General features: G+C 55.5%; 167 protein-coding genes, 4 tRNA genes and 1 pseudogene (1 of these 172 running past the window's edge). 78 read left to right on the forward strand and 94 right to left on the reverse strand.

Annotation, left to right across the window (positions count from 1 at the left end):
* Positions 1-15: 15 nt before the first annotated feature.
* The gene (locus IEW09_RS08265; RefSeq protein ID WP_188553692.1) at positions 16-564 is read right to left on the reverse strand and encodes a TlpA family protein disulfide reductase; all 549 of its coding nucleotides are present in this window, start codon (positions 562-564) and stop codon (positions 16-18) included.
* 71 nt (positions 565-635) lie between these two features.
* Here IEW09_RS08265 and IEW09_RS08270 point away from each other — a divergent pair, with 71 nt between their 5' ends.
* Together IEW09_RS08270 and IEW09_RS08275 are read left to right on the forward strand one after the other, a co-directional pair.
* The gene (locus IEW09_RS08270; protein WP_188553693.1) at positions 636-1,958 is read left to right on the forward strand and encodes a zinc dependent phospholipase C family protein; all 1,323 of its coding nucleotides are present in this window, start codon (positions 636-638) and stop codon (positions 1,956-1,958) included.
* 162 nt (positions 1,959-2,120) lie between these two features.
* The gene (locus IEW09_RS08275) at positions 2,121-2,660 is read left to right on the forward strand and encodes an SEN1982 family lipoprotein (protein WP_188553694.1); all 540 of its coding nucleotides are present in this window, start codon (positions 2,121-2,123) and stop codon (positions 2,658-2,660) included.
* A gap of 69 nt (positions 2,661-2,729) precedes the next feature.
* On the opposite strand, the gene IEW09_RS08280 is transcribed toward IEW09_RS08275, so the two are convergent.
* Positions 2,730-3,317: a PEP-CTERM sorting domain-containing protein gene (locus tag IEW09_RS08280; protein WP_188553695.1), complete on the reverse strand. Its 588-nt coding sequence runs from the start codon at positions 3,315-3,317 to the stop codon at positions 2,730-2,732.
* Positions 3,318-3,641: 324 nt separating this feature from the next.
* Between IEW09_RS08280 and IEW09_RS08285 the strand changes: the two genes are divergently transcribed.
* The gene (locus tag IEW09_RS08285; RefSeq protein WP_188553696.1) at positions 3,642-5,600 is read left to right on the forward strand and encodes a glycoside hydrolase family 35 protein; all 1,959 of its coding nucleotides are present in this window, start codon (positions 3,642-3,644) and stop codon (positions 5,598-5,600) included.
* A gap of 15 nt (positions 5,601-5,615) precedes the next feature.
* Positions 5,616-8,387, forward strand: coding sequence for a glycosyl hydrolase (locus tag IEW09_RS08290; RefSeq protein WP_188553697.1), 2,772 nt, complete (start codon positions 5,616-5,618; stop codon positions 8,385-8,387).
* 112 nt (positions 8,388-8,499) lie between these two features.
* On the opposite strand, the gene IEW09_RS08295 is transcribed toward IEW09_RS08290, so the two are convergent.
* Positions 8,500-9,735, reverse strand: a complete 1,236-nt coding sequence (locus IEW09_RS08295; protein ID WP_188553698.1) for a glycosyltransferase WbuB — start codon at positions 9,733-9,735, stop codon at positions 8,500-8,502.
* An 82-nt stretch (positions 9,736-9,817) separates the two neighbouring features.
* Between IEW09_RS08295 and IEW09_RS08300 the strand changes: the two genes are divergently transcribed.
* The 3 genes from IEW09_RS08300 (at position 9,818) to IEW09_RS08310 (ending at position 11,702) form a co-directional block, all read left to right on the forward strand.
* Complete coding sequence (locus IEW09_RS08300; protein ID WP_188553699.1) at positions 9,818-10,687, forward strand: ABC transporter permease; 870 nt, start codon at positions 9,818-9,820, stop codon at positions 10,685-10,687.
* A gap of 74 nt (positions 10,688-10,761) precedes the next feature.
* Entirely contained in the window at positions 10,762-11,241 is a 480-nt protein-coding gene (locus IEW09_RS08305; RefSeq protein WP_188553700.1) for a hypothetical protein, read from the forward strand.
* 5 nt (positions 11,242-11,246) lie between these two features.
* Entirely contained in the window at positions 11,247-11,702 is a 456-nt protein-coding gene (locus IEW09_RS08310; RefSeq protein ID WP_188553701.1) for a metallophosphoesterase family protein, read from the forward strand.
* Positions 11,703-11,715: 13 nt separating this feature from the next.
* On the opposite strand, the gene IEW09_RS08315 is transcribed toward IEW09_RS08310, so the two are convergent.
* The 5 genes from IEW09_RS08315 to thrC all read right to left on the reverse strand — a co-directional run bounded on the left by IEW09_RS08315 (position 11,716) and on the right by thrC (position 17,044).
* Positions 11,716-12,660 carry an ABC transporter permease gene (locus tag IEW09_RS08315; protein WP_188553702.1) on the reverse strand — a complete coding sequence of 315 codons (945 nt, stop codon included), beginning with the start codon at positions 12,658-12,660 and terminating at the stop codon, positions 11,716-11,718.
* A complete protein-coding gene (locus IEW09_RS08320) occupies positions 12,657-14,048 on the reverse strand; it encodes a hemolysin family protein (protein ID WP_188553703.1) in 1,392 nt (463 codons plus the stop codon). The genes IEW09_RS08315 and IEW09_RS08320 overlap by 4 nt, the downstream gene beginning before the upstream one ends.
* 116 nt (positions 14,049-14,164) lie before the next feature.
* Positions 14,165-14,497: a thioredoxin gene (trxA, locus tag IEW09_RS08325; protein WP_188554374.1), complete on the reverse strand. Its 333-nt coding sequence runs from the start codon at positions 14,495-14,497 to the stop codon at positions 14,165-14,167.
* 253 nt (positions 14,498-14,750) lie between these two features.
* Positions 14,751-15,653, reverse strand: a complete 903-nt coding sequence (gene thrB / locus IEW09_RS08330) for a homoserine kinase (protein WP_188553704.1) — start codon at positions 15,651-15,653, stop codon at positions 14,751-14,753.
* A complete protein-coding gene (gene thrC / locus IEW09_RS08335) occupies positions 15,650-17,044 on the reverse strand; it encodes a threonine synthase (protein ID WP_188553705.1) in 1,395 nt (464 codons plus the stop codon). The genes thrB and thrC overlap by 4 nt, the downstream gene beginning before the upstream one ends.
* Positions 17,045-17,085: 41 nt before the next feature.
* On the opposite strand from thrC, the gene modA reads away from it, so the two are divergent.
* From modA to IEW09_RS08350, 3 genes are all read left to right on the forward strand, one after another.
* Positions 17,086-17,856 (forward strand): molybdate ABC transporter substrate-binding protein, encoded by a 771-nt coding sequence (modA, locus tag IEW09_RS08340; protein ID WP_229739191.1) that lies wholly within the window; start codon positions 17,086-17,088, stop codon positions 17,854-17,856.
* A 183-nt stretch (positions 17,857-18,039) separates the two neighbouring features.
* Positions 18,040-18,714 carry a molybdate ABC transporter permease subunit gene (modB, locus tag IEW09_RS08345; RefSeq protein WP_188553706.1) on the forward strand — a complete coding sequence of 225 codons (675 nt, stop codon included), beginning with the start codon at positions 18,040-18,042 and terminating at the stop codon, positions 18,712-18,714.
* Complete coding sequence (locus tag IEW09_RS08350; protein WP_188553707.1) at positions 18,707-19,453, forward strand: ATP-binding cassette domain-containing protein; 747 nt, start codon at positions 18,707-18,709, stop codon at positions 19,451-19,453. The genes modB and IEW09_RS08350 overlap by 8 nt, the downstream gene beginning before the upstream one ends.
* Before the next feature lie 20 nt (positions 19,454-19,473).
* Here the strand turns inward: IEW09_RS08350 and IEW09_RS08355 are convergent, their stop codons facing one another.
* On the reverse strand, positions 19,474-20,550 hold the full coding sequence (locus tag IEW09_RS08355) for a UDP-N-acetylmuramate dehydrogenase (RefSeq protein WP_229739192.1): 1,077 nt from the start codon (positions 20,548-20,550) through the stop codon (positions 19,474-19,476).
* Between the two features lie 97 nt (positions 20,551-20,647).
* Here IEW09_RS08355 and IEW09_RS08360 point away from each other — a divergent pair, with 97 nt between their 5' ends.
* Both IEW09_RS08360 and IEW09_RS08365 read left to right on the forward strand, forming a co-directional pair.
* Positions 20,648-21,073, forward strand: coding sequence for a BrxA/BrxB family bacilliredoxin (locus tag IEW09_RS08360; RefSeq protein ID WP_188553708.1), 426 nt, complete (start codon positions 20,648-20,650; stop codon positions 21,071-21,073).
* Positions 21,074-21,369: 296 nt separating this feature from the next.
* Positions 21,370-22,332, forward strand: a complete 963-nt coding sequence (locus tag IEW09_RS08365; protein WP_188554377.1) for a sigma-54-dependent transcriptional regulator — start codon at positions 21,370-21,372, stop codon at positions 22,330-22,332.
* A gap of 176 nt (positions 22,333-22,508) precedes the next feature.
* Here the strand turns inward: IEW09_RS08365 and IEW09_RS08370 are convergent, their stop codons facing one another.
* The 3 genes from IEW09_RS08370 to IEW09_RS08380 all read right to left on the reverse strand — a co-directional run bounded on the left by IEW09_RS08370 (position 22,509) and on the right by IEW09_RS08380 (position 26,815).
* Positions 22,509-24,029, reverse strand: coding sequence for a hypothetical protein (locus IEW09_RS08370; protein ID WP_188553709.1), 1,521 nt, complete (start codon positions 24,027-24,029; stop codon positions 22,509-22,511).
* Positions 24,026-24,343: a PadR family transcriptional regulator gene (locus IEW09_RS08375; RefSeq protein ID WP_188553710.1), complete on the reverse strand. Its 318-nt coding sequence runs from the start codon at positions 24,341-24,343 to the stop codon at positions 24,026-24,028. Before IEW09_RS08375 ends, IEW09_RS08370 begins: the two co-directional genes overlap by 4 nt.
* 186 nt (positions 24,344-24,529) lie before the next feature.
* Positions 24,530-26,815, reverse strand: coding sequence for an alpha-galactosidase (locus IEW09_RS08380; protein ID WP_188553711.1), 2,286 nt, complete (start codon positions 26,813-26,815; stop codon positions 24,530-24,532).
* A 295-nt stretch (positions 26,816-27,110) separates the two neighbouring features.
* On the opposite strand from IEW09_RS08380, the gene IEW09_RS08385 reads away from it, so the two are divergent.
* Together IEW09_RS08385 and IEW09_RS08390 are read left to right on the forward strand one after the other, a co-directional pair.
* Positions 27,111-29,207 carry a glycoside hydrolase family 127 protein gene (locus IEW09_RS08385; RefSeq protein WP_188553712.1) on the forward strand — a complete coding sequence of 699 codons (2,097 nt, stop codon included), beginning with the start codon at positions 27,111-27,113 and terminating at the stop codon, positions 29,205-29,207.
* 44 nt (positions 29,208-29,251) lie between these two features.
* Complete coding sequence (locus IEW09_RS08390; RefSeq protein ID WP_188553713.1) at positions 29,252-31,468, forward strand: glycoside hydrolase family 31 protein; 2,217 nt, start codon at positions 29,252-29,254, stop codon at positions 31,466-31,468.
* Positions 31,469-31,528: 60 nt separating this feature from the next.
* Here the strand turns inward: IEW09_RS08390 and IEW09_RS08395 are convergent, their stop codons facing one another.
* From IEW09_RS08395 to IEW09_RS08440, 10 genes are all read right to left on the reverse strand, one after another.
* Entirely contained in the window at positions 31,529-33,364 is a 1,836-nt protein-coding gene (locus IEW09_RS08395) for a beta-L-arabinofuranosidase domain-containing protein (protein ID WP_188553714.1), read from the reverse strand.
* Positions 33,365-33,552: 188 nt separating this feature from the next.
* On the reverse strand, positions 33,553-35,031 hold the full coding sequence (locus IEW09_RS08400; protein ID WP_188553715.1) for a tetratricopeptide repeat protein: 1,479 nt from the start codon (positions 35,029-35,031) through the stop codon (positions 33,553-33,555).
* A gap of 82 nt (positions 35,032-35,113) precedes the next feature.
* Positions 35,114-38,407 carry a TonB-dependent receptor gene (locus IEW09_RS08405; RefSeq protein WP_229739193.1) on the reverse strand — a complete coding sequence of 1,098 codons (3,294 nt, stop codon included), beginning with the start codon at positions 38,405-38,407 and terminating at the stop codon, positions 35,114-35,116.
* A 405-nt stretch (positions 38,408-38,812) separates the two neighbouring features.
* Positions 38,813-40,012: a tetratricopeptide repeat protein gene (locus IEW09_RS08410; RefSeq protein ID WP_188553716.1), complete on the reverse strand. Its 1,200-nt coding sequence runs from the start codon at positions 40,010-40,012 to the stop codon at positions 38,813-38,815.
* Positions 40,009-43,431: a glycosyl hydrolase gene (locus IEW09_RS08415; RefSeq protein WP_188553717.1), complete on the reverse strand. Its 3,423-nt coding sequence runs from the start codon at positions 43,429-43,431 to the stop codon at positions 40,009-40,011. The genes IEW09_RS08410 and IEW09_RS08415 overlap by 4 nt, the downstream gene beginning before the upstream one ends.
* A 132-nt stretch (positions 43,432-43,563) precedes the next feature.
* Entirely contained in the window at positions 43,564-47,088 is a 3,525-nt protein-coding gene (locus tag IEW09_RS08420) for a TonB-dependent receptor (RefSeq protein ID WP_188553718.1), read from the reverse strand.
* A 764-nt stretch (positions 47,089-47,852) separates the two neighbouring features.
* Entirely contained in the window at positions 47,853-48,218 is a 366-nt protein-coding gene (locus tag IEW09_RS08425; protein WP_188553719.1) for a helix-turn-helix domain-containing protein, read from the reverse strand.
* Between the two features lie 53 nt (positions 48,219-48,271).
* On the reverse strand, positions 48,272-49,708 hold the full coding sequence (locus tag IEW09_RS08430) for an arabinose isomerase (protein ID WP_188553720.1): 1,437 nt from the start codon (positions 49,706-49,708) through the stop codon (positions 48,272-48,274).
* Positions 49,705-50,067 (reverse strand): L-rhamnose mutarotase, encoded by a 363-nt coding sequence (locus IEW09_RS08435; protein ID WP_188553721.1) that lies wholly within the window; start codon positions 50,065-50,067, stop codon positions 49,705-49,707. The genes IEW09_RS08430 and IEW09_RS08435 overlap by 4 nt, the downstream gene beginning before the upstream one ends.
* A gap of 18 nt (positions 50,068-50,085) precedes the next feature.
* Positions 50,086-51,600, reverse strand: a complete 1,515-nt coding sequence (locus IEW09_RS08440) for a GH39 family glycosyl hydrolase (RefSeq protein ID WP_229739194.1) — start codon at positions 51,598-51,600, stop codon at positions 50,086-50,088.
* Between the two features lie 319 nt (positions 51,601-51,919).
* On the opposite strand from IEW09_RS08440, the gene IEW09_RS08445 reads away from it, so the two are divergent.
* A complete protein-coding gene (locus IEW09_RS08445; RefSeq protein ID WP_188553722.1) occupies positions 51,920-53,107 on the forward strand; it encodes a substrate-binding domain-containing protein in 1,188 nt (395 codons plus the stop codon).
* A gap of 129 nt (positions 53,108-53,236) precedes the next feature.
* Here IEW09_RS08445 and katG read toward each other — a convergent pair whose 3' ends face one another.
* Positions 53,237-55,522 (reverse strand): catalase/peroxidase HPI, encoded by a 2,286-nt coding sequence (gene katG, locus IEW09_RS08450; protein WP_188553723.1) that lies wholly within the window; start codon positions 55,520-55,522, stop codon positions 53,237-53,239.
* A 159-nt stretch (positions 55,523-55,681) separates the two neighbouring features.
* Here katG and IEW09_RS08455 point away from each other — a divergent pair, with 159 nt between their 5' ends.
* From IEW09_RS08455 to IEW09_RS08490, 8 genes are all read left to right on the forward strand, one after another.
* On the forward strand, positions 55,682-56,548 hold the full coding sequence (locus tag IEW09_RS08455) for a LysR family transcriptional regulator (RefSeq protein ID WP_188553724.1): 867 nt from the start codon (positions 55,682-55,684) through the stop codon (positions 56,546-56,548).
* Positions 56,549-56,894: 346 nt separating this feature from the next.
* A complete protein-coding gene (locus IEW09_RS08460; RefSeq protein ID WP_188553725.1) occupies positions 56,895-59,738 on the forward strand; it encodes a TonB-dependent receptor in 2,844 nt (947 codons plus the stop codon).
* Positions 59,739-59,982: 244 nt separating this feature from the next.
* Positions 59,983-60,963 (forward strand): YncE family protein, encoded by a 981-nt coding sequence (locus IEW09_RS08465; protein WP_188553726.1) that lies wholly within the window; start codon positions 59,983-59,985, stop codon positions 60,961-60,963.
* A 550-nt stretch (positions 60,964-61,513) separates the two neighbouring features.
* Complete coding sequence (locus tag IEW09_RS08470; protein ID WP_188553727.1) at positions 61,514-65,173, forward strand: TonB-dependent receptor; 3,660 nt, start codon at positions 61,514-61,516, stop codon at positions 65,171-65,173.
* Positions 65,174-65,262: 89 nt separating this feature from the next.
* Positions 65,263-66,720, forward strand: a complete 1,458-nt coding sequence (locus IEW09_RS08475; protein WP_188553728.1) for a sulfatase family protein — start codon at positions 65,263-65,265, stop codon at positions 66,718-66,720.
* Positions 66,721-66,738: 18 nt separating this feature from the next.
* A complete protein-coding gene (locus IEW09_RS08480; RefSeq protein WP_188553729.1) occupies positions 66,739-68,355 on the forward strand; it encodes a sulfatase family protein in 1,617 nt (538 codons plus the stop codon).
* Positions 68,356-68,411: 56 nt separating this feature from the next.
* The gene (locus IEW09_RS08485) at positions 68,412-69,329 is read left to right on the forward strand and encodes a sugar ABC transporter substrate-binding protein (protein ID WP_188553730.1); all 918 of its coding nucleotides are present in this window, start codon (positions 68,412-68,414) and stop codon (positions 69,327-69,329) included.
* Positions 69,326-71,473, forward strand: coding sequence for an ATP-binding protein (locus IEW09_RS08490; RefSeq protein WP_188553731.1), 2,148 nt, complete (start codon positions 69,326-69,328; stop codon positions 71,471-71,473). Before IEW09_RS08485 ends, IEW09_RS08490 begins: the two co-directional genes overlap by 4 nt.
* Here IEW09_RS08490 and IEW09_RS08495 read toward each other — a convergent pair.
* The 9 genes from IEW09_RS08495 to IEW09_RS08535 all read right to left on the reverse strand — a co-directional run bounded on the left by IEW09_RS08495 (position 71,470) and on the right by IEW09_RS08535 (position 80,692).
* Positions 71,470-72,099 (reverse strand): response regulator, encoded by a 630-nt coding sequence (locus IEW09_RS08495; protein WP_188553732.1) that lies wholly within the window; start codon positions 72,097-72,099, stop codon positions 71,470-71,472. The two genes, IEW09_RS08490 and IEW09_RS08495, sit on opposite strands and share 4 nt — an antisense overlap.
* A gap of 383 nt (positions 72,100-72,482) precedes the next feature.
* Positions 72,483-74,039: an OmpA family protein gene (locus IEW09_RS08500; RefSeq protein ID WP_188553733.1), complete on the reverse strand. Its 1,557-nt coding sequence runs from the start codon at positions 74,037-74,039 to the stop codon at positions 72,483-72,485.
* A 31-nt stretch (positions 74,040-74,070) separates the two neighbouring features.
* Complete coding sequence (locus tag IEW09_RS08505) at positions 74,071-74,661, reverse strand: hypothetical protein (protein ID WP_188553734.1); 591 nt, start codon at positions 74,659-74,661, stop codon at positions 74,071-74,073.
* Positions 74,662-74,705: 44 nt separating this feature from the next.
* Positions 74,706-75,758, reverse strand: coding sequence for a GGDEF domain-containing protein (locus IEW09_RS08510; RefSeq protein ID WP_188553735.1), 1,053 nt, complete (start codon positions 75,756-75,758; stop codon positions 74,706-74,708).
* A complete protein-coding gene (locus tag IEW09_RS08515) occupies positions 75,745-76,335 on the reverse strand; it encodes a Rab family GTPase (RefSeq protein ID WP_229739195.1) in 591 nt (196 codons plus the stop codon). The genes IEW09_RS08510 and IEW09_RS08515 overlap by 14 nt, the downstream gene beginning before the upstream one ends.
* Positions 76,336-76,840: 505 nt before the next feature.
* Entirely contained in the window at positions 76,841-77,053 is a 213-nt protein-coding gene (locus IEW09_RS08520; RefSeq protein ID WP_188553736.1) for a response regulator, read from the reverse strand.
* A 241-nt stretch (positions 77,054-77,294) separates the two neighbouring features.
* Positions 77,295-78,056, reverse strand: coding sequence for a helix-turn-helix transcriptional regulator (locus tag IEW09_RS08525; RefSeq protein ID WP_188553737.1), 762 nt, complete (start codon positions 78,054-78,056; stop codon positions 77,295-77,297).
* 508 nt (positions 78,057-78,564) lie between these two features.
* Positions 78,565-80,034, reverse strand: a complete 1,470-nt coding sequence (locus tag IEW09_RS08530) for an ATP-binding protein (RefSeq protein WP_188553738.1) — start codon at positions 80,032-80,034, stop codon at positions 78,565-78,567.
* Positions 80,015-80,692, reverse strand: coding sequence for a winged helix-turn-helix domain-containing protein (locus IEW09_RS08535; protein ID WP_188553739.1), 678 nt, complete (start codon positions 80,690-80,692; stop codon positions 80,015-80,017). The genes IEW09_RS08530 and IEW09_RS08535 overlap by 20 nt, the downstream gene beginning before the upstream one ends.
* 460 nt (positions 80,693-81,152) lie before the next feature.
* Here IEW09_RS08535 and IEW09_RS08540 point away from each other — a divergent pair, with 460 nt between their 5' ends.
* The 3 genes from IEW09_RS08540 to IEW09_RS08550 all read left to right on the forward strand — a co-directional run bounded on the left by IEW09_RS08540 (position 81,153) and on the right by IEW09_RS08550 (position 83,664).
* On the forward strand, positions 81,153-82,214 hold the full coding sequence (locus IEW09_RS08540; protein WP_188553740.1) for a type III polyketide synthase: 1,062 nt from the start codon (positions 81,153-81,155) through the stop codon (positions 82,212-82,214).
* Positions 82,204-82,917 (forward strand): methyltransferase domain-containing protein, encoded by a 714-nt coding sequence (locus IEW09_RS08545; protein WP_188553741.1) that lies wholly within the window; start codon positions 82,204-82,206, stop codon positions 82,915-82,917. The genes IEW09_RS08540 and IEW09_RS08545 overlap by 11 nt, the downstream gene beginning before the upstream one ends.
* A 105-nt stretch (positions 82,918-83,022) precedes the next feature.
* Entirely contained in the window at positions 83,023-83,664 is a 642-nt protein-coding gene (locus IEW09_RS08550) for a DUF2306 domain-containing protein (RefSeq protein WP_188553742.1), read from the forward strand.
* 41 nt (positions 83,665-83,705) lie between these two features.
* Here IEW09_RS08550 and IEW09_RS08555 read toward each other — a convergent pair whose 3' ends face one another.
* Positions 83,706-84,374, reverse strand: a complete 669-nt coding sequence (locus tag IEW09_RS08555; protein ID WP_188553743.1) for a hypothetical protein — start codon at positions 84,372-84,374, stop codon at positions 83,706-83,708.
* A gap of 336 nt (positions 84,375-84,710) precedes the next feature.
* Between IEW09_RS08555 and IEW09_RS08560 the strand changes: the two genes are divergently transcribed.
* The 3 genes from IEW09_RS08560 (at position 84,711) to IEW09_RS08570 (ending at position 87,558) form a co-directional block, all read left to right on the forward strand.
* Positions 84,711-85,844: an NAD(P)/FAD-dependent oxidoreductase gene (locus IEW09_RS08560; RefSeq protein ID WP_188553744.1), complete on the forward strand. Its 1,134-nt coding sequence runs from the start codon at positions 84,711-84,713 to the stop codon at positions 85,842-85,844.
* 31 nt (positions 85,845-85,875) lie between these two features.
* Positions 85,876-86,442 carry a YceI family protein gene (locus tag IEW09_RS08565; RefSeq protein ID WP_188553745.1) on the forward strand — a complete coding sequence of 189 codons (567 nt, stop codon included), beginning with the start codon at positions 85,876-85,878 and terminating at the stop codon, positions 86,440-86,442.
* Positions 86,443-86,955: 513 nt separating this feature from the next.
* Positions 86,956-87,558: a hypothetical protein gene (locus IEW09_RS08570; RefSeq protein WP_229739196.1), complete on the forward strand. Its 603-nt coding sequence runs from the start codon at positions 86,956-86,958 to the stop codon at positions 87,556-87,558.
* Positions 87,559-87,868: 310 nt separating this feature from the next.
* On the opposite strand, the gene IEW09_RS08575 is transcribed toward IEW09_RS08570, so the two are convergent.
* From IEW09_RS08575 to IEW09_RS08590, 4 genes are all read right to left on the reverse strand, one after another.
* Positions 87,869-88,864 (reverse strand): carbohydrate kinase family protein, encoded by a 996-nt coding sequence (locus tag IEW09_RS08575; RefSeq protein ID WP_229739197.1) that lies wholly within the window; start codon positions 88,862-88,864, stop codon positions 87,869-87,871.
* Between the two features lie 128 nt (positions 88,865-88,992).
* Positions 88,993-91,473: a PKD domain-containing protein gene (locus IEW09_RS08580; RefSeq protein WP_229739198.1), complete on the reverse strand. Its 2,481-nt coding sequence runs from the start codon at positions 91,471-91,473 to the stop codon at positions 88,993-88,995.
* 93 nt (positions 91,474-91,566) lie between these two features.
* Positions 91,567-95,004 carry a TonB-dependent receptor gene (locus IEW09_RS08585; RefSeq protein WP_229739199.1) on the reverse strand — a complete coding sequence of 1,146 codons (3,438 nt, stop codon included), beginning with the start codon at positions 95,002-95,004 and terminating at the stop codon, positions 91,567-91,569.
* Between the two features lie 436 nt (positions 95,005-95,440).
* Entirely contained in the window at positions 95,441-98,200 is a 2,760-nt protein-coding gene (locus tag IEW09_RS08590) for a glycoside hydrolase family 2 protein (RefSeq protein WP_229739200.1), read from the reverse strand.
* Positions 98,201-98,433: 233 nt separating this feature from the next.
* Between IEW09_RS08590 and IEW09_RS08595 the strand changes: the two genes are divergently transcribed.
* Together IEW09_RS08595 and IEW09_RS08600 are read left to right on the forward strand one after the other, a co-directional pair.
* Complete coding sequence (locus tag IEW09_RS08595) at positions 98,434-99,540, forward strand: SIS domain-containing protein (protein WP_188553747.1); 1,107 nt, start codon at positions 98,434-98,436, stop codon at positions 99,538-99,540.
* A 118-nt stretch (positions 99,541-99,658) separates the two neighbouring features.
* Positions 99,659-101,065, forward strand: a complete 1,407-nt coding sequence (locus IEW09_RS08600; RefSeq protein ID WP_188553748.1) for an APC family permease — start codon at positions 99,659-99,661, stop codon at positions 101,063-101,065.
* Between the two features lie 53 nt (positions 101,066-101,118).
* On the opposite strand, the gene IEW09_RS18870 is transcribed toward IEW09_RS08600, so the two are convergent.
* The 3 genes and pseudogenes from IEW09_RS18870 to IEW09_RS18930 form a co-directional block, all read right to left on the reverse strand.
* Entirely contained in the window at positions 101,119-101,640 is a 522-nt protein-coding gene (locus tag IEW09_RS18870; RefSeq protein WP_188553749.1) for a GNAT family N-acetyltransferase, read from the reverse strand.
* Between the two features lie 78 nt (positions 101,641-101,718).
* Positions 101,719-103,212 (reverse strand): sulfatase family protein, encoded by a 1,494-nt coding sequence (locus tag IEW09_RS08610; RefSeq protein WP_188553750.1) that lies wholly within the window; start codon positions 103,210-103,212, stop codon positions 101,719-101,721.
* A gap of 31 nt (positions 103,213-103,243) precedes the next feature.
* Positions 103,244-106,479 (reverse strand): annotated as a pseudogene (locus IEW09_RS18930) (TonB-dependent receptor).
* Positions 106,480-107,478: 999 nt separating this feature from the next.
* Here IEW09_RS18930 and IEW09_RS08625 point away from each other — a divergent pair.
* Positions 107,479-110,661: a hypothetical protein gene (locus IEW09_RS08625; RefSeq protein WP_188553753.1), complete on the forward strand. Its 3,183-nt coding sequence runs from the start codon at positions 107,479-107,481 to the stop codon at positions 110,659-110,661.
* Positions 110,662-110,677: 16 nt separating this feature from the next.
* Positions 110,678-111,763 (forward strand): VWA domain-containing protein, encoded by a 1,086-nt coding sequence (locus tag IEW09_RS08630; protein ID WP_188553754.1) that lies wholly within the window; start codon positions 110,678-110,680, stop codon positions 111,761-111,763.
* A gap of 158 nt (positions 111,764-111,921) precedes the next feature.
* Here the strand turns inward: IEW09_RS08630 and IEW09_RS08635 are convergent.
* The 9 genes from IEW09_RS08635 to IEW09_RS08675 form a co-directional block, all read right to left on the reverse strand.
* A tRNA-Asn gene (locus IEW09_RS08635) sits at positions 111,922-111,996 on the reverse strand.
* A 179-nt stretch (positions 111,997-112,175) separates the two neighbouring features.
* The gene (locus IEW09_RS08640) at positions 112,176-112,988 is read right to left on the reverse strand and encodes a CAP domain-containing protein (RefSeq protein WP_188553755.1); all 813 of its coding nucleotides are present in this window, start codon (positions 112,986-112,988) and stop codon (positions 112,176-112,178) included.
* A gap of 119 nt (positions 112,989-113,107) precedes the next feature.
* The gene (locus tag IEW09_RS08645) at positions 113,108-114,067 is read right to left on the reverse strand and encodes a GDP-L-fucose synthase family protein (protein WP_188553756.1); all 960 of its coding nucleotides are present in this window, start codon (positions 114,065-114,067) and stop codon (positions 113,108-113,110) included.
* A gap of 147 nt (positions 114,068-114,214) precedes the next feature.
* Positions 114,215-115,300, reverse strand: a complete 1,086-nt coding sequence (gene gmd / locus IEW09_RS08650; RefSeq protein ID WP_188553757.1) for a GDP-mannose 4,6-dehydratase — start codon at positions 115,298-115,300, stop codon at positions 114,215-114,217.
* Between the two features lie 134 nt (positions 115,301-115,434).
* Entirely contained in the window at positions 115,435-116,907 is a 1,473-nt protein-coding gene (locus tag IEW09_RS08655) for an RNB domain-containing ribonuclease (RefSeq protein ID WP_188553758.1), read from the reverse strand.
* Positions 116,908-116,943: 36 nt separating this feature from the next.
* Positions 116,944-118,428: a rhamnulokinase gene (locus tag IEW09_RS08660; protein WP_229739202.1), complete on the reverse strand. Its 1,485-nt coding sequence runs from the start codon at positions 118,426-118,428 to the stop codon at positions 116,944-116,946.
* Positions 118,425-120,632, reverse strand: coding sequence for a bifunctional rhamnulose-1-phosphate aldolase/short-chain dehydrogenase (locus IEW09_RS08665; protein WP_188553759.1), 2,208 nt, complete (start codon positions 120,630-120,632; stop codon positions 118,425-118,427). The genes IEW09_RS08660 and IEW09_RS08665 overlap by 4 nt, the downstream gene beginning before the upstream one ends.
* A 136-nt stretch (positions 120,633-120,768) precedes the next feature.
* Positions 120,769-121,395: a hypothetical protein gene (locus IEW09_RS08670; RefSeq protein WP_188553760.1), complete on the reverse strand. Its 627-nt coding sequence runs from the start codon at positions 121,393-121,395 to the stop codon at positions 120,769-120,771.
* A gap of 60 nt (positions 121,396-121,455) precedes the next feature.
* Positions 121,456-122,544, reverse strand: coding sequence for a substrate-binding domain-containing protein (locus IEW09_RS08675; RefSeq protein WP_188553761.1), 1,089 nt, complete (start codon positions 122,542-122,544; stop codon positions 121,456-121,458).
* A gap of 168 nt (positions 122,545-122,712) precedes the next feature.
* Here IEW09_RS08675 and IEW09_RS08680 point away from each other — a divergent pair, with 168 nt between their 5' ends.
* Together IEW09_RS08680 and IEW09_RS08685 are read left to right on the forward strand one after the other, a co-directional pair.
* Positions 122,713-123,042 carry a PadR family transcriptional regulator gene (locus IEW09_RS08680; protein WP_188553762.1) on the forward strand — a complete coding sequence of 110 codons (330 nt, stop codon included), beginning with the start codon at positions 122,713-122,715 and terminating at the stop codon, positions 123,040-123,042.
* Positions 123,043-123,052: 10 nt separating this feature from the next.
* A complete protein-coding gene (locus IEW09_RS08685) occupies positions 123,053-125,923 on the forward strand; it encodes an ABC transporter permease (RefSeq protein WP_188553763.1) in 2,871 nt (956 codons plus the stop codon).
* Between the two features lie 66 nt (positions 125,924-125,989).
* On the opposite strand, the gene IEW09_RS08690 is transcribed toward IEW09_RS08685, so the two are convergent.
* The 4 genes from IEW09_RS08690 to IEW09_RS08705 form a co-directional block, all read right to left on the reverse strand.
* Positions 125,990-127,195: a sugar isomerase gene (locus tag IEW09_RS08690; RefSeq protein WP_188554386.1), complete on the reverse strand. Its 1,206-nt coding sequence runs from the start codon at positions 127,193-127,195 to the stop codon at positions 125,990-125,992.
* Between the two features lie 321 nt (positions 127,196-127,516).
* Positions 127,517-128,191 carry a LutC/YkgG family protein gene (locus IEW09_RS08695; RefSeq protein ID WP_188553764.1) on the reverse strand — a complete coding sequence of 225 codons (675 nt, stop codon included), beginning with the start codon at positions 128,189-128,191 and terminating at the stop codon, positions 127,517-127,519.
* On the reverse strand, positions 128,181-129,638 hold the full coding sequence (locus IEW09_RS08700; RefSeq protein WP_188553765.1) for a LutB/LldF family L-lactate oxidation iron-sulfur protein: 1,458 nt from the start codon (positions 129,636-129,638) through the stop codon (positions 128,181-128,183). Before IEW09_RS08700 ends, IEW09_RS08695 begins: the two co-directional genes overlap by 11 nt.
* Positions 129,635-130,375 carry a (Fe-S)-binding protein gene (locus IEW09_RS08705; RefSeq protein ID WP_188554387.1) on the reverse strand — a complete coding sequence of 247 codons (741 nt, stop codon included), beginning with the start codon at positions 130,373-130,375 and terminating at the stop codon, positions 129,635-129,637. Before IEW09_RS08705 ends, IEW09_RS08700 begins: the two co-directional genes overlap by 4 nt.
* Before the next feature lie 133 nt (positions 130,376-130,508).
* Between IEW09_RS08705 and IEW09_RS08710 the strand changes: the two genes are divergently transcribed.
* The 3 genes from IEW09_RS08710 (at position 130,509) to IEW09_RS08720 (ending at position 133,870) form a co-directional block, all read left to right on the forward strand.
* A complete protein-coding gene (locus IEW09_RS08710) occupies positions 130,509-131,702 on the forward strand; it encodes an L-rhamnose/proton symporter RhaT (RefSeq protein ID WP_188553766.1) in 1,194 nt (397 codons plus the stop codon).
* A gap of 115 nt (positions 131,703-131,817) precedes the next feature.
* Complete coding sequence (gene truA / locus IEW09_RS08715) at positions 131,818-132,597, forward strand: tRNA pseudouridine(38-40) synthase TruA (protein ID WP_188553767.1); 780 nt, start codon at positions 131,818-131,820, stop codon at positions 132,595-132,597.
* A 31-nt stretch (positions 132,598-132,628) separates the two neighbouring features.
* Positions 132,629-133,870 carry a M20/M25/M40 family metallo-hydrolase gene (locus IEW09_RS08720; protein ID WP_188553768.1) on the forward strand — a complete coding sequence of 414 codons (1,242 nt, stop codon included), beginning with the start codon at positions 132,629-132,631 and terminating at the stop codon, positions 133,868-133,870.
* Here IEW09_RS08720 and IEW09_RS08725 read toward each other — a convergent pair.
* The 4 genes from IEW09_RS08725 to IEW09_RS08740 all read right to left on the reverse strand — a co-directional run bounded on the left by IEW09_RS08725 (position 133,867) and on the right by IEW09_RS08740 (position 140,132).
* Positions 133,867-135,240, reverse strand: coding sequence for a TolC family protein (locus tag IEW09_RS08725; protein ID WP_188553769.1), 1,374 nt, complete (start codon positions 135,238-135,240; stop codon positions 133,867-133,869). The two genes, IEW09_RS08720 and IEW09_RS08725, sit on opposite strands and share 4 nt — an antisense overlap.
* A gap of 1 nt (position 135,241) precedes the next feature.
* Complete coding sequence (locus IEW09_RS08730) at positions 135,242-138,430, reverse strand: efflux RND transporter permease subunit (protein WP_188553770.1); 3,189 nt, start codon at positions 138,428-138,430, stop codon at positions 135,242-135,244.
* The gene (locus IEW09_RS08735) at positions 138,430-139,665 is read right to left on the reverse strand and encodes an efflux RND transporter periplasmic adaptor subunit (protein WP_188553771.1); all 1,236 of its coding nucleotides are present in this window, start codon (positions 139,663-139,665) and stop codon (positions 138,430-138,432) included. The genes IEW09_RS08730 and IEW09_RS08735 overlap by 1 nt, the downstream gene beginning before the upstream one ends.
* 122 nt (positions 139,666-139,787) lie before the next feature.
* Positions 139,788-140,132: a hypothetical protein gene (locus IEW09_RS08740; RefSeq protein ID WP_188553772.1), complete on the reverse strand. Its 345-nt coding sequence runs from the start codon at positions 140,130-140,132 to the stop codon at positions 139,788-139,790.
* A gap of 257 nt (positions 140,133-140,389) precedes the next feature.
* Between IEW09_RS08740 and IEW09_RS08745 the strand changes: the two genes are divergently transcribed.
* The 3 genes from IEW09_RS08745 (at position 140,390) to bshA (ending at position 142,532) form a co-directional block, all read left to right on the forward strand.
* A tRNA-Val gene (locus tag IEW09_RS08745) sits at positions 140,390-140,466 on the forward strand.
* Positions 140,467-140,496: 30 nt separating this feature from the next.
* Entirely contained in the window at positions 140,497-141,393 is an 897-nt protein-coding gene (locus IEW09_RS08750) for a ChbG/HpnK family deacetylase (protein ID WP_188553773.1), read from the forward strand.
* Positions 141,390-142,532 (forward strand): N-acetyl-alpha-D-glucosaminyl L-malate synthase BshA, encoded by a 1,143-nt coding sequence (gene bshA / locus IEW09_RS08755; protein WP_188553774.1) that lies wholly within the window; start codon positions 141,390-141,392, stop codon positions 142,530-142,532. Before IEW09_RS08750 ends, bshA begins: the two co-directional genes overlap by 4 nt.
* On the opposite strand, the gene IEW09_RS08760 is transcribed toward bshA, so the two are convergent.
* Entirely contained in the window at positions 142,529-143,929 is a 1,401-nt protein-coding gene (locus IEW09_RS08760) for a sensor histidine kinase (protein ID WP_188553775.1), read from the reverse strand. The two genes, bshA and IEW09_RS08760, sit on opposite strands and share 4 nt — an antisense overlap.
* A gap of 84 nt (positions 143,930-144,013) precedes the next feature.
* Here IEW09_RS08760 and ribA point away from each other — a divergent pair, with 84 nt between their 5' ends.
* Positions 144,014-144,652 carry a GTP cyclohydrolase II gene (ribA, locus tag IEW09_RS08765; protein WP_188553776.1) on the forward strand — a complete coding sequence of 213 codons (639 nt, stop codon included), beginning with the start codon at positions 144,014-144,016 and terminating at the stop codon, positions 144,650-144,652.
* A gap of 3 nt (positions 144,653-144,655) precedes the next feature.
* Here ribA and IEW09_RS08770 read toward each other — a convergent pair whose 3' ends face one another.
* From IEW09_RS08770 to IEW09_RS08795, 6 genes are all read right to left on the reverse strand, one after another.
* On the reverse strand, positions 144,656-145,759 hold the full coding sequence (locus IEW09_RS08770) for a GTSAG motif subfamily hormone-sensitive lipase (RefSeq protein WP_188553777.1): 1,104 nt from the start codon (positions 145,757-145,759) through the stop codon (positions 144,656-144,658).
* Between the two features lie 110 nt (positions 145,760-145,869).
* On the reverse strand, positions 145,870-146,379 hold the full coding sequence (locus IEW09_RS08775) for a DinB family protein (protein WP_188553778.1): 510 nt from the start codon (positions 146,377-146,379) through the stop codon (positions 145,870-145,872).
* 2 nt (positions 146,380-146,381) lie between these two features.
* Positions 146,382-147,263 (reverse strand): glycine betaine ABC transporter substrate-binding protein, encoded by an 882-nt coding sequence (locus tag IEW09_RS08780; protein ID WP_188554388.1) that lies wholly within the window; start codon positions 147,261-147,263, stop codon positions 146,382-146,384.
* 29 nt (positions 147,264-147,292) lie between these two features.
* Complete coding sequence (locus tag IEW09_RS08785; protein WP_188553779.1) at positions 147,293-147,922, reverse strand: ABC transporter permease; 630 nt, start codon at positions 147,920-147,922, stop codon at positions 147,293-147,295.
* Positions 147,919-148,668, reverse strand: coding sequence for an ATP-binding cassette domain-containing protein (locus IEW09_RS08790; protein ID WP_188553780.1), 750 nt, complete (start codon positions 148,666-148,668; stop codon positions 147,919-147,921). Before IEW09_RS08790 ends, IEW09_RS08785 begins: the two co-directional genes overlap by 4 nt.
* A 26-nt stretch (positions 148,669-148,694) precedes the next feature.
* Positions 148,695-149,522, reverse strand: a complete 828-nt coding sequence (locus tag IEW09_RS08795) for an ATP-binding protein (RefSeq protein ID WP_188553781.1) — start codon at positions 149,520-149,522, stop codon at positions 148,695-148,697.
* Positions 149,523-149,790: 268 nt separating this feature from the next.
* Here IEW09_RS08795 and gap point away from each other — a divergent pair, with 268 nt between their 5' ends.
* From gap to tpiA, 5 genes are all read left to right on the forward strand, one after another.
* The gene (gene gap, locus IEW09_RS08800) at positions 149,791-150,795 is read left to right on the forward strand and encodes a type I glyceraldehyde-3-phosphate dehydrogenase (protein WP_188553782.1); all 1,005 of its coding nucleotides are present in this window, start codon (positions 149,791-149,793) and stop codon (positions 150,793-150,795) included.
* 198 nt (positions 150,796-150,993) lie between these two features.
* Positions 150,994-152,664: an EAL domain-containing protein gene (locus IEW09_RS08805; RefSeq protein WP_188553783.1), complete on the forward strand. Its 1,671-nt coding sequence runs from the start codon at positions 150,994-150,996 to the stop codon at positions 152,662-152,664.
* A gap of 55 nt (positions 152,665-152,719) precedes the next feature.
* Complete coding sequence (locus IEW09_RS08810) at positions 152,720-153,094, forward strand: RidA family protein (RefSeq protein ID WP_188553784.1); 375 nt, start codon at positions 152,720-152,722, stop codon at positions 153,092-153,094.
* A 254-nt stretch (positions 153,095-153,348) separates the two neighbouring features.
* The gene (locus IEW09_RS08815) at positions 153,349-154,563 is read left to right on the forward strand and encodes a phosphoglycerate kinase (RefSeq protein ID WP_188553785.1); all 1,215 of its coding nucleotides are present in this window, start codon (positions 153,349-153,351) and stop codon (positions 154,561-154,563) included.
* Positions 154,564-154,667: 104 nt separating this feature from the next.
* Complete coding sequence (gene tpiA, locus IEW09_RS08820) at positions 154,668-155,426, forward strand: triose-phosphate isomerase (protein ID WP_188553786.1); 759 nt, start codon at positions 154,668-154,670, stop codon at positions 155,424-155,426.
* Positions 155,427-155,505: 79 nt separating this feature from the next.
* Here tpiA and lepB read toward each other — a convergent pair whose 3' ends face one another.
* A complete protein-coding gene (gene lepB, locus IEW09_RS08825; protein WP_229739262.1) occupies positions 155,506-156,048 on the reverse strand; it encodes a signal peptidase I in 543 nt (180 codons plus the stop codon).
* A gap of 259 nt (positions 156,049-156,307) precedes the next feature.
* On the opposite strand from lepB, the gene murQ reads away from it, so the two are divergent.
* Positions 156,308-157,276 (forward strand): N-acetylmuramic acid 6-phosphate etherase, encoded by a 969-nt coding sequence (gene murQ / locus IEW09_RS08830; RefSeq protein WP_188553788.1) that lies wholly within the window; start codon positions 156,308-156,310, stop codon positions 157,274-157,276.
* A 108-nt stretch (positions 157,277-157,384) separates the two neighbouring features.
* Here murQ and IEW09_RS08835 read toward each other — a convergent pair whose 3' ends face one another.
* The 9 genes from IEW09_RS08835 to IEW09_RS08875 all read right to left on the reverse strand — a co-directional run bounded on the left by IEW09_RS08835 (position 157,385) and on the right by IEW09_RS08875 (position 171,876).
* Positions 157,385-158,251, reverse strand: a complete 867-nt coding sequence (locus IEW09_RS08835) for a hydroxypyruvate isomerase family protein (protein ID WP_188553789.1) — start codon at positions 158,249-158,251, stop codon at positions 157,385-157,387.
* Positions 158,252-158,293: 42 nt separating this feature from the next.
* Positions 158,294-159,253, reverse strand: a complete 960-nt coding sequence (locus IEW09_RS08840; protein ID WP_188553790.1) for a sugar phosphate isomerase/epimerase family protein — start codon at positions 159,251-159,253, stop codon at positions 158,294-158,296.
* Between the two features lie 62 nt (positions 159,254-159,315).
* Positions 159,316-160,491 carry a Gfo/Idh/MocA family protein gene (locus IEW09_RS08845; RefSeq protein ID WP_188553791.1) on the reverse strand — a complete coding sequence of 392 codons (1,176 nt, stop codon included), beginning with the start codon at positions 160,489-160,491 and terminating at the stop codon, positions 159,316-159,318.
* A gap of 86 nt (positions 160,492-160,577) precedes the next feature.
* Positions 160,578-161,459 carry a ThuA domain-containing protein gene (locus IEW09_RS08850; protein ID WP_229739203.1) on the reverse strand — a complete coding sequence of 294 codons (882 nt, stop codon included), beginning with the start codon at positions 161,457-161,459 and terminating at the stop codon, positions 160,578-160,580.
* A gap of 209 nt (positions 161,460-161,668) precedes the next feature.
* On the reverse strand, positions 161,669-162,448 hold the full coding sequence (locus tag IEW09_RS08855; RefSeq protein ID WP_188553793.1) for a tetratricopeptide repeat protein: 780 nt from the start codon (positions 162,446-162,448) through the stop codon (positions 161,669-161,671).
* On the reverse strand, positions 162,445-164,298 hold the full coding sequence (locus IEW09_RS08860) for a CRTAC1 family protein (protein ID WP_229739204.1): 1,854 nt from the start codon (positions 164,296-164,298) through the stop codon (positions 162,445-162,447). Before IEW09_RS08860 ends, IEW09_RS08855 begins: the two co-directional genes overlap by 4 nt.
* Before the next feature lie 68 nt (positions 164,299-164,366).
* On the reverse strand, positions 164,367-168,038 hold the full coding sequence (locus IEW09_RS08865) for a TonB-dependent receptor (RefSeq protein WP_188553794.1): 3,672 nt from the start codon (positions 168,036-168,038) through the stop codon (positions 164,367-164,369).
* Positions 168,039-168,669: 631 nt separating this feature from the next.
* Entirely contained in the window at positions 168,670-170,016 is a 1,347-nt protein-coding gene (locus tag IEW09_RS08870; RefSeq protein ID WP_188553795.1) for a glycosyl hydrolase family 28-related protein, read from the reverse strand.
* Between the two features lie 444 nt (positions 170,017-170,460).
* Positions 170,461-171,876: a hypothetical protein gene (locus IEW09_RS08875; RefSeq protein WP_188553796.1), complete on the reverse strand. Its 1,416-nt coding sequence runs from the start codon at positions 171,874-171,876 to the stop codon at positions 170,461-170,463.
* Positions 171,877-172,042: 166 nt separating this feature from the next.
* Between IEW09_RS08875 and IEW09_RS08880 the strand changes: the two genes are divergently transcribed.
* The 3 genes from IEW09_RS08880 to IEW09_RS08890 all read left to right on the forward strand — a co-directional run bounded on the left by IEW09_RS08880 (position 172,043) and on the right by IEW09_RS08890 (position 174,501).
* On the forward strand, positions 172,043-173,296 hold the full coding sequence (locus IEW09_RS08880) for an RNA polymerase sigma factor (RefSeq protein ID WP_188553797.1): 1,254 nt from the start codon (positions 172,043-172,045) through the stop codon (positions 173,294-173,296).
* A gap of 121 nt (positions 173,297-173,417) precedes the next feature.
* Entirely contained in the window at positions 173,418-173,816 is a 399-nt protein-coding gene (locus tag IEW09_RS08885; RefSeq protein WP_188553798.1) for a YciI family protein, read from the forward strand.
* 40 nt (positions 173,817-173,856) lie between these two features.
* Positions 173,857-174,501: a dihydrofolate reductase family protein gene (locus tag IEW09_RS08890; protein ID WP_188553799.1), complete on the forward strand. Its 645-nt coding sequence runs from the start codon at positions 173,857-173,859 to the stop codon at positions 174,499-174,501.
* Between the two features lie 378 nt (positions 174,502-174,879).
* On the opposite strand, the gene IEW09_RS08895 is transcribed toward IEW09_RS08890, so the two are convergent.
* Positions 174,880-174,966, reverse strand: a tRNA-Leu gene (locus IEW09_RS08895).
* Positions 174,967-175,050: 84 nt separating this feature from the next.
* Positions 175,051-176,499, reverse strand: coding sequence for a glycogen synthase GlgA (gene glgA, locus IEW09_RS08900; protein WP_188553800.1), 1,449 nt, complete (start codon positions 176,497-176,499; stop codon positions 175,051-175,053).
* A gap of 74 nt (positions 176,500-176,573) precedes the next feature.
* Between glgA and rsmA the strand changes: the two genes are divergently transcribed.
* On the forward strand, positions 176,574-177,383 hold the full coding sequence (gene rsmA / locus IEW09_RS08905) for a 16S rRNA (adenine(1518)-N(6)/adenine(1519)-N(6))-dimethyltransferase RsmA (protein WP_188553801.1): 810 nt from the start codon (positions 176,574-176,576) through the stop codon (positions 177,381-177,383).
* A gap of 24 nt (positions 177,384-177,407) precedes the next feature.
* Here the strand turns inward: rsmA and IEW09_RS08910 are convergent, their stop codons facing one another.
* From IEW09_RS08910 to IEW09_RS08925, 4 genes are all read right to left on the reverse strand, one after another.
* A complete protein-coding gene (locus tag IEW09_RS08910) occupies positions 177,408-178,970 on the reverse strand; it encodes a FecR family protein (RefSeq protein WP_188553802.1) in 1,563 nt (520 codons plus the stop codon).
* Between the two features lie 57 nt (positions 178,971-179,027).
* Positions 179,028-179,756 carry a hypothetical protein gene (locus tag IEW09_RS08915; protein ID WP_188553803.1) on the reverse strand — a complete coding sequence of 243 codons (729 nt, stop codon included), beginning with the start codon at positions 179,754-179,756 and terminating at the stop codon, positions 179,028-179,030.
* On the reverse strand, positions 179,753-180,262 hold the full coding sequence (ruvC, locus tag IEW09_RS08920; protein WP_188553804.1) for a crossover junction endodeoxyribonuclease RuvC: 510 nt from the start codon (positions 180,260-180,262) through the stop codon (positions 179,753-179,755). The genes IEW09_RS08915 and ruvC overlap by 4 nt, the downstream gene beginning before the upstream one ends.
* Positions 180,263-180,506: 244 nt before the next feature.
* Positions 180,507-181,277, reverse strand: a complete 771-nt coding sequence (locus tag IEW09_RS08925) for a thiazole synthase (protein ID WP_188553805.1) — start codon at positions 181,275-181,277, stop codon at positions 180,507-180,509.
* Positions 181,278-181,617: 340 nt separating this feature from the next.
* Between IEW09_RS08925 and IEW09_RS08930 the strand changes: the two genes are divergently transcribed.
* Both IEW09_RS08930 and IEW09_RS08935 read left to right on the forward strand, forming a co-directional pair.
* Positions 181,618-182,832: an MFS transporter gene (locus tag IEW09_RS08930; protein WP_229739205.1), complete on the forward strand. Its 1,215-nt coding sequence runs from the start codon at positions 181,618-181,620 to the stop codon at positions 182,830-182,832.
* 376 nt (positions 182,833-183,208) lie between these two features.
* Positions 183,209-183,430 (forward strand): DUF3185 domain-containing protein, encoded by a 222-nt coding sequence (locus tag IEW09_RS08935; protein WP_188553807.1) that lies wholly within the window; start codon positions 183,209-183,211, stop codon positions 183,428-183,430.
* Positions 183,431-183,463: 33 nt separating this feature from the next.
* On the opposite strand, the gene IEW09_RS08940 is transcribed toward IEW09_RS08935, so the two are convergent.
* Positions 183,464-183,736: a metal/formaldehyde-sensitive transcriptional repressor gene (locus IEW09_RS08940; RefSeq protein ID WP_188553808.1), complete on the reverse strand. Its 273-nt coding sequence runs from the start codon at positions 183,734-183,736 to the stop codon at positions 183,464-183,466.
* Between the two features lie 156 nt (positions 183,737-183,892).
* Here IEW09_RS08940 and IEW09_RS08945 point away from each other — a divergent pair, with 156 nt between their 5' ends.
* The 15 genes from IEW09_RS08945 to IEW09_RS09015 all read left to right on the forward strand — a co-directional run bounded on the left by IEW09_RS08945 (position 183,893) and on the right by IEW09_RS09015 (position 200,217).
* A complete protein-coding gene (locus IEW09_RS08945; RefSeq protein WP_188553809.1) occupies positions 183,893-185,338 on the forward strand; it encodes a carbohydrate porin in 1,446 nt (481 codons plus the stop codon).
* A gap of 20 nt (positions 185,339-185,358) precedes the next feature.
* Entirely contained in the window at positions 185,359-186,279 is a 921-nt protein-coding gene (locus IEW09_RS08950) for a prepilin peptidase (protein ID WP_188553810.1), read from the forward strand.
* Between the two features lie 66 nt (positions 186,280-186,345).
* The gene (locus IEW09_RS08955) at positions 186,346-186,753 is read left to right on the forward strand and encodes an NADH-quinone oxidoreductase subunit A (protein ID WP_188554390.1); all 408 of its coding nucleotides are present in this window, start codon (positions 186,346-186,348) and stop codon (positions 186,751-186,753) included.
* A complete protein-coding gene (locus IEW09_RS08960; protein ID WP_188553811.1) occupies positions 186,753-187,235 on the forward strand; it encodes an NADH-quinone oxidoreductase subunit C in 483 nt (160 codons plus the stop codon). Before IEW09_RS08955 ends, IEW09_RS08960 begins: the two co-directional genes overlap by 1 nt.
* A complete protein-coding gene (nuoD, locus tag IEW09_RS08965; RefSeq protein WP_188553812.1) occupies positions 187,235-188,491 on the forward strand; it encodes an NADH dehydrogenase (quinone) subunit D in 1,257 nt (418 codons plus the stop codon). The genes IEW09_RS08960 and nuoD overlap by 1 nt, the downstream gene beginning before the upstream one ends.
* Before the next feature lie 46 nt (positions 188,492-188,537).
* Positions 188,538-188,840, forward strand: coding sequence for a transcriptional regulator (locus IEW09_RS08970; RefSeq protein ID WP_188553813.1), 303 nt, complete (start codon positions 188,538-188,540; stop codon positions 188,838-188,840).
* A complete protein-coding gene (locus tag IEW09_RS08975) occupies positions 188,833-189,342 on the forward strand; it encodes an NADH-quinone oxidoreductase subunit NuoE family protein (protein WP_188553814.1) in 510 nt (169 codons plus the stop codon). The genes IEW09_RS08970 and IEW09_RS08975 overlap by 8 nt, the downstream gene beginning before the upstream one ends.
* On the forward strand, positions 189,342-190,661 hold the full coding sequence (gene nuoF, locus IEW09_RS08980) for an NADH-quinone oxidoreductase subunit NuoF (protein WP_188553815.1): 1,320 nt from the start codon (positions 189,342-189,344) through the stop codon (positions 190,659-190,661). The genes IEW09_RS08975 and nuoF overlap by 1 nt, the downstream gene beginning before the upstream one ends.
* 139 nt (positions 190,662-190,800) lie before the next feature.
* Positions 190,801-193,179: a molybdopterin-dependent oxidoreductase gene (locus IEW09_RS08985; protein ID WP_188553816.1), complete on the forward strand. Its 2,379-nt coding sequence runs from the start codon at positions 190,801-190,803 to the stop codon at positions 193,177-193,179.
* 17 nt (positions 193,180-193,196) lie between these two features.
* Positions 193,197-194,270 (forward strand): NADH-quinone oxidoreductase subunit NuoH, encoded by a 1,074-nt coding sequence (nuoH, locus tag IEW09_RS08990; protein WP_188553817.1) that lies wholly within the window; start codon positions 193,197-193,199, stop codon positions 194,268-194,270.
* An 89-nt stretch (positions 194,271-194,359) separates the two neighbouring features.
* Positions 194,360-194,869 (forward strand): NADH-quinone oxidoreductase subunit J family protein, encoded by a 510-nt coding sequence (locus IEW09_RS08995; protein WP_188553818.1) that lies wholly within the window; start codon positions 194,360-194,362, stop codon positions 194,867-194,869.
* 4 nt (positions 194,870-194,873) lie between these two features.
* Positions 194,874-195,185 (forward strand): NADH-quinone oxidoreductase subunit NuoK, encoded by a 312-nt coding sequence (nuoK, locus tag IEW09_RS09000; RefSeq protein WP_188553819.1) that lies wholly within the window; start codon positions 194,874-194,876, stop codon positions 195,183-195,185.
* The gene (gene nuoL, locus IEW09_RS09005) at positions 195,182-197,149 is read left to right on the forward strand and encodes an NADH-quinone oxidoreductase subunit L (protein ID WP_229739206.1); all 1,968 of its coding nucleotides are present in this window, start codon (positions 195,182-195,184) and stop codon (positions 197,147-197,149) included. Before nuoK ends, nuoL begins: the two co-directional genes overlap by 4 nt.
* Positions 197,150-197,167: 18 nt before the next feature.
* Positions 197,168-198,721 carry a complex I subunit 4 family protein gene (locus tag IEW09_RS09010; protein ID WP_188553820.1) on the forward strand — a complete coding sequence of 518 codons (1,554 nt, stop codon included), beginning with the start codon at positions 197,168-197,170 and terminating at the stop codon, positions 198,719-198,721.
* A complete protein-coding gene (locus IEW09_RS09015) occupies positions 198,721-200,217 on the forward strand; it encodes an NADH-quinone oxidoreductase subunit N (RefSeq protein ID WP_188553821.1) in 1,497 nt (498 codons plus the stop codon). The genes IEW09_RS09010 and IEW09_RS09015 overlap by 1 nt, the downstream gene beginning before the upstream one ends.
* A 41-nt stretch (positions 200,218-200,258) precedes the next feature.
* On the opposite strand, the gene IEW09_RS09020 is transcribed toward IEW09_RS09015, so the two are convergent.
* Positions 200,259-201,053, reverse strand: coding sequence for a TIGR00282 family metallophosphoesterase (locus tag IEW09_RS09020; protein WP_188553822.1), 795 nt, complete (start codon positions 201,051-201,053; stop codon positions 200,259-200,261).
* Between the two features lie 89 nt (positions 201,054-201,142).
* Here IEW09_RS09020 and IEW09_RS09025 point away from each other — a divergent pair, with 89 nt between their 5' ends.
* Positions 201,143-201,517 (forward strand): RrF2 family transcriptional regulator, encoded by a 375-nt coding sequence (locus tag IEW09_RS09025; RefSeq protein WP_188553823.1) that lies wholly within the window; start codon positions 201,143-201,145, stop codon positions 201,515-201,517.
* Between the two features lie 45 nt (positions 201,518-201,562).
* Complete coding sequence (locus tag IEW09_RS09030; protein ID WP_188553824.1) at positions 201,563-202,006, forward strand: DoxX family protein; 444 nt, start codon at positions 201,563-201,565, stop codon at positions 202,004-202,006.
* 52 nt (positions 202,007-202,058) lie between these two features.
* On the opposite strand, the gene IEW09_RS09035 is transcribed toward IEW09_RS09030, so the two are convergent.
* Together IEW09_RS09035 and IEW09_RS09040 are read right to left on the reverse strand one after the other, a co-directional pair.
* Positions 202,059-203,852, reverse strand: coding sequence for a lysine--tRNA ligase (locus tag IEW09_RS09035; RefSeq protein WP_188553825.1), 1,794 nt, complete (start codon positions 203,850-203,852; stop codon positions 202,059-202,061).
* A 161-nt stretch (positions 203,853-204,013) separates the two neighbouring features.
* On the reverse strand, positions 204,014-204,370 hold the full coding sequence (locus IEW09_RS09040; protein WP_188553826.1) for a lysozyme inhibitor LprI family protein: 357 nt from the start codon (positions 204,368-204,370) through the stop codon (positions 204,014-204,016).
* Positions 204,371-204,461: 91 nt separating this feature from the next.
* Here IEW09_RS09040 and IEW09_RS09045 point away from each other — a divergent pair, with 91 nt between their 5' ends.
* The 5 genes from IEW09_RS09045 to IEW09_RS09065 all read left to right on the forward strand — a co-directional run bounded on the left by IEW09_RS09045 (position 204,462) and on the right by IEW09_RS09065 (position 209,733).
* On the forward strand, positions 204,462-204,719 hold the full coding sequence (locus IEW09_RS09045) for an AtpZ/AtpI family protein (protein ID WP_188553827.1): 258 nt from the start codon (positions 204,462-204,464) through the stop codon (positions 204,717-204,719).
* A 17-nt stretch (positions 204,720-204,736) separates the two neighbouring features.
* Entirely contained in the window at positions 204,737-205,147 is a 411-nt protein-coding gene (locus tag IEW09_RS09050) for an ATP synthase subunit I (protein ID WP_229739207.1), read from the forward strand.
* Between the two features lie 62 nt (positions 205,148-205,209).
* A complete protein-coding gene (gene atpB, locus IEW09_RS09055) occupies positions 205,210-205,941 on the forward strand; it encodes a F0F1 ATP synthase subunit A (protein WP_188553828.1) in 732 nt (243 codons plus the stop codon).
* 128 nt (positions 205,942-206,069) lie between these two features.
* The gene (locus tag IEW09_RS09060; protein WP_188553829.1) at positions 206,070-206,381 is read left to right on the forward strand and encodes an ATP synthase F0 subunit C; all 312 of its coding nucleotides are present in this window, start codon (positions 206,070-206,072) and stop codon (positions 206,379-206,381) included.
* Between the two features lie 100 nt (positions 206,382-206,481).
* Positions 206,482-209,733, forward strand: a complete 3,252-nt coding sequence (locus tag IEW09_RS09065; RefSeq protein ID WP_188553830.1) for a sugar-binding domain-containing protein — start codon at positions 206,482-206,484, stop codon at positions 209,731-209,733.
* Positions 209,734-209,818: 85 nt separating this feature from the next.
* Here IEW09_RS09065 and IEW09_RS09070 read toward each other — a convergent pair whose 3' ends face one another.
* On the reverse strand, positions 209,819-211,255 hold the full coding sequence (locus tag IEW09_RS09070; protein ID WP_188553831.1) for a hypothetical protein: 1,437 nt from the start codon (positions 211,253-211,255) through the stop codon (positions 209,819-209,821).
* 488 nt (positions 211,256-211,743) lie between these two features.
* Between IEW09_RS09070 and smc the strand changes: the two genes are divergently transcribed.
* A complete protein-coding gene (gene smc, locus IEW09_RS09075; protein WP_188553832.1) occupies positions 211,744-215,616 on the forward strand; it encodes a chromosome segregation protein SMC in 3,873 nt (1,290 codons plus the stop codon).
* 82 nt (positions 215,617-215,698) lie between these two features.
* Here the strand turns inward: smc and IEW09_RS09080 are convergent, their stop codons facing one another.
* The 3 genes from IEW09_RS09080 to IEW09_RS09090 are packed head-to-tail and all read right to left on the reverse strand — an operon-like array spanning position 215,699 to position 218,728.
* Positions 215,699-216,067 (reverse strand): metal-sensitive transcriptional regulator, encoded by a 369-nt coding sequence (locus tag IEW09_RS09080; protein WP_188553833.1) that lies wholly within the window; start codon positions 216,065-216,067, stop codon positions 215,699-215,701.
* On the reverse strand, positions 216,064-218,502 hold the full coding sequence (locus IEW09_RS09085) for a heavy metal translocating P-type ATPase (RefSeq protein WP_188553834.1): 2,439 nt from the start codon (positions 218,500-218,502) through the stop codon (positions 216,064-216,066). The genes IEW09_RS09080 and IEW09_RS09085 overlap by 4 nt, the downstream gene beginning before the upstream one ends.
* A 13-nt stretch (positions 218,503-218,515) precedes the next feature.
* A complete protein-coding gene (locus IEW09_RS09090) occupies positions 218,516-218,728 on the reverse strand; it encodes a heavy-metal-associated domain-containing protein (protein WP_229739208.1) in 213 nt (70 codons plus the stop codon).
* Between the two features lie 426 nt (positions 218,729-219,154).
* Between IEW09_RS09090 and IEW09_RS09095 the strand changes: the two genes are divergently transcribed.
* On the forward strand, positions 219,155-221,383 hold the full coding sequence (locus IEW09_RS09095) for a beta-L-arabinofuranosidase domain-containing protein (protein ID WP_188553835.1): 2,229 nt from the start codon (positions 219,155-219,157) through the stop codon (positions 221,381-221,383).
* Positions 221,384-221,410: 27 nt separating this feature from the next.
* On the opposite strand, the gene IEW09_RS09100 is transcribed toward IEW09_RS09095, so the two are convergent.
* The 6 genes from IEW09_RS09100 to IEW09_RS09125 all read right to left on the reverse strand — a co-directional run.
* Positions 221,411-223,642 carry an endo-alpha-N-acetylgalactosaminidase family protein gene (locus IEW09_RS09100; RefSeq protein WP_188553836.1) on the reverse strand — a complete coding sequence of 744 codons (2,232 nt, stop codon included), beginning with the start codon at positions 223,640-223,642 and terminating at the stop codon, positions 221,411-221,413.
* A gap of 96 nt (positions 223,643-223,738) precedes the next feature.
* A complete protein-coding gene (locus IEW09_RS09105; protein WP_188553837.1) occupies positions 223,739-227,323 on the reverse strand; it encodes a TonB-dependent receptor in 3,585 nt (1,194 codons plus the stop codon).
* Positions 227,324-227,779: 456 nt separating this feature from the next.
* Entirely contained in the window at positions 227,780-228,106 is a 327-nt protein-coding gene (locus tag IEW09_RS09110) for a hypothetical protein (protein WP_188553838.1), read from the reverse strand.
* A 233-nt stretch (positions 228,107-228,339) separates the two neighbouring features.
* Positions 228,340-228,517: transfer RNA gene (locus IEW09_RS09115), tRNA-Ser, on the reverse strand.
* An 833-nt stretch (positions 228,518-229,350) separates the two neighbouring features.
* A complete protein-coding gene (locus IEW09_RS09120; RefSeq protein ID WP_188553839.1) occupies positions 229,351-230,514 on the reverse strand; it encodes a WD40 repeat domain-containing protein in 1,164 nt (387 codons plus the stop codon).
* Positions 230,511-230,686: the final stretch of an RHS repeat-associated core domain-containing protein gene (locus IEW09_RS09125; protein ID WP_188553840.1), read on the reverse strand. The gene runs 5,005 nt beyond the window's last position; 176 of the gene's 5,181 nt are visible here — the last part of the coding sequence; its start codon lies off the right edge, out of view; it ends in the stop codon at positions 230,511-230,513. Before IEW09_RS09125 ends, IEW09_RS09120 begins: the two co-directional genes overlap by 4 nt.

Raw genomic sequence — 230,686 nt, forward strand, 5'->3', positions numbered from 1 at the left:
TCCAACAGCAAAACGTCAGCGAGCGTCGTCTTTCTCCGCCAACAGAGTATCCACATCTGCCGCAAAGACCGCTCGCCTGACTGCACCCACATACACCTTCGCCACGCGACCACTCTTATCCAGCAACATGGTCGTAGGCACACCCTCTACCGTATCCGCCAACTGCGACATCGGCTCCGGAAATACAATCGGATAAGGCACCTGAAACTGCTCTGCAAACGACCGCACCTTCTCCCTGCCGCCCACATCCAGCGACAATCCCACCACCGCCAACCCCTTCGGCCCCTCATCCTTAAAGAGCTTCACCAGCACCGGAGTCTCTTCGCGGCAAGGCCCGCACCACGTCGCCCAAAGATTAATCAACACCACCTGACCGCGATGATCCCGAAGCCGCCAAGTTCCTCCGTCCATCTGCTCAAACTCCATATTCGGGGCCTGCTGCCTCTTCGCCACAGGCGTCAGCCTGCCGCTCCTCACCGGACCATGCCGCAGCGTCATAAAGACTCCCAGCACCGCCGCAGCTAAAAGAAACGCCGCCAGCCAGCCTCTACGGCTCTCATCCATCGCACAGACTCCTGCGCCCATCATAGATACCTGTACGATACCTGCCACGGGATACACTTGCGGTTATCCACATGCACTCGCGACCAGCAAACCCGACGCTCCGCTACAAACTCTTCCTGCTGGCGCTCGCACTCCTTCTTCTCTCTCCCTCCAGCCACGCCTACTCCGTCCAGACCCACGAGCAGCTCATCGACCTGACCTGGAAAGAATCCATCCGTCCTCTGCTGCTCAAGCGATTTCCCAACATGACCGAGGCCCAGCTCCACGAGGCCCACGCTTACGCCTACGGGGGCTGCGCCATTCAGGACCTCGGCTACTATCCCTTCGGCAAGCCCTTCTTCAGCAACCTCACCCACTACGTCCGCCCCGGCGACTTCATCCTCAACCTCATCCTCGACTCGCAGACACCGGACGAGCTGGCCTTCGCCATCGGCGCTCTCTCCCACTACATCGGCGACACTATCGGCCACTCCGAAGCCGTCAACGAAGCTGTCGCCATCGAGTTTCCCAAGCTCGCCAAAAAATACGGCCCCGTCGTCGCCTACGACCAGGGCGAGCATCCCCACGTCCGCACCGAGTTCGCCTTCGACGTCAACGAGATCAGCAAGCGCCGCTTCGCTCCCTCCGCCTACCTTCGTCACGTCGGCCTCGAGATCCCCGGCCCGCTCCTCCGTCGCGCCTTCTTCCAAACCTACGGCCTCGATCTCCCCAAAATCATCGGCCACAAGCGCCCCGTCATGCGCGGCTATCGCTTCGCCGTCCGCAACTTTCTGCCGCGCATCTCCTATGCCGAGGTCATCCTGCATCGAAGCCACTTTCCCCCCGACACTCCCGGCCCCGACCTCGACAAGCTCTCCAAAGACCTCGCCCAGTCCGACTTTGAGAACGGCTGGGACCAGTACCGCAAGAAGGCCGGCATCGGCACCTACATGCTCGCCGGAGTCATCTACATTCTGCCGCGCATCGGCCCGCTCTCCGACGCCGCCATCCGCATCCCCAGCCCTTACACGCAAGACCTCTACGTCAAAAGCCTCAACAAATCCACTGAGACTCTGCGCCGCGCCCTGGCCAACTTCGACGCCATCGCGAACTTCGTTCCCAACCGCGACCTCGACACCGGAGCCGCAGTTAAGCCCGGCGCCTATCGCCTCACCGACGAGACCTACGCGCAGCTGCTCGCAGTCATCACCCACAACCAGTCGCAGCCCGTCCCCTCTGGCCTCAAGCGCAACATCACCGCCTACTACGCCGACCCCGCCGCTCCCATCTGCACCAAAAAGAATCCGCAGAAGTGGGCTGAGGTGCAGTCAGAGCTAAAGCAACTCGCCACCATGCCCACCACCCAAGAGTCTCTACCCACCACCACAGTCGAAGACGCCTCTCTCCAAGAGTGAATACCCTCCAAAACTCACCAGCCTTACCGCATCTCGACCTCGACTGAAGCGCCACACCGCTACGTCATCTCGACCGAACCCTGAGCGAAGTCGAAGGGACAGTGGAGAGACCCCTGTATTTCACTTTTCTGCATCCAACAAAATGTAACCAGAGACGACCAAATGAGACCATCGACGATTTTAAAATCCGCCCTCGCCTGCACCCTACTGCTGCCCGTCATTGGCTGCCACTCCAAGTCCGCGCCTACAGCGGAGAACTTCATCGAAGGGCTGAACAAGCACTTCGTCGATCACCCCGACTGCCTGCTCTCCAACATCCGCTTTCCCTACGAGACCTCAGACGCCAAAGAGACCGCGCAGATGGATACGCTGGTCAAATCGCAGCTCCTCGACAAGAGCGTCGAGATGGCCATTCATGTAAGCCGCTACACCGTCACCACCGTCGGTACCCGCTACGCTCCACGCTTCTGCTACGGCCACCGAGTCATTAGCACCATCGACAACAACACCCCGCTCACGGTGGCCAACGGCTTCAAAGAGACCCAGGTCACCTACCACTACACCATGGCAGACGTTCCCGTCTGGGCCAAATCCGCCGATGTTCTCAAGGCCTTCCCGGCCATGGCCGACATCACCAGCGGCCACGCCACCGGCGTAGCGACTCTCGCCCAGACACCGGTAGGCTGGCAAGTCCCCGATTGATCCAGATTGATTGAGTCATTCAACTATTTAGTCACTCAACTATTTAGTTAGTAAACCAAACCAATCGACCTAGTTCATCAACCGCCGACGCACCATGCCGATCAGGCCCAACGCGCCCGTTCCCAGCAGAGTCATCGTCGAAGGCTCTGGAACCCCCGGAGCAACCGCAGCCGTCGCAAAGACGCCGACGCCATCGATCGGCGGCCCAGCGAAGGTCGGATCGGTGCCGATCCGCGCGGCCACGTTGGAGTTACCGCCAAAGCTGCAGCTTGCAACCGGATCGTTCAGGCAAAAGAAGTCTGTGCCTGATCCGAGTGGGAAAGCCTGAATTCCAAAAAAAGCCGGATTCGCCGAAAAATCATAAGAGAGCGCCGTCGCCGTCGCAGTCAGTGCCGTCCCGCCCAGAAACACATGCGAGTTATCGCCGCTCAAAGGCCCCAGCAGGTTCAACGTGTTGGTGCCGTCGTTCAGCGTCAGGTCGTAGTCCACAATATCCGACGCCGCGAGCACACCCGAATCCGAGTCTGTCGTGATCGTCCCGGTCACCGTTCCGCCTGACAGCAGAACGTCGAGGTTATAAACAAAGCTGCTCGCATGAGCAGATATAGGCAGTAAACACAGCACTGCCACGGTAGCCATTGTCCTGAATCGAGTCATGGTCTCCTCCAGACTTGCTTCTCAGGGCCCGGACATGCCAGCACCGTATGCAGCACTCTGCCTTCCAAACAAATCCCCGCAGAATCAACGCGCGTCCTTATCGAAGATGCAAAGTTTTACATCTTTGGGGAAACCAATCTCGCCTCCCCACCGTCCTCCCACACACCTTTGAAATTTCTATCTGCTCTGTCCTTGGGATTACCCTCGCCTGTGCCTGCACAACCCACCCGATTGACTTCTGTTGCAGCGTGCACGGATAATCCTCCCTTGAAACATTCTCTCAAATGAACCAGATTACCTCCGCCGCCTGAGATCCATATAACGATGAAACGAACCTTCCTCGCCGCGCTCCTCATCCTCTGCACGCTGTCGCTTCACGCCCAGCCAAAGCACACCTTCACCACCCAGGGCGATCACTTCGTCCTCGACGGCAAGCCCTTCAAGGTCCTCTCCGGCGAGATGCACTACGAGCGCATCCCCCGCGCCTACTGGCACGCTCGCCTTAAGATGGCGAAAGCGATGGGTCTCAACACCATCGCCACCTACGTCTTCTGGAACATGCACGAACCCACCCCCGGCCACTTCGACTTCACCGGCAACAACGACGTCGCCGCCTTCATCCGCGCCGCGCAGGAAGAGGGCCTCTACGTCATCCTCCGCACCGGCCCCTACTCCTGCGCCGAGTGGGACCTCGGCGGCATCCCCGCGTGGCTACTGAAAGACCCGGCCTCCGCCGCTGCCCTCCGCTCCAACGACCCCGCCTTCATGGTCCCCGCCGAGCGTTGGATTGATCGCCTCGCCAAAGAACTCACCCCTCTCCAGATCGGCCGCGACGGCCCCATCCTCATGACCCAGGTCGAAAACGAGTACGGCAACTTCGGCTCCGACCACGTCTACATGGAGCACCTCCACCAGATCTTCCTCCACGCCGGATTCACCGACTCGCTCCTCTACACCGCCGACAACTGGCGCAACATCCCTAAAGGCTCCATCCCCGACCTCTTCGCCGCCACCAACTTCGGCATCGGCAACCACCAGGGCGGCATGGACGCCCTCGAAAAAGTTCGTCCCGGTCAGGCCCTCTTCGTCTCCGAATACTGGCCCGGCTGGTTCGACAGCTGGGGTCATCCCCACGAGACCCGCCCCATCGGCCCCCAGATCGAAGACCTCGACTACATTCTCAAGCGCGGAGCTGGGATCAACATCTACATGTTCCACGGCGGCACCAGCTTCGGCTTCATGTCCGGTAGCAGCCTCATCAAGGGCCACTTCCTCCCCGACGTCACCAGCTACGACTACGACGCCCCGCTCGACGAAGCCGGACACACCACCCCCAAGTTCTTCGCTTACCGCAAAGTCCTAGCGCAGTACGCCGGGTGCGGCAATGAGTCCTGCCTGCCTCCCGTTCCCGCCGCACCGCCCGTCATCACCATCCCGCAGATCGACCTCACCCGCTCTACCCCGCTGTGGGTCAATCTCCCCAAGCCCATCCCGAGCGAGCTTCCTCAGCCAATGGAGCACTTCGACCAGTCCTACGGCTACATTCTCTACCGCACCCAGCTACCCGCCCACACGCATGGCGATCTCGTCATCGACCAGGTCCACGACTATGCCCAGATCTATCTCGACGGCAAACTCATTGGTACCCTCGACCGCCGTTTCGCCGACCCCAAGGGCAACCTTCCCCCAGTCTCCATCGAGACCAGCGACCCCGCACGCCTCGACATCCTCGTCGCCGACGACGGCCGCATCAACTCCACCCGCAACATGCGCGGCGAAACCAAGGGCATCACCCACGCCGTCACCCTCGCCGGCCAGCCCCTCACCAACTGGCAGGTCTACCCCCTGCCCATGACGACGCTTCCCAGCTTCTCCAGGAACGTCACCCGAAGCACGGCATCTAGGTACGCCAAGGCTTCAGCCTTGGCTCTCTCAGATAAACAAAAAAGCGGGACTTTAGCCCCTGGGGTATGCACCCTTTCCAACTGCACCCCGACCTTCTTCCAAGCCGACTTCACCCTCGCCGCCACCGGAGACACCTTCCTCGACATCCGCAACCTCGGCAAAGGAGCTCTCTGGATCAACGGCCACATCATCGGCCGCTTCTGGAACGCCGGCCCGCAGCAGACCCTCTACGTCCCCGGCCCCTGGCTCCGCAAAGGCCGCAACCAGATCATCGTCTTCGACATGGCACCACAGTCCGCCCGTCCCCACGTCGCCGGACTGGCCCAACCCATCCTCAACGGCCCCGTAGCCGACCAGACAACCAGTAAACAGCAGTAAACAGGAGTAGCCCCAATGCCGGTTCTACCAAGCAAGTCTCGTCAGATCGCCACGTCTTCGCTGCTGGCCGCGGCCTTTGCCTTCACCTCTCTAAACCCAGCAGTTGCACAGACATCGATTCAAACCCTGCACCGCAACTTTGAGAATCCTCGGACGCAGACGCGGCCCATGGTGCGCTGGTGGTGGTTTGGTCTCGCTGTGCAAAAGCCCGAGATTCTTCGTGAGCTGCAACAGATGAAGGCCGACGGTATCGGCGGGGCCGAGCTCGCCTTCGAGTACCCTCAAGTGCTCGACGATCCCTCCAAGGGTCTTAAGAACCTGCCCTTTCTCTCCCCCGAATTTCTCGACGACGTGAACTATGCCCAATCGGAAGGCCGCAAGCTCGGCCTGCGCATCGACGTGACGCTAGGCAGCGGTTGGCCCTACGGCGGCCCCGCCACCACGCTCGCCGAGGCCGCCGGACATCTCCGCATCACAGAGATTTCTCTTCCCGCCAACGCAACCTCTCTTCCCAAGCTCAAGTTAGCAGAGGGTGAGTCCATTATCTCCATCGCCGTGGCCAACGGAGAGCCGAAGCATTGGGACGCCGCCACCGCCAAGACCATCAGCACCAACCAGACTGATCACCTGCTCCCATCGGCTAATCCGCGCACGGCAATCTTCTTCATCTCCAGCCACACGAGGCAACAGGTCAAGCGCGCCGCCGTCGGAGCTGAGGGCTATGTCCTCGATCCCTTCAGCCATCAGGCCGTCGCCAATCACCTGAAATCCGTAGGCGAGCCTCTGCTCAAATCCTTCGGCGCCACGCCACCCTATGCCATCTTCTCCGACTCGCTCGAAGCCTACGGAGCCGACTGGACCCCCAACCTTCCCGCCGAGTTTAAGAAGCGCCGAGGCTACGATCTCCTGCCCCATCTGCCCGAGCTGGTCGCCGGTGGAACGCCCGAGGCCGAAAAAGTCCGCCATGACTGGGGCAAGACCCTCACCGAGTTGGTCGACGAAAACTACCTCACCCAGATCAATAACTGGGCCATCGCGCACCACACGAAGTTTCGGTCACAAACCTATGGAAATCCAGCAGTTTCCTTCTCAAGCCAACATCTCGCTGCGTTGCCCGAAGGCGAAGGCCCGCAATGGCGCGCCTTCTCCACTCTGCGCTGGGCTACCTCCGCGAATCATGTCTACGGCAACAACGTAACCTCGGGCGAGACCTTCACCTGGCTGCACTCCCCCGTCTTCCGGGCTACGCCGCTCGACATGAAGGCCGAGGCCGACATCGACTTCCTCACCGGAGAGAACCAGATCATCTGCCACGGCTGGCCCTACTCCGCTCCGCAGGTCGGCGAGCCCGGCTGGTCGCTCTATGCCGCCGCGGTCTTCAACGACCACAACCCCTGGCACCCGGTCATGCCTGACGTCACCCGCTACATCGGCGGCGTCAGCTACCTTCTCCGTCAAGGCCAGCCCGCCAATCAGGTAGCCATCCTTCTACCCACCGACGACGTCTGGGCCTCCTTCACGACGACACAGGACAGCGTCACCGCTCTGCTGACCCGCATCGTCACTCCCGAGCTCATGTCCACCATCCTCTCGGCTGGCTACAACGTCGACTTCATCGACGCCGACGCCATCAACTCCGTCGGTCTCGGCACCCACAAGATCCTCGTCCTGCCGCCCACCGACCGCATCCCGGCAAACACCCTGCGCAAGATCGAGCAGTTCGTCGCCGCGGGAGGCAAGGTCATCTCCATCGACCGCGCTCCCTCCATCTCGCCCGAAGGCAAAGCGCTGCCTGAGATCACCAGCCTCTCGCAGAAACTCTTCACCACGGCCAAAGGCAGCCTCGTCCCCGACGACTCCGCCCTCGCCGATGCCCTGCACCATGCCAACGCACCTGACTTCGCACTCACCTCGGGTAACGACGAGATCGGCTTCATCCGCCGCAAGCTGCCAACGTCGGACATCTACTTCGTAGCCAACACCGGCAACCAACCCATCGACACCACCGCAACCTTTGCCACCGCCCACAAGTTCGGCGAGCAATGGAACCCCGCCAGCGGCGAAGCCTCCAGCACCGCGTCCGCTAACCTCCAACTCCACCTCGCTCCTTACGAGTCGCGCATCTTCATCTTCAGCAACACCGATCCCAAAGCCCCGGCGCCGCGACCGGCTCCCACCACCCAGCTAGCCGACCTCAGCAACAACTGGCAGGTACGCTTCGCCACAACTGGCAAAACAAAATCCGAAGCGACCCTCACTGACTGGATCGCCAGCCCCGACACCATCCACTACTCCGGCGAAGCCGTCTACAGCCGCGACTTCAATCTCAGCTCCACACCCAATTCACCCACCTATCTCCAGATCGACGGCGGCACCGCCGTCACTCCACCAGCCGGAGTCCTCAACCGTCCCGCACCGATGCACGACGGCATCCCCGATCCTCGCGTCACTCGCACCGGCCCCGGCATGCGCGCGTGGTTCGAGCCGCCCGTCCGCGAAGCCGCCATCGTCTTCATCAACGGCAAGCAAGCAGGCTATCTCTGGCATCCGCCCTACCGCCTCGACGTCTCACCGCTGCTCAAGGCTGGCCAGAACCGCATCGAGATCCACGTCTACAACACCGCGCTCAATGCATGGTCAGCCCTGCCACCCCACGACTACAAACCACTCATCGCCAAGTACGGCGACCGCTTCCAGATGCAGGACCTCAACAAGGTCGTACCCACCTCGTCCGGCATCCTCGGCACCATCAAACTCGTAACTGCAGAATCTCAGGAGCAGAAATAGTGTCTGCGCTTTAATCCTCGCGGGAACGCAGTAGTCTGCGAAAAACAAATGCGGCTGTTGCCTGTGATCTTTCCGGCAACAGCCGCAATATTTTGCGGCGAGTCACAAGCTTTTATCTGCCAAGCACAAGGTTCTGCAGATTCCTCTCAAACTGCAACAGCACCTGCTCCTTGCCCAGATGCTCCACCGCATACTCACGCGCCGCAGCGCCGAGTTGCCGCCTCAAAGCTTCATCATCGATCAGTTGTTGAACGGCAGCGTGCAGGGCCGGAGCGTCTTCCGCCGGAACGACGAGGCCACAGCCTTCAACGACCTGCGCCACCTGCGTGCCATGGTCAGCCGTGGCGATGACAGGGCGCCCGCTCGAGAGCATTCCGGTAAGCTTCGAAGGCATCACCAAGTCTGCTGCTCCGGCGCGCTGCGGCAACAAGTGAATGTCCGCCGCATTCAGCAGATCGTTCAGGCGTGAGAACGGTTGCAGCGGCAGCAGGGTCACGTTAGGCAGGTGCGCGACCAGCGTCTCAAGCTGGGGACGAAAAGCTCCATCGCCGCAGAAGAGAAAGTGGACACGAGGATCATCTTCGAAGGTTCGCGCCAGCGGAGCCAATAGCTCCAGCCCCTGCTTCGCGCCCATGTTGCCGGAGTAGAGCAGGATGATCTTGTCCTCAAGCCCAAGCTCGCGCCGAAAGCTGTTGGCAACATCTCGCGGCTGCGGATGAATGGCATCGACATCGACCCAGTTCGGAAAAAGAATCGTACGCGCCACGGGAACGCCCTTGGCCAGCGCCCGATCGACCATCTTCTGCGAGATGCTGGAGACGCGCGTAAAAGCCTGCGTAAAGAACTCCTCAAGTCCCAGCGCAAAGTCATGCACCAGCCCTTCAGCAGGCAACAGTCCTAAATCGAAGGCAGCATCCACTTCAAAGTCTTGCACGTGCAGCCACGAGGCCGCTCCTGTGGCCTGAGCCACCAGTAACGCCAGCGGCGCACCGAAGAAAGTAGGCTCCACGGTGAAGATGATCTGCGGCTTCCAGAACATCTCGCGCAGCATCACCGGCAGGCTCCCCAGCATGAACGAGAAGAGATGCACCATGCGCTTCAGCCCGGTCGGCTTGGCCGGAACATACAGCGGTGTGCGATAGACAATCGGTTCGCCGGGAACTCTCTCCGTGCGATAGAGCTTGCCGCGATAGTCTTCGCGAATGCTCCACGCCGGATAGTACGGCGGCGCGGTCACCACATGAACATCATGGCCGCGCGCAGCCAGCCACGACGACATCTCGCCGGTATATTTGCCGATACCGGTCAGCTCAGGAGCATAGTTCAGGCCGTAGATCAGAATTCGCACTTAAGGCAGTGTAAAGCAGCAGGATGACTGAAGTGTTGAAGAGCTTGCGCTTCCATGCCCCATGGCCTCATCCTGTGACAGGATGAGTACAACCGCGATCACAACACGAGTACCCCTGATCGAGCGTTCGAAGCAGCAGCCGCTGGCTGCTCTGGGGATCGTGCTGCTGATCGTCTTCGTGGTCTGCGCCCTGTTCGCCCCCTGGCTCGCTCCCTACGATCCGGCACAGCTTGACCTCACCGGACGCCTCATGGGACCGAGCGCGGCGCACTGGTTCGGCACCGACGAGCTAGGGCGGGACATCCTCTCGCGAACCATCTACGGCGCACGCATCTCGATGATCGTCGCCGTCAGCGTCGTCGGCCTGTCGCTTGCAGTCGGCCTCGTCGCCGGTTGCCTTGCAGGCTTTTACGGCGGGGTGACGGACACCATCCTGAACATCTACGTCACCAACGCGTTTATGTCGCTGCCGGGAATCCTGCTGGCCATCGCCTTCGTCGCCTTCATGGGACCGGGTCTGTTCAACGTAATTCTTGCGCTGGCCATCTCCGGCTGGGTAGGCTATGCGCGGCTTGTACGCGGACAGGTGATGGCAGTGAAGGAGCGCGAGTTCGTCGAGGCAGCACGCGCCTTGGGAGCCTCGGACCTGCGCGTGCTCTGCCGCCACATCCTGCCCAACATCGTGCAACCGCTGATCGTGCAGGGAGCAATCGGCATGGCCGGGGCCGTGCTCGCCGAAGCCACGCTGAGCTTCCTCGGACTGGGCGTCCCACCGCCCGCAGCCAGTTGGGGATCGATGCTCAATGACGCCCGCTCCCATCTCTTCGACTCGCCCCACCTCGTCTTCTTCCCTGCCATGGCAGTGATGCTCTGCGTCCTTGCCTTCAACTTTATCGGCGACGCACTGCGCGACTACCTCGACCCGCGCACAAAGATGGAGACTGGAATTTGAGTGCGCCTTTTTATCGGCGCGACGATCCTACCGCTCGATATCGGATATGCTTGGGCTAACGCCGAGGGGCATTTATGCGTAAGAGCATCGTTTCACCATCGCCAGTCGCCGCAACTCCGATTCCCTACCTCTGGCGCGACCTTGAGCGGATCGCGCGCGTCGAAATTACGTCAGAAGACGAAGCATTTCCGATTGAACATGCGCTGGGCAAGACCGAATCCACCGGCTGGCGCGCATCGGGAACAGGCCCGCAGATCATCAGGATGCACTTCGACGAGCCGCTGACGATTCACCGCATTCAACTGCACTTCATCGAGAAGGCAACGGAGCGCTCACAGGAGTTCGCCATCTTTGCCGGCTCAGGCACCGAACTGCGCGAGGTCGTTCGCCAGCAGTTCACCTTCAGCCCCGGCGGCTCCGCCGAAGAGATCGAGGACTACACCGTCTCGCTCGATGGCATAACCGTAATGGAGCTGAAGATCGATCCCGACCGCAGCCACGATCCCACGCAGAGCCGGAGCCATGCCTCGCTGCAAAGCCTGCGGCTGGCCTGAACCCTATGCTCATCGGAGTCATCTCAGACACTCACGGCCTGCTGCGACCAGAGGTACTCACGGCCCTGGCTGGCGTCGAGCACATCCTTCACGCCGGAGACGTCGGCGACGCACGAATTTTGGACACGCTGCGCGAGATCGCTCCGGTGACTGCAATTCGCGGCAACATCGACCAATGGGGCGAGTGCGCCGAGCTTCCACCCACAGACGTCGTCGAGCTCGATGGACACCTCTTCTACCTTGTCCACTCACTCGCCGATCTCGACATCAATCCTGCCGTTGCAGGTGTAGCCGTTGTCATCAGCGGCCACTCGCACAAGCCCGCAATCGAGCAGCGCAACGGCGTGCTCTACCTGAACCCCGGCAGCGCCGGACCACGCCGCTTCAATCTCCCCGTCACCATCGCGCTCATAAGAGCGGACGAAGCCGGAATCGAAACTGAACTCGTAAATCTGCTATAGACCGATAGATCGACTACCCGCGCATCCGCGGATTTGCAATCGTATAAGCAACGTCCGTCAGCAGATTGATCGCGACATAAGTAAGACCCACCGCAAGAATGCATCCCTGCACCAGCGCATAGTCGCGGTTCGAGATCGCCGACAGTGTAAGCCTGCCGATACCCGGCCAGCTAAAGATCGTCTCGGTAACAATCGCTCCCGAGAGCAGCGACCCGAACTGCAACCCGATCACGGTGAGCACCGGAATCAGCGCATTACGCAGCGCGTGGCGATAGACCACCCTGTTCTCGCTCAATCCCTTCGCCCGCGCGGTGCGTATGTAATCCTGCCCCAACTCCTCAAGCATCGCCGTGCGCACCATGCGCGTAAGAATCGCGGCAAGTCCAAGGCCAAGCGTGATCGCTGGAAGGATCAGATGCAGCAGAAAATCGCCGACGCCTCCAGTCCCCGCAGTCGATACCGGAAGCCATCCGAAATAAATAGAAAAGACAATAATGAGGATCGGACCCAGCGCGAAGTTCGGAAACGAGAGACCGACCAGAGAGACCACGCCAAGCGCGCGGTCTTGCCAGCGGTTGCGGTGCAGCGCCGAGAGAATGCCTGCCGGGACCGACACCGCAATCCCAATCAGCAGCGCAGCCAGCGTCAGCGCCAGCGTGTACGGATAACGCTGCAACACAAGGTGCGTCACCGAGTCATGCAGCCGTAGTGACTGGCCAAGATCGCCATGCAGAATGCCGTGCCAATAGTGAAGGTACTGCTGGCTGAGTGGAGCGTCGAAACCATAAGCATGACGCAGCGCAGCAATGTCGGCGGAGTTCGCGCCCTCGCCCAGCATCTGCACGATAGGATCACCGGGCACAAGGTGAATCAACAGAAAGACGACCGACACCACCACCCAGATGACAGGCAGCGTAAGCAGAATGCGACGAACAGGGTTCCAGAGAGCTGGCTTCATGCCGTCGCTTCCCTGTCTTCAGATTCGGGCGCTTTTACAGGCGTCAGCATCTGCACCGCGACCCGGCTGATGCGGCGGCCATCCATCTCGGCAACGGAGTAGCGGCGTCCTCCATCCTCGATGCTCTCGCCCACCTCGGGGATGTGCCCAAGATGCGCGAGCAGGAAACCGGCCAGCGTCTCCACACCCACCTCGCGAGGAAAGCTCCAATGTAGCTGCGTGCCCAGGTCGCGCAGCGTCGTGCTGCCGTCGAGCGACATCGCTCCGGTGGAGCTGAGCAACGGGCTGCGCGGCGCAATATCGAACTCGTCATCCAGCTCGCCGACGATCTGCTCCAACGCATCTTCGGCAGTGACAATACCGACGGTCGAACCGAACTCGTCCACGACAATCGCCATCTGTCGGCGACGCTCCTGAAACTCCTGCAACAGCTCCACCGCCAGCTTCGTCTCAGGAACCACCATCAGCCCATGCATGACCTGTCGCAGCGTAAGGCCGGAGCCGCCCTTGGCTCCAAGCGACAGAGCCACGCCGCGAAAGTGCATCAGGCGCGAGATGTCTTTGGAGTAGACGATACCGATAATGTTCTCCGGGCCATTCACCGGATCGTACACAGGGATGCGCGAGTGCTGCTCTTCGACGATGCGCGCACTTGCCTGCTCCACCACCAGATCGGCAGGCAGCGAAAAGATCTTGCCGCGCGGCGTCATGATCTCGCGCACAGTAACGTGGTTCAGCTCGATGGCACGATGAATGATCTCCTCCTGAAAAGGAGGCAACAGCCCCATGCGCCGCGTTGCCGTCGCAATCAGCTTAATCTCTTCCGGCGAATGGACAGCCCCTTCGCCATGCAGCGGTGCGTGAAACAGCTTCAGCACCAGCGCCGCAGAGTTGTTCATCAAATTCACCGCAGGTCGCGTGATGCGGATAAAGACATCCATCGGCCCGGCCACAGCCAGCGCAATACGCTCGGCGCGTTGCAATGCAAGCGATTTGGGAACCAACTCACCCAGCAGAACTTCAAAATAAGTAATCAGCGCAAACGCAATGATCACCGCAAGCGTATGAGCATAGATCGCGGCGTGCGCGGGCAACACGTTCAGCCAGTTGTGTACCAGTTGCAGAATCATCTGCGCGACCGCAGGCTCGCCGATCCAGCCCAGCGCAAGTGCGGCCAGCGTAACTCCGAACTGCACAGCAGGAAGGAACTCGTCGATGTTGTGCTTGAGCTGAAGGACGGTGCGCGCACCCGGACGGCCAAGCGCAATCAGTTGCTGGATGCGCGTCTCACGCACGCTGACAAGCGCGAACTCAGCAGCGACGAAGAAGCTGTTGGCCAAAATGAAGAAGGCCACCATGATCGTGCGGAAGAGCATCCATTCAAGCATTTAGAAAGTGTAACGGCTCACAGCCTTCCATCAGCCTTGGGGAGAACAGGCAACGGCAACAGCAAAAGAAATGGCCCGGCTGGTTGACCGGGCCGCTTGAGATGTTGGGTAAAAACTTATGCGAGAACCTTGAGCACAGACTTGTCGATAGTGTCCTTGGGGACATACCCGACGATCTGTTCGGCTACCTGGCCGCCCTTGAAGATCAGCAGCGCGGGGATGCCGCGAATTCCGTAACGCGCAGGGGTTGCGGTGTTGGCATCAACATCCATCTTCATCACCTTGAGCTTGCCCTGATATGAGTTGGCAACCTCGTCGACAATCGGCGCCAGCGCGCGACACGGGCCGCACCATGCTGCCCAGAAATCAACCAATACGGGTTGATCCGACTGAAGAACCTCTTTTTCAAAGGATGCATCGTTGATGTTGGTTACGAACTGACCTGCCATGTACTTCCCTCCAGGATGTTCTGCCATTACTGAGCAGTCCTCACAATAATAGATGCTGAAGGGTAGGAAGAGTTTCAAGACGATCTAAATGACTGAAAAAGCAAACGCCCGGACCTCTATTGAAAGAGGTCAACGGGCGGCGTAGCAGCCCTCCCCAGAACTGCCCACACGAGCTAAGGTACGAAGGAAGTAGAGAAAGGTAAAGAAATCTTAGGTAACTTTGTGGTAACGCTGAAAAGGTTACCCCGTCCGACTACCTCTGCACCGTCGTCCCTGCGGCGATAACGGTCTCGATGATCTCGAGTTCAGGGTCGCTGGCAGCCTTACGGATCGCGGCTTTCAGCACATCTGCCCTCTCTTCCGCTCCCTCTTCGGCAATGACCAGCACGGACGGCCCGGCCCCGCTAAGCGCCACGCCCAGCACGCCCGGTGTCCCGTTCAACGGCAGCAGGCGCGGCAGCAGCGGACAGGCTTCCATGCGGTAAGGCTGATGGATACGGTCCTGCATCGCCGCTCGCAGCAGATCGCCACGATTGAGCGCAAAGGCAGAGACCAGCAACGCCGTATTCTGCACATTCGCCACGGCATCGGCACGGCTATAGGTCGCTGGCAAAAGCGCCCGGGCCTTCTCCGTAGCCAAGCTCGCCGAAGGCAGTGCAAGCAGCAACTTCCACTTCAAGTCCTGCCCGCAAGTAGCTGTAATAATGCGGCTTCCATCGTCGGCGGAAGCGGTCATACCGCCCAGGAAACAGGCAGCGACGTTATCGGGATGCCCCTCGCGGCGGCATGCCTCTTCGAGAATCTGCTGGCTGCTCCAGCCCAGTTCGCCAAAGTGATCGGCCAGCAGAACCCCGGCCAGCAGCGCGGCAGCGCTGGAGCCGCAGCCCATCCCCAACGGTATCTCGTTATTCAGTTCGAGGTGCAGCGGCACTGCCGTTCTGCCGTGTGCGGCAAGAACGCTTTTGTAGGTAGTGAAGACGAGGCTGTTGGCAACATCGCCGCAGAGATCGGCGTTGCGCCCCGTAGCCCGGATGCCGAACTCTTTGGCCTCGGTCGCATCAATGGTCAGGTACAGCGCCATCGCAAGGCCCAGGGCATCGAAGCCCGGGCCAAGGTTGGCAGAGGTTGCTGGCAGGCGCAGATGTAAGGGTGTCATACCGTCTGGGCGATCTTCATGTGCGACTCCAGCGCGTGCAGCACAACGTCGGAGTCCGGTTCAAGGACGATCGGAGGCTTGCGCAGCGCGGTATGCAGCGCCTGGTCCGAAGCCGAGATCTGCGCATTCTCCGCCTCGGTTAGCAGCTCGCCCCGGTGATAGTCGATGGTGTACTGCGAGTCCTTGAGGGTGTGCCCGGTGAGGATGAGCACAACGCGCTCGTCGCGGGTGACCTTGCCCAGAGCGACAAGCTTCTTGAGCCCAGCCAGCGTCACCGCCGAGGCCGGCTCGCAACCCACGCCCTCCGCGCCGATCTGCGCCTTGGCCAGCGCAATCTCCTGCTCCGAAACCTGCTCGCACCAGCCGCCGAGCTTGTCGATAATATTGGCGGCCTTGCGCCACGACGCCGGGTTGCCGATGCGGATCGCCGTCGCCCGCGTGTCCGCCGTCACCGGCCGCATGATGCGGTTCGAGTCGATAAACCAGCGATAGAGCGGATTCGCTCCCTCCGCCTGAATGATGCTGATCTTGGGCAGGCGGGGAATCAGGCCAAGGCGGTGCATCTCCAAAAAGCCCTTGCCCAGCGCAGAGGAGTTAGCGAGGTTGCCACCAGGAACGACGATATGGTCCGGCACCTGCCAGTCGAGCTGCTCCAGAATCTCAAAGGCAGGCGTCTTCTGCCCTTCGAGCCGATAAGGATTGACCGAATTCAACAGGTATATAGGAAAGCGCGTCACCAGTTCGGTCAGGATGCGAACGCAGCCGTCAAAGTCCGTCTTCAACTGAATCGTCAGCGCACCGTAGTCCATCGACTGCGACAGCTTACCCCAGGCGATCTTGCCTTCGGGGATGAAGACGATGCTGCGCAGACCGGCGCGAGCGGCATAAGCAGCCATCGCGGCAGAAGTATTACCCGTCGAAGCGCAGGCGACCCACTCAAAGTCGCGATCCGCAGCAACCGAAAGCGCGGCGGTCATGCCCGTGTCCTTGAAAGAACCGGTAGGATTCATGCCCTGATGCTTGGCGGCCAGCCAGTTCAGCCCAACTGCCTTGGCGCAGCGCGGGAGATCGTAAAGCGGCGTATTGCCCTCGCGCAGGGTGACGGCATTGTCAAAATTTTCCAGAATAGGAAAGAGGTCGCGGAAGCGCCAGACACCGCTCTGGTCCAGCGGAAGGGTCGAGGTGCGGCGCTCCTGCCACAGCCAGCGGAGAGCGCTCGCGTTGGGCAGGTTGCTGTTGCTCGCGTCAGAGGAACCGGTACCGGGCGACCAGGGGTAGATGACGTCATAGAGCCCATTGCAGTCCGGGCAGCGAAATATACTGTTGACGGCGCTGCCGGTGATGACGGCTCCGCACTCTGTGCATCTAAGATGATGGGTCGCGACTTTCATTGGTCTATCTAGGTTACCGTAAAGAGCGGAGCGCACCAAAGATGAGAGCTGTTCTTCTTGCCCTGGTCATGTGGAGCGGGTTGTTCGGTGCAGTCGCGGCAGAGGCACAGGCCCCGCAAAAAGAGTTGCATGTGGCCGCAGCGGCTGACTTGCAACCGGTCATGCCGGTTCTGGCCGCAGCCTACGAGCACGCAACCGGAGTGAAGCTGATCGTCAGCTACGGCTCCTCGGCTACGCTGGCGACGCAGATCCTGAACGGCGCACCGATGGACATCTTCTTAGCAGCAGACTTCGTCTTCCCCGAAAAAGTGGTGGCCGCCGGGCTCTCCGACATGAAGGAGCCGACCGCCTATGCCAAGGGCGCGCTGGTGCTGTGGGCGCGCAAAGACTCGCCGCTGCAGCCGATCAGCATGGAGAAGCTGACCGACCCGCGCGTGACCCGCATCGCCATCGCCAATGAGCTGCACGCTCCCTATGGCCGCGCCGCTGTTGCTGCATTGAAGAAGTTGAACCTCTACGACAAGGTGTCTTCACACCTGGTCGTCGCTGAAAATATCGCGCAGACGGCGCAGTTTGTGGAGTCGGGCAACGCACAGCTCGGCCTGATCTCGCTGACGACGGCAAACACCGAGCACTTCCGGCAGATCGGCACCTATGTGCTGGTGCCGACGGTTTATCCCGAAATGCGGCAGTGCGCCGTAGTGATGGCAAAGTCCGAGCACCGCGACGACGCGCATGCGTTTCTCGACTGGCTGCTGACTCCCGCAGTACAGGGAAACATGAGCAAGCTGGGGCTGGCAGCGGTGCAGTAGCTCTTCCCTCTTCATCCTGGACACATCCCGACCAAAGCGCAGCACCGTGGGAAACCCCAGTATTTTGTCGTTGCTATTCCACGATCAAAGAGTGTTCCACGTGGAACATTTGCTATATAATGCGCAACTCTTCCTCGATCAGACACAGAGCACAATACGCATGAAGCGATAGACTGGCGCTGTATGGATTTCGAGGCGCTTTGGCTAACGCTGCGGCTGGCGACGGGCACGACGGCAATTCTGCTGGCGGTGGCGCTGCCGCTGGCGTGGTGGATCGCCTCAGGCAAGGGCGCGGGACGGGCCGTGGTGCAGGCCGTGGTGGCGCTTCCGCTGGTGCTGCCGCCGACTGTGCTCGGCTTTTATCTGTTAGTAATGCTGGGGCCTCTGACCGCACCGGGACGCCTGTTGACGCGCCTCTTCGGACACTCGCTGTCCTTCAGCTTCTCCGGCCTGCTGGTCGGATCGGTGCTCTATAGTTTGCCCTTTGCCGTGCAGCCGCTGGTGGCGGGTTTCGGCATGGTGGATCGCGGGTACATCGAGGCCTCGGCTGGCCTGGGCGCCTCGCCGTGGAGGACCTTCTGGAGCGTCGTCATGCCGCTATCGCGCGGCGGTCTGCTGACTAGCGCGGTGCTGGCCTTTACCCATACCGTCGGCGAGTTCGGCGTGGTGCTGATGATCGGCGGCAATATTCCCGGAGCCACACAGACGCTCTCGATCTCGCTCTACGACCAGGTGCAGGACTTCAACTACAAGGCGGCCAACCAGACGGCGCTGGTGCTGGTGGCCGTCTCGCTGGCGGCGCTGATCGTGATCTACTCGCGGCGCGAGAGCGGAGTGGGGCGAGGCGAACTTGTCTGAGACTGCAACCTATCTGAATTTCTCCATGCGGCACCGTCAGGGCACGCTTGCGTTCGACGCTGCCTTTGCGCTGAGCAGACCATGGACGGTTCTGTTTGGGCCGTCGGGGAGCGGAAAGACGACGGTGTTGCGCGCCATCGCCGGGCTGATGCGGCCAGACGAGGGACGCGTCGTGTGGCGTGGAGCTGTGGAGACAACGTGGTTCGAGAGCGCGGACGGAACTTTTCTACCTGCCTATCGGCGTGGCGTTCGTCTTGCCGCTCAGGTGGCGGCGCTGTTTCCCAGCAGGACGGTGCGACAGAACATCGCCTACGGTGTGCCGTCGGCGTCGGCTGCAATCGTCGACGAGGCGCTCGAGCGATTTCACCTCACGGGACTGGCGGAGTCGATGCCGTGGAAGCTTTCGGGCGGGGAGCGTCAGCGCGTCGCTGTGGCTCGGGCCGCGGCTTCGGCGATCACGGTCGAAACCGGTAGCCTGCTTCTGCTCGACGAGCCCTTCGCCGGGCTGCACCTCTCGCTGCGCGACGAGCTGCTCGATGACCTGCGCGGCTGGCTCGCTGCCAGAAAGACCCCTGTGCTCTCGGTCACACACGATGTCGGTGAGGCCTTTCAGTTGGACGCCGAGGTCATCAAGTTCGCCGACGGGCGCGTCGTCGAGCAGGGGCCGGTCGAGACTGTGCTTGCCGAGGAGCGGACACGATTGATGGAGCAACTCTCGCGACTTCAACAGAAGCGGTAGATCCTTGAAGCAGTATCTGGTCAGGGCTGGACTGGTTCCTGCTCCAGCGTGACTCCGAACCGCGACTGCACCTCGCTTACGATGCGGTCTCGCAGTGCAGCGATATCGGCAGCAGTAGCGTGGCCGCGGTTGATCAGCGCCAGCGTATGCCGCGATGAGATGCCTGCGTGGCCGAGGGCGAAGCCTTTGGTGAATCCGGCCTTTTCGAGCAGCCATGCGGCGGGCAGTTTGATCTGTTCCTCGGCGGCGGGCCAGTGGGGAATCTCTCCGACAGGAAGATGGAGATTGGCGGCGATTTGGTCGAGCGTCGAGCGCGGAACGACGGGATTCTTGAAGAACGACCCGGCGCTGCGGCAGTCCGCCTCTCCTTCGACGATCAGCATTCCCTTGCGATGGCGAATGGCGCGGACGGCGTGATAGACGTCGAGCGGCGTCGGCGCTGGTCGCTTCGCATCCCAATCGGCAAAGTGGCGTTGCAGATCGGCGTAGGTAAGGTTAGGCCGAGCGTCACGGTCGAACCGGAACGTGACCGCGGTGACGATATAGCGTCCTCGGTGGGTAGTGTTGAAGATGCTGTGGCGATAGGCGAAGCCGCATTGGTCGTGCGTGAGGGTAACGAAGTCATCGGTTTCGAGATCGAAGGCGCGGACAGCGGTGATAGTGCTGGCGACCTCTTGCCCATAGGCGCCGACGTTCTGGACGGGAGTGCCGCCGACAGAGCCGGGGATGCCTGCCAGACACTCGATGCCGCTGATTCCCTGCTCGCACAGGTGCAGCACAAAGGCGTTCCATTCGATGCCGGCGGCGACGGTGCATTCGACAAAGCGGCTGCCGGGAAGAGGCTGGACGAGCGGAATGGGGTCGGTGATGACGATGTGGATGACGAGGCCGTCGAAGCCTTCATCGGCTATCAGCAGGTTGCTGCCTCCGCCGAGGATGAAGATCTTTAGGCCGCGCTCGCGAGCGAACTGAACGGCTTCGACAAGCTCGGCTTCACTGGCGACCTCGCAGAAATAGCTGGCAGGGCCGCCGATGCGGAAGGTGGTGTAGGGGGCAAGCGAGACCTGCTCCTGAACACGGATGGAAAGAGTCGGCACGGTTTAGAGACTACAACACGGCAGGAAGTGGCGTGGCGGGAGGCAAGACCGTACAATCAGAGCAGGCGGTCGTTTCGGCCGCTTCAAGGAGATGCTCATGTATCCAGAGATTATGGTGATTCCGATGCGCGAGGAGCTTACCCGCGCAGGCCTGTCCGAGGCCCGCACAGCAGCCGATGTGGACGCTGCCCTGGCGCAACCGGGAACGACGATGGTGGTAGTGAACTCGATCTGTGGATGCGCGGCAGGCAAGATGCGCCCCGGCGTTCGCCTGGCGATGCAGCACAGCGCCAAGCCCGACCACGCAGTAACGGTGTTCGCTGGCCAGGACCGCGAGGCGACGGAGAAGGCGCGCAGCTACTTCGGCGGTCATCCTCCGACCTCCCCGGCGATTGCGATTTTGCGCGACGGCCAGTTGGTATACCTGATGCAGCGCTCGGCGATCGAGACCTCGACCGCACCGGCCATCGCTCAGGAGCTGACGCGGGCGTTCGATACCTACTGCACAACGACAACTGCCTAAAGCTTTCATTGATTTAAGCCGCAAAGAGAGTTGGAGATCGCCGTATGCGATGTCCAGCTCTCTTTCTTCTTTTAAAGAAAGAAGCCTGTCTGAGTTCTTGTACCTTGCCCTCAGGTGTAAGGTCTTGGCGGCCAGGCGAAATACAGGGATCTCTCCACTCCGCTGCGCTCCGGTCGAGATGACGTGTTGGCATAATGTGCGCTCCGGTCGAGCGTATCTTTTATTACGCCCTCTGGAAATATGCTTGATGCTTTAGTCTGACTCATCTTGTAGCGGTTTTTGCCGATGAAGCAGCTATGGCAACCTTCAGCCACATCTCTTCTTCTTTGCAGGCCGTTGCGGGGATAGAACCGCAAGGCGATCCTCTTACCTTTCCCTATCTGCTCAAGCGAGCTGATGGCGAGATTGTCGGCGACAGCGCGGCGATGAAGCGGCTGCGCTTGCAGGTTCGGCGCATTGGACCGCACTTTCGCGCGGTGTTGATTCACGGCGAGCGTGGCGCTGGGAAAGAGAGGGTCGCGCGCGCGCTGCACCAAGAGAGCGTCAGGACAGATGAGCCGTTCGTCGTGGCTGCTGCGGGCAACCGGATCTCATACCTGATGAAGATGGCGCGGGGAGGCACGCTGTTTTTTAAGGGCATCGACGAGATGCCGCTGGAGACGCAGGATGAGCTGCTGGAGTCGCTGCGAAGACATGAGTGGTCGCAGGAAGGGCTGGCCGCTCCGCAGAGACTAGGCATACGGATGATCGCTTCGACGAGGCAAGATCTGCGAGGACTGGTTGCGTCGGGTCGCTTCCGTCAGGAGCTTTATCAGCGGATCGCCATGGTACAGATCGGCGTGCCTTGCCTGCGCGAGAGGATGGAGGACCTGCCTGCGCTGACGATGCACTTTCTCGCCGGGTTTGAGAGACAGTACCGGCAGACGATCACGATTACGAAGAGTGCGATGGAACTGTTGCAGTCGCATGATTGGCCGGGCAATGTTCAGGAGTTGAAGAGCGTGTTGCAGGATGCGGTAGTGAAGAATAGGGGCGGAGCGATTGAGTCGTGGGAGATCGTCTTCTCTCCGTCTACGGAGAAAAGCGGCGGGCAGACCGCTGGAGAAGACCAGACGAAGGCAGCCCGGTTGCAGGAGGTGGTGGACCGGCATGTGCTTCGTGTTCTGAATGACTGTGCGGGAAATAAGCTGCGCGCGGCGGAGTTATTGGGGATCAGCCGCTCGACGCTGTATCGAATGCTGGATGGGCGGTCTCTCTAAGAGCCTGTCTGGTAACTATCATGGATGGTGATCTCTCCGGTGAGAAAGAACAGGCAACGGCAAGAACAACGGCGAAATACAGGGGTCTCTCCACTCCGCTGCGCTCCGGTCGAGATGACGTGCTTTTGAGTTTGGATAAATGTTGCTTTAGAGCTTTGGGCTGATTCTAAATTGATTTATGAAGTGCCGGGAGCAGCAAGGTTGGCTTCCGGGAAAAGAACGTCCCAGGATGAATCGAGATAGAGCCAGCGCTGGGTGCTGAACCAGCTTGTCGGCATCTCGGGGACGTGCAGCAGACCGTGGCCGCCGACGCAGATCAGTTCGGTTCCATTCCATGCGAGGAAGGTTCTGGAGGGCTGTCCGACGCGGGCGGGGTTTGTCAGCTTGCCGAGGCAGACGGGGCAGCGTTTTCGTTGGTCGCGAAGTGCCCAACGCAAGGCGAAGAGGCAGAGCGAGAACGAGGCGACGATCTGAATGTAGTCGGAGGTCTCGGGGCTCATCGAGCGGCTGAGGTAGGCGAGATCGATCGAGCCAAAGTAGACGATGGGGAGGATCAGTACGATCTTCGTTGCGAAGAAGACCCAGCGGCGGAGTTGCCTGGCGTTCGATAGCTTGTGATGGATGGCGGCGTACTCGCCTAGCGGCAGAGACGTGGTGGCCGGGAGTGCAAGGAACGCGAGGATGACGGTGAAGAGAAAGATGTGGAAGGTTCCGCGGGCCTGGCTCGATAGTGAGTTGCAGGTGAGGTAGTCTGTGTCATCCGGCCCAGCGGAGACGGAGACGTCCCATTGATCGGCAAGATGTTTGTGTTGGGGTGAAGGTATGAGATGGCCGATTAGGAATCCTCGGGCTTCGGCGGGGATGCTCGCAACGTTCAGGTCAGGTTCGAGCAGCCAGGCGTCGACGTGTCCGGGAAGCCTCCATTGATCGGCGGGAATGACTCCGACGATTTCGACCGGGCGGTTGCCTACGGCGATGGTCTGTGCCGTCGCTTCTCTATCCTTACCAAAATACTTTTGCCATACCTCCTGGGTAACGACGAGCCTAGGCAGGTCGTTGTGGAGGATGTGATCGGGATTTAAGAGTTGAACCGGCAGGCCAAGCAGCTCGAAGAGGTTGCGGCTGGATTGTGCGACGGAGAGCTTTATCGAGTGTTGCGGCGATAGAGCCACTGGGCTGACCGTAGGGTGGTAGAAGGCGAAGTCGCTGAAGAGCTGCTGTTTTTTGACTCTCCACGCGCGAAACTGTTCTGCGCGAATCGTCGGATGAGATGTTCCCGACAGCCCTGCGCGGGTGATGAGCATGAGGTGGTGCGGGTCGCGATAGGGCGAGGGCTGTGAGGCGATGCGAGCGTTGGGCAATGCCATGAAGAGACACCACGTTGCCAAGGCGATGCTTGCCAGAAATAAGAGGCAGCGATCGGCGGAGGAGAGGTGCTGCTTTGGCGGGAGTGCGTTGCGGAGGTCTTTGCGCAGACAGAGGGCGTCTTGAAACGCACCGAAGCAGAAGTCGGCGACTTCGTGTTCGGCTTGCCAGAGAATCTGTTCTTCGGCACCGCAGGCTTGGCGGACGTGCCATAGCTCGGCTCGCCACTCCTTGAGCCACTCTGCTCGCTGATAGCGAGGGACCAGCGATGACGCAGCGATAAGAGTCGCGAGGTCGATCGCACTGAAGGCACGAATCGCCAGGCGCTTCATATGGATCCGACCTCGGTGGACGGGATCAGCTTAGTGAGGAGAGGATATCGTTTGCGCGAGGCTTCGAGGGTGATATTGCCGGCGCGTGTGAGCTTGTAATACTTTCTCGGCGGGCGCTGCTCGGAGTCGGCGATGGATTGCTGCTCCCAGTGAGAGCGAATCAGCTCGTCTCGCTCCAGGCGTCGCATCGCGGGATAGACGGTTCCGCTGGGAAGGCCGGTGACCTCCATGACGCTGAAGCCGTAGATGTAACCGGCGTTGACGGCCTGAAGGATAAGCGCGGCGGTATGAGAGAGCCGAGGTTCGCCTGTCATGCGGCCATTCTAACTATGTAGCACACTACTTGACTAGAGGGAATTTTTCTTTCGATGTGGCTTTGGTGATTCGAGCAAAACGCAGATTCCCTTCGGGAATGACAAGCAAGGCAGCGGAGGGATGCAGATTCCTCCGCTGCGCCGCGGTATGGCAAGCAATAACAATAACAAGCGAGGACAGGAAACTTAGTTCCCTGCCTTTGCAGCTCCCGCCTGCTCGAGGGTGAAGGCTGCGGCCTGGAAGTCGCCACGGAGCTCGACATCGACTCCGTGATTCATCCAGTAGGCTCCGCTGGCAGAGTCTGGAGTGTCTTTCGCCAGCTTTCCGTCGAGGGCGGAGATGCGATAGTTGGCTTTGGCATCGAGGCCACGGAGGTAGATGCGAGGGTAGGGGTATAGCTCGCGGCTGGAGTGCAGGAAGGCGAATGTGACTGCCTGCTTGCCGTCGCGCGAGACGGACTCGGTGACAGACTGCTCGCTGTTGTCTTCGGGTGTGATGAGGCGGTAGAGCGAGCCGCGCTGGACGGTCTCGCGGATTGACTTGTACTGAGCCACCATCTTCTTCGCTGTTGCGAAGTCTTCCGGCGTCCACTTGTTGAGGTTGGCGCCGATGCCGAGCGAGCCCTGCATGGAGGAGAGGAAGCGGTACTCGAGCGAGAGCGTGCGCTGGTTGACCCACGTCGGTGAGTCGGTGACCCAGGCCATCATGACTCCGGGGGTGTAGGCGTAGGTGAAGCCGTTCTGAATGAGCAGACGGTCGTAGGCGTCGGTGTTGTCGGAGGGCCAGACCTCATCGGTGTACTGGAGGATGCCCAGGTCGACGCGGCTGCCGCCGCCGGAGCAGCTTTCAATCTCGACGTTAGGATGCTTGGCACGCAGCTCGGCGAGGATGGAGTAGAGATTGCGGATGAAGTCGACGTAGACCTTCTTTTGGTCTTCGGGAGCGACGGCGGGCCAGCCGGGTTCAGACCAGTTGCGGTTGTAGTCCCACTTGAGGAACGCGATGTCGTTTTCTGTGAGAAGTTTGTCGAGGAAGCCATAGACGTAGGCGCGCACATCGGGACGGGCGAGGTTGAGTACGAGCTGGTTGCGGCCTTCGGTGCGCGGGCGACCGGAGAAGTTCAATACCCAGTCAGGATGCTTGCGGTAGAGATCGCTGTCAGGATTGACCATCTCCGGCTCGACCCAGAGGCCGAAGTCCATGCCGAGGGAGTGGACCTTGTCGATGAGCGGCTTGAGGCCGTGGGGGAACTTTTGCGGGTTGACGTACCAGTCGCCGAGGCCGGCGTGGTCGTCTTTGCGCTGGCCAAACCAGCCGTCGTCCATGACGAAGCGTTCAACGCCGAGGGTGGCGGCCTTTTCCGCGAGCGCCATCTGACCGGCTTCATCGACACGAAATTCTGTTGCCTCCCATGAGTTGTAGAGGACCGGGCGCAATTTGGGAGTTGGCGCGTGAGGCAGCAACGAGTCAATTTCGAAGCGATGCATGAGACGCGATGCGCCGCCGATGCCATGAGCGGAGTATCCGCCGTAGAAGTAGGGGGTCTGGAAGTGCTCGCCCTTTTGCAGACGGTAGCCGAAGTCGAATGCGTTGAGTCCGCCGGTGACGCGGACTTGCTGGAGTTGATCCTGCTCGACGGAGATCTGCCAAGAGCCGCTCCAGCCGAGAGCGCCGAACCATACCGGGCCGCTGTCCTGATCGTTGTTGCCGACGTGGTCGATGGCGAACCATGGGTTGTTTTGCGCGCCGGTGGTGCCTCGGCGGCTTTCGAGCACGGTTTTGCCGGGATGAATATCCTGCTTCTGTACATTCCACTCTCCGGCCCAGCGTCCGGTGAGGTAGCGCAGACGATAGTCGGTGCCGCGGGGCAGGTTCCATGTTGCGGCAGCGACCTGCTCGATGGTGAAGGGAGAGTCGGTGCGGTTTTCGATGTCGGCGGAACGGCGGAGGATGCCGGTCTCGGGGTCAGCCTGATATTGGAGAGTGACGTAGACTTCGCGCGAGATGTCTTTCATGACGATGTCGAGCTTGTTGCCGTCGATGCGGTGCGAGACGTATTTGAGGACGAGGTCGCGATTACCGTCGGGGAAGGTGATTTTGAGGTCGGGTTCGACGAACAGACCGCCACCCCAGCCGATGAACTCGTGCGGCGTGGTTGTGATGGGGAGATCGAAGGACGCAGCCTCAGGCATAGCTTTGGCGGCGGGAAAAGTATCGTCAGCGCCCAGGCGCTTGCCCCAGTAGAGGGACTGGACCTGCTGATTCTCGTTGATGCCGAGGACGTAGCTGGTGTTAGCGGCATCGATGCGGAAGATGCGAGTGGTAGCATCGTAGCGAATCGTGGCGCCCGTCTGTGCCATGGCGGCAACGGCATGGAAGCCGGTAAAGACCAGGAGTGCAAGCGCGCAGAGCCAGCTGATGCGGCGGCTTCCGGATAAAGATGCGAATGATGCTTGGTGTTTCACGTTCATGAACTAGCTCCTCACAACTACAGACTGATGCGTACCGAGCCTCCGGCAGGATGCGCCGGCGCGTGGGTGGGGGTGCTCCCCTCGGCCAAGAGGTGCAACCGAACCATGCTATGGCTTGATGAAAGAAAATTGCTGTTACCGCGTTTTGCCGGCAACGATAACAGAGAGAAGTGTATCGCCCCTTGCCTTCGGGGTGTTTTCTGTTGTTTTTGTGTTTAAAAGAAAACGTTCTCTTGACGTTTGAGGGTATAGGGGACTAGAACGGGGTGTCACGATTTTCCAGAGGAGAATTCCCATGAACCCTGGCCTGTCCCGTCGCAAATTCATTGCTTCCGCCGCCGTCTCGATGGTCCCTTCAGCAGTGGCTATGGCGCAACCCAAAGGCAAAGGGCTGATGGCGATGCTGGCAGGCGAGACGTCCGCTGCCGCGCCTAAGGAGACGTTGAAGGCTGACTGGAAGGACGCGGGCGTGATCGACCTTTCCAATTCTCCTTACGCGAAGTTGAAGACGGTGCCGATAAGAGCGGTTCGCATTAAAGATGGGTTCTGGGCACAGCGCCGCAAGACGAACATTACGTCGAGCATTCCCAGCATGCATGACGAGTTGCTGGCGCATGGACGCATGGATAACTTTTTACGGCTGCAGGGAAAGTCGACCGAGCCGCAGAAGGGGCCTGTGTACTCCGACTCCGATATTTATAAGTGGACGGAGGCGGTTGGGTTTCAGTTGCAGAACAACGATCAGTCTGAGTTGCGACGGACTACGGACACGATGATTCGTGAGGTGGTCGCTGTACAGGAGCCGAGCGGATATCTGAACACCTACTTCAACGGAGATAGAAAGCCGCTGCGTATGCAGTACGACACGCAGACCACGGGGCATGAGCTTTATTGCATCGGCCATATGTTGCAGGGCGCGATTGCGTACTATCGGGCGACTGGTGATCCGACACTGCTTGATGCGGGCATTCGTTTTGTGAACGATTTTCTGATTCCGAACTATGGGCCTGGTGCAAATCAGAAGGAGATCGTTTCGGGGCATCCGGAGATTGAGATGTCTTTGATCGAGCTGTCGCGCACGACTGGGGACCGCAGGTATGTCGATCTTGCAGGTTACATTTTGCATGGCGATCCGAGGATTCCGTTGAGACCGCAGCAGATTGTCTACATGTACTGCGGCATTCCGTTTACTTCGCGAACGAAGCTGGAGGGCCATGCGGTTCGGTGTATGTATGCGTGTTGCGGAGCGACGGACTACTACCTTGAGACCGGAGACCAGGCCTATTGGAAGACGTTGAATATGCTGTGGGACGACCTGAATGCTCATCAGCTTTACGTCACGGGCGGCGTGGGTGCGCGCGCGGCGGGCGAGGCTTTTGGAGATGCCTATGAACTGCCGAATGCACAGGCGTATGGAGAGAGCTGCGCGGCGATCGGCAACATGATGTGGAATTGGCGCATGCTTTCGGCAACGGGTGATGCGAAGTTTACCGATGTGATGGAGAGAGCGCTTTATAACGGCATCAACTCGGGGATGTCTCTGGATGGAACAACGTATTGTTATCGCAATCCGCTGGCGTTCGATCCGTCGGGAGAATCGAGAGACCGGCATCTGGTGGATGGGAAGATTCGCAATGCGTGGTATGACACGACGTGCTGCCCGCCAAATCTGGAACGGACGTTTGCTTCGTTGTCGGGCTACTTCTACAGCACAAGTCAGGATGGTGTATATGTTCATCTCTATGACAACTCGGAGATGAATTGGCATCTGAACGATGGGACGCCGGTTAAGGTCGCCCAGGAGACAAACTATCCCTGGAGCGGCGATGTGAAGATCACAGTCAGCCCGGCGAAGCCTGGCGAATTTGTCATGTACGTGCGCGTACCGGGGTGGTCGAAGAAGAACAGCGTGAAGGTGAATGGCAAAGAGTTTGCCGGAGCAAAGCCCGGAGAGTATCTGGCGATTCGGCGGCAATGGGCTGAGAACGACACCATCGATCTGAGCTTCGATATGACGACACATCTGCTGAAGGCTAACCCTGCGGTGACCGAAGACCGCGGAAGAGTTGCGTTTCAGCGCGGACCGATTGTGTTCTGCATGGAGCATCTGGACCAGGCAGACCATAACGCTGGTATGAATCTGGCTGGCTATATCGTTCGTCTCGACGGAGAGACGACGACGCACTTTGAGCCGGAGCTTTTGAACGGCGTAATGATGCTGAGCCATCCGGCGATGCTGAGTGACATTTCGAGCGATACCGGACTGTATTTTTCTGCGGCTACGCCAAAACCCAAGGAGACTGCGACGACGATACGACTGATTCCTTACTATGCGTGGGCGAATCGAGATCCGGCTTCGATGCAGGTATGGATTCCCTATAGGGATGCATAAGAACAGACGAAATTTGCAGGCGACATCCCTATAGGAGAGGTCTGATGGGAGAGCGGTTTTCTCGGCGCGCGGTGTTGGGTGGACTTGCACTGGAGACAGCCAATCTGCTGTTCTCCCGGCAGATTAATGCAGCACAGATATTTGGCGCAGCGCAGGGCGTGCCCGCAGTTGGCAACACGCATCTACTAACCGTGGTTGCCGTGAGTGCGAAGACGCTTCGCCTGCGAGTCATTCAGCAGGGCAAGCAGGGACCGGTGGAAGAGGTTGGCATTGTTCCGAGGAAGTGGCCCGAGGCGCTGGCTACCGATGAGTCGGGTGTAGCTGCGTGGGGCAACTTCAAAGTTCATCTGGAAGAGAAGCCGTGGTGCATGAGTATTGTGGATGCGCAAGGCACTGTGCGGCAGCAGGTGAAGTTGGAGCCTTCGACCGGAGCGATCCATTTCGATGTAGGTGACGGGCCGCTGTTTGGGTTGGGCGAGGGTGGGCATCCGCTAAATCGTCGCGGTACCACCGATGCGATGATCAATGGACAGCACAGCCCGGCGCTGGCGACCTATGGTGCTCGCGTTCCGATTCCTCTGGTGATGAGTGCGGGCTGGGGCATCTTCTTTGCGCACCCTTGGGGAACTTTCGATCTGAGCGGGGCGGAGGGCAGCTTTTTGCCGACGGAGGAGACACCGACGCGGGACATCTTCGTGATGCTGGCGGATACGCCGACGGAGCTGTTGCGTGAATGGGCGGAGTTGACGGGTTATCCGCATATGCCTCCGTTGTGGGCGCTGGGGTATCAGCAGTCGCATCGAACTCTGGCGAGCCGCGAGGCAGTGCTGGCGGAGACGAAGCGCTTTCGTGATTCGAAGCTGCCCTGCGATGCGATGATCTACCTCGGCACAGGCTTTTGCCCTGCCGGATGGAACACGGGGCATGGGTCGTTTACGTTCAATCCGACGATCTTTCCTGATCCGGCGAAGATGTTTGACGAGATGCATGCCGAGCACTTCAAGGTAGTTCTGCATGTGGTGAGTTGTCCGGAAGATTTGCATGGCGAGGTCGGCGATACCGGAGCTGCATTGGATGATCCGAGCAGCGCGGCGGTGTATTGGCCCAAACATCACGAGGTGTGGAAGGCTGGTGTCGATGGTTGGTGGCCGGATGAGGGCGATGAGCTGCGGCCGGCATCGCGGTTAGCGAGAAACCGCATGTACTGGGAGGGCTCGCAGCTTTTTCTGCCGAACGTCAGGCCGTTTTCGCTGCACCGTAACGGCTATGCGGGCACGCAGCGCTATGCGTGGCTGTGGTCGGGCGATATCTTGTCGACGTGGAAGACGCTGGCTGCGCAGGTGATGGTGGGCATTACGGTTGGGCTTTGCGGGATACCGTATTGGGGAACGGACACCGGCGGGTTTGTGCCGACGAAGGAGTTCACCGCGGAGCTGTTTGTGCGATGGTTTCAGTTCAGCGCATTCTGTCCGTTGTTTCGTTGCCACGGCAGAACGTGGATGCTGCGGCTGCCATGGGGATGGGACATGGGAACGTATGGTCCGGCGGAGTTCGATACGCAGTTTGCTGCGTCGACACTGCCGAAACCGGAGGACCTGCACAATATAGCAGTCGAGAAGATATGCAGGAGTTACCTTAACCTGCGATATCAGTTGCTGCCGTATCTTTACTCTGCTGTTGCGGAGACGCATGCGACGGGGCTTCCATTGATGCGGACATTGTGGATTGCGTATCCGCAGGATGCGAAGGCGGCGACGGTGGAGGATGCTTATCTTTGGGGTGACAGTATGTTGGTTGCGCCTGTGCTGGAAGCAGGTGCTACGCATAGGACGACCTATCTGCCACAGGGAGTTTGGTGGGATTACTGGAACAATGAGCGCCTGACCGGCAGTGCCGAGGTGACGCGAGAGGTAACGCTGGAGACGATGCCGCTGTATGTGAAGGCCGGAGCGATTGTACCGATGGGGCCGGTAAAGCAGCATACGGGTGAGGCTAGTAGCGAGCCGTTGCTGTTGCGTGTCTATCCGGGGGCTGATGGAACGGCGATTCTTTATGAGGATGATGGTGTGAGCTTCGATTATCAAAACGGAGCTTTTACGCGCATCGTGTGCAGTTGGAATGATGGATCACGAACGCTGAGCCTGAAGGCCGATACAAAAGGAAGATTGCCAGAGGCAAGGACATTTGCAGTGGAGATTGCCGGTAGCGCGAAGAGCAGGCGTTTCGCGATGTCAGGCGGGCATGCCTCTGTCGAGTTGTGATTTGCCGCCTGCTCGATGTAGATGTTGGCGGGCTGGAGTTTGCCTCCAGCCCGGTGGGCTTTAGGTCTGCTGATAGAGGCGGTAGGTCTCGTCTTTGATCTCAGGGAAAGGGATCATGCGGACGTTGCCGGAATCGGTCGCAACCTGCCAGGCTGAGGAGTTGCCGATGCGCTGGGCGGCGAGTAGCTGTTGTCGGGTGATCGTCTGTGCGGCGGGTTCGATGGCGAAGAGAGCGACGGGGCCATAGAGCAGTGCGACGATCTCAGGATGGCGATCGTCGATTGGAGCAAGACGGAGCGGCATGTCGAACGAGAGCTCGATGCGATCTCCATCTTTCCAGGTGCGATCGATGCTTGCCCATGTGCCCGGAGTAAGTGGGGTGTCGACTGCCTTGCCGTTGACTGTCACCTTTGTGTTTCTTCCAGCCCATGCGGGAATACGCAGAGCGACGGCGAAGCTCTGCGGATGCGAGAGCGTCAGATGCATGCTGGTGTCGCCGTTGGCGGGATACTGTGTGTGCTGGGTGAGCGAGGCGCGCGCGCTTCCCTGCTGCCAGGTGATACGTGAAGGAACGTAGAGGTTGACGTTAATTCCTTTGGTGCTGCGGAAGTAAGAGCTGATGCCGTAGTCAGCAGTAAGCTGCGGGAACGTGCCGGAGCAACATGGCCATTTCTGCTCGTAGTCTACTTTTTTTGCATCGTGATTGTAGTCAGAGTAGTAGAAGCTGACTCCGTTGGGTTGGATGGGGCGAGCGCCGAGAATGGTGTTGTAGAGAATTGTCTCCATGCTGTCGCCATAACGGCTGTCGCCGGTGACACGCATGAGGTAGCGAGTAATTTTGAAGTGTCCGTAGGCACCGCATGGGGTTTCGAAGCTGCTGTGAGTTTTGGTGAGGCTGTCGGCGAGCCCGTTGCCGGTGGGATCCTGAAAGGTCTCGTTGGGTCCCCAGCCTCCGGTGGCGAAGCTTTGTTGCTGGACGAAGGCGAAGCCGTTGCGCGCGGCGGTGAGGTGCTTCTGGCTTCCGTCGGTGAGATAAGCCTGCGTAGCCGAGCAGAGCGCGTTGACGTGACTATAGGCATGCTGGCCGGGAAGAACGTTCTTATTTTCGGAGAGCGGTCCGAAGTAGGTATCATCCTGAAGAAAGCGACGCGCAAGCTGGCGATAACGAGCGCCTGCACCGCGCTGGTAGGCGAGGTAAAAGTTTTCGGGAAGCGTATAGGTCTCGTCCCATGTGAAGGAGATGTTCTTGTGGGGACGGGCCATCATCTCAGCGCGGTCGAGAGCCTTGGGCGGAAGGAATGGAAGGACTGCGTCGGTGGCGCGATTGAGTACGGCAAGAGCATGGGGGTCGCCGGCGAATTGATGCGCGTCGATAAGGCCACAGTTGGTCTTGTCGAAGGTGTAGGCGGGAATGCAGTAGTCGCTGTAGAACTTCTGACTGATGGTTGGAGCAAAACCGGTGACGAGTCGCTGTACCTTCGCTTGAGTGGCCTTGTCGCCGGTGACGGCGTAGGCGCGCGCGAGCCCTGAAAGATACTGCCCGAAGCTGTGTCCGGGAATGTATCCGGTCATATTTTTTGGCGGATCGAAGAGGTCGGAAGGAGAGTACCAGCCGCCCATGTCTTCACCGGGAGCGGGCAGGCCGGAGAGCTGACGGAAGGGTTTGAGGAGGCTGTCGTCGTTGAGATTGAGGAAGAGCTCGTGGTTTTGACGAAACTGCACCAGCATGGGGCCATCGAGAAGCTGGACGTCACGGTATTCAAACTGACTGAGCGGAGCGGTAGCGGCAGATGAAGCTAACGAGGCTGCGAATGCGGGCGCGTTGCGAAGGACGGCGTTGCCGGCAGCAAGCGCGGCTCCACTTTTGAGAAAAGCTCGGCGGGTTGGCTTGGTCATCGTAGAGATCCTTTGGGTGAGACGAAACCCATTTTCTTCGGAAATGAGAAATCGTTTACTTAGACTCGGCGATTTACGCCTCGTTGAAACGAGATGAGAGTAGCACCATCGCCTCATGGGTGTAAACCCAGCGTATGGATGCTGAGGTGAACACCTATTTCTTAGACGTATTGCGTTGAAATTCGGGCTTATTGAGGAGGGGCGGAGGGTTTCGCTTCCTCGAGGACATACTTTGTCCTTGCCTGCTGGTTGTGCGCCTTGGCGTCCTGAAGCTGCTTCACAAGTACCTGGATCTTAGCCGAGTGATTCAACTTATGCTCTGCAAGGAGCTCCTGGTAAATGGCAGCTTCGTCGTAAGGATCGCGCTTTGTCGCCTCCTGGGCCTGGGCGATGACTTCATCGAGGTCGTTGTGGCGGAGCAGAAGCACGCAGAGCAGATCGCGCGCAGGCTGGTAGGAGGGCTCAAGGTGTACTGCGCGTTGTGCCGCAGCGATTGATTTTTTAATTTGTGTCTCATCCGCATTCGATGTTTGCGAGAGAGCCTCTGCGTAGAGATATTGCAGCAGTGGGTCATCAGGATGAAGCTGGCTCTGCTGAGCAAAGAGAGCAAGTGCGGCAGCGGGGTCGTGCTTCTGGCTCAGCAACATCCCCATGGCGTCTTCGGCGAATGACAACTGCGGATTGAGTTGATGGGCCTTTTCAAAGTCCTGAAGAGAGGCGTCCATCTGCCCACTCTGCTCTTCGAGCACACCGCGAGCCAGATAAAGCCGCGCCTCGGATGGGAGTTGCCGAATGCCGAGACTCATAAAATCGATACCGACTTTGAAAGCGCCGTGATTGAAGGAGATCTCAGAGAAGGCGAGGTATGCATCGACGTTTTTGGGATTTAGCTCGATGGCCTTGCGAAGCCACTCGACGGCCTTCGGAGTGTCATTCTTGCCTTCGGCTAGCTGAGCGGCCAACAAGTAGGCGTTGCTGTCCTGGTCTCCGGCGTCGAGTAGAGGCTGCAAGGTAGCGAGCGCAGCGGAGGAGTCTTTTGCTGCGGCCTGGGCGCGAGCAAGCGCTAGTCGATTTACGGGTTGATCCTGGAGGGCCAGCAGCTGTGACAAGACCGTAACCGCCTCAGTCGGTCTATTTAAAACCATCAGGCAACTGCCATACTGCTGAAGAGCAGGTGGACTTTGACTTATGCGCGATGAGGCCTTCGCATAGCTTTCGACGGCGCCAGCGCAGTCTCCGGCACGAGCGTCAATTGCGCCAAGCATGGCATAGGCGGTCTCATCTCCAGGGCGAAGCTCAATGACACGCGTCACGAGTCTCTTGGCCTCGGGCTTGTTGAGTGCGTATGCAGTCTCGGCTGCGCCTTCGCCGGCGGCGAGCGACTGTGGGCACTGCTTTGCCGCAGTATGAAACGCGGTGAACGCTGCCTCCGTCTTCGACTCTCCACGAAGAGCAATTCCAAGCATCACGCGAACATTACAGTCTTCAGGATGCGTGGCGAGATAGGTACGCGCCGACTGCTCTGCCTGCGGGAGTTGCTGCGCGGCGAGAAGACGATAGATCGCCTGCTTCTGAGCCTGAGTGTCCTGTGCCGACAGACGGCAGGCGGAAAGAAAGGCAATCGACAGTACGATAACAGGGCGCGACTTTGACCAGACCAACTTCATGATTTCTATGATGATCCATAAATAGCATGAAGCTACCGCGTCGGGCTAATGCCGAACGCGGTAGCTTCATCTTTTGCCATCACTAGAAGGTCAGATTGCCGCCGATCTGGAGGAAGCGTGGGACATTCTGGCCTGTTGCTTTTCCAAAGTTAGCATCAGGTTGATTGACGTCTACGTTAATTAGATTGGGGTGATTGAAGACGTTGAAGAACTCGAAACGAAGCTGGAAGGCGATGGATTCGCGAATTGGGGTATTTTTCAAGAGCGCCATATCCCATTGCTGGAATCCAGGGGCGCGGAAGGAGTTGTATTTTTCATTTCCTTCCGTTCCAAAGGCAGGATTCGAGAACTGGCCCGCGGTAAAGATGCCATTCAGATAATCCTGCCGACCATGCTTATAGCTATAACTATTGACATCGGGATAGCTCTGAAGATTATCGCCATCAGCGTTATAGTCGCCGCTCCCGGGAGCGTAACCGGTAAATTTACCGGTGTTCGGATCGACTAACGGCTTGAAAGGCGCGGTGTTGTTGACGTTGATAGGATTGCCACTCTGTAAGATGGTCGTCCCACTGAGCTGCCAACCGGTTGCAGCCTTACCAACTAACCCCCTGCCCTCGTTATAGGAAGGAAACTCATAGTTCCATGCGAGCGAAAAGCGGTTGGGGGCATCCCAGATGGAAGGCCCGTACCACTGATGCACGTTGATGTACGAAGGATAGACCTGGGTATCGTCCTGGGAAGAAGAACGAGTATAGGATGCGTTGAAAAATGCGTGGCTAAACCTTCCTCGAAGGGCAGCAATGAAGGCGTTATAACTCGACACACGATCGTTCTGCGTGTAAAAGACCGAGCCGAAGCTGGTGTTTAAGCGAGTCGGCACGGTGCTGTTGTGGATGATAAGGTCTCCCTGCTCGACGTTGATGTCCTGTCCGTAACTAACGTTATAGACTTGGCCTCCGCCGGAGAGAAGCTTTTTGCCGGTCGAGCCGGTGTACATCAACGAACCTACAAACCTGCGCCCGATCTCGCGGTCGACCGAGGTGGAGTAGGTATAAGCGACAGGCGATTGAAGATTGGCATCAATACCGCCGATGTTGAACTGCAGACCGGTGAGGCCGCCCTGCGAGTTCAGAGGACGTGCTGGAAGCGCGGGGTAGGGGAAGTTATACGGCTTGTTGTTCGAGGTGCCCAGGGCAAAGATCGGCGCTGGACTCTGTCCGCCATAAAACGTTGGGAAGATGTTGCCGGGAGGGTTGCCCCGATACTGCTCTTGCAGGTTGGCCATCGTCGGCCAGTTGTGGAAGATGCCCGCTCCTCCCTTGATAAGCCACTTTCCATCTCCGACCGGATCCCACGCGATACCTCCTCGTGGACTAAAGACATCGGTGATAGAACGATTGAGAGCGTGATGGTGCGGAATCACGGAGCCGTTCGCGATCTGCTCCTGCAGCGTAGCACCCGAGCCGTAAAAGAAGTTGCCGAATACCGTGTTTACGCTCCGCGAGTAGGGGTTGCCAAAGTCATCCCAACGCAGACCGTAGTTCACTGTGATCTTGCGGCTTAGCTTCCAGGTGTCTTCAACGAATGCACCGTGAGTTACTCCGGCAGCATTCCAATCGTACTGTGTCTTTTGCCCGGTCACCGGGTTGTAGGCAATGCCAGTCTCGGTGTAGACGTTATCGCGAGCCAGGTCGAGCAGGCTGTTGAAGGCAAATGTTGGTTGATCATAAGGGCCATTGAACACTTCGACGTCGTCTCCGAAGAGTCCTTCATAGCCCATCTTGATATCGTGCGACCGGAAGGTGTGCGTGAGTACATCGCGCCAGTGATAGTTATGTTGGATGAAATCTCCCTGGGCAAAACCAGCGCCGATGCCCTGCCCCACACCGGTAATATTCACGACGGGTACGCTGAAGGTTCCTGTAGCCGGAGCGATTCCTTCCACTCGCTGGGCAGCAAAAGAGCCTTCGTTGATGGTTGTTGGATTGAAGGTGTGAGTCTCGTTCACCTGAATCGCATACTGGTAGTAGTTGCTGGTGGTTGTAAATGCGGAACGCGCACTGGGAGAGTTTGTGTTCGCTGTCGTGCGGAAGAAGGTTCCGTAGAGTCGGTCGCGTGAAAAATTCTTATCGAGGCGAATGAAGTACTGAAGTCCATTGCGATAGCCGGTATCGGTGTAGTTTCCGCTGTCCAATACTGGCGTTGAGCAAGGCAGGTTATATGCAGATGCCGTACCACAAACCGGCGACCCGTCGGTGTTTGCCGGGTAGAGCGACTGCCCTGTCTGTACGACAGTTACGTTGGAGACCTTGCTGACAGGATAGGTGGTGAGGAGCTGTGTGCCGATCGTGTTGGGAAAGTTCTGCTTTGCAAAGGCCGTAAACGCCGGATCTTCAAATGTAATGTTTCCACCGACAGCGCTGGCCGAGCGCAATGGCTCGATCGCAAAGAAGAAGAAGCCGCTGTGATGAGGAATGATGGGGCCGCCGATAGTCGCGGAGATGTTGTTGCTGTGGAACGGGGAGTACTTGTGAGTAAACTCGGTGCCTGCGAAGAAGTTCTGATACGTGTAGTAGTCGCTGGCGTTGCCGTGGTACGAGCTTCCACCCGCCTTGGTGGTCATCGTCATCTGGATAGAACTGGCGCGGCCATAGTCGACGTTATAGGTATTGGTCTGAATGCTGGTTTCCTGAATGCCGTCGGGATTTGGCGTGAGATTCAAGACGCCGGGCCTGATGGAGCTGGTCACGTCGAGGCCATCGACGACGTACATGTTGCCTACCGCGCCCTGACCGTTCGCGCTTGCATCCACCTGCGTCTCAGTGGAGTAGTTATCGCGGCCCGATCCGGGGCTGCCATTCGATGTCACACCGGTGCCAGTCACGCCCGGGGCAAGGGTGACCAGCGAGATCATGTTGCGGCCCGACAGAGGCAGGGCCGAGAGGGTTTGAGTGGAAAGCGTCTCCTGAAGACGGGTATCTGCTGCATCGAGAAGCGGAGCCTGGGCGCTGACATCAATGGTCTGCGTGGAGCTGCCGATAGCCAAATTTACCGGGATGTTCAGTATCTGGTTGGTCTCGAGTGTCACTGCCGTCTTTGTTGAGCTGAAACCCTTCATGGTCGCGGTCAGCTCATAAGAACCCGGGGCAAGGCTGACGAACTGGTAGACGCCGGCCGCAGTCGATGTCATGGTGCGTTGCTCATTGGTTGCTTTATTACGCAGTGTCAGAGAGACACCGGGAACGAGCGCGCCGCTGGGATCGGCGACAACGCCGGAGACAGTTCCGCTGAACTGAGCGTATGCCTCCGGCGCTGCGCACAAAAGCCCGCACACGATGAACATGCATGAAAGATATTTCAATATGTTTGCCATCAGATGCCTCCCAATATTGCGATTCAATAGGACCCGAGAAATCGTTTTCTCAAATGCAGCAAATTATGCTAATTTCGATCGTCAGGGAGACTACAGAGTCTTACTTCAGAATGTCAAGGATTTTCTCAACCAAAAGTTGGAGTGCCAACTCTCGGAGATTTTTGCAGACTGTAAAAATTGACGTTTGCCTTATGTGCACCGGTAAAGAAGATCGCTGAAACAAGAAAGCGCAGGGACTGGAAACGATTCGCCCAGCGTGAGATTGGCGTCGGGAAAACGATAACCAAATATTGGAATATCGGTATTCCATCTTTGGGAGGTTGCAGGTCTATGCGAGACCAGCGCTCTCGTTAGGGGAAGCAACTCGCCATAGCCGATTAATAGGATGGCTTTTCTTCGAATCTTCTATGGAGCGGTACCCGATGATGATGCGGGTGTCTGTTTGACCTCTTGCCGACTGACATCCCGGACTGATTCGGCTCGGCTCGTTCCTTCATTGTCGTGAAGCTTCAGAAACTGCTTCATGGCCTCTTCCTGCTCAGCTTTGTGGCCGAGCGCGCGCTCGGCAAGCGACAAGCGATACCACGAGGCATCATCGTTAGGATCGTTGGCGATAGCCGTCTTCAGGTATGGGAGCGCCTTTGCCGGTTGTCCCATCGAAACAAGCACGGTGCCGAGTCCGAGGTTCGCTTCAGGAAAGTCGGGATAGATCTTTAAAGCAGCTTCGAAGTATGTCTTTGCTGCATCGTTCTCTCCTGCCAGCCGATGCAGCTCTCCTATTTCATAGGAGGCGTTTGCGTTGTCGGGGTTCAGCTTCAGCTCCTGCTGGAACTCTGCCATGGCGTTGGTTAGATCTTCGGGATGATGCGTGTGACGCTCGCGCTCGCGCAGACACCGCCCGATGCGGTAATGGATGCCACGATGTTTTGGATCGATAGCCAGTATCTTCTGATAGGCTGCGATGGCATCCTCGAACGATCCTTCGCTCTCCTTGGCCTCGGCTGTGGCTTGTTGTCTCCAGATAGAGTCTGGCGCAACTGCTACCAGCTTCTGCACGGTGAGAAAGGCAAAGTTTCCGAAGATGCGCTCGTTGTGATACAGAACCTCGGGATCGGAGGGGAAGAGGCGCTGCAACTCCAGTGCAACTTCTACCGCCTTGCTATCCTGCTGCAAGGCGGTGTAAGCGCGCTCAAGCTCGAGACCACTCATTCGCTTTACCGGTTCGTCCTGCGCTGTGCGGAAGGTCTGCTCCAGTTCCGGCAGCGCAACTTTGTAGTCTCCCAACTCGGCCTGAGACATTGCGATGAGTCCATCGAGCTTGGGTAGCTCCGGCTTAATTCGCTTTGCTTCGTCGAGTTGCTTGAGCGCCTCGGGATAGTCTCCCTGTTGAAAGTAGATGACTCCGATGGTTGCATGGATCTCAGCGACATCGGGATTGGCGTGGCTGAGTCGCTCGAATATCTTGAGCGCGCCGTCGGTGTCGCCAGCAGCCAGAGCCCTTTGAGCTGTGGCGTAGTCGCGCTGCATCTCAGTCTGCTGTGCCTGGGCCGGGGCAAAGAACAACAACGGACTGAGAGCGGCGACAACTATAAAACGAAGCTTCATTCGGCGGCTTTGGCCTCCTGTACGTGCTCTTCGCGCAGGATGCGTACTGGGCCAATCAAGCCGGAGGGGACGAGAGGCGAGTTGGTTTTATACGGATTGCGCACGGTGAAAGTGTACTGCTTCGCGTTGGGTTGCTGATCGCCAATGAGCCGGTTGACCCATAGATCGACAACGCGAACCTGCAACAGGTTGTCTCCGGGATGGAGAGCTCCAGTCGCATCGACACGGTAGGGTGCTTTCCAGGCAATGCCAAGAGATTTGCCATTCACCGTTACCTCGGCGAGATTGTCTACGGTTCCGAGATCGATCCACAGCTTGTCACCGGCTTTGAAAGACGATGCGGGAAGGTTGACGTGTTTGGTGTAGGTGCCGTGGCCGGAGAAGTAGCGGATGCCAGGGTCGCTGTTGTCGGACCATGAGGTGAGCTGCTCCAGCTTGATAGAGTCAGGTGCTCCCTTGTCCTTTTCAAAGCTGAGATCCCATGGTCCATCGATGGATTTAATTGCCGTCTCCTGAACTGCGGGGAGATGGCGCGAGGGCTTTTGCGCTGCGTGACGGAAGACTACGAAGACCGTGCCGTAGGGATCGAGGTTAAGTGGAACCGAGGTGCGGCCATCTGCAATGACATAGGAGGAGGGCTCGATCTTTCCGGTATCGGCATGCCATAGCTCCGCCGCTTTGCCTGTGATGGCAAAGCTAGCGTCGATCGACTCCGGTTGATCGGTACGGTTATCGATGTAGTAGAGATCCGACGTCGGAGTTCTGCGATGAACGAAGAGGATTTCACTTTCCGGTCGCGATTTCTTGAAGGTGAAGTCGGGTTCGATCTTTGCGCGCTGCAAGGCATCGGCGACGCTTCCCTGCTGCAGGATGCGGCCTTTGCCTACGCTACGATCTTCATCTGTGCTTCCCCATAGATCCTGCACGATGGAATGAAATGTGGCCTGATCATCGGAGAGGCTGGGATCATCGGTAGGACGCTTGCCGATGATCGTAGCACCGTCATTTACCAGTGTTTGCAGTCTGCGAAGGACGGGCAAGGACATGTGCTCACTGTATTGATCGAGTATCAGCACGCGGTAACTCATGCCGCTCTCTGTAACCAGAGAGCCTTCACGTACGTTGAGTTTATGTTCAAGAGCGTCCGCGTTAACGTAGTCGAAGTTATAACCGGATGGAACATCCGGAGCGCGGTTGCCGAAGATCGCCGTTAGGTTGCTGTCTTCTCCATAGAAATATGCGATGTCGGCGACAAATTTTCCTTGCTGCAGCAGATAGGAGCTGCGAGCGAGATAGGTGATCCACGGCGTTGCCTGCTCGGCCCAGGTTTCGTTACGCGTGAACCATTGACCGAATGGCCCGAGGGCAAGTCCCGGAGCTTTTCCGATCAACGGCTGATGCACGGAGGTGTGGATTACAAATCGGTTGAGCCCTTCGGCAAGCTCTTTGTCCGCCGTAGGTTTGAGTGTGTTTGGGCACCAACCCCACGGATTGCTGGCAGCGGTCATTGACTCGGCGGCGACGAGATTCTGTCCCCATATGTGTGCGACCGAGGCCGACTCGCGGATGTCTGCATCATAGCCAAGCTGATCGGCATTAACGCCAGGATGTTGCACCCACATCGCGGCCATGGGCACATCGTCATAACGCTTCATCTCCATGCCGTCGCCGATGGTGGCACGGCCTTCCTCGTGCGATTCGCCGTATTGCCCCATACCACGGGCGTGCAGCTCTGCGGAGAGAGTACTGTAGTGGTTCTCCGCGAGGAGTTCAGCGAGGGTTCTACGGAAGTCCCATAAGAAGCGATCGCTGTCTGCCGCGCTGCCCACGACGCGTCCGGTGAGTACGGGCAGCCAGGGGCGAGGATCGTAGCCGCGACGTTTGACGAACTCGGCGATCATATCGTTGGTCCAGTTTTCCGTGCCAGCTTCCCAGCTATCGTTGATGACATATTGCAGGCCGCGCTTGCCCATCATGCCGTCGGTGGCCGATTTGTACTGGTCAAGATAGTTGTCGAAGTAGTCCTTTACATAGCTCGCGTTCAACTTGTCTACTTCAGGCCCGGTGGCTTCGGGTGAGGCCGGATGATTGGTGATGCCGGTCAGCGAATAGCCCATGCGCAGAACGGTCCAGCGTCCGGGAGGCGGAGTCCAATTGAGGGTTCCATCTTTCTGCATCTTCGCTGTGAGATCGACGACGTCAGCTACTGGGATCGCCGATCCTGCAGTTGGCTTCGGTGTTGCCGCACTGTAGTTGTCGGGCAGTGTTGCGAAGGCCGCCTTCTCTTCAAAACGATTTACCCGCGCGCCGGTGTGTAGCGCAAGCTCTGCAATGCGGTGCATCTGCGGGCCTGTCTCGGGTTTGATACCCAACTCGGCCGGGTCGATATCGCCCAGTTGGCCTTTTGCAGGTTGAGCCTCAAGAAAGCTCAGCCGAAAGAAGCGTGCGGTGACCGCAGGAAATGACATGGTGTGCTGCACAGCTCCTGCGGTTGGTATGCGAACCACCTCTTCAAAGTTGACGCCGTCGTCACTCTTTTCGAGCACGGGGCCTTTGCCCGTCTCTCCCTGGAATTGAGCCAAGGGATTGCGAGGACCACCCATTGCAAAGGTGACAGCTTGAATCGACTGTGGTTTGTCGAACTCAAACTGAACCCAGCTCTTTTGGCCTGGAGCCGCGGCGAGAAATTCAATCGAGTGATTGAGATCGCCGTCCCACAGCAGACTTGGATCTGATACGGCTCCGTCGTTCGTGGTGACCTTGGGGTTGAGTTGAGCCATGGAGATGTCGTCGGCAGGCGTGCGGAATGCAATCACCTCGCTGTCTGCTCCAAAGTCCACCGGTGGCGGCGGTGCTTTCACACCTCCCATCGCTCCCATCAGATCAGCCTGAGCCAGATCGCCGAACGGGCCTGTCTCTTTTGGCGGCGGAGGCAACACACCATGGAAGGGCTGACCTCCTTCTATGTCGGTCTCGCTCCACACAACCTTCTTCATTGCCTGATAGGGCTTTACCCAAGGGCCGCCGCTCTCGCTCCAGCCGGGCGATCCTGCGATGGCCATTTCAAGACCAAGCGCGTCAGCTTTATGGGTTGTAAAGAGAAATGCGTCCTTCCATCCGGGCGTCATATAGACGAGACGATTTGGAACAACCTGCGGCGTTCCAAGCGCGGCATCGAAGTTTTGAAAGCCTCCAATCCCGATGCGCTTCATCCATTCAAGGTCGAGATTGATGCCATCCTTGGTGATGTTGCCGTTCATCCAGTGCCACCAGACTCGGGGACGCGCGCTTTCGGGAGGACTCTGAAAACCCTGCTGAAGGTCGGTCGATGCTTGCTGTGCGAAGACGATCGGCCCACAGACAAAGAATGCCGCTGCGGCGAAGATGCCAACTCTGCGAGAAATAAACCCTGACTTCATGGGATCTCCAGTATGTATGTCAGTCAAGTACAAAAGCTACGGCAGGCGCAGCACTAGATTTCGATTGGCGACGAAGAGGTAGAGAAGCTCAAGGCATTGGCGATGAGCTTCTCTCTGCTAGCTGGTGTATGGTCAGAAGGTCAGCTTTCCACTCAACTGAATCACCCTGCCCGGTGATGAGCTTGTGATCTTTCCTGCGAGTGAATCTGTCAGACCGTTATCGATTGCAGAGCCGCCACCCGATCCTCCCGTAGCCAAACCGCCTACAGTTATTGCGTATTGGTGATGATTGAAGGTATTGAATGTATCGACACGGAAGGCAAGTCTCATCTGATCGGTGAGAGCGAGGCTCTTTGCGAGACCCATGTCGAAGTTATTGATGCCGGGCTGACGTAGGAAGTTACGGCCAGTGTTGCCATATACTCCAGGCGCCGATTGGTAGAAGCATGCCATATTCAAACGCTGAAACTTCGCCATGACACCACCGTGAATATTACAACCTGGGACATAGCTGGCACGGGGAGCAATACTGCCGGTGTAGTTGAGTGGATCGGCTGAGTTGATTCCGAAAGGAAATCCGCTCTGAAAGGTTGTAATACCAGTGAGCTCCCATCCGCCTACCAGCAAGTCAGTGGCTCGGTTAGCTCCTCCCATCACCTTCTTGCCTCGACCAATGGGAAGGTCATAAACATAGCTCGCAACAAAACGCTGGTTAACATCAAAGTCCGATGGAGCATAGTCTAAATTTGGGTTGTGGTTATCCATGAAGCCCTGATAACCGGCACCACTTGCACCTACTCCGGCCGCGGCAGACTTGTCATCCATGCTCTTCGCCCAGGTATAGATCGCAGTTACCGCAAGTGAACTGGTGCGATGCTCGAACTTCGCATTCATCGAGTTGTAGTTGGAGTATCCGTGCCAGTCGCTGTTGATGTAGATACTGGTGAAATTCTTATAGGGCAGCCGCGAACTCGGAAGGCAAGGAGCAACCTTTGTATTCTTATATGATCCATCGGGATTCTGCGCGTCGCAAAATGCCAAGCTATCCGCAGGAATTGCATTGGGTTGAGCGATATCGTGCCGAGTCAGAAGATGGGTTCCCTTTGACCCGATATAGTTCAGCTCGAACGTTGTATTCCTTGCAAGCGACCGCTGCGTTGAAAGCGACCATTGCTGGACATAGGGATTCAACGGATTGTCAGATTCGATAACCGCAATGAACGTCAGCGTCGATACAGGAAACGGAAGGAGTGTGGCGAAAGGTGTAAATAAGTCATTTGTCAGCTTTGAAACACCGGCGTTCGTTGCCGGGGTGAGATTATTACGAATGGCGTAGGGATAGATGTCACCCGAGTCGTCGATCTCGCGTCCCTCAGATGAATCCCAGAAGATGCCGTAGCCGCCGCGAATAACGGTCTTATCTCCAGCGCGATAGGCAAAGCCGAACCGTGGAGCAAAGGGAGTCTTCGAGCCGGGATGAGGGACATTCGATCCACAATAACGCAGGATCGGCGTCACATTATCGTAACCAACTCCGGTTGCTACACCGTTTGTTCCCAGAGTCTTGTCGGCGTAGCACAATCCACCTTGGGTATTTTGGTTATCGAGCCAGAAGAAGTGATTCTGCGCTTCATAGGGTGCAGCACGAAAATCCCAGCGCATACCAATATTCAATGTAAGTCTCTGGGTTACTTTCAGATCATCTTGAGCGTATGGCGCAAAGTAGCTGAAGATGTGAGTCTGGGGATTGCCGGCCTGATCGGTTGGGCTCAGAGGACCCGGTACATAACCGGCAGCGCTGCTGTAATAGCCGAGAAGCATATCAGCGACAGCATTACCGGTACCGCAGTCAGCGTTGCTCGCCGGGCAACCTACCTTATTGTTAGTGATAGATGCTGAACTAAATCCATAGTCGCCCAGAAAATCGTCATCAAGGTTGCGTACCAACCGCCAACGCCGATAGTCGCCACCGAAGCCAAAGGTGTTTCTTCCCTTTACCCACGTATAGGAGTCAGCAAACTCCCATGCGGGCTGATCGGATCCGGTGTAAGCGTTGACAGGACCACCGACGGTTGCGTACTGGCTTAGACCAATACTGGGATAGGTAAGCTGAAGCGGTCCGAACTTCTGGAAAGTTCCCGTAAGCCCCAGCGACGTGACAAAGGAGTCAGGTGGAGTTGTGGCTCCCTGAGGTGCAGAGGCATCAAGATAACCGAAGCGGAAGTTATTCGTGCTCCGTGTGCCGAGACTGATGGTGTGCGATATCTCCCAGTTCTTTTGTGTCTCATACTGTGTCTCAAGGCCGTAGACAAGCGAAGCAGTGTTAAGGCTGCTATTTTGATAGGTCGAATAAGTGTAGCGCCCAAAGACAAGACCAAGCTTACCTAGCGTCTGATCGACGCGGTACGTCTGCTGGTTCGTGACCAGAGGTAATCCAACCGACTTTACAAAGTTAATCGTACCGGGAGTAGCGTTAGCTGCACCAGCGTTCGGAGTAGGCCAGAAGCCTGCACCAATCGCAGCATTGGCTAGACGTGCTGTAATCCGACTGGCGGGGATCTTGTTTCCAGGAAAAGGTTGACCGGTAAGTGGGTCTACAGGAAGACAATTCAGACTCGAATTTAAGTTTGTGGTGCATGCGGTACTTCCGTTGACCGGAAGATTTTCTGCGGAGAAGTCGCCAGTCAGCACCGCAGGATTTGGCACGGATGCCTTTTCGATCGTCCCGTTGATGATGCGCCATCCTTCATAGTTTGCCATCCAGAACGTTTTGTTGCGGCCGTCGTACAGTTTGGGAATGTACACCGGCCCGTCTGCAACGAAACCAAACTGATTCTGGCGCAACTTTGGAAGGGGAGTTTTCACTCCTGCCTGATAGTCGGCTGCGGTTGGGAACGGACTTGCATCATACGCATTGTTACGGTTGAACTCAAATACTGTTCCATGAATCCTGTTGGTTCCGCTCTTACTGACGAGATTGATCTGGTTGGCGCTGAAGCCGAACTCGGCGGGATAGCTGCCACTCTCAACTTTGAACTCCTGAATCGCATCCTGCGACAGAATGACCGCAGGAGTTACCAGCGCTGTATCTGTATTGATCAACCCATCGAGGGTGTAGTTATTCGACTCGGGCCGAGCTCCATTGATGCTGATGGCATTACCTGATCCCTGGCGCATTGTGCCTTGCTCGCCGCCTACTGTGACTGCTCCTGCGCCCAGCAAGAGCAGTTGCATGAAGTTGCGGCCGTTGAGCGGAAGCTCTTCTACCTGCTTCTGACTCACTAGCTGTCCGATGGCGGAGCTATCGGTATCGAGCGCTAATGCTTGCGCCATCACCTGCACGGTCTCGGTTACCGCTCCCGGCTTCAAGACCACGTTGACGCGAATCTTCTGATCAACGGCAAGTGTGAAGTCGCTTGTCACCGACTTCTGAAATCCCGACATCTCAGCCGACACAGAATAAGATCCCGGGTTCAACGATGAAGCCTGATAGTCTCCCGATGAACTGGAAGTCATGCGAACCTTCGCATCGGTTGCAGTGTTGGTCACGGTCACAACCGCATTCGCAACGATAGCGCCGGTACTATCGGTCACGGTCCCCAGAATCGTCCCTGTAGCTCCAGCCTGAGCATAAAGCCTGTCAGAGACCGCGAACAAGCTTACGAAAAGGAGCGTGGCCTGAGCTGCTCTCAAGAAGATTTTTATCTTCGCTGATTTATTTTTCTGAATCGCCTCGTGGTTCTGCATGATGGATCCTCCGGAGTTTTCGAACCGAATTCTTAAACGGGATAGCTCCGTCAACACCGCAAACGACGCAGCCTTTACCCGATGAGTCCTCTATAAAATTCCTACTCGGCGTTTCAGCAGATTTATTCGCAACACGATCAGTTACGCCAAAGTAGGCACAATGAGCCCAAGCAGCAGTTACTCGAAAAAGAGCTACACACAGAAACAAGTGAACGTTGTTGCCATATCGAAACTTGTTCGCTATTGAGGAACGGCGCAACAATAGCTCTCTAAAATAGCAATGTCAATCATTAAAAATAGTTTTTCTATTGACAACTGCGAAATCACAGACATCTTTCGTCTACGGAAGCCGCAATCCATTTGGCAACGATCAAGCTGTCAGACCACTGCTACAGTTCGTCCGTCATCAGCGTGTAAGCACTCAATGCCGTCAGTTGCACGCAATATAACAAAACGCCATCTATAGACCCCGTATTACGGTAAGTCGCATCTCAGCCCAAAGCCTTCTTGGATAGAAGCGAATGGATAGTTAGGAGATGTCGTGAAGTGCAGTTTGAAGACACTTAGCATGTCGAGGTCGGACCACATGCTTACTCTGGATTCCGGAATATTCTGCAAGAGCAAGATCAATTTTCTGACTGCTCTCTTCCCTGTTTCCGATGATGAATCGATTTCTAAGCTATCTCGACCTGATTTCGATAAAGTGAGTCAGAGGAACACGACGAAGAGTCGAATTCAGCGTTCAGCTTTCTTGCGATCGCATAGGCTCCATTATTCGCATGGCAGAGGCGCCCACTCACCACAAGAGTTCTAACAATTCGATAGACTGTCGTCTTTGCAATTCCGGTTTCTTGATGAATCTGTTCGATCCGCATCCCCCCTGGCACCTCTCCGAGAAGATCGAGCACCTGAACGGACTTCAATAAAATGGGAACTATATACTCGCGATCCAGATCAGGTTGCAAGCGTCGTGCTCTATCAGTTCGACTCTCCCTGGCACGATACTTCGTTAAAATTTTGGCCTCTGTAATTGGCGACATGCTTATCTCCTCTCAGGAAACGAACAAGATTCATAAAGCCGCGCTGAAGAACTTCACTGGATTCGGGCAAATCCAAGATTAAGAAACAATGCGATTTTTTCGAGTTGCGCTGCGAGATGTCCAACCCCGACAGCACAGTGATGCGCAGGCCCTTGGGCATTCCATTGCTCAACGAAACGTCGCGCTCCCTGCGGAAAGCGATAACGGCTATTTGTGTTGCCGATCTCAAGGATCCTGCCAGCCACGCTATCACCCTCTGCAACAAGTAATTTGAAGCCACGGGCCCTATCTTCTACGACGGAAAGCAGAGTGACTGGTCCATGCTTCACGGACATCTCTACCGACAACCCTTTGCCTACTTTGCCGTGATACACCTGCAAGGGACGCACCTTGATCTTGCCCTGAGCGATTCCAATGTGGCCTGGCCCATCGTGCCCCATCAGAACAAGGTCCGATGCAAAGTCCATTGCGTAGTATTCCGTGAAGGATCCGCCTGCGCCGAGAAGGTCCATAATCTTCATCGCAATGACATTCTTCACCTCGTATTCTCCGGCAACAGGAATGTTTCGTCCCGTAAGCATTGAGGTTCCCAGAATGATCGAACTCATCGTAGCTTCGTTTTCAGAGATGCCGCTACCCTTGTAGAAGTACGCCATCAGGTCGAGATCGTGATTGCAGACAAATCTGTCCAGCGCTACAGCGGTTCGCGCTGCATCTGCAAGCTCAACCGGCGAGCAATTCGCATCGACGTCGAAAAACTCTCTGAACTCGTGAAGCTTTTCCTGAACCGCGCTCTCCGCGGAATCAGTGCGCATCTGGCTGAGTTCATCCACCTCGAGCATCTCTAGCTGAATGCCGAAGCGGCCACTTACCTGTGTCAAGTCGGTGGCAATATCGAGCATGCCACTGTAGTAATGTCCCATGAGTCCCAGTCGGCTATGGGCGAGAGCACTTCCGACCTCTGCTGCACGAAGCCATTCCTCGACTTCATTCCAACACTCCGGATCGTCATACAACATTCCAGTTACCTGATGAAAGCTCATGTCTAAACGCGTTAGGACATTGGCGATCTCTGGCATAGGACATGAGCTGCAGTGCGCCAACCACTCTCCTGTCATTGCCGTACGGCTAGTCATTTGATTGAAGCTTTCGTACTCAATTGCCGGAGCAGGCTGCAGGTTCAGGAAAACTACCGGCACCTTTGCACGCAGGATCACTGGGAGCACTGTTGCCGAGAGTGCATAAGTGGTCACATAAATCAAAAGGATATCGATATCATTGCGCCGGCAGGAGTGCCCTGCTTCGACCGACTTTGCCGTCGTATCAACTAGACCAAGATTAACAACCTCGCGTGTCGGTCGAGTAATACGCTGTTCTACTTCGGCCAGATATCCCAGGAGCTTTGCCTCCAGGCCGTCAAATTGTTCCCAGTAGGCCTCGAGCCCCAGACCTAACAATCCCACCCGCAGATGTTTGTAATTGTTATTCATATTTCGTCTTCTCTTGCATCCGCATCTTGCGTCTTTGCTCTTCCCTTCATAAAGAAGACCTCCATCATCATCGCTTGCTTCTCTCCGGGGCGAAGGCCGGGAACAGGCTCAAAGAGTGGAGCCATCATCTTTTGCCATTGAAGATTCACCGGGCTGGTTTCAAGACACTTCGTCAATTCGTCATAATCAACTACCTGCATATAGAGAAATAATTGCTGGTCGCGCCTAAAGATGGAGTACTCAGAGACGCCAAACGATTCGAGTTCCGTCATAAGCTCCGGCCATACGTGTCGATGGGCTTCGTCGTACTCTGCGATCTTGCCTGCCTTAATTCGTAACTGAAAGGCGATTCGTTGCACGCTGTTCCTCCCGAGCGATCACTTGTACTGCACCACAGCAACTTCGAACGGTTGTAAGGAAAGAACATGGTCTGACAGAGTCTCCTGAGCTGGTGCATGATCGCCGGTCGAGGGTGCAACCAGAGATACAGTGGCTCCTTCGGCGTCTGTCGGCAATGCAAGTTGTTCTGCGCGATTACGCTTATTGATAACCAGCAGCATCTTGCCATGGCTAGAAGCAAAGGCCTGCGCGTAGATCGATCGACTGGGGTTGGTTGTCTCTACCAATTTATCTCCCGGGCCAAAATGATCTTTGAGCAGCTTGAGCACCCAGAACCGTGGATTCGGGTCGGTTGTGTTGTAGTTCATCATGCTTACGCTGGGAAACTGCGATGGATAACCTACCAACTGCGATTCTCCCAGAACGTCGATGCCCATCTTTGCAGCCTCTGAGTAGATGTAGGCATACATCGCTCCATCAAGATTCCAGTATCCCTGTGGCTCAGGCTTGGCCACGTAGCCAGGGTGGCTTATCTCCTTTTCATCCTCCGTCAGAATTACTCCCAGCTCATCAAGATCGGTCTTTGTCGATGGGGAGTAGCGCTTACGAATTTCCTCGACATAGCGCACTGTATTCAGGAAACCGTCCGCCTGATCGAAGAAGGTGTACTGCCAGTCATCGAGGTTCTGGTCTGGTGTTGGGGACGCATAGAAGTGGTAGCTGATAAAGTCCAGCGGAGCGCCTTTCCTGTGATTTGCCGGATTCAAAAAATATTCAAACATCTCAGGATGCTTGCTCGGGTTTGCGAGTGCCAATGCAACGAACTTAATATTCGGGTCGACCTTTCGCATCGCCGCTGTCACCGTGTCATAGAACCTGGTGTACTCCTGCGGAGTCCAGTGGTGCTCAAACTCAATCTCGTTGAGCACCTCCCAGTATGGGATCTTATAGTGATGGCCCGACTCCCATCGCTTGCCATACTCGTCGGTAAAGCCGCCCTTGGTATACCAGCTCAGCAGCCGCGCATAGTACTCCGAGACCTCCTTCATCGATGGATCGCGAAGCTCTGTGCCCTGCGTGTAATCCCAGAATACCTGATTTGGATCGTCGGGGAAGGTGACAGGCTTTTCGGTCTTGTACATCCAAGCCGGGATCGTGCTGAAGTTGAGGATGACCGAATGTCCTGCCGTTGCCTGCATAAAGTCGTCGAGCGTCGGGTCGATGTGAGAGAAGTCCCACGACGTCTTGCCGTTGGCAGGTGCACTCAACTCTGCTACTGCCTGCCGCGGATAGGGGAGCCATGGAACATATCGCACATAGTCCGCGCCCAGCATGTGCAACGCCGCAAACGAAGAGTCATGGAGTTTAGCTCCACGAAGAAGCTGCGGATTCACCACCACCTGCAGGGTGGGGGTTGATCTCGACAATTGAACCACCTTTGCCCAATCAACCTTCACCTCATCGGGCTTGGTCGCATCCTGCGCGCAGACAATGCAGGAACTCGTGAACATACAGACCAGTGCGAACAGGACCCACTTTGGCAATCTCGTCATTCTCTTCTCCCTTGTGAGCAGTATTGCTCTTCCCCTTTGGCACCATAAATGGCATAGGCCAAATCAGGATCGAGCGCAGACTAAAGCTTGCAAAGAAGACTAGCGATAATATTTTTGGAATTTGGCGATATTTCATAATATGAAATTTTAAGAAATGACAAGATTGCCTAAAATATCGGCGCAATATGCCAAAATTTCAAATTTGCAATAGACATGCACTTAAATCCCAAGATCAAACTGAAGTAGCACTTGTATCTTTTATTTTCACAATATGAAATTCTATTTAGAATAGTCTTGGGGGCTAAGCTGGAGTGATCGAGTGAAGAAGAAGCGCACAAAAGAGCCTGCTGCCCCACTCCCGGCGGAGCATCCCGATTACACCATTCAGTCTGTCGCTCGCGCATGCACTATTCTCAAATGTTTTGATCGCCATCGGGCAACACTTGGCCTCAATGAGATTGCTGCTCGGAGTGATCTCAGCAAACCTACTGCTTACCGCATGTTGTCGACCCTCGTCGCATGCGGCATGTTGGAGCGCCGCGAGAAGAATTGCTACCGGCTCACCATGACACAGTGGCACCCGAAGAAGTTTCGCCTGGGCTATGCCTCGCAAAGCGAAGAGTTCTCTTTCTCGCGCCTGGTCTCAGAAAGCATTTGCAGCAGTGCCTACGACGCCGGAGTCGATCTGCTGGTGCTCAACAATCGCTATAGCCCGAAGGCCGCGGTGCGCAACGCAGAGACGTTCGTACGTGAACGTGTTGATCTGGTTATTGAGTTTCAGACTAATCAACAGAGCGCCTCTATCGTTGCCTCAAAGCTCATTGAAGCCGACATTCCTATTATTGCGATCGATATTCCTCACCCAGGAGCGCACTACTATGGCGCGAACAACTACCGTGCCGGGCTGATCGGCGGTCACGCGCTTGCCCAAGCCTGTCTGAGCCGCTGGGGTGGAGCAGTCGACGAAGTTATCCTGCTTGAACTTCCTATGGCAGGCCCACTTCCCCGTTCGCGACTTACCGGCATTCTCGCTGGCATACGTGAGGTTTTACCGAAGCTTCCTGAGCAGCGGGTCCGCTTCATCAATGGAAATGGACAATACGAGATCAGCCTGGATGTGATGCGTAAACATCTTAGGAAGAGCAAGGCTAATCATGTACTGATCGGTGGAATGAACGATCCCAGCTGCCTTGGCGCATTGCGTGCCTTTGAAGAGGCAGGTCGCGAAGAGCACTGCCTTGCTGTAGGACAGAATGCAAGCATTGAGGCGCGGCGTGAGCTGAGGCAACCTCGCTCTCGTCTCGTAGGTTCCGTAAGTTATTTTCCGGAACAGTATGGAGAGGCTGTCATCTCGCTTGCTCTTGATAAGCTGCAGGGGAAAGACATCCCCCCCGCGACCTTCGTTAAGCATCAGCTCATCACAAAAGAGAACGTCGATTCCATCTATCCCAACGATGGCCTCATCTCTATGGCCGATGGCGACGCCCTGCTCTTCAGCAAACGATGACAGCTTGAGAAAGCGATTAGAAGTGTTATTGCTTTCTTGTAAATACAAACGGCTCGAAGCTCAAATGAAACCGGGGCTCCAGAGTTCAGTTAAACTTCGAGCCGTGCAGGACTAACCTGCCCAAGACGATTACGCGTGATCGAAACGATCAAGGTTCATCACCTTGTTCCAGGCTGCGACAAAGTCGTGCACAAACTTTTGCTGTGCATCCGAGCTTCCGTAGACCTCGGAGAGTGCTCGAAGCTGGGAGTTTGAACCGAAGAGGAGATCGATGCGGGTACCGGTCCACTTGAGCTCTCCTGTTTTACGATCGTGACCTTCAAATACGTCTTGAGTATCTGAGACCGACTTCCACTCTGTCCCCATATCGAGCAGGTTGACGAAGAAGTCGTTCGTCAATGTCTCTGGCCGCTTGGTAAAGACTCCATGCTTTGCCTGTTCGAAGTTGGCGCCGAGGACCCGCAGACCACCCACGAGCACTGTCAGCTCAGGTGCGGTCAGCGTTAGTAACTGGGCCTTGTCGATGAACAACGTCTCCGATGAAACGCTGTACTTCGCCTTGAGGTAGTTACGGAAGCCGTCGGCGCGAGGTTCGAGCACAGCGAAGGATTCCACATCGGTCTGATCCTGCGAGGCGTCCATGCGTCCCGGAGTAAACGGAACGGCCACAGTGAGGCCCGCGTTCTTTGCCGCCTGCTCCACAGCTGCGCAGCCAGCCAGGACAATCAGGTCGGCGAGCGAGATCTTTTTGCCACCGGTCTGTTTGCCGTTGAATTCACTTTGAATGCCTTCAAGCGTCTTCAGTACCTTTGCCAATTGCTCAGGCTGGTTGACCTTCCAGTCTTTCTGCGGAGAGAGACGGATGCGAGCGCCATTCGCGCCGCCACGCTTGTCGGAGCCACGGAAGGTGGATGCCGATGCCCAGGCAGTCGAAACCAATTGCGGAATTGTCAGTCCGGAGGCAAGAATTTTGCTCTTGAGCGTAGCGATATCTTGCTCGTCCACCAGTTTGTGATCGACTTCGGGGATAGGATCCTGCCAAATCAACACTTCGTCAGGAACCTCCGAACCGAGGTAGCGTGCACGCGGCCCCATGTCGCGGTGCGTCAGTTTAAACCATGCGCGGGCAAAGGCATCGGCAAACTGATCGGGATTTTCGTAGAAGCGCCTCGAGATTTTTTCATAGTCAGGATCGAAGCGCAGAGCGAGATCTGTAGTCAACATTGAAGGTGAGCGGCGCTTTGACAGGTCGTGCGGATCAGGCACAGTATCGATGCCCGCGTCTCCCTTCGGCTTCCACTGATTTGCACCGGCTGGGCTCTTAGTCAACTCCCATTCGTAGCGGAACAGATGCTCGAAGAAGTCGTGGCTCCACTTTGTTGGCTTGGTTGTCCAGATGACTTCAAGGCCGCTTGTGATTGCGTCGCCTCCTTTGCCGGTACCAAAGCTGTTCTTCCAGCCGAGACCCTGTTCCTCAAGGCCAGCGGCTTCGGGCTCGGGGCCCACATTGGATGCAGGACCAGCACCGTGAGTCTTGCCGAAGGTATGGCCGCCTGCAATCAGCGCGATAGTCTCCTCATCATTCATTGCCATGCGAGCAAAGGTCTCGCGAATATCGTGAGCCGCGGCAACGGGGTCGGGATTGCCATCCGGGCCTTCCGGATTAACGTAGATCAGGCCCATCTGCACTGCTGCAAGAGGATTCTCCAGGTTGCGCTCCTTCGCTCCGCTTCCGGTACGATCTTCCTCTGTGCCATGTAGTTCCTTGTCGGCAACGAGCACACCCTCGTCATCATTCTTTCCCTTACGATAGCGAAGGTCGCCACCGAGCCATGTAGTCTCAGTTCCCCAGTAGACATCCTCGTTCGGTTCCCAAACGTCTTCGCGGCCTCCTGCGAAGCCGAAGGTTTTGAAACCCATTGATTCAAGAGCAACATTGCCGGTAAGGATAATCAGATCGGCCCACGAGATCTTGTTGCCATATTTCTGCTTGATCGGCCAGATCAGCCGACGCGCCTTATCGAGGCTGACATTGTCAGGCCAGCTATTGAGCGGAGCGAAGCGCTGCTGGCCAGCTCCCGCGCCGCCGCGGCCGTCGCCGATGCGATATGTTCCAGCGCTGTGCCATGCCATGCGAATAAACAAGGGGCCATAATGACCGAAGTCTGCGGGCCACCAGTCCTGCGAGGTGGTCATCAAGGCACGAAGATCGTTCTTTACAGCTTCGAGATCAAGAGTCTTGAAGGCTTCGGCATAGTTAAAGTCTTTGCCCATCGGATCGGACAGCAAGGAGTGCTGATGCAGGATTCTCAAATTCAACTGGCTTGGCCACCAGTCACGGTTCGATGTGCCTTCTCCTGCGGCGTGATGGAATGGGCACTTCGCTTCAGTCGATGTCTTTTTTTCGTCTGCCATATTTCTCCTCAGTCTGCGTGACGTATCGCACACTCCGTCGGATTTACTCGAAATCTCAACAACTCAGATATCCGCGTTTTGTCTCGACAATAGCAATGTAGCATCATAGAGATATATTGCTCCAATACATAGTTCCCATTCAGAGCATAGGTATTCACTATGGAATTTAATCAACTTCGTTACGTTTGTGCCATCGCCGAAACCGGCAGCTTCAGCCGCGCTGCCGAGCGCTGTCATGTTGCACAGCCTTCGCTTTCACAACAGATTCTTAAGCTTGAAGAAGATTTAGGCGCGAAACTTTTTGACCGACTTGGCCGCAGCATCCGGCTTACCGAGGCTGGGCGTGCTTTTCTACCGCATGCACGCTCCATTCTGCATCAGATGGAGGCTGCGCGCACTGGCGTTGAAGACAAGCGCGGCGATATCAGTGGAAGCGTTGCAGCAGGCGTCATTCCCACCATTGCGCCTTATCTGCTACCACGCTACACGGCGTCGTTTGCAAAAAAATATCCTGAAGCGCGACTACGCATCGTCGAAGAGACCACGCCGGTGCTGGTTGAAAGCCTGCGCAACCTCTCAATCGATCTCGCTGTTCTCGCGCTGCCATTGCGTCACAAGGAGTTCGAGCTTTTCCCGCTTCGCACCGAACCACTCTTCGCTGTACTTCCCAAAGACCATCCGCGTGGCAGCCAGAGATCGCTCGCACTCAAAGATCTTCGCGGCGAGTCATTTGTCATGCTGCGCGACGGACACTGCTTCCGCGATCTCAGTGTAGTTGCCTGCACTCGCGCACGGGTCACGCCGCGTATTGTCTTTGAGAGTGGCCAATTCAGCAGCCTGCTCGGCATGGTTGCTGCAGGTGTGGGCGTCTCGCTTGTGCCCGAGATGGCGATTGAACATAATGCATCGTGCCGCTATGTCCGCCTCAGCGATGCACGCGCCACGCGCACCATCGTAGCGGCAGTCCTGCGCGGGCGCAGCTTTAACCGCGTCCAACAAGCGTTTCTCTCCGGACTTACAAAGTAGGACAGTTGAAAACGATGCGCCCATCGCCTGTCACTCTGAAGAATTTGGATCACTGATCAAAGCTCGAATTGGCCTCGAGGGATCAACGATTTATGTGATGAATTTGGCTTAAATTCAGGCTCAAAGTTAACGCTGCATGAAATATTGAAGCGCAATATTAAATGAAGGTTAACGACGCTATTCCTTCAGTTTGGGTTAAGTATCCGCAACCTACCTTCGAACATAACCGCAACAGTTTTTCGCTATCAGCGCCCTTTCAAGTGGGTGCAGAGGGCTTGTTACGGTTCGGAGGATAGGAATGACTAACAGACTTCGGTGCCTCTTGGCGACGATCATAGCGTCAGGCATGGCGATAGCTCCAACCATCGCGGCACAAACGGGCAACGGATCGATCACTGGAACTGTCCAGGATCCTTCCGGTTCCATATTGATCAGCGCCAAGGTCATCGTAGAACCCTCAGAGAGACAGGCGGCCACTGATAATCAGGGCCAGTTCCGCATCTCGAATCTGCCTGCAGGCAGATATACGCTCACGGCCTCATACGTAGGCTTTGCACCGTATACGACAACTGTCAACGTTGCACCTGGCGTAGCCACCAGTGTGATTGCGGCGCTCAAGATCGGATTAAAAAGCGATACGGTTATGGTCACTGCGGGGCGTCTGCAAGGCCAGGCCGAAGCCGTCAATGTGGAACGAATGTCACCAAACATCGTGCAAGTTGAGCCAGCCGGCGTGATTACCAGCTTACCCAACACAAATGTTGCCGACGCGGTGGGCCGTCTTCCCAGCGTCTCACTGGAGCGTGATGAGGGCGAGGGCAAGTATGTGCAGATTCGTGGAACGGAGCCTCGCCTGAATAACCTTACGATCAATGGAGTGAATGTTCCGTCCGTTGAAGTAACAGTACGCAACATCAAAATGGATGCGATTCCTGCCAACGGGATCGAACGTATTGAGGTCTATAAGACATTATCGGCCGATCAGGATGCCGATGGTATTGGCGGCACAGTAAACCTTGTAACACCAACCGCGCAAGAAAAGCCGACCTATGCTTTTAATGGAACAGCTGGCTACAATCCTTTGCAGAACGGCTACTGGCGCGGCGGTTTTGACGGCACGGTCGGGCGCCGTTGGGGAGTGACCAAGAAGTTCGGCCTCTTGATCGGAGGAAGCTGGGATCGAACGAACCGCGGCATTGACGATCTCGAGCCGAGCCAAACCTTTGGCACTTTACCAAGTGGGAAAAACGTCGCTTATATCAACAGCGAAGACATGCGCTCTTACCAGTACTACCGTACGCGCTATGGCTTCGACCTGGGAGTAGACGACAAGATCACGCCTACGATGACTGTCTATGGAAAAGGGCTCTTCGCTGACTTTCATGATTATGGCGAGGTGGCCGTCTATACACCGAATGCTGGTGCTCTGATAGGAGCAACCGGCACACAGGTGCAGTTCGATAATACCGGCAACTGGCAGTACCGCCATTACATCCGTCGCCCTGATCAGCAAGTCTTTAGCTTTCTGACGGGAGCGCGTCATGATCTGTCAAAAGATTTGATTACCTATGAATTCGCCGCATCACGCGGACATAATATCGGCGGACAGGCATTTCCAACCACCAACTTCAGCGGAACAACAAATGCCAGCGGGAAGAACGATCTGGGCAATGTGACCTTTGTAGCTGATCAGACGAATCCTTATCGTCCGAAGCTGACAGCAGTTGACGGAACCAACGGATTTGATCCTGGCAGTTACACGGTCAGTTCGTCCGTCAACTATCAATACCATGCTACGCAGGTGAATTATCAGGGATCGGCCTCAGAGGCCCATGACTACACGGTATATGGTCATCCAAGCACATTTTCGATGGGAGTAAAGATTAGGAACTCCTCGTCTTCACAATTTGAGAACACCTACAACTATGACAACGTCGGCGGATTTACGCTGGCGGATGTTCTGGGCACAGCTACCAATCCAACCTACTACGACAAGTCATTTGCCATCGGCGGACTGGCGTATGGTCCCATCTCGTCGTATAGCAAAATCCAGCAGGCAGTGCTTGCCAATTCGACTGGGACCACGCCTGATCCGATTGCCGCTGCACAGGCATTTTTCAATGCAAACGAGCGCATATCGGCAGGCTATCTGGAGGACGTGATCTTCTTCGGCAACTTCAGACTGCAAGGCGGGGTTCGATTTGACGAGGGCGGCACTCATTTCCTAGCCAATCAGATAGCGTACGATGCGAATGGAAACCCGACTATTACGCCGATCCGGCGAGATGCAAGCTACTTCAATGTGCTGCCCAGCGTCTCGCTGCAATATCAATTACAGAAGGACACCAACCTGCGAGTAGTCTATGGGCGCGGTCTCGCTCGTCCTAACATTGGCGATCTTGTGCCAGCAACGGTTATTGATCCGAACCAGACTCCGTATCCTACTATCGCTACCGGAAATCCAAACCTTGTGCCAACTAAGGCAAACAACTACGACATCCTTGTTGAACATTACTTTCAACCGCTGGGAGTTCTGCGAGGAGGATGGTTTTACAAGCAGCTCTCGGATCCGATCTATCCAACAGCTACTCTGCTTCCCAACTACAACGGAACAGGCAAGACCTATCAGGAGACATTGTCGATCAACGGACCTGGCGCACATATCCAGGGATTCGAGGCGCAATGGGAGCAACGCTTTTCCCTCCTTCCTGGACTGCTCAGCGGCATTGGTATCGATGCAAACTATAGCCATACTTCTTCACAGGTCACCTTCCCGGCAGGCTTTGATGGTGGAAGGACGGACAAGCCAGCTCTCGATCGTGATTCACCCAATGACTACAACTTCAACCTGACCTACGACAAAAGACGATTCTCCGGGCGCTTTGCGATCAGCCATAACGATGCAAGTATCGCGGCATATCAATGGACTGCTGGAACCGGCCCTGCCGACGATCCTATCCTGGGCTTGAAGGGGCCTACTGGCGATAACTACTTTTACCCTCATACGCAGTTCGACGTGCAGGGCAGCTATCGTGTGTACAAAGGGCTGCAGCTCGTATTCTCGGGCCTCAACCTGAGCAACGAGGTCTTTGGTTTCTATAACGGCAGCGGGATTTATCCTGTGCAGCGCGAATACTACAAACCGACAACATCGTTTGGAGTTCGCTGGTCCGTACGGGGAGAGGAGTAGAGTAAATGGCGGTTGCTGCACCAGCAACCGCCATTTACTTGTCTTACCTAGTACACATGCATATTCCCATCGGCACATTCAGGAAGACTTAATGGTCCGCATGCTATGTCTTGCATTGGAAGCGGAAAAGCGCTCGCTAGAGTGCGGCTGCTAACGCTAAACATTCGGTTCAGGAGAATTAAACGTGCAAAGATTACGCCTTGCCTTTTTGTCGTTCACGATACTGCTGCTCGGTGGTTCACTTATGTCCGCTGCGCAAACAAGCTGGGGTGTTGCAAAGACCTGGCACATTGGCGGCAACGGTGGATGGGACTATCTCACCGTCGATCCTAATACCCATCGCCTATTTGTTCCCCGGGGAACACACACGATGGTTATCGACGCGAACACAGGAGCGGTACTGGGCGATATCCCCGGTCAGAAGATTGCACATGGCGTTGCAATCGTTCCCTCACTCGGACGAGGTTTCATCACCGATGGCGGCGGAGAAGGTGCCATTGTGATCTTCGATCTGAAGACCTATGCCGTGCTAGGCAAGCTGGTCACTATGCCTGACTCTGATGGCATCATCTATGATCGAACACTTGGACGCATTTTGGCCGTGTCGGGAGATAAGGGCATGTTGATGTCGTTTAAGCCGGACATCAATCCGAAGAGCGGCAAGATAGATCCACCAATCGAGTTGGGTGGCGCTCCTGAGTTTCTCGCCTCTGATGGTACGGGGAAAATTTACATCAATCTCGAAGACAAGGACATGGTGGCAGAGGTTGACCTGCCAAGCAGGAAGGTCGTAGCTCGCTGGCCAGTCGCGCCTGGAGGTCATCCTGTAGGAATGGCATTGGATAAAAGCACGCATCGCTTGTTCATCGGTTGCCGTAACCCCCAAAAAATGGTGGTGATGAGCACGGAGACCGGCAAAGTTCTCTCAACGGTGCCAATTGGCGCTGGTGTCGATGCTGTTGTCTTCCACGCGGGACAAGCATTTGCGAGCTGTCGCGACGGTTCGCTTGTAGTTGCAGGTGAAAAAGGAGACAACTTCACAGTAGAGCAAGTGGTGAAGACGCCTGCCGGCGCGAGAACCATGGGGATCGACCCAAGTGCTCACACGATTTATCTACCTACGGCTGAGTTTGAAGAGGCCAAGCCTGGAGCCGCTTCAGCACGTCCGAAGGCAAGGCCCGGAAGCTTCATGATTGTGCAGATCGGGCAAACAGAATCAAAGTAAGTAATTTTGCTCAGGAGAAGAGCTAGGCGGTATCTATCGTCTAGCTCTTTTCCGTTGGCGGCAAGATTGCAGGGTAATGCTGCTCTTGACATGAATTTTCGCAGTGGCTATGGTTAGCTACATCATGATGGTTTCTGTTCAGCCAGAACATATTGCAATGCAGATATCAGAGTGGACGCCCTGTCGCTCTTGTTGTCGCTGTTACTAAAGCCCCCACTAAATATCGCTATAAGCTACTCGACAGTAGCTCGCATTCGAGAACAGGCTATCCCCGACCCAGGGTTAGTCGTCGTCTGCCTCGTTCTGTCACAAGTGTGCAATGAGTCAATTCTCTCAGCAGCGGTGCAGGTTCGCACTGGTACTTTAAGCTCATTTCAAATTGATCTTCAGGTGTCATTGCTTCTTCTCTCTTTGCGCTGCTAGCGTCGAGACGTTTCTATAACCAGCTCCGAATGAAATTTCATGAACGGGGCAATGCGCGACTGGAGATTGTATGTGGCAAGTTTTTGAGGCGAGTAGACGTTGTTTTTTTGCGGTCTGGATCAGTTTCATGATTGCAGTTGCAGCAGTGGCAGGTCCGAGCGCGTATGCGCAATCAGTAAAGGGAACGCTCTCTGGAACTATAACCGACCCCAACAACGACGTGATCGCAAATGCGTCCGTAGATGCGGTCAATGAGAGCACCGGAGAGAAGTTCCATACCGTAACCAGTTCCAGCGGCAGCTACCGCTTTCCGGAGCTCTCACTTGGCTCCTATACGGTCACAGTTACTTCGACGGGATTTTCGACGGGACAGTACAAAGGGGTGCGTGTCACTGTAAATAACGTCACCGTGCAAGATGTCACTCTTGCTGTTGGGCAAACACAAGAGACTATCTCGGTACAGGCAAATGCGCTGAGCTTACAGTCGGAGTCATCAGATATCAGCAGTACGATCTCTTCGAAGGAGATCACTGATCTTCCTCTTGCGCTCGGTGGCGTAGGCGCATTACGCTCGCCGCAAGGATTCATGTTCCTTCTACCAGGCAACACCGGCCCTGGCGCGCAGAGCTCTTACAACTCGAGCAATAACAACAACGGCGTCAGCCTGAATAGAATCGGGGGCGGTCAGAATTTTGGTGCCGAGGTGCTACTAGACGGTGCCAGCCAGAGCCGCACCAACAATGGTTCTAATTTTGATGAAGAAGCGCCCTCCATCGAGGCGCTACAAGAGTTCAAGACCACTACGGCTATGCCTTCCGCTGAATTTGGCCGCACCACCGGCGGCGTACTCAGCTTCGCTACGCGAGGTGGTGCCAATCAGTTTCATGGAACAGCCTACAACATCTTCAAGAATGACGCTCTTGATGCGAATAGCTGGTTCAATAATGGCACTCGTTCGGTGGATTGTGTCGGAATATTTGCAACACCTGCCTGCTTTGCGAAGTATGCGCGTCAGGCTGACAAGCAAAATGACTATGGAGGCACCTTTGGCGGGCCGGTCGTTATTCCGCATTTCTATAACGGCAAGGATCGTACTTTTTTCTTCTTCTCGTGGGAACAGTTCCGTCAAAGTATCGGGGCCTCGATTACCTCGACGGTACCGACGGACAAGATGCGTCACGGCGATTTTTCCGAGGTTCTCGGTGCACCGTTGACGGCCGGAAGTTCTGCCACCCCTATCATTAATCCCTGCGATGGCACACAGATTCATGCAAACCAGATATTTGATCCATCCACAACACGAACGGTTGGCGGAGTGCAATGCCGTACGGCCTTCCCCGGCAACATCATTACAGGAACGCCAAGCGCTGTAGGTCAAAATTACCTGGCGTATTACCCTGCACCACAGGGAGCTGGGCTGACGCAGAACTTCAGCTATGCATCGACCTATCCGATCAATAACACCACCTACACTCTCCGCGTTGATGAGTCAATCACAGCAAAAGACAAAATCTTTGCCTCCTATTCGGCACGTCAGAATACACGCCGTAGTGCAGCACGCGCTTTACCGGACCCGGTTGATCCCAACGAGTTCACGCAGAACTTCATCACACACTTTGGACGCTTTGGCTACGACCACATCTTTTCCGCGACATTACTGAACCATCTCAGCTTCGGTGCCAACCGCGCCCTGGGTAATAACTTTGCTCAAGCGGCGCTAGGCAACGTGAACTATTCCACCCAACTTGGCATCGGAAACATTACTTCATTCAACTTCCCCACTACGACTGTCGGTGACAATATCACGCAGCTCGGCAACGGCAACAACAATCGGCGTGCTGACAACAGCCTTCTGTTAAACGATTCCGTGGATTGGCAGAAAGGCCGACATAACCTCAAGTTTGGTGGCGATGTACGATACTACCAGCTCACCAGTGCATCGTACGGTACACCAAGCTTTGGCTTTGCACATAACCAGACCGCAGCCGAACCTACGCTGACCAGCAACACAGGCTATGGTTTTGCCAGTCTTTACCTTGGCCTGCCGCAGACCGGAGCGACGCAAGTCTTTGCTTCTGTGCCGAAGTGGATTCACTGGTACTATGCCGGTTTCGTGCAAGATGATTTCAAAGTGACAAAGAATCTTGTTCTCAATCTCGGCTTACGATATGAGATTGAAACACCTCGTTACGAAGGCAAGAATGCTACTTCTAACTTCAGTACTACGGCTAGCGACGCGCCCTATAGCGTCCCGGGTGCACTCGTCTTCGGACCTACGTGCAACTGCAACTCGAAGTGGCTTAGCACCTGGAAGAAGGATATCGGTCCGCGTGTCGGTTTTGCCTATACTCCAGACTTCCTAAAAGGCCGTACTACCTTCCGTGGAGGCAGTGGCATCCTTTACGGTCCGTTGCAGTATTTTGACTCCGGATCCAGCATGCAAACCGGATTCTCCGCAACCCCATCGTTCACCAGCTCGAATAACTTTACGCCAGCATTTGCGATCGATGGCGGCTTCCCTGCCTTCGCAGCGCCACCAAACTTAAACCCTGGATTCTTTAATGGGCAGAACGTCAGCGGAAACTTTATCGCCGCGGGCAATGCTCGCCCTGGCACGATCTTTATGTGGAGTGCGCAGGTACAACAGCAGCTTTCATCAGACACGATTCTTTCGATCGGCTATCAGGGTCAGCGCGACAACAGTCTCCCATCCAATTTGAGCGCGATTAACAATATTCCGAAGCAGTACTACGCGCTTGGGAATGGGCTGAGCCAGGCTCTGGCTACAAACACGGTTGGCGTCACTGCTCCTTTTACTGGCTTCACAACTCTTTTCCCTTCTGGAACGGTAGCGCAGGCGTTGCGTCCCTTCCCGCAGTATCAGAACATCGTTTCTGGCTGTTGCTTTGAAAACAAGGGACAGGGTAGCTACAACGCTTTGCTTATTTCACTCAACAAGCAGTTCCACAATGGCCTGCACTACCTCGTCTCCTATACATGGGAGAAGAACCTGACCGATGCAGACAGTGCTGTCCCCTCCAACAACGCAGGAGGACAGAACACGCAGGATCCAACGAACCTGAAGGGCGAGAAAGCCCTTAGCATTCAGGATGTTCCGCACACACTCGTACTTAGCTATTTGTACGATCTTCCCTTTGGCCGCGGTCGACAGTTCCTCTCGAGCGCGCCGCGCTTTGTGGACACGATCGTCAACGGCTGGCAGCTCGGCGGCATTCAACGCTATCAATCTGGTACGCCGTTCGCCTTTGCGTGCGCTTCCGCCATCCCAGGTGCGAATACCTGCACACGCTATAGCTTTACGGGAGCACCAATAGAGAGTGCAGCAGAGCGGAATCACAAGCTGAATCCATTGATTAGTCCTCACGATACGAATCCGGTGACAAATCGATCGAACCCTGCCATTAACAGCCTCTTCAATGGTGCTACGCAGGGTTCACCATCAGCCGCAAACCAGACGCAGCCTGCCTTCATCGATCAGAACAATTCAACAGCGCGGGGAACGGGAGCATATAGCCTGGGCAACGTGCCGCGTGTAACTTCTGTCATGCGATTGAATCCATTCCTCAACGAAGACTTCAGCCTCATCAAAAGTACGCCGATACGTGAGGGCATGAGCTTCATCTTCGAGGTCGAGGCACTCAATGCCTTCAACCGTCACGCATGGGCCACACCTGGCACAGATCCAAATGGTCTACTCTTTGGTGTTCCCACAAACACCATCACCGCTCCGCGACAGATGCAGATACTTGCTCGCATCTCCTTCTGAGAGCTTTTGAGGAGGTCCAGCCCATCCTGTGGGCCTCCTCATCTTTTTCCATTGCGCCTGTTTTCGAATGGTATGAATAATAAGTGCGGATGAATATTCTTCTTATCGTGTGTGATGCGTTGCGCGGCGGGCTCGGCAAACGGGCTGGAGGACCAGATGTTTGTCCTACGCTTGACCGAATGGCGGATTGCGGCGCCAGCTTCAACCATGCCTACTGCACCATACCGCTCTGCGTGTCTAGCCGCATCTCCATGCTTACGGGACGCTGGCCGGATGCGCATCGCGTACGCATGAACCTCGATGCCCGCGACGCCGTCTTTACACAGGACATCTATCAGGTGGCGAAGGCACGCGGCTATCGCACTGGTCTCTCCGGCAAAAACCATACCTATCTCACCGCTTCGGATACCGACTTCTGGCGCGAGTATGGGCATGAGGGTGCAATCGGAAGGAGAGGCTCGCTAGAGGATCAGAAGTTTGATCGCTGGATTCGCACTCTCGATATGGGTGTAGCGCAAAAGGAGACACCTTTTCCTATCGAGAGCCAGATCAGCCATCGCATCGTCTCCGACGCTATCGATTTTCTGAAACAGGAAGATGGACGGCCATTCTTTCTGCAGGTCAGCTTTCCCGAGCCTCACGGTCCCAGCCAGTTGCCGAAGCCTTATTGGAACATGTTTCTACCAGAGACGATGCATCAGCCTAATCCTGGTCCAGAGGCAGCACAGCGTATGGGCTATCGCATGCAATGGCTGCATCGGCTTGAATATGACACCGCATTTTATACAGATGAGACGTGGCGTCGTTACATCTCCAACTACTTTGGAGCTATCCGCATGGTAGACGATCAGATCGCTCGCCTCTTCGATTTTCTGCGTGGCAACAACTTGAACAAGAACACTCTCATTGTCTTCCTCGCTGACCATGGCGATTACATGATGGAGTATGGTCTTGGCCGCAAAGGCGTCGGTGTCTATGATGCGCTCACACATATCCCCATGATCTGGGCAGGCCCTGGAGTGCGCCAGATGTCGACACCAGTCTTTGTCTCCATGGCCGATGTAATGCCCACTTTCTGCGAAGCGATCGGCGCCGATATCCCAACTGGCGTGCAGGGACGCAGTCTGTGGAAGCTGCTGCGCGGTCAGTCTGTACCAGCCGAGACCTTCCGCAGTGTCTACACAAGTACCGGTTTCGGCGGTCTTTACTACGATGCTGCTGACAACGTCCCCCTGTCTATTGCCGAAGATATTAATGATCCTAATCGTTGGGACACACTCAATAAAGTTACGCAAAGCGGCAACCAGAAGATGGTGGGCATGGGAGACTGGAAGCTAACGCTCGACATGATGGGCTATGGACAACTCTTCCATATGACTACAGACCCGCATGAGCAGGTCAACCTTTTGGGCAACACTCGCTATGCGAAAGTGCAACGTGAACTGATGCAGGAGCTCGTACGCTGGATGATGCGCGTGGAGGACACTCTGACTCCCGATCTGCAATATCCGAAACACCATACTCCGCGCATGACACAGACAGATTGACACCCAAAAGGAGACATAATGGAACGGCGCGAATTTCTAAAACTCAGCGCGATGACCGCAGCAACTGCCGCGCTGCCGGAGGTACTGGAAGCGGAAGAGACAACAGTCGACAGGCCGAATGTCATCTTTATCGTGGCTGACCAACGCCACTATGGTCTGAGTAAAGCAACGGGGTATCCATTGGATACCAGTCCCACACTCGACAGCATGCAGAAAGCCGGCATAGGCTTTGAGCGGAACTACTGCACTACACCGCTCTGCGTTCCCAGCCGCGTATCTATGCTTACGGGTCGCTGGCCGGAAGCAACTCATGTCCGCATGAACCTCCAAGCGAAGGATGCTTACTTCGAGAAGGATCTTTACCAGGTAGCGAAGAGTCAAGGCTATCGCACTGCATTGACAGGGAAAAATCATACCTATCTCAAGAAGGATAGTCTTGATGTGTGGCGCGAATATACGCACGAAGGCAGCCGCGACGATGAAGACGCTCCTGGAGATGCGAAAAAATTTGACGTCTGGCTCAAGGGATTGCACTTCAATGTCGCCGAAGAGCCTTCCCCATATCCATTGAGCACTCAGATCCCTTATCGCATCGTCTCGGATGCAATTGCATTTATAGACGAAACAAGCAGCCAGCCATTTATCTTGCAGGTTGGCTTCCCTGAGCCACACGATCCTGAGCAAGTGCCTGCGCCGTACTGGAATATGTTTCCGCCGGAGTCTGTACCCGGCCGTTGCGCCGGGCCAGACGCTCTTTCGAAGATGGGGCAGCGCGCGCAGTGGGAGTACCGCCTGCAACAAGACAATTTTCCCGATACAGAGAGGTTATGGAGACGTTACAAGTCGAATTACCTCGGTGCTCTGCGCATGATCGACGACCAGATCAAGCGGCTCAAAGATCATCTTGAAGCGAAAGGTCTCATGAAGCGCACCCTTGTTGTCTTCACCTCCGATCACGGGGACTACCTGATGAATTATGGCCTGGGACGAAAAGGAGTTGGTCTCTATGAAGATCTTACGCACACGCCTCAGATATGGTGTGGATACGGAGTCAGGCCCCGAACTTCAGCACTGGAGGCATTTACTTCCATGGCTGATCTGATGCCGACGTTATGTGAGGTAATGGGCGCAGAGATTCCACACGGTGTGCAGGGACGGAGCCTGTGGCCTATTCTTCGCGGAGAAGACTTCCCAAAAGAGGAGTTCCGTAGCATTTATGCGGGTGTCGGATTAGGCGGTCTGTACTACGAAGATTCCGACAAAGTACCTACCTCGATCTCTCACGATCCTACGCGCACCGGTTCCTGGGACGAACTGAATAAGGTTACACAGAGCGGCAACCAAAAGATGGTTCGCATGGGAGACTGGAAGCTCGTCTACGACATGATGGGCTATGGTCAGCTCTACCATCTACGCACCGATCCATGTGAATTGAAGAATCTCTTCGACAAACCCGAACATGCCACGGAACAGGCAAATTTGATGGCGGAGCTTGCAATGTGGATGATACGGGTACAGGACAGCTTGCCCACAGGTCCACAGAATGTGAAATATCAAACCAAATGGTCAACGCAACACAACTGGTACGCGCCCTATCAACATGGCGGAGCGCCACCAAACCCGTACATCCCGTAACTGGTCGCCATCGCTACCGTGCCATGGCAGCGGTGGCCCTCTCATCAGTCCTGTGTATGAGCGCATGTCGCCGTGCGCCCATGCACAATCGCATCGTTGTGATCCCTCGATTCTCTTCCGATGCGCGCTGGCTCTCCGAGCACGTAGGCATAGGCGAAGCAACCGCGCGCGCAAAGCTCAATGTCTATTGGAACGGTCCTTCCGATGAGGCCAACTTACAGGAGCAGACCGAACTGGCGGAGCGTGCCATTCAGGGAAACGCGTACGGCATCATCATAGAGCCAAGCACTTCTTTCACGATGAACCGTGCCATTCGTGAGGCTCTTGCGCATAGTATTCCGGTCGTTGTGCTTGGCGAACCCATTGATATCACGCCTTCGCCACGCCTGTCGTTCGTATTGAGCGATATCTCAGAGGCCGGCAGGCTCATTGCCAGTCGTCTCGATGCAATCCTTCACGGACATGGCGAGATCGCTATCTTCGGCCTCGCCCCGCAGACTCCGGGTAATGTCGAGCGCTCCGATGCTATTGAAGCAGCGCTCCAACAAAACGCTCCAGAAATCCATGTCGTTGAAAAGATGGTTGGGTCGTTCAGCATAGGCTCTTCCGAACTTGTCGCGGAGCGCGTCATTCAGGAACATCCGGAGCTAAAAGCGATTGTTGCACTTACGCCACGTGAAGGCTATAGTGCTGCTGCCGCCGTGCATGCTCTGCATGTTGAAGATCGGGTGCGTATTATTGCCTGCGATCAGACTCTTGAGGTTCTGATGCTGCTGCGCCAAGGAGCGATCGATGCGATTCTGATTCAGAACATGCGCGGCATGGGCTCGGCCGCGGTGGACAATATCATTGCCGAACATCATCATCGGCCCGTTAGCTCTCCTGTCTACTTCAAGCCCTCGCTTATTACGCGCCAAAACATCGGTGACGAGCGCATCCAGCAGCTTCTGCTCATGCACAGGAGTCAGCCATGAGCCCACGCACACGTATTATCGCCGTTATCCTTGCGTTCAGTACATTAACCGTTGCCTTTCTGCCGTTGCGAGCTTTTCTGCAAAGGCAGCGCCTTCCGTACAGAGACGATTTCGCACACAACAGAGCGGAGCGATGGAATGCCTTTGGCGGTGTCTGGAGTTTAAAGGATGGCATGATTATTAACCGCTCCGATGAGCTTGGGGCCAAGGTGCTCACGGGCAGTCGCAGTTGGACGAACTATCAGATGACCGCCGATGTGGAGATGCTCGGACATGGCGGCGATGTCGGCATCCTGTTGCGTGCGCGCGATGCCGAGGACGGTATCAACTCTTATCGCGGCTACTACACTGCCATCCGATCGCGGGATAATGCGCTCGTCACCGGCATCGGCAATTATGACTGGTTGGAGAACCGTCCCGTCTCCATTGCAGGCGGCGTACACTCCGGGGTCTGGTACCGCATTCATGCAGTCGTCGTCGACTGCGATCTGGCTACAAAAGTTACCAATCTGCAAACCGGGCAGATGTCGTGGGCTGCCATGCATGCAACCGGCTGCTCACCTTCCGGTCAGATCGGATTGCGTTCGCTCAGTACGGGCGGAGCGTGGAAGAACATTCATGTCGAGCCTGCCTCGGTTGTTGACCTACAGGCCATTTCGCAACATGCGGATGTCATTGGGTATCCAGAGTTCCCCCTGCGTGAAGACGACTACGCCCGTATGCGATTGGCCTACGCCCACGGTGCAGACCTGGTTCCACTCGACAGCGCTGATGCCGCTTATATGGAGAGTGCCGTTCACCAAGAGGCTCCGCTGCGCAGCATCAAATCGCTCGATATTAGCCGTTCTGGCGGCTCATTTGTGCGCCTGCGTGGCGTAGTTACTCTCACCGATCCGTTATATGTGCAGGATGCAACCGGCGGTATCGCCGTTAACATGCTCAGTTCCGAGCTTCTCAACCTGGGCGACGAGGTCGAGATCTACGGTCGCGCCATCACTACCGGCGCGGCACTGATCTTTCAGACGTCGGGAGTACGGCTCCTTTGGGACCGTACACCCTTCGTGCCTGCTTCAATTACCTTCACACAAGCTGCCAGTGGTACCTTTGAGGGCTCTCTTATTGAAAGTCATGGCAGACTGCTCTCCAAGGCCATCTCGCCGGACGGCATGATCACTCTGCAGTTGGAGGACAGAGCACAACGTTTCAATGTCATCGTCGCGCAAGGCCTCTCGAGCAGCGTCTTCAGAAGCTGGAAGACGGGCAGTGAGTTGCGCGTGCGAGGTGTCTGCTCCGTGCAGTCCGCATCCAAGGCAGAAGAGGTTCCCTTCAGCATCTTTCCGCGCAGCGTTGCTGACATAGAGGTCATTGCTGGACCTCCGTGGAACAGCGGTTGGCGTCTCTTCTATCTCATCGCAATTGTCATCTTATTTGTCGTTGGCCTCGTCTATATCTACCTCAAGGCTGAACGTTGGAGGATGCGTGCCATTCTGCAGGAGCGCGAACGTCTCGCTCTAGAGATGCACGATACGCTCACACAGAGTTTTGCCGGTGTCGGTTTTCACTTACAGAGCATGCGTAAGGGACTGCGTGAGCTTGGTCTTGTGCCTGCGCCGCTTATGCACAAGCTCGACACTGCCTGTGAGATGACATCCCATACTCACCGCGAAGCCAGTGCGCGTATCTCGACCCTGCATTCCGTAGCGCAAAAAGAAAGCGATCTGCTCACACTTCTGCAACGCTCGACGTTGTCTATGCTCAATGGAAGTCAGCTTCCCATTAAGCTCCACCGCATCGGCGAGCCACGGCATATGTCTACAGCCGTCTATGATGCGCTCTTCCTTATTGGCCGGGAGGCCGCTGCCAACGTATTGCACCACAGTGGCGCCACCGAGATGACGGTTACTTTACACTACCGCAACAAGGAGGTGAGCCTCACCATTGCTGACAACGGCTCCGGCATCCATGAGAATGACACAAAGAGTGGGCTAGGACTGAAAAGCATGGTAACTCGCGGAGCTAGTATTGGTGCAGTCATCGATATCCGGAGCGTGCCGGGAGAGAGTACCGTCGTCACCATCACCGCTCCATACGGTAGGCGATTTTCTCTCTTCGATTGGGTTCGCTTCCAATGGGAGCGCATTTAGTCTTCGCGCAACCGCACCAGTCCTTGACGCAGTGCGATCGTCACTGCTTCGGTGCGGTCGCGTGAATTCAACTTTTCCAGCACATTATTTACATGATTACGCACTGTGTGCTGGCTGATACAGAGCGTATTTGCGATTTCGCGGTTCTTCATTCCATTCGCAATAAGCTGTAGGATCTCTACCTCGCGATTACTCAGCTGATCGCGCGCCACGCGATCAGCCAGTTGCTGTGCAATGTGAGGCGGAATCCATCGCTCACCCTCATAGACTCGTCGAACTACTGCAATAACTTCCTCCATCGGCGAGCTCTTCAAAAGGTACGCCTTCACGCCGGCGCGCATTGCGCGGAAGACATCCTCATCAGAGTGAAAGTTTGTGAGCACAGCACCCCGGACATCCGGGCAGGTCTGGTGTAGCTGCGCAATCAATTCGTCGCCACTCATCCCTTCCATGCGCAGGTCGGTCAACAACACGTCTATATGCAAGTCAGGAATACGCTCCAGCGCCTCCTGCGCGGATGCCGCCGTGCCGACTACTTCGATGTCTGCTTCGCAATCAAAAATACTCTCGACTCCTTTGCGCACTACGGGATGATCGTCCACCACAAAGAGTCGAATTCTTTTCATCTCGTCCTATCCTGCCTACGGCATAACCAATGTCAGTCTTCTCAAGTTTATCGTTAAGTAAAGCGACCGATATACCTCATTTATCGCATGCATTGCCGGGCGTGGTTTAGATTCATACACGCAATGAAGTCACAAGAAACGCAATTGCGCCCTATAGGTACACATAAATTTCTCTATAGCACTGATACAAGGAATATGGGTCTTGCTCGCATTGTATTCAGCACTACGAACTGTTTACTAACCGCGAATATCATAAATTTGTCATCATCGATGCTTTAAAGAGACAGATCAAAGGTGTTAGTGATGTTCCACCGAATGCAGATGACTCGATTGCGATCCTTTGGCTTAACATAAGCTTCATCTCCGATCATCATGCTCTGGCTTCATTCGCTTCCGTCCGGAATTACTACAAACGTAACTCGTCTATCCAGGTTTTGTTCATATAGATCAGCGCCATTTCTTTCTGGCATCTTATCGCCCAAGCCTACTGGCAAAAGGATCTTAGCGTCGACGCCACGAGCAGCTAATAATCTCACCATTGTTTCAGCACGCTGCTGACTGAGTTCTGCATTGTGGCTTTCCGTACCTGTAGGATCTGCATGCCCAAGTACCTTCACTCGTATTTTTTTGTTTTGTGACGAAGCACTAAGGCTCAACTCTCGAATCTGATCGCTTACAGTATCTACTAAAGGAAGTTGATCTAAAGGAATTATGGTTGAGTTTAGTTCAAAACGTATGACCATCTTGTTCAAGTCATTCTTTTCCGTATCGAGTCTTCGAACGTCGGCTAAATGTGGATCAAGCGAGAGATATTCTTCCCAGCGCTCTGACACTCTTTCCTGGGAAAGATGAAATTTTGCCAACAGCATTTGGGGATCGGAAGCCATTGGATCGCGTAAGCCGATGAGGGAAAAACTCGTCCAGTTATGACGCTCTTCAATCACAGCGATTCCCGGTTCCTGACGAAGAGCGCTGAGATAATTTTGCCATCGCACCTCTTGGCGAGCATAAACAAAGAACCCAATAAAGATTGCAGCAAAAAGAATACCTGCAGCAATTTTGAACTTTGTGTATGAAGAGCTCGCCGGGGTGGCTGTACTACTAAGCAGGCAATCATTCAGACCGGCAGCAATTTCGAAAATTGGCTGCCCACTTGCCTCGAAGGCTATAAGGTGTCCTTGAAAATTTTGATGTATGTGCTCGATTTTTTCGGCAAATCGTAATTCCAGCTCTCGTGGTAGTTGACCTCTTACGACCACCGCAAGAATTGCCAATGGTCCGTGCAGAAGCCAGACCTTGAACTCTCCAATGTGCAACACTTCGAGATCATCTTGCTTATTTGTAGCAAACGAATCTCTCACAAAATCTTGTAGGGCAGTCAGCATTCCAACAATTAGATCTGCATCTTGTAAAATATCGGAGTTCTTATTGGACTCTGCCAATAAAAGCCCTGTCTTTCGATGGATAAGATAAACGTGCTCCACACAATATGCAAGACTGCGTGCGAGTGCTATTTCTCCAAAGGTCTTACCAGAACGCAAGGCTTCAATACGCCAGCGCCAGCGCTTGAGCGAAAACCCATCAGAAAAAATAGAATTCAGCGAATCGAGCAAATGCTGGATAGAATGGGTAACCGATTTGCGAACGGCCTGCCCAATAATTGGAAATAAGGTACCGGCTAGTAGTTCTGGATCTTTTTCTACTGAAATACGCAGAGATTGTTCGACAATAGGCTGTAGTGCGTTCTGAACTCTCCGATCATGCTTAATCGAGAGTGAGAGTGCTTGAGCAAGAACCTTGCTTACCTCCTCTGAACGCAAGTTGGGATCATCGAGTCGCCTGCGAAGCTCCTCCAACTGTTTAATCAGATCGCCTAGTAGGAGCTTACGCAACTCAATGAAGTCTTTTTCAGAGCCTATTTCGACTTGTTGCTCGCTCAATGTGCTCCTTGTCTCCATGCATGCTTAGTCGCTATTCTGGAGAAGAAAGTTCATCGTTATCGAGTTGCGCTGCCATTTCACGAAATAAATCAGCCATGAGAGCACGGTCTGTTTTTTGAACACGTAGATCCGAAACACGGGTTTCCATCAAAGAGCGAATGCTATCGTGCCGCTGTTCTATTTCTTCCTGCAGCTTTCTGGACTCCGTCATCAGTTCTTTACGCAGTGCACTTTGACCCTCGCTCATTGCAGCGTCTATGTCGTTCAAACGCCTAGTAAATGCGCTTTGCATGTCCTTCATGTCTCGCTCTAGATTTGAGATCAATGACGTACGTTCTTCTCTCTCTGCTCGAAGACGTATAGCCAGTGCTTCAGACTCATTTTTGAAGAACAATTCGATGGATTCGAACCGCTTACGCATCGTGTCTTTTAGCTCGGAGGTCTCACGGACTAACGCCTCTTCCAGACGCACAAAACGAGCCTCATAATTCTTGATTTGCGAGCCAAAAATGATATCCCGAATCTTGTCAACACTTGCCGCTGTGTCGAGAGAATTTTCCTGAGATGAAATCGGTTGGGATTCGATTGATGCACCATCAGTTTCGATCTTTGTTCGCGACATTTATTTCTGTCCTTCCAGTGGAAACATATTGAGATGGAACGCAACTAATATTTACGGCCTGCTTTAACAACATGCAAGCAATGGGGATTCTTAGACGTGCTCGAAGCAACAACTACCTTATCCCGTCCGCTCCGTTTTGCCTGATAAAGAGCGCCGTCTACGATCTGTAAAATCTGCGACATTGTTTCCTCACCCTTTGGTGGTCGAGTATAGACGCCAAGACTAACCGTAGTCCTAATGTCGGCATCTGAATTTGTGTTGGAAATTTTCAAATTTCGAATCTTCTGATTAATTGATTGCGCAAGTTGGAGAGCTGCACTGCCGGCAATACCTGGGAGGACGACCGCAAATTCTTCTCCGCCAATGCGGGCGACCAAATCGCCGGGCCGACGCAAAAAGTCCTTGAGCAGCTTTCCAATCGAGCGTAAACATTCATCGCCAGCGCTGTGGCCAAATGTGTCATTGAGCAATTTGAAATGATCAACATCCATAAACAAAATCGAAATCGGCTCTCCTGAGCGATAGGTCCTTCTTAGCTCAAGATCAAAGGTATGTTCAAAATGACGACGGTTATATACTCCCGTAAGAGAATCCTGTATTGAAAGTTCATTTAATTTCACATTGGCAATTTTGAGTGCATGTGTCGTTTCTTCCATAGCACGTTGCAGACGAGCAATCGTTCTCAACTGAATAGCCGTTTCGTGAGCATACATCTGCCACGTCTGGCGCTCTTTGTAGAGATCTTCTGCTGATCGAATCAGAAGGAATCTGCGCCAGTTCAAGGACACGGCATAGGCTAGCAGGTGAATTTCTTCACCAGCAATATTCGTTTGAGTCCAAAAATCTGATTGAATCCGACCATCCTGCAGTTTTTCCCAAAAAAGAAATGCTTCCGGCAGAAATGATTCTAAAAATGGAAAGCGATCTGTGAGCACCTGATTTTCATTGGAAGTTACCAAAGGATCAAACCATACAGGTTCCGCACTCAGATGAAAAGAATTAGCACTGGTAACTTCAATCACAGCGTAATCCATTATTGAAAATAACTGAGCTAGTGAATAGACTCCTTGCTCCGTATCAGATTCAATGATCGACAATGGGGTCTCCGTCCATTTGGATCAAACGCCTTGACAGGTCGACAAACACATTTTCTACTCCCTGCCCGGTTTTTGCACTAGATAGTCGGACATCCCAACCTTTTTGATAAAGCTTGTCAGTAATATCCCTATTTACAGCCCATTCCGCGGCGAGATCCACCTTATTGAGCAAAAAAATAAACGGAACTGGCCCAAGAATCTCAATGACTCTCCGCTGTAGAGCGATTGCTATATCTAGCGTATCGGGGCGAGTTCCATCTGCAACTAGAAGAAAACCAGAAGCACCGCGGATCTGGGCTGGCTTGAGAGTTCTCAAGGGTGATTCGCCCGCAAGATCCCATATAACGAGATTTACTTGAGAATCCCCCACCAAGCATTGTTTCTTATCGATTTTAACTCCGACTGTTGTGTGATACTTCTCGGAAAAGAGGCTATACACGTACCGAGAGATCAGACTCGTCTTGCCGACGCCGAATTCGCCGACAACACAAATCTTTTTGTGATAAACCATAGGATTTATAAATTTTATCATGACGCCAATTCCGCTCTCTTCATCTAGAAATGCGTTCTCTGTCAAAAAGTCGCGTTCATTCTATGGTGTGAGCATAGAGTTGCAAGAGCGAATCGCTTCACGAGTGCTTTCCTTTCAAAAGGCCTGGCAAATCATTACAAAGTTGATAAGGCAAAACTGTTTGATAAATCTCCAAATCTGCAGTTCTCATCCATCCGAAGACAATTTAGTCGCGTTCAAAATGTGCGCGGATGAGACGATAAACCACGTTCCTTTATTGAGAGTAGAAGGAGACAGAAGGAGATCAACAGGAGGGTTTTACCCACTCCCCTCCACCGTTCCAAAAAGTGGATTTAATTTCCCACCGTCGTCGGCATATTACCGGTGTCCTTCTGCGCAAGCCCTATCCATAGATATCGCGTCTCGCTTGCGTAAATCGCATGTTATGGAGTTAATGGCGAAGAATTTGTCACCGGATAGCATCCCTTCAGAGAAATCGCTGCCTTTATAAAGGAACTAACGGGTCATCTAGTATGCGAGAGATGCCATTCCTTAGGAGTCATCGTTTCCACTATGTGTACCAAAGAGGCAGGATTAGTTCTCTTTTAAACAAAAAGAGATCCACCACAATACCAACCGGTACATCTTCGCCTAAAAAATAGCCATACATAGCAATTCTTTGAATCGCGGGAAACAGGAGACTAACCACTGTCAGCAATTCAAAACCGGACATACTTGGCATATTAAGATCTGAGAGAATGGTGTCAGGAATACCATTTCGCATCTGCGCTCGCAGAGATGCGAAATGTGGGAAGATCTAGCCCTATAACCTAATCTGGCAAGAACTTCAGAGGCCGATGTGCGGATAGAAATATCGTCTTCGACAATAAGAATGTAAGCTTTTTCGCGGGCATCGCAACCCTATTGAAAGCACCCTGGACACTCTAATTACTACCTCAACTAAGGGATAAAGAGAAACCCAAAAAGGAGATAGGAGAGTTTTAGCCACCCCAGCCTAAGTTTCCTTAAAGCAAGACGGGCTCCGATGGGCTATCTTCCCGAGATGACTCAGCCTCATAAAAATCACCATAATGTTTAAGCGCATACTGATGCGCTTCCAAGCGATTATTCACTCCGATCTTCGAGTACAGTGTCCGCAGATGCCACCGCACTGTGTCGCGGCTAATAAATAATTGATCTGCAATTGCCTGATTCTTCTGGTTCATTCCTACCAATCGCAGTATTTCTGTCTCACGCGCTGTTAACTTCTTTCGCAAAATGCTCCTGCTCAAGATTGACCTGCGGGCCAACGCAGAGAGCACACTTCTCGGATACCACAAATCTCCTTCACCTATGGTCTTCACTGCTTTCCGCAGATTCTCTGAGGGAGAGTCCAGCGCCAACGCACCAGAGCATCCAGCCAAAAGAGCTGATTTATAAGAAGCCTCATTACATTTTCGGCACAGCAGAAGAACCTGCACTGTCGACAGATATTCGGCGGCCGGAACCTGCTCACACTTCAACTGTAAGAGAGATTCTTCATCCACAATCAAAATCGATGGCCCAACCAGTGTGCAGAATCGCACGACCTGCCAAGAATCCAATTCGGACGCAAGAATATGACATTCAGGCAGCGCTTGCACGACGACCCTTCTCGACGCCGCTGTTAGGCCAGCGCCCACAATCGTAATGTCTTGATGCAATCGTGCAATTCCTGTTTTATATAGATTATGCATAAGTGAATGTTTATTTTTACCTGTGCCTTGAATATCGCCGAGACCATCCAAACTCTCTTACTCTTCGCCTACACCTTTGTCGAAACATTCTTCAATGCATTTTATTGTTATTTAACTGTGCTATTGAGGTAATAAGTAATCAACATAGTTGATTTTACGGCTCTCGATTCTATTCAGAAATGAAAACCTCTATAAGAACCTTGGAAATTAGGGGGTTAAGAAAAACACTCCTGCTCCACATCTTCGTCCCCGCCGAAGGTGAAGAGGCGGTCGGCACTCTTTCGGCAAATTACCCCGCCTTTATAGCTTTGTAGAAGGTTCCAGTTTGCAAAATCATATATCTCTAGTTGATCTTCGTTACTATATCCCGTCGACCATCCTGAGCCATCTTGAAAATCCACAACGGTATACCTTGGTCAAGGTTGATATAAGGGAATACGATCCCACTGGCTTGTAGGTATGCTCGCATCTTGCCAGTACTCTTGCCGTACCATGATCTCGTCAAAGACCTATTTTCGAGTCGGAGCAAAGAGCTGGAATAGACAAGGCTTGCATGTGCTTATCTGTTGAGATGTGTCGGAGAATGAGGAGCTTCGATCTCCTCTCCTGTCTCACGAGGCCAGGAAATCGACAGCAAGGCCCCTCCTTCTGAACGGTTCGACGCCGTCACACTTCCTCCATGAGCGCGCACTACGGCTTCAACAAATGTAAGCCCCAGGCCATGCCCTTTGGAATCTCTCCCTTTCACCCTCTGCTCAAACATGTGGAGGCCAATCTCCGAAGCAAATCCCGGACCATCATCCTCCACAATCAGCATTGCAGCGTCCTCGCTTGTGCCAAGTTTTATGGAAACGGTGCATGATGCGGGCAAGTGGTTGAGTTCGTTATCGAGGAGATTTGCGATCACTCTATGTAAAAGAGCTGCATCTGCCGCGATAAAGACAGGACCAGCGCTGTGCAGATTCATTCGAAGCCCTTTTTCCGACATACAAGGTTCGTACAGATCAATCATGGCTCGAATCGTTCGATCAAGATCGACTTCTGAGAGCGAAAGTCTAAGCGCGTCAGCTTTCGCTTCAGCAACATCAAGTGAAGCATTTAGAAATTCCGTTAGTCGATCCAGTTCATCGATGGCCGAGACAATTGGCTCACTTTGCTCCATCTTTAAATCGCCCGCTAGAACGATCTCCAGCTTTCCCCGAATTGCCGTCAACGGACTACGAAGATCATGAGCAAGGGCCTCAGTGATGGTATGCAATTGATGCATCGAGCTTTCTATTCGGTCCAGCATACGATTGAGCGTTAGCGCCAGATGCCCTACTTCGTCGTTTCGTTTGCTGATCGGAACCCTGCTGCTCAAATCAGATTGCCCAATCCGGGACGCGGCTTCCGTTATCTCGCGAACATAGCCCAGCATACGCCTGGTCACGAAGAACACAATCACAGAACCAAACAGCACGATGAGCAGCCAGAGGCAGAAAAAACGATAACGGAGGTTCCTCAACACACGCAATTCATCTCGTTCCGAAAGGCCGAGATAGATGTGGCTCCCATCATCGAGCCGTACAGATGCTATTCGAAAAGGATGATTAAATCCTTTGACATTCAAGTCATAGGGAACGTCCGAAATGAACTTGCGCGCGCGAATCGCTGCTAAGTTAGGCACCCCGTCACCGGCACCTACCCAAAGTTTCAGAGTCCCGTCATCTCCAGCCTGAAGAAAGAAGACGGAGTCGTTCTCATTGCTGTTGGAACGGAGTTTATCGGGTACCTCTCGGCTTGCAAGTTCTGCTACTTCGCCCACAACTCTGCCGTAGAGTCGATCTTTCGGCGTTCGTCCAGCAACATCAGCCAGAACCGCAACCTCTCCAGAGAGCCAAGCGTCACTCCGCCTCTGAATGTCATTCGCAACAAAGCGATGAAGCATCGCAAAAACAAACATGGTCCCAATAGCAAATGCCAAAGTTGCCCACAGAGAGATACGCCACGCAGCGCTATACATGATGGGATTAGTGGTCTTTGAGGACATAGCCAATACCTCGCAAGGTCTTGATCAATGGCTCATGACCTTCTGTATCCACCTTGCCGCGCAGGCGGTAGACGTGTACATCAACAACATTGGTGTTAGGTTGAATTCGCATTCCCCATACTTCGGAGAGAAGCATCGATCGAGTAACGACACGCCCAGCGTGTCGACACAGATACGCCAGAAGTACAAATTCTTGCGGACTTAGATTTAGCACCTCTCCACCGCGAGAAGCTCTACGGCTAATGAAATCCAGCTCTAAGTCCAGTACGCGGAGGCGGGTTGCCTCCTCACTGGTAGCAAGATTACGCCGCAAAAGATTACGCAATCTCGCTAATAATTCTGCGACTGCAAAAGGTTTTGTCAGGTAATCGTCACCACCTTGCTCAAGGCCTTTGACCCTATCGTCAACCGATCTTCTGGCTGAAAGTATCAATACAGGGCTACTAATGCCAGAGCCACGAAGCTGGAGAATTAGGTCAATGCCATCTTGATCCGGAAGTCCTAGGTCAATAATGAGACCGTGGTAGGCATATTGAGACGCCAACTGAATTGCGGCATTCCCACTTTCAGCCGTATCTACTTCGTATCCGGCCTCAACCAAAGACTGTTTAACGAAGCTCTGAATCTCAGGTTCATCCTCGACCAGCAGAAGTCTCATGAATCATGGTAAGACATTTAGATCACAATTTGCCTGCTCCGGAAGGCCGCAGGATGACGATTTGGTAATCTGCGTCTACTCAGAATGGACGGATCGGGAAAGTTAGATAAAGGACAGGGTAACCTAAACAACAACTCCTGCCATAAGAGCGAGCAGAACAATCAATTCCGGTGCGTATACTTCCAATTCATTATGAGGCCCATATTCACGTCAATACAACAAGTGCTTGGCGATCTTCATGATTCCGTCCTCCATGAACAAATCGTCATCCTATTCCCTCGCTGCAAAGTGCTATCAAAAGAGCAAGGGTCTCGTCTCAAACAAGTAGCCGTTGTGTTGAAAACATGGAACCTGTTCTCTCAAATAGCCCACCGTTGCCGGATCGTCGCCTCCCCGTGGTCCAGCTTTCCAAAGACGCACCCACATCTAATTTCTATTATCCGGCTGAGGGCCATTGTGCATGACTACGGCTTACCTGAATCGCATCGCCACTGCCGTACCAGAGCATGATGTGCATGACACCTTCGTCGTCTTCGCTGAGAAGATGCTCGCTGACCCGCGGCTACGCACGGTCTTCCGCCGCATGGTAAATCGCGCCGATATCGCGCATCGTTATTCGTTCCTCAACCCGCAAAAAGGTTCCGGGCAATTCCCATTGCATGACGCGCATGAGTTTTACCAGCTGGGCAACTTTCCCAACACTGCGCGACGTATGGAGTTGTTTGAGCAGAGCGCTCCGGTGCTGATGCGGAAGGCTGTGGACCGGCTTGCTCTGAGCGAGGAGGAACGCTCCAGTATTACGCACGTTCTGGTGACCTGCTGCACGGGGCTCTATGCACCTGGGCTGGACTTTGAGATCGTCGACTACCTCGAGCTTTCAACGGGCGTAGAGCGCACGATGGTTGGATTCATGGGATGCTATGCCGCAATCAATGCGCTGAAGCTAGCGCGACACATTGTTCGCTCAAATTCTAAGGCGAGTGTTCTTATGGTCAACCTAGAGCTGTGCACGCTACACTTCCAGGAGACACAGGAGCTGGAGCAGGTGCTTTCCTTCCTGCTCTTTGCCGATGGTGCAGCGGCGAGCCTAATCACTGCTCGAGAGCAGGGTTTCGCGCTAGAGAGCTTCAAGGTGGTGATGGTGCCAGAGACACGTGGACTTATTACCTGGAAGATTCGCGGGCTAGGTTTCGACATGTTCCTCTCCGGACAGGTACCGGGTGAGTTGTGCCGTGCGCTGCATGAGGGTGAACTGATGGCGGAGCGAGACGGTATTGATCTGTGGGCGGTGCATCCCGGCGGACGGTCGATTCTGGATGCGGTGGAGAAGGGACTGGAATTGCCGACCGATGCGCTAGCAGCGTCACGCGAAGTTCTATCGTGCTTCGGCAACATGTCATCGGCAACAGTGATGTTTGTATTGCAGCGAATAATGCAGCAAGCACGCCCCGGACAGCGTGGGTGTGCGATGTCGTTTGGGCCTGGCCTGACAGCGGAGATAATGCTCTTCCATGCGGTCTAGTGCACACATCGACTTCAGTCGGCGAACCTCTCCACGCGAGTTGCCAGAACTAATGGATGGTGACTGTAGCTATGAGGATTTCCGCGACTGCCTGCGCAGCCTGGAAACAGTTAACCGCTGGCTGCTGGGTTATCGGCCAACACTGGCCTGGTTGAAACGGTTGCCACATAAATTGAATGATCCATTACACATTGTTGATATAGGCAGTGGTGGCGGCGATTTTCTACGGCAGATTGCAGGCTGGGCACTGAGACGGGACATCGCTGTACAGTTAACGGGGATCGATTTGAATCCTTATGCTGCGCGTGCAGCAGTGGAGTCCACGCCGAAGGAGCTCGGAATCACATGGATAACAGGCGATGCTATGGTGTATCGACCGGAGAAGCCGATGCACATCGTCATTAGTTCGCTGATGGCGCATCATCTGGAAGACGAGGAGATCATCGCGCTGCTGAAGTGGATGGAAGCAACTGTGCAAGTCGGTTGGTTTATCAATGATTTGGAACGGTCGAAGTGGAGTAGTCGGATATTTGGATGGATGCGATGGCACTGGCTTGTGCGGCACGATGGACCAATATCCTTCCGTCGGGCCTTCCGGAAGGAGGATTGGATACGCCTTCTGACTGCGGCTGAGGTCCCGCAAGAGGCAGTGACAGTGCAGCAGTGGCGGCCAGGACGGTTGTGTGTGGGGCGGTGGAAGTGAGGTCGGTGATCCTGAAGCGTCCGCTAGACTTAGAGGTATGAAGTCGCTTGTTCCCGTCGCCCTCATGGTGTACCTCATTACGTCTAACCATTAAAGAAGCGAACAATGCCAACTCCCACGCTCCTAACGCCCAACTCCACCGGTTCCAGATTCAAGATTATTCTCTGGGTCTCGCTTGGCCTCACGACTCTCTTTGTCTTTATTACCTCAGAACTACTCCTCATCACAGACTATCCGATGTACCACGCCTACCGTCTGCAGGTCATTGCCGACCGCCATCTCCTCATCCCGCATACACTTGCCGGAATCTTCGCTCTCTTGATCGGCCCCATCAATTTCTCTTCGCGGATTCGCCAACGTCACCTCCAACTTCATCGCATCCTCGGCCGCATCTACGTCATCTCCGTGTTTGTTGGTTCCTTCACGGGTATCGCTCTCGCAGCCGATCGGCCGGGTCTTCCTGGAACTTCCATGCAGGCGGCGGCCTGGATAGTCTGCACCACCGCCGCCCTCATCACCGCACGCAATCGCCAAATCACACAGCACCGCCAATGGATGGCGCGCTCTTATGCAGTTACCTTTACCTTCGTCTCCAGCCGCGTGCTCAACCTCTGGCCGCGTTACTGGGGTCACCTAGGCGATGCCTTATCCGCCGTCGGCGTGATTGCGTTCACTCTTGCTTCGCTGCTGATCGTGGACCTCGGCCTCAACTGGAGCGAACTAACCACCCGTCGTGGCGACAACTGACCGTTGGCTAGGGATTATGAGATGCTAGTTTGCAAAATGCTCTATTTTTCGAAGCTGGCTCCCTCCAACTCTGAGCTGACCACAGGCCCGTAACCACCTAGCTGGCCAACAATCCTCACCACCGCGGGATCCTCGCCCTCAAGCACCCAAACCATCACATCTTTCGGCTGAAGTCCGATAAGCTGCGCAATGACACCCACTATGCCGCCCAGCTCCGGATGGATGCGAAACACTGTTGCCTTAAGGCTCTGCCCCGCCATGTGGAACGTCTGTTCACCCTCGGGCGAGATCAGGATCCGAATCAATCGCCCACCCTCTATTGGCGCCAAGATGCCCACGCGAAATGGCGCTGTATTGCGCGACACATTCAGAAGCAGCGTTCCAACAAATCCATTCGCCAAGTCATCCGGCAGGCCCATGTGTTCGCTTTCGGCGTGTATCTTGCCATTCTTATCTGTTGTGCGAGTTGTGACTATGCCGGTAGCAGCATCCACCGTAAAGTCGATGGGTTTCGCAAAGAACGGTCCTTTCTGTATGTGATGGTTGCGTATTAGCCGAAACATGCCCTGCTGCGTAAACGTCGTCGTCTCTTCATCAATCGATCCATCCACAAAGTGATAGGTCAGGCCTATCGTCACTTCATCGCCCTGCACGGTCTGCAAAAACTCAAACCGGGCGATGATTTTTCCAGTCTCGGAACGCGCCACCATAAACCCATGGTCCGGGAGTTGAATATGTTTCACTGAAATCTTTTCTGCTAGCGTCGCTGTGCCCATCGTTATCAGCAAAAAAGCGGCTACCAGTAAATCGTTTAGCCTCATTAAATACCTCATTTATCTCGTTCTAACACCTTAGACGCATTCTGATTCCCAGGTGAAGTCGGCATAATTTCACGTCGATATGTGCATCTGCCAGTCAGCGCTCTACTGACCCCAAAATGACGATTTGTACAGAATGACATGCCAAACTCTTTTCTGGACGTCTATTAGCAAAGATAGAGTCCGCTATACATTGATTGAACATCCAGTCCATTAGGAGAGAATATTTTGCAAGATGAAGTACTGGTTCTTGGTGGTGGAGTGGCAGGCTGTGCGGCTTCGATCGCTCTCGCTCGAAGGGGACGAAGCGTCACGTTGATTGAACGCGAGCCCACACCGCGCCATAAGGTCTGCGGAGAATTTCTAAGCGGTGAGGCCCTTGAGGATCTGGATGCGCTCGGCATCGACATAGCCGCGCTTGGCGCGGTGCCCATTCCCTACGTTCGCCTCGCTGCAGCCAGGCGTGCCGCGGAGGCTCCCTTGCCGTTCCCCGCAGCCTCGCTCACGCGCAAAACGCTTGATACAGCACTCATTGCCGAGGCCATCGCCGCAGGGGTCCGTATTGAGTGTGGGCGCAGTGTCCAGGTCCTCAGTCGCACCGCAACCGGCATGTGGCAAGCGATGCTCGATGATGGCTCCATCTGTGAAGCTCCAACAGCCTTTCTCGCCACAGGCAAGCATGATCTTCGGGGCCACTCGCGTCCAAAAGACCCACAACGATGGGTCGCCTTCAAAATGTATTACCGGCTTGCGCCCGCACAGGCCTCTGAATTGGCACGCGCCTCTGAACTGATGCTTTATCCCGGTGGCTATGGTGGTATCCAGCCGGTTGAAGGCGGCATTGCAAACCTCTGCTGGGTAGTGCAACAGCGGTATCTCTCATGTCTAGGCAATCGCTGGGAAAACTTCCTCGAGAAGATGCAACAGAACTGTCCGCACCTCGCCATGAGGCTTGCCGGTGCTGAGCCATTGCTCGACAAGCCAATCGCAGTCACCCATATCCCTTACGGCTACATCCGGCGTACAACTCAGGATGGGCTCTATTGCATTGGCGATCAGGCAGCCGTCATCCCCTCGTTCACCGGCGATGGCATATCGATCGCCCTGCATACAGCTCGTTGCGCTGTCGCAGCCTTTCTTGCAAATGAGCCAGCGCCGCTCTTCCAGGCTCGCCTGCGGTCGGCATTGCTGCCTCAGATGCGTCTCGCCGAGTTCGCCGCCGATGGCTTGAATAACGCACTCGCACGTGCTGTATTACCGTTTTGCCTCAGGATCTGGCCCGGAGTGATGCGCGTGACGGCACGACTCACACGCGTCGCCGCCCAGCACGCAGATGTTGCTCCCAATGCAGTCGTCAGCTAAATCAATCAACTCGCATTAGAAGAGAGATGCAATGAACTCCTTCGCAGTCCTCGCCCTCGCTATCATACTCGCCCCGGCTGCTGCGCTAGCCCAGCATCAAACCTTTGTTCTCAATCCCGATACCAGCGAGGTCAAAATGACGCTCAACACAACCCACGAGGTCGTCAAGGGCACGTTTCACATTCAATCCGGATCGATTGAGTTTGACTACAGCAGTCTTAAGATGTCGGGTTCAGTGGCTGTATTGGCAGGCAGCGGAAAGACCGGTAACAACAGCCGCGATAAGAAGATGAATAAGGACATTCTCAAGATGGATCAGTACACAACCATCTCCTTTATGCCCAAAACCTACACCGGGACAATCGCGTCCTCTGGCGACTCAACTATTCAGGTGCAAGGAGTGTTTACACTACTCGGTAATCCTCACGACCTAACGATTCCGATGCAGATTCACATGGATGGATCGAAAGCATCGGCGAGGGCGCAATTTGTCATTCCCTATGTTCAGTGGGGTCTCCAGAACCCGAGCTTCATGTTCTGGAAAGCTGATAATGACGTTATGATTGATCTTGACCTCGTTGGCCAGATTTCTAATTAACTGACTATCTTGTCTGCACGCTGTTAGCTCTGCTTGTATCTGGGGCTTGAACAATTGACCGCGAAGACAATCCCAACGTTCCGAACGAGTTGTCGATAGGCTTGCATGTACTACATTGCGCATCGCTATTCACTCCTCGATCCGCTGAAAGATTCCGGCCAATTCTCGCCGCACTACGCTAGCCCCGTCGTGTTTGACATCAATACATCTATGGCGATTTGTTTATTTAGCATCCATCAGCCCTCCATAGAAGTCTATTGAATAGTAAACAGTTCGACTGTAAGGAGTCATCGGCCACCTATGCTTAGAGCATCTTCTCTGTATTTCGCCTGTGCCCTCTTCTTAGGATGTTCCTACGCAGTCGTCGCCCAGGTACAGCAGATACCTCAGTCCACGCTACCTAATTCTCCGGATACACTCCCACAAGTACTGAGTGCTACGTATTCTCGATCGCAGGACTCGTACTCAAGCAGACCTTTCACCGCCCAACAGGGGAATACACCTTCGTCGCCAATGGATGAACAGACCCCACAGACAAAACGTATCCTCGGCATCATTCCCAACTTTCGTGCAGTCAGCACGAGCCAGATACTTCCTCCTCAATCAGCCAAGGAAAAATTCATCACGGCTACCGAAGACTCGTTCGACTATTCGGCATTCGTCCTACCCGCCGTATTGGCAGGTTATTCAATGGCTACTCGCGCGACCCCCGAGTTTCACCAAGGTGCTGCTGGCTATGGCCGTTATTTCTGGCACAGTTGGGTCGATCAGACGAGCGAAAATTACGCGGTTGAGTTTATAGTGCCAGCCATAACGCATGAAGACATACGGTATTACACCTTGGGCAAGGGAGGGTTTTTTAAACGCACTGGCTATGCCCTCAGCCGTGCTGTCGTGACAAGATCTGATTCGGGAACCTCAACTTTCAACTTCGGAGAAGTCGTTGGCGCTGGCGCGGCAGCCGGAATTTCTAACCTGTACTACCCTGCGAGCCAGCGCACCTTTGCAAACACGGCGCAAAAATGGGGCCTCAATGTCGGTATCGATGCCGGCACCTTCGTCTTCAAAGAATTCTGGCCGGATATCAACCATGCGCTCTTTCATAACAAAGACTAGTTCTACACCTGAATGCTACAGAGATTCTTGCTGTCAAATTCCAAGGTCTGCTTGAAAGGTTATCCAGATCGAATCACGAAGTTCTGCGCTATGGCGCTCACCACAGGGCATGCCTACGGCTTATTTCTCACTTCAAAGCATTACCGCCGGAGTCGCTGCAAGAGCCATCGCTAACAGCAATACCACCGCTGGCAATGCCATCATCCACATCTCCGTACCATTTACCCCATATCCACGACACCGTACGTCGAGCTCAATCCTTCTGAGTGCGCTGCAGGGTCTACTTTACTTTCTCACGATTTCAGCCAGTTCATGGCACAAGCTTGCCTTGCTGCCAATAGCGCTCAAAAAAACTCTTCCGATATGCCGAGTCGGCGAAGGCTTCGATGCCGCCGGAGCGTGTGACCGACAAGGCTCCAGCCAAGTTCCCATAAGCAACACAGGTTTCCAGAGGAGCATGGCGAACCCATTGATGGAGAAAGCCCGCATCGAAGCTGTCGCCCGCGCCCACGGAGTCCGTCACGCCAACTTCAAGTGAAGACACATCGATCCTTCGTCCCTCCGTGTATGCAGAGGCCCCGCGCGCGCCGCGTTTGACAACCAGTAGAGGAACTTTTGCCGAGACATGCTCCGCTGCCGCCTTCACCTTGGCGATCTTTGCCAGTTCTTCTTCGGTGCAAAGCAGAACATCCACCCATGGCAGAACATTTTCAAGAACGTCTCCCCACTTATTCTCTGGATCGTCGTTTGTGTCGAGTGAGGTAGTCAGCCCACGCCGCTTCATCTCCTTAAATAATCCAGGAATGTCCGGGGAAAGTTTTCGATGCAGAAAGAGCGAGGACAAGTGGAAATGTTTGGCAGTTCCCAGATATTCAATATTCAGGTCTTCAATTCCCATTTCAAACATCGCCCCGGGATAAGTAAGGATGCGGCGCGTTGATGTAAGCGGAAGAATGAAAGTAACCCCTGTATTGCCGCTCTTTGAGCGGACCACATGACTTAGCTCAACACCCGCGCGCTTCAACATCTGGCAGCACATCTTTCCCAGCACATCGGGGCCGATGCGTGAACTGAAGCTGACCCCGCTTCCGAGGAGTGCCAGGTTGTGAGCAAGAATAGCGGACGAACTACCTAACGTGAGGGTAAAGTCGCTGGCCAGAATTTCACGTTCTTCCGGCAAATCACGAGGTAGACCATAAAGAATTAGATCGGGGTTGATTTCACCCACAATTGTAATATCGGGTTTCTCTATACTGCGTTCGCTCGCGCAGCCGTCCATCGTTTTTGCTGAGTCCATGTTATCCATCGCTGAAGTTTAGGTTGAGTTTCTCTTCAAGTAATTTTCTCAAGGCTAGGGCTCGTTCTACATAAATGGCCTGTGGCACGAATGAAACTATATATTTTCAAGTCCAAGACGAAGCTGCCCTATTCGCCTTACTCTGGACGCTTCTTGTCCACCGGAACGAAGCGCGTTGGGATACTACCAGTGACCACGACCTTGAATGTCTTGGAATTTGTGATCCCATTTAAGCCCGTTACGGTAACACGCATGTCGTATTCGCCGTCATGCGTGTACGCGTGGCGCACCTCCATGCCATTCAGAGTCCCCCCATCGCCGAAGTCCCAATGGACAGTGAGTACCGGGATCTCTGCGGAAGACGAAAGCTCTTTGAAGGTCACACTCTCCCCCGCGACTGCGCTGGTTGCCGAGCGCACTTCAAATGGTGGTGGATTATCGGGTAGCGAGCTATCGATGATCTTAAACATGCGGACAGAATGAGGCGGCTGCAGCATCGAGATTGTGTTCAAAGAGGTATCGCAGCAGCTTCGATCATCGAATACCTCCGTTATCTGATAGGCCTCCGACTTCTTCAGGCCTAGACTCGCCAGCGTGATGGCACGCTTACGCGCGGTCTCAGTCCAATTGAAGATGGTAAGGATGGATTGGCGATTGCTTTCTTTCAACAAAAAGATGCTCGGCTGCCCGTCGCTGGGCGCATAGGTCATGAGATCAACAGGTGTCGATGCTCGCCCGAGACGAGCCATATCAAGCAGGTCTGTGTTCTTCACCAGCGCTAGCCGTTCTGGGGACGCGCCAAGTGTGGGAAGGTCGTCTCCGACTTCAAACATACCTCCCGACACCGCGGAAAGCGCAATAGACGCCTTTGCCTCTTCAAACGTAAGCGGATGCTGCCCCCCGTGCCAGGACTGGTCATCCACAGTCTGCGTGGAAACAGTAAATGCATCCGGGTCGGCGATGAAGAAATTGCGATTCATGTAGTAGCGCGCTGCGATTCCAGAGGCAGCGTCTCTGGTAGCCGCAAAGGTGTGCCCTGTGTCCTGGGAGATGCGGCCCGCATCCACGATCCCGACAGGATTCAGCATCGGGCTGCCGTCCTTATCAAGGACGACAGCTTCGCCAACCGCGCTTCGGATGATCTTGAGACCAATCCGTTGAGCCTCCAGAGCAGTCGTGTTCGGCTTATAGTAAGCACCCTCAACGGCGGAGTCGTCCATGAAATCCATCTTGATGAAGCGAACGCCAAAGTTGTAGAGCGTGGTGTAGGTCTGTCTCAAATAGCTCTGTGCGCCAGGGTTGGTAGTGTCCAACACATACAAGGGGTCGTTGTGGTCGGTGACATACCCAATGTGAATCAGCTGTCCAGCAGAGTTATGCAGCAGCCAGTCCTTATGATTCTGAAAGACCCATGCGCGCTCCGATACTTCAAACGGCGCAGTCCATACTCCAAAGGTGAGACCGTTATGGCGCACCTGGTCTCCTATGTACCCCAGTCCGCGAGGAAACAGAGCCACATCTGGCGTTGCATATTCACCGCGCGCGTATTGATACCCTTCATCGATCTGAAAGTAGTTGTACCCGCTCTGTTTTAGATTTTCTGCCAACCAATTCGCATTGGTAATAGCAGCTCCCTGATTGAGCCCAAAGTAGTAAGCCGTCCAACTCCACCACCCGATTGGTGTTGGGGTATCGACGCGAGCATGATGCAGCTTTTTGATCGCACTCCCATACTGCTCCAACTGAGCATGGTAGTCAGATCCAACGGCAAACATAAGCCGCTCGGACGGCAAACTATCACTCGGTTTGACCGGAAGACTGAGATTGACCTGTTCCGAGGCAGGTGAATCTCTAAGCGATTCCCCCTTCATGATTTCGGTCGTGCCCGTAGCCACAGCGTCGTAGGAAACAATCCGCGCACTTCCACCCGATGACTGCTCTTTCAAATGAAAAATCGTCAGCAACCGGTCGGAAGTAAGTGCGCCAAGAAACAGACTCTCTCCACTCGTGCGGTTATAGATAAGCTGGCTTCCTACTGCGCGGTGCGTACCTTCCGGAGCGGCGGCGATGTCTCGAATCGCAAGTTGCGGCCTATCTTCACTGTAACTATCAGACAAAACACGATCATCAGAAGCAGGCCCGTTCAAGTTAACAACTGGAGCATCCGTCGCATGAAGGCTTCTGATCGCCTGAACGGAGATCGCCCGATCTGTAGTGTTGCTTACTTTAACTTCGACATCGCCCCATGTCTGGTCCCGATAGAGCCGTAACGTACAGATAAGATCCGGCGTTCCTGAAAGCCCGGTATTCTTTACTGTGAGTTCCGATCCCGGACCGAATTCATCCTGAAACTCAGACTGTGTTGTCTTGTGTTGGGGATAGGCAGACGATCGCAGCAGATGCGAATCCACCTCCGCCTCCACGTCGGAGCGCACAACCGTACCCGAAAGTCCCTGCTGCGCGATGGAGTAAGAGCCATCTGCATTAACACTGACCGTCAGGGTTTTTCCCTGAATCGTAGTCGAACGGTTATGCTCGCTGGCCGATGCTAACCTTCCGCACGCAGACGTACAGACCAGGATGACACCGCAAACGCTCCACCGGAACCAATGGTTCACAAAGACCCCCTTTGATTTATTTCGGGTTGCTTCGTTTCAATTACATCTCGCAGCCCGGCTCGCGCTGGGAACCAGGCTGCAGGGTGGGAGTGCTTAGAAATGGAATTTCACAGCGAACTGAACAAGCCGAGGAGGAAGTGCGCCTGTCAGAAAGCCAAAGCTGGGTGTTCCCATAATGGTTGAGTTGATAGAGTTTTGAGGACCTGGAGCAGCGAATTGGAAGTTGGGATGATTGAACGCATTGAAGGTCTCGGCTCTGAGTTCCAACCGTCTGGATTCACCCAGTGGAATGGTCTTCAATAGCGCGAAGTCTATGTTCTTTTCGCCCGGCCCCTCAAGACTGTTCATGCTTACGTTACCAAACGAGCCGAGCGCGGGGTTGGCAAAAGCACATGTGTTGAAGAACGTCCCGGCGACACAAGGCTTCGATGTTGCCTTGATACCCGGAACTACATCTGGCCGTTGCTGCCCGTCGGAGTTGGCAAAATTGCCGTTTCCATCGGTTACCGTGAACCATGTGCCCGACGACAGCGTGAGAATACCGGACCAGTTCCAGTTCGAGAGAATGTGATCGATGATGGCAACATTGGTTGCAAACCGCTTGCCTGGTCCGAATGGCAGGTCGTACAGATAACTCGCCACGAAACGATTGCGCACATCAAAATCCAGTGGCCCATATTCCTGATTCGGATACAGACTGTTGCGGAATGAATCGTTGTTTTGTGCGCCGAGATCTGCGCTGCTCGCGTTACCCAGTGCCTTACTGTAGGTGTAGTTGACGATGAACTCTAAACCGCCACTCAACTGCTGACGCACCGACGTCTGCAAACCGTTGTAGTTCGACGAGCCTGCCGATTTGAGATAGCCGGTCGAAGCATCGATATAGGGGAACGGACGCCGCGGCGCGCTCGGCGCGGACGGATCGGCGGTAGGTTGAGCCTGGTTTCCATTCAGATAAATATAGGAACGATTGCTCTTGGAACCGACATACCCTATCTCGAAGATTGTCTTGCCGGTCAATTGATACTGCGTTGCCAAGTGCCACTGCATCACGTAAGGCATCCGCAGGTGCGGGTCGAGCGAGAACAGTGTGGGAGTGTTGGGATCCACCAACGCCGTCGCAGGAAAACCCTGTGAGAGCGTGCTGATGCCAGGAACAGCGCAGTTCGTCACGGTAGCATACGAAGGCAGGCTACACGGGCCGGAGAAAGTCTGGCTAATGAAGTACGGAGGATTAAACCCTGGGCTCGGATTGCTATATGGACCCGCTTCATCGCCATTAAAGAAGACCCCAAATGCACTCTGCACCGCAAGGCGCTTCGTGGCGTTATAGGCCAGTCCTACGCGGGGCGAGAAGTCCTTATAGTCCGAGCTGATGAGTGCATTTGTCGCCGAGTGATTGACAGGCAAAATTGTGGCGAGTGTCGGTGTCAGACTTACATTACTGTCTTTGGGAATGTCCAGCACACCCGTGATCGGATTGAAGTTTGCCTGGGCATTGTTCTCCGAGAACACCGGGGAATAGTACTCGTATCTCATGCCAAGATTGAGCGTCAGCTTCGGCAGGATGCGCCAATCGTTTTGCAGAAACAACGCATACGTATGGCGATAGTACTCGATGTTGTTAAGGTTGTTGATGTTGCCACCGCTCGGCTGCCCGGTTAGAAGAGAGGCCAGGCTGTTTCCACCGCTTCCGGGCGATCCGGCATTGTCTGTAAATTGATGGTTGAAGCTGAGTGTGCCCCTAGGAGATGCTGGCTCGTAGATGGAAAAGTGCTCCGGACGAACTTCTCCACCAAACTTCCATGTCTGGTTCCCATGGATGTAGGTGAACGTGTCCGAGACCATGAAGGTTTTTTGCTTCTCGATGGCTGGTAGGAAAGTCGGACTTCCCAGTGTGGATGCGTCACTGAAAGTTATCTGCGGCAGACCGCCATTATTGGTGCCAGCCACATACGGAACGCCGGGAAAGCCAATCGTTGCGGACACATTTTCGTTGTAGTTAGCCTGATACCGGCTTGTCTTCAGCCAGTTAAACCCGACTCGAAGTTCATTCACCGCATGGGCCGAGAAGACATGCGTCTCGCTGGCGACAGCGCTATAGGCGGTGATCTGTTGAATGCCGCTGAAGAAGCCTCCCCCATCGGCGAATCCAGGGAAAGGCGCACCGATTGTCTCCGGACTATTGCTCATGCTGAACCGATAGAAGGCTGTGTCATGCTTGGAGATGACTTGGTCGATGCGCGCATCTCCCTGGTTGGACGATTGTGTCGTTATCGGGTCGGAAAGATAGTTATAGCCAACACCAGTGGCATTGGGGGCAGGAAAGAGTTTGATAAGCGTGCTGCCGAGTGAGTCCATGCTGGCTGAAGGAACGACATTGCTCGGCGAGCCGTTGACATAGCCGAACGGAACGCCACAGAATCCTCCACTCCCTTGGCTGGTACTCGCCTGAGTGAGGCGCGTGTTGAAGATCTCCCCTTGATAGGTCGGTGCTCCATTGCAATCGGTGATTCCGGTGGGAGCGCTCAGGTCTAGTTGGCTCGAAAAATCTCCGTTCTGCTGTGCCAGCGTTGGGACCAGTGATGTCGCTACTTGCGCCTGATGCAGGCGCAGCCCCTGATAATCGACGAAGAAGAGGAGCTTGTCTCGAATGATCTTCCCGCCTAGTGTCGCGCCAAACTGGTTCTGGCGATACGGCTGGCGCGTGGTGTCGAAGTAGTTCATCGCATCGAAGCTTTGGTTTCGCAGAAACTCATAGGCCGATCCATGCAGCTCGTTCGTCCCACCTTTGGTGGTCGCGTTGACGATAGCGCCGGTGGCCCTACCAAACTCAGCATCGTAGTTCCCCGTCTCGATCTTGAACTCCTGTAGTGCGTCCGGCGGTGGCATCACAACGTAATTCGCCTCGTTCAACAGATCGGGAAGGTTTGAATTGTTGTCCACACCATCAAGGAGGAAGTTGTTGTCCAACGAGCGCGAGCCGCTAGCACTAAAGCCGAATCCTCCCGAATCGCGCGCCCCCGGCTCGCTGACCGTCACGCCGACGGTCAGCTGCGCCAGCTGAACCGGATTGCGGCCGTTCAATGGAAAGCCCACCATCGATCTACTATTGATGACTTGACCGGTCTCCGAGGAGTCGGTTTGAAGCAGCGGTGCAGCGTCGGTAACCACTACTTCCTGGCTGATTGTACCCAACTGGAGCGCCGTATCCACCCTTTGGCGTTGTTGCACGTCGAGCGTGATCGGGCCGACGACGGTCTTCTTGAATCCGCTTGCCTCGATAGTGATCTGGTACGTTCCAATGCGAACCGGGCTGATGCTCCAACCACCCGTGGCATCGCTCTGCGCGCGGTAGGTGTAATTTGTGGCAGTATTTACTGCCGAGACGGAAGCATTCGCAATAGTGGCTCCAGACACATCGGTAACACGGCCCTCGAGTGAGGCAGCGTCTCGCTGCGCCATAAGAGGATAGCTGGCCACGAGAAAAAAGCCGAGGCAGAGTGTGCGTAAACTTATGATCGTTTTCAAAATCGACCTCCTGGAAATTGCAGTTGACCAACGGGGAGACAGTCCATCGTGCACAATAAGGAGTTCCTGCCGTCCGATTCAGGCCGCGAGCTGAACACTGCTTTGTCCATCTGATTTCGAACAATTACGAATTCGGCCTACACAAAACGAATAGCAAGCTACCAATGTGTTTCGTTATATTACGAACACTGTCGTTTTGTGTCAACGATAATTTTTATCAAGAAATTAAATCATGCCCAAAAGGCCCGTTTCCTGGAAAGTACATCCCTCTATAGGTAGGGATTGCGTTCCTTTCCAGTAGAGTGAACGCAATAGTTCGCTCGCACCAGACAAGGGCGCGACAACGAAATAGCGAAGACGGATGGGGCGTACGACTGCGTTATCAATCAGGAACGAAACGAATCGGCAGTAAAGCATCTGCGATTCATGCTTTCCCTTATTTTGTGCGCCCAATCGACACTATCTCTTCCGGCGTGTTGTAACCCGCTAGCTTAATCCAGGTAGCCCGACCATCCATCTGCCGAAGTGTTCCGTGAATCTCGACGGCCTCGCCCGGAAATACGGTGACATAGTTGTCGTCATATTGGATGGGCAGAATCTCGTCACCACCGCGGTTGGAGGTAATCTCTGCGCGCTCAAAAAACGCCACACCGCGGCCTGTGTTCCGCAGGCGGATGGTGACGTGGCTCTCCCCTCCCGCAACGGTCTCGCTGGCGCTCAGTTCCAGAGGAACTGAGCGCATGGTGTTCAGGGCAGTCATGTCTGCCCAACTGGCCTGCTTCAAATCGAAGGCGTTGTCGTTGGAGGGAGGGCCAAGATCATCGTCTTTTGTCGATTGCCAGTAGACGTTATTCACCAATGGTTTTCCAGAGTTGTCGAATAGTTGACAGCGCACAAAATAGACGGGAGTAAGGTCTTTCAGGCGAGGCAGATTGAGAACATGGACTGCTCCGCCCGATGCGACGACAATGTCTGCTGCGCTTCGGTCATAGCGAACATTGCCGTCCAAATCATAGATGCGCACGCGAGCGCGCAATCCATTGTGCTGCACGGGCGTTTGGTTTACCACCGTGATCTTCGCCTGGCTGTGGTCTCCAATCGCATAAGAGTCGAAGACGACCGACAGAGGACGCAACCCTTTCTTGGCTCCGTAGTAAGCACCACCAGGCTTCAGATAATAGTCGAACAGATGTCCGAAGAAGGATGGCCATGGAGTATTGAGCATCCAATATAGGGTCATCTTGTGGTTGGCCCATCCATTCGCCGCGAAGTCCTCAAACTGCGCACGGGTATCTTCGTAGTGTGCCAGTTGCGCTTTCCGGGCAAACTCCTCCGCGCTGCTCGAAGGGCCGTAGCGCCGGTCGATCACCTTCTGGATATTACTCAGCGTGCTATTGCCTGGATTTGATCCCGCATGAAAATACCAGGTCTCATTAATGGGCCAGAGTTTGTCGGCGGGGATGAATCTTTTCAGGCTTTCATATGGCGGAATGTGCTCATTGTCACCCTGCTCGGCGCACGCGCCACGCGCCGCCGCATAGCGCCCGCTGAACCAATAGGTCGGTGGTCGCCAGCTATACGGCCCCTCCATATGGATACCGCTCCACTCGCGTTCACCTTTATCATTCCTGGCATACGAAGAAACGGTATCGACAATTGCATTCTGCCAGTGCAAGTCCGTCAGAATTTTGTGATAGGCCGAGCGGACCGGAGGCGGTGGCAGCCCATCGCTTCCGTTGGCCCAGATGAAGACCGAGGCATGTGGACGCAGCATCAAAATCTGTGACCTCAGGCTCGCATCTGCTACACGATAATCTTCAGCGCTCCACTGGTTCCATTTTTCCCACTGGTTGCAGCACATCCAGCCAAACATCACAGGAACACCCTGCTCATCAGCCAACTCCACCATGTGGTCGCTGGCGATCTTCGACTCCCAGCGAAGCATGTTCAAACCCATGTCCTTCACATACCGCATGATGGCCTCATCGCGGCCAGCATCGTAACGGTAAAGCAGGTCAGGGGAGTAGTCGGCCCCGCGCGCCAGAAAGTCTCTTCCGTTTACCTGAAGATAAAAGCTGCCGCCCGTGCCCACCTTCGGAAACTGCTCATCGTGGTCGCGGTGCTGTGTAATGGTACGAATCCCGAAGCGAATGTGACTCATGTCCGAGACCTGTTGGCCTTCAAGGAACTCGAGATCCAAGGTGTACAAGTTAGGCTTGCCCATCGTGTAGGGCCACCACAGATCGGGGTGCTGCACCACAAGCTGCGAATATTTCTGCGGATCGAAGCTGATCTCTCGTGCTTCATCCGATGCAAGGCTCAACTGTTGTTCTATCTGGATCGACGGCTTGCCAGAACGCGAGATCGTTCCCCGCAGCACACCACTGACCGGATGATCAGTCAGGTTGTGCAACTCTGCATAGATCGTCAACCGCGCCGACGTGAGTTGCGGCAACGGAAGCTCAGTGTTCACTGTCGTATCGCTCACAGTGACCGCGCCCGACATACGCAAATAAACCGGTTTCCATATCCCGGCATTGCGATCGGAGACAAATGACACCCCGTGCGCACCAGATTTGAGCGCCCCCTTATAACCCAGGTACTTCCAGTTGATCCAATCGAACCAGCTATCGCCTAGTTCAACCCCATTCACATCCTGTACCAGACGCTCCGGCGTCACCTTCACGGCAAGAACATTCGACGCGCCTGGTTTGATCCAGCGCGTCACATCGAACCGATGCGCGACATACATGCCGACGACCTGGTGACTATCCGCTATTAGATTGCCGTTCAGCCAAATCTCCGCTCGATAGTTAATGCCAGGAAAATCGAGTTGGTAAACCTGCTGGTCTGCCGGCACGACAAAGGTCGTCCGATACCACCAGTCCTGAAGATAGAGGTCCAGGGGAACAGTCTTGAGCAGGTTCATGCCGTTGTAGAGATTCGGGTAGACGCCATCTTCCTCCAACGTCTCCAAGACTGTGGCTGGCATGTGCGCGACCGGATGCCAGGATGCCGTATTAAAACCAGGTAGAGAAATAGTCTGGCCATCTGTGGCCACATCGCGGGCCGAGTAGAGCTTCCAATTCCCTGCCAATTCAACTTGGCGCTGCGGCTCCGAAGAGGTTTTTGCGTGAGCAGGAAGAGCAAACGTGCTCGCAAAAAATATCATTCCGCAGATCAAAAATTTCGACATGAGTTCTCCCTGGAGGAGTTTGCCCAGCGAATGCATCTGCAACAGATGCATCATGCGTGGGCTTCCGGCCTGCATGAAGTGTTTTACGGAATACTTCGTTTTGTGTCAAATGAAAGTGTTGACGACTGACTAATATGAATATATTCTTATGTAATGTTTCGCATTTGATTGATTTATCTGCGGGATGTATTCTTTGCCCCGCATCCAACTTGACCTGACAGAACGGAGTTTACATGTCACAAGATCCTGGCGTGACAACGACGGCACCCACTGACGCGCCGCTACACACCTTGCAAGAGATTTTCGGACAGCCTCTTCTGTGGCCAACCACGTTGGCGAACGTTCGTTCCTCATCGGAGCGATTGTCTCTCCCCGTCAAACTTCAGGACGCCCGCGTACTGTTGACCGGGGCTGGGACCTCGGCCTATGCGGCCAGCGCCGTTGCATTGGCATGGCCCCGGGCATTTGCCGTGCCTACAACCGACCTCCTAATCGACACGGAGCGTTATCTGGCAGGTGTAGACGTTGTGATCTCCCTAGCCCGTTCCGGAGATAGCCCGGAGAGCGCCGCTGTAGTCGAGCGTGTCCGTGCGCTTCGGCCCGACATCTTGCAATTAGCAATTGTCTGCAATGAACACGGAGCCTTGTCTCGCGCCGGAGTTGACGGCTTGATTGCGCTCGATCCTCGCACCAACGACCGCAGTCTTGTGATGACAAGCGCATTCTCAAATCTGGTGCTTGCCGGACTTCTGCTCGCACAGCCCGATGCAGCTAGTTCCACTGTGAATGAGTTCAGTTTGCACACGTCTGCGTTGCTGCCTGAGATCGACCGTGCATGCCATCACCTGACAGCGCGTATCCGTGACCGGATCGTCGTCCTATCCTCTTCGCCATTGCTTGGTTGGGCGAGCGAGGCAGGACTCAAGATACTTGAGATGACCGCTGGGCGCTTCCCTATTCTCACAGAGACGTACCTGGGTCTTCGTCATGGTCCCATGTCGTTTGTCAAACCCGACACGCTTGTCCTATGCCTGCTGTCCAGCGATCCAGTACGCCGTGCGTACGAGGTCGATCTCATCGACGAGCTGCGCCAAAAGAAACTCGGCTACCGGGTAGGAATCGCCGACCCGGTAGCTGCCAACGGTCTGTTCGACGAGATCATTCCTGCGATTGCTCCACAGGCGGACGACGCTCTGCGGACTCCCTACGAGATCGTTGCCGCACAGTTGCTCGGATATCATCTGAGCCTGAGCATCGGTTTGAATCCCGACAACCCAAGTCCCTCAGGCGTCATCAATCGGGTGGTTCAGGGAGTCAGAATTCACCCGGCACGGCTATAAAGCCCTGGCTACTAGTATTTAGTCGCTGTTACCAGACTCTTGCTCTCGCGTCAGATCCAAATTCGCTTCAGCATTGCCACCATTCCATTGAATCGATCGGCATCAAGAGGATTCGTCCATGGCGCAACAACAAGAAGTGACGGTTCCCTCAACTTCCTCAGGAAAGGCCGTCCGCCTCAACCGTACATTGAAGCTATGGAACCTCATCATCATTGGTATGGTCATCGTCCAGCCGACCGCGCCCATGGGGATCTACGGTGTCATTAGTAATAAAGCCCACGGCCACGTCGTCACAACCATCCTCATTGCCATGGTCGCTATGCTCTTCACGGCAATCTGCTACGGACGCATGGCACGAATCTACCCCAGCGCAGGCTCAGCCTACACCTACGTCGGTCAGGAGATGCACTCTGCCCTCGGCTATATCGTCGGCTGGGGTATGGTCATGGACTACCTGCTGAATCCGTTGATTTGCACAGCCTTCTGTGCAAAGACCGCGATGAACATCGTTCCGGGCATGTCCTACTACGTCTGGGTTCTTATCTTTGCCGTTTTCTTCACCTGGATGAACTTGCGCGGCATAAAAACCTCCGCGCAACTGAATGAAGCGCTTTGCGCCGGCATGGTGCTGGTCGTCCTGATCTTTCTCGCGGCGGTGGTCCATGCACTGTGGCACGTTCACCACGATCCCGGATTCTTCACCCACCCCTTCTATCAGCCGGACACTTTTCATCCCGCAAATATCTTCGCCGGCACCTCCGTGGCTGTACTCACTTATATCGGTTTCGACGCGGTATCCACCTTATCGGAAGAGGTTGAAAATCCGCGGCGTAATATTCTTCTGGCTACCGTTCTGGTCTGTCTGATTACAGGCCTGCTGTCCGGATTGGAAGTCTATGCGGCGCAGCTCATCTGGGGTGCGAAGCCATTTCCGAGCAGCCAGGTAGAGTCGGCCTTCGCGATGGTCGCGCGGCAGGCGGGCGGCACCGTTCTCTTCTGGATCATCAATTGCACCCTGCTTGTCGCAAACATGGGTTCAGCGCTGGGCTCGCAGCTTGCTGCCGGACGGCTCCTCTACGGAATGGGACGGGGAAATGCGCTACCAAAAGCATTCTTCGGTGCAATCGAACCCAAACGCCACGTTCCTCGCAACAATATCCTGATTGTTGGCGCTTTTGCACTTGCCGGAGCTGCCACCCTTGAATTTTTCTCCGCGCGATTGGGTGGAGGCGCCTACGAGATTGGTGCCGAGGCACTCAACTTTGGCGCCTTCCTCGCGTTCATGGGGGTCAACGGAGCGTCCTTCATCCACCACTGGCGACATGAGCGAAGCAAAAACCTTAGTGGTCTTATCGTGCCCGCCCTCGGCTTCCTGATTTGCGGATTCATCTGGATCCATCTCAGCCATGCCGCGCTGGTACTAGGTATTGTATGGATGGTCGCCGGAATCACATATGGAGCGATTCGCACTCGTGGCTTCCGCTCCGAACTCGTCACCTTCGAGATTCTTCCTGACGATATCTGATCAACCATGTGCTTCAGACTCTACTCTCCTAGGCCAAAATCGAACCAAGAGAATCACCAAGGAAGACATCCTAGTTCCACCACCCCACCTAGCCATGCCTCCTGGCCAAAACACTTCACCATGACAACCAGAGGCGACTGAATGCTTCCCTCAGGCTGATCAATCCAAACCGGCCTTTTGATCGGCTCCCACCCCAGTCGTTCATACCATGGCTGCACTGCATCTCGGCAAAAAAGTAGGCCGAAGTTTGCATCTCTTTGTTGTCGTACGTGCTCTTCCGCCTTCTGCATGGCTATCTGGCCAAATCCTTTCCCTCGGCAATCTGGCCGCGTCAGGACTCCGCCAAACCCAGCCACGGAAACCGGCTGGCCACCAACCCTAACCGTGCATTGCAGAAGTCCTACATGGGCTACCAGAAGCCCATCTTCGATGATGAACACATGCAGCGGTTTCGGTTGCCACACCAAGCCATAACTTGCCGTCTGGTTCGGATCGCTTACGCCACCGGCAAGGCTCAACTTGTCCGCTGCCAGGTAACTGTCCGCAATGCGAACCTCTATGCGATCGAGCTTCACCTCTTTATTATTTCACCGCTTCTGTCCTGCGTCGCCATCGATGAGATGGAATCGCAGGACAATGTTCGACTTGAATATTTAACTCGCTTCTTTCCGTTCAGGAATCTCTGCACGCAGGACACTTAACCGGTCTGAAAGGTGAGCTTGAAGAGAAGCATACTGCGGTTTGCCGTAAAGATTATTTTGTTCATTCGGGTCAGTCCGAAGATCGTAAAGCTCTCCTTCCGACGGATCGAGCACATACTGAATTAGCTTGTATTGCTCCGTTCGGATGCCACGATGCGGCGCGACTTTCTCTGGATTGGGCCACTCGTAATACTCGTAGTACCACTCTTTACGGAATTCCGGGTCCGTATCCTTCGCGAGCGGCAAAATGCTTTTGCCTTGTAGATTCGCTGGAGCAGGAACACCAGCAAGATCCAGAAGCGTCGGTGCGATGTCCGTATCCAGAACCATCTCTTCACGTACGGTTCCAGCGGGAATGCGTTTCGGGTAGCGCACCTGAAAAGGCACTCGTATCGACGGTTCGTGCATCAATCGCTTGTCGAAGAGCCGCCACTCTCCAAGAAAAAATCCGTGGTCGGAGGTTTGCAGGATGGCCGTGTCGTCAAGAATATTTTTCTTTTCCAGTGCACCGATCACGCGACCGATATTCTCATCGACTGCGACGAGACCTGCATAGTAATCTTTCGCAACGCCTTCGAGAGAGCCGCAGGCAACATGGCTTGAGGTTGTGCCCAGCTTATTTTCTGCATCGACAAAACTCTTCGGTTTGCCGGGATATCCCTTGAGATCATCATCAAAGCTCACGGGCTTCGCGATGGGTGTGCCGTTGTAGAGGTCGGCAAGTCGACGCGGACGAAAGAACGGCTCATGCGGCGCGACAAACCAGATCAGAATGCAGAAAGGCTTATCTCCACGGTCTTCATTGATCCATGAAATCGCACGGTCCGTGGAGAGATCGTCGGGATAAACCGCCTTGTACTGCTTGCTTGGCCCAACTTTTCCCTTGCGGCCTTCTTTAAAAATAGGATTCTCATAATCGTTACTGGGATTGTTGTGGCCAAAGTAGTAATCCCAATTTCGCTCCTCCACTCCATTTCGTGTATGGATTTTGCCTACGATGGCGACCTCGTATCCTTCCTTCTGCAGTATCTCAGTGAAGAGCGGAATATCGGCGGCAAGAGGAATATTGCCCTTGGTGTTGTCGAGAGCACCGGTAGAACGCGAGTACAGGCCGGTAAGTGCAGTCGCGCGGGCCGGAGCGCATAGTGCATTGGTGCAAAAAGCGTTTGTAAAACGAACGCCTTCGTGTCCGATACGATCATGGTTCGGCGTCTTGAGGATAGGATTTCCCGCGATTGAAAGTGCGTCGGCCCGCTGGCCTTCTCCAAGGAAGAAGACCAAGTTAGGACGCTTCGATTTCGTCTGGGCACCTGCCAACGCTGGTGCTACCGTCGAGACTGCTGCAGTACCTGCAATCGCAAGTGATGCCTGCAAAAAGTCGCGCCGCGTCGTTGTGCCTTGTGCAGAACTCAAAGGCTTGGAGCTTTGTTCATTTGTTTCTGACATAAAAATCCTTTCGCTCACATATCGATTTTATTTAGAAAGAGAACTTCACCTTGAAAGCGATATTACGCGGATCGAGTGCAGAAGTGATCTTTCCGAAGGTTGCAGCGCCAACGGTTGTTCCGACGCCATTGAAGGCCGGATGGTTGAAAAGATTAAAGAACTCGCCTTCGAACTTCGCTGTAACAGGAGTGTCTCCAATGAGATTGAAGGTCGCTTTCTTGGAGAGATTGAATTGGGTGCTGTTCAGCCCCGGCTGGCGAATGGTGTTGAACCCCAGATCGCCGAAGGTTCCCAACGCAGGCTGGCTGAAGTTTGCTGTTGAGAAGTAATTGTTGATGTTGCCATGTTGATAGATCACTGAGCCCGTTATGTTAGGCCGTTCCCCCGTATTACCAACACCGGCGCGGTCTGCGGAGATCGTTGCCGTTACCGGCGTACCGCTCTGGAAGGTAGAAACTCCACTGACCTCCCAACCGCCAAGCGTATAAGCCTCCAGGCTGCGACTGCCATGGAAGAACGGCAAGTCGTAAACATAGTTAATGGTGAAGCTCTGTGGTCTGTCATAGGCCGTTGGACCATTTTCATTAGCGAACTGATTTTGCCCCACCTGCGAACCGAGAGAACGAGAGTAAGTGTAAGCCGCTTCAAAGAGGAATCCGTTCTTGAAGTGGCGACGCGCATCGACCTGTACGGAGTTATAGTTCGCAGAAGCAGAGCGGACATCATAGTTGATCGCGGCATAACCTTTGTAAGGACGAACCGTATTGACGTTTACTGTTCCCGCTGCGACGGCAGCGTTAGGCTGGGCTTGGTTGATGTTAGGTGTCTGATCCAGATGGCGGGCGGTGTTGCCCACATAGCTCACTGAAAGAACGGTCGATCCCGGAAGCTGCCTCTCTATCGTAAGAGAATATTGGCTTACGGTTGGGTACAACTTGCGAGTATCGAAGGCAGCGAGTGTCGGAGGGAACAACGTCTGTGCATCAGAAGCGAAACCAGTAAGAGTGGTGTTGTAGATGGTCGCGGATTGCGAGTACGGAGGATTGCCGCTCAGACTTTCGTGGTTGTCATTGTCCCAATGATAAAAGATGCCGTAACCACCGCGGACCGATGTTGCAGAAGAACCAAGAGGTGCCCAGGCAAAGCCAACGCGCGGTCCAATATTGTTCCGCGCGCCCGTGAGGGAACGAGGAAGATCAAGTCCTTTAAGATTGGCCGGTGTGATGATTCCGTTAAGAGGATCACCAGTGCCGGCAACCAATGTTCCTGTCGAAGTAACCGTGGGCGCGTTTGTAGCCGAATACAGACTTGGGACAAAATCTGAGATGCGGTCGTATTTATCGTAACCATTGGGCGCCCCCTGGAAGATCGTGTCACGCACGCCTAGATTGAGCGTGAGGTTACGGGTAACCTTCCAATCGTCCTGCACATACCCTTCAAACATATTTGCGAAGAGATACACATTCGACACATTGTTCTGCTCGACGTAGCTGAAGGCATGGCCAGTAAGAAAATCAGCCAACGGATTGCCGGTTGCAGAACCCGTGAAACTGAACGATCCAGCCTGGCCGCCGTATGGGAAACGATCAAATTTCTGAATACGAAGAATATTGAAACCGGCCTTCAGAGACTGATTGTGCAACTGCTTCGTCAAATCGTCACGCCAGGTGTAAACGTTGTTCGTATTATTCGTAAGTCCCTGTGCGCCAATTGATGAGAATCCGCTAATCGTGATAGTGGGAATCAGGTTATAGATATTCGCGTTATACAAACTTGGAATGGTAAGACCCGCAGGCCGTTGGCCATTGCTATTCGGTGACTGAGTAATCTGATTGCGTGAATAGCCAATCGTCGCCTGGTTCAGCAGCGTTGGTGAAAAATATGGATCCATTGCAACACTCCATTCTGTCCCGGCTTAACAAAGTAACCACCGATCGTTGCGAAAGACTGATTGGAAGGCTTCAAAATTGCCTGCTGCTGACTCCACGCATCATGAGCATAGCGTGCGGTGACCGTATCGCTTTGCGTCAGCGTCGCGTCAACACGTATCAACTCTTCACGCCAACTCGTTTGATTCTTCGGACTGATCACGTAGTTCGACGAGCTCGTGCTGTTAGGTAACGGAAAGTATGCGTTTAAAAGAAGCGCCGCATTCGGATCGATATTTGTAATCTGATTGCCCGCGTAGGGCAGCCCGGTAACAGGATTCTTGATAGGTGCAGACCCGGCGAAGTTTCCAGTTCTTTGCAGAGAGGTGGGTGTCGTCGCAGTAAAGGTGCTCTGCGGTGCTGAGGTGAAACTGGTAAGTTCCGGGCCGGAGCGACGATCGAATGCCTGCGACCAGAAGAAAAATATATTTGGCGTTAACTTACCTTTGGCTCCAGGAAGCAAGCGGCCGCCCACGTCATATCCGAAGTTATTGTCATGCAGAGGCGGCTTCGATGCGTTGAAATAATTGCGAGCATTCAGCGCATCGTTCGAAAACACCTCGTACAAATCACCGTGATATTTCTCGCCGCCAGACCGCGTCACAACGTTTACCTGGCTGTAGCCAAATGACCCGATGTCTGCCGTGTAGTTACTCTTGTGGACTTGAATCTCCTGTATCGCCTCCATCGGGGGAAAGAGATTGAGTCCTCGATTTCCGCCGGTATCCATCGCCAGGATGCCGTCATAAGTAAAAGCATTTGAGTTGATGCGGCCGCCGTTCACCGATGTCAGCGGATTGCCTTCCTGCCCCACGCCCATGCGCTGTCCCGTCTGCGAACTGCTCACACCTGTACCAAGCGAGAGGAGCTGGGTGAAGTTACGGCCATTGGTCGCGAGCTCACTTAGTTGCGTTCCTGTGATGATCGTGTTCAGGGAGCCTTCAGATGTCTCAATTGCAGGAGCAGCAGTCGTCACTGTTGCCACGTCCGATGCGCCCACAGTTAGTTGAAGATTGATCGTGCGCGTTGTATCTGATTGCAGAACAACTCCCTGCTGCTCTATACGTTGAAAACCCGACGCCTGCGCACCAACAATGTACTCCCCGGCGCGGAGTGCTGGTAGAGAGTAAAAACCGGTAGAGTTTGTCTTTGTTGAACGTTCGAGCCCCGTCAAGGTCTGGCGAACTGTCACTTCAGCATCTGGAATCACAGCACCCGAACTGTCACTGATGGTTCCGTTCAACGTACCACTTCCTGAGCTTTGGGCAACTGCAGAGATCAAGGGAGAAAACAGAAGAATCAGTGCGAGCAAACTTGATCGCCTGGAAAGCACAAACATATAAAGCCTCTCTTACGACATGTGTCGCGAAGACGCAGAAATTTCTGCGCGAAATTGAACGTGTAGAAGCACAGAAGTGCCGTCAACACTAGCTATTTATTGAGGGTTTTTAGAAGGAAAGAACTAACCGCACAGGGTTCTCGCCGGACCACAGAGAGGGTCAACAGCAACAACAAAGCGTCAGTTGAGTATGAATGAATTGCATCCGAAAAAGAGACTAACACAAGAAACGCTGTAGTAACAGCTTCGTTCAAGAAGCATCACAAAATGCAACGTGATATTCAAACGCTTGGTGGCTCATTCTTACCGAGTGTAAAATCTCCGATGTATCCAGTAAGTGCTGAGGCTTGTTAGCGTCAACCGACGCTCCACTTCCGGACTATCATCATCAAGCCGCGATAGTTCACGCTCGAATCGCTCTGGCATGTCCGCTTGCCAATAAGTCATGGATTGTCCTAAGTTCAGGTACGACCAAGCTCTCGCGACTTAAAGAAAATCTCAGGTCGCAACCCTCGAACTCGCCACAGACAATGCGTTCGCTCGAAGAGGCCTCCACAATCAGCATCGAAGGGGAACATTACCCGCGACGCACGCAAAGCTAATCGGCCGCTAACCCTATCTGATGGAGACATCCCCCAAATTCGCCCACCCCGCCTTCAGCACACGCGCCTGAAGCTTTCAGTTTTCTGATTTTAATCATTCTTCTCTGGCAATTTACCCCGGGAAGGGAGTAGAGTACATTCCCTTAGGGTTGCCGAGAATTAGGCAAGCATTCTCGACGAGAAAACCAGGGGAATGGCTAGAATGAGGAATTTACTCCTGGCCAACGGAAAATAAAGAGACGGCAAACAATGGCACTCGAAACTTAAGTTCGATGTGCACAGGGTTTGCGGCCTACCGGGTTCGTTTCCGCACCAACTTCGTTCGCAGATTTCGGGCTATTCCATCGATAGCGTCGGAGCCGCAAGGTCTCCGTGGTTGTATGCGAGGTGTCCAGCGATGAAGATCCTTCTTCGTTTGTCTCCCGTTTCTGTAGCAACCTTTCTGGGCCTGTGTATATGCACCTCAATTTACCCTGGCAGGGCAGCCCACGCCGCTGTCACGTCCCCAGCGTCCGACACCATATCGACCAGCCTGAAGGCGCAGGCAACTCCGGCAGTCGACGGTGTCGTCATCCCCGGTCCGCTGCGATCTTTCCTGCGTATGGCCGGTATCAGCCAGAAGGTATCACCGAACGATGTGTTGCCCTTGCTTGCCCGCAATATCTATCTGCACGGCTATGTGCAAGGTAGTCCGACTGAGTACCTGATCCTGGTCGAACGTTATGTGCATCAAGCAAGAGAGCTTCAGATTCTGGCAGGATCGAGCAACACAATTCGAGTCACCAGTTGCGACGATGCTGGAACTTTGGTTCAGATACTCGGCTACAGACTGCGAGAGGGATGCGGGCAGAAAGACTTCACTCTGGAGACGGCAGACCCGAGGAGAGCCTTCCTGACCATCGACTCCGGCTTTCCTCTCGTTGAGCTCGAAGAAGCTCTCGAGAAAGGTGTTCCCTTCGCGTATTCATATCCCGCCTCTCGGGTCCCGGTGCTTCTTCAGGAGAGCGACTGGACCGGACTGAGCACGGGTTCCAGACGAAACTCTAAAAACATAGTGGATGCGCTGTTGAAGGATCCAACCGTCGCCAGGCTTTACTGGGCACTTGCAAAGAGCGATGACGAAACGAGGAACGAGCTGCATCGATCGCCGGGGCTCAATGCATTGCTTCCCTTTGCTCCCATTCTCGATTTCTATGGAAGCCAGATATGCATTCGCTCCGGACAGGTAATTGTTCCCGGTGGAATGAGCACCCAGGCGTACTGGAAAGAACTGGTGGGAGCGAGTCCGTCTAAACCGGGAGAGTTCGTCATCCACCTGCTTGCAAAAGATAACGGATGGCTGACTGTATATTTCGATACCTTGTCGCGTCTCAGTCAAGAACAGCAGAGACACTTCACGGAAGCCCCGCGGCTGACGCGGCTTTATGAGAGCTTTCGAGTAGGCACCTCCAAACTCAGCCCTGCCTCAGGAGTGTTTCGAAAGGCTCCCGAACTCCTGGTTCTGTTTACCCGCGTCCAGTGGGATCCTGACGGTCAACCTCACGTTCCTGGAGATTTGGAGGTCTGGAAAGAGATCTTTCGTCAGAAATCTGATTCCGGAGTTATCCACGACTGGGGCAAGCGCACCCGCTCTTGGAATTCTCCAGAGCAATTGCTCGAGGGCCTAACCGCTGTTTCCTGCGTGGAAGGCGAGACCGGACCACTTCAGATTTATCTCATGTTGGGCGAGCTCGACCGCGAACGGCAGTTTGGGAAACGCTTATCGGTTGAAACCGTGCGCCTCCTGGCCGACCGGTTCACTCAGTTCAACAGCTGGTATCTGGTGTTCACAGAGTTTCCGAGTCTCGACGATGCTTCCATCGTCCATTTTATGAATGTGGCTGATGCGATTGACGGAACTTCCAACCAGACTCTGCGTGAAAATACCTTGGGCGCCTTTCAGGCTACCGTGGGGCTTTGGCAGATATTGGCTCGCCAGAATCAGATTCCGAATGCCGAGCTCAATACGTCCTGGCAGCAGATCATCGAGCCCTTTGGAGCAATCTCTTCCTCTGCTCAGCTCTTCGATGCCACTCGCAACTCACTGGGAAAGCTTCTATTGGCGGCTGGCTCTAAAGCGGACAGCTCTCAGGATGAGATCGTGAGTTTACTTGCAGGCCCTCGTCAGGAAAGCCCGGATGGACAACGGGTGCATATGGCATTAGCCGGAAGGATGAACTCGGTTCTCGAAGACCAACGTCTGGTGTCTCTCGATACTCTGTTTGCACTCAACGACGGCCTGAAGGAGATGGAAAAGGGAAAGGGAAAGGGAAAGGGCGACAGCCTGTTGCCGCTCGCAGCAGAGCTCCATGAATTCGACCTGCCCCATCCGATCTTTACCAACAGCGAAAAGATCGTCTGGGCACCAGCGATCTACACCAATCATCATGCAGAGCTGCAGGTGCGGACCGATCTGACAAGAGTGATCAAAGCACGGAGTACGCCCGCTCAACTCGAAATCGCCAGGGGCCAGCTCGCACCTTTCCTGCGGGATACTTTGGTGGGTTTGAACTATGCCTACTATGAGCCGCCGGGCGCTCAAATCCTTCATCACAATCCTCTCTTCGTCCGGTCGCATGATTTTCTGGGAGTATCGGTGCAAAGTTCGACGGATCGGCTCTGGGCTGCACCTATGTTGCTGGGGGTGGGAACGCCGGCTGGTGGCGGCGCTTATCTGATGGGCTCCCTTGCCGACCTCCCATACTCGCTGGCGGAGACAGAGCAGGATTTCATTGCGCCTGAAAACATCCAGGCACTCATTTGGAAGGAACTCGTTCCTGACCTACTGGTCAGCGCAACGCTTCCGCGCTGGTGGAGCGTGACGCCCAATGAGCTTCACGCTGCTACGCTTTATCAGCGGTCAGGGGAAGAGCTTCTAATTGCATCCGGAAAAAATGTCCCCCTCAGGAACAAGGTCGTCAATATTCTTTCCGACCGCATAGGACCGCGACGTCTGGAGGAAGTGGAACAGTCGCTACGCAGTACACAAACCGCCACTGCGATGGCTTCTCAGATGTTGCCTGCGGAAACCTCGTATCTGTCTGTAGAGTTTTACAAACGATTTCCAGACGAGACAGCTTCATGGGGGCCAGCCGGGCAGCAGCTTAACGAGCTGCGAAGCCGCTATCCGGCAGAAGTGAGTTGGGAACGCTTATCGAGAGATTTCGGGGTGCCTCATCCGCGCCTGGCTCGAACGAACGCTCGCGAGTTATTGAATGTAAAGCCATTTCCTTTCTTTGGTTCCTACTCCTATCGCCTGTTCGGCGAGTCATGGGAATCGAGCAATTTGTACTGGGCTCGCGTGGCCGATGAAATGGGCTATTCACCCATAGCCCTGAACATCCTTGTCCCCGAGTTGATCCGACATACGATCGCGAAGATCTTTGCTACTGAGCCCGAAGACTGGCCAGCAATCCTTCGCGCCATGCATGAGACAGAAGAAGAATTCAAACAGGGCAAAATTGCCGTGCTGCCAGGAATTACACCTGTATCCACAGTGTCAGTGCATGCTGGAGAACATGCAACCGCGCAATCGCAATAGGAGGATCGAGAGGATCATGGCAAAGAAATATTTTCTGTTCCTCTGCTTAGTTTCGTTTCTCTTCTGCAGTACCGGCTCTGGTGCTGGTCAGAACGATGTGTCGCGTATCCACGTGGACGTTGTTCTAGTGCAGTTGAATGTCGCGGTCACCGACGGTAAGGGGAACTATATCAGCGGTCTTACGCCGGAGGACTTCTCCATCGTCGAGGACAATATCCCCGAAAAGACTGCCACTTTCGAAGAGGGTAACGAGCCGCCGCGCAGGCTGGCCGATGTGGCTCCGCCGACTGACCACTCGCTGACGCGGAGTTCTGCCAAACCATCGCAGCCACAGGCGAGCGCGCCAGTGGTCGCAGCGAATCAGGCGCAGACTCCAGCGCTTTGGGCCGCCGGAGCTAACGTCTTCATCCTCTTCGACACCAGCAACTACATGTATCGGGGATTCGTCTTCGCACAGGACTCCATCGCGGATTTCATACGCTCTCTTGAAGGTGTGAGCAAGGTAGCCTTCTATTCCTACAGCCGCGATCTCTCACGCGTCGCCACACTTACTTCCGACCGGTCACAGGTTCTGCGCGGCGTTCGCAGCACGGTTGCCGGCGACGATGCCGCTCTCTACAACTCTCTCCTCCTAACCGTGAAGGATGCCGCTACGTTGACAGGAAAAAAAGCTATCGTCGTCTTCTCCAACGGGCCTGATAACGCCAGTCTGGTGCCTCCAGAGGATGTGGCGGAGTTGGCTCAATCAACCGGAACAATCATCTATATGGTCAGTACCCAGGAGGCCGAAGCCGAACCGGTCTCGACTGCTGTCTTTGAGCGTATGAGCAAGGCCACCGGCGGCAGAGCCTATTTCTCCAGCAGTTGGAGAGACGAGAAGAGGGCGTTTACCTCTATCCGGGATGACCTAGCACATCTCTACACTCTCAGCTACTATCCACAACCCAACCCTAACCGAGGCTGGCGCACCATCAAGGTCAAGCTCGTGGGCAAAGATCTGCAAAAGTATCATGTTCGAACCCGGGACGGATATCGTCTTATCCAGCAGGCTCAAACATCAGCGGCCGCCTTGTCGTCTGCGCCGGAATCTGCTTCACAATGATTACCGCCTCGATCAGTAAGGCAGAAACTTTCTGGCTGTAGGGCAGCGATCTCAGCATCTTACTCAGAGCTTGGACGGGGAAATGCTGGAATCCCGTCAAAACTCACGTCTCCTGGAGCTTGACAACGATTCAGAATTTTCTAAGTTGTTGAATTGATTGGCTCCTGAGGTAGGACTCGAACCTACAACCCTTCGGTTAACAGCCGAATGCTCTGCCATTGAGCTACTCAGGAATATGGGGGACGCGAAGACAGATCGCGTTGCGCTAAGACATTTATAACAAAAGCTAACGAGGGGGTCAAAGGGCTTGGGCAAATCTTGCTACTGAAAGGAGTTTGCTCCTACGTTTAACTAGGCATTTCACTTCTTCTCTCAGCCTGTTTGCTTTTTAGATAAAAATGCGGTTTTGGTTTTAGGGATATAGCAGGACCGCGATATTGTAGGCCGTAAAAGGTCTCGAGGTATCTTCGGCGCAGGCTCCTACAACCGCCTGGTGATACTTGCCTGTGCTCAACCGGGACTGGAGCTGGGCCGGTAGCTGGGCGACGTTATGAGCGGTGTAGCGCATGATGTACCAAGGCTGATGGGTACCGACATAACCGGTGGACATGCTGCACGTCTGGCGGGCATCTTTCTCACTCATCACCTTACCGTTGGCGATCTCCATCCCCGATTTGGCGAGAAGGCTGGCAACGGCTGACTCCTGCGCGTTAAAGGTGAGGGGCTGAACGAGGTTTGCGAAATCCTCTACTGCATAGTATTCATGGTCGCGCACAACAACAGCAATGCCGACGGCATCGACGCCGGGATCAAGTAGATTTTTCCTGTGCCCTTCGGAGTGCATCCAGAGATCGTGAATCATAGCCGCAGCCGGGGCTTCGGCCACATTTTCGGAGATGAGGCTGAAGTGTGCTCCGGCATTAGCTCCCCGCTCAGAGAGCTTTGGCTCTCCGGGAAACTGGTGGGAGATATCGCGATGAGCCGCCATCTCACGAGCGTGAGCCTGGGCAGCCTCGGTAAGGGTAGTATCCAGGCGGAGTGGCTGGAGGCCGCGTGCTATACGATCCTGATTTGCTGAATCAAGGAGGAACTGCACGGCGACACTGGGCGTGGTATTGAAGATGGACTGCGCGTGCAGAGCTGGAGTGATTGCAAAAAACAGAGTTGCAGCAATCAACATCCAGCTTGCTCTGCGTGATACACGGCGCTCTGGGGAGGGCTCCATATCACCGATTCTAGGTTTCTGAAGTAACTCAGGGCATAGCACTTTCGGGGTACTCTGCCCCTGGCTTGCCTGATATCAAACCCAGTTGATCTGCCTTTTTAAGGCAGCTTCCGGTCGGTTCAGGAGATCTGACTGCGGACGGCTTCCCAGGTGGTGCGGATTCCCTCTTCGAGCGAAGTGGTATGGTGCCAGCCTAGGTTGTGGAGACGTGTCACATCCATGAGCTTGCGTGGGGTGCCGTCGGGCTTTGTGGTGTCGAAAACGAGTTCCCCCTTGAAACCAAGGACTTTAGCTACAATTTCGGCCAGCTCGCGAATGGTGACATCTTCTCCCGTACCGATATTGACCAGCGGTGGGGTATCTTCGGTCAGCAGGGAGTTGTATCGGCTGTCGTCGAGATTCATCAGGAAAAGGCAGGCCGCGGCTAAGTCGTCTGAATAGAGCAACTCGCGTCGAGGCGTGCCGGTTCCCCAAACGCTGATGCTGTCAGAGTTGGACTTGATTGCTTCAGCGGTTTTGCGGATGAGCGCGGGCAAAACATGCGAATTGGCCAGATCAAAGTTATCGTTGGGGCCATAGAGGTTGGTTGGCATAGCCGCTAAATACTTTGTTTTGTATTGCCTGTTATAGCTCCAGCACATCTCGATCCCGGCAATCTTGGCCAGTGCATAGGGCCGATTGGTGGGTTCAAGAGGACCGGTCAGCAGACAGGACTCAGGCATGGGCTGAGGAGCGAACTTGGGATAAATGCATGAGGAGCCAAGAAAGAGCAGGCGGTCTACCTGGTTGATCCGGCTCGCTTCGATGATATTGGTCTGGATGATGAGATTGTCGCGGATGAAGTCGGCCGGATAATTATTGTTCGCCAAAATTCCGCCTACCTTCGCAGCGGCGAGGAAGACGTATTCGGGCTTTTCGTTGGCGAAGAAGTCATTGACTGCATCCGTATCAAGCAGATCCAACTCTGACCGTGTGCGCGTGAGCAGGTTGGTATAGCCCTGAGCAGTAAGAGCGCGATGAATGGCTGAACCTACGAGTCCACGATGGCCGGCGATGTAGATACGGGAAGTCTTTTTCATGCTTTTTCTTAACCGATAAGGTGCTTCTAATGAGTTAGATGATGAGGCTGCATCTTTGATCTTTCTCCGCAGAGATCAAAAGATGCAGCGCACTTCTATTTTTTGTGCAGTGCCAAACGGTGGTAACACAGAGCCAACCTGAGCCAGTTATGTTTCGCGGACGTTATAAGCATCGAAGCCGTGTTTCCGAACCAGCGCATCACGTTGCGCTGCCTTCAGGTCGGACTCAACCATATCCGCAACCAACTGGTCGAAGCTGGTGCGTGGAACCCAGCCCAACTCTCGTTGAGCTTTTGCTGGATCTCCGAGCAATGTCTCTACCTCGGTTGGACGGAAGTAGCGCGGATCAACCGCGACGACGACGTTGCCATTTGCATCGACCGCCTTCTCATCCACGCCGCTTCCCTGCCAGGAGAGGTCGAGATCGAGAAGTTTGGCACAGCGCTGGACGAACTCGCGGACGCTGTACTGCTGGCCGGTAGCAATCACGAAATCCTGCGGCTTTTCTTGCTGGAGCATGAGCCACTGCATTTCAACATAGTCGCGAGCGTGCCCCCAATCACGTTTCGAATCGAGATTGCCAAGGAAGAGCTGCGATTGCAGACCCACCTTGATGCGGGAGAGGCCGCGCGTGATCTTGCGAGTGACGAAGGTCTCGCCACGCAGCGGAGACTCATGGTTAAAGAGGATTCCGTTGCAGGCAAAGATGCCATACGCTTCGCGATAGTTGACGCAGATCCAGTAGGCGTACATCTTCGCCACCGCGTAGGGAGAACGAGGATAGAAGGGCGTGGTCTCCTTCTGCGGGATCTCCTGTACGAGGCCATAAAGTTCTGATGTGCTGGCCTGATAAAACTTGGTCTTCTTTTCGAGACCGAGAATGCGGATCGCCTCGAGCAGACGCAGAGGGCCAAGCGCATCGGCTTCGGCGGTGTACTCGGGCTGTTCAAAAGAGACCTGAACGTGCGACTGAGCGCCGAGGTTATAAATCTCATCGGGCTGTACCTTCTGCACGATGTGAATCAGCGACGAGCTATCCGTGAGGTCGCCGTAGTGAAGAATAAGGTGGGGCGACGGGTTGTGCGGGTCCTCATAGATGTGATCGATGCGCGCGGTGTTGAAGAGGGAGGAACGGCGCTTGATGCCGTGAACTTCATAGCCTTTGGCGAGGAGGAACTCGGCAAGGTATGCACCATCCTGTCCAGTGACTCCTGTGATGAGGGCTTTCTTCAAAGCGAGATTTCTCCTTTTTTAGAAGCCGGGGTGGGCTTAAGTGATTTTACTCGACGAAAGGTTAAACGCCGATTTCCAACGACGAGGTAACAGCAGATTATCTTGTGAACATCAGCCCATGACCTGCTGAATGATCATCTGGCAATCCCGAAGTCGATAAAGGCGTGTTGCGGATCGGTGTGCAGCAACGTCACATTGACTGTGTCGCCCACATCCAATCCCTGTTCGCCGTGAATCACCTTGCCTTCAACCGGGGGATGGAAGACGCGCACATAAACGCCCTTGTCGCCGGAGCCGGTGATGACGCCGTGGAAGGTCTTGCCGATACTGTCGGAGAGTGCAACTGCAGCTACCCGCTTCTCCATCGCTCGCTCGACCTTTCGTGCCGCCGCCTCCTGCAGATTGCACTGCTGCGCGATCGCTGCCAGCTCGGCATCGGTGTAGGGCGGCGGCTCGTTGTCGAGCATTGCCTTGACCACACGTTGCGTCACCAAATCGGCAAACCGGCGGTTTGGGGCAGTCGAATGAGCATAATCTTCCGCAGCCAGACCGAAGTGCCCTAATGGCTCTGCATCATCACCTTTGGTCAGAACATATTCACCCGGCCCCATGAGCTTAATGATTGCGAGCGCCAGATCAGGATAGTGAATCGGATCGCTGGCTCGCTTCGCCTGCAGAAAAGCGTTGAGCGCTCCGGAATCAGGCTGCGACGGCAACTTTGTGCCGTTCCGTTCCACCAATTCAACGATGCGATCCCATCGCTTGGGAACTCGTACGACTCGGCGGATGCAAGAACGACGCGCCTCCCGAAGCGCTCGCGCCATAGTTCCATTTGCCGCGATCATAAACTCTTCGATCAGGTCTGTAGCGCGATTATGCTCTGCCGTCCTGATCTCGTGCACCTGACCATCGACTACCACCGGGTCAGCTTCGATGCGATTGAACTCGAGCGCTCCCTGCCGCACCCGCTCCGCACGCAGTGCCACTGCGGTTACATTCTGTAGCTTCAGTTGCGCCTGCAGCTCCGCCGACGCCGCGACCTTTTCGTCGGGCGAAGCTGTCCCTTCAAGCCATGGCCCGACCTTGCTGTATGCAAGCTGTGCCTTATTCCGCACCAGGGCACGATAGATGCTCGTCTGGCCCACTACGCCTTGTGCGCTGACAACAAACTCCACCACCATCGCTGCACGGTCTTCATCTTCATTCAATGAAGTCAGATCAGTGGAAAGCTCATTGGGCAACATAGGAAAGTTACGTACTGCCGTGTAAACAGTCTGCGTCTGCTGAGCAGCGTGCTCATCAATAGGAGAATCTTTGAGCACCGAAGCCGAGACATCGGCAACGCCCACCCTAATACGAATGTCGTTTCCACCAGCTACACTCTCTGCAACCTCAATCTGGTCGAGATCGCGCGAGGTATCGTTGTCGATCGAAGACCAGAGCAGCGGACGAAGGTCACGTTTATCGGGGTCTGGCTCTACAACGTGGCCATCGGCACGAATCTCCTCGACCTGCTGCTCGGTGCCTGTTGGAAAATCCGGATGAAAGCCCTCGCGGATCATCTCCGCTGACGCAGAAGCAGCAAGATCAAAGGTAAGTGTGGACATGCAAGGGAAGGCTACCACGCTTGCCTTTCCCTTTGTTTAAGAGCGCTCCAGCGCAGCAACAAATACACCTGCCCAACGCGAGACCTGCTCTGCATATGCACCTGTTACAGAATCACGACTTCCTTCTAGCACGGCCATCTGCACAGCGAAGTTGCCCACCGTAGAGCTTTCAGCCGAACCGCGAAACAGTTCGAGACCGGTGGCCTGCTGCGTAAGACGGTTAAGAAACTCGTTCTGGCTGGCGCCGCCAACAATAAACAGTCGCTTCAGCTTCTTGCCGCTGTGCAGTGCCACACGATCCAGAACCTTGGCATAGCGCGCAGCCAGGCTATGGAAGATCAGGCTGGCAAACTGAGGAGCGCCTTCAGGACTCTCATCCAGCGGCTCAAAGCCCTTGCGTATACGCTGTGCGTTGATGCGCTGAGGCATCCGTCCCGCCAACAGAAGCTCCGGGTCGTCGACATCGAGCACACCATGCGGCTTTGCCACAGCCTCGGCGGCAGCCACCAGTTCAGGCACGCTCCACACCTTGCCATCGGCAGCCCATTTGTCGATGCACTGCTTGATGAGCCACATACCGTTGACGTTCTTGTGGAAGCAGATTCGATCGCCCACGGCACCAAGATTCGTAAAGTTTTCTTCCGCCGCATCCTTGCCATTGCGGGGCTGCTCCACCAAGGTTCCCACCAGCGACCATGTACCCGAACTGATGTAAGCCCAATCGCTTCCAGTTGCCGGAATACCGGCAATCGCAGAGGCGGTGTCATGGCATGCCGGCGCAATCAACACGGTATCGGAGAACGCCGCCAGCTCCGTCAGCGGTCCGGTCAACTTGCCGAGCTCCGTTCCTGGAGGAACAATCTTAGGTGCGCTGGCAAGATCAAGCTGTGCTGCGCTGAAGATCTCGCGACACCACTGTCTGCGATACAACTCCACCATGCCGGTATGCGTAGCGTTCGTATGCTCCGCCACACGTGCACCACCCCAGCGCGAGAGAATATACTCCGGCAGGTTCAGCCACTGGCTGCCCTCGGGGAGATTCTGTAATGTATCCGCGTGGAGTTGATAGAGCGTGTTGATTCGCAATAGCTGAACACCGGTCAGCTCACGCAACTTCTCCGGGCTGATCCTGCGGTGCAAAGACCGCTCCGCCTTCAAGGTACGCTCATCGCGATAGCAGAAAGGATCGGCCAGCGGCCTTCCTTCACCATCGATTCGCACGTAATCGACGGCCCAACCATCGACGGCAATAGAGCGCACGCCTTCGATCGCAATCGCTGCACACTTGCGCAGTCCCTCGTCGAGACCGGCTTCGATCATCGTGAGGTCCCAGTGCAGACCGCCGTCGACCTCGCGCGGAGCATTTGCAAACCGATGCACCAGCGAGATCGATGCCGCGCCATCGAGCCATCGCAACAGTGAGACCCGGCAACTCTCCGCTCCCAGGTCTACTGCAATCAATGCCCTTGTATCTGCGGGACGCAGTGCCATGTCACCTGTCCAGTGGCGGGCACGCTTCATCGCAGATAGGCCTCGGTCAAGCCTCCATCGACGGGGATGAGATGGCCCGTTGTGCAGCGTGCCAACGGTCCGGCGAGGAACATGATCGCCTGCGCGCAGTCCTTCGGGTCGATGGGCTGATGCGTCAGCGTGCGCGTGGCATAGAACTTCGCCAACTCGTTGCGCAGGCCGTCATCGGTGTCCTTCTCGTCGAAGGGCAGCTTATACTTCTTGAGCGATGCGATGACACGGTCGCGTGGGAACATGGTCGATCCCTTAACTACTGTGGCAGGAGAGATTCCATTGACACGCACCTTCGGCGAAAGCGAGACCGCAAGCTCTCGCACCAAATGGCTCAACGCGGCCTTGCTGACGTCATAGGCTTCGCTGCCGCGCTTCGCAACAACCGCGTTGGCCGAACTCGTCAGCACGACGCTGGCATCGATTCCCTGCTCCGTAAACACCTTTGATGCCTCATCGGTCAGCAGATAGTTTGCCGTAACATTGACCTCCAGCGTCAACGCCCACTGCGCGTCTGTGATAATTCCATCGGGCGACGATGGGAAAAGCGCGGCCGTGTTGATGAGAATGTCGATGCCGCCAAATTGCTTAACCGTTGCATCCAACGCGGCCTTGATGGCTTTGCGGTCGCGGATGTCGATACTCACCCAGCTTACGGCTTCTTTGCCCGCAATCGCCTTCGTCTCCTCGGCGACAGCCTCTGCACCCTTCACATCGCGGTCTGCAATCACAACATGCGCGCCACGCTCGGCCGCCAGCAACGCAACTTCGCGACCAATACCGCTGCCGCCACCGACGATAAGAGCTACGCGACGGCTCAATTCCTTCTCCGCAGGCTGGCGGCGAATCTTCGCCTCTTCGAGCTTCCAATATTCAATGCGGAAGGCCTCGCTCGGCGGCAGAGCAACGTAGTTCGAGTACACCGTAAACTGATCAACCGAAGCAGCCGGTCCAGCCTGCGGAATCTCCTTGCACTCCACGCCTGCCCCCAGCGCTCCGGCACCCTGCATCACGCCAATTGCGTTGATATAAAATTCGCCGGTGATACGCGACTCGGTCTTGTTCTTGCCGAAGCTGAACATACCTACACCCGGTACCAACACAACTGTCGGGCTGGCATCGCGCAGTGCGGGAGAATCCGGCAGCGCATGCTTCTTGTAATACTCCGCATACTCCGCGCGATAGGTTTCTAACGCTGTCTCCACTAGTTCCTTCAACTCCGCTGGATCGCCGGCCGGATTCCACTTAATGAACATTGGGCGAATCTTGGTGCGGATAAAGTGATCGGGACAGCTTGTGCCAAGGTGCGCCAGCTTCTCTGCCTGCGCCGAGTTCACGAATTCCAGTACCTGCGGCAGATCCGAGTAGCTTCCAATCCAACGCTGCTTACGCGAGACCACACCGCGTAGGTGCGGCATAATCTGCAAGGCAATCTCCGCGCGGTCTTCGCGAGTCTTCGTCTGGCCGCCGCCGAAGTGCTTGTGTCCCGCCGTTGCACCATGTCGCTCAATAAATTGTCCAAGCTGGTCGATGATCGTGATCGTGTTCAGGTAGCTTTCGCGCTGCGTGTTACCCCACGTAAACAAACCGTGACCGCCTAGCACTACTCCATCGCAGCCAGGCGTGTCCTCGACGATCTTGCGCAGCATCATCCCAAGCTCAAAACCAGGGCGCTGCCATGGGAGCCACGCCAGCTTGTGGCCAAACTCCTTGTTAAACTCCTCCATCTTGATCTTCCCATTCGCCGAGGCTGCCAATGCGATTCCCCAGTCCGGGTGCAGATGGTCTACATGTGGAAACGGCAAAAATCCATGCAGCGGCGTGTCGATAGAGGCAGCAACTGGATTGTTGCCGAACGTGCACAGCGGATACATGTCCACCATCTCATCTTCCAGTTCGACGCCGCGATATGCCTTCTCAAGCGCTAACAGCTTGTCGAGATAAAGAGTCGCAAACCCGGTCCGCTTAATGCTGCCCAAATCGCCACCACTGCCCTTCACCCAAAGAACCTGCTTCGTCTTGCCATCCAGGGAATCAACCTGCTCCAACTTCGAGCTGGTGTTGCCCCCGCCAAAGTTTGTAATCCGCAGGTCCGATCCCAGCAGGTTCGACCGGTAGCGTAGCAGCTCCGGTCCATCCAGCTTCGCTGCTACTGCATCATCCCAACGATCTTCAAGAAACCGCAGACCACTCTTTGCCACCATCGTATTGACCTCTTCGTTAGATCTGAATCCCAACTATCATTTCACACGAAACACCAATACAGCAACTATTTCCAATCGGAAAATACCACACAAAATCCCCACAGTACCTAACCGCACGGCAGCACTCGATCCCAAGCTAGATTGCGGCTACTCTGCGCCGCCGCAGTACCATAAGACCCACCACTCCCGTACTCAAAAACACAATTGACATCGGCTCGGAAACTGGAGATGCGTCAGATAGCTTGGCCTGGAATGTCTCACCGTCTTCGAAGCCGGTAATGTGAAGCAAGCCGACGCTGGTGTAGAAATCTTCAGGATAGACCTGTGGAAATGTAAAGTTCGAGAAATTGCTCACGGCATCGTAAGGTCCTGTCTCGACACCGAAGAACGCACCACCCAGCGGGTCTATATTCGACAGATAGGCTGTTCCCGACGGATCTACAACAAACTCGGCCGGGCCGATCAGAGTCGCCAGATTCACCCCGTTATAACTGACCACGCCAATTCCCGACCGATTCACGATGAAATCCGATCCTGGAATGTCCGTATAAAAATCTCCTGAAGTCGTTACGTTGTCCGTGTCCGCGTAGATCGTCACAGTGAGAACCGGGCCGGGGTCAAACTCATGGTAGGTGCCCGCATAACTGATCCCATTCAGGGTAAAGAAATCGTTACTTGTGAAAATGTATTGAATAGGCGTTGCATTCGCGAAAGAACCGCAAATCAGCCCAAATATCATTCCGGCGATCAATTTTATATTCATGATAGAAAAACCTCCTTCAAGGTCTGTCGCCCTCGCAAATCAACTAGCCTTCCCACCTGCCTATTCCAGCATCTTCTGCGTCACCATCTTGTGCGCGACGTAATTGTACGGCGGCACAGTCTGTCCTCGCAGCAGTTGTAAGCCCAAATGCACCAGGCTTGGCCCATAGGAGCTTGCCTCATGCGACACGGAGCCGATCAGGGGCGACTTGTCGCGGCGCATCTCCGCAATCGCCTCGGCGATGCAGTCCTGCCCCACCACAACGACATGCTTGTCCCGCTTCAACTCCCTCACCGCATCGACCGCGCCCAGCGCGCTCGAATCCGTGGCTGCTGCAACCAGAATGTGCTTGTCCTTGGGATGCCGCTGCAGGAAGTCCATAATTAATTTCTTGCTGCGCTCGCGCATTCCTCGGGCATCCATGCGGACAAACAGTTCTACCGGAAGATCGGAGATGCCATTACGCACCCCTTCGAACGCGCCTGTGATCCGGCTCTGCACTAGCGGCCCGGCCTCAGCCAGATCCAACCCCAGCACCCACTCCACCTTGCCATCCCAGTTCGCCACCGCATGGGCTGCAAGCGTTTCACCAGCCTCGATACCGACGCGATAGTTATCCACGCCAAAATACGTCGCATGGGGATGCGGGATATCGATCGCAATTAACGGGATGTTCGCCCCGGCGATCTTGTCACCAATCATCGGCGCGACCTCCTGCTCTACCTGGAACTCGATCACTAGGTCGACCTTGCTACGCACAAATTCCTCTGCATTCTTAAGGGCGGTCCCGGCATCGTAACGGTTGTCGAGAATCATCAGGTCCACGCCAACCGAGGCTGCCGCATCCTTCAGGCTCTCAGTCACCTCGTTCGAAAAGGGCATGTCGGCACTCTGTCCGGCAAATCCAAACCGCATCTTTTTGGGTCGCGTCACCTGCCGGTACAACCCGTCGGGAGACTGCGACAGATACCCGCGATGCACAAACGTCTTCAGAATCCGGTAGACCGTTGTTTTGGAGATCCGCGTCTTGCGATGAATCGCCTCCAGCGTCATCGGCTGGTTCTCTTCCTGTAAAAGCTCAAGGATATCCAGCGCCTTGGATAGCACAGGAATCAAATAAAGTCTCTTCGTCGTTTTACGCACCGGCATAATCTCCCTCTGAGGAGCGACCACTCAGACGCTCCATTATGCGACAAATAGATGCAGTTTCGTTAATGAAATCAATAGCCTGCAAGAAATCCTTTATCACAAAAAATTCTCCTCTTGACAATCTAGTGGAGCAACAATATACCTCTAGACAATCAAGAGGAGTGATTCATGGCTGGCAAACCCAGTGATCTTATTCAGGGAACCCTCGAAATGCTGATCCTTAAAACCCTTGCACTGGAGCCGATGCACGGCTATGGAGTTGCTCTTCGCATCGAGCAGATGAGCAATGGAGTCTTTCGCGTTAACCCCGGCTCGCTCTTTCCCGCCCTCAGCCGACTCGAACGCGCCGCGCGCATCAAGGCAGAATGGCGCGCCACCGAGAACAACCGCCGCGCCAAGTATTACCTGCTTACCGAGCAGGGCCGCAAAGCGCTCAAGGAAGAGACCCAGCAATGGAGTCGCCAACTAGCCGCCATCACCAGCATCCTCGAAGCCTGACGGAGCCACTATGCCAATCTTGCGAAGTTTTATCAGCGGAATCCAGGCGTTCTTTCACAAGGAACAGCGAAGCCAAGACATGGATGAAGAGCTTCAGGCATTTCAGGAAGCCTCTATGCAGGAAAAAATTCGTCAGGGCATGAGCGATCAGCAGGCACGGCGCGCAGCCCGCGTTGAGATGGGCAGCACAGAGACCGTGAAGCACAAGATCAGAGCCTCAGGTTGGGAGTCTACCGCCGAAAGTATCTGGCAGGATATCCGCTTCAGCCTGCGCATGATGGCCAAAAGCCCCGGCTTCACTGCCGTTGCCGTCCTCTCGCTTGCGCTTGGCATCGGGGCTAACACTGCCATCTTTACGCTTATCAATCAGGTCCTCCTCCGAAATCTCCCGGTGCGCAATCCGCAGCAACTCGTCACCTTCGGTAATTCCGAGGGTGGAGGCGTCCTCGGCGGCGTCGATCTTGGCAGCTATGGCATGTTTCCCTGGTACTTTGCTCGCCAGCTCCAGGCCAATCCTGGTCCCTTCCAGGGTGTCGCCTCTTATTTGAGCTTTTCTCCAAAGGTAAGCGTGCGACTCTCCGATACGGGCAAAAATGCCTCCAACAACAACGCCATCCTAGTTCCAGCCAATCTCGTCTCCGGCAACTATTTCAGCGTTATTGGAGCACAACCACTTCTCGGCCGCGCTATCACTCCCGCAGATGATGCAACTCCCGGCAACGGCGCCGTCGTCGTCCTTAGCTATCATTTCTGGCAGCAGACACTCTCGGCCGATCCCGCTGTTCTCGGCAAAACAATCACCATCAACAGTACCCCCTTCACAATCATCGGAGTCATGCCTGAAGCCTTTCACGGTATCAAGGTTGATCTTGAGCCAATCGAACTCTGGTCACCGATTACGATGCAACCAGTAATCCAGCAGGGGCCTTCTCTACTTACACCGCAAAACGGGGCCTACTTTCTGCATCTTTTCGGCCGCCTCAGCCCTGAGGCCACAACCAATAAAGCCGCGCTCGCACAGAGCCAGGCATGGCTCGACCAGCAGATCCGAACCGGTGTCCGCGCGAATGAAGGCACACCTATCCCTCCTGCGCGCCAACAAGAGATCAATCGCATCACGGTTCCCCTCCTCTCCGCTGCGAATGGGGTTTCCTCCATCCGCAGTCAATATGGAGACTCGCTGCGAATCCTCATGGCTGTGGTCGCGTTGGTCCTTCTCATCGCCTGTGCGAACCTCGCCAACTTTCTCCTTGCCCGCGCCGCCACACGTCAGCGCGAAATAGCCACGCGCCTCGCACTTGGCTCCAGCCGTGCGCGCATTGTCCGCCAATGCCTCATCGAAACCATGCTTCTCGCCCTCTCAGGCGGCCTTCTCGGACTGGGCATCGCCTTCGCTACCACTCATGCCTTGATTGTCTTTTTCAGCCAGGGCAATCCCTATATTGCGATGAGCTCCACACCAGATCTTGCCGTCCTACTCTTCACCCTCACCGTCTCTCTTGTGACTGGACTTCTCTTCGGGCTCGCACCGGCACTCACTGCCGTACGCACCGGCTCTGCGACCACACTTAGCTCCAACGCGCGCACTGCGCAAAGCAGCGGAGGCAAAGCGTCGCGCTTCTGGCCCAAGACTCTCGTTACCGCCCAGGTTACGTTGTCACTTCTCCTGCTTGTCGGCGCTGGCCTCTTCCTTCGCACGCTTCGTAATCTGCAAAATCAGGACTACGGCTTCGAGCGCACCCATCTTCTTCTGGCAAACATCAACGCCCAGCTTGCAGGGTACAAACCAAGTCAAACTCCAGCTCTCTATCAAACACTCCTTGAGCATCTCTCCGCTCTTCCCGGCGTTCGCTCCGCGGCTCTCTCTGCCACACCTCCCATCAGCTATAGCGCATGGAACTCAACGCTCGAACTCTCCGGCTACACCCCGGCGCCCAAAGAAGACATGAGTTCCATTCTTAACCGCGTCTCCGGCCAGTATTTCGAAACTGCGAACATTCCTATCGTCGCCGGACGCCCAATCACCCCAGCTGACTCTGCCAACAGCCTCAAAGTCGTCGTCATCAATCAAGCCATCGCCAACCATTTCTTTCCCAAAGGGGACGCTATTGGCCGGTCTCTTACCATCGACCTCGACGACGTTAGAGGCCCGTGGCGCATTGTAGGCATCGCCCGCGACACCAAAGCTCGCGGTCTCCGAGATGCAGAGCCTACCAGGATGACCTACATCCCCTTAGCTCAGATCGACGTCTTTGTCCCCGCTGCTACCGCTTCCTCTACGAGTTCAGTCAAATCAGCCGGCAACGCCACGCCGCCCCCTCTGGAAGAGAATCAAGATTGTTTTGCCGATACTATCCTGATCCGTACCACCGGCGATCCTGCTAAAACTATCGCAAGTCTCCGCGCTGCCGTAGCGACAATAGACTCTAACCTCACCCTGACGAACATCATCACGATCCACGATCAGGTCTCCACCTTCATGACTCACGACGAGCTCATCTCTTCGCTCACCGCAATCTTCTCGCTGCTCGCCCTGATCCTTGCCAGCATCGGCCTCTATGGCGTGATGAGTTATAATGTCGTTCGCCGCACCAACGAGATCGGCATCCGCATCGCGCTTGGCTCGCAACTTGGTGGCGTGCTCTGGATGATCATCAAAGAATCGCTTCTCCTGCTCGCTATAGGAATCGCCATCGGCGTCCCAGCCACACTAGCCACTGGGCGCACCATCCAATCGCAGCTCTTCGGCTTGAACGCCACCGACCCGCAGACCATCGTCATGGCTATTCTGACAATCTCCGCGGTAACGCTCATCGCAGCCTGGCTCCCCGCCCAACGCGCAACCAAGGTCAACCCTGTCGTCGCCCTGCGTTACGAATAGGCAAAGAAAATGCGCCGTCCCCGGAACAGTAGGGACGGCGCATTCTTTGGATACGATCAGTGCACGTTACGCGTAGCTGGAGACACTGCGGGCATTCTTGCTGCCACGTTCGCGCGTCACCTTCTCCACGTAGCCGCTCTCTGCCAGCGCCTTCAGAGGATCGGCAGGCAGTCCGCGCGCAATCCGCCACTCGCGAACCACGGGACGTACATCCTGCCAGAACGCGGTGCGAAAACACTCTTCCGCTTCAACCAGGCGACATGCATCCTGCAGCTCAGCCAACTTATTCTGGTCGATCAGCGAAGCCTTTGCATAAAGCTCCTGTGCCGTCAGCACCGACTGCACCATTGCCTCGATCTTGCCCTTCAGGTTATGGCTCTGGTCGATCATGAAGGCGATATCTTTCCGCTCTTCGGATGTCGCGCTCACAATCTCATGGAAGATGCGGAATAGCTGGTACGGATCGATCGAACCTAACGTCAGGTCGTCATCGGCATACTTGCGGTCATTGAAGTGGAAACCGCCGAGCTGACCTAGTTGCAACAGCCAAGCCACAATCTGCTCGATGTTCGTTCCCTGGTAGTGGTGGCCTGTATCGACCAGTACCTTAGCCTGCGGCCCGGCATTGCGCGCCAGTTCCAACGCCATACCCCAATCTGCAATGTCCGTGTGATAAAAGGCAGGCTCGAAGGGCTTATACTCGACCAGCATCCGCTGGTCAGGGCCAAGCGCCGCGTGAGTTTTACCCAACACCTCCTGCATCCACTCGATACGCCGCCGCACGCTCTGCGTTCCCGGATAGTTGGAGCCGTCAGCGATCCACAGAGAAACGTCCTTCGATCCCAGAGCCTTGCCGATCTCCACCGAATCCAGCAGGTGTTGCAATGCAATTCCGCGAATCTCCGCGCTCGGATTTGCGATCGATCCGAACTTATATTCTGCATCTTGGAAGAGATTTGGATTGATGCCACCCGACTTCACTCCATACTTCTTCTCCAGTGCTTGGATGACAGGGACATCGGCCTTTCCGCCCGGCAGGTCCCACAACACATGAAGGGCAACCGTTGGGCTCGCTCCCGTCAGTGCGTTCACCTGTGAAGCGTCGGCAAACTTTTCTTCCGTGGTCGTGGCGGCACCACCCTGTATAAACTTTCCGAACCGCGTGCCGGTATTGGCAAACCCCCACGAAGGCACCTCAATTCGAAAGCTATCCAGAGCGCTCCATATCTTCTCTGCATCACGTCCTGCCGCACCTGCACCGTTTGTTGTCATCACAAAAATCCCCTCAATCCAGCAGCTACTAAAAATAGAAATATACTCTCTATTGAAACATACAAAGATTGCATCATCCCTGCGTCGTTTGTCAAAAAGATTTTCAAACCTTTGAAACTTGGTAAAAGGTGCCTCTTTGCAAAGAAATATAGGTCGTCATCGACCATAGCGGAACTGGTACGACATCGTAATCGCAGGCGAACCGCAATACCGTCCTTGCTCCCTGAGCACAGCTAAAGAGGAATCCTCCTATAGTGTGTTCGACCTTGCGGTTACCTCCCTTTCGGGGCTACTGTCTATACCAACTTGTGGACGGACCTTTCACATGATCAGAATCACATCCAGATGTCGTGGTCCATGCACTCCCTTGATGCGTGTCATCTCAATGTCCGCAGTAGCTGAAGGCCCCGAGAAAAAAGTCGTCGTCAACTCTGAGGTTCCGCTCAGCTTCTCCATCGCCTGCGGCACCGTCTCGACGACATCGGTGGCTTTGACTACGCATAGGTGATAATCCGGCACCAATGTCACCGCACGTCGTCCTTGCCCGGCAATATTTTGCAGAATCACTGTTCCGGTCACGGCGATCGCTACGGTCGAGCCGGTTATCACTCCGTCAAATGCATCGAGCGAAGTCGCGCTCATTCCGTCGTCCGTCACAAACTCAAAGCCCTCCGGTAGCCACTCTGCCGTAAGCCCATCCGGAACTACGATCCGGCGCTTCCCTCGCGTCGTAAGTATCTTCGAAACAGCATCAGCCACATCGTCAGCCCCTACACGGACCACATGCGCGTCATAATCTCGCAATCTGTCTTCGAGCAACTCCAGCAGAGCCTCCGTCTCTAATGCAGAAGTTCGCCGATATTCTCGAGTCACATGGCCCCATCCGGACTGCGCCGCAGCCTCAGTCGAAGTGCCACCCTTAGCCACGCGAATCCTCCGCAAGATCTCAGTACGCGCCGCACTGGATGCATTAGCAACCGTCATCTCAGTTCCCATTTGTCCTCCGCTTCTCCCACCAGTCGCGGAAGGTCTCTTTCGGCATCTCCTGCAAGTCACGCACTTGGGTCCAGCCACCAAGCATTCCCGGCAGCCAGCCAATCCAACCCACGCCGCGCCCATCCTTGCGCACCAGCGGAGTCTCCGCCATGCGCCCCAAGCGCTGAGCCGCCCGAAACCGTCTCTCACTCTTGAAGATCATCGCCATGGCCTTCATGGCTCCAGCTTCAACATCGAACAGTCCCACAATCCCCGCCGTATTCTGCTTCACCACCTTGTTGCGCAGATGGATCAGCACCTCGGGAATATTGATCTTCACTGGACACACTTCATAGCATGCCCCGCACAGCGAAGACGCATACGGAAGACTCTGCGCATGATGCATCTCCTGCAGCTGCGGCGTCAGAATCGCGCCAATCGGCCCGGCATACACGCTTCCATAAGCCTGGCCCCCTGTTTGCCGATAGACCGGGCAAACATTCTGGCAAGCTCCGCAGCGAATGCAGTTCAGCGTCTGCCGCCCTTCCTTGTCTGCCAGAATCTCCGTCCGCGCATTGTCCATCAGCACCACATGAAACGCGCGCGGTCCGTCGCCTTCCTTAACCCCGGTCCAGATCGAGTTATAGGGATTCATTCGTTCGCCGGTAGCCGACCGCGGCAGCAACTGCAACACCACCTCAAGGTCTTGAAATCGCGGCAGCACCTTATCGATTCCCGCAATCGTAATCAGCGTCTCGGGCAGCGTCAGGCACATGCGCCCGTTGCCCTCGCTCTCGACGATGCAAACCCCACCCGTCTCCGCGATCAGGAAGTTCGCGCCGCTTACTCCCGTCTTCACCCGTAGAAACTTCTCTCGCAAAAACATACGAGCAGCATCGGCAAGGTCCTGCGGCGACTCACCCAGCTCAGGCAAATTCATCTTCCGCTGAAAGATCTCTCGAATCTGCTGCCGATTCTTATGCAGCGCTGGGACCACAATATGAGAAGGCTGGTCCTGTCCAAGCTGAATGATCAACTCGGCCAGATCGGTCTCATAAGCATGAATTCCCGCTGCCTCTAACGCGTCGTTCAGATGAATCTCTTCCGTGGTCATCGACTTGATCTTGATGACCTCATCCGATCCGCTTGCCTTCACCAGTCCAGTAACAATCCTCTTCGCCTCTTCGGCATCGCGAGCCCAATGGACCACACCACCAACTCGCGTGCAGTTCTCCTCAAACTGCTCCAAATAGAAGTCCAGATGCTCCATGGTGTGCTGGCGAATCTGCTTGCCTGCCTCGCGCAGCTGTTGCCAGTCCGGCATCTCGCCAACCACGCGTCCGCGCTTAGTCTGAATCACATTCGTTGCATGACGAACGTTCTTCCGCATCTGAGTATCACCAAGTGCAGCCTTCGCTGCCATCGGAAACACAGGCGACGTCTTCGGATCTAAAGCCACTCCACTCATCGCGCAGCTCCCTCATCCCCAGCCAGGATCTCCGCCAAATGCACAGTCTTCACCCCAGTCCGCTGTCGATGCAATGCGCCCTGAATATGCATCAGACAGCTATTATCACAAGCCGTACAAGCCTCAGCCTTTGTGTTCAGAATTGCCGTCGTCTTCTCCGAAAGCATCGCACTCGAAACATCGGCATTCTTCACCGCAAATGTTCCACCAAAGCCACAGCACTGCTCCAAGCCCTCCAGCGGAACCAGATCGATCCCCCGCACCGCCTTCAGCAACCGTAGAGGCCCATCGCCCAATTCAAGATTCCGTAGTCCATGACAACTAGCGTGATACGTCACCCGATGCGGGTAGTAGGCTCCCACATCCTCCAGCCCCAGTCCCCGCGTCAGAAACTCCGAGAACTCATATACCCGAGGCAGCAGCGCATCCACATCTGCAATCAGCTTCGCGTCGCCGATCTCCGCAGCCATCTTTGGATAGTGGTCCTTCATCATCGCCACACAGCTTGAAGACGGCACCACCACCGCCTCAGCCTCGCGAAACTGGTCGACAAATCGTTGCACCAGCGGCATAGCTTCTGACTGATAGCCAGTGTTATAGTGCATCTGCCCGCAGCAGGTCTGCCCAGCAGGAAACTCAACTGTATGTCCCAGCCGTTCCAGCACCTTCACCACAGACTTACCCGTCTCAGGAAATAGCGTGTCGTTGTAGCACGTAATGAATAGTGAAACTCGCAGAGCCAAACCTCCAGCCGTACAGGCCAGCGCATTAAATTCAATAGAGAGTATATTTCCCCAACGCAAATCCCGTCAGGTAGGATAGTACCCGGCACAGCACAATCACTATCATTGCACCATCAACGAGGCCTGCGTGGGAACCAATCCGTTTATCGGCGTCATTTATCACTGGATCGGCGGCTTCGCCTCCGCCACTAACTTCATCCCCTTCCGCGCTATCAAGCGCTGGTCGTGGGAGATCTACTGGCTCATCCAGGGCTTCGCCGCCTGGATCATCGCTCCCGTAGTGCTCGCCTACATCTTCGTGCCTAACCTCTTCGGCATCCTGCACACGGCCTACGCCACCCATCCCTCTGACTGCCTCTACGCCTTCCTCTTCGGCGCGCTCTGGGGAATCGGCGGCCTGACCTTCGGCCTCGCTATCCGCTATCTCGGCATCGCCCTCGGTTACGCCATCGCGCTCGGTCTCTGCACCGCCTTCGGTACGCTGATCCCGCCCATTTACACCGGCCAGATCACCACCATCATGCACGAGACCTCCGGCCAGATCATCCTCCTCGGAGTCGCCATCTGCATCATCGCTGTCGCCGTCAACGGAGCTGCAGGCTGGTCAAAAGAGCAGGAAACCACCCCCGAAGAGAAGGCCGAAGCCGGTGAATCCGATTTTTCCTTCGCCAAGGGCATCGCCGTCGCCATCTTTGCCGGAATCATGAGCAGCTTCTTCGCTTTTGGCCTCGCCGCTGGCAAGCCCATCGGCGACATCGCTAAAACTCAGCTTCTCGCCAACCACCGTCTCGACCTCTGGCAGAACCTTCCCATCCTTATCGTCGTTCTCTGGGGAGGATTCCTCACCAACTTCATCTGGTCTGCCATCCTCATCATTAAAAACAGTTCCATCAAACAGTTCGTCGGCGCTCCCGGCAACAATCCCATGCGCGCCTCGCACGCCTCCGGCGACACGCTGGTCAACTTCGACCCCCTGGACGCCTCCACCTACGACCGCCTCGCCCCCAAAACTCTCGTCGCCAACTACATCTTCGCTGCCATGGCCGGAGTCATCTGGTACTTCCAGTTCTTCTTCTACTCCATGGGCCAGACCAAGATGGGCAAGTACGACTTCTCCAGTTGGACCCTGCACATGGCCTCGATCATCATCTTCGCCACCCTGTGGGGCCTCGCACTCAAAGAATGGCGCGGCACCAGCACCCGAACCAAGTGGCTGGTCGCCACTGGCCTCTTCCTTCTCGTAGGCTCGACAGTAGTTGTAGGCTACGGCAACTACCTCAAAGCTACACAGGACGCCGTAACGGCCGTACTACTTCATTAAGAACCCTCCATTTAGTACACAACGCGTCCCCCTTTGCGATGAACTGCAAAGGGGGGACGCGTTTGCTGAAGCTATCATCAGAAACCCATCCGTGATACCGTCGCAAAAAGCAGCCATGTCCAACTGGAAAGCCATCCTGAGCTACGACGGCACCCCCTACCACGGCTGGCAGATCCAGCCCAATCTGCCTACGATCCAGGGAACCCTCGCACAGGTAATTCACCACATCACTGGAGAATCTACCCTGCCTCAGGGGTCAGGCCGCACCGATGCCGGAGTTCATGCCCTCGCGCAGGTCGCCTCCTTCTCGCTCGAATCTCCTATCCCTCCTGCCAATCTTCACCGCGCTCTTAATCGAGCACTGCCGCCCAGCATTCGCATCCTCTCCGTCGAGCACGCACCAACCGGCTTTCACGCTCGACACAGCGCCGTCGGCAAAACCTACGAGTACCACATCCATCCAACCGGTACCATCTGCTCGCCGATGCTCGCGCCATACGTCTGGCCTTGTCCTTTCCCTCTCGATCTGCAAAAACTTCAACAAGCCGCAACTCACATTCTGGGAAGTCACGATTTCACCTCATTTGCTGCCACTGATCCAGACCTGACGACCCGCACCGCTGAGCCAATAGGCGAGCAGCCCCAACATGCGACCGCTATTCGCACTATCCGCCACTCCTACTGGCGCGAACAAGAAGGCATCCTCATCTATCGCGTCACCGGAACTGGATTTCTGCACCATATGGTCCGCAACCTTGTGGGCACTTTTGTTGAAGCCGGTATGGGACGCATCTCGCCTCATGCAATTCCGGAGATTCTCGCCAGGTGTAACCGCTCGGCCGCCGGCCCCACCGCACCTTCCAGCGGTCTCTTCCTTGTAGAAGTGGAATACTAGGTAAGTTTTAAAATTTGTCTGTAGAACACGAATGTCCGCCACAGCCCAACATCGCATCACCCGCCTGGCAACTCTCACGGCGGTCCACCGAGCCTTCCACTGGCTGCATCTTCACCAACCTCAACTCCGTCAATGGCAGTTGGAGATGGTCCGCATCCCCGCGCCGTCTTTCTCTGAATCTGCACGGGCAGCCTGGTTCCTCGAGCGTTTCCACGACCTGGGTCTTACCACCATTCACCTCGACAAAGAGGGCAACGCACTTGCTGAACTGGCCTCTGTACGACCATCCTCCAACACTCGCTGCATACTCCTCTCTGCCCACCTCGACACCGTCTTCCCCGCAGGAACACTTTGCGAGCCTCGTCAGTTCGACAACAGTCCGCGTATCTACGCTCCCGGCATCTGCGACAACGCCGCCGGGCTCACTGCTCTGCTCGGCATCGCCGCTGCCCTGCGTTACGCTCACATTACTCCACCCATTCCCATCCTCTTCGCGGCTAACGTCGGCGAAGAAGGCGAAGGCGATCTTCGCGGCATGCGCTATCTCTTCGAGCAAGGGTCTTACCGCAACCGCATCGCGGCTGCCCTGGCACTCGAAGGCGGCGGCACCAACACCACCGTCACTCGCGCACTGGGCAGTACCCGACTCAGCATCACTGTCAACGGTCCCGGCGGTCACTCCTGGGCCGACGCCGGAGCACCTAACCCCATCCTCATCCTCAGCCGCATCCTCACAGCTATCGCGGAGATCGATCTTTCAACCGAGCCATTGACTACCCTTAACGCAGGTCACATCTCCGGCGGAACCTCCATCAACTCCATCCCAGAGTCCGCCACCGTCCTGCTCGATCTGCGCTCCACCGATCCTGGCTATTTACGCGCGGCCGAAGCTGACATCCGCAAAATCTGCGACGACTTCTTGCCCGCATTGCCTCCGCAACGCTCCACGTCACCGGCAACAAATATCACGATTCGTAACATAGGCAATCGGCCAGCCGCAGCCCTGCCCGACGACTCTCCTTTGCTCGAAAGCCTCCGAGCAGTAGATCGTCACCTCACCCTCCGCACCGAGCAGCGACTAGGCTCGACCGACGCTAACATTCCGCTTTCACTAGGCATTCCTGCCATGGCCATCGGCACAGGCGGCAGCGGAGGAGGCATCCACACCTTGCAGGAGTGGTACGACCCAACCGGTCGTGAAACCGCATTGCGCCGCATCCTCCTCACGCTGCTCGACATCACTCATGCCATCGCAGAAGACCAAGTCATCTAAGGTTGAGTCCCTGTCTGAAAACGCAGGTTCGATAAGGCAAAGCCATATTGTGACCGCGCATTCGCATTGCTGATAGCCGCCTGCGTCTGCTGTAACTGGGCCTGGCTAAGCTCCACGATTGAGCTCAGTCCAAGTTGATATCGTGTCTGGGCCAGATTCAGCGCAAGATTAGCCTGCCGCAACAGCTCCCCGGTCACCGTCACGCGCTGCAACGCAGTATTGGCGTTCAGCCATGCAGTTCGAACGTCACGAACCACCTGATCGCGTAGATCGTGTGTTCGCTCTGCCGCAGCCTTCGCCTCGTAAGAAGCTTGAGAAGCCTCTGCCGAGTATCGGAAGCCATTGAAAATAGGAATGCTCATATTGACGCCAACAGCGCCATACCAATCGGTAGGAAAGTACTGACTTGAACCGACAGGCGTCTTCCCTACCGTTCCCAGTGCGTTGATCGTAGGCAACAACTGCTCATGTTGCGCGCGACTGTACTTTCGCGCTGCCTGTTCGTTCCATTGTAAGGACTGAAGATCAGGCCTGTTCTGAATCGCCGCTGCAAGCAACGTCCCAACATCCGGCGGCAAAGCAGCCAGAGGGTCTGTCCCCGCTACCAGCGTGTAGTTCGTAGGATGGTCATAGCCCAGCACCGCATCCAGCGAAGCCTTCGCCGCATCGAAGTTATTCTGCGCGTCCAGCTGCAACAGTTTCGCCTGTGATAAGTTCACCTGAGCAAAGCTGAGATCGAGATCTGACTTCAACTTCGCAGAGGTCAGCGCGCTCACCTGATCTACCAGCGTCTGCCGCGCCGAGACAGTCTGTTCCGCCACCTTCAACGTAGCTTGCGCCTCAATGGTCTGATAAAACACCTCGTCTGTCGCAAGAACAATATCCTCGCGACTGGCTTCGGCATCTGCTAATCGAGCTTTCTCGTTCAGCTTCGCAGAATCCACCAGATTCTGTGTATGACCAAAATCTGTAATCAGCTGACTTACCTGAACCCCCATTCCTGCATGTTGCAATAACCTTGAGGCGGTAAGGCCTCCCGCGGAGATGCGACTCGCCTCCTCCGCTTGAACCGCGGTCAGATTGCCATTAAGGTCTGGTAGCTCGCTAGAACGAGTCTCGCGCACAACCTGATGCTGCACCTTGGCAAGCAACTGGCCGATATGAATGCGAGGATTATTCGCCAATGCAATCGTCTCAGCCTGTTGACGTGTAAGCAAAACGGGCGCATCCGAAGTCGAAGCTGACTGCGCGACTGCAAGCACAGCGCGACTGGCTGATGGCGCATTCGGCAACCGAAGAGATGACTGTTGGCCCCACGAAACACAAGGAGTAAGCAACAGCAAAGTAAAAGTACGTAGCTTCAGAATCATGTTAAACCTCCTCCGAAGCGGCAGATTCTTCCTTGTGGTGAATCAATAGATAGGCCGCCGGAACAAGAAACACCGTAACTACGACCGAAACGACAAGACCGCCGAGAATCGCACGGGCAAGCGGAGCATACTGCTCGCTGCCTGGCTCCAATGCCAGTGCCATAGGAATCAACCCCAAAACTGTAGCCAGTGTCGTCATAAGAATCGGCCGCAAACGAGCCTTACTTGCTTCGACAAGTGCCTGAGTCAGAGCCATCCCCTTCTCACGCAAAGTCCCGGTGAATTCTACAATCAAAATGCTGTTCGATACCGCGATACCGGTCATCATCACAGCGCCCATCAGCGACATGACATTGACTGTTGTCCCTGTCATCCAAAGAAAGACGAGCACACCTGTAATGCCAGGTGGCACCGCCAGCAGGATAACGAAGGGATCGGAGAAGGAAGCGAACTGTGCCATCAAGATTAGGTAAACCAGCACAATCGCCAGAATCAGACCGATACCGAAGCTGGAAAAGGACGACTGCATATCCTTGATAGCGCCTACTTCCTTCACAATCACGCCTTCCGGCATCTTTGTCTTCGACAGAACCTTACTCACATCGGCATTGGCAACGCTTAGGTCTTCTGACTTTGGCATCACATAAATATCGATGAGACGTCGGAGCTGATAATGATCGACCTCTGTAGGAGTGTTGATCTGCTTAATATTCGCGAGCGACTCCAACGGCGTTGTCTTCGTGCCGTCCGGAGAGCGCAACGGGATCTGCATAAAATCAGTCAGTGTCTTAATCTGATCTTCCGGATACTGAACCGTCAGCATGTAACTATTGCCACTCTTCGGATCGACCCAGAAACTCGGTGCGATCATGCCGTCCGAAGTAAGTGCGGTAATCACGTTATCGACGACATCTTTCGGCGACACACCAAGGAGAGCAGCGTGCTCGCGATTGATATTAAGTTCCAGTCCTGGGTAATCAAGATCCTGCGGAACCAACACGTCATTGACTGAGTTTAGCTTTCGTAGCTTCGCAGCAGTCTCTTGTGCCAACTGGTAATCCGTTTGAAGGTTGCTTCCTGCTATTTGAATATCAATAGGGGCAGGTTTACCTTGATTTACAACCGAGTCGACCAGACCGCCTGCTTGAAAGTAAGTTCCAACATCTGGAAAGTCTTTCGCTAACTTACGTCGAACCCGATCCATATATACATAACTGCCGATCTTATGGTCTTCTTTGAGGCTTACCTGGATAAATGCAGTATGCATTCCAGAGTTAGAGGTATAGATCGCCGACAGGTCAGGAGTAATGCCAATATTGGAAACGATGATATTCAGATCGTGCGGAGTTACGATACTGCGTATATCCTGCTCCATTTTGGCTACATACTCATTGGTCAACTCAATTCGTGTTCCAGCCGGAACTTTTACATTGATCACGAATTGCCCAGGATCGGTTCGGGGGAAAAAGGCCTTTCCCATAAACGGATAGATCGCAAGGCTGACAAGGAAAATGAGAGAACAAGCGCCCACTACAGCTCCGGGCTTTTTGAGACACTTCCACACGGCACGCTCATACCAGGCAAGAAGCGCATAGAACATGCGATTGAATTGAAAGATAACGGTACCGAATAAATTTCGCTTCTTTGGATCGTTTAATGCGCTGTTCGGGTCCACTGATGATTCGACTTCTTCGTAATCATCGTGGCTTCCATGCGCGCCATCGATACGGATGAAACGCGCGCAAAACAAGGGTACGACCGTCATGGCAACGATGAAGGACGCAAAGAGAGCAATCACCACCGCCAAGGCCAATGCAGTAAATAGATACTTACTGACTCCATAAAGAAGCACAACAGGAAAGAAGACGATACAGGTGCAGACAGTTCCTGCCAGAACAGCAAGCTGCACTTCTTTTCCGCCAACTTCGGCAGCGACAGCAGGAGATTCTCCCATCTCCATATGTCGAAAGATATTTTCCAGCACTACGACTGAGTTATCAATAAGCCGCGAGAGAGCAAGTGCAAGGCCACCCAGCACCATGGTGTTGATGGAGCTGCCGCCCATATTAAGAATCAGGAATGTTGCCAGACACGAGATAGGAATAGAAAGCAAAACCGCAATCGTTGCCCGAAAGTTTCCCAGGAACAATAAAATCATCAACGCTGTAAGGACAAGACCAATCATGCCTTCATTGATGACGTTCTTCACAGCAATTTTTACGAAGACAGATTGATCGAAGACGACATCCGTTTTAAGCACCTTCGGTACATCAAGTAAGTGGGCAACAGCCTGTTTCACGCCATTCACAATCGTGATGGTGTTGGAGTTACCGCCTTGCTTAAGCACGGGGATATAAACAGATTTTTGACCGTCGACCCGAACGATATTGGTCTGCAACTGTCCTGCATCTTTTGCTTGTCCAACGTCTCCTACCATCACAGATGAGTTGCCAACTGTTTTCAGGGGAAGATCGTTGATCTGGTCGACGATAGGTACCTGGCTATTTGCATAGATGTTGTAATCTTTAGGCCCAATACGAACATCGCCGGCAGGAAGAATCAGGTTGGATGCATTGAGAGACTTAACTACATCCATGACGCTCATCTGATGCGCTTCCAGCTTTACAGGGTCGACATATACCTGAATCTGTCGATACCGCCCTCCATAGGGCTGTGGAACTGATGCTCCCGGAACATTGGCAACCTGATTTCTTACACTAAACTGCGCTAAATCTTTGAGCTGAGTTTCATTGAGCCCCTGTCCTTTCAACGTAATTAGACAGACAGGCATGTTCGAAGCATCGAACTTGAGCACAACGGGCGGAAGCGTTCCCGGTGGAAGACGACGCAGATTTGCCATGGCAAGGTTAGAGATATTACTTACAGCAGAATTACTATCAACACCCGGCTGAAAGTAGATCTTGATGAGGCTTACGCCCGGAAGTGAGCGGGATTCGATATGATCGATTCCACTTCCCAGAGTAAAAAAACGCTCGTAACTATTCGTAATGTCAGATTCAATCTGTTGAGGCGGCATGCCTGAATAGAAGGTAGCGACTACAACAACCGGAATATTGACCTGAGGAAATAGGTCAACCGGCATACCTATCACCGTCGTAACACCAACAACAATTACGATCAGGCACATCATCAGTACAAAAAATGGATATTTAATTGCGAAGGATGACATTACTTATCCCCCGCTTCGCTCGGCATAGACACGGACTCGAATCTCGGAGCTACCTGCTGCCCCACCTGATAGTTTGCCTGGGCAGATACGATTACCACTTCACCTTCCGTAAGGCCACTGGTAATCTCGGCCCGATCAGCCCCTTGCACACCCAACGTCACGATCTTCTTTTCAACGCGATTATCTTTATCCAGCGCTAAGACGTAAGACTGCGAATCTCCCTGGACTACAGCCCGAATTGGAACCTCAAGAACATTGTTTCGTTGCTGAAGAGAGATAACTGTTTCCGCATACATTCCCGGGCTCAGCTCCAGTGTGGGATTAGCAACATCAACTTCCGTCACCATGGTTCTCGTCGAAGGATCGAGCGCGCGAGCAAATCGAATGATCTTTCCCATAAATGATTTCCCCGTCGCCTGAACTTTGACTTGCACGGTCCCCCCGTCCTGAATGTAGGGGACGTCTGCCTCAGGGACCGGCATGCGCAGCCGCAGCACGTCACTCTGTGCAAGCTGCACGACCGGCATCGCCTGTGTATTGGAGGCAGTTCCAGCCTGGATCAACGATCCCGTATCGGCATACCGCTTCGTAACAACGCCATTGAATGGAGCAGTGACGACGGAATAATCCGCCAAAGCCTGAACTCGCTGCTTGTCTGCATTCGATACGCTCAGCTGCTCTTCAGTAGCCGCGAGAGCAGCCTTTGCAACATCGATACTCGCCTCTGAATTCTGGTCTTTTGCGAGCGCATCATCTAACTCCTGCTGCGCGATCAGGCCAGGCCGTTGACGTGCTGCTTCAGAAAGCCGCAGATATGCATCGTGCAATGCAGCATGGCTCGACTCAGCTCCCACAACCTGGCTCTTGGCCCGGGCAATCTCCGACTGACTGTGCCTTACTTCAGCCTGGGCGCCCACCAGTTGAGCGTTGAGCTCAGGAACCTCTAGCGTGGCAATTACCTGTCCTGTTCGCACACGGTCGCCAATATCGACATTGATACGGCGGATGTAGCCCGATACTTTGGCATGAAGATCTACTTCTTGATAGGGCTGAAACTGCCCGGCTACGGTAAGCGTACTGGCCAGATTTCCTCGTGTAACCCGAGCTACGGAAGCTCCGGTTATGGTCGGTGACGATGCCTGAGAACTACTGCTTTTGCAACCAGTGGAAACAAAGCACGCTAAAGTAATCAGCACGGAGACCCCTGCCAAAGTCAGGGAAGTTCGCTTGCACATGTTGTAAACACCTGTATAAGAACGTAGGCCGGCATAGGGAACATACAGCCGCAGAGTATCCGGTCAGAAATCTGCAACTGTGCTCTGAGCAATGGTGCTCAGACAGACGCTATTGCTTGAAATTACCTGGAGGCCGAAAGAACGGGTGGGGGACGGAAGAAGAAGAAAGTCTGACTGGGCTGTTTAGGAAGCTGTGCCAGATGCTCGACGCTCTTTGGTAAAAAGGTCGGCTTCAATGACCACAACGCTGCCAGCATAATCCCCATGGCTACGGCAAAAAGAACACGCACCTCAGGGTGGACTACAGGTTCGGCAGCCAGCTTTGCGCTTTCGAATGTAGCCGGTCTTTCCCTTTGGGAGAGCAGCTTCGCCGCGGACATGTGAGTCGCAGGATTGTAGAGGGAAACCTTATACCGAACGCCCCACGAAAAGACAGCAAGGGCCAGCATGGCGATAGTGACTATCATCCATTGCGAACCACGCCGGCTTGTGTGCTCAGCATTCATTGATTCATAAGGTCGCGCAAGTCTGCGCAACGATTCATATCCTTGGACTTGCAAACAGAACTTTAGTATGGTGCAAAATTACTTATTTCGCAAAGATAGATCTTCAATACAGAAGAATCTATCTTTATCAACAGAGCATTACCTCGACAATAATATTCGCTCATTGCATCGTCGCCGTTACTCCCATACACTCATTAAGTAATCCTTATAACCGGAACGGGCGGTTAGCTCAGTTGGTTAGAGCGCCTGCCTTACAAGCAGGATGTCGGGGGTTCGAGTCCCTCACTGCCCACCATATTCCCATTCCGTCTGCGACAAACCTCTCATGGCTTCCCGCCTTATCATCAATGCGGACGACTTCGGCCTAACGCCGGGCGTCAATCGCGCAATCGCAGAGCTTCACCAGGCACATGTCCTCACATCAACCACACTGATGGCCACTGGCGCAGCCTTTGGCGATGCCGTCGCAATTGCCCATGCCAATCCATCGCTTGGGGTCGGTTGCCATATCGTTCTTACCGACGGCGAGCCCGTCTCTGCTCCCCACAGCATTCCAACATTGCTGGGTGAAGACGGTAAACATTTCAGATCATCCCTGCTCGACTTCATGCAGGCACTCATGCGCGGCAACATCCGCGAAGAGGAGATCGAATGCGAAGCCCTTGCGCAGGTCCAGAAGCTGCAACAGGCCGGCATCGCGGTCACTCATCTCGATACTCATAAACATACCCACCTCTTCCCTGCCGTAGCGCGCCCGCTTTTGCGTGTTGCCCAACGCTGCTCCATTGGAGCCGTCCGCAATCCCTTCGAGCCTGCGTGGAGTTCTCGCCTTGCACCTAACGCCTTCGTCCGGCGGCTTCAGTTCCACATTCTGAGCATGGTTGGCAAACGATCCTTTGAATCTCTACCGCAGCTCCATAACGGGAACATGCATACCACGGAAGGAACGATCGGCGTCTCGGCAACCGGCCAGCTTGACGCTACCTCTCTCCGCAAAATCCTCCACGCTATGCCCGAAGGCACGTGGGAGCTTGTCTGCCATCCTGGCTACAACGATGCGGCACTTAATGCCATCACTACCCGTCTCCGTGCAACGCGCGAGGTCGAACGTGAGGCGCTCCTCCAGGAAATTCCGCAGGCAATCCGCACCGTTTCCGGCCTGGAGCTCATCCATTATGGACAGATAGGCCAGCCACACCGCGACTACGAGAGATCCCTATGAAGATCGGCATCACCTGTTATCCCACCTACGGCGGCAGCGGCGTTGTCGCTACCGAATTGGGAATCGAGCTTGCCGCACGCGGCCACGACATCCACTTCATCACATACTCGCAGCCGTTTCGTCTGACTGGCCGCGAGGGCAACATTCACTTCCATGAAGTGGCCGTCTCCAACTATCCCCTCTTCGAGCATCCTCCTTACGACCTTGCGCTGGCCACTCGCATGGCTGAAGTTGCGGAGTTTTACTCGCTCGATCTACTGCACGTCCACTACGCCATTCCCCATTCGGTCAGTGCTCTGCTCGCCAAGCAGATGCTCGCCGCAAATGGTCGAAAACTTCCTTTCATCACAACGCTGCACGGCACCGACATCACGTTGGTCGGCCTTGATGCCTCCTATCTGCCGATTACGCGATTCGGAATCGTAAAGTCCGACGGTGTGACGGCGATCTCCAGTCATCTCCGCGACCGCACCCGCGAAGCATTCGGCGTCACGTCCGAGATCGAGGTAATACCGAACTTCGTCAATTGCAACGTCTACGTTCGCAACCCCGAGCTGGTCGCCACCATGCGACCTCGCTTCGCCGCCGCCAATGAGCGACTGCTTGTTCACCTCTCTAACTTCCGTCCCGTCAAGCGCGTTCAGGATGTCGTCAAAGTCTTCGCCCGCGTTGCCGCCGCCATGCCTGCGCGGCTCATGCTGATTGGCGATGGTCCGGACCGCAGCGCTGCCGAGCATCTGGCCTTACAGCTCAAAGTGCAGGACCGCATCCACTTCGTAGGTAAGCAGGACAACGTCAACGAGCTGCTACCACTGGCCGATCTGATGCTGATGCCAAGCGAAATGGAATCCTTCGGCTTGGCAGCGCTTGAAGCAATGGCCTGCAGCGTCCCCAGCATCGCAACCCGCGTCGGCGGTGTTCCCGAATTAATTGAGGATGGACGCAACGGCCTGCTCTTCGACGTGGGAGACGTCGACGCCATGGCCAAAGCCGCGATTGCGCTGCTTAGCGATGACTCGCGCCTGGCGCTCTTATCCAAGGCCGCTCGCCAGACAGCGCAGGAGCAGTTCTGCGCCTCGCGCATCATCCCGTTCTACGAGCGTTATTACGACCGAGTCATCGCTCGAACCACAATTTAGCTTCTGGTCACTGCTCTCACCGCGTCTCCCACCAGACGCAAAGCTTGCTCGGCGGCATCGCCGACTGGCCCCCAGACCTCCGCTTCGTCATCGAGAATAGGCATTCGCAGACTTACCTTCGTTCCCCTGCCCGGTCGGCTATTAATCTCGACGCCAGCCAGGCTACCGTAGAGAACGCCCATCCGTTCACGCACATTCCGTATCCCGATGCCGGAGCCAGGGCGGATCAGACCGCTGACCGGCGAAGCACAGTCCCACTCCGGATCCATGCCCACACCGTCGTCTTCAACCTCGACCAGCAACATACCATCCTCGGTGATCCGGCTGCGCAGCGTCACTGTGCCGCCGCTGATGCGCGGCTCCAGACCATGCTTGATGCTGTTTTCAATCAGCGGTTGAAGCAACATACCCGGCACGACAACATGCAGGGTTTCTTCGGCGATCTCCTTGACCACCTTAAGCTTCTCGCCGAAGCGCACCACCTCGATATCGAGATAATCATCGGTGAACATCAACTCTTCGCTGAAAGGCACAAAAGCTTCGCGATCCTTAAGCAGCACACGCAGTATGTTGCCCAACTTCACGATCATCTCCCGCGCCAGTTCAGGCCGCGAGCGCACCAGCGATGTGATGGAATTGAGCGTATTGAACAGAAAGTGTGGATTAATCTGCCGTTGCAGCGCATCGAGCCGTGCCTCCAGCAGCAGCCTTCCCTGCTCCTCCAGCTTCCGCTCGATGCGCACCGAGTTCCATATCTTGAGTGGAATGCCGACCACCACCGGCGAGCTGGCACAGATTAGCAGCTCCACCCACCATGAGCCAGAGTGCAGTTCGAAGAACCGCCGTGGATATAACCGCGAGAGCATACTGAGCCCAAATGCACCCGTAGCAATCGACAGCAGAAGCAGCACTTGCCGATCCAAACTGGGACGGCGCAGGTTGCGTGTCACCCAGCGGTAGATGCTGAGGTCGATCATCGGCGAAAAAGACCAGACATCCTCCGCACTCGCAAAACGGCGAAAGGCTCCCGCTGCAGCAGCCACCAGCAGGTTCACCGGAAGCGCCAGATACTCGTGATGCAGCATGGCGGGAAGCGCGAGCGCTGCGCCACCGGCCATCGCCGCCAGCGGGCCCACCAGAATGCCGAGCAGGATCGTCGTCTCGTACGAGAGATCGGCGGCCAGAAAATTCGGCACCAGCACCCGCACCCAGACGCCCAGCGTAAGCGGTACGCAGATCATTGCCACCAGTGCCGCAGTCTGGCGCCGGGTACGTCGCGAGGTAAACAGCAGCTCCTTGAACGTCTTCGCCCGCGCCAGCGAGGTCGATACGGCAGCGGCCACCCCCAGCTCGATAAGCAGCGTAATCAGGATCAGCTTTGGATCGGTCTGCGTCACAAACCTACTTTACGCCTTCGATTGCATCAAATCTCGCTGCGCCGCAATCCAATCCCTGTGCAGTCCGAAACGTATAATCAGACTATGCCCTTTGCATCCGTCACCAAGATAGCCGACGCCGACTTCCCTACCCGGTGGGGACACTTCCGCATTCTCGGCTTCGAGGGCGTAACCACTAATCCGCAGCCCTGCAACGAGGCGATTCCTGCTCCGGCGACGCGGACAGAGGCTGCAGTGGCCCTGGTGATGGGCGATATCCACGCGGCTCCTCCCATCGTCCGCATCCATTCGCAGTGCCTTACGGGAGATGTCTTTCACTCGCTGCGCTGCGACTGCCGTCAGCAGCTTGAACTTGCCCTCGCCACAATCGCCGAGGCAGGCACCGGTATCCTCCTCTACGAGCAGCAGGAGGGCCGCGGAATCGGCCTGATGGCCAAGCTACGCGCCTACGAGCTCCAGGACCAGGGCCGCGACACCATCGAAGCCAACCTTGAGTTGGGCTACGCCGCCGATTGTCGCGCCTACGAACTGCCCGCCGCGATCCTCAAATCACTCGGCGTAAAGGCCGTTCGCCTGATTACCAACAATCCGGAGAAGGTAGAGGCGCTGGTCTCTGCCGGTATTGAAGTGACCGAGCGAATCTCTGCCGTTGTGCCCACCGAACCTACCTTCGACCGCTACATTCAGACCAAGCGCGACAAGATGGGACACCTGGTCGGCTAAAGCTCACTTTCCAAGCTCCCTGTCGAAGAATTTCGCCATGATTCCGTCGGCCTCCTTCGACTCGGGCAATTCAGGGTTGTTCCAAAAAGCATGAGGCAGTGCCTCAAACACCACCAGTCGAGCATCTACACCGTCGCGCAAAAATGCGCGATGCAGAATAGTCGTCCCGCTCAATAGAATGTCGCGACCGCTGGTGATGAACAACGTCGACGGCATCCCATGCAGGTCGGCATAGAGCGGCGAAAGTACAGGGTCCCGAGGATTCGTCTCCCTGACATACTCCTTATCCATCGGCGGCGCCGCCGGTGGATCCAGATGTCCGGATAAGCCGTTCAGCGCATACATCGCCTGCGAATCCCCCACGTGATCGAAGTCTCCAAATCCCGAAAAAATACCCAACGCACCCGGCAAAGGCAACCCAAGCTGCTTGATCTTCACTGCTACCTCGCCAGTAAGGATCGCTCCAGCCGATGTCCCATAGATGGCGATCTTTTGCGGCTTATATGTCTTCAAAACCTCACGATAAACCGCCACCGCATCGTCCACCGCAGCCGGAAACGGGTGCTCCGGGGCAAGACGGTACAACACAGCAATCACCTTGGTCTGCGTGAGATTCGCAATCGGCACAGTCTCAGTCAGCGAGCCGGAGTCAGAGTTGAATCCACCGCCATGCAGATTGATCAGAACACGGTCACGGCGATCCTCAGGTATCTCCAAAGGAGTGATCACACGCACCGCAACGCCCGCAATCGCATCGCTCGCAACATGCACCGGATACATCGTCTCCGACAACTTTCCAGCGCCAGCCTGCCATGTATCGGTCCCGGCTCGACGAGCTTCGAGCGTCTCCGGCTTCGCCGCGTCAGACTGAGGACGCGCAAGCATTCGCTGGGCCTCCGGGCTTACCGTCGTCGGCACGGGAATAACGCGAGTTATGTGCGCTGTGCCCTGGCTGTCGATCACGCTTGAGTCACTTTGAACTCCAGCGGCAGCCTGCTGCGACCAGCAAGTCGCAGTGCAGGCAGAGAGAACGATGTAGAAGATGGCGCGCAGGTATGAGCGAGTGCTGCGATTCGATCTACGACCTGCAAGTGGGCTACGCCGCATAGACGGCTCCTTTCAAACACGATCGCTAGGCGACATCAGGCATCGATCGCCTCATTGGCCAACATCATACAAAGTGCGAGGCAGCGTACGTCGTCCGCATGAGCGGCCATCTAGCTTCGCATGGCCACAATCACCTTGGCCGTGGTCACTAATTGACCGACATGCCGCTGGGTGTGGTCCGCGCAATGCACCAACAGACCGGCCACTGTCGTCGGCAGCATCTTTCTGCCAACCCCGCGACTCTCTCCATAACTCTCCGAACGAAATGCCCTAATCCGTGCCAACGCCGATGCCAGCCCTGATTCGAACTCCGCAGACAAGGCCTGTCGCAAAATGCTCGCGTTCGCCTCCGTCTTCAAGGCCTCCAGTTGCTCGACCGACAACTGTCTTCCTTCCGCATAACTCAGCAACCGATCGAGGCTGCGCACGATGTGCCTCATCTGCCGTCCAACGGAGGGCAATCCCAGTGGCTCAGCCTCCAATTCCGCATCGCTCAGATCGGCGCTCCAGCGTTCGACATCCTCACGAGCCAACTCCAACGCATGAAGAACAGCACGCCGAACCGCGTCTACCTCGGTTAAGGTTCCTCGCAACCATGGTTCAACACTTGTAACCGTCATCGCTACAACCCCTTTTTCTTCCGAAACGCCCTCACAACCTCGCCAACGTCTTTATGCTCGGAATCCACGGCAAAGTTCATCTCGCGAATCTCCTCTGCGCTGACCTTCCCTGCCAGTCTGTCCATCGCCACCTGAATCCCGGGATGCCTCCGCAATGAGTCTTCCCTAATCAGTGGCACAGCTTCATACGGCGGAAAATAATGTCGGTCGTCCTGCAACACAGTAAGTCCCAGCGCACGTATCGGTCCATCGGTCGAATTTCCCGCCACCATATCAACCTGCCCCGCCCCCAGAGCCCGATACAACAAGCCAAGGTCCATCACCCGCGGCGCATCGCGAAAATGCAACCCATACGTCGCCTCAAGGCCACGCAAACCATCCGGGCGTTCCTCAAACTCATAGCCCACCCCCAGCCTCCACTGCGGCGCAACCTTCACGGCATCGGAGATCGTCTTCAACCCCAGCCGCTGCGCATCCGCGCCACGCACCACCATCGCAAAGGTGTCCTCAAACCCAAGGCCAGGCTCTACCTTGACGGCATAACGCTCCGCATACAAACGCTGCACAGTATCGAAGACCTTTGCCGCATCGCGCTGGCCCACTGGCGGAAGCGGCTGTTTCAGAATCGCCGTCAGCGCAGTCCCCGTGTACTCCACATAGCCATCGATGCGCCCGTTTTCCAAAGCCTGCTGGCAGATATAGCTTCCAGCCAGATAAAATTTGCGATCCACCTTCTCGCCGGTGACTGCCTCAATCTCCTGAGCCACCAGTTCCCCCAGAACCACCTGCTCGGTAAAGTTCTTCGCTCCGATAACGATTCTTGAAGATCGCGGTGGGGCACATCCCACTAACCCAACAGACAACCCAAGACTGACCAGAAGCAGAACCGCGAAGCGCCACCCGCAGCACCACCTCACCGCTTCACCGCCAGCTTCTTCTCCAGCCACCCCAACCCGGCATCTGCTACCAAAGCCAGCAACGCCGCCGGAATCGCTCCCGCCAGCACCAGCCGATTGTCCACGCTGGCCACCCCACGAAAGATCAACTCCCCCAGCCCTCCCGCACCAATCGCCGCTGCAATGGTCGCTACTCCGACACAGGTCACGGTAGCTGTCCGCAGCCCAGCCAGAATCACGCTTGCCGATAACGGCAGCTCCACCTTCCACAGCCGCTGCCACGAGGTCATCCCCATAGCCTCGGCCACATCTCCCAAAGCAGCATCGACACTTCCAATGCCTGCATAGGTGTTTCGCACAATAGGTAGCAGAGCATACCCCGTCAAGGCAAGAATTGCGAGCCGAGCCGCGTTCTCTCCCAGCCACGGAACTGGCAGCAGTAACCCGAAGAGCGCCAGACTCGGGATCGTCTGCACGACATTGGCAAACCCGATCACTGGCTTCGCCAACCCCGGCCTCCGAGTCAACAGAACGCCCAGCGGCAACCCAATCCCCGCCGCCAGCAGCATGGCAAACAATGTCAGCCACAGATGCTCGAACGTCAGCCGGGCAATCTCCCATCCATGAGATTGAATAAACCCTATCAAGCTGACACCATTCGATGTACAGCCAAAACATAATCTCTTACTTGAGGATTTTTCGAGTCCAGAACTTCACCGGAAGGAAGATCCGCCACCACTTCACCCTCAGCTAAGAACACCACTCTCTGCGCCAGATAAAGCGCTTCGTCCAGATCGTGCGTCACCAGCAGAACCGTCTTGCCAACACGCTGCAACAGCTCCCGCAACATGGTCTGCATCTCCGCTCGAGTCAGTGGATCAAGTGCCCCGAACGGCTCATCCATGAGCAATATCTCCGGGTCCATCGCTAGCGCCCGCGCCAGTCCCACGCGCTGCCGTTGACCACCGGAGAGCTGCCAGGGGTAACGCTCTCTAAACTCCGCAAAATCCAACCCCGCCAACGAGAGAACCTCTGCAACCCGTGCAGAGATCTCCGCCCGAGACCGCCCCGCCAGCTCCAGAGCCATTCCCGCATTTCGCTCGACCGTCATGTGCGGAAACAGGCCCGTCTCCTGGATCACGTACCCGATGCTTCGGCGCAGAGCCACTACATCGTAGGCTCCCACAGAACGATTCCCAACTTGTACTTCCCCCGCGGTCGGCGCAACCAGTCGATTGACCATCCGCAGCAGCGTCGTCTTTCCCGAGCCGCTCCGTCCCAACAAAGCCGTCGTCGTCCCTGCTTCAAGGCGTAGCGAGATATCACGCAGCAGAAAACGGCTGCCAGCCAGCGTATAGCTCACCTTCGCGAACTCAACGCCAACCGCAGCCATAATCTCTACCTATCCGATTTTTTGATCTACTGCGCTGCCTCCGGAGCAGACTCGGCGCCACCCTGCACACCAGCCCCGGCACCTTTCACGCGGACCACCGTGATCTTCTCAAAGCCTTCTTTAAAGGTTGGAGGACGCAGACGTTCTGCCATCTTCTGCATCACTTCGTCGGTCACGACACGCTCGCGCTTGCTGTTCCGCTCCATGCATACGGCCAGCGGCACATCGAAGAAGACCGCCTGAACCTCGTAGCCGAAGCTCTTAGCCATCTTGATCCACTGCTTCCGTTCATGCGGAGAGAGATTCGTGGCATCGACATAATTCCACGGCATCTTGGCGATCAAACGCGCCCGCAGCAAACTCCGCAATGTCGAAAACACCAGTCCTTGGTAACGTTGCTCAGTAATATCGTCAAAGAGCAGCGTTCTCAGCAGATCGCTCGACAGCGGTGTAACACCCCGCCGTTTGTACCAGGTCGTTTTACCGGATCCGGGAAGTCCAATCGCCAGTACCACATAGCCTTTGGGCGACTTCACGGCAGCTTGTTCGACCGGTGGCGTAGCCAGATTCTCGGGCTGCGTCTCCATCACCATCTTGCGCTCAGGCGCTGCTACTTCTACTTCTGCATGGCTATGCGCAGGCTCGTGAACCGGCTCATGGACTGGTTCGTGTACAGGCTCGGCAGCCGTTTCCGCCACAGGGACAGCTACAGCATGGTGCGTCTCATGCTCATGCACCGGCAACGGCTCGGGATAGGCCGGCCGTAATGGAGCAGGTTGATTTGCGGGCAGTTCTTGCCCGCTCTTGCCCGTGGACTCCGAATCATTCGGTCCACGTCTAGGGCGTCGTCTCATTTTTTCGCGCATCCAATCGCGCAGTTCGCGCATGTCACGCTTGTAACACACCGCGAAAGCCGCCCGCAAATTTTCGACTTCCGGGAGGCTCTTTACAGCCTCAAATCCCTTGTTCTCAACCGCGTATCCCATCTTTGCTGGTCCGACCTTCCATTTGCGAATGCCCCCGCCCGGTGCTAGCATCGGTTGTGATGGGGCGTACGCCGTCCAGCCGCGCTCTCAACTCTCACCAACGCAAAGCCAACGAACGATAGGAGCAACCGCAACCATGGCAGTAAAGGTAGGCATCAACGGCTTCGGCCGCATTGGACGCAACGTATTCCGTACCGCTCTCAGCAACCCGGAGATTGAGTTCGTCGCCGTAAACGACCTCACCACCCCCGCGACCTTGGCTCATCTGCTCAAGTACGACTCCATTCTTGGCAATCTCAAGAACGAGATCTCGCATGGCGATGACTTCATCTCCGTCGATGGCAAGAAGATCAAGGTCTTCGCAGAGCGTGACCCGGCCAAGCTCGACTGGGCCAGCGTAGGTGCGCAGGTTGTCGTCGAATCGACCGGCTTCTTTACCGATGCCACCAAGGCCAAGGCACACCTCGGCTCGACCGTCAAAAAGGTGATCATCTCTGCTCCGGCAACCAACGAGGACATCACCATCGTCCTCGGCGTCAACGAGAACAAGTACGATGCGGCGAAGCACAATGTCATCTCCAATGCCTCCTGCACCACCAACTGCCTCGCGCCCGTCGTCAAGGTCCTCAACGACACCTTCGGCATCGCCAGCGGCATCATGACCACGATTCACAGCTACACCAACGACCAGGTCATCCTCGACACGCCGCACAAGGACCTGCGCCGCGCCCGCGCCGCTGCCCTCAGCATGATCCCGAGCAGCACCGGCGCCGCCAAGGCCCTCAAGCTCGTCATCCCCGAGATGGACGGCAAGCTCGACGGCTTCGCCATCCGCGTCCCGACCCCCAACGTCTCGGTCGTCGACCTCACCTTCGTCTCCGAGAAACCGATCAGCGTTGCCACAGTCAACGAAGCACTGAAGACAGCAGCCAACGGCGAGCTGAAGCCTTACCTCGGCTACACCGACGAAGAGCTCGTCTCCTCCGACTTCAAGGGCAACCCGCTCTCGTCCTTCGTCGACTCCAAGCTGACCAAGGTCATCGGCAACACCGGCAAGGTCATCAGCTGGTACGACAACGAGTGGGGCTACTCGAACCGCGTCAAGGACCTGATTCTCTTCCTCGTGAAGAAGGGTCTCTAAGCTTTCTCGCATTCTCAATGGCAGCGCAGCTCATCCCGAGTTGCGCTGCCATTATTTTTTTTGATCTCTGATATCTGCGAAACAGCGTTCCCTGAACAGTTATCCCCCGACGGTGTTATGGTTGTTCTGCCTTAATCAAGCTTAAGATGAACTGAATGCGTCAAAGTTTTGAGTCAGCGGGTCAAAGGATCGATTGAAATGGCAACGAAACGGTCTGAGATTAAAACTGAACTCAAAAAAGCATTGAAAAGTGGGGAAATCGTTCCCTACTTTCAGCCTATGGTCGGCATACGAACTGGGCTGCTGGTAGGTTTTGAAGTTCTCGCGCGATGGCTGCACCCACAACGTGGCACTATCCATCCCGATGTCTTCATCCCGGTCGCCGAGCAGGCAGACCTTATCGGCGAGCTAACAGAGACAATTCTGCTACAAGCTTTCGCTGCCACCACCGCGCTCAAAAGAGATCTCAATATCTCCGTCAACGTCTCGCCGATTCAGCTCCGCGACTCCTCACTCTCGGAAGAGATTGCACGAGCCGCGGCAATGGCGTCCTTCCCTCTGCATCGACTCACCATCGAAATCACAGAGAGCGCCCTGGTCGATAACCTGGAGCTGGCAGCCACCATCGCAGGAAAGTTAAAGCAACTGGGCGTCAAGCTCGCCCTCGACGACTTCGGCACCGGCTATTCCAGCTTGCGGAATCTTCAGGCGCTTCCCTTCGACGAGTTGAAGGTGGACCGCACCTTCGTAAGCTCCATGATCCAGAGCCGCGACAGTCGCAAAATCGTCGCCGCAGTCATCGGCCTGGGACAAAGCCTCAAGCTGACGACGGTTGCCGAGGGCATCGAAAACGAGACCCAGGCAGACATCCTCCGCTGGCTCGGCTGCGATGTCGGCCAGGGATGGATCTATGGCCCTCCGGTGGCCGCACGGGACCTTTCCAAAATCATCGACGCGCCCATGTCGACGTCGACACACACCCTGCATGACTCACCGGCATCTGACCTGATCACTTGCATCGAGCCCTTACCCTCGCAGCGGTTGGCGCAGTTGCAGGCTATCTACGATGGCGCTCCAGTCGGCCTCGCCTTTGTTGATGCAGACCTGAGATACGTCAGCGTCAACCAACGGCTCGCCAGCCTGAACGGTATCTCCGTCGAAGATCATCTCGGCCGCAGGCTCTCCGATGTCATGCCTCCCACGATCTACAAAAAAGTAGAACCCTATCTCCAGCGCGCTCTTAAGGGAGAAGCCATCACTGGACTGGAACTGACCAGACCCGTTATGCCGGAGAGTCCGGAGCCCGTCACCCTTTTGGTATCTCACCAACCAGCGCGCGACGAAGGCGGAGAAGTCATCGGAGTCTCCGTTGCCATCGTAGATATCTCGGAACGCATGCGAGTCATTGAGGCTCTTCGTGCCAGCGAAGAGCACTACCGCCACATGGTCGAGTTCAATCCCCATATGCCGTGGATTATGGAGCCCAACGGCAATGTGATCGAGGTGAGCCCTCATTGGGAGGAGTTCACAGGGCAGACATCAGAGCAGACACTCGGCATGGGCTGGAAGAACGCGGTGCATCCTGAAGATCTCAACCGCCTGTTGCCAACACTCCTGGCCTCGCTCCAAAGCGGCGATCCCTTCGACCTTGAATATCGCATTCGCACGAAAGACAATCACTGGCGTTGGATGCGAACGCGCGGTAATCCTCGTCGAAATGAAAGCGGAGAGATTCTTCTCTGGTACGGATCTACCGAAGACATCGAAGAGACCATGCATCTTAAGCAGAAGCTGCACGAAACAGAAGCAAAGCTAGAGGCACTCCTGAAAGACAAAGCATTCGGCATGACCTCCAGAGAAACCTCATAGTCAGGTCAGCATCCTCTGCCGCAGGCAGCTCGAGAAAACTGTTTAGACTAGCTTCATGACCCGCACCAATATCCCCGGCACTTCTCCCTACGAGCCCATCATCGGCTTCTCCCGCGCCGTACGTATCGGCAACCATGTCTACGTCTCCGGTACCGGACCGGTCGGCGCAGAAGACGCGTCTCCCGCCGAACAGACACGGGTCGCGCTCAATATCATCAAGGCTGCCCTTGAAAAAGCAGGAGCTGGCTTTGAACATGTCTACCGCACCCGCATGTTCCTCGCCCGTGTCGAAAATTGGGAAGAGATAGGCCGCGCCCACGGCGAGGTCTTCGGAAAAATATTGCCCGCCGCCACCATGGTCGTCGCTCCCCTGCTTAACCCCAGATGGCACGTAGAGATCGAGGCAGATGCCTTCATCCCCGAAGCTTGACCCTGCGGATTTTCTTGCCGTACTTGACAAACATCGCCTTCTGATTCGGTATCATTGGGGTGGAATAAGCAGAGGTCTCCCCAAAACAGGGCTTCAGCGGTAAGGGAAGCTACTTACAATCAAGACTTTACAAGCCCTGATCCTTGAAAATCAGGACTTTGCAGAGTTAGTCCAAACATATCTCTATTGTTTTGAAGACTTTGAGACTAAAGACCCAGGGTGGGGTAGGTATACCCCGGAGAAAGAATAGAAAAATGAGCAAGCTGTCCATCCGCGATCTAGATCTTACGAACAAGCGCGTTCTCATTCGTGTCGACTTCAACGTCCCGCTCTCCAAGGACGGCCAGACCATCACCGACGATACCCGCATCCGCGAGACGCTGCCCACCATCGAGTATGCTTTGCGTCGCAAGGCCAAAGTGATCCTCTGCTCTCACCTCGGCCGCCCCAAGGGTAAACCTGTCGCAACCATGAGCCTTCGCCCCGTCGTCGATCGTCTGCGCGAGCTGCTCGACGCCGTGCTTGGTGAGAACGAAAATGTGGCCTTTGCTCCGGACTGTGTTGGCGAGGTTGCCACCGAGATGGCTACACAGCTCGAATCCGGACAGACGCTTCTCCTCGAGAATCTCCGCTTCCACGCCGAAGAAGAGGCAAACGATCCTGCCTTCGCCAAGAAGCTGGCTGCCCTCTGCGATATCTATGTCAACGACGCCTTTGGCAGCGCCCACCGCGCTCATGCATCTACCGAAGGCATCACTCACTTCGTCAAGCAGTCCGCCGCCGGCCTGCTGATGGAGCGCGAGTTGACCTATCTGGGCAAGGCACTCGATCAGCCTGACAAGCCCTTCGTCGCCATCATCGGCGGTGCCAAGGTCTCCGACAAGATACAGGTGATCGACAATCTCCTCGAATTGGCCGACGCCATCATCATCGGCGGCGGCATGGCTTACACCTTCCTTAATGCGCAGGGCCAGACCACCGGAAAGTCGTTGGTCGAAACCGACAAGATCGACGTGGCAAAAGCTGCACTCGACAAGGCCAAGGCCAAGGGCGTGCGTTTCCTTCTGCCCATCGACCACGTCCTTGCCGACAAGTTTGCCCACGATGCCAAGACGCAGATCCACGAAGGAAGCGATCCCTTTCATGTCGATCTGATGGCTCTTGATATCGGCCCCAAATCGGTCGCACTCTTCGAAGCCGAGATATCCGATGCGCGTACCGTCATCTGGAATGGCCCCATGGGCGTCTTCGAGATGCCGGCGTTTGCCAAGGGTACTCACGCCATTGCTCACTGCGTAGCGGGCAATCATGATGCCATCACCATCGTGGGCGGCGGAGATTCGGTAGCAGCGGTCAAGCAGTCCGGCGTCTCCCAGAAAATCAGCCACATCTCGACAGGCGGCGGAGCCAGCCTCGAATTTCTCGAAGGCAAGATCCTCCCCGGCGTCGCCGCACTGACGGATAAGTAGCAACACTCTCTTCGACATCCTAGTGCAGCGAATCCAGCGATTCGCTGCACTACGTCACAAGTTCGCAGAAAGAACACCATACTTTGAGGGAAGACAGAGTTTACATGCGCAAACCGTTGATTGCCGCTAACTGGAAGATGTACAAGACCCCTGCCGAAGCCACCGCGTTCATCGGTGCATTCCTTCCGCTCGTCGCCAACCAGCAGAAGACCGAGATCGTTCTCTGCCCCTCGATGACCTCGCTGGCAGTATCGCTTGAGGCCACCAAAGGTACTCAAGTCCATATCGGAGCTCAGACAATGGATTGGCACGACAACGGAGCCTATACCGGCGAGACCTCACCGGTCATGCTCACCGCCATCGGCGTCACCCACGTCCTGATCGGCCACAGCGAACGTCGCCAGTACTTCAACGAGACCGACGAGACCGTCAATCTGAAGCTCAAGGCCGCCCTCGCCCATCAACTCACACCTATCGTCTGCGTAGGCGAGTTACAAGCAGAGCGCGAATCGGGTCGCACCAATGAGGTCCTCCAGCGACAACTCACCGTCGGACTCAAGGACATCGACGCCGCGACCGCCACCCCTCTGGTCATCGCCTACGAGCCAGTCTGGGCCATTGGCACTGGCCTCACCGCCACGCCCGAGATCGCAGACGAGGCGCACCGCTTCATTCGAGCTCAACTCGCAGAGATTCTCAGCCCCGCCATCGCCGCCAGCACTCGTATCCTTTATGGCGGCTCGGTCAAGCCTGATAATGCGGCCAGCCTTTGCTGCCTCGAAGACATCGATGGCGCCCTGGTCGGCGGGGCCAGCCTCGATCCCAACAGCTTCGCGCAGATCATCGCAAACGCTTCTGCATAGCAAAGCTGACTCGCAATAAAAGATGCCGCGCTGCCCCTATGGTCGACGCGGCATCTTTGCTTAAGCCAGACGACTGCGTTTAGCGCACCACTCCCGCCTGATCCATCGGCCAGTACACAAACGCCGCCTTGCCATAGATCAAATCTCGATCCACCGGACCGAAGTCTCTGCTGTCGCTTGAGATCGAACGGTGGTCCCCCATCACAAAATATTCATGCGGCGGCACCACCATCTCCGGCTCTGAGCGTTCATCTTCAAACCGCACAGGCACATACTTTTCGACCACGCGCTTGTGGTTTACGTAGACTTCGCCGTGGTCAATTCGCAAGTCGTCGCCCGGCAACGCGATAACGCGCTTGATGTAGCTCTTCGAATGGTCATGAGGATAGAGAAATACGACGACATCACCACGCCGGATGTCTTCCACCCGGTAGACCATCTTATTGATGAAGAGCCGGTCCTGATCTTTCAGCATGGGCAGCATACTGGTGCCCTCAACCCGCACCGGTTGATAGAGAAAGATGATGATGAACGCCGACACCGCGACAGAGATGACCAGATCTCGCACCCATGACCGCAGACTCCCTTTGCCGGATTGCTCGAAATGCCCTCTCTCTTCAATCTGTTCCGGCTTTTGCTCGTCGCTCTGCACCTTATCTCTACTCCCTCAAATCATTTAGACGCAGCAACCGACCCGCCGGCACCTGGTCAAAGCCTGCCACAGGACGGCCTACCTTGGCCTTCGGCAAGGCAAACAAACTGCCGGGTTTTGCATCCCATCTAGTTGATCATAAAATGATTACGAGGCCGCCCAACAACCTTTCTGACGCATGAGAGGGCAATGGGACTAAAATTGGAAGTTAAGAAGCAGCGATACATTTATGGCTACCCTTACCATGCTCGAGCAGCCCCCCACACCAAAACCCGGAAATCGCGCTCCACTGGAATTTCACGATCTCACCACGGAGACTGTGAATGTAGCGTCTGAGGGCCTGGACACAAAATCCGCGCTCGAAATCGCACGCATCATCAACCATGAAGATGCCAAGATCGCCGCGGCCGTTAAGAAAGCTCTGCCGGAGATTGCCATTGTCATCGATACCGTGGCTCGATCTCTGCGGGATGGTGGTCGACTCATCTATGTTGGAGCCGGTTCCAGCGGCCGCATCGCCTCCCTCGATGCCTCAGAGTGCCCACCAACCTACTCCACTTCTCCTTCGCAAGTCCAGTACATTATGGCTGGCGGACCCAAGGCACTTGCTTCGGCTTCCGATGTCAATGAGGATTCACCCGAGATTGGCCAGCGCGACATTGCGCGACGACGGCCGACCCGCAAGGACATCGTCATCGGCGTCTCCGCCAGTGGCCGCACCCCCTATGTCGTCGGCGCAGTGGAGTACGCTCGTGCTCGCGGCGCTAAGACCGCAGCCGTCACATGCAACCTCAATACCCCGCTCAGCGACGTTGCAGACACCACCATCGTCGCCGAGGTAGGCCCTGAAGTCCTCTCTGGCAGCACTCGTATGAAATCGGCAAGCGCCCAGAAGATGATCCTCAACATGATCACCACAGGCGCCATGACTCGCCTCGGATACGTCTACGACAATCTCATGGTCAACGTGCACATGAAGAATGCGAAGCTGGTTGAGCGCGGTATTCGTGTGCTGATGAAGGTCTGCGAGATCGACCGGGATACCGCGATTCGCACCATCAAGTCTGCGGGCAAATCCATCCCCATCGCGGTCGTAATGCTCAAGGCGAACGTAGACAAGATGGAAGCTGTACGCCGGTTGACCAAGTCCGATGGCAATGTCAGGCTCGCCATCGACGATTCAAAGCTGGAACTGTAAGACCTTCGCTACTCTAATCGCCTTCTCCGCATAAAAACTATCTCCAACCATCAAATGTATGAAATTGATGGTTGGAGATCTATCGAGACACTGTCAACGGTCTCGCTGCTATATATCGCATAGGTCCACAGCCTGTCGCAACGATGTGAATGGATCGCGTGTCGGCAAAAATTCGTGGGCGACATAGCCTTGGAACCCTGTGGCGAGAATTCCGCGCATCACTCCATCCCATTGCACCTCCTGCGTATCATCGAGCTCGTGCCGACCAGGAACACCACCAGTGTGGAAGTGGCCGATCCATTGAATGTTCTCCTGTATGGTTCGGATCAGATCGCCTTCCATAATCTGCATGTGATAGATGTCGTACAACAGCTTTACGTGAGGCGAATTGACCTGCTGCATCACATTCGCGCCCCACGCGGTATGGTCACACATGTAATCCTTGTGATTCACCTTGCTGTTGAGCAGTTCCACGCAGATAGTGACATTATTGTCTTCCGCAATTTTCTTCAGCCGATTCAGCCCAATCACCGTATTCTTAGCGCCTTCCTCATCCGACATACCCTTGCGGTTGCCGGAGAAGGTAATGACGTTCGGCACGCCTGCCTTCGCGGCCAAAGGAATATTCTGGCGAAAGGCCGCTTCTATCTTGTCGTGGTTCTCGATTCGATTGAGGCCATTCGGAATGTCACCACCACCCGCATACCCCATGCTGCAGATAAGACCATAGCGCCGAGGGATCTCATACTCATCTGGATTGAGCAGATCGATCGCCTTCAATCCAATATGTGCAGCATAAGCGCAGAGGTCTTCGAGCGGAGTTTTCTGATAGCACCACCGGCAGACCGATTGATGGATACGCCCTTTTCGCTGAATAGGGGCATCGCCCTGTGAAAGGGCAGTTTGCGAAGCATATGCAGCTACAGTTCCTGCAACGGTACCTTGAATCAAGCGGCGACGAGAGAGTGTGGGCATAGATAATCCAATAAATAAATGTAGAAAATATCAGCGAAGGGGTTATGCCCACCACGGAGCGGTCGGCTTTTCTTTCAGCACGATCTCGTCGAGAAAGCGCGCAGCTTTTGTGAGTCCTTCTTCTGATGAAAGAAGGCTGTCTTCGTGTTCAATCGAGAGCACGTTATCGTATCCGCACATTCTGAGCGTCGAGACAAACTCCTTCCACCACTCTGCTCCATGGCCAAAGCCGCAGGTGCGGAAGATCCATCCGCGGTTCAACTCGTCCGTATAAGGCTTGGTATCGAGAACGCCGGTCTTTGGCAGATTCGTCGGATACATCTGCGTGTCTTTGGCATGGACGTGAAAGATCGCATCGCCAAGAACACGGATTGCCGCAATAGGATCGATCGACTGCCAGAACATATGGCTGGGGTCATAGTTGCACCCGATCGAAGGCCCTGCAATCGAGCGCAGTCGCAACATCGTCTCTGGGCTATAGACGACAAACCCCGGATGCATCTCAATTGCGATCTTCACGCCATGCTGTTCGGCAAACGCCGCATGCTTGACCCAGTATGGCTCCACAACTTCCTTCCATTGCCAATCAAGAACCTGGAGATACTCCGGTGGCCACGGGCATGTAACCCAATTGGGCGCCTTGGCCTCAGGGGAGTCTCCCGGGCATCCGGAAAAATCGACCACCGTCGAGACGCCAAGCTTTTCAGCTAAAAGAATCGTCTTCCGGCTAACCTCCTGCGCTTGTTTCGCCAGAGCCTCATCCGGATGCAGCGCATTTCCGTGGCAACTCAACGCGCTGATACTGAATCCGTTGTCCTTGAGCTTCTGCTGAAACTCCTTGAGCGCCGAAGCATCTTCCAGCATTGAGAGCTTGCAGTGAGCATCGCCCGGATAGTTCCCTGTTCCCAACTCAACGGTGCTAATGCCGAGAGACTTCAATTTGCCGAGAACCGTCTCGAGCGGGAGTTGAGCCAATAGCGGCGTGAAGACTCCAAGTTTCATCCTGTTGCTCCTGAGTGATGCAGATAAAGTTCGCCAAACCAGTTTATTAGCCCGGCTTCCAACTATTTTTCTTGAGCAGCCGTGTAATGGACTTTCTGCCATACTCCGCCAGCCGCATGGCTTTTGAGCATCGCATCAACAACACACGCCGATCTGTACCCATCTTCAAACGTCGGCAACATCTCCGGCTTTGCCGACGGAACTCCACCTTCGCGAATCCAGTGGTAAGCATCGCGAATGAGGTTGCAGAATGCGTCCGCCCACGATTCCTGATGCCCACCAGGCAGATGAACGTAGCGACGAACCTCTGGAGAGACAAGCGAAGGATCTTTCGCCATCATCTCATTCGGACGATCATGCCGCCCAATCCAAAGCTCGTTCTGCTCTTCCTGCCGCCACTTCAATGACAGCTTTCGTCCGTTCACTTCAAGTTGCAGATCATTTTTATGCCCCGGCAGCACCTGACCAACCGAAAAAGTACCCTTGGCTCCATTGCTGAACCGAAGCAGTACGCTGGCCAAATCTTCGCTCTGTACATTGACGGGCGTACGCTCGGCGGATTGATTCACCGAGAACGCCTCAGCAGATGCTCCCGCGGAGAAGCGCACCGGAACCACGGTCGTCAGATCGGCCAGAACTGAATCGATCTTGACACCGGACATATGCTCAGCGAGATCGCACCAATGCGAACCAATATCTCCAAGCGCCGAGCTTGCTCCACCCTTCGACGGATCGGATCTCCAGGAGTAGACATTCGGATCGGTCATCCAGTCCTGAAGATAATACCCATGGACAAAGCTGACACCACCCGACTCGCCGCTAGCAACCATGGAGCGCGCCTGCTGAACAAGAGGGTTTCCTCGATAGTTGAAGGTGATCACATGCGCCACTCCGGCTGCGAAAGCCGCATCACGCAGTCTGCGCGCTTCGTCGACATTCAGCGCCAGCGGCTTGTCCGAGATGACGTGCTTGCCCGCCTCCAATGCCGCCATGGTCACAGGAAAATGCAGGTGATTGGGCGTCGTGTTGTGGACAACAGCGATATCCTTATCCGCAATCAACGCCTTGTAGTCGCCATAAGCCCGATCAACTTTATATTCCTGGGCCTTACGTTTTGCCGACTGTTCGCTCGATCCGGCAATCGCAACCACCTCGACATCACCCAGCCTTCTCACTGCATCGATATGGTGCGCCGCAATAAATCCCGGCCCAACCAAACCCATTCCAAGCGTTCTCATAGCACTCCCCCACACTTGAGCATAACTAAATAGCAGCAGTACTCAGGCGCGCGTTACCCTTCTAAAAATAGATTCATCCTGCTGCGCTAGTGTTGAGGCGCCGGACGCGGATGAGAAGTCGTGCTGCCTTCCGTCATGCCCAATGCCCACTTGATTGCTTCAAAGTACATCTTCTGAATATCAGGATCGTTCCAGGACTCTTCCGTATGTCCAAGCGTCGAATAGAAGACCCTTCCCTTACCGTACATCTTCGACCAGGCGACAGGAAAATCATGATCGGCCCTGTGAATGCGAGGATTGTTTGAGTAATCGAGCTTCGAAGGATCGAGGCTAAGAAGAACGTTTACCTTATCTCGCGACCAATCCTTCGGCTGATAAATCTCGTCGTACTTCACGAACGCATGCGGAAAGTGGCGCACCGCAGGGAAAGAGGGATCCTCGTTGATGATGGGCGCGTTGAATGTCATCCACGGATGCTGGTCAAACCAGCCGCCAATCATCTCTCCGTACTCAGGCCAGGTATAGTTCGTGTCCAGCGCTGCGTGGATTCCGACGAAGCCCTTTCCATCTTCCTTAATAAAGGACATCATGTCCTGCTTCTGACTAGGATCCAGATCCAGCTCGCCCGTGGTGCTGGCAAAGATCAAAACGTCGAAGTAGTTAAGGTTCTTCGCATTTCTGCCGAGGTCTTTCTTGGTAATCAGCTCCGTGTCCGTTCGCATCGTGGTGTCCCACAAGCCACTATCGTGCCCCATCTTGTAGATGGCTGCCATCGCATCGGAGACAGAATCGTGCTCGAACCCTTTGGTTTGGCCAATTACCAGAACATGCTTCAGGTGAATCTGCTTTGCGTGGGGAGGAGGAGGCGTCGAATTTGACGCGGTCTGAGCATTTGCCGAAACCAGAAAAACCGAACAAACAACTAATAGAGAGGTGGAGAGCGATACAAGCTTCCAGGGACGGCGCACATGATCTCCTTGAGTAGCAGAAATACCTTCAACCGAATATGCTCGGCAGCTCATTCAGACATGGCATCCAACGAAACTCTGGATCATTTGCCTCCGCTGCGACTTATTTACATGTCTCTGCCGCGCTTAGATGCCTGCCACAAACACCCTATGGAATAAGCCAGGATGTGTCAATCTGCCTCACTTACTGCGGCGAAATAGCGCATAGATTATCTGCTTGTCGTCTGCGGTGCATCGTTGAATTTCTCCATATGTGCCTTTGCCAGGTCAGGTTGTTTCAACTTCCAATAAAGTTTAGCCAACAGAAAATGGATCTGAGCATCGCTGGTGCCGAGCACTGGCAGCTTCAGGGCCAGCTCTCCTTCCTGCGCAGCATCTTTGAAATCTCCCTCCTGGTCCAGTCCCTTTGCCAGCTCGTAGTGCGCATCGCGAGACTCGGGATCTCGCTCGACGGCCGCTCGATATTTTTCCATCCCATCTTTGACCTTGCCGATTGAAAACAGGAACCGCCCATACGCAACCAGAATCGACGCACTCTGCGGCGACTTCTCCGGCGAAAGATTCTCCGCCTGCTGGTAAAGGTCTAACGCCTGCGTCGCATCTCCCAGTGCTTCGTGCGTCATCGCAAGATAGAACACGGGCAGCGGATTTTTAGGAGAGAGCGACTGCGCTTCCTGAAGCGGTGAGATCGCTACCTTGAAGTCGTTCTCCACGTAATAAACCACCCCAAGAAAAAATTGCGCGTCTTCCGAGGATGGATCAACCGTAACGGCAGTGATCAAACAGCTCTTGGCAACATCCGGACGATGCGCAAACATAGCCAGCCGCGCCTTCAGAACCAGGGCCGGAACCATGTCTGGCCTCTCATGCAGGGCCGCATCGACTTCGCTCACGGCGTCGGAAAATTTCCGCTGCACAAAATCCTGTTGCGCCTTCTCGTAATGCTGCATTGGCCCGATTGCGAGTTGGAGTGCAAGAAGCCAAATCATAGAAGCTTGCCTCCGGGTGCCAGAGAATAGTACCTGCCCGCACGCACATGTTCGAAGCGGTCCGTGCGATTAATCGCCGCGGGCCACTGCACCTGAATCCAGTCGGCATACTCAGCCGGTCCCAGCCCCAGCACATCTCGCGGATCACACGAAGAAAGATAGCTTCCGCCGCCGCGTTTGAAGATGCCGCGCTCAACGCCATTGGCCGACCACGTAATCTTCGCGCCCACCGCAAGCCCAACAAGATTGAGACCAATCCAATGGTTCCCGTTGCGAACGATATTGTGCAGCACCAACGGAGCATCGCCATTGATGGCGACTACCACATCCACACGCCCATCATTATCTAAATCGCCCACCGCAAGCCCGCGAGCTGGATACGCTCCCTTGAAGGCCGGCCCTCCCGCATCACTGACGTTATCAAACCCGGTGCCGTTGTTATGAAAGAGCAAAAGCGGCTCCTTATAGTGCAAGGTCTTGTTGATCGACTCGATCAGATCATCTGGATACCCATTCGCCAAAATCAAATCGGGCCGTCCATCCAGATCGAAATCGGCAAAGCGACAGCCCCATCCCGCATCCATCATCGTCGCCATGCCGATCCCTGTCGCTCCAGCCACATCCTGAAAACTATTGTCACCAACATTGCGATACAGCGAATAGCGTTCGCGGCTGATGTTCGCGACAAAAAGGTCCTGCCGCCCATCTCCATCGTAGTCAATCGCATCCACGCCCATGCCCGAACGCGCCGCGCCATCCGCGCTATACGCTACTCCGGCCTGAAAACCAATCTCTTCAAACTTGCCGCCGCCCTTGTTCAAATACAGAAAGTTGCGAACCGAATCGTTAGCAACAAAGAGGTCCAACAGGCCGTCGTTGTTGATATCTGTCGCGACCACCCCAAAGCCCTTCCCGAAAATTTTCCCAATGCCGGAAGAGGCACTCACATCCGTAAAGGTCCCGTTGCCATTGTTCTTATAAAGACGGCTTGGCCATGGATCGTAGCTCCTGGGATAGCAATAATGCCGAATTCCGCCCGTGCTGCAATCACGCTCCTGCGACTTGTTGTACTTCACGAAGTGGCAGACAAACAGATCGAGCAGACCATTGTTGTCCGAATCGAACCACACAGCGCTGGTGAACAGGCCGGGCTCATCCAGGCCCGCAGCCTTGGTCACATCCGTAAACGTCCCATCGTGATTGTTGTGATACAGAATGAGCCGCCCATACGTCGTCACCAGAAGATCGGTCCATCCATCGCCGTCATAATCGGCGGCAGCAACGCCGATGCCAAAATCTCTTCCCGCCACACCCGCCTTCTCCGTCACATCGGTAAAGGTGCCGTCCCGATTGTTGCGATACAAAGCATTGCGCAACGGCTTCGCGGGCTGAAAGAAATCACACGGGCCGCTGTTCACAAAATACAGATCCATCCAACCGTCATTGTCATAGTCGAAGATGGCCACGCCCGGCCCCATCGACTCGGGCAAGTAGCGCATGGTCGAAATAGCATTGTCATGCTTCCATGTGATTCCCGTCTTCTGCGCTGTCCATGTTTCGAAGTATTGCTCAGGCAACTTCCCCGAACCGATACCGGAATCTCCAGAGCTGCGCAATACCGGCAACGCCTGGCCGTTCAAAGTTCCTGCGCTCAAAGCCGCCAGGCCTGTTACAAATTCACGCCTCGTAATTCCCAACGTCACACTTCCCCCAAATACAACCGCGACACCGAAGACATCCTTTGTTGATTCCTTTTGCTTGTCCTTTTGTTTGTCATTCCCGAAGGAATCTGCGTTTGCCCGAATCGCCAAAACCACATCCAAATAAAACCCGCCATCCAACAATCCCATGCTCAAACAAGTTAGCAGGCCAGATGAAATCCATCTGGCCTGCTTGTTTGATTTCAGTGAATTGACGCTTAGAACTGGATTCTCGCGACCAACTCACCGCTCCTCGGAGCATAGTTTCCGCCCGCGCCGGAGATGCTGTTGCCAAGGTAACCGAAACCATTGGCGATGCTTCCATCCTTGTTATATTGAGGAGTCGCAAACGGACTTCCCACATTCAGGTTTGGATATGCCCAGCGGTTGAAGACGTTGAAGAAATCCGCGCGCAGCGAGAGGCGCAGCCCCTCCCTGATCGTAACGGCCTTGCCAAAGCCAAGCTGTTCGCTGGGATATCTCGGGCCGCGGAAATCGTTGTAGTACGGCTTCGAAGTGGCGTAGGTTCCAGGTGCAGGGTTGGCCCACGCAGCAGGGTTGAGGAAGAACGTCGTTCTTGGGTTGACGTTGTGGTTGTTGAGGCCATGCAGAAAGAGCGGTTGTCCCGGAACGCGATTTGCAAAAACCCCGTCGGCAAACGTCACTGAAGTCAGCGTGCTCGTCGATCCCGGTACTTGAATCGGAAAACCGCTCTGGTAGTGGAAGATGCCGTCGAACGTCCAGCCCGCAAACAGCGCAGCCTTCCAGCCGTTCTGTGCAAAGCTCGTTCTCGGCACTTCATAATTGAAGTAGAAGTTCAGCATCTGCGGCTCGTCGATCGCCAGAAAAGATTTCTGGCTCTTCGGCGACAGAGTCGGGTCCTGAATCACCGTCGCTGTAGTGTAGGTTCCGGTGCTCGACACCGTTCCCAGGTCCTTCGCCCATGTGTAACCGAGACCGCCCGACAAACCATAGCCGAGCCGTTTGGTGACCTTCACCTGAAGCGCGTCATACCAGGTATTGCCATCGTGCTCGTAGGCATCGGTCACGCTGCTGAACTGTGGGAATGGCCGCAGCGACTGAGCCAGGCTGGCTCCGGACGGGAAGGTATCGTACGGCTTCGAGAAGCCCCTCGCCTTCACCGCTGCAGAGCTAATCGGCTGTGTCAACAAAGCAAAGTCAGCCGGATTGGTAACGTCCAAACCGTACTTGCTCTTTAGCACCGACGGAGGAAGCTGGTTGTATCCCCTCAACCCGTCCGATGACAGCCAAACACCGCGGTTGTCGATGAAAGATGCTTCGACCGACAGGTCCTTGGCGAGAGTACGCTCAACGCCAATCGTTGTTTGGAAAAAGCGCGGCGGGCGGCCATTGTTCGGAACAATAAATGCCGGAGGCGAGTTGAGCTGGCCCACATTCGGGTAGGCGCCAGGGTCGAAGTGAGTCGCCGTCAGGGCCGCCGGGTTGTACGGTATGCCGTTGGAGAACTGACCGGCGGCAATGCCATACGATGGGCTGTTCAGCGTCACCGTGTTGAAGCCGAATCCCTGATTGCTGTAGTTGATCTCATTCATGAAGAGCTGCTGGCCGCTGTAGAGTCCAGTCCCGACATGGATCACAGTCTTATCATTCAGCATGTAATTGACGCCAAGACGAGGCTGAATCATCCAGGGATAGAACTTCTCGAAGATGCAGTTGCAGCGTCCTGCTCCATACCCTTCATATTCGGTTCCACCCAACAGGCCGCCCGCCGATGGATTCGCGACAGTCGGGCTGAATTGAGTGACCCGGTTGTGCTGCTCCTGCTGCATCTGTTCGAGGTCCCAACGCAGCCCATAATTCAGCGTAATTCGTTTCGTGGCCTTCCAGGTATCCGTGCCATAGAACCCGGACTCCTTGCGGTGGAACCACTGGATGTTGTCGTTCCCGATGCTGGCGCTGTTCAACTGCCCTAGAGCGAAGCTCGCAAAGGCATCTCCGATGCTGGCTCCATAAAGGTTCTGACCCTGTGCCGACGGCAGTGAAGTCTCGCTGGCATCAAAGCCGTACGTTCCCGCCGACAGATCGTTGTGCGTGCCAAACACCTGGTGACGGAGATCGCCGCCGAACTTGAACGTATGATTGCCATGCACCCAGGTCGCGGAAACCGTGGGATACCAGTTGTCGTCATAAAACGGAGCGTTGTTATTACCCAACTGCGGAACGCCCGAACGGTTAACGTTGAGTCCGTAAATAATCGGGAAGGTACGCGCAGCACCGCCAGGCATATTTGCCGCCGTATTCAACCCAAGAGTTGTCGAATCGAAGTTTTGTATCGCCGAATTCTGCAGGGCATCGTGCCGCGTAAAGTCGAAACCGGCATGAAACACCAGCCTCGGCGTCGCCGTAAAGTCCGCGTTCAGATACACCTGCGGCGCGGGGGTCGTGTTCCACCGTGTCTGGGTTGCCGTGCCGTTAATGCCGTTAGCCGCATTGTCTTTATTCGACTGTTCGTTGATGTAGTAACCCGAGAAGTGCCACCTCTCCCCGATCGAGTGGTCGATCTTGATGCTCGTCAGGTACTGGTATTTATTGTTCGGCTGCAAATTCGGATAGTTGTTCGTCAGCGCGCTGGCAGTCGATCCCGAAGGTGTAGGAATGTAAGGAAGGACCTTCTGCGCCACCGGGTCCCATGTGCTGGGCGCGCCGATAAAGTTGTTCGGGAATGGATCGCGCACCACTGCGGTCGACCCATTGGTGCAGGTTGCCGTTCTGGTCGTCGCCGGGTTGTAAACTGCGCCGTTGATCATCTGTCGACCCAGGCAATCCAGCACCGGGTTTCCGCTGGAGTCCTTAATAGGACCGAGCAGAAGAGAGCTGAGATCGCCGTTGCGATACGCCAGCGTCGGAACGGTAATCGTTCCCTGATTAAGAGTCTGCTTGTTGTAGTACTCCTCATACGCGAAGAAGAAGAACGTCTTGTTATGGCCGTTGTAGAGGTGAGGAATCACCACCGGCCCACCGACAGAGCCGCCAAAATCAAGCTGCCGCTCCTGGGGATTATAGTTACGGCCGTCTGACGTGTAATTGAATGGCTGTCCGGCGTCCAGGGCTTCATTCTCAAAGTAGGTGAAGAGCGTTCCGTGCAACTTATTGGTGCCGGACTTTGAAGTGTAGTTGAAGATTCCGCCAGCCGACTGGCCAAACTCCGCCGAGTAGTTGTTCACCAGAAGCTCTTGTGAGGCGAGCGATTCGACAGAGGGCTGATTTTCATCGGAGATGGCGCCCTTGACCGCCGAAGTATCGTCCAGGCCATCCATAAAAACACGGTACGTCGTAGCCGGTGAGCCGCTGATGTGAATATCGTTCCAACCTCCGGCAATGGTGCCGGGAGCAAGCGCCGCAAAACTCATCGGATCGCGCACAGCTCCGATGCCGGTAATATTGAGCGGCAACTCATTCATATCTTTCGTGGAGACTTGAATATTGTTCTGCGGAGTATCGAGTTTCAACAGTGGTGCGTCAGCCGTCACCTGAACCGTCGTCGTGCCCAGCCCGACCGTCAGTTGCAGGTCGACACGCGCCGTCTGCCCAACCAGAACCGTGATTCCGCTATGGACCCCGGTGCTAAAGCCCGGCGCAACCACCGTAACCGAATAGACGCCCGCAGGCAGCTGCGGCACGGTATAGTTTCCAGCTCCAGTGGTAACAGTAGACCGCTGTGTACCCATTGCGGAATTGGTGGCAGTGACCTTGGCTCCCGAGATTACCGCGCCCGACGGATCGGTCACAACTCCTGATACGCTGCCGCGATCGGTCTGAGCAAAGCACAACATACTTGTACAGAACATCGCGATCAACACCAGACTCAAATTCAAATACTTAAGCCAACCTCTTTTTCGTTGCGTCATTCGGTCCTCCTTGGCCTCTTATGAAGTGCCTTAATAGTTGGTGGGATCGAATCTCTGGTCAGAGATGAGTACCTGCTCTGGCGTCGAAACCGTATCAAAGCGTCGATTCGGTTTCGTCGAGCAGATTCGCACCTTTGCTCACACCTTCTGATCCAATTCGGCCTCACACTGTCTTTGTCAGAATGGAACGATCAGATTTGTCTTCTGTCGTTCAGGGACTCTCCAAAATACCGCTTCATTTCTTACGGGGATCTTCAACTGGTAGACCAACCCTTTCAGTTGACTTCCAATTGCAGTTGCCACTCTAGGCGAGCTCCATTTGTTCCGACAACGTTAGAATGTGCGGCTAACTGGTTTCGTTCGCGCTGAAAATAAACAACTTACACGGACTGTGCAGAGTTAACAGTGGATACATAAAACCATTTGACCCAACTAGCCCTTCTACGTGCGCGAAGCATGAAGCAGACAAAGCCACAGCGATGCTTCGATCACGACTGAGATCGTCAGACATCGCTGTGGCAGAGAAACTCTGTTTGTCATTCCCGAGGGAATCTGCGTTTTGCTCGAATCACCAAAACTACATCTGGAGGAGAACCGCTCTAGAGAGTGCTACGAAGCATCTCCATCCGCTTCACGACGAAGCCGCATTCAACCCAATCTGAACATCATGCTTCGATGCATTTTGAATCTGCGCAGGCCCGGCAAAGAGATTGCCGGAGATCACAGCGCGGTCCACGTCCTCACCCAGCGCAATGTGCTGCTTCCTCTCAAGAAACTCGCACCCTTGCACCAGCAGGCTGCCGGAGGACGCCTGGATCGCGGCATGTTCTCCCTCCTTGCTCCACTGCACAAACGTGCAATCACTGAATCCTACCGTGCCGCTTCCTCCCACCTTCGCGATCTGCTGGCATGGTCCCCAGAACGCACTGTTGCTGATGCGAAGCACACCGCGATTGCTCGCAAGCACCTCGACCATCGTAGGGTCTTCCCCGTGGAATGAGGTGAACTCGCCGTTCACAATCAGAAGACCATATGGCGCACACTGCTCGACGAGGATGGCACGATTGCAATCATCCGCACCAATGCCGACATAGTTGCCATTGCATCCGCCCGTCGAGGTCTCCACAAACTTATACCCAACGTGATAGCCAAAGCAGAAGGTATTGAACACATACTCCCAATCCGACCGGCCAAAGACAAACGCCTCTCCGTTCTCCGTCTGCCAGCGATAGGCCTTGCTGTGTGAGTTCCACCATGGATTGAAGTGAACATTCTCAATCCGGCCAATGTCATAGATCGCATCCACCCAGATGCCGCGCCGCAGCGGCTGTCCCGTTACGTTACGAATATTGTGGCGCTCGTTCTGGCTCGCATCGATCCCCAGATAAGGATTCAGCAGCTCAACATCCTGTACCGCAGGGTTCTTTCCGCGCATCGCAATCGTCCACGGATACGCCACCGGCACACTCTCTGCATCTTGCTCCGGATAAAAGATCGTCAGCCCATTCACCGAGCTGTTGCTGTTCAGCGTAAGAAAGGATTTCCCATCCTCTTGCCCTCGCCCGTTCGTCACAAAAAGTGCGGTGCCATCATCACCCGGTTTCGCCTGCCCCTTGTCCCGTAATCCTGCATGCGATGGCACGCACAGATAAGAGCCTCGAAGCGCAACGCCCTCCGGCACATCGAGCGTGCCGCGAAACAGATACTTCCCCGGAGGTGCATACACCGTGCCGCCGCCCGCCGCATGCGTCGCATCGAGCGCCCGCTGAAACGCCGCCGTATCGTCCGTGCTCCCCTCACCCCGCGCACCGAAGTCCATCACATTCTTCATCCCCGGAACCGGACCGCCTTTACTCTCGGCTGCCTGCGCCACACCCGGCATCCCCATCAACCCCATCATCCCTCCGGCGCACCCCAGCGAAAGCAGTCTGCGCCGCGATGTTGCTTGCATCCCTCTAACCGTCATCGGATCAGTCATCGTTAGCTCCTTCCCCATACCAAAGCATCAATCGCTACACGACAACGACAACAGCAATCAGCGATAAAGTTCAGCGGGCATTTGGATTGTTCAACCATTTGCAACCAATCTACAGACAGCGATCCGGGGTGCCGCAACGTTAGCGCGGTTGCCTAACCCCTCATAATTCTTTGAAAATCGACACCTTTATGCCCTAACGGAACGCTTACGGTAAAGCCCGCCTCACACCTTTGCCTTTCCATATCTCTATCTCTTTTGTATTTCCATTCCGTAGCGCAGCGAAGGAATCCGCTGTTCCTCCCCACAAGCAAAATCTCAAGCGCGCCAAGAATCGTTCAGACCGACCTTCCCTTTTACAAGGGATCATTCCCGAGAGCCCCTCTCAGCGGTCGTATCTTTAATTAAAGGATGGAGAGAAATAATGAATTAGAGACACCGATAAGCTTATGGAAGCTGATGACACGCGATCACATCGGTGTGCGCAGGCGACCCAGCCATCGTGCTCAACCGCAATAGCAGTTGGAAGCTCGGCACAGGTGACCTGTGGAGCAAACCGCATCCGTTCATCACCGCCATCAAGCCAGCCGAGTCCGTCACCAGGTCAGCCACCGCTTCAGTTCCTTCAGCATCAGCCCCGGCGATCAGCAGCACATGCCCAAGGTGGTCGGGATTACGCAGATAGCTTGCGACGGCGAACGATTGCCCGGTGGCAAAACCCAGCGCCGTAGGCACATACTTCGCGGACTCACCGCTGCGAGGATGTCGATTCTCAACAATCTCCTGCCCTGTACTCTGGTCGAAGACAAAGCGGAAGTCCACATGATCGTTATAGAAGAGGGCCCACGGATTCGAGAGCGGGCTGCCCAGCAGAATAAAGTTCCCGTCCCTCAGCAGGTCCGGAAAGCGCAGGTCACGCGCCGACTGGATCGTCAGATGTCCAGCCTTCGCCTGGTCCATCCACTGCGCGATATTCACCGCAATCCCCGGATCGACCGAGGCAGCCTGGTCCCTCTGCAAGATCGCCGTGAAGAGTGTCATCTGCTGCGGCGACACCTTCTCCTTGTCTGGGATGTATCGCTGGTTCGCGTAGTCGGACAAAGTGATTGTCCGCCCGGTCATGGTCTGAACCTCCGCTATATTCGGGTCGCTCGTAATTAATTTCGTGCTCAAGCGGTAACCAAAGAGCGCGCCCCACACCGATCCCGAATTGACGCGAACCTCCCGCGACATCTGCCAGAAGGTAAACATGCATACGACGGCGATCATCCCCGCGCCGCACAGCAACAACCTCCTCCAAGTCCAAAAACTCCGTATCGTGGAAGGTGAGGAAGGCTTCGACAAAGAAGCATCCTCCTCCACCGAGGCAGCCGCTTCTTCCTGCGGCAGAGTCGAAGCAGCAACCGGAGCGTCGGGTTGTCCCTCCGTCGCCTGCTCTATCTCCTTCTCATCCGCTGCATCGGCTTTAATAGAAACATCTCGTGCAATCTCCGGCACGTAGGACCCCAGCGGCAAACCGATCCGAAACTCAGACCTTGTGCCGCAGGCTCCATAGTGCTGTAGCAGGCGCCGGCGAACATCGCTCGCCGTCACGCGCACAATCGCGTCCTCGCCCGTGTCGTAGTTAGGCGATCGATCAAACAGCTCAATCCCGATCAGACGCTCCTTCAGCTCCTCACCGTGACCACCGACCGCCTGATCGACCACAAAGCGCAGAAACTGCGCACTGCGATGGCTGCCTCGAAAAGCCTCTCCGCGAAGCACCTCCTCCATATGCTGCTGGAAGGCCTTCAGGTCATTCTCCGTCGCAAGAATCCTTGCGATCTCCGCGGTACGTTCAGCGATTTGATTGGTTGAAGACATGGGGAAGGAAACCCCAATGCTATCAGGAGGATCACAAGCGGGCAATGAACCCTGATCAGTGTTGAATATCTCAAGTTTTGCTATTTATGGAAAGGACCTTGGCACTTTGCATCGATCCGCCGTTTGCCAATTGATTCGGTATAGCCGGTTTGCTAAAGTCGTCGTCATGTCCGAGCGTTCCACGGAGCAGATACGCGAATTGCTCGACTCCCTGTATCGCGTGGATTCGGGACGGATCCTTGCAACGCTGATCCGCTTGCTCGGTGATTTCGATCTTGCCGAGGAGGCGATGCACGAAGCCTTTGCGGCTGCGCTGGGCCTGTGGCCGAGCAGCGGTGTACCCGATAGTCCGCGGCCATGGTTGATCTCGACAGCCCGCTTCAAAGCCATTGATACGCTGCGTAGGCGCGCACGATTGGATGCCTCTCAAGACGAGCTTGCGCGATATCTCGAAGCACAAGCGAGCATGGCACAAAGCTCCAACGAAGAGGACAGCGTTGAGGATGACCGGCTGCGCCTGATCTTTACCTGCTGTCATCCCTCTCTACCGCCGGAAGCGCACGTTGCGCTCACCTTGCGCGAGGTGTGCGGGCTGACTACCGAGGAGATTGCGAAGGCCTTCCTCATCACTCCGCGTACCTTGGCGCAGCGCATTGTGCGCGCAAAGGCAAAGATTCGAGACGCACGCATTCCGTACCAGGTGCCGTCGTCGCAGGAACTACCGGAGCGACTGGACGCTGTGCTTCAGGTCATCTATCTCGTCTTTAACGAGGGCTATTCGGCTGCGGCAGGAGCAGAGGTAACGCGGGCCGAGCTGACCGCCGAGGCGATTCGACTGGGCCGCTTGCTAAGCGAACTCCTGCCGGAGCCCGAAGTCATGGGACTGCTCTCCCTGATGTTGCTCCAGGAATCCCGTCACGCCGCGAGAACATCGCCGACCGGAGAGCTGGTCTTGCTGGAAAATCAAAACCGCTCACTCTGGAACCGGGAGCAGATCGCGGAGGGTCTGGCTTTGGTGGAGAGAGCGCTGAGGTCCCACCGCTTCGGCTCTTACACCCTACAGGCTGCAATTGCCGCCGTTCACGCAGAGGCGGAATCAGCCGCTGAGACTGACTGGCGGCAGATCGTCGCGCTCTACAACCGGCTGGTACGAATTCAACCTTCGCCGGTCGTTGAACTAAATCGTGCCGTAGCCATTGCCATGCGCGATGGCCCAGAGGTCGGTCTGGCGCATATCGACGCGGTGTTGGAACATGGCGAACTGGCAAATTATTACCTGGCGCACTCAGCCCGAGCGGACATGTGCCGCAGGCTCGGCAGGACAACGGAAGCCCGGTCCTCGTATGAGAAAGCTCTGGCGCTGACCCAACAGGAACCGGAACGGAGGTTCCTCGAAGAGCGACTTCGGCAGTTGAAATAAAAAAACAGGCAATTGAACTTTAAAAATTGAGCGGCTGTCGATTTTCTGTCTCTCAAACGACTATCTGATAACAAGACGATAAGCTGCGGCGCTCTGATTCACAGGAAATAAGGAGGAACATATGAAATACATCTGTTTGGGATACATCCAGCCGGGCAAGTTCGAAAACCTGTCTGAGAGCGAACGTAACGCCATGCTCGACGAGTGTTTCACCTACGACGACGAGCTGCGGAGCAATGGGCACTTTGCTGCCGGCGAAGCTCTCCAACCGGCCAACACGGCAATGACCTTGTATTGGAAGAACGGAAAGGTTGCAGTGTCGGACGGCCCATACGCGGAGACGAAGGAGCAATTGGGTGGAATCCTTGTGCTCGAAGCCCGCGATCTCAATCACGCTATTCAGCTCATCTCGCAACATCCCGGAGTGAAGATGGGGCCGTTCGAGATACGTCCAGTGGCGGATTTGAACGCAATGATAAAAGAGAGCGAGCAGCGACGGGGAAAGAACACTCCGCGATAACGGCTGCAACTAATCAGAACTTCAAAAGCGAGGAGCATACATGTCAAAGGTTCGTGTCGCAGGATTTGGTCTTTCGTTGGACGGCTTCGGAGCAGGGATAGAGCAGAGCCTGGACGATCCGCTAGGCAAGCGCGGTCCAGAGCTCTTTCAGTGGTTCTTTCATACCAGGACGTTCCGCGCCATGCTTGGGCAGGAAGACGGATCGACCGGTGTGGACGACACGTTCGGTCGGCGGGCGATGGAAAACTTTGGCGCCTTCATCCTTGGCCGCAACATGTTCGGTCCGGTCCGTGGCCCGTGGCCGGACGACTCGTGGAAGGGATGGTGGGGGCCCAATCCGCCATACCACACGCCGACCTTCATTCTCACCCACTACGAGCGAGAGCCCATCGTGATGGAAGGCGGGACGACCTTCTACTTTGTCACCGGCGGAATCGAAGAGGCGCTGAGGCTCGCGAAACAAGCAGCGGGTGACAAGGACATCAAGATCGGAGGCGGTGTCTCCACCGTGCGGCAGTATCTGCAGGCTGGGCTGATCGACTCCCTCCAGCTTGCACTTTCACCGGTTGCCCTCGGCCAGGGCGAAGCACTTCTTAGCGGCATCGACCTGCGCGCCTTAGGATTTTCTGTGACCGAGCACGTAGCTACAGAGCACGCAACGCACGTTGTACTCACGAAAGGATAGAAGCCGAATCCCGGCTTGCTCTACTGCCCTGCACCAATTGTCAGACACTGATCTCCGGTTCGGAGTGGCTCATGCCAATCATCGATTGATTGATCCATTAATGCATTAATCAATCGATGATTTTCTGTATGCCTGATGACCAAATGTGTGATCGCCACGCTCTCAGTTAGCAGCCAATGCGCTCATCCAGAAGCGCCGGGCCGGCAATGAACTCGATTTGCATACTCGACATCAGCTGGGAGCGATGCCGGGTGCAGCAGCATGACAGCCCTAAATCGCTAGATACGTCATACAGCGGTGGTTCCATAGCTTTGGTCATAGTCTGAGCATAGAAAAACGCATCCGAAGATGCGTTGATTTCATAAATCATTGATTCTATGGTGCCGGGAGGGGGGGTCGAACCCCCACGAGGTTGCCCTCGGCGGATTTTGAGTCCGCTGCGTCTGCCAGTTCCGCCATCCCGGCTGGATGAATTCTTATTATAAGGGAGTCTGCAGGTTACAGAATCCTTCCTCGTCATTTTACTTGCTGCCTTGCAGAAATACCTGCTTAGCTTCGGTTTTGAATCACCCGTTCATAGATCCGGAGGTACTCCTGTGCCGGCTTGTCCCAGGCGAAGTCCTGCGCCATTCCACGCTGCATCATCTTGGTCCATGCTTCTTTATCGCGAAAGACGGTAAGGGCTCGGTGCAAAGCGTCCATTAGAGCATCAGCGCTGTATCCCCAAAACTTGAAGCCATTGCCTCCACCATCCGGCTGCTCGTCGATCGTGTCTTCGAGGCCACCCGTAGCGCGGACGACAGGAACCGTGCCATACTTCAGGCTATAGATCTGGTTCAACCCACACGGCTCATAGCGCGACGGCATCAGGAACATGTCTGCACCCGCCTCTACCTTGTGCGCCATCACGTTGTCGTACTTCACCTGTACTTTTACCTTGGAAGGGTAGCGCGCGGCCATCTCCGTTAACAGGCGCTCGTAGTACTCCTCACCATTGCCGAGCATCACCAGCACCATATCTTCCTGCACCAGCCGGTCCATCACTTCGACGATCAGGTCAAAGCCCTTCTGCGTAGCAAAGCGCGAGACCACGCCAATTACGGCAGTCTCATCTTTCACGTCCCGCAGTCCGAAGGCATGGAGCAGGTCGCGGCGGCACTCTCGCTTCCCTGCCAGATCGTCGGCGGTATAGTGGGCTGCAATATGCGGGTCGATGGCGGGGTCCCACTCTTCGTAATCAACCCCGTTAAGAATGCCCACCAGATCGCCGCTTCGCTGCTGTAAAACGCCCTCCAGTCCGCTGCCAAACTCCGGCGTCTTAATCTCTTCTGCATAAGTGCGGCTGACAGTCGTAACGGCGTCAGCGTAGACGATGCCGCCTTTCAGAAAATTCACCTTGTCGTTCTGCTCCAGCTTGTCGAAGGTGAACATGTCCCACGGCAGCAGCAGCGTCTCCATCGTCTGCGGCGGAAACCAGCCCTGATAGCCCGCATTATGAATCGTCAGCAACGCCGGAACGCGTCGCAGCACCGGGTCGAAATAATAGGTCGAGCGCAGCAGCACCGCCAGCATTGCCGTCTGCCAGTCATGCACATGAAAGACATCCGGAATGCCCAGCACCTTCGATGCCTCGATCACAGCGCGGCTCAGCAGCCCAAACCGCTCCGCGTTGTCCGGATAATCTCCGGAAGGAGTCGAATAGAAGCTCTCGCGATCAAAGAACTCCGGGCAATCGACAAAGTACATCTGTACGCCCTCGGTGACGCCGCCATCGAGGATGCGCACAAAGCGGTTGTACGACGGATACGGAATCGTCACGCTGGGCAGAACCACCGGGGCGCGAGGCACCGCCTTCGCTACCTGCCGATAGTACGGAATAAACACGCTGATTTTGTGGCCCAGCTTTACCAAGGTACGCGGCAACGCGCTCACCACGTCTGCAAGTCCGCCAGTCTTCGCCCAGGGAGCGCACTCCGATGCTGCAAATACGATATGCATTCAGTCGTCCTTTATCTTCGCCACTAAACCGTTAGTCTATACAAAGACTGGCGTTGCCAGTCACTCTTCATTGGATGCACATGAAACGCAAACCAAAACTCGGCCAGAACTTCCTTGTTGACGACACCGCACGCCACGCTATCGTCGATGCTCTCGGCGACCTTCGCAGCCGCACCGTCATCGAGATCGGCCCGGGCCACGGCTCCATTACCGAGATACTCGCCGACCGTTGTCATCGCCTCATCGCGCTCGAACTGGACTCCGCTCTCGCCGCCGAGCTTACCTTCCGCTTCCGCAACCAGCCGCAGGTACAGATCGTCGAGATCGACGTCCTCAAAGCCGACCTTCGCACCCTTGTCCCCGAAGGCGAAGCCGTGGACGTGATCGGCAATCTGCCCTACTACATCACCTCCGATATCCTGTTGAAGCTCTTCGCCGCCGGCAGTGCAGGCATCGTTTCCCGGGCCGTCCTCATGATGCAGCGCGAGGTTGCCGACCGCGTCTCCGCCGCGCCGGGAGTCCGCGACTACGGCCTGCTCTCCGCCACGGCGCAGATGAACGCGCAGGTCGAACATCTCTTCACACTGCCGCCCGCGGCCTTCTCACCGCCACCCGATGTCTACTCCACGGTACTGCGTCTCCACTTTGCCCCGCGTTTCGCCGAGCTGGGTGTTGATGCTCCCGGCTTCGATGCATTCCTCAAGCAGATCTTCGCGCAAAAGCGTAAGACGCTTCAGAACAACCTCCGTGCCGCCGGATACTCTGCCGAACAGCTCGCCGCCGCATGGCCCGACAGCATCCCACCGCAGGCACGCGCAGAGGCCCTGCCGCTGGAGTCGATTGCCCAGCTCTACAAGGCCCTGCCCGAGATGAAACCAGCCTAAAACCAGCCTGGAAGTTCCCTCGCGTTACTTATGCGAAGAGGATGCCGGAGCCGAATGCGAAGCCGGTGGTGGCGGCGGCGGCGCATAATGCGGTTGTGGCGGTGGAGCGTAATGAGGCTGAGGCGCATAGTGCGGCTGCGCAGGTTGCGTGTACCGCGGCTGTTGCGGCTGAGCATAACGCGGCTCTGCCGGACGCGCCTGCTGCTGCGGCACACCTTGCCTCATCTGCGGCTGTGGGCGGAAGGAGCGCTGCTCACTCGATGGCTGCGGCCGCTCGATCATCCCCGGTCGCATTCCCAACTCAGGCTGATGGTTAGTCCCACTCACAGGAAAATCCCGCCGCAGCGATGCACCAACCGGATGTGCTCCTGCTCCCATAAAGGAGGCCGAAGCACCCTGAACCGGACGGATCGGCTGCACCGCACGTCCAGCAATGGTACGCATCCCCTGTATCGGGCGTGCATGCACCGGGTTCTCTATAGGATGACCGATATGGATCGGACGCGGCCTTACCGGGCCATGCACCGGCACCGGACGGATGCGATAGTTTCGTGGAAAGCTCACGATGTTGATCACATAGCCTCCGCCGCCGAAGCCCCAGCCGCCAAAGCCGCCGCAACCAAGCCCCGGCTGCCATCCCCATCCAAAATCATCCCAATACGACCAGTTGCCGCAACGGAACGGCGTCCATCCCCAGCTGTAGCCCGACGCCCACACATAGCCGCTGCCCGGATACCACACCCAGCTTCCATAGCCATAGGGATCGAAGCTGGCATCCATCGCTACATTCGGCTGCCAGACTTCCCCTTGTCCGGGAACGTTGTACCAGCTTCCATTGGCGTCCAGATCGGACCAGCCATAGCCTGCCTCGCCCGCATAGTCATTGCGCGCATCGGTCTGGCTGGTCGCCTCATTCTGCGCCGCCGTGTCGCGATCGTTGTTCCACTGGTCCCACGAGTTTGTCGCTACCTGTCGGTCCAGCGAGTAGCGCCCCGCGTCGGCAGCATCTCCTGTCAGGGTCTCTCCCGAATTGACGTTCGTCTTATAACCCTCGCCGTTGGCCGAGCCGCCATCGACCTGCACTGTCCCGTCCAGCACCGAAACCTCCGCCGGCGGCTGGTCCATATCGATGCGGACCGTCGCATCGACGACCGGCGAGATCTGTACGCCGCCTGCGTTGATGCTGTAGGCGAACTTCTCCGCTGCACGCAACTCGGCGTACGCCAGCCCATTCACCAGCGTAAGGTCGGTCGACAGGTTGCCGTTCGCATCCGCGGCCAGGGTAGTCAGCTCCAGCGAGCTGTTCGGCGTCAGCCGCACCACGCTGCCGTCTTCGAACTCGATCTCTGCCTGTCCGTCCTGTCCCGTCGATACGCGGACTCCTTGGGGCAGCGGCATGTTGATCTGTGCCGGATCGCTTCCGGTGTTATCGATATGGTCAACATTGACGGTGCCTTGCAGGAAGCTCAGCCTGGCAGCACGTACCTGAGGATTGTCTGCTCGCGCTTCTGCCGTCCAGCCTGCAAACAGCAGGCAGAACGTCGCCACCATTACCACCCAGCCCGTATACCGTCTATGCTTGTCCATGGCAACCTCCAGACAACCTGAGCCTCAAGGTTAGACACTCTCTTCTAACCCGAAGCTTCATATCTTGTTGCTTTCTGCCTGCTCCAACAATTTGGTTGCCTGCAATCGAACCCGCTGCATTACTGCTCCATCTCCGGCGATCGAGATCAGAACCGGGGCAATCGTTCCCAACTCCAACGCATGCCCTGCCTTTACCGCCTGCACCAGCTCGTTCATCTCCTCATCCAGCCCCAGCCGGTCGTAGCGATGGAGAAACTCCAGCCTGCGGCCCTCGTCCAGGGTGAAGGCGATGAAGAGAAAGGTATCCGTCAGCCCATTTACGTCCTTGTTATCGGAGTAGTTATAGGTGCACGAGCCTGTTCCGTCTGCCCCCTTATAACTCAGCGTCTTCTCTCCTGTGTTCGCAATGTGCTTGGACTTTGTCTCGCAGGACATATCGAAGTGGCCCAGCTCTCTTGCGCCTTTGAATATCTTCATGACCGTCGGCGCCGTCAGCTTCAATGTGCGGTCGATGTGCTTCGGCGAAGCATACTGCACGGAGTCCTTGTCCGCCGGACTTTGCACTTCGTCTGCCTGATAGCTCCCCGTCCCATCCTCGTTCACCCGCAGCGTAAAGCGCGGCACCGGAACGCCCGCCCGCTCAAACTGAAAGCTGACCTCGGCAGGTTTCGCAGAAGAGGACATGGCTTCCGGAGCGGCAGATTGAGCGACAAGCACGCATCTGGATGCAAGACCGAAGGAGATCGCGAGCGCAACCGAGGTTATCGTTCGCGCGGCGGATCTCATCGACGCGCTCCCTGTAGCAGCAGCGTCTGCGCCGTATGAATATGGCAGATGGCAATCGCCAGCGCGTCCGCGGCGTCTGCCGAATCAAGCTCATGGTCGATCTCCAGCAGACGCTTCACCATGAACTGCACCTGCTCTTTCGCCGCCAGACCGTAGCCAACGACGGAACTTTTAATGGATAGCGGAGCGTACTCGGCCACAGGAAGCCCGCAGGTTGCAGCGGCCAGCATGGCCACTCCCCTCACCTGCCCCAGCTTCAATGCGGACTTTGCGTTGGCGGAGAAGAAGACCTCTTCGATGGCGACGATCTCTGGCTGGTGCAGTGCCATCAGCCCGGTTAGCTCGCTATAGACCTGCGCGAGACGCTGCGGGGTCTTTTCTTTCTTGTTCAACCGGATGGTTCCGGCGGCGAGGTGCATCAACTTCGGCATCCGGGCGTCGCAGTCCACCTCTACAACACCGTAGCCGGTAAACTCTGTGCCGCAATCGATGCCAAACACTCGCATGGGCGAAGTTTACTGCATTTCAGGCTACTTCCCGATGGCGAAATTGAGTCGCCCCTGTCGCCGCAGGTTTGGTTTTGCGGCAGGTACCCCCACCCCTGTACTTAAAGTCCTAAAGTCTTCAAAACAAATGGCCTAAGTCCAAACCAAGTCCGGACCTAGTCTGGACTTCGGACAGATGGAAAAAGCCCGGCACGGATGCCGGGCTTTATCTCTTATTGGGTTTATTATATCGGGCTCTGTCAAGCTATCGTGAGATGCCTTCGAGCGGCGAACTGGCGGTGGCATATAGCTTGCGCGGCATTCTGCCAGCGAGGAATGCCTGCCTTCCCGACAGAACTGCGTGTTGCATCGCCTCGGCCATCAATAGGGGGTCTTTTGCCTGGGCGATGGCGGTATTCATTAGTACGCCGTCGAAGCCCAGTTCCATAGCTACTGTGGCGTCCGATGCTGTGCCGACTCCGGCGTCGACGATGAGAGGAACCTCGGTAATCAGCTCGCGGAGGATGCGCAGGTTGGCCGTGTTCTGCAACCCGAGACCGCTGCCGATGGGCGCTCCGAGAGGCATGACTGCGGCTGCGCCAGCATCGATCAGCCGTTTGGCAAAGACAATGTCATCAGAGGTATAGGGGAGAACAGTAAAGCCTTCTTTTACCAAAACGCGGGTCGCTTCGAGCGTCGCGTGAATGTCGGGATAGAGGGTCTGCTGGTCGCCGATGACCTCGATCTTGACCCAGTCGGAGAGCCCGACTTCGCGGCCGAGACGCGCGGCGCGGATGGCCTCTTCGGCGGTGTAGCAGCCGGCGGTATTGGGTAGCAGGAAGTAGCGCTGCGGATCGATGAAGTCGAGGAGCGACTCGCTGGAACGGTCGAGGTTGACGCGGCGAACCGCGACCGTCACCATCTCGGCGCCTGAGGCCTCGATGGCCGCCTGCGTCTCCGGGCCATCCTTGTATTTTCCGGTACCGACGATAAGACGAGACTGAAAGGCTCTGCCAGCGATGACGAGGGGGTTCATCTGTCTATTCTAAAGCCGCACTGCGAAGGAGAGGCAAGCGTTCGAGATAATCCCCTTTGGCCTGATAGCTGACTTATGGCGCTATCTGATGACCTTCGTGTGTGGTTCTCAGATGATTTGTCGGTATCTTTCCAGCCTGCGATAAAGGCATCCATGAAATAAGATTGCAACGACTTCGGCGAAGACGTGCGTCAGTCCGCAGATTTCTAAAAATAATCAGTCACAGGAAGGGATCAGGTCGGCATTGAATTTACCGCCCGTAGTCCTCAGTACATCTGATTCGGCTTTAAATCGTGCGATCTCGCGAACTGTCAGACGGCTGGCACCGTGCCTGATGCTTATGTACGTCGTCTCATTTCTCGACCGCTCGAATATCGGTTTTGCAAAGCAGGCTCTGGAGCGATCGGAAGGCATCTCCGAAAGTGTCTATGCTTTAGGCGCGGGTTTGTTCTTCATCAGCTATTCGTTATGCGGATTTCCCAGCAACCTGATCCTTCATAAAGTGGGGGCGAAGAGGTGGCTTGCTCTCCTGATGGCGGGCTGGGGAATGATATCGATGGCCACCATGTTCGTGAGCGGGGCCACCTCCTTTTACCTGCTGCGGCTGCTGCTCGGGGTGGTGGAGGCCGGGTTTTTTCCCGGCGCGATTCTCTACCTGACCTATTGGTTCCCCAACAAGGTTCGCGGGCGTGTCCTTGGACTGTTCTACCTGGGGGTGCCGCTTGCGCTGATTGTGGGCGGCCCGCTCTCGGGTCTGCTGCTTGAGATGCGCCCGCTGGTCGGGCTTCAAAGCTGGCAGTGGATGTTTCTTGTGGAAGGCTTCATCGCAGTCGTTCTTGGACTGGCTGCATTTTTGTATTTGGATAACAGGCCGTCGAATGCCTTATGGCTGCCAACTGAGGAGAAACAAGCGTTGGCGGATGCATTGGCGCTCGAAGAGGAGGAGCGGCGCTCCGTCGGACCCGCGAAGCTTCTGCCTATGTTCCGCGATCTTCGAGTGATGCACTTTCTGCTGATCTATACCCTGATCCAGGTAAGTACCTACGGGGCAGTTTTCTATATCCCTGCGGAGATCTCGGCCCTTCTGCATAAGCCCGTAGGGATCGAAGTCGGCCTTGTTTCAGCTATACCCTGGATGTGCACGCTGGTCGCGGTCTATCTGCTGCCGCGCGCTGCCGATAGGTTCCACAAGCATCGTCTGTTCGCAGCGCTGACCATGCTGGTTGCGGGGTGCGCAAGCTTTGCATTTCCCACTGCCGGGCCGGGCATAGGACTTGTCACGCTTTCGCTTGCGGTGGCTGGCTTTATTGCTGTGCAACCGCTTTTCTGGATGTTCCCAACGGAACACCTGGCAGACCGGGCAGCGGCCGGCGGTATTGCGCTTATAGGAATGGGCAATCTGGGCGGGTTCCTTGCACCCAACCTGAAGGTTTGGGCCGATGAGTATTTTGTCTCGCAACGTGCAGGCTTGTATCTTCTGGCTGGACTTACGCTTTTGAATGCGGGGTTGATCGCACTTGTGAAAGCTCGCCGGACTGCTAAAAGCGCCACGTAAAACTGTTATTGGCCACGCTACGGCTTAAATGACAAACGACCCGCGCCTGAAAAGAGGAGCAGCGGGCCGTCTGGCGGTGATCTGTTGAGATTGACTTGAGGCGTCCATTTACTCGGACATTGGGCCTCGGCGGAACTGCTGGTTATGCAACGCCAGGTCTAGAGCAAAAGGACGCTCTAAGCCTCAGTCACCTCACGTACGTTGATGCAACTGTTACTGTCAAATTTCATAGGCTGGATCATCCTCCTTTCCCGTGTAGGTAGAGGCTACTCCTGACCCCCGAGGAGATCAAATCGACGCCCTGGCGTACATCTGACGGCAGCGGGCAGGCATCGTAAAAAGGTCGCACAAATGTTTGGAGTGAAAGGTGTTGCACATGAAAGTTGCAACCATTGCAGGCATCCTCCTGATCATCCTTGGAGTTATCGGTTTTGTCGCCGGCGGCGTCAGCTTCAGTCATACGAAGAAGGACCTGAACCTGGGCCCGCTCAAGATCTCCCACGAAAAGAGGAAGACCATCCCCATCTCACCGATCGTGAGCGCCGTCGCGCTGGTGGCGGGGATTGGGCTGGTAGTCATGGCAGCGAAGGACAAATGACCGCCGTGTCGATCCCATACCGGCTGCAAGGATTTATTTCAGGTATGCGCGCACCAGATCGATCAGCTCTTCTCCGAGGTCCGGCGTCAGAGGAGCGCGCCCGTCCTGCAGAAGGTGCAGGCGGATGTGGTCTTCGAGCACCTCTGCCATCAGCGCATTGATGCCGCCACGAGCAGCGGCCAAGAGCATCAGCACATCGGTACAGTTCTCCTCGGCGAGCAGCGTTCGCTCCACGGCATCCATCTGGCCTCGAACTCGTTTGACGCGATTCAACAATTTTGTACGTTCTCGTGAAATTTCTGTCACATTGTTCTCCTTAATACCCTAAGGGGGTATACTATATAAATTATACCGACTTCAGTAAGCTCTCGTAGAGCAAAGGCCCACCTTCAGACAGGAAAGTAGACGATTTCCATGGTAATTCGCACTCCATTCACAGGCAGGCTTGAAGATCAAAGTTCAATGGCGCGAAACTTTACTTTGGGTTCCCTGCTTCTGGGATTGCTGTTGATCGCCGCTGCGCGTAACGTTGTGGCCCAGCAGGAGAATATATTGCTGCCCTCCGACCCCGGGGCGCAGCGGGATGTCACGCCCGCGCCTGCGAATGCGCCTACCCTGTTTCCACACTGGAACCACTCGCGCTTCCTGATCTCCGGTCAGGCGAACATCATCCTTCAGGGACATGGGGGATTCCACTCGCCTTACGAGGGAACGAACAGCTTCCTTAGCCGGGGGGAGTACAAGACCTCGTTGCTGGGAACGCTGTTTTTGGGTATGCAGCTCAGGAAAGATCCGAAGAGCAATACAGATGCGATCTTCGACCTCGAATCGTCTGGTGGACGCGGCGACAGCGAAGCTCTGGGACTGGCGGGCTTTACGAATCTGGACGTTGTGCGCAATCCGAACCTGGGCTCGACGCCTTATGTTGCACGGGTTCAGCTGCACCAGACGATTGGATTGAGCAATAAGCTCGTGGACGCCGACCCGACGCAGTTCTCGCTAGCGACCGAGGTGCCGGAGCGGAGGCTGGAACTCCATGTCGGGAAGATGAGCATGCCCGACTTCTTCGACATTAACAGCATTGGAACGGACAGCCATCTGCAGTTTTTGAACTGGACGGTCGACAACAGCGGGACATGGGACTATGCCGCCGATACGCGTGGCTATACCTATGCCGTCGTGGCGGAGTATGACGACAAGAATTGGACGGCGCGATATGGCGTTGCGCTGATGCCTACGGTTGCCAACGGCATCGATCTCGACTGGAACCTGCGCAGGGCGAGCGGGCAGAATATGGAGTTCGAGCTGCGCAAGTCGCTGCTGGGTGGGCTGGTCAGTCCGGACCGCAAAGGGACGATCCGGGTGCTGAGCTTTGTGAACCATGCTCATATGGGGCTTTATCGCGATGCGATCAAGGCGTATCTGAATGGCGAGGATAAGACGCCCAACATCACGCTGCATGAGAGGTATGGCGAGGTTAAGTACGGCTTTGGGTTGAATGCAGAACAGGAGCTGACGTCGAATCTGCGCGTCTTCACTCGCGTTGGATGGAACGAGGGCCAGCATGAGTCGTTCGCGTATACCGAGGTCGATCAGACGGTCGAGTTTGGCGGCGATTACGCGGGCAGCGCATGGTCGCGCCCCAATGACAAGGTGGGGCTTGCGTTCGTGAGCAATGCGATCAAGGGAGATCACCAGGAGTATCTGCGCCTTGGCGGGTTGGGCTTTTTGCTCGGCGACGGCAACCTGAACTATGCGCGCGAGGACATTCTGGAGGGTTACTACAACGTCCATGCATGGCGCGGCGTTTATTACGCACTGGATACGCAGTTTATCGAGCATCCCGGCTATAACAAGGACCGGGGGCCAGTGCTGGTGTCGGCCCTGCGGATGCACGTGGATTTTTAAAATCGCCGTATACTTCTGACGTGACTCCACTTATCGCGTACGAGGCTGTGGGATTTGCCCTTGGCCTGATCTTTGGCAGCTTTTTGAATGTCTGCATTGCACGGCTGCCACAGGGCCAATCTGTTGTTCATCCGCGCTCTCGCTGTCCGCAGTGTGGGGCGGGGATTCGCTGGTACGACAATCTTCCGGTGTTGAGCTGGCTGCTGCTGCGCGGCCGGTGCCGCGATTGCAAACATCCAATTGCGCTGCACTATCCGCTGGTGGAGATTGGGCTGGGATTGTGGTTCATGGCGCAGGCGGCGGATATTTACATGCTGCTCGCTTTCTCCAAACCGCATGATCTGGTATCGGATGTCATTGTGCATGTTGGGATTGCGTTGCTTGGCTTCCTGTTGATCGGGTTGATGGTGATGGACTGGCAGACGCAGTTGCTTCCGGATGTCTTTACGCTGGGCGGCATTGCGGTTTCGTTCTTCCTGACCTGCGTTCGCGCTATCTTTCTCGCGCCGAATGAGGATGATGTGATTCTGCACAATCAGCAGATCCAGATCAGCAGCCCAGGAAGCTCTGCTGGGCAAGGAAATGTGTTTCTTACCGGGCCGGAGAGATTGCTGGGAGAGTGGCTGCTGGCGGTCTCTATAGCTGTAGTAATTCTGCTGGTCGTTCGCTGGCTGTATAAGGCGCTGCGGCATCGTGAAGGCATGGGGTTGGGAGACGTAAAGCTGTTCGGGCTGCTGGCCGCGTTTCTCGGCTTCTGGTCGGCTACGCTGGCGCTGTTTCTTGGGGTGCTATTTGCAAGTGCCTATGCAGTTATTCTGCTGGCGCGCGGCAAGGCTGGAGCTGCATCGAAACTGGCCTTTGGCAGCTTCCTTGCGGCGGGTGGATTGATTGCGGCGCTTTACGGGGAAAAGATCATTAACGCATACAAAACGCTGCTGTAATTGCACAGCCGAATACCGTCAATAACTTGACACTTGACCGTCGCAATCTTAGAGTCGAAGATGGCCATGCAAAGTTACCCCTACATATGGAATTACCTTCCCTTGGCGCTGCAGATCCTGGTAGCTCTGGGTGTTGCCTGCGGCATGGTGGGAGCTTCATTCCTCCTCGGCAAACATAAAAATTCACGTACTAAAGCCGGCGCTTACGAGTGCGGCATGGACCCCATCGGCGATGCTCGCGGACGCTTCTCGGTTCGCTTCTACATGGTCGCGATGCTCTTCATCCTGTTCGATGTCGAAGCGGTCTTCATGCTTCCCTGGGCTGTCATCTTCCGCCAGCTGCCGGCGATCACAGGCTCGCGCATGTTCGGCTTCTACGAGATGCTGGTCTATATCGGCTTCGTCGCGGTCGGCCTCTTTTACGTCTGGAAGAAGGGCGTTCTGGACTGGTCCAACGACAAGGGAGATCTCTAATGGACGCCGCACTGACCGGCACCCAGGCCGTATTTGAGGCCCATGCCCACAACGCCGCAGTCAAGGCGCTGTCGAGCCTTGCAACAGACGCTAAATTCGATCGCGCAGAACTGACGATTACCGTTGCACGCGAGAACATCATTGCAGCCTGCAAGGCTGTGCAGCAGGCAGGCTACAACTTCCTCGAAGATGTCACTGCTGTTGACTGGTATCCGTCTGAACCGCGCTTCCAGATCACCTATCACATCCTTTCGCACTCGCTGAAGGCGCGGGTTCGTCTCGCGGTGAGACTGAACGAAGGCGATGCCGTGATCGACAGCATTGTCGGCGTATGGCCTTCGGCTAACTTCTATGAGCGCGAAGTCTTCGACCTCTTCGGCGTCCGCTTCAGCGGCCACCCCAACCTCCGCCGCATCATGATGCCCGAAGACTGGCAGGGGCATCCGCTGCGTAAGGACTATCCCGTGGAGGGATACCGCTAATGGCTCCCGTTGCTGCTCCCGACATGCTGAATCCCGGCGTTGAAGACGTTGTCGCCGATAGAAATCGCCACCAGGGCGTACCTCCGCCGCAAGACCAGACCATGGTCATCAACATGGGGCCGCAGCATCCTTCGACGCACGGCGTGCTTCGCCTGGTGCTTGAGATCGATGGCGAGTCCGTCGTCTCGCTGGCTCCCGATATCGGCTACCTGCATACCGGCATCGAGAAGACCTGCGAAGCCAAGTTCTATCAGCAGGTCGTGCCACTGACCGACCGCATCGACTACCTCTGTCCAATGACCAACAACCTCGCCTACTGCCTTGCGGTAGAGAAGTTGCTTGGTCTCGAAATTCCTGAACGCGCACAGTATCTGCGCGTTCTGCTGAACGAGTTGACGCGCATCCAGTCGCACCTGGTCTGGCTTGGCACACACGCCATGGACATCGGCGCGCTTACCGTCTTCCTTTATTGCTTCCGCGAGCGCGAGGACATTCTCCGTATCTTTGAGAGTGTCGCCGGGCAGCGCATGATGACCAGCTACTTCCGCATCGGCGGCGTGAGCCTGGAACCACCGCTGGACTTCTATCAGAAGGTTCAGGACTTCCTGAACATCATGCCGGAGCGCATTCAGCAGTACGAGAACTTGCTAACTGGTAATCCGATCTGGATGGGACGCCTTAAGGGTATCGGCCATCTGTCGGCTGCAGATGCTATCGCGCTGGGCGTGACCGGACCTCCTCTGCGTGCTTCGGGTGTGGATTGGGATCTTCGCCGCGATATGCCTTACAGCGGCTATGAGAAGTTCAAGTTCAATGTGCCGGTCTCGAATGGCTGCGATGTCTGGGCGCGTTACGTCGTCCGCATGGACGAGATGCGCGAGTCGGTCAAGATCTGCCAGCAGGCGCTCGATGGAATGCCCGAAGGCCGCATCGTTGCTGACGCGCCGAAGATAATTCTTCCCGATCGCGAACAGATGAAAACGCAGATGGAAGCGCTGATCCATCACTTCAAGATTGTTACCGAAGGCTTTGGCGTTCCTGCGGGCGAGGTCTTTCAGGCTGTCGAATCGCCGCGTGGCGAGATGGGCTACTACGTTGTCTCTGACGGCACGGCCAAGCCTTATCGCGTCCACATGCGCAATCCTTCTTACGCAACATTGCAGGCGCTCGAAACGATGTGCAAAGGCCGCTTGCTCGCCGATGTTGTGGCAGTGATCGGCTCTATCGACATTGTGCTCGGAGAGATTGACCGATAGAAGAAGTTCTTCAGCAAAGTTTTTGTTTTTCGTACTGAGGTAAGTTTTGACTAACGAACGTATCGACAGGGAACTCTGGACATCGTTCGCATCGCTGATCAGAAGCTATGGAGCGGCCCACGGGCTGAACAGCCGCCACCAGGCAGTCGTTGAAGTTGGGAGTGACCTCATCCTGCTTCGCGTCGGAACACGCTGGCTACGCTTCACGCCCAGCGAGATGATTGAAGACAATAACCGCACGGTGCCGTTCCGTCTGAACCATGATGGGACCGCCACGATCGGTGACGTAACCGAAGAGATGGACCTTGCCGCCGAAAGGCTGGCGCGGGAGATGATGCAAAGTGAGTGAAGTCGCCAATACGATTTTTTCCCCGGAGCTGGCCGCGCGCTTCGACCACCTCGTCACCATTTATCCGATGCGGCGCTCGGCGCTCGTGCCGATGCTGCTGTACGCGCAGGACGAGGTCGGCTATGTCTCGGACGCGGTCGTCACCGAGATAGCGCAGCGCATTGGGTTGCTGGAGCTGGATGTTCGCAACGTGCTGAGCTACTACTCCATGCTGCGCACCAAGCCCGCAGGAAAGTACAACGTGCAGGTGTGCACCAACATCAGCTGCATGCTGCGCGGCGGCTACGAGATTCTCGACCACTGCAAGGCGAAGCTCGGCATCGGGCATAAAGAGGTCACCAAAGACGGTGTCTTCTCGCTGGAAGAGGTCGAATGCATCGGCGCCTGCTGCTGGGCCCCGGCGATGCAGGTCAACTACGACTTCCACGACAACCTCACCACGATCAAGGTGGACGAAATCATCGAAACCTATCGCGCTGGCCAGGGAAAGGACGTCAAATAATGCCTACCCTCGTCTCTCATCCTGATGAAGTTAAAGTAATCTCTCGCCGGTTTGGCCAGGGTGCAGCCAACATCGACAAGTACATCGAACTCGATGGCTATAAGGCCGTGCAGCAGGCTATCGCTGAAGGTCCGGAGTGGATCATCAACACGATGAAGGCCTCGGGGCTGCGTGGCCGCGGCGGCGCGGGCTTCCCTACCGGACTGAAGTGGTCGTTTGTGCCTAAGCAGTCGGAAAAGCCGAAGTATGTTCTGGTGAACGGCGACGAGTCTGAGCCTGGCACCTGCAAGGATCATGTGATCTTCCGCGAAGATCCTCATGCTGTCATCGAAGGCACAATGATCGCCGGGCTGGCCATCGGTTCAAAGCTCGGATTCATCTATCTTCGTGGCGAATACCGCTATCTGCTGAAGATCGTCGAGAAGGCAGTTGCCGATGCTTATGCTCGCGGCTTTCTGGGCAAGAACATCTTCGGTACTGGCGTCGATTTCGACATCATCACGCAGAGCGGCGCGGGAGCCTACGAGGTTGGCGAAGAGTCAGCACTGATGGAATCACTCGAAGGCAAGCGTGGTGTTCCACGCATCAAGCCTCCCTTCCCTGCCGTTGTCGGTCTGTATGGCGGCCCGACGGTCATCAACAACGCCGAGACCATCGCCAATGCGCCGCACATTCTCCTGATGGGTGGCGAGGCATACGCGAAGCTTGGAACGGAACGCAACGGTGGAACGCGTCTCTTCGGTATCAGCGGGCATGTCGAGCGTCCCGGGGTATATGAACTGCCGATGGGCTACAGCCTTCGTAAGGCGATCTATGAGGTAGCGGGTGGAATCAAGGACGGCAAGAAGTTGAAGGCCGTCGTCCCCGGCGGAGCTTCGTGCCCAGTGCTCACCGCAGACGAGATTGACGTGGGCCTCGACTTTGACCAGATGGCCAAGGCCGGGACAATGCTCGGTTCGGGCGGTATCGTCGTGCTCGACGACACTGTCTCCATTGTGGAGTTCGCGCTTCGCACGATCGCGTTTTATCAGCATGAATCCTGCGGATGGTGCATTCCCTGCCGCGAAGGAACAGACTGGATCAAGAAGACGCTGACTCGTGTGTATCAGGGCGGTGGCAACAAGAAGGACGTCGATAACGTTCAGTATCTCGCCGAAAACATGATGGGCCGCACCTTCTGCCCGCTTGGCGATGCGGCAGCGATGCCGACGCTTGGATTCGTGAAGAAGTTCCGCAAGGAATTTGAAGACTACATCGAAGGCCACAAGGCTGGAACCCCCATCATCACCGTGCAACAGCTGGTGGGTGCAGGACATTGAAGAACGGAGTATCCCGGCTGATCTGGATACTCGTAGTGCTCGTACTTTTGGTCGGAGTTCTGAGAATTGTAATGACTCGCTCGCACCGGAGCGCAGATCAGAAGATTTTGATTGAGAAGTCAAAGCAGAGGAATTGAAGATGGCAGATGTAACTTTTACCGTGGACGGCAAAAAACTCACCGCACCTGCAGGCACCTTGCTCATCGATGCCTGCAAGTCTGCCGGGATCGAGATTCCTGCCTTCTGCTATTACCCCGGCCTCTCGCTTCAGGCTGCATGCCGCATGTGCGTTGTGCGTTTGGAGAAAGTACCTAAGCTGCAGACGGCCTGCACCACGCCGGTTGCTGAAGGCATGGTTGTACAGACCGAGACGCCTGAGATCGTTCAGGCGCGCAAGGCGACCTTGCAGCTGCTGCTCGGCAACCATCCGCTCGATTGCCCCGTCTGCGACGCTGGCGGCGAGTGCGAGTTGCAGGACATGACCTTCAAGTACGGTGCGGCTGAGAGCTTCTATGCCGAGCCGAAGAACCACCGCGAAGAGCAGAAGTGGTCGCCGGTCGTTTACTTCGACCGCCCACGCTGCATTCTCTGCTATCGCTGCGTGCGTATGTGCGGCGAGGGTATGGACGTCTTCGCGCTTGGCATCCAGAACCGCGGCAGCTCTTCCGTCATTGCACCGAATGTTCCTGCGGATCTTACTCCAGATCACCTTGCGCATGTCGATTGCGAGCAGTGCGGCATGTGCATCGATGCCTGCCCGGTTGGCGCGCTGACCAGTGGAACGTATCGCTACAAGACTCGCCCGTGGGAGATGAACCACGTCGCCACGACCTGCACCCATTGTGGCGACGGCTGCAAGACGACGCTTGGCGTTCGCAGCACGTCGGATGGCTCGGAGATTGTGCGCGGCGACAACCGCGACAAGAGCGGCATCAACGGCGACTTCCTCTGCAACAAAGGCCGCTACGCCTTCGACTTTGCCAACAATGACGACCGCATCACCCAGCCGCTGGTTCGCCAGTCGAACGGAGAGTTCAAGCCAGTTAGCTGGGAAGAGGCTTTCGACTATGTGGGCAAGCGTCTTCGCGAGCTTCGCGATACGCGCGGTGGCAAGAGCATCGGCGTGATTGGCGGCAACCGTCTTACGAATGAAGAGGCTTACCTGCTTCAGAAGTTTGCCCGCACCGTGGTCGGCACCAACAATATTGATCATCACCGCACCGCGGATTACGTTTCGTTTGCCCAGGCGCTTGCGGGACAGACGAACCGCACTGCTTCCCTGCGCGATACGCTGACTGCACCGGCGATTTTGCTGGTGGGTGGCGACCCGACCAATCAGGCTCCGGGGACGGCGTGGAATATCCGCACGAATGTTCGCAACAACCGGGCGCGCCTGTATGTCGTCAACTCGGCAGAGATTAAGCTTCGCCGTCAGGCTAAGGCTTTCGTGCGGCTCGCACCGTTTGGCTATGGTGCGCTGGCTGGTTATCTCGCTGGTGACAACGCTGCAGGATCGAGCGCTGTCACCGATGTGAACGCGCTGAGCACCTTCCGCGACACCGTCAAGGCGGAAGAGAATCTTCTTATCCTTATCGGTTCTGAGCTGCGCGGTGCAGAGCTGAAGAAGCTCATCGAGTTCGGCCTCAGCATTCCCGGCGCGAAGTTTGCGCTGCTCGCCGACTACGCCAACTCGCGCGGCGCGGCCGATATGGGCCTGCTGCCAGATATGCTTCCCGGCTACACACCGGTTTCCAGCAGCAACACCTTTGCTGAGTACAACGCTCCCGCCGAGGCTGGTCTCGACATGCTGGAGATCTTCGATGCTGCCGGACGCGGTGAACTCTCGGCTCTCTATGTAGTCGGGTCTAATCCAGTCGCGCGTTACAGCGTCGATCCCGCTGCGCTCAAAGATACCTTTGTCGTGGTGCAGGAGATGTTCCTGACAGAGACCGCAGCGCTTGCAGATGTAATTTTGCCCGCAGCGAATCTCTACGAAAAGTCCGGTTCTGTCACGAACAGCTATGGCGATCTGCAGCAGGTCAAAAAGGCTGGCGACCGCGCCGGTGTCCGCACCGACTTCGAGATGATCGTCCGCATCGCAGACAAGATGGGCGCGGATATGCGCAAGCTTGTGCCGTTCGGCAAAGGTCTTCGCGCCGATATGGGCCAATCCCGCGGTGCGCAGTCGGGAGAGGCTGATCGTCATGCAATATGGCTGACGGCGAACAACCTTGAGCCGAAGCTCAGCCCGTTTGATCCTTACGCGATTCTCGATGAGATTCAGCGTCTCGTTCCCGGCTACAACGTGCTTCGTCTCCAGCTTCTTTCAGGGAACGATCAGCATCTGCAACCGGCTGCTTCCGGTCTGGTTCAGATCGGTAACCGACGCGATCTGGTCCTGCCCGCAAACGATACCCTCTTCACCTCCGGCACGCTTGGCCGCTACTCCGCCATGCTGAACGATGTGCAACAATACCAGGCCAATCAGCCCCTTATTCAAATTCAAGCCGCCGACTAGGAGCGCAACCAGACACCGTGAGCCATCTCAGTCCGTTCCAGACATTTCTGCTGCTCAGCATTGTTAAGATCATCGTCGTCTTTGTCATCACACTGACGGCGGTGGCCTATACAGTGCTGCTGGAGCGCAAGGTCCTCGGCCATATGCAGAACCGCTGGGGCCCCTCCCGCGTCGGTCCCTTTGGACTGCTGCAGCCTCTTGCCGACGGCATCAAGCTCTTCCTCAAGGAAGACCTGCTTCCCTTCGCAGCCGAGCGTCCGCTGTTCATCGTCGCGCCGATCATTGCGCTGACCTGTGCGCTGGTCTCGATCGCCGTCGTCCCCTTCGGAGCCGCCCACCATATCTATGCCAACGGTATCGGCGTGGATATGTTCGACATCTCCAACATCAACATCGGCCTGCTCGTCATCCTTGGCATCACCTCGATTGGTGTCTATGGCATCGCGCTCTCGGGCTGGTCGTCGAACAATAAATTCTCGCTGCTCGGCTCGCTGCGCGCCACTTCGCAGGTCATCAGCTATGAGCTTGCCCTTGGACTTTCGCTGGTCGGCGTTGTTCTCCGCGCCCAATCGCTGAGCCTGCGCACCATCGTCGACAGTCAGTCCGCACACGGTCTGCTCTCGTGGAACTTCTTCGGCGGATATCAGTTCGTGGCCTTCTTCATCTATCTGATGGCGGCTTATGCCGAGACCAACCGCGCGCCCTTCGACCTTCCTGAAGCGGAGTCGGAGTTGGTTGCCGGCTATCATACCGAGTACAGCTCGATGAAGTTCGCCATGTTCTTCATGGCCGAGTACGCCAACATGATTACCGTAAGCTGCGTGGCCACGCTGATGTTCTTCGGCGGCGCGTCCAGCCCTCTCGGTCATCTGCTTCCGGCAAACTTCGGCGGCCCCATCCTTACGGCAATCTTCCCTGTTCTCTGGTTTGTGGCAAAGGTGTTCGCGTTCCTTCTGCTCTATATCTGGGTACGCGGTACAGTTCCCCGTTTCCGTTACGACCAGCTGATGAGTTTTGGCTGGAAATTTCTACTTCCTCTGGCGATGGCAAACATCATCATCACCAGTCTCGTCCTTGCACTGCACGGCTAGTTTCACCGCCGGGCGGCTTTACAATCGGCAGTAGCCAAAAGCTTCTGCTCTGTTATCTAGCGATTCAGGAAAGACTTGAGCGGTTCATCATGCAACTGGCACTTTTCATAATCTTTGGCGCGCTGGCCGTGGCGGGAGCACTCAATCTCCTGCTGCAACGTCATCCCATCAACAGCGCTCTGTCGCTCGTCGTTGTGATGATGTCGCTCGCGGTCCTCTACTGGTCACTGGGGGCTGAGTTCCTCGCCGCCGCGCAGGTCATCGTCTACTCCGGCGCCGTCATGGTGCTCTTCGTCTTCGTCATCATGCTGCTGAACGCAGGCGAAGAAGAACGTACCAACGGCAGCCGCGCCGCTTATATCGTCGGCATCCCCGGCGCAGCCGCCATCTTCTGTCTGCTCAGCTTTGTCTTCCTGTCGGAGCAGAAGGCACTTGGCGTCGCCAGCATCGGCGGTCATCTCAACAACGGCCTCAACAATATCGCCGAGATCAGCCAGGTGCTGTTTACGAAGCAGCTTCTTCCCTTTGAAGTGACCTCGATTCTCATCCTCGTCGCCATCCTCGGCGCCGTGGTTCTCGCGCGCAAGGAGGAGCAATAAGCCTATGGCCGCACAAGTTCCTACTGCCTATTACCTTGTACTCGCCGCCATCCTGTTCTCCATCGGCGTTGGATCTTTTCTCGTCAAGCGCAACATCATCACCATCTTCATATCGATTGAGCTGATGCTCAACGCCGTCAATCTTACCTTTGTTGCCTTCGCGCACCAGTGGCACCAGATCAGCGGCCAGATCTTTGTCTTCTTCGTGATGGTCGTCGCCGCCGCCGAAGCCGCGGTTGGCCTTGCCATCATCATCGCCATCTTCCGTACCCGCCAGACGCTGAACGTCGATCAGATCGACCTGATGAAACTATGAGCCCTCAGACTTCCATGATTCCCGCAAGCTATCTCTGGCTGATTCCGCTGCTTCCCTTCGTCGGCTTCCTGATCAACGGAACCCTTGGCCGCAAACTGCCGCGTGCCGCCGTCACTGCCGTTGCGCTGTTGTTCACTGCGATCCCCGCCTGCATTGTTGCGTGGCTGTGGTCGATGATGACCGGCGCGAATGCTCCGGAGGTGATTAACGCTGTCAGCCGTCCGTGGATTGCTATCTCCGGCTTTCAGGTCAACTTCGCCTTTACCGTCGATCATCTGACACTGATCATGCTCGGCGTCGTTACCGGCGTCGGCTTTCTCATCCATCTTTACTCTGCCGGATACATGGCGCACGAAGAGGGTTACTGGCGCTTCTTTGCCTACCTCAACCTCTTCATGTTCTTCATGTTGATCCTGGTGCTGTCGAGCAGCTTCCTTCTGCTCTTCGTCGGATGGGAGGGCGTGGGTCTCGCCTCGTACCTTCTGATCGGCTTCTACTTCAAGAAGGACTCCGCCGCCAACGCCGGCAAAAAAGCCTTCATCGTCAACCGCATCGGCGACTTCGGCTTCCTTCTGGCGATGTTCCTGATCGTCGCCCACTTCGGCAATCTCAACTTCACCGACGTCTTCGCCTCCATCTCGCAGCATCCTGAGTGGCATGGTGGCTTCCTCACTGCCATTGCGCTTCTGCTTGTCGTTGGAGCCACTGGAAAGTCTGCACAGATTCCGCTGTACATCTGGCTGCCGGACGCGATGGAAGGCCCGACGCCAGTCTCTGCTCTTATCCACGCTGCAACGATGGTCACGGCTGGCATCTACATGGTTGCCCGCTGCCATACGCTGTTCGACCGCTCTCCCTATGCGCTCGCTGTCGTTGCGATCATCGGTGCGGCAACGGCGATTGTGGCCGCCTCCATCGGAATGGTGCAGCACGATATCAAGCGCGTGCTTGCCTACTCCACCGTCTCTCAGCTTGGCTACATGTTTCTGGCCTGCGGCGTCGGAGCCTATGCCGCTGGAATCTTCCACCTGCTCACGCATGCGTTCTTCAAGGCGCTGCTCTTCCTCGCGGCGGGTTCGGTGATCCACGCTCTCTCCGGCGAGCAGGACATGCGCAACATGGGCGGTCTGCGCAAACGCATTCCCATCACCTTCTGGACGATGACCTCGGGCGTCTTCGCTATCGCGGGTATCTGGCCCTTCGCCGGATTCTTTTCGAAGGACGCGATCCTTTATCAGACCTTCATCTCAGACAATCACATTGGCAAGCTGCTCTGGCTCGTTGGCCTTATTACCGCCGGCATGACGTCGTTTTACATGTTCCGGCTCTGGTTCAAGACCTTCTTCGGAGAGCTACGCTACGAAGAGCCTGCGCACGATGCACATGGTCACGATAGCCACGGCCATGGCGGCATTCACGAGTCACCATGGGTCATGACGCTTCCGCTGATCATCCTGGGCATTCTTTCGCTCGTTGGTGGCTGGGGACATGTTGCGTTTGGAAACTTCCTCGATCCCGTCTTTGGAACCACTGCTGAAGCTGCCACTGCGGCAAGCCACAGCATCGAGCTAACCCTTGTCGCTGTCTCGTTGATTGTTGTAGCCATCGGGTTCTTCTTTGCGTGGCTGTTCTATTACAAGAAACCTGGGACTGCTGGTGCGCTTGCGCTCAAGGTCAAGCCGCTCTATTCGCTGGTCGAAAACAAGTATTGGGTCGATGAGATTTACGGCGCCGTCATCGTTACACCGCTGCTCATGTTCACCCGCCTTATCCTCGGTGGCCTCATCGACTCAGGCCTGGTCAACGGCTCCGGTGCGCTCGCAGGAGCCACCACCCGAGGCCTCAGCACACTTACCCGCCGGGTTCAGTCCGGCAACATTCGCTCCTATGCCGGATGGCTCGCGCTCGGCGCTGCCGCCATCCTCGTCGTCATGATCTTCGGACGCTCGCTCTGGGTGCACTAAAGGAAACGATTAAACCCGATGAACATAGACCACTCCATTCTGACCATCCTCATCCTCGTCCCGCTCGCCGGCGCGATTCTGCTGGCGCTGCTGCCGGACAAGGGCAAGCTGATGCAGTGGGGCGCACTCGCCGTCACGCTCATCACCTTCCTGCTGACCCTGCATCTTCCCTTCCACTACGACTACGGCGCGGCCTCCGGCACCTTCCAGTTTGCAACCGATAATCCATGGATCGCCTCTCCTGCCATTCGCTATCATCTCGGTGTGGATGGCTTGTCGATGTGGCTGGTTGTTCTCACTGGCCTTCTTGCCCCGCTCGGTGTTCTCGTCTCGTGGCGCGCCATCGACACTCGCAAGAAGACCTTCTATGTTCTCTTCCTGCTGCAGCAGGTCGCGATGCTTGGTGTCTTCGTCTCGCTCGATCTCTTCCTCTACTACGGCTTCTGGGAGCTTTCACTCATTCCCATGACGCTTCTGATCGCTACCTTCGGCCGCACAGAGAACCGCCGCCGCGCTGCGATCAAGTTCTTCCTCTACGCCTTCATCCCTTCGGCGATTTTGCTCGTAGGCATCCTTTGGCTCTACGTCCGCACTGGTACGTTCGACTTGCCGCGGCTGACGCAGCTTGCCGCAGCTCACAGCATCTCGAGCAACTCTGCCGCGCTCTGGCTCTGCTCTCTGGCCTTCCTCGTGGCCTTCGCCGTGAAGGTTCCTGTCTTCCCGCTGCATGGATGGCTCTCGGATGCTGTCTCCGAGGCTCCGACCGCCGCGGTCATGGTGCTCGCTGGCAAGCTTGGCCTCTATTCCATCCTGCGCTTCTCTTTCAGCATCTTCCCAGAGCAGTCGCACTGCATCGCTCCCCTGATGCTTGCACTTGGAGCCATCGGCATCGTCTACGGCGCGTTGCTTGCCCTCGTCCAGAAGGACCTGAAGCGTCTCGCCGCCTACGCTACTCTCAGCGCCGTCGCTTTCATCGTTCTCGGTATCTTCAGCTTCACCATCTCCGGTCTCGACGGCGGCATCTTCCACATCCTCAGCGAAAGCCTCTCAGGCGCAGCGTTCTTTATGCTGCTCGGCATCCTCTACGAGCGCTATGGCACGTACGACATGCGTGAGTACGGCGGCCTTGCAGGCAAACTGCCATGGATGGTGACACTTTTCGTCATCACTACCCTGTCGCTGGTTGGCCTGCCGATGCTCAACGGATTCGTCGGCGAGTTCCTGATCCTCTCCGGTTCCATGCAGGCTGTCTTTGCGCACCACATGGTGTGGACGGTTCTTGCCACCACGGGCGTCATCCTCAGCGCGTCTTACATGCTCTGGATGATCCAGCGTGTGTTCTACGGTGACCTTGGCATCAAGTCTGAGAATGTAAAGGGTTGGGATATCGACGCCCGCGAGCATCTCGCGATGTGGCCGTTGGTGATCCTGTTCCTCATCATGGGAGTTGCTTCTCCCATCTGGTTGCGCGCCATCGACACGGCCGGAACCCGCATTGCAGCAACACAGTCTTCCTCAGTTTCGCCGCAAGCTCAAATTTCGACGGCCTCGGCCAGCACGGAGGCCAAATAATGACCCCGAATATCGTTGCCCTTCTGCCTGAGTACATCCTTACCATCGTTGGTGTGCTCATCATGCTCGCCGAGCCGCTGCTACCCTCAGGTGCAAGCCGCAAGCCACTGGGATGGCTCGCCATCCTCGGTACGCTGGGCGCAGGCTATGCCAGTTGGTATCAGCTTCACCTCGGCAATATTACGGCCTTCTCCAACAGCATCCAGGTCGACTCCTTCTCCGTCTTCTTCCATCTGCTCGTCGCTGCTATTGCCCTGGTCACGCTGCTGATCTCGCTCGACTACTTTGAGGGCAACGCCAGCCACTCCGGCGAATATTTTGCACTGATCGCGTTCAGCGCCGTCGGCATGATGCTGATGACCTGCGCGACCGAGTTGCTGGTCGTCTTCGTCGGGCTTGAGATCTCATCGATCTCCACCTACATCATGTGCGGCTTCCGCAAGGGCAGTGCGGCAGGCTCTGAATCGTCCATCAAGTACTTCCTGCTCGGCTCCTTCGCCACGGCATTCTTCCTCTATGGCATTGCGCTGGCCTTCGGAGCCACCGGCTCGACCAGCATCGCAGCCATCGCCCAGGGTCTTGCTACCACGACCACGCCGCGCATGGCCTTCCTTGCGCTGGCCATGATCCTCATCGGCCTTGGCTTCAAGGTCTCCGCCGCGCCCTTCCATGTATGGACGCCTGATGTCTACCAGGGAGCGCCGTCGCCGGTCGTCGGCTTCATGTCCACCGCGCCTAAGGCCGCTGCCTTTGCCGTCCTGCTGCGCATCACCTTCTCGGCCTTTGGGCCGATGCAGCATCGCTGGGCCGTGCTGCTCTGGGTGCTCGCTGCCCTGTCGATGACGGTTGGTAACCTCGGCGCGTTGCTTCAGCGCGACGTCAAGCGCATGTTGGCTTACTCCAGCATCGCCCACGCAGGTTATATTCTGGTTGCCTTCACTGCCCTGCAAGCCGATGGCATCGCAGCGGCCTGCTTCTACACGGCCAGCTACGCTGCAATGCAGATCGGCGCCTTCGCCGTCATCACCCAGGTTACGGGCTATAACGAGCAGATTCGCACCACCGATGACTACACCGGTCTCGGTCTGCGTCGTCCCATCCTGGCTGCGTTTCTTGCCCTGTTCCTGATCTCGTTGATCGGAATCCCCTTCACCGGCGGCTTCTTCGGCAAGTTCTATGTCTTCTCCGCCGCCATCCATGCCAACCATGTCTGGCTCGCTGTCATTGGCCTGCTCAACAGCGGTGTAGCCTGCTTCTACTATCTCCGCCTGCTGGTTGCGCTCTACTCGCGTCCGGTCACCGAGACTGCACAGCCCACCGAGGGTCGCAGCCTCAGCGTTCCTGCTGGAGTAGGACTGACTCTTGCCGCCGCAGCTACCCTGATGCTGGGAATCCTGCCCGGACACTTCCTGAACCTCGCGCAGCGCGCCAGTGCCAGCACACAGTCGGTGCCAACCCCTGTAGCAGCAGCTCCGGTGACAACCTCACAGCAGTAAATTTTCTAGTTTCAGCGATCGCCTCTTCAGCGCATCACGCTCTATTCACCGAGCATGATGCGCTGAATGCTTTGTGCTTGTCCTGTAGCTCCATCGCATGCGATCAGCGCGGCGCACATCTTCGGATTTCCCTTGGCCGCCTCGAACTTGCCCGGCATCCCGGTAAGAAAGCGGCCCAGCACCAGCTCTTTTTCCACACCGATCACGGAATCATATGGGCCTGACATACCAACGTCGGTCTGATAGGCGGTGCCGCCGGGCAGAACGCGCTCGTCAGCTGTGGGGATATGGGTGTGAGTGCCGAGGACGGCTGTGACGCGGCCATCGAGATACCAGCCCATCGCGACCTTTTCGCTAGTGGTTTCGGCGTGCAGATCGAGCAGAATGACCTTGGCCGTAAGCTTCGAGATGATTTCATCGGCCTTGCGGAATGGGTCGTCGCAGGAGGACATGAACACCCTTCCCTGCAGGTTCAGGACGGCATAGCTCTGCCCATTGCCCAATTCGCCCTCATAAACCCCGAAGCCGGGCGTCCCCACAGCGTAGTTCGCCGGACGGATGATGCGCCGGTTGCGCGAATGCGAGTCTTCGGGTACGGCCATGTACTCGAAGATCTCCTTTTTGTCCCATATATGGTTTCCGGTGGTGATGACGTGAGCGCCCAGGTCGAACAACTCTTCGGCGATCGAAGGCGTGATGCCGAAGCCGCCAGCGGCGTTTTCGCCATTGATCACAAGTAAATCGACGGCATTGGTTTCAAGAACGTGAGGAAGATGTTCGCGGACGATGTGGCGACCGGCGGAGCCGAAGACATCGCCGACAAAAAGGATATTCACTCAAAAAGTTTACACGGTCGCAGTTTCAAAGGAGCCGCAGCGGGTTGTGTGCAATCTTGTGCCAAGGCAGTTGTGGTAGCTTTTTGTTTATGGCACAGAATGCGCGTTTTGCTTTGAGTTTGCGGGTTTTAGCAGTGCTAGCGACCGAACCGGATGCGATGCATACCTCGGCGGCGATTGCAGAGAGCCTGAAGGAGAGCGCCGTCATGGTGCGGAGGACTTTTCTGCTGTTGCACAAGGCCGGGTTGATCGTGCAACGCAAAGGACCGAACGGCGGCGCAAAGCTGAAGGTTCCGGCCAAACAGATCGGCCTTGGCGACATCTTTGACGCCGCCGCAGGCGAGTGGCTTGCCGTAGAAGACAAGGCGCTTGGAGGGCTGATGAAAAAGGTCCGGGGCGATGCCGTGGCCGCGATGAATGAGCACTCGCTGGCAGGTGTGGTGAAGCGGCTGAAGAAGGCTTAACTGGATTCGGCTGTGTGAGGCACCTACAGAGTCAGGAGTCTAAGGTTGCAGAGGCCGGTTCAAATTGCGCTTTGGGTGGGCAGAGCAGGATTAGCAGCAACGCTGCTATCTGCCGTGGCGGACAGATTTGGGTTGTGGGGGCCACATGGTGCTCCGCAGGTGGCCTGGGGAGATTGGGCTCACTTTGTGAGCTACACAGGGGTACTGAATAGCTTTGCACCGCATGGCTTGGTGGTGGTGTTGGCATGGGTGTCTACAGCGCTGGAGATTCTGCTGGGCATAGGGTTGCTGGCGGGATTTTATCTGGAGTATGTGGCCTATGCGGCAGCCGCATTATTTGGGTTATTTGCGCTGGCGATGACTTTGAGCCTGGGAGTGAAAGCTCCGCTGGATTATTCGGTGTACGGAGATATATGTGGAGCATGGCTGTTGGGAGTTGTAGCTGGGTGGGAGCGGCGGTTGCGTCGTGATGCCCATTCGGCGAGATGAAGCTCTGCCGAATGGGCACTCAAGTTTGGATTCCGGCGACGAAATCTGACGCCTACTCTGCTGATTCTCCGTGGGGCTGCTCCGCAGTTGCCTGCTGCTTTTTGACCTGTGGACGAAGTAGCGGGAACAGGATGACGTCGCGAATGGACTTTGAGCCGGTAAGGATCATGGTCAGGCGGTCGATGCCGATGCCTTCGCCGCCGGTGGGAGGCAGGCCGTAGCCGAGGGCGCGGACGTAGTCCTCGTCCATCTCATGGGCTTCGTCGTCGCCTCGCTCTTTTTCAAGAAGCTGTTGCTCGAAGCGACGGCGCTGGTCGTCCGGATCGTTCAACTCGCTGAAGGCGTTGCCTACCTCGAAGCCGCCGATGTAGAACTCGAAGCGCTCGACCCAGTCGGGCTCGTCGGGCTTCTGCTTGGAGAGCGGCGAGACGGCGAGTGGGAAGTCGTAGATGATGGTGGGCTGGATGAGGTGCTCTTCGGCGACGGTCTCAAAAATCTCAGCTATCGCCTTGCCAGCAGGTTCATTGCGCTTCAATCGATCTAGGCTAATGTCCAACGCGGCATAGAGGACGCGAAACTTCTTGCGCCTTTCAAATTCAGGAGTAAAAAGCTTTTCTCTGTGCTCCTGCTCAGTCCAAGGTTCAGGGATAACCTGATCAAGCCACGCGTGAAGAGATGCCGCATTCTCAAAGTCGGTAACCAGCGGTCGAGGACCAGCCACGTCGTCCCACCATTTGACGATAGCTTCGCGCATAGAGAGCTTCGTCCATTTGCTGAGGTCGATCTCCACGCCGTTGAAGTTAGTGATGGTGTGGCCATTTACTTCCTGCGCTACGAAGGCGATGAGTTCTTCGGTAAGGCGCATGAGGTCGTGGTAGTTGGCGTAGGCCTGGTAGAACTCCAGCATGGTGAACTCGGGGTTGTGCTGGGTGCTGATGCCCTCGTTGCGGAAGTTGCGGTTGATCTCGTAGACGCGGTCGAGGCCGCCGACGACGAGGCGCTTCAGGTACAGCTCGGGCGCGATGCGCAGGGAGAGGTCGAGGTCGAGCGCGTTGTGGTGCGTGCGGAAAGGCTTGGCGGCGGCGCCTCCGGCGATGGTGTGCATCATCGGGGTTTCGACTTCGAGGTAGCCGCGCTCGTCGAAGAAGGTACGCAGGGCGCGAAGGACGGCGGCGCGCTTGACGAAGACTTCGCGGACGTTGCGAACCTCAGGTTCGGCGGTCTCCGGGGAAGATTGTGCTGCTCCGCCCAGGTCTGCAACAGCCAGACCTGGGGCATCCGGTTCTGTGGCTGGAGCGCCCGGTTTCTCGGCCTGCTTGGCGCTGTGGCCGGTGTTCATGAAGAGGTCGACGTAACGCTGGCGGTAGCGTAGCTCGGTGTCTTCGAGGCCGTGGTACTTGTCAGGCAGGGCGAGCATGGCCTTGGTGAGGAAGGTAAGCTGCTTGACGTGCACGGTCAGCTCGCCGGTGCGGGTGCGGAAGAGGAAGCCCTGTACGCCGATGTGGTCGCCGAGGTCGAGCAGCTTATAGAGAGCAAAGGCGTTTTCGCCTACATCGTCTTTGCGGACGTAAATCTGGAGGCGCTGGCCCCCCTGCTGGAACTGGGCGAATCCGGCTTTGCCCTGAACGCGAATGGCCATGATGCGGCCAGCGATGCTGATCTCGATGGGAGCCGGCCCGGACTCGAGTTGCTCGGCGGTCTGCTCATCATAGGCGGCGCGCAGCTCTGGGATGGTGTGAGTGGCCGCGTAGGAGTTGGGATAGGTGGCGTGGCCGAGAGCGGCGATCTGCGCGAGCTTGTCGCGGCGGAGGGCATAGAGGTTTTTTTCGAACTCGGACTCGAACACGGGTTTTCCTTTGCAGCAATTAGGGTTGAAGTTTCAGTATAGCGGCGATAACAAGAACAACGGCAAATACAGGGGTCTCTCCACTACGCTTCGCTCCGGTCGAGATGACGTGCAATCGTAGCTGGATGGGACTAGATAGCGTGTATTTCTCAACAAGCTCTTTAGAAGGGGCCAAAGGTTGCTGCGTGCGCGATGATGGCCTCGAAGACGGCGGTACGCTTTTTATAGGCCGCGCGGATGCAGGGTTTACGGGTGCCGCAAGCCTCGCGCTGGCGTATCCATATGGGCTGCTGATCCTGGAGGTCGCCACGTGTGCCCATAGCGACAAAATGCAAAGAGACGTTGTAGAGGGTGTCCATGCGGGCGTCGGCCTGGATGAGGGTGGGATCGGAGCAGATGGTCTTTTCGTTGGGGGTAGCAGCTTTAGCGCAATCGATGGGCACGCAGAATGCTCCTGGAGCCAGTAAAACCAGACAGGCGGCAAGCAGGGACAGGGGAAGGAAGAAGTTACGGCGCATCGGGGGGAGGCTCCTCTTTTGTGGTGACAGAGTAACGCGGAGAGGCTAAGGGTGTCTTTTGGCTGCGTTTGCATGATGTAATAGGTGGGCGATGGCGGATGACAGAGCACAAGACGGCAAAGGCACGGGCGCCAAGGGTCCTCTGGGAGACCTGGTAAAGGCCGAGTCGATGATTCAACTGGCGATTGCGCTGCCGGCAGGGTGCCTGATCGGCTGGCTGATCGGCGCGTGGCTCGATAAGCACTTTCACCAGAGCTGGATCTCGATCGCCGGGATCGTGCTGGGGGCAATCGCGGGGTTTGTGCAGATCTTTACGACCGCTGCGCGCTTTTTGAAGAACAGCAAATAGAGACGAACGAGGACGATGTGACGGGAATTAATAGCTATACGGACGCTGATTTCAAGCGGACGATATGGAGTGCGCTGCGGCTGCTGGTCATTATTGTTGTGGTCGCGACGCCGCTGGTCTGGTGGAAGGCGGGCTGGCCCAGCGCGCTGTTGCTGCTGGTGGGAGCGGTCATCTCAGGGTCGGGGCTGTTTGAGTGGCTGCGGCTGATGTCGGCGGTAATGGTGCGGATGGACGGGGGCCAGACGGCGCGGCCGATGGCGATGGTTTTGGTGGGATTCTTCGTGCGGTTGGGGATCGCGGTAGCCCTGCTTTATGTTAGCCTTAAGTATCTGAATGGTTCGGTCTATGCGCTCGCCGCTGGCCTTGCACTTGGGGTGTTTGCACTCGCGGTGGAAGGGTTGAGGCTTATGAAGGCGTGGACGGTTTAGACTGACGGTTCAGATTTCGATCTGCAAGATCTACAAACAGAAGCTCTCTTATTTTTCTATATATGCCAACACAGTTATTGATTACCAGAACTCTCAACGCGCACTTTGCCGGGCCGGTCGATTCGCTGCTTCATGCATTGCATATCCAGCCGCAGTATCCAGCCAAGCCGATTACGAACGAGTTTGCAATGGAGCTGCTGGTCTTCTTCGGGCTGTTGGCATACTTCATCGTGGTGCGGCTGACACTGAATGTCGAGAAACCGGCTGCGTTCCAGCACCTTGCCGAGATGACGCATGAGTTTGTATCGGAACAAGGCGAACAGATCATCGGACATGGCTCGGAGCGGTTTACCGGCTATCTGACAGTGCTGCTGCTGTTCATTCTGCTCTGCAACCTGCTGGGCCTGATTCCGGGGCTGGAGTCGCCGACGGCGAACGTCGTGGTGCCGCTGGGATTTGCGCTGGTTACATTTATCTACTACCACTATCACGGCGCTCGGGCGCACGGTTTTGGATATATCAAGCAGTTTCTGGGGCCGGTGTGGTGGCTGTACCCGCTACTGTTGCCGATTGAGATCATCTCTCACTTTGCGCGTATCCTTTCGCTGACCGTCCGTCTTTACGCCAATATGTTTGCAGGCGACCTGCTTACCATCGCGTTCTTCTCACTGGTGCCAATCGGCGTTCCCCTGGTGTTTCTGGGATTGCATCTTGGCGTGGCCGTGGTTCAGGCTTACGTGTTTTTCCTGCTTGCAGCGATCTACCTTTCGCTGGCAGTCGCGCAGGACCACTAATTTTGAGTTTGTCGCGAAGGGCCTCCCTCTTCGCGGCAGGTAACAATGCCGCATAGCGTGAGGGTGCCAGCACGGTGAGCATCAACCACCCACTGGCGGCGTATCTGACGGGAGACAGGAGTAACATCATGCGTAAGTTGCAATATCTGTTTATGTCGTTGGCCGCGTTGCTGCTTGCAACACCGGCTTTTGCACAGGAAGCTGCCGCAAACAGCCCCGCTGCCCAGTGGGTTCCGCTGGCCGCAGGTTTGGGCATGGCGCTCGCCGCTGGCCTTTGCGGTATCGGTCAGGGTAAGGCGACTGCCTCGGCAACCGAGGCTCTGGCGCGTAACCCGGGTGCTCGCCCTGGAATCTTCATCTTCCTGATTCTTGGTCTGGCGTTCATCGAGTCGCTCGCGCTGTTCACCTTCGTCATCATCTTCCTCAAGGTCCACGCATAAGTTTCCGAACCCTGTTCGGTTGCAAGACAAAGCCTCCGCTCATCGCGGGGGCTTTGCTGTTTTAGTGGTGAGCGATACCGTAGAATTGGCCGGACCACTTATGCTCGAAAATAAACTCTCTCGACGCCAATTTCTTCAGACTACCGCCTCCACTGCTGCGGCTGCCAGCCTTCTCCCTACGCTTCCTGCGCTCGCTGAACCGAGGAGAGCAGCGACCGATACCTATCCCGAAAATGGCGCGCTTATCCCCGATGAAGGATGGCGTCTCTGGATTGATGAGCAGGCCGAGTGGAAGAACGACGCGATCTTTCTGCCTGAAGATGTCCGCCTCGACCAACTGCGGGTCAACGCACCGACGGGCGGCTGGCAGGTGTTGGCTCATGATGCAGGAAAAGAGGTGGTACTGCCTACCAGCGTCGAGCAGCACTTCTGGGGGAAGTACACCCATCGTTCGTATACGCCGGAGGAGTACCGCTACGCCGCCGATGATCCTATCCCGCAGAACGGGGCTTACTTTGGGGTGTCGTGGTGGTATCGCGAGATCGACATTCCGGCTTCGATGCAGGGGAAGCGGATATTTCTTCACATTCGCGGAGCGCATCTTCGCGCTGAGGTTTATCTCAACAAGAAGCTCGTGGGCTACTCGATCATGGAGGAGCTGCCGTTCGAGTGCGATCTGACGCACGCAGCAGACCCCGGCGGCCTAAATATTATTGCCATCCGCATCACCAATCCTTTTGGACGCTTCGATTGGGTCGATGGGCTGAATGCTCAGTGGGGAGCGGTGAAGCTTTATCGATCGCATGGATTTGGGGCGCTTGATCGAGGGATGACCCTTCGTGAGGTACCTCTCGACGATAGAATCGCCGACGCCTGGGTTTTGAATACGGCTAAAGCAAAGACTGTTCAAATTCACGCACAAGTCGAACTTTCTTATGGTGTCGGACCCTTGGCTGCGACAAATCCTATCCGGAAAAACCTGAGAGTAGAGATTACCGATTCACAAGGGCGTACTGTACCGGCTGCAGTCTCTCTTTCGAAACTTGATGCAGATGGCCGTCTCCTCAAGTACGAGTTTGAGGTGGCGGCTGACGAAGCGGAGATTTGGGACTTAGATTCGCCTGTTTTGTATCATGCAAAACTCACATGGACTTCACACAACGGGCAAACTGATCTACGCACGATTACTTTCGGATTTCGCTGGTTTGCGCCATCCGGCCTTGGCACGGACGCCATCTTCCGGCTCAATGGACGACGCATAAAAATCTATACCTCGATCTCGTGGGGATATTGGGGGCTGAATGGAATGTTCCCTGTTCCGGAGTTGGCCGAAAAAGAAGTCACGCAGGCTAAGAAGTTCAACTTGAATTGCCTGAACTTCCATCGCAATCTGGCCAAGGAGGAGGTGCTGCGCGCCCACGACCGCCTCGGTCTGCTGCGCTATATGGAGCCGGGCGCAGGCAAGATGGCTATCGGCAAGCTGCCTTCGAATGTACAGGCCAATGCTGCCGGTATCGTGATGGAAAAGCCTGTTAGCGAGGCGGACAAATTTGCGCAGCGTTATATGTTCGTCAAATGCGTGGAGATGGTGAAGGCTTATCGTTCGCATCCCAGCGTGATCGAATATTGCCTGCAAAATGAGATCGGCGCGGACCTCAAGAATCCCGATACCATCGCTGTGCTGGAGGCGATGCGCGCGGAAGACCCCAGCCGCTGCATTGTGCTCAACGATGGCTTTGTGGCCCCGCCACGGCGTGCGGCGCAGGCGTGGTTTGAGCCGTATAACCCCAAGCTTCACCGCTCTGACGAAGAGCCATGGGGAGGCTGGTGGAATCAGCACCAGGGCGCGGGCGATCAATGGTACGACGAGTTCTACAAGTCACCCACCGATTTCACCTATCGCTCCCCTGTTCACGCGCAGCTATCGGAGTTCGGCGAGATGGAAGGCTGTGCCACGCCGGATAACCACTCGCTGATGATCCACCAGATTACGGACACCTATAAGAAGTATGGCGGCGACAGCTACGACCTGAAGGACCATGAAGAGATCGTTGTCGCCTACGACAAATTTCTTGATCGCTGGAACTTTCGCAAGGCCTTCCCTGTGACTGAGCATCTCTGGCTTTCGATTGGCTCAAAGTGCTACGACACATGGCAGAACTATCTTGAAAACGCTCGTATCTCCGATGATCTCGACTTCGCTGCTATCTCGGGCTGGGAATCGACGGCAATCGAGAATCACTCAGGCATTGTGGACAACCTGCGTAACTTCAAGTCTGATCCGGAGCCAATCTCAGGAACTCTGATGCCAGTGCGTCCGGTGGCCAAGCAGCGAGCCATCTGCACACCGCTTGGCGGTCGCGCCATCTTCGATCTTTACCTGCTAAATGACACGACGAAGGCTGTCACAGGCACGCTTACCTTCACGATGATTACACCCAGCGGCAGGCGCACCACGCTCACTTCCCTGCCCGCGCCACAACATGTTCCCGACCAGTTCAGTTATCTGCTCAAGGAATCTTTCGAAACTCCTGCGCTGACTGAGGAAGGGCGCTATCAGTTCAGATTTGGCCTGTCGTCTGTGCCGCTTGCCACCCAGAGCAAAGATATCTGGGTGGCTGATACGAAACATCCCCAGAAGAAGCGGCTTTCGATCGCAGTCTCAGGCATCACACCAGCACTGCGAGAGCAACTCGCCTCTCTGCCTGGAATCACCGTCCACGATTTCGTTGCTGGAGAGAGGTACGATGCCATCGTCTCCAGCGGAATCACGGCGCATGTCTCTTCAGAACAGAACGCCGGCGATACGACTGGTCTTGAAGCACAGCCGGGTACAAAGAAGGCTGTCCCCGGACGCAAACTTGAACCGGGCGAGGTTGCAGCCAGCACGCAGCTTGGAGCGCTTGCGAATGGGATTCTCGATGCCGTTCGCGACGGGATACCGCTCTTTGCGATTCCTCAGGCCGATACTCTCTCTGACGGCGTTGCTAAAGAGCTGGCCGCTACGGGTGCGTTTACCTATAAAGGAGCCGTCGGCGACTTCCGCGCGCCATGGATGGGCAATTGGTATTTCGTCCGAAGCCATCCTCTGTACGAAGGGCTGCCTGTCGATCAGGTGATGGGCATTCACTACCAGGCAAAGGGCCGTCAGTCGAATGGATTACTCGTCGATGGAGAGGGGGTCGAGATCGTTGCAGCCTATAGCCGCGACCACGACCGCAATGTCGGAGCAGGCACCTTCGTTACCCGGTTAGGATCGGCGAAGATCCTTTATCATCGCATTCCGGAGTTTCAGCCTGTGCTGCAGCAGCGCTTTCTAGCAAATGCACTGGCGTGGCTGACAACGAAGTAGGATTTAGCCACTCGCAGTTTCCAGATGAACTTATAAACAAATGAGGCAGCCCGAAGGCTGCCTCATTTGTTTATTGCGACTTCGGTTAGCGTCTGCGGGTGGTGGTGTGGTGATGAACCGGAGCAGCCGGCTTCTTCGGCTCGACCACGGCTCCATCGCTCATCACGATCACTACCGGGCCAGGTGCGGCTCCCGGAGCAGGCGCAGCCGCGGGCGCTGCAGGTGCCGGCGCAGCGGCAGGAGCAGGTGTCGCAGCCGGTGCAGCAGGTGTCGCAGCAGTCTCACCGGCAGGCGTTACTCCGCCGACAGTATAGGAGGCATACGTACCCGAGAGCGTGATCTTCGTTCCAGGCGTGGGAACCGTCTTCAGAGGCTCCTTCATGTTGAAGGTGAAGTCTGCCGTCTTCGACGCAACCGCATCGTCAGAGACCGATGCCTGGATGGAGCTGTCGGTAGCCGCAACAACGGTCACATCGGGAAGCTGAACCGACTTGCCCTTGATCGTGTCCCAAACCTTGGCTGCATCTTCAGGCTTGCCGTTCTGAAGGATAAATTCCTTGTCGCTGACTGCCAGCGTTCCCAGATCCGGGGTACTCGCAATGACCTGCGCAACGATGTCGGCAGGCGACGGCGCTGGCTTGACGGTGGAAGAGAGGTTGGCCGGCGGGAAGAGGCTGGCCTGGACAGCCGTTGTGATGGCATCGTAGCCATCTGCGCTGCCGTGATACCTCTTATAGCAATACGTCGCAACCTTCAGGAACTCGGTCTTGTAGGGCTCCGGAGCAAAGGCAGCCGCGCGCGAGCTATACCAGGTGCAGTTCAGATAGTCGGGCGGCGTCGACTGATAGTAGGCCAGACCCAACTGGTAGGTATCCTGCAGAACCGGACCGGGGGTAGTCGTCGATGCCGCAGGGGCAGCCTTCAACTCAGCCGTGTAGTCCGTAACTGCTGTTTTCATGTCCTTCTTGTTGGCAGCATCTTCGGCAATGGCACCGTACAGGCCCGGCGTGACGCCCGTCTTCATCTTCTCGAAGTCGGCATCGCTCATGTCCTTGGGCTTGGGGGCGTCCAGACCCTTCTGCGCAAATCCAGCCGCAGCGTCCAGAGCGGTCTGTTTCGCCGCCGGATCGGTCGCCTTATCGGCATCCTGCCTATGGAAGAAGGTCTCAAAGGTCAAAGCGACCAGGTTGTTCGGGTCGACCTGAAGCAGGCGATCCGCCGTGCTCACGGTCTTGGCCGGATCAAACCCGCTGTACGTCTGCATCAACATCTGCAACGTCGATGCCTTCACCGCTGAATTCGGATACGTCGTCAGATAGGTCTCAAGCGCAGCGGCCTTTGTCTGGGGCGTAGTCTGCGAGATCGCATCGTTATAAGCCTTATATTCGGCAGGAGACATCTGGATCCCGCCACCGGATTGTGCACTGGCACCACCATTATCCTGAGCATTCGCAACCATACTTTGCCCACCAAGTGCGATGCTAGCAACTGCCAGGAGAGACGCAACGACTACCTTCTTCATTCCCTTGCTCCTCAATAAATCTTTATTGTCTGTAACGTTTACCGGTGGCCCGGTCAAGTCTATACAACATAACCCACAACATGCGCCCTGGCGAATTTCCAACGCATTCACCCGTCATCATTCATGGGAGCCGATCTTACAATCAGTTCCGCTGAAGTTCGAATTTTGCTTCCAAGGATGATGATGCGGATTATAGAAACGCCGTTGTACGCATGGCAAGTCCAACTCCTTGCGCTGGATCCTGTTCACCCTAAAAACCTTCCACCGACATCTCGCGCCGCACTCTTGTCTTGAGGGCTCTTTTTCGGGACTGCAAATGGCATTAAAGGTGTCCATCCTACCCATTCGTGGTATTAGGGACTTCTTATCCACAACCAGTAGTGTTGTACCCGTTGATTCCAGCTTCGGCCGAGACTAAAGTTGAGTCAGTCTTAACGACAAGGACGAGAACTATATCGTAACTCCCCGCTCTCGTCACAGAGGTGCCTTTGCTCAAGCTCAAGAAAGTTCAGATCCTCGGTTTCAAATCATTCTGCGACCGCACTGAGGTCCAGCTATCGGGCGAAGGCATTGCCGCCATCGTCGGTCCCAATGGTTGCGGAAAATCGAATATCTCCGACGCCATTACATGGGTGCTTGGCGAGCAGTCGGCGAAATCGCTGCGCGGTATCAAGATGGAAGACGTCATCTTTGCCGGTACGCGAGACCGTAAACCGACGGGCATGGCAGAGGTATCGCTCACGCTGGTTGACCCCGAGGTATACGACGGGGCGAGCCTGGGCGATGAGCCGGAGATCTCCATCGATGAAAACCTGCCAGCCGACTGGGACGAGGCCACACTTCGCCAGCAGCGCGCTGAAGAGACCGAAGAGGCCGTAGCTGAAGCGCAGCCGGGAACCGTCATCGAAGGCGAAGCCAAAGGACCGCAGGTTGTAGCCCCAACCGCAGATGGCAATGCCGAAGCGTCAGCCGCTGCCAATGCTGCCAATAATGTTGTCCTCAAGATTCGTCGGCGCAAATTTGGCCGGGCCCCGGTTCGCGCAGGTGAACTCACGATTACCCGACGACTGTTTCGGTCGGGAGACTCCGAATATCTTCTCAACGGCAAGATCTGCCGCCTTCGTGATATTCAGGACATCTTCATGGGCACGGGCCTGGGCGGCGAATCCTACGCCATCATCGGGCAGGAGCGCATCGGCCAGTTGCTCAGCTCCAAGCCGCTCGATCGCCGCAGCATTATTGAAGAGGCCGCCGGCATTACTCGCTTCAAGACCAAGAAGCGTCTTGCGGAGCTTCGTCTCGAATCTGCCAAGCAGAACCTGTCACGCGTCAACGACATCTTCGATGAAGTAACGCGGCAGATGACTACGCTCAAGCGACAGGCGGCGAAGGCAGAGCGCTATGGCGCGCTTCGGGATGAACTTCGCACGAGGCTTCGCGTGGTGCTTGCCAGCCGCATGTCGCAGCTTGATGTCGAGCAGACCGCCACAACCGAAAAGGTAACCATTCTTGCTACGCAGATCGATGCGCAGGCCACCACCGTCGAGGAGATGGATGCCCAGCACAGCGAAGGCATCCGTACCGGCTACACGCTCGATCAGCAGATTCGCGAGGCCGGTGCACAGGCGAATCAATCTGCCGTGGAACTCGAGCGCATCACGGCGCGCTCCGCTGCCAATGCCGACCGCATCGCTGAATTAACTGGACGTCTTGCAACCGGCGCTGAGGAGCTGACACAGGCTCGCGAACAACTCGCCGCGTTGAGCGGAGAGCTGGAACAACATCGCAGCTTTCTTGAAAACGCCACTGCCGAATCTACGGAATCGCGCGAGGCCGCACAACTTCACCAACAACAGGCGCAGGAAGCTGTACGTGCATTGGCATCTGCCGAGCAACAAGCCGAACAGAACCGCAGAACAACGATGCAGTTGGTGCAGCGAATCGGACAGACTCGTAATGAGCAGGCGCAGGCCGAGGCGGCATTGGCCGGGCTCGATCGCGAGGCCGAGCGCTTGCTCTCGGAGTCCGAGGTCGCGCGACAGGAACTGGAAACTCTTGGCCTTCAGCGCGGACAGGTCAAGCTGTCATTCGAGTCTGTTACCGAGCGACTCAAACGCCTTGAAGCCGAGATTGCAGATCTGCGCTTGCAGATCGAGGCACGCCGCGCCGAAGAGTCACAGAACAAGCGTCGCGGCGACCAACTTCGTGGAGAGGTGGCGAGCCTTGATGGGCGGCGTAGCTCGCTTGAGGCGCTTATCCGCGAGCACAGCTATTCCACCGACACAGTTCGGAATATCTTCAAGCACAACGCCAGCAATCCGGGGCTTCAAGGGACAACGCCTGTAGGTACGCTTGCAGATTTTCTTGAAGTCGATGGGCAATATGAGAACGTCGTTGATGAGTTTCTTCGCGACGAGCTGAATTACATCGTCGTCAAGAGCTGGGATGCCGCTGACGCGGGTATGAACCTGCTGAAGACCGATGTCAGCGGACGCGCTACCTTTCTGGTTCACCCTAACGATGCGCAGGCAAACTTCCCCTTTTCCGAAGGCATGACCAGCGCTGCACAGACCACCACCGCAGGGATTGAAGGCGTTGTTCCGCTCAAAAATTGCGTGCGTGTTCTGGATGGCTTCGGCAAGTCGCTCGAAGTAATTCTGCCCAAGCTTCGTGAGGGTTATGTCGCGCCGGACTCTTACACGGCGCGGACACTCGCACTGTCGAATCCGCAATCTTTCTTTCTCTCGCCCACTGGTGAGACCTTCCATAACGTCACCGTCACCGGTGGACGTCCGCGTGCACAAGGCCCATTGGCTTTGAAGCGCGAGCTGACCGAGGTGCAGCAGAAGATCGAGAAGGCAGAACATGAATTAGCGCAGACAGATCTGTTGACTGCCGATCTTCAGCACCAGATCGCCGATCTCAACGCCACAATCGAAAACAAGACCAATGAGCGTCGCGAGGCTGAGCGCGAGTCAGCCAACTCCGGTGCGGCCCTGCGCCAGATGGAGACCGAGACTGCGCGCATTGAGCGCCGACTGGCCGATTGGTCGCTTACCAGCGAACGCAACCGCGACGCGCGCAATCAGAAGTCTGACCTCATCTCTCGTCGCCAGCAGGAGGCCGCTTCGTTCGAGGCCGAACGGTCAACACTGGAGGCTTCGCTGGCCGATATCCAGGCACAACTTGAAGAGTTGCGTGGCCAGCGCGAACAGCTGCAACAGGCAGCAGCAGCAGCTTCAGCCGATCTTGCCGGACTCGAAGAGCGCCGCCGTAACGCACAAGCCAACTTTGATCAGACGACGCGGCTCTACAATGGCCAGAGCCAGCGTATTCAGCAGCTCGATCAGCAGCTTGCATCCGCTGCATCAGAAAAGCTCCGCCGCGAAGAAGAGACTTCCGCTCTCGCAACGCAACACACCGAGTTGACCGAGCTTCGTGCTACCGCAGTAGCCGAAGGCACTCGCCTGACTGAAGAAGCCAATGCGCTCCGCGCTGCTATGGCCGAACTTGACGGACGGCTGCGCACGCTCCGTCATGAAACCGAAGTGTTGCGCGAACAGCGCTCCGGGCTCACCGCCCGCGCTGCAAAACTTGCCTCCGATATTGAGCACATTGAAGCCACCTGCTTGAATGATCTCGCTGTCGAAGCCACTGCCCTACGCGAAGATACAAGTATTATCCGCATCGAAGGCGATGCTCTCATCACTGAAGAAGAAGAGTCTCGCGCCTTGAAGCAAAAACTCGAAGCGATGGGCCCGGTCAATATGATGGCTCTCGAAGAGTACAACGAAACTACGCAGCGGCATGGCTTCCTTGAAGCTCAACGCAAGGACCTGCTTGACTCCATCGAGAACACGCAAGCATCGATCAAGGAGATCGACGACGTCTCCCGTCTCAAGTTCGATGAAGCCTTCAAGGTCATTAACGAGAACTTCAGTACGACCTTCACCAAGCTCTTCGGCGGCGGCCAGGCTTCGATGCGACTCACCGATGCAGAAAACTCGGCTGAGAGCGGGATTGATATTCTTGCCTCACCTCCGGGCAAGAAGCTGCAGAACATTCTTTTGCTCTCGGGAGGCGAAAAGGCGCTTACTGCCCTCTCATTGCTTGTGGGTATCTTCCAGTTCCAGCCCGCACCGTTCTGTATCCTCGACGAAGTCGATGCGCCGCTCGACGAAACCAACGTTGGCAGGTTCGCCAAGCTCATCGCTGACATGTCGGCCACAACTCAATTTGTTGTCATTACCCATAGCAAGCGGACCATGTCGCAGGCCGACGTCATCTATGGCGTCACCATGCAGGAACCCGGCGTCAGCAAGATCGTCAGTGTCAACTTGAGTCGCCGCGCTGTGGCATAGCACGTTAAGTTTGCGCAGGTGGAGCGGCTTATATCGCTCCACCCTTTTTTGCTTAAACGCGTGAGGCGCGCTATATCCAATGCTAGCGGGCGTTCTTATAAATAATGTCCAGAAGCTCGTCGTACATTGCGTGCCTCTCCTCATTTGAGCCGTTACGAATAGCGTAGGTAGCACAATGAGCGAGGTGATTTCGCATAAGAGCCCTGGCGACGGCACGGAGAGCCTCTTGCACGGAAGAGATCTGCGTCAATGTATCGGCACAATAACGATCCTCTTCGACCATTCGTTGTATTCCGCGAATCTGCCCTTCAATCCGGCTTAGCCTACGCAGGTTGGAGGCTTTAATCTCATCATCCACGCCTACAGCTTTGCGCTCAGGCGAATCAGCGGAGCGAGATGCAGTAATCGCTTTTGGTGGAATTTTTCTTGAAGCTGATCTTCTTGTTGTCATACCAGTCCTTTGTCTAACCTCAGATGTCGAAGTCGCAAACTATTCGCTACTACGCTAAACGAACTAAGAGCCATCGCAGCGCTTGCAAGAACAGGACTCAACAACAATCCAAACGATGGATAGAGTGCACCTGCCGCGAGTGGGATCCCAATAACGTTATAGATGAAGGCCCAGAATAGATTCTGGTACATGATGCGCATGGTGCTACGCGATAATGAGATCGCCATAGCCACGGTGGTGAGGTCGTCACGCATCAGCATTACGTCTCCCGCTTCCATCGCAATGTCTGAGCCGTTGGCCATGGCGAGCCCTACATTGGCCTGTGCTAATGCCGGCGCATCGTTGACGCCGTCTCCAACCATGGCCACAACACGATGTTCGCGTTGTAAGCGACGAACGGTATCTACCTTACCTGCAGGAAGCACTCCGGCAACGACCTCATCGATGCCGACCCTGCGAGCGATGGCGTTTGCCGTACGCTCGTTGTCTCCCGTCAGCATGACCACTCGAAGCCCCTCCGCACGCATTTGCCGAATAGCGTCAGCAGAAGTTGGTTTTACCGTATCGGCGACGGCAATAATACCAGCCAGCTTGCCGTCGATCGCGAGCCATAGCGGTGTCTTACCCTCTTCGGCGAAGTACGCTGCTTTTGTTTCTAAATCTGTTGTATCGATGCTGTACTTTTCCATTAAGGCCAGACTGCCTATTAACACGGCGTTTCCATCAACTAGTCCGACAACACCGAGCCCCGGCACTGAAGTGAAGTCTTCAACCAGCGCAAGACCCAGCTGACGTCCTTGGGCGTAACGCACAATTGCTTCCGCCAGAGGATGTTCACTGGCGCGTTCCAAGGCTGCAGCGAAGCTGATTATTCGATCCTCGGAGTTATCTGCTTCCTCGCGATCAAGACGGTCGCTCTCTGCTTTTGCAAGCAGAATATCTGTGACCTGAGGGAAGCCAACAGTGATCGTGCCAGTCTTATCGAGTGCGACGGTATCAACTTTCTTCAAAAATTGTAGGGCCTCTCCTTTTTTAATAAGGATGCCAAGAGCTGCTCCGCGCCCTGTAGCTACCATGACGGCTGTGGGGACAGCCAGCCCCATAGCACATGGGCAGGCAATTACAAGGACAGTAACCGCAGCCGCGAAAGCCTGCATCATTCCAGCATCTGACGCAAAAACTCTCCACACAAAAAAGGTGGTGACAGCGATGCCGAGCACTGTTGGCACAAAGATCGCGCTCACACGATCGGCGATCTTCTGAATGGGGGCTCGCGCTCCCTGAGCCTCACGCAGCAACCGCACGATCTGTGACAGCGCGCTGCTCGCTCCTAGCGTTGTAGCGTGATATTGAAACGATCCATGCTGATTGAGAGTGCCTCCTATGACTCGAGATTGCGGAACCTTCTCGACAGGCAATGATTCGCCAGTGAGCATGGACTCGTCCACGCTGCTCTTTCCCGAAGAAACTAAACCGTCAGTAGGAACTCGCTCTCCAGGACGCACCAGAACGAGATCGCCCTCATGAATCGAGTCAAGAGGAACTCTTGTCTCGATGCCTTCCACCAATAAAGTCGCAGTCTTTGGTTGCAGATGTACGAGCTTACGCAAAGCTGCTGTCGTCTGCCCCTTTGCCCTGCCTTCAAGCGCATTGCCGGTCAACACCAACCCAATAATTAATATGACCGCTTCAAAGTAAACGTCAGGAGAGATGCCGTGGGCTATAAAAAAATGAGGTGCAATTGTGCTTGCGGCAGAATAAAGAAACGCTGCACCAGTTCCCAGAGCCACAAGCGTATTCATGTCGGTAGTTTTATGTCGCAACGCCGACCAGGCTTTGACATAGAAGCTACGGCCTGCCCAAACAATGATGAATAGAGCAAGCGCAAAGAGAAGCCAGCGCATTGTGTCGCCGTGAATCTGGTATATCCAAGGCAGTAGACGATGCAGAACTGGATTGAGCAGAGCGATGCTCCATGTCATCAAGGGATCATTCATGTGCTCCATCCCCTGCGTATGACTCATGCTCATCAATGGCATCGACAACACCATCGATATAACTCCAGCCGCCACGCTTACCGCAGCCTTCAGGCGAAGCTGCTTATATTCGAGCGCCTGCTGCTCGTCGTGGCGCTCCTGCTCCTCGAGCACTGACTCTTCCAGAAGCGGAGTTGCCGCGCCGTAACCGATCTCCTGAACAGCCTGTACTAGTTCGGGAGGCGAGGTCATTCTCGGATCAAAAGTAACGGTCGCATTGTGCAGCATAAGATTGACAGTCGCATCTTTTACACCTGCCCCGGCTGCAAGCGTTCGCTGAATGAATGATTGGCATGCTGCACAGGTCATTCCGGAGATAGCAAGAGTAACGTGATCGAGCGACTGCGAATCTTCGGCAGAAGTCACGATGTTTTCGATTTTTGCATCGTTTAATGCCATTAGGCCTGCCAGCTTACTGATCGAAATGCCCGTGAAAACCAATGCTGTTTATGGCGGCAACAATGCTCTCTGCAGCCGTTTCCTCTGGATCAAATGTCATGTGTGCTGAACCTACTTCAACAGAATTCAGATGGAGCCCATTAACCTTCTTAAGCACATCCGTCACCCTGCGCACACAGGCTTCGCAATGCATTCCGTCAATCGATAACCTCATTGATTCCTTCATTGCATCTCTCCTCTGTCTAATTGTATGCCCATACCCCCTATAAGTATATAAATAGCAATTCTGATGCAAATTTCATGAATACTTATGTTTCTGTCGCCTTTTGATAAGGTCAGGACGTATCATTCTGAAAATCGGTAAGACGAGCACGTTAAGGCACTTCCATTCAAATAATCAGGGGGCGGAGACGGCACCATGAACCTGACGCGACGCAAACTTTTGGTGAACACGAGCTATGCTGCCGCAGGAATTTTAGTGACAAGAACTACAACGCCTACAAGACTTTGGGCCGAATCTCCCTCTCTGGCTCCATATTTGACCGGCTTGCGAATGGCAGCTACGCCGGCCACAGCTTACAAGGCATATCGTTCGAAGACAGTTACCAATCCCAACATCACGACCTGGGTCCAATTGGATCTGGGATCGAGTATGGCGATCGATGCTATCCAGCTATTCCCTGCCTCCGAAAAGATGTATCCGGGCCGCGATCAGTACTATGCCGGAGAGGGTTTTCCTCTGCGCTTCAAGATTGAGGCAGCGAACGATGCGGAGTTTAGCCAGCCAAAGATGATCGCCGACTTTACTGAGGTCGATTTTCCCGATCCGAAAGATCACATCACACAATACGCGGCGCATGAAATGTACGGCCGTTACGTGCGAGTGACCGCGACGAAGTTGCGCCCGGTAAAGATACAACCGGCGAGGGAGTCGGCATCCTTTAGCACCCAACCGGTGGACAGCAAAGATTTATCTCTGATAATTGCAAAGATCGGAGTATTGTCAGGCAGTCGTGACGTCGCCGTTGGCTGTAAAGCTATGGCCGATGCAGAGTACGGAAACACGGATGAGTTGAAACAACTGACACGTCCTGCCCGGCAGGACGGAGAAGAAATACGCCGTGATAATCCTCGCGCCGTAACCGATTCCAAAACATGGCAACCGCCAAAGCTCAAAGCGCTCACGCCAAAAAGCGGAGTAACGCTTAACGGCGGCATATTTGAGCGCGCAATGCGCAATAACATCGAATACTTATTGGGCTCTTATTCCACGGACGATCTTTTGCGCCAGTTCTATGAGCGAACGGGAAAGATCAAGAACTTCAAACCCACCGGTTCTCAAATCTTTTGGGAAGAGGATCTCGCCGGCTCCAACGCAGGCCGGTTTCTAATGGGTGCCGGAAATACAGTGCGCTGGATCGATGACCCTGAACTTCAACGCCGCCTGAGTGTGGTCGTCGATGGAATAGAGGAGTGCCGCCAGCCGAACGGCTACATCATGGCCTATCCGGAAGATACGATCTTCTACTCTGAGCGCGCGGCCTATACGCGAGCGTGGCTCACGCACGGCCTGCTGGAAGCCGCCTACAGCGGCAACACGAAAGCGTTGCCCATGCTGCGCGGCTACTACGATTGGTTTAATCAACAAGCATTTTTGCCGGACATGTTGCGGGGTGCGATCCAGGGCGGGCAAGGCATGGTCGCGAACACCCGGGTAGGAACGAGCCCAGTAGGCAAACCGGCCGATGCCCAGGTTATACAGCGTTACTATCAGGAAGATGCGTGGCTGCACGGCCTCGCGAAGCGGGAGAAAGAGCAGGTATGGCAGTATCCTTACGATCGACCACACTGCTATCTGCTGACTAATCTGGAAGCCTACCTTGACATGTATCTCATCACAGGAGACCAGCGCTACTACGATGCTGTTCTTGGTGCCTGGGAACTCTATCGCTCTCATTGGCAGCAAGCCGGCGGAAGTATCTCCATCATCGAATTTGAAGAAGACCCACCAGATAGCAATTATCTGAGGCAGCATTTAGGCGAACTGTGTGGCAGCAGCTTTTGGGTGTTTCTCAATCAGCGCTTTCAGCAGCTGCACCCTGACGATGAGAGGTTCGCGACAGAAATCGAAAAGTCTATCTACAACGTCGGAATCGCGAACCAGGATGGCGGGATTGGACTGCGTTACCACACGATCCTTGAAGGGAGAAAAGAGAAGTCTACGCATCAGAATACATGCTGCGAAGGGCAAGGAACGCGACTGCTCGGCTCGCTTCCGGAACATATTTATTCCATCTCTCCGGATGGGCTATATCTCCATCTCTACGAGCCCTCCACAATTCGCTGGCAACAGAGCAATCAGCCTATGCAGCTAACGATCGAGACCCGCTTTCCGATGGAGACCAAAGTTCTCGGCACAATAATGGTCAAAGCTCCCACACAGGCCAATCTGAAGATCCGAGTTCCCTCCTGGGCTGCCAGTGCAATGCATCTCTCGGTTAATAGCAACCCGGCCGGTGTAGGCGAACCAGGAACTTACGTCGCGCTCAACCGCCAGTGGCGTGACGGTGACACCATCGAGTTCACACTTCCGGCAACAGTTCAGGCCAAGCAGTACACTGGCGCGGACCAGATCGACGGTCAGATGAGATATTCCTTCGAATATGGTCCTATTCTGCTTGCGGCCGTGGGCTCGTCGAGGGCCGGTCTTTCTTTCGATGGCGACCACAGCCTAGAACACATAGCCAGCCAACTGGAAACGATCGAAGGCTCTCCTCTGCATTTTGCAGTTCGCGGAAACCCCAGCGTCACGTTCATGCCCTATTGGCAAATTTCTGAAGAAGAGTTCACATGCTATCCATGCGTACGTTCTTTGGCCTGATCTATTGGCTACCGATAAGCACTGCGCTCAAGCTCTATCGTCAGGCAATGCTTTTCGATAGATCATGACCGGCTGACGCGCTTGTACGTCTACAGTTACACGTTGTCCAATATGCTGAAGATTGGCTGACTCTCTTCCTGTTGGCGACAGAACCGTTGCCGCCACTTCCCCAGGATTCCAGTCAGCAGGAAGAGTCGCAGTGAGTGAAGCATCTGTAACGCTATACATCGCGATACGGTCTTTGCCAAGAGGACAAAATGTTGCGCCATCTCTCGCCACTTCAGCTCCATCCAGGAATACTGAGTAACTCTGCTTCTTCCAATCGATGTCTACGTGGTTGCCTGTACCTTCCAGTGTTGTGACGGTCTGATCGAGGTTACGCTCGAATCCTTCAATGTTGAGAGGATGAAGCCTGAACCACGGAACCATTGCTAAATAGAAAGAATCGAGCATCTGGTCCAGGGAATCGCTGCCATTGAAGATGCTGTGTTGCGCCTCACCGTAAAACATCATTAGCAAAAGCGAAAGCGTATCGATGCTTTTCGCGCGTCCCCATAAAGCACTTTTACGATAGACCATGGAAAGCATCGGAATGGGCTTGCCACCAAAAGGACATGGCTTTGGCCCTCCGGCATACCAACTCATGCTCATCTTTCCAATAAATGGATAACGAAGTCCCTCTGAAGTGACATCTACTCCGTGCTTCTTAAACTCGTCCAGTACCTTGTAACGGCCAGCATAGAGATTTCGTATCCCACTCGCAGGACGTTTGCGATCCCAGTCGTTGCGAATGGCAAAGTATGAGAGCACATCAACGTGGATTGTTCCCGGCAGTTTGTATCGTTCGCATGTATACCGAACGCGCTCAGAACCCGGCCCTTCCATATATTTTGCGAGCCCCTGAATGTAGGATTCTTCTCCAGTCCACTCGCGGCTCTTCCACAGATCGCCATCCGGCTTGCGCGCAATCATTGCTTCGTTCCATGCAGGACTGCTGCGATAGGCGTCGTCATAGTTGTCCGAAAGGCTCACTGTAGCATTCAACGGCTTGGCCCGCTCCATCAGGTGCATCATGCCGTCATAGCCTCCGACACGCTCATTGACAACATTCACCGCAGGATAGCCAGTATCTTTACCCCGGAATTGCCAACCCCACAGATGCACCAGTTGCGGCGCGCCATCGGTCATTGCATGGATGTTGCGAATCATCTCTTCGCAGTGTTCAAAAGTAGCTGACGGTTTGGGAAACTTCGGTTCGTCAACCCGGATTCCATAGATGAACTTGTCGTCGTAAAAATGGTTTGGAATCTTAGGCATTCGTGCGCGCACCAGTCGCGCTCCGTCAAGCCAACTCAGACTCGTACCGGAGGTGGACGGTTCAAGGAAATCGAGACGACACGCGGATCGCTGCTCAACAAGCAGGTTTGGAGTCGCTTGATTACCACAGTCTCTGGGCTTGCCGCGGCCCAGGTTCATGTCGTAGCAGGCTCCCCCGTCAACGCGATGGACCTTTGTCGTTCCCATGGACACGCTCCGATTTGGAGCTGTACCTGAGACCGCGAGAAGAGTTCCATCCATGTAGGCGGTTGTCTCCTGCACGCACACTGCGCCAGAGTGTCCCGTCATGACGACAGGAAGAACACCGTTGATCTCTCCCCAGAATGTATTCAGGCCAAGCTTGCCTGCTTGTGCTTCGCGGAGTACAACCATGTCTCCACCATCATCGCCATGCGCTAGCCAGGCGGCACTATCCTCTTCGCCTACGCTTACAAGCGTTGGCATAGAGAGCGAGATCAGCTCGAAACCGGATTCCTCGCGCACGCCCTCCAATGTCACGTTAACTGTATTGCCTTCAAGGATGTAAGACAGCATGAATGTTGCGGCTCGTGCGCCGGAGCTTACCGACACAAAGTGAAAGTCCGCCCTGTTTCGTAAGGCCGAATGGCTCGCTGGCCGTACTTCGACATCATCGAACGACCACGGATGATGACGGCAGACGCGCGCTTTCAGAGGAACTCCAGCGCTTTCGCCGCGAAAGACGACGCCTGATCTTCTCAATTGGTACGAGAGCGGCAGACCATTGGCGCTGTCCAACGTCACTTCAAGCGATGAAGAACGCAAGACCACGGGCTGCTGCCCTGAGCGAATCTCCTGAGCGACGAGCTGCGGAAATATCTTCCGGCTACCCGTAACTGCAATACCAGCAGCACCGAGCTTCAATAGCTTTCTACGATTTAGATCTGTATCGGTTTCGCGCATGTCATTCCCTGGCACTGCCGTAGTCATGGGCGGAAAGATCAGCGTCGTTACACACCTGATCTTTCCTTCCCAGTTCATCGTGTATTTCAGCGAAGTTTAGAACGTGATCTTCGCACCGAACTGAAGCTCGCGCGGAGTATTTCCGAGCGTCGTTGCTAGTCCGGCAGAAGAGTTTCCGATCGTAGTGCCCGGGCCACCCGGAATAACAACGTTGTAGGTGTTGAACGATTCGGCACGAAGCTCCAAATTGAAACCTTCGTACAACGGCGTCACCTTCACTAACGAAAAATCCAGGTTGTTGTAGTTAGGTAAGCGATAGATCATCTTGCCCATGTTTCCATAAGAGCCACTGGGAATAGCAAAGGCACTGGGATTGAATTCGCAGACGCCGCTAGCGCCGCGCTTACCGATTGGAGTGGCCCCGCAAGATCCCTGCATCGGATTACCGACAACGTTCGGCCGGGAGTACCCCGTCACGGAGCCATTGTCGCCGGAGATATTTGCCGGATCACCTCCTACGCCAAGGTTATACGGCTGACCTGAGCGTGCCTGGAAGACATAGTTAGCAGTGATTCCTCCGAGGAGATATGAGAGCCATCCACTCTGCGCCCATTGCTGCCCCTTTCCAAACGGCAGCCCATAGACAGTGCTCCAGGTGAAGAAATGGCGAGTGTCATACGACGAGACTCCATACGCGTTTCGAGGCGTAAAGAAGCTCTGCACAACCGACCCGCCTCCAGTTCCATTCTCCGCATTGAACCATCCGCTGCTGTTGTCCAGGTTCTTCGACCAGGTGTAGGAGATAATCGTGTTCAATGAACGGGACATGCGCTTTTGGAACTGTGCAAGCAGCGCGTTGTAATTGGCGTATCCGGTATCCGTCGAATAGTGCCATCCAGGCGCCATCCACGGCATGTATTTGTAAGTATCGATCGTTGTCAGCGGTGTTCCAGCAGGGGAAGCATGAGACGCCGCGTTCGCAAAACCGGTGAAGTCCAGCCGTGTGCTCTTCGAACCCGCGTATCCGAGAGTGAAGACCGAGTTCGCTCCAACCTGCTGCTGCACTTGCAGGTTGTACTCGACAGCGCGCTGGTCCTTGAAGTTAGGCGCGCTCACGTAGCCACCACCGGTAGAAAGCCATGGCGTGGCCGCGATCACTGGATTGGGAAAGTTGCCCTCAAGGCTGGTGATCTGCGTGAGAGGATTGCCTGCGCCTCCTTGCCAGACACCATTTTGAGAGAAGTTAACCTGCTGTGCCGAGATGCCGGTCGTCCAAGGCCATGTCGGGCCTTCGATATTGTTTTGTACCCATTGGCTGCGGGCCGTGATGGTGTCGTACAGAATACCGACTCCGCCATTCACAACAGTCTTGTCATGCGCCTGGTATGCAAAACCTAGCCTCGGACCGATGTTGTCCTTGATAGCTGCCCCAGCCTGCTGCTCTCCATTTGCGAAGACGATATTGGCGTTGTGAGGTACAGAATCAAGTCCTCCAGGGATGCAAGGATTTGAGAACGTTGAAGTACATGCAGCCACTTGTTTCTGAATGATGTATCGCTGATTCGGAATGTCGAGAGCGTTGGCCAGCCTGTCATTCAGCATGTGGATTGCAGGGATGTAGTCGTACCGGATACCTGCGTTAATCGTCAGTTTGGAAGACGCTCGCCAAGAGTCCTGTATGTAGCCCGACCACAGCGACATGCTGAAGTAGTCCTCCGAGAAGTCGGGGTTTTGTGCCGTAAAGGTCGCAGGAAGCCCTAGCAGAGCGGATGCCAACGAATTGCCTGTCTTCGAAGCATTGATGTTGCTTGTCGTCGAATCGCTGAACGTGAACTGCTGATAGAGGTTGCGCTGCAGACGATTCTGATACATATAATCAACGCCTGCCTTCAGTGTGTGGCTGGCTTTGATCCACGTAATGCTGCCGCCGCCATTAATGACAGGATTGCCGCGATAAAGAGTGCCCTCATGGCCGGCGTTCGAAGTGCTGTACGGACCAGCCAGATTGATGTACATGCCTCCATACTGGGCCAGGTTCGAAAACCCTGCCTGCTCTGCTGCGCTGTATCCTCCCGGTGCGGCGGCCTGACTGAACTGATAAGGCTTCAGCATCGCTCCGCCTCGTACATCCATGATCAGATTTGGACCGAAGACGTGGGTGTATCCGCCGCCGAAGTTATACGCATGATAGTGCGAGACATTGGAGCTCACCGTACCTGCAACTGGCGAAGTGTCATAGACCCACATCTGACTGATTCGGCCAAAGCCGAAGTTCTTATCGCTCTTATGAAAGTCCAACCGAAGCTGATAGCTATTGTTGTTATCGATGTTAGGTCTGCTCTCTACGAAGTTATATCCCGACGGCTCGGAGCTTGCTGCATTGGGCGCAAGATAATAAGCCTTCATGTAGGCCTGCATCGTCGGATTCAGAAGAGATGTAGGCACCTTCAGGCAAGGTGTTCCCCCTGTCTGTATGCCATTGGGGTTTGGCGCAATCGGATTACCGGAAGCATCGCATTGAAACCGCTGCACCGTGCATTTTCCTCCAGAGCATGTGGTCGAGTAAGGATTGAAGATCGGATTCTGGTAGTACGAATATGCCGTGCTGGAGAAGTCGCCTCCCAGCTCCTGCTCGGTCGGAACCAACGCTTGCGAAAGAACTGGCTTACTGTAACGCCAGCCTTCATAAGCTCCAAAGAAAAAGAGCTTGTCTTTGAAGATTGGCCCACCGACAGCCGCACCAAACTCGTTCTGTACATAGTGTCCCGGCGGAGCAGGCGTTGTGGTTGGTGTGCCAGGCGCGCAGCGGCCTACCGAACAGAAATCAGAGAAGGAATTGCGCGCATCAAAAAGATTGTTCCTGTCGAACTCCCATATCGAACCATGAAATTGATTGGTGCCAGACCGCGAAAGCATGTTGATGACTCCACCCGTCACCACTCCAAACTCCGCGCTGTCCATGTGCGATTGCATCTTGAACTCCTGCATCGCATCGATGATCGGCAGAAACCCATAGATGGCACCGCGAAGGTCGGTGTTGACGATTCCATCCATCAAATAAAAGGTCTCGCGATTCTGCTGACCAAAGAACGAGGGCTTGAAAAACGCAGTGCCTGGAATAGCACTGATGCCGGCATCCGTCGTGCTGATGCCCGATCCCTGGGCCGTTGAAATAGGCGTTACGCCGGGCGAGAGAATCATCAACTGGGTAAAGTTGCGCCCGTTGAGCGGCAGGTTCTGAATCTCTTTTGCCTCGATCACGTTTCCAAGCTCAGACGAGCTTCTCTGAAGCATTGCACCTTCGGCGCTGGCATCCACCGTGACGGTCTCACTGACTGTGCCGACATCCATCTTCTGGTTCGCTGTAAATGTCTGGTCGACGAGAAGCTGGAATGGAGGCAGAACCACCGTCTTGAATCCCTGCTTCGTGATCGTCATTGTGTATTGGCCAGGATTGATGTTTACGAATGCAAAGTACCCGCTGTGATTCGTCTTCGCATGCGCGGCTACGTTTGTGTCGACGTTCGTCAGCACCACATCCGTATTGGGCAGTACAAGTCCGGCTGCATCCGTAACCGTTCCATTTACCCCAGCAGACGTATGCTGAGCCACCAAGGATAGCGACAAAACAGAAAACATCGTCAGCGCTACCCACCACATCTTGAGACATCTTCGGCGCATCACGCCTCCTTCAATTTGCTGCAAAAGTCGGGTCGAGATCGAACGCCTCGCTCCCATAATGAATCGCGATATGTATAGGTGTCAGATCGAACTATTGTCAAGTTAATAATAAAAATTAACTTTCACTGTCGAAATTCCCTTTGTTTTCATTCAAGTCGAGAAGTCGAGCCAACTCTATCAATGAGCTGTGTTTGCTGGCCTATAATCACTGCATAATCGAGGTTTTTACCCATCCGGGTGCTTGCCGTTCTGTTACGCAGCGAGATACGCCAACGATGCTAGCTCAGCAAGATCGAAGTGCTGTCTTTTTGTGGATTAAATATCGAGAACGACTTAAATCACACTCAGCGTTGCGCGACATCTATTCACCCAGCGTTTTGGGGGTTCCTTATTCGGTCCGCCAACCGAGCAGAATGGCAGGTTCTCCAATTCGTGCAAAAGTCATCGTCTCCGGCTCTAATTCTGCCTCTCAGGTGAGGGCGTGGTTGTATCGTCCTGATGGCCATGGTGGAAGATTTTGCCAATGCCACGGCCCGTGCCCTTCGCGATCTTGCCTGTCCCCTTAACAGCACCGACGCCGACATCCTTTCCAGCAACTCCTGCTCCCTTACCGACATCGGTGGCAGCGCCGATCGGGTGCAGAGTAACGAGATCACCTGCACCTTTGCCAACGCCTTCAGCTGCGGCTCCGGTTCCCTTTGCAGCCCCTTTGCCGATGTCGCCAGTCCCGCTGCCGACATCACCACCAGGGCTCCGGTGCTTCGACGGTTTATGAGTTTTCACGGGAGGTGGAGATGTTTGGCCAGTCGCAGCAGATGGGGTCTGAGCAGACATACCTAGGCTGCAGAGGAAGAGAGCGAGGGTAGGGAGAGCAATGGTCGGAATGGAAAACAGATAGCGCACTGTTGGATCCTCCCTTGAATTAGATGCTGTGGCAAGGGATAGAAATATTTCTAAGCGCACGTTCTTGCGTCCTGGCTGCCCGGGACAGAGTGGCCTCTAAGTTGTGGAATGATTGGAGGCGCGGGTCGGGATCGAACCGACGCATAAAGGTTTTGCAGACCTCTCAGGGTAGTTTTTGGTGGTTTGGATGTACTTGTAAAGCCCAATAGAATCGATGGTTTTGTGGATTGGCGTAGAAGGCAATACAAGCCCATCCAAGTCGGTACTCCCCACAGTTTCCACCACGGCGTCGGAAAGTTCTTTCGCCCTGCAAAATTCTAGAATATGCCACACTTCTGAGTTTCGCCTCGCCACATCTCGCGGCATGAACGCCATCGAAGACTACAAGAGATTTCTTGAGTGCCGCCAAAGAGGCGCAAGAGAGCGCGTACATCCTCAATTGTCCGCAAATCGTGCGAGTGCCCCACGCGCATGACCTGCAATCGCGTTCTATGCCACCTTGCGGCTCGGCATCGGTGAACAGGCAAGGTTATTGCCTTCGCATCGCTGCGCTTTGACCAACGACCTCTTTATGTGAATCATGCTCCTCCCGGAACCATCGCAGAATCGTGTCCTTTGTCCGGCACCCCACACCCACCGATGCCATCTATGCATTCGCGGTTCCCCGATGCCCAGGAAAATTGAAAATCATGAGGCGCAAGCAAAGATTAAAAATAGAAAGGGAACAGCTATGGGCAACTCATATTTTGTAAGGATAGGAGCCTTCACAGAGCACCGCATGAACTGGATTTCAGGAAGATGGCCGCACGATGTCTCTGTGTCGCTCGAAGGACAACAGGGGGGCCGGAGGCGGGCTAAGGGACTGAGACTCAACGGGTTCCCCTACAGCTACATGCGCTCGCCCTACAGCATACCCCGTTTAGCCCAGTTTTTCTATTAGTCGCCTGTTTTCAGTTAGTTCCCCCACAGCAACCCAAGGTTCCTCCACAGCTCCCATTCCGGGGTGACGTGTCATAGTCAACCCGGTGCAGAGCACCGCGCTTTTAGAGATGCTGGCTGAGACAGGGATTTTCAGGAACGGAGATGTGGTTAACCCAGCGACGTTAGCCTCCCCACAGACGCGACTAGGGAGAAGTGCTGACCTGGAAAAGCGTCTGATCTGCCATGACCCATTCGCCGCTAGAACTCACCTGTAGAGAGGAGACGAAGTGCGGCACGTCGGCTGAAGAGGCGATCAGACTTCCCGATTTGATGTCCCAGACATCGACTCTTCCCGACGCTGCGTAGACCTGGCCTTCTATGGATTTGTGTATCTGAGAGGCGAAGCCAACGACACGACCCGCAGTAACGGAAGCCGCAAGAGCGGCACTCACGGTATAGCCTTTGTCGCAGAACTGTCTGTCGAGGATTCCGGAGCTAAAGCTCCATTTCTCGATGCACGTCTTCTTGGAGAAGAGGCCGGGAGTATCGATTCTGGATGCAAGGATGTTCTCGCCGGACAGGAGCATGATCTGTCCCACCAAGCCATCCGTCCTAATCGACTTGATCATCTCTCCACTGCTTGAGTTGTAGAGGCGCAGATTGTTGAAGCCTTTCGGAAGGCTATTTTGATCGGGCAGTACCGAGATGGCTGTCCTCGAACCATCTTCACTCAACGAGAGGGATGTTTGACCAAGCTGCGTCGCTGTTCGCCCCTTCCCTAAGCTCCAGCCTTTGATAATTTGCCTGGAAGAAAACGACCCGACGAACGCTTCATTGCCTTGCAACTCGTCATGCGTGAGCACGCCGAACACGTCCCCTGTAGCCGAACTTGCAAGGCTCACAACGCCCCTGAAGTATCGATGTCCCTGCCCCAGAGACGTGCGTGATTCTGCTTCTGGATGGAGAGCGATTCGGTTCACAGGCTGAAGAGTAGTTGCGTCGATGATCGACAGCACGTCTGAACCTTTTGTCGCTAGCAAAAGATAGCGTCCATCCGGCGAGTACGCGATCATATGAACATTAGTAGCCAGATCAGTAGGCTCCGCACTCAGAACATCAGCATGGGCAACTTCTTGTCTTGATCGAAGCTCAACGATTTGCATGACGTGTCGCGGACTCGATGAGCCCGGAACAACGACATTCCTCATAATCGCCAAGCGACTGCTGTCAGGCGAAAAAGCTGCTCCTGCAACCGAACCTTCCGTACTCGGCAGCGCAACGGCATTGATAACACTTGCCGCGCTAGCGATTTTGACCGTAAAGAGGCAAGTAAGAACTCCGAACCAGATCATTCCAGGATGTTTCATAAACCCGCCTTGCATCCGAAGTCGAGATTGACTCCTGGAATATGGCCAACTCCTACATCGACGAGCCAGTGCAAAGGAGCAAGGAACGAGTGCCCGTTGAACAGGTCCGTATGCCCGATGAATCCTCCCGTAAGGGTGTTTTCTATGTGAGTCGATCCGACCAACCCATAGC

This window comes from Edaphobacter dinghuensis, assembly GCF_014640335.1.
GTDB lineage: Bacteria > Acidobacteriota > Terriglobia > Terriglobales > Acidobacteriaceae > Edaphobacter > Edaphobacter dinghuensis.

What these genes read in the sequence shown, in the direction of transcription:
- IEW09_RS08265 (WP_188553692.1), bottom strand. Translation starts at nt 564, where the DNA reads ATGGATGAGAGCCGTAGAGGCTGGCTGGCGGCGTTTCTTTTAGCTGCG.
- IEW09_RS08270 (WP_188553693.1), top strand. Translation starts at nt 636, where the DNA reads ATGCACTCGCGACCAGCAAACCCGACGCTCCGCTACAAACTCTTCCTG.
- IEW09_RS08275 (WP_188553694.1), top strand. Translation starts at nt 2,121, where the DNA reads ATGAGACCATCGACGATTTTAAAATCCGCCCTCGCCTGCACCCTACTG.
- IEW09_RS08280 (WP_188553695.1), bottom strand. Translation starts at nt 3,317, where the DNA reads ATGACTCGATTCAGGACAATGGCTACCGTGGCAGTGCTGTGTTTACTG.
- IEW09_RS08285 (WP_188553696.1), top strand. Translation starts at nt 3,642, where the DNA reads ATGAAACGAACCTTCCTCGCCGCGCTCCTCATCCTCTGCACGCTGTCG.
- IEW09_RS08290 (WP_188553697.1), top strand. Translation starts at nt 5,616, where the DNA reads ATGCCGGTTCTACCAAGCAAGTCTCGTCAGATCGCCACGTCTTCGCTG.
- IEW09_RS08300 (WP_188553699.1), top strand. Translation starts at nt 9,818, where the DNA reads ATGAGTACAACCGCGATCACAACACGAGTACCCCTGATCGAGCGTTCG.
- IEW09_RS08305 (WP_188553700.1), top strand. Translation starts at nt 10,762, where the DNA reads ATGCGTAAGAGCATCGTTTCACCATCGCCAGTCGCCGCAACTCCGATT.
- IEW09_RS08310 (WP_188553701.1), top strand. Translation starts at nt 11,247, where the DNA reads ATGCTCATCGGAGTCATCTCAGACACTCACGGCCTGCTGCGACCAGAG.
- IEW09_RS08315 (WP_188553702.1), bottom strand. Translation starts at nt 12,660, where the DNA reads ATGAAGCCAGCTCTCTGGAACCCTGTTCGTCGCATTCTGCTTACGCTG.
- IEW09_RS08320 (WP_188553703.1), bottom strand. Translation starts at nt 14,048, where the DNA reads ATGCTTGAATGGATGCTCTTCCGCACGATCATGGTGGCCTTCTTCATT.
- trxA (WP_188554374.1), bottom strand. Translation starts at nt 14,497, where the DNA reads ATGGCAGGTCAGTTCGTAACCAACATCAACGATGCATCCTTTGAAAAA.
- thrB (WP_188553704.1), bottom strand. Translation starts at nt 15,653, where the DNA reads ATGACACCCTTACATCTGCGCCTGCCAGCAACCTCTGCCAACCTTGGC.
- thrC (WP_188553705.1), bottom strand. Translation starts at nt 17,044, where the DNA reads ATGAAAGTCGCGACCCATCATCTTAGATGCACAGAGTGCGGAGCCGTC.
- modA (WP_229739191.1), top strand. Translation starts at nt 17,086, where the DNA reads ATGAGAGCTGTTCTTCTTGCCCTGGTCATGTGGAGCGGGTTGTTCGGT.
- modB (WP_188553706.1), top strand. Translation starts at nt 18,040, where the DNA reads ATGGATTTCGAGGCGCTTTGGCTAACGCTGCGGCTGGCGACGGGCACG.
- IEW09_RS08360 (WP_188553708.1), top strand. Translation starts at nt 20,648, where the DNA reads ATGTATCCAGAGATTATGGTGATTCCGATGCGCGAGGAGCTTACCCGC.
- IEW09_RS08365 (WP_188554377.1), top strand. Translation starts at nt 21,370, where the DNA reads ATGGCAACCTTCAGCCACATCTCTTCTTCTTTGCAGGCCGTTGCGGGG.
- IEW09_RS08370 (WP_188553709.1), bottom strand. Translation starts at nt 24,029, where the DNA reads ATGAAGCGCCTGGCGATTCGTGCCTTCAGTGCGATCGACCTCGCGACT.
- IEW09_RS08375 (WP_188553710.1), bottom strand. Translation starts at nt 24,343, where the DNA reads ATGACAGGCGAACCTCGGCTCTCTCATACCGCCGCGCTTATCCTTCAG.
- IEW09_RS08380 (WP_188553711.1), bottom strand. Translation starts at nt 26,815, where the DNA reads ATGAACGTGAAACACCAAGCATCATTCGCATCTTTATCCGGAAGCCGC.
- IEW09_RS08385 (WP_188553712.1), top strand. Translation starts at nt 27,111, where the DNA reads ATGAACCCTGGCCTGTCCCGTCGCAAATTCATTGCTTCCGCCGCCGTC.
- IEW09_RS08390 (WP_188553713.1), top strand. Translation starts at nt 29,252, where the DNA reads ATGGGAGAGCGGTTTTCTCGGCGCGCGGTGTTGGGTGGACTTGCACTG.
- IEW09_RS08395 (WP_188553714.1), bottom strand. Translation starts at nt 33,364, where the DNA reads ATGACCAAGCCAACCCGCCGAGCTTTTCTCAAAAGTGGAGCCGCGCTT.
- IEW09_RS08400 (WP_188553715.1), bottom strand. Translation starts at nt 35,031, where the DNA reads ATGAAGTTGGTCTGGTCAAAGTCGCGCCCTGTTATCGTACTGTCGATT.
- IEW09_RS08405 (WP_229739193.1), bottom strand. Translation starts at nt 38,407, where the DNA reads ATGGCAAACATATTGAAATATCTTTCATGCATGTTCATCGTGTGCGGG.
- IEW09_RS08410 (WP_188553716.1), bottom strand. Translation starts at nt 40,012, where the DNA reads ATGAAGCTTCGTTTTATAGTTGTCGCCGCTCTCAGTCCGTTGTTGTTC.
- IEW09_RS08415 (WP_188553717.1), bottom strand. Translation starts at nt 43,431, where the DNA reads ATGAAGTCAGGGTTTATTTCTCGCAGAGTTGGCATCTTCGCCGCAGCG.
- IEW09_RS08425 (WP_188553719.1), bottom strand. Translation starts at nt 48,218, where the DNA reads ATGTCGCCAATTACAGAGGCCAAAATTTTAACGAAGTATCGTGCCAGG.
- IEW09_RS08430 (WP_188553720.1), bottom strand. Translation starts at nt 49,708, where the DNA reads ATGAATAACAATTACAAACATCTGCGGGTGGGATTGTTAGGTCTGGGG.
- IEW09_RS08440 (WP_229739194.1), bottom strand. Translation starts at nt 51,600, where the DNA reads ATGACGAGATTGCCAAAGTGGGTCCTGTTCGCACTGGTCTGTATGTTC.
- katG (WP_188553723.1), bottom strand. Translation starts at nt 55,522, where the DNA reads ATGGCAGACGAAAAAAAGACATCGACTGAAGCGAAGTGCCCATTCCAT.
- IEW09_RS08455 (WP_188553724.1), top strand. Translation starts at nt 55,682, where the DNA reads ATGGAATTTAATCAACTTCGTTACGTTTGTGCCATCGCCGAAACCGGC.
- IEW09_RS08460 (WP_188553725.1), top strand. Translation starts at nt 56,895, where the DNA reads ATGGCGATAGCTCCAACCATCGCGGCACAAACGGGCAACGGATCGATC.
- IEW09_RS08465 (WP_188553726.1), top strand. Translation starts at nt 59,983, where the DNA reads ATGTCCGCTGCGCAAACAAGCTGGGGTGTTGCAAAGACCTGGCACATT.
- IEW09_RS08470 (WP_188553727.1), top strand. Translation starts at nt 61,514, where the DNA reads ATGATTGCAGTTGCAGCAGTGGCAGGTCCGAGCGCGTATGCGCAATCA.
- IEW09_RS08475 (WP_188553728.1), top strand. Translation starts at nt 65,263, where the DNA reads ATGAATATTCTTCTTATCGTGTGTGATGCGTTGCGCGGCGGGCTCGGC.
- IEW09_RS08480 (WP_188553729.1), top strand. Translation starts at nt 66,739, where the DNA reads ATGGAACGGCGCGAATTTCTAAAACTCAGCGCGATGACCGCAGCAACT.
- IEW09_RS08485 (WP_188553730.1), top strand. Translation starts at nt 68,412, where the DNA reads ATGAGCGCATGTCGCCGTGCGCCCATGCACAATCGCATCGTTGTGATC.
- IEW09_RS08490 (WP_188553731.1), top strand. Translation starts at nt 69,326, where the DNA reads ATGAGCCCACGCACACGTATTATCGCCGTTATCCTTGCGTTCAGTACA.
- IEW09_RS08495 (WP_188553732.1), bottom strand. Translation starts at nt 72,099, where the DNA reads ATGAAAAGAATTCGACTCTTTGTGGTGGACGATCATCCCGTAGTGCGC.
- IEW09_RS08505 (WP_188553734.1), bottom strand. Translation starts at nt 74,661, where the DNA reads ATGTCGCGAACAAAGATCGAAACTGATGGTGCATCAATCGAATCCCAA.
- IEW09_RS08520 (WP_188553736.1), bottom strand. Translation starts at nt 77,053, where the DNA reads ATGCGAAATGGTATTCCTGACACCATTCTCTCAGATCTTAATATGCCA.
- IEW09_RS08530 (WP_188553738.1), bottom strand. Translation starts at nt 80,034, where the DNA reads ATGTCCTCAAAGACCACTAATCCCATCATGTATAGCGCTGCGTGGCGT.
- IEW09_RS08535 (WP_188553739.1), bottom strand. Translation starts at nt 80,692, where the DNA reads ATGAGACTTCTGCTGGTCGAGGATGAACCTGAGATTCAGAGCTTCGTT.
- IEW09_RS08540 (WP_188553740.1), top strand. Translation starts at nt 81,153, where the DNA reads ATGACTACGGCTTACCTGAATCGCATCGCCACTGCCGTACCAGAGCAT.
- IEW09_RS08545 (WP_188553741.1), top strand. Translation starts at nt 82,204, where the DNA reads ATGCGGTCTAGTGCACACATCGACTTCAGTCGGCGAACCTCTCCACGC.
- IEW09_RS08550 (WP_188553742.1), top strand. Translation starts at nt 83,023, where the DNA reads ATGCCAACTCCCACGCTCCTAACGCCCAACTCCACCGGTTCCAGATTC.
- IEW09_RS08555 (WP_188553743.1), bottom strand. Translation starts at nt 84,374, where the DNA reads ATGGTGGCGCGTTCCGAGACTGGAAAAATCATCGCCCGGTTTGAGTTT.
- IEW09_RS08565 (WP_188553745.1), top strand. Translation starts at nt 85,876, where the DNA reads ATGAACTCCTTCGCAGTCCTCGCCCTCGCTATCATACTCGCCCCGGCT.
- IEW09_RS08570 (WP_229739196.1), top strand. Translation starts at nt 86,956, where the DNA reads ATGGATGAACAGACCCCACAGACAAAACGTATCCTCGGCATCATTCCC.
- IEW09_RS08575 (WP_229739197.1), bottom strand. Translation starts at nt 88,864, where the DNA reads ATGGATAACATGGACTCAGCAAAAACGATGGACGGCTGCGCGAGCGAA.
- IEW09_RS08590 (WP_229739200.1), bottom strand. Translation starts at nt 98,200, where the DNA reads ATGTCGAAATTTTTGATCTGCGGAATGATATTTTTTGCGAGCACGTTT.
- IEW09_RS08595 (WP_188553747.1), top strand. Translation starts at nt 98,434, where the DNA reads ATGTCACAAGATCCTGGCGTGACAACGACGGCACCCACTGACGCGCCG.
- IEW09_RS08600 (WP_188553748.1), top strand. Translation starts at nt 99,659, where the DNA reads ATGGCGCAACAACAAGAAGTGACGGTTCCCTCAACTTCCTCAGGAAAG.
- IEW09_RS08610 (WP_188553750.1), bottom strand. Translation starts at nt 103,212, where the DNA reads ATGTCAGAAACAAATGAACAAAGCTCCAAGCCTTTGAGTTCTGCACAA.
- IEW09_RS08625 (WP_188553753.1), top strand. Translation starts at nt 107,479, where the DNA reads ATGAAGATCCTTCTTCGTTTGTCTCCCGTTTCTGTAGCAACCTTTCTG.
- IEW09_RS08630 (WP_188553754.1), top strand. Translation starts at nt 110,678, where the DNA reads ATGGCAAAGAAATATTTTCTGTTCCTCTGCTTAGTTTCGTTTCTCTTC.
- IEW09_RS08640 (WP_188553755.1), bottom strand. Translation starts at nt 112,988, where the DNA reads ATGGAGCCCTCCCCAGAGCGCCGTGTATCACGCAGAGCAAGCTGGATG.
- IEW09_RS08645 (WP_188553756.1), bottom strand. Translation starts at nt 114,067, where the DNA reads ATGAAAAAGACTTCCCGTATCTACATCGCCGGCCATCGTGGACTCGTA.
- IEW09_RS08655 (WP_188553758.1), bottom strand. Translation starts at nt 116,907, where the DNA reads ATGTCCACACTTACCTTTGATCTTGCTGCTTCTGCGTCAGCGGAGATG.
- IEW09_RS08660 (WP_229739202.1), bottom strand. Translation starts at nt 118,428, where the DNA reads ATGAAGCGTGCCCGCCACTGGACAGGTGACATGGCACTGCGTCCCGCA.
- IEW09_RS08665 (WP_188553759.1), bottom strand. Translation starts at nt 120,632, where the DNA reads ATGGTGGCAAAGAGTGGTCTGCGGTTTCTTGAAGATCGTTGGGATGAT.
- IEW09_RS08670 (WP_188553760.1), bottom strand. Translation starts at nt 121,395, where the DNA reads ATGAATATAAAATTGATCGCCGGAATGATATTTGGGCTGATTTGCGGT.
- IEW09_RS08675 (WP_188553761.1), bottom strand. Translation starts at nt 122,544, where the DNA reads ATGCCGGTGCGTAAAACGACGAAGAGACTTTATTTGATTCCTGTGCTA.
- IEW09_RS08680 (WP_188553762.1), top strand. Translation starts at nt 122,713, where the DNA reads ATGGCTGGCAAACCCAGTGATCTTATTCAGGGAACCCTCGAAATGCTG.
- IEW09_RS08685 (WP_188553763.1), top strand. Translation starts at nt 123,053, where the DNA reads ATGCCAATCTTGCGAAGTTTTATCAGCGGAATCCAGGCGTTCTTTCAC.
- IEW09_RS08690 (WP_188554386.1), bottom strand. Translation starts at nt 127,195, where the DNA reads ATGACAACAAACGGTGCAGGTGCGGCAGGACGTGATGCAGAGAAGATA.
- IEW09_RS08695 (WP_188553764.1), bottom strand. Translation starts at nt 128,191, where the DNA reads ATGGGAACTGAGATGACGGTTGCTAATGCATCCAGTGCGGCGCGTACT.
- IEW09_RS08700 (WP_188553765.1), bottom strand. Translation starts at nt 129,638, where the DNA reads ATGAGTGGAGTGGCTTTAGATCCGAAGACGTCGCCTGTGTTTCCGATG.
- truA (WP_188553767.1), top strand. Translation starts at nt 131,818, where the DNA reads ATGTCCAACTGGAAAGCCATCCTGAGCTACGACGGCACCCCCTACCAC.
- IEW09_RS08720 (WP_188553768.1), top strand. Translation starts at nt 132,629, where the DNA reads ATGTCCGCCACAGCCCAACATCGCATCACCCGCCTGGCAACTCTCACG.
- IEW09_RS08725 (WP_188553769.1), bottom strand. Translation starts at nt 135,240, where the DNA reads ATGATTCTGAAGCTACGTACTTTTACTTTGCTGTTGCTTACTCCTTGT.
- IEW09_RS08730 (WP_188553770.1), bottom strand. Translation starts at nt 138,430, where the DNA reads ATGTCATCCTTCGCAATTAAATATCCATTTTTTGTACTGATGATGTGC.
- IEW09_RS08735 (WP_188553771.1), bottom strand. Translation starts at nt 139,665, where the DNA reads ATGTGCAAGCGAACTTCCCTGACTTTGGCAGGGGTCTCCGTGCTGATT.
- IEW09_RS08740 (WP_188553772.1), bottom strand. Translation starts at nt 140,132, where the DNA reads ATGATAGTCACTATCGCCATGCTGGCCCTTGCTGTCTTTTCGTGGGGC.
- IEW09_RS08750 (WP_188553773.1), top strand. Translation starts at nt 140,497, where the DNA reads ATGGCTTCCCGCCTTATCATCAATGCGGACGACTTCGGCCTAACGCCG.
- bshA (WP_188553774.1), top strand. Translation starts at nt 141,390, where the DNA reads ATGAAGATCGGCATCACCTGTTATCCCACCTACGGCGGCAGCGGCGTT.
- ribA (WP_188553776.1), top strand. Translation starts at nt 144,014, where the DNA reads ATGCCCTTTGCATCCGTCACCAAGATAGCCGACGCCGACTTCCCTACC.
- IEW09_RS08770 (WP_188553777.1), bottom strand. Translation starts at nt 145,759, where the DNA reads ATGCGGCGTAGCCCACTTGCAGGTCGTAGATCGAATCGCAGCACTCGC.
- IEW09_RS08775 (WP_188553778.1), bottom strand. Translation starts at nt 146,379, where the DNA reads ATGACGGTTACAAGTGTTGAACCATGGTTGCGAGGAACCTTAACCGAG.
- IEW09_RS08790 (WP_188553780.1), bottom strand. Translation starts at nt 148,668, where the DNA reads ATGGCTGCGGTTGGCGTTGAGTTCGCGAAGGTGAGCTATACGCTGGCT.
- IEW09_RS08795 (WP_188553781.1), bottom strand. Translation starts at nt 149,522, where the DNA reads ATGAGACGACGCCCTAGACGTGGACCGAATGATTCGGAGTCCACGGGC.
- gap (WP_188553782.1), top strand. Translation starts at nt 149,791, where the DNA reads ATGGCAGTAAAGGTAGGCATCAACGGCTTCGGCCGCATTGGACGCAAC.
- IEW09_RS08805 (WP_188553783.1), top strand. Translation starts at nt 150,994, where the DNA reads ATGGCAACGAAACGGTCTGAGATTAAAACTGAACTCAAAAAAGCATTG.
- IEW09_RS08810 (WP_188553784.1), top strand. Translation starts at nt 152,720, where the DNA reads ATGACCCGCACCAATATCCCCGGCACTTCTCCCTACGAGCCCATCATC.
- IEW09_RS08815 (WP_188553785.1), top strand. Translation starts at nt 153,349, where the DNA reads ATGAGCAAGCTGTCCATCCGCGATCTAGATCTTACGAACAAGCGCGTT.
- tpiA (WP_188553786.1), top strand. Translation starts at nt 154,668, where the DNA reads ATGCGCAAACCGTTGATTGCCGCTAACTGGAAGATGTACAAGACCCCT.
- murQ (WP_188553788.1), top strand. Translation starts at nt 156,308, where the DNA reads ATGGCTACCCTTACCATGCTCGAGCAGCCCCCCACACCAAAACCCGGA.
- IEW09_RS08835 (WP_188553789.1), bottom strand. Translation starts at nt 158,251, where the DNA reads ATGCCCACACTCTCTCGTCGCCGCTTGATTCAAGGTACCGTTGCAGGA.
- IEW09_RS08840 (WP_188553790.1), bottom strand. Translation starts at nt 159,253, where the DNA reads ATGAAACTTGGAGTCTTCACGCCGCTATTGGCTCAACTCCCGCTCGAG.
- IEW09_RS08845 (WP_188553791.1), bottom strand. Translation starts at nt 160,491, where the DNA reads ATGAGAACGCTTGGAATGGGTTTGGTTGGGCCGGGATTTATTGCGGCG.
- IEW09_RS08855 (WP_188553793.1), bottom strand. Translation starts at nt 162,448, where the DNA reads ATGATTTGGCTTCTTGCACTCCAACTCGCAATCGGGCCAATGCAGCAT.
- IEW09_RS08860 (WP_229739204.1), bottom strand. Translation starts at nt 164,298, where the DNA reads ATGGGATTGTTGGATGGCGGGTTTTATTTGGATGTGGTTTTGGCGATT.
- IEW09_RS08865 (WP_188553794.1), bottom strand. Translation starts at nt 168,038, where the DNA reads ATGACGCAACGAAAAAGAGGTTGGCTTAAGTATTTGAATTTGAGTCTG.
- IEW09_RS08870 (WP_188553795.1), bottom strand. Translation starts at nt 170,016, where the DNA reads ATGACTGATCCGATGACGGTTAGAGGGATGCAAGCAACATCGCGGCGC.
- IEW09_RS08875 (WP_188553796.1), bottom strand. Translation starts at nt 171,876, where the DNA reads ATGTCTTCAACCAATCAAATCGCTGAACGTACCGCGGAGATCGCAAGG.
- IEW09_RS08880 (WP_188553797.1), top strand. Translation starts at nt 172,043, where the DNA reads ATGTCCGAGCGTTCCACGGAGCAGATACGCGAATTGCTCGACTCCCTG.
- IEW09_RS08885 (WP_188553798.1), top strand. Translation starts at nt 173,418, where the DNA reads ATGAAATACATCTGTTTGGGATACATCCAGCCGGGCAAGTTCGAAAAC.
- IEW09_RS08890 (WP_188553799.1), top strand. Translation starts at nt 173,857, where the DNA reads ATGTCAAAGGTTCGTGTCGCAGGATTTGGTCTTTCGTTGGACGGCTTC.
- glgA (WP_188553800.1), bottom strand. Translation starts at nt 176,499, where the DNA reads ATGCATATCGTATTTGCAGCATCGGAGTGCGCTCCCTGGGCGAAGACT.
- rsmA (WP_188553801.1), top strand. Translation starts at nt 176,574, where the DNA reads ATGCACATGAAACGCAAACCAAAACTCGGCCAGAACTTCCTTGTTGAC.
- IEW09_RS08910 (WP_188553802.1), bottom strand. Translation starts at nt 178,970, where the DNA reads ATGGACAAGCATAGACGGTATACGGGCTGGGTGGTAATGGTGGCGACG.
- IEW09_RS08915 (WP_188553803.1), bottom strand. Translation starts at nt 179,756, where the DNA reads ATGAGATCCGCCGCGCGAACGATAACCTCGGTTGCGCTCGCGATCTCC.
- ruvC (WP_188553804.1), bottom strand. Translation starts at nt 180,262, where the DNA reads ATGCGAGTGTTTGGCATCGATTGCGGCACAGAGTTTACCGGCTACGGT.
- IEW09_RS08925 (WP_188553805.1), bottom strand. Translation starts at nt 181,277, where the DNA reads ATGAACCCCCTCGTCATCGCTGGCAGAGCCTTTCAGTCTCGTCTTATC.
- IEW09_RS08930 (WP_229739205.1), top strand. Translation starts at nt 181,618, where the DNA reads ATGTACGTCGTCTCATTTCTCGACCGCTCGAATATCGGTTTTGCAAAG.
- IEW09_RS08935 (WP_188553807.1), top strand. Translation starts at nt 183,209, where the DNA reads ATGAAAGTTGCAACCATTGCAGGCATCCTCCTGATCATCCTTGGAGTT.
- IEW09_RS08945 (WP_188553809.1), top strand. Translation starts at nt 183,893, where the DNA reads ATGGCGCGAAACTTTACTTTGGGTTCCCTGCTTCTGGGATTGCTGTTG.
- IEW09_RS08955 (WP_188554390.1), top strand. Translation starts at nt 186,346, where the DNA reads ATGCAAAGTTACCCCTACATATGGAATTACCTTCCCTTGGCGCTGCAG.
- IEW09_RS08960 (WP_188553811.1), top strand. Translation starts at nt 186,753, where the DNA reads ATGGACGCCGCACTGACCGGCACCCAGGCCGTATTTGAGGCCCATGCC.
- nuoD (WP_188553812.1), top strand. Translation starts at nt 187,235, where the DNA reads ATGGCTCCCGTTGCTGCTCCCGACATGCTGAATCCCGGCGTTGAAGAC.
- nuoF (WP_188553815.1), top strand. Translation starts at nt 189,342, where the DNA reads ATGCCTACCCTCGTCTCTCATCCTGATGAAGTTAAAGTAATCTCTCGC.
- IEW09_RS08985 (WP_188553816.1), top strand. Translation starts at nt 190,801, where the DNA reads ATGGCAGATGTAACTTTTACCGTGGACGGCAAAAAACTCACCGCACCT.
- IEW09_RS08995 (WP_188553818.1), top strand. Translation starts at nt 194,360, where the DNA reads ATGCAACTGGCACTTTTCATAATCTTTGGCGCGCTGGCCGTGGCGGGA.
- nuoK (WP_188553819.1), top strand. Translation starts at nt 194,874, where the DNA reads ATGGCCGCACAAGTTCCTACTGCCTATTACCTTGTACTCGCCGCCATC.
- nuoL (WP_229739206.1), top strand. Translation starts at nt 195,182, where the DNA reads ATGAGCCCTCAGACTTCCATGATTCCCGCAAGCTATCTCTGGCTGATT.
- IEW09_RS09010 (WP_188553820.1), top strand. Translation starts at nt 197,168, where the DNA reads ATGAACATAGACCACTCCATTCTGACCATCCTCATCCTCGTCCCGCTC.
- IEW09_RS09015 (WP_188553821.1), top strand. Translation starts at nt 198,721, where the DNA reads ATGACCCCGAATATCGTTGCCCTTCTGCCTGAGTACATCCTTACCATC.
- IEW09_RS09025 (WP_188553823.1), top strand. Translation starts at nt 201,143, where the DNA reads ATGGCACAGAATGCGCGTTTTGCTTTGAGTTTGCGGGTTTTAGCAGTG.
- IEW09_RS09040 (WP_188553826.1), bottom strand. Translation starts at nt 204,370, where the DNA reads ATGCGCCGTAACTTCTTCCTTCCCCTGTCCCTGCTTGCCGCCTGTCTG.
- IEW09_RS09045 (WP_188553827.1), top strand. Translation starts at nt 204,462, where the DNA reads ATGGCGGATGACAGAGCACAAGACGGCAAAGGCACGGGCGCCAAGGGT.
- atpB (WP_188553828.1), top strand. Translation starts at nt 205,210, where the DNA reads ATGCCAACACAGTTATTGATTACCAGAACTCTCAACGCGCACTTTGCC.
- IEW09_RS09060 (WP_188553829.1), top strand. Translation starts at nt 206,070, where the DNA reads ATGCGTAAGTTGCAATATCTGTTTATGTCGTTGGCCGCGTTGCTGCTT.
- IEW09_RS09065 (WP_188553830.1), top strand. Translation starts at nt 206,482, where the DNA reads ATGCTCGAAAATAAACTCTCTCGACGCCAATTTCTTCAGACTACCGCC.
- IEW09_RS09070 (WP_188553831.1), bottom strand. Translation starts at nt 211,255, where the DNA reads ATGAAGAAGGTAGTCGTTGCGTCTCTCCTGGCAGTTGCTAGCATCGCA.
- IEW09_RS09080 (WP_188553833.1), bottom strand. Translation starts at nt 216,067, where the DNA reads ATGACAACAAGAAGATCAGCTTCAAGAAAAATTCCACCAAAAGCGATT.
- IEW09_RS09085 (WP_188553834.1), bottom strand. Translation starts at nt 218,502, where the DNA reads ATGGCATTAAACGATGCAAAAATCGAAAACATCGTGACTTCTGCCGAA.
- IEW09_RS09090 (WP_229739208.1), bottom strand. Translation starts at nt 218,728, where the DNA reads ATGAAGGAATCAATGAGGTTATCGATTGACGGAATGCATTGCGAAGCC.
- IEW09_RS09095 (WP_188553835.1), top strand. Translation starts at nt 219,155, where the DNA reads ATGGCGATCGATGCTATCCAGCTATTCCCTGCCTCCGAAAAGATGTAT.
- IEW09_RS09100 (WP_188553836.1), bottom strand. Translation starts at nt 223,642, where the DNA reads ATGCGCGAAACCGATACAGATCTAAATCGTAGAAAGCTATTGAAGCTC.
- IEW09_RS09105 (WP_188553837.1), bottom strand. Translation starts at nt 227,323, where the DNA reads ATGCGCCGAAGATGTCTCAAGATGTGGTGGGTAGCGCTGACGATGTTT.
- IEW09_RS09120 (WP_188553839.1), bottom strand. Translation starts at nt 230,514, where the DNA reads ATGAAACATCCTGGAATGATCTGGTTCGGAGTTCTTACTTGCCTCTTT.